The sequence below is a fragment of the Nitrosospira sp. CT genome, from assembly GCF_059489795.1.
The window spans coordinates 1-168,194 of sequence record NZ_JCAHZJ010000043.1 but is presented as its reverse complement, the minus strand read 5'-3'; the positions used below and the strand labels follow the sequence as shown (position 1 = coordinate 168,194).

General features: G+C 53.8%; 133 protein-coding genes, 3 tRNA genes and 3 pseudogenes. 58 read left to right on the top strand and 81 right to left on the bottom strand.

Translation table 11 applies throughout. The annotated features are described in order from the left end of the window. From AC52W5_RS07835 to AC52W5_RS07810, 6 genes are all read right to left on the bottom strand, one after another. A partial coding sequence (locus AC52W5_RS07835; RefSeq protein ID WP_495670593.1) for a GTP-binding protein occupies positions 1-109 on the bottom strand: 109 nt, incomplete at its 3' end. A 47-nt stretch (positions 110-156) separates the two neighbouring features. Then, positions 157-231 (bottom strand) — tRNA-Thr (locus tag AC52W5_RS07830). 88 nt (positions 232-319) lie between these two features. Then, a tRNA-Gly gene (locus AC52W5_RS07825) sits at positions 320-393 on the bottom strand. Next, positions 373-516: a hypothetical protein gene (locus tag AC52W5_RS07820; protein ID WP_177219670.1), complete on the bottom strand. Its 144-nt coding sequence runs from the start codon at positions 514-516 to the stop codon at positions 373-375. The genes AC52W5_RS07825 and AC52W5_RS07820 overlap by 21 nt, the downstream gene beginning before the upstream one ends. A gap of 70 nt (positions 517-586) precedes the next feature. Continuing rightward, positions 587-671 (bottom strand) — tRNA-Tyr (locus tag AC52W5_RS07815). Between the two features lie 173 nt (positions 672-844). Beyond that, positions 845-1,306, bottom strand: a complete 462-nt coding sequence (locus AC52W5_RS07810; protein ID WP_495670589.1) for an FKBP-type peptidyl-prolyl cis-trans isomerase — start codon at positions 1,304-1,306, stop codon at positions 845-847. A 179-nt stretch (positions 1,307-1,485) separates the two neighbouring features. Here AC52W5_RS07810 and AC52W5_RS07805 point away from each other — a divergent pair, with 179 nt between their 5' ends. Then, the gene (locus AC52W5_RS07805) at positions 1,486-1,971 is read left to right on the top strand and encodes a YbaN family protein (RefSeq protein WP_495670588.1); all 486 of its coding nucleotides are present in this window, start codon (positions 1,486-1,488) and stop codon (positions 1,969-1,971) included. Between the two features lie 193 nt (positions 1,972-2,164). Here the strand turns inward: AC52W5_RS07805 and AC52W5_RS07800 are convergent, their stop codons facing one another. The 3 genes from AC52W5_RS07800 to AC52W5_RS07790 all read right to left on the bottom strand — a co-directional run bounded on the left by AC52W5_RS07800 (position 2,165) and on the right by AC52W5_RS07790 (position 4,487). Further along, positions 2,165-2,842 carry a YiaD family glycine zipper/OmpA-like lipoprotein gene (locus AC52W5_RS07800; protein ID WP_495670587.1) on the bottom strand — a complete coding sequence of 226 codons (678 nt, stop codon included), beginning with the start codon at positions 2,840-2,842 and terminating at the stop codon, positions 2,165-2,167. A 243-nt stretch (positions 2,843-3,085) separates the two neighbouring features. Next, the gene (gene xerD, locus AC52W5_RS07795; RefSeq protein WP_074972004.1) at positions 3,086-3,997 is read right to left on the bottom strand and encodes a site-specific tyrosine recombinase XerD; all 912 of its coding nucleotides are present in this window, start codon (positions 3,995-3,997) and stop codon (positions 3,086-3,088) included. Then, positions 3,984-4,487, bottom strand: a complete 504-nt coding sequence (locus tag AC52W5_RS07790) for a methylated-DNA--[protein]-cysteine S-methyltransferase (protein WP_495670586.1) — start codon at positions 4,485-4,487, stop codon at positions 3,984-3,986. Before AC52W5_RS07790 ends, xerD begins: the two co-directional genes overlap by 14 nt. A gap of 212 nt (positions 4,488-4,699) precedes the next feature. On the opposite strand from AC52W5_RS07790, the gene AC52W5_RS07785 reads away from it, so the two are divergent. The 3 genes from AC52W5_RS07785 to AC52W5_RS07775 all read left to right on the top strand — a co-directional run bounded on the left by AC52W5_RS07785 (position 4,700) and on the right by AC52W5_RS07775 (position 7,160). Further along, entirely contained in the window at positions 4,700-6,256 is a 1,557-nt protein-coding gene (locus AC52W5_RS07785; RefSeq protein WP_495670585.1) for a leucyl aminopeptidase, read from the top strand. After that, entirely contained in the window at positions 6,253-6,675 is a 423-nt protein-coding gene (locus AC52W5_RS07780) for a DNA polymerase III subunit chi (RefSeq protein ID WP_112891627.1), read from the top strand. Before AC52W5_RS07785 ends, AC52W5_RS07780 begins: the two co-directional genes overlap by 4 nt. A gap of 77 nt (positions 6,676-6,752) precedes the next feature. Next, positions 6,753-7,160, top strand: a complete 408-nt coding sequence (locus AC52W5_RS07775; RefSeq protein WP_495670584.1) for a hypothetical protein — start codon at positions 6,753-6,755, stop codon at positions 7,158-7,160. 81 nt (positions 7,161-7,241) lie between these two features. Here AC52W5_RS07775 and AC52W5_RS07770 read toward each other — a convergent pair whose 3' ends face one another. Continuing rightward, on the bottom strand, positions 7,242-8,351 hold the full coding sequence (locus AC52W5_RS07770; protein WP_495670583.1) for an HAF repeat-containing protein: 1,110 nt from the start codon (positions 8,349-8,351) through the stop codon (positions 7,242-7,244). A gap of 533 nt (positions 8,352-8,884) precedes the next feature. Between AC52W5_RS07770 and AC52W5_RS07765 the strand changes: the two genes are divergently transcribed. The 6 genes from AC52W5_RS07765 to AC52W5_RS07740 all read left to right on the top strand — a co-directional run bounded on the left by AC52W5_RS07765 (position 8,885) and on the right by AC52W5_RS07740 (position 17,921). Then, positions 8,885-11,665 (top strand): valine--tRNA ligase, encoded by a 2,781-nt coding sequence (locus AC52W5_RS07765; RefSeq protein ID WP_495670582.1) that lies wholly within the window; start codon positions 8,885-8,887, stop codon positions 11,663-11,665. Between the two features lie 110 nt (positions 11,666-11,775). Next, positions 11,776-12,429, top strand: a complete 654-nt coding sequence (gene adk, locus AC52W5_RS07760) for an adenylate kinase (RefSeq protein ID WP_074972014.1) — start codon at positions 11,776-11,778, stop codon at positions 12,427-12,429. Positions 12,430-12,619: 190 nt separating this feature from the next. Further along, complete coding sequence (locus tag AC52W5_RS07755; protein WP_495670581.1) at positions 12,620-13,879, top strand: 6-phosphofructokinase; 1,260 nt, start codon at positions 12,620-12,622, stop codon at positions 13,877-13,879. A gap of 152 nt (positions 13,880-14,031) precedes the next feature. Further along, positions 14,032-16,062: a sodium-translocating pyrophosphatase gene (locus AC52W5_RS07750; RefSeq protein WP_495670580.1), complete on the top strand. Its 2,031-nt coding sequence runs from the start codon at positions 14,032-14,034 to the stop codon at positions 16,060-16,062. Positions 16,063-16,150: 88 nt separating this feature from the next. Continuing rightward, positions 16,151-16,561 (top strand): GlcG/HbpS family heme-binding protein, encoded by a 411-nt coding sequence (locus AC52W5_RS07745; protein ID WP_495670579.1) that lies wholly within the window; start codon positions 16,151-16,153, stop codon positions 16,559-16,561. A 289-nt stretch (positions 16,562-16,850) separates the two neighbouring features. Beyond that, a complete protein-coding gene (locus AC52W5_RS07740) occupies positions 16,851-17,921 on the top strand; it encodes an AI-2E family transporter (RefSeq protein ID WP_495670578.1) in 1,071 nt (356 codons plus the stop codon). Positions 17,922-17,975: 54 nt separating this feature from the next. Here the strand turns inward: AC52W5_RS07740 and AC52W5_RS07735 are convergent, their stop codons facing one another. Then, a complete protein-coding gene (locus AC52W5_RS07735) occupies positions 17,976-18,800 on the bottom strand; it encodes an SDR family NAD(P)-dependent oxidoreductase (RefSeq protein WP_495670577.1) in 825 nt (274 codons plus the stop codon). A 245-nt stretch (positions 18,801-19,045) separates the two neighbouring features. Between AC52W5_RS07735 and AC52W5_RS07730 the strand changes: the two genes are divergently transcribed. Further along, a complete protein-coding gene (locus AC52W5_RS07730; protein ID WP_495670576.1) occupies positions 19,046-19,747 on the top strand; it encodes an SDR family oxidoreductase in 702 nt (233 codons plus the stop codon). A 56-nt stretch (positions 19,748-19,803) separates the two neighbouring features. Here the strand turns inward: AC52W5_RS07730 and AC52W5_RS07725 are convergent, their stop codons facing one another. Further along, on the bottom strand, positions 19,804-20,124 hold the full coding sequence (locus tag AC52W5_RS07725; protein WP_011380091.1) for a heavy metal-binding domain-containing protein: 321 nt from the start codon (positions 20,122-20,124) through the stop codon (positions 19,804-19,806). Between the two features lie 89 nt (positions 20,125-20,213). Then, positions 20,214-20,486, bottom strand: coding sequence for a hypothetical protein (locus AC52W5_RS07720; protein WP_495670575.1), 273 nt, complete (start codon positions 20,484-20,486; stop codon positions 20,214-20,216). 83 nt (positions 20,487-20,569) lie between these two features. Here AC52W5_RS07720 and AC52W5_RS07715 point away from each other — a divergent pair, with 83 nt between their 5' ends. The 6 genes from AC52W5_RS07715 (at position 20,570) to AC52W5_RS07690 (ending at position 26,687) form a co-directional block, all read left to right on the top strand. Beyond that, positions 20,570-21,583 carry a Fe(3+) ABC transporter substrate-binding protein gene (locus AC52W5_RS07715; RefSeq protein WP_495670574.1) on the top strand — a complete coding sequence of 338 codons (1,014 nt, stop codon included), beginning with the start codon at positions 20,570-20,572 and terminating at the stop codon, positions 21,581-21,583. Between the two features lie 21 nt (positions 21,584-21,604). Beyond that, entirely contained in the window at positions 21,605-23,314 is a 1,710-nt protein-coding gene (locus AC52W5_RS07710; protein ID WP_495670573.1) for an ABC transporter permease, read from the top strand. Positions 23,315-23,339: 25 nt separating this feature from the next. Then, positions 23,340-24,440, top strand: a complete 1,101-nt coding sequence (locus AC52W5_RS07705; RefSeq protein ID WP_495670572.1) for an ABC transporter ATP-binding protein — start codon at positions 23,340-23,342, stop codon at positions 24,438-24,440. Positions 24,441-24,875: 435 nt separating this feature from the next. Continuing rightward, positions 24,876-25,241: a hypothetical protein gene (locus AC52W5_RS07700; protein ID WP_495670571.1), complete on the top strand. Its 366-nt coding sequence runs from the start codon at positions 24,876-24,878 to the stop codon at positions 25,239-25,241. 272 nt (positions 25,242-25,513) lie between these two features. Further along, on the top strand, positions 25,514-25,942 hold the full coding sequence (locus tag AC52W5_RS07695) for a hypothetical protein (protein ID WP_495670570.1): 429 nt from the start codon (positions 25,514-25,516) through the stop codon (positions 25,940-25,942). 109 nt (positions 25,943-26,051) lie between these two features. Further along, positions 26,052-26,687, top strand: a complete 636-nt coding sequence (locus AC52W5_RS07690) for a C39 family peptidase (RefSeq protein WP_495670569.1) — start codon at positions 26,052-26,054, stop codon at positions 26,685-26,687. A 305-nt stretch (positions 26,688-26,992) separates the two neighbouring features. Here AC52W5_RS07690 and AC52W5_RS07685 read toward each other — a convergent pair. After that, positions 26,993-27,312, bottom strand: a pseudogene (locus AC52W5_RS07685) (IS3 family transposase); the annotation flags it as partial. 98 nt (positions 27,313-27,410) lie between these two features. On the opposite strand from AC52W5_RS07685, the gene AC52W5_RS07680 reads away from it, so the two are divergent. Both AC52W5_RS07680 and AC52W5_RS07675 read left to right on the top strand, forming a co-directional pair. Continuing rightward, positions 27,411-28,706, top strand: a complete 1,296-nt coding sequence (locus AC52W5_RS07680; RefSeq protein ID WP_495670568.1) for a hypothetical protein — start codon at positions 27,411-27,413, stop codon at positions 28,704-28,706. A gap of 665 nt (positions 28,707-29,371) precedes the next feature. Then, positions 29,372-29,719: a hypothetical protein gene (locus AC52W5_RS07675; protein ID WP_495670567.1), complete on the top strand. Its 348-nt coding sequence runs from the start codon at positions 29,372-29,374 to the stop codon at positions 29,717-29,719. 501 nt (positions 29,720-30,220) lie between these two features. On the opposite strand, the gene AC52W5_RS07670 is transcribed toward AC52W5_RS07675, so the two are convergent. Further along, positions 30,221-30,946: a response regulator transcription factor gene (locus AC52W5_RS07670; RefSeq protein WP_495670566.1), complete on the bottom strand. Its 726-nt coding sequence runs from the start codon at positions 30,944-30,946 to the stop codon at positions 30,221-30,223. Positions 30,947-31,804: 858 nt separating this feature from the next. Between AC52W5_RS07670 and AC52W5_RS07665 the strand changes: the two genes are divergently transcribed. Beyond that, complete coding sequence (locus AC52W5_RS07665) at positions 31,805-32,239, top strand: hypothetical protein (protein ID WP_495670565.1); 435 nt, start codon at positions 31,805-31,807, stop codon at positions 32,237-32,239. 315 nt (positions 32,240-32,554) lie between these two features. On the opposite strand, the gene AC52W5_RS07660 is transcribed toward AC52W5_RS07665, so the two are convergent. The 9 genes from AC52W5_RS07660 to glgC all read right to left on the bottom strand — a co-directional run bounded on the left by AC52W5_RS07660 (position 32,555) and on the right by glgC (position 47,006). Continuing rightward, positions 32,555-33,013, bottom strand: a complete 459-nt coding sequence (locus AC52W5_RS07660; RefSeq protein ID WP_495670564.1) for a hypothetical protein — start codon at positions 33,011-33,013, stop codon at positions 32,555-32,557. 171 nt (positions 33,014-33,184) lie between these two features. After that, entirely contained in the window at positions 33,185-33,838 is a 654-nt protein-coding gene (locus AC52W5_RS07655) for a response regulator (protein ID WP_495670563.1), read from the bottom strand. A gap of 12 nt (positions 33,839-33,850) precedes the next feature. Continuing rightward, positions 33,851-35,281 carry an ATP-binding protein gene (locus tag AC52W5_RS07650; protein WP_495670562.1) on the bottom strand — a complete coding sequence of 477 codons (1,431 nt, stop codon included), beginning with the start codon at positions 35,279-35,281 and terminating at the stop codon, positions 33,851-33,853. A gap of 173 nt (positions 35,282-35,454) precedes the next feature. Beyond that, positions 35,455-36,531: a lytic murein transglycosylase B gene (gene mltB, locus AC52W5_RS07645; RefSeq protein WP_495670561.1), complete on the bottom strand. Its 1,077-nt coding sequence runs from the start codon at positions 36,529-36,531 to the stop codon at positions 35,455-35,457. A gap of 138 nt (positions 36,532-36,669) precedes the next feature. Continuing rightward, positions 36,670-40,272, bottom strand: a complete 3,603-nt coding sequence (locus AC52W5_RS07640) for a UvrD-helicase domain-containing protein (RefSeq protein WP_495670560.1) — start codon at positions 40,270-40,272, stop codon at positions 36,670-36,672. Further along, positions 40,269-43,067 carry a PD-(D/E)XK nuclease family protein gene (locus AC52W5_RS07635; protein ID WP_495670559.1) on the bottom strand — a complete coding sequence of 933 codons (2,799 nt, stop codon included), beginning with the start codon at positions 43,065-43,067 and terminating at the stop codon, positions 40,269-40,271. Before AC52W5_RS07635 ends, AC52W5_RS07640 begins: the two co-directional genes overlap by 4 nt. 25 nt (positions 43,068-43,092) lie before the next feature. After that, on the bottom strand, positions 43,093-43,416 hold the full coding sequence (gene fdxA, locus AC52W5_RS07630) for a ferredoxin FdxA (protein ID WP_011380078.1): 324 nt from the start codon (positions 43,414-43,416) through the stop codon (positions 43,093-43,095). A gap of 562 nt (positions 43,417-43,978) precedes the next feature. Further along, positions 43,979-45,679: a glycoside hydrolase family 57 protein gene (locus tag AC52W5_RS07625; RefSeq protein WP_074972058.1), complete on the bottom strand. Its 1,701-nt coding sequence runs from the start codon at positions 45,677-45,679 to the stop codon at positions 43,979-43,981. Between the two features lie 49 nt (positions 45,680-45,728). Next, positions 45,729-47,006 carry a glucose-1-phosphate adenylyltransferase gene (gene glgC, locus AC52W5_RS07620; protein WP_074972060.1) on the bottom strand — a complete coding sequence of 426 codons (1,278 nt, stop codon included), beginning with the start codon at positions 47,004-47,006 and terminating at the stop codon, positions 45,729-45,731. Between the two features lie 508 nt (positions 47,007-47,514). Here glgC and AC52W5_RS07615 point away from each other — a divergent pair. The 4 genes from AC52W5_RS07615 (at position 47,515) to glgA (ending at position 52,329) form a co-directional block, all read left to right on the top strand. After that, positions 47,515-47,739: a hypothetical protein gene (locus AC52W5_RS07615; RefSeq protein WP_074972061.1), complete on the top strand. Its 225-nt coding sequence runs from the start codon at positions 47,515-47,517 to the stop codon at positions 47,737-47,739. A 176-nt stretch (positions 47,740-47,915) separates the two neighbouring features. Then, a complete protein-coding gene (locus tag AC52W5_RS07610; RefSeq protein ID WP_495670592.1) occupies positions 47,916-48,221 on the top strand; it encodes a zinc ribbon domain-containing protein in 306 nt (101 codons plus the stop codon). Between the two features lie 216 nt (positions 48,222-48,437). Beyond that, complete coding sequence (gene glgB, locus AC52W5_RS07605) at positions 48,438-50,678, top strand: 1,4-alpha-glucan branching protein GlgB (protein ID WP_495670558.1); 2,241 nt, start codon at positions 48,438-48,440, stop codon at positions 50,676-50,678. A gap of 160 nt (positions 50,679-50,838) precedes the next feature. Next, complete coding sequence (glgA, locus tag AC52W5_RS07600) at positions 50,839-52,329, top strand: glycogen synthase GlgA (RefSeq protein WP_495670557.1); 1,491 nt, start codon at positions 50,839-50,841, stop codon at positions 52,327-52,329. Between the two features lie 70 nt (positions 52,330-52,399). Here glgA and glgP read toward each other — a convergent pair whose 3' ends face one another. Both glgP and orn read right to left on the bottom strand, forming a co-directional pair. Next, a complete protein-coding gene (gene glgP, locus AC52W5_RS07595) occupies positions 52,400-54,958 on the bottom strand; it encodes an alpha-glucan family phosphorylase (protein ID WP_495670556.1) in 2,559 nt (852 codons plus the stop codon). Between the two features lie 78 nt (positions 54,959-55,036). Next, positions 55,037-55,591 carry an oligoribonuclease gene (orn, locus tag AC52W5_RS07590; RefSeq protein WP_495670555.1) on the bottom strand — a complete coding sequence of 185 codons (555 nt, stop codon included), beginning with the start codon at positions 55,589-55,591 and terminating at the stop codon, positions 55,037-55,039. Positions 55,592-55,698: 107 nt separating this feature from the next. Between orn and AC52W5_RS07585 the strand changes: the two genes are divergently transcribed. The 3 genes from AC52W5_RS07585 to rsgA are packed head-to-tail and all read left to right on the top strand — an operon-like array spanning position 55,699 to position 58,266. Further along, the gene (locus AC52W5_RS07585) at positions 55,699-56,955 is read left to right on the top strand and encodes a M48 family metallopeptidase (protein ID WP_495670554.1); all 1,257 of its coding nucleotides are present in this window, start codon (positions 55,699-55,701) and stop codon (positions 56,953-56,955) included. Positions 56,956-56,986: 31 nt separating this feature from the next. Further along, positions 56,987-57,328: a 4a-hydroxytetrahydrobiopterin dehydratase gene (locus tag AC52W5_RS07580; RefSeq protein ID WP_495670553.1), complete on the top strand. Its 342-nt coding sequence runs from the start codon at positions 56,987-56,989 to the stop codon at positions 57,326-57,328. After that, positions 57,325-58,266, top strand: a complete 942-nt coding sequence (gene rsgA / locus AC52W5_RS07575) for a ribosome small subunit-dependent GTPase A (RefSeq protein WP_495670552.1) — start codon at positions 57,325-57,327, stop codon at positions 58,264-58,266. The genes AC52W5_RS07580 and rsgA overlap by 4 nt, the downstream gene beginning before the upstream one ends. 172 nt (positions 58,267-58,438) lie before the next feature. Here rsgA and AC52W5_RS07570 read toward each other — a convergent pair whose 3' ends face one another. The 18 genes from AC52W5_RS07570 to AC52W5_RS07485 all read right to left on the bottom strand — a co-directional run bounded on the left by AC52W5_RS07570 (position 58,439) and on the right by AC52W5_RS07485 (position 80,044). Then, a complete protein-coding gene (locus tag AC52W5_RS07570) occupies positions 58,439-60,100 on the bottom strand; it encodes a SulP family inorganic anion transporter (protein WP_495670551.1) in 1,662 nt (553 codons plus the stop codon). Between the two features lie 657 nt (positions 60,101-60,757). After that, positions 60,758-62,650 carry a proton-conducting transporter transmembrane domain-containing protein gene (locus tag AC52W5_RS07565; protein ID WP_495670550.1) on the bottom strand — a complete coding sequence of 631 codons (1,893 nt, stop codon included), beginning with the start codon at positions 62,648-62,650 and terminating at the stop codon, positions 60,758-60,760. Then, the gene (locus AC52W5_RS07560) at positions 62,647-65,394 is read right to left on the bottom strand and encodes a YbcC family protein (protein ID WP_495670549.1); all 2,748 of its coding nucleotides are present in this window, start codon (positions 65,392-65,394) and stop codon (positions 62,647-62,649) included. The genes AC52W5_RS07565 and AC52W5_RS07560 overlap by 4 nt, the downstream gene beginning before the upstream one ends. 391 nt (positions 65,395-65,785) lie before the next feature. After that, positions 65,786-67,054 carry a sensor histidine kinase gene (locus tag AC52W5_RS07555; protein WP_495670548.1) on the bottom strand — a complete coding sequence of 423 codons (1,269 nt, stop codon included), beginning with the start codon at positions 67,052-67,054 and terminating at the stop codon, positions 65,786-65,788. Further along, a complete protein-coding gene (locus tag AC52W5_RS07550; protein ID WP_041352815.1) occupies positions 67,041-67,724 on the bottom strand; it encodes a response regulator transcription factor in 684 nt (227 codons plus the stop codon). The genes AC52W5_RS07555 and AC52W5_RS07550 overlap by 14 nt, the downstream gene beginning before the upstream one ends. A gap of 64 nt (positions 67,725-67,788) precedes the next feature. Then, positions 67,789-68,892 (bottom strand): uroporphyrinogen decarboxylase, encoded by a 1,104-nt coding sequence (hemE, locus tag AC52W5_RS07545; RefSeq protein ID WP_495670547.1) that lies wholly within the window; start codon positions 68,890-68,892, stop codon positions 67,789-67,791. A gap of 187 nt (positions 68,893-69,079) precedes the next feature. Continuing rightward, a complete protein-coding gene (locus AC52W5_RS07540; protein ID WP_074972084.1) occupies positions 69,080-70,201 on the bottom strand; it encodes a deoxyguanosinetriphosphate triphosphohydrolase in 1,122 nt (373 codons plus the stop codon). After that, positions 70,194-71,294 (bottom strand): 3-dehydroquinate synthase, encoded by a 1,101-nt coding sequence (gene aroB, locus AC52W5_RS07535; protein WP_495670546.1) that lies wholly within the window; start codon positions 71,292-71,294, stop codon positions 70,194-70,196. Before aroB ends, AC52W5_RS07540 begins: the two co-directional genes overlap by 8 nt. A 102-nt stretch (positions 71,295-71,396) precedes the next feature. Continuing rightward, positions 71,397-71,810 (bottom strand): protoporphyrinogen oxidase HemJ, encoded by a 414-nt coding sequence (gene hemJ, locus AC52W5_RS07530; RefSeq protein WP_074972638.1) that lies wholly within the window; start codon positions 71,808-71,810, stop codon positions 71,397-71,399. Between the two features lie 263 nt (positions 71,811-72,073). After that, entirely contained in the window at positions 72,074-72,634 is a 561-nt protein-coding gene (locus AC52W5_RS07525) for a NifU family protein (protein WP_074972640.1), read from the bottom strand. A 22-nt stretch (positions 72,635-72,656) separates the two neighbouring features. Further along, on the bottom strand, positions 72,657-73,139 hold the full coding sequence (sufU, locus tag AC52W5_RS07520) for a Fe-S cluster assembly sulfur transfer protein SufU (RefSeq protein WP_074972088.1): 483 nt from the start codon (positions 73,137-73,139) through the stop codon (positions 72,657-72,659). Beyond that, positions 73,139-74,398 carry a SufS family cysteine desulfurase gene (locus tag AC52W5_RS07515; RefSeq protein ID WP_495670545.1) on the bottom strand — a complete coding sequence of 420 codons (1,260 nt, stop codon included), beginning with the start codon at positions 74,396-74,398 and terminating at the stop codon, positions 73,139-73,141. Before AC52W5_RS07515 ends, sufU begins: the two co-directional genes overlap by 1 nt. Positions 74,399-74,401: 3 nt before the next feature. Next, a complete protein-coding gene (gene sufD / locus AC52W5_RS07510) occupies positions 74,402-75,718 on the bottom strand; it encodes a Fe-S cluster assembly protein SufD (RefSeq protein ID WP_495670544.1) in 1,317 nt (438 codons plus the stop codon). Continuing rightward, positions 75,715-76,503 carry a Fe-S cluster assembly ATPase SufC gene (gene sufC / locus AC52W5_RS07505; RefSeq protein ID WP_074972092.1) on the bottom strand — a complete coding sequence of 263 codons (789 nt, stop codon included), beginning with the start codon at positions 76,501-76,503 and terminating at the stop codon, positions 75,715-75,717. The genes sufD and sufC overlap by 4 nt, the downstream gene beginning before the upstream one ends. Then, the gene (sufB, locus tag AC52W5_RS07500) at positions 76,500-77,936 is read right to left on the bottom strand and encodes a Fe-S cluster assembly protein SufB (protein ID WP_074972094.1); all 1,437 of its coding nucleotides are present in this window, start codon (positions 77,934-77,936) and stop codon (positions 76,500-76,502) included. Before sufB ends, sufC begins: the two co-directional genes overlap by 4 nt. A gap of 108 nt (positions 77,937-78,044) precedes the next feature. After that, positions 78,045-78,389 (bottom strand): HesB/IscA family protein, encoded by a 345-nt coding sequence (locus tag AC52W5_RS07495; RefSeq protein WP_074972095.1) that lies wholly within the window; start codon positions 78,387-78,389, stop codon positions 78,045-78,047. Between the two features lie 67 nt (positions 78,390-78,456). Beyond that, entirely contained in the window at positions 78,457-78,975 is a 519-nt protein-coding gene (locus tag AC52W5_RS07490) for an Rrf2 family transcriptional regulator (protein ID WP_074972097.1), read from the bottom strand. Positions 78,976-79,399: 424 nt separating this feature from the next. Continuing rightward, the gene (locus AC52W5_RS07485; RefSeq protein WP_495670543.1) at positions 79,400-80,044 is read right to left on the bottom strand and encodes a TetR family transcriptional regulator; all 645 of its coding nucleotides are present in this window, start codon (positions 80,042-80,044) and stop codon (positions 79,400-79,402) included. Between the two features lie 94 nt (positions 80,045-80,138). On the opposite strand from AC52W5_RS07485, the gene AC52W5_RS07480 reads away from it, so the two are divergent. The 5 genes from AC52W5_RS07480 (at position 80,139) to AC52W5_RS07460 (ending at position 90,451) form a co-directional block, all read left to right on the top strand. Further along, positions 80,139-81,380: an efflux RND transporter periplasmic adaptor subunit gene (locus tag AC52W5_RS07480; protein ID WP_495670591.1), complete on the top strand. Its 1,242-nt coding sequence runs from the start codon at positions 80,139-80,141 to the stop codon at positions 81,378-81,380. A gap of 34 nt (positions 81,381-81,414) precedes the next feature. After that, positions 81,415-84,531, top strand: a complete 3,117-nt coding sequence (locus AC52W5_RS07475; RefSeq protein WP_495670542.1) for an efflux RND transporter permease subunit — start codon at positions 81,415-81,417, stop codon at positions 84,529-84,531. After that, positions 84,528-85,952: an efflux transporter outer membrane subunit gene (locus AC52W5_RS07470; RefSeq protein WP_081363429.1), complete on the top strand. Its 1,425-nt coding sequence runs from the start codon at positions 84,528-84,530 to the stop codon at positions 85,950-85,952. The genes AC52W5_RS07475 and AC52W5_RS07470 overlap by 4 nt, the downstream gene beginning before the upstream one ends. Positions 85,953-86,072: 120 nt before the next feature. After that, entirely contained in the window at positions 86,073-87,281 is a 1,209-nt protein-coding gene (locus AC52W5_RS07465; RefSeq protein WP_074972104.1) for an efflux RND transporter periplasmic adaptor subunit, read from the top strand. Continuing rightward, positions 87,278-90,451 carry a multidrug efflux RND transporter permease subunit gene (locus AC52W5_RS07460; protein WP_495670541.1) on the top strand — a complete coding sequence of 1,058 codons (3,174 nt, stop codon included), beginning with the start codon at positions 87,278-87,280 and terminating at the stop codon, positions 90,449-90,451. The genes AC52W5_RS07465 and AC52W5_RS07460 overlap by 4 nt, the downstream gene beginning before the upstream one ends. An 80-nt stretch (positions 90,452-90,531) precedes the next feature. On the opposite strand, the pseudogene AC52W5_RS07455 reads toward AC52W5_RS07460, so the two are convergent. Further along, positions 90,532-90,672: pseudogene (locus AC52W5_RS07455) on the bottom strand (hypothetical protein); the annotation flags it as partial. A gap of 375 nt (positions 90,673-91,047) precedes the next feature. On the opposite strand from AC52W5_RS07455, the gene AC52W5_RS07450 reads away from it, so the two are divergent. Further along, positions 91,048-91,350: a hypothetical protein gene (locus AC52W5_RS07450; RefSeq protein WP_495670540.1), complete on the top strand. Its 303-nt coding sequence runs from the start codon at positions 91,048-91,050 to the stop codon at positions 91,348-91,350. 83 nt (positions 91,351-91,433) lie between these two features. Here AC52W5_RS07450 and AC52W5_RS07445 read toward each other — a convergent pair whose 3' ends face one another. Further along, positions 91,434-92,360, bottom strand: coding sequence for a LysR family transcriptional regulator (locus AC52W5_RS07445; RefSeq protein ID WP_495670539.1), 927 nt, complete (start codon positions 92,358-92,360; stop codon positions 91,434-91,436). Between the two features lie 141 nt (positions 92,361-92,501). Here AC52W5_RS07445 and AC52W5_RS07440 point away from each other — a divergent pair, with 141 nt between their 5' ends. The 5 genes from AC52W5_RS07440 to asd all read left to right on the top strand — a co-directional run bounded on the left by AC52W5_RS07440 (position 92,502) and on the right by asd (position 98,773). Beyond that, positions 92,502-93,971, top strand: coding sequence for a ribulose-bisphosphate carboxylase large subunit (locus AC52W5_RS07440; protein ID WP_074972112.1), 1,470 nt, complete (start codon positions 92,502-92,504; stop codon positions 93,969-93,971). A 23-nt stretch (positions 93,972-93,994) separates the two neighbouring features. After that, on the top strand, positions 93,995-94,429 hold the full coding sequence (locus tag AC52W5_RS07435; protein ID WP_074972113.1) for a ribulose bisphosphate carboxylase small subunit: 435 nt from the start codon (positions 93,995-93,997) through the stop codon (positions 94,427-94,429). 180 nt (positions 94,430-94,609) lie between these two features. Further along, complete coding sequence (gene cbbX / locus AC52W5_RS07430; RefSeq protein WP_495670538.1) at positions 94,610-95,572, top strand: CbbX protein; 963 nt, start codon at positions 94,610-94,612, stop codon at positions 95,570-95,572. Positions 95,573-95,938: 366 nt separating this feature from the next. Next, positions 95,939-97,759, top strand: coding sequence for an ABCB family ABC transporter ATP-binding protein/permease (locus tag AC52W5_RS07425; RefSeq protein ID WP_495670537.1), 1,821 nt, complete (start codon positions 95,939-95,941; stop codon positions 97,757-97,759). A 144-nt stretch (positions 97,760-97,903) separates the two neighbouring features. Beyond that, positions 97,904-98,773 (top strand): archaetidylserine decarboxylase, encoded by an 870-nt coding sequence (gene asd, locus AC52W5_RS07420; protein WP_495670536.1) that lies wholly within the window; start codon positions 97,904-97,906, stop codon positions 98,771-98,773. Between the two features lie 240 nt (positions 98,774-99,013). Here the strand turns inward: asd and galU (AC52W5_RS07415) are convergent, their stop codons facing one another. The 8 genes and pseudogenes from galU (AC52W5_RS07415) to AC52W5_RS07380 form a co-directional block, all read right to left on the bottom strand. Beyond that, a complete protein-coding gene (gene galU, locus AC52W5_RS07415) occupies positions 99,014-100,045 on the bottom strand; it encodes a UTP--glucose-1-phosphate uridylyltransferase GalU (protein ID WP_495670535.1) in 1,032 nt (343 codons plus the stop codon). Between the two features lie 91 nt (positions 100,046-100,136). Further along, positions 100,137-101,681 (bottom strand): cytochrome B6, encoded by a 1,545-nt coding sequence (locus AC52W5_RS07410; RefSeq protein ID WP_143104251.1) that lies wholly within the window; start codon positions 101,679-101,681, stop codon positions 100,137-100,139. 227 nt (positions 101,682-101,908) lie between these two features. After that, positions 101,909-102,688 (bottom strand): Crp/Fnr family transcriptional regulator, encoded by a 780-nt coding sequence (locus AC52W5_RS07405; protein WP_074972122.1) that lies wholly within the window; start codon positions 102,686-102,688, stop codon positions 101,909-101,911. A gap of 388 nt (positions 102,689-103,076) precedes the next feature. Further along, a complete protein-coding gene (locus AC52W5_RS07400; protein ID WP_495670534.1) occupies positions 103,077-103,481 on the bottom strand; it encodes a DUF4870 family protein in 405 nt (134 codons plus the stop codon). 190 nt (positions 103,482-103,671) lie between these two features. Then, a complete protein-coding gene (locus tag AC52W5_RS07395; RefSeq protein ID WP_495670533.1) occupies positions 103,672-104,460 on the bottom strand; it encodes an MlaA family lipoprotein in 789 nt (262 codons plus the stop codon). A 304-nt stretch (positions 104,461-104,764) separates the two neighbouring features. Then, positions 104,765-105,922 (bottom strand): cysteine desulfurase family protein, encoded by a 1,158-nt coding sequence (locus AC52W5_RS07390; protein ID WP_495670532.1) that lies wholly within the window; start codon positions 105,920-105,922, stop codon positions 104,765-104,767. 70 nt (positions 105,923-105,992) lie between these two features. Continuing rightward, entirely contained in the window at positions 105,993-106,466 is a 474-nt protein-coding gene (iscR, locus tag AC52W5_RS07385; RefSeq protein WP_074972651.1) for a Fe-S cluster assembly transcriptional regulator IscR, read from the bottom strand. 382 nt (positions 106,467-106,848) lie between these two features. Next, positions 106,849-107,619: pseudogene (locus AC52W5_RS07380) on the bottom strand (RNA methyltransferase); the annotation flags it as partial. 207 nt (positions 107,620-107,826) lie between these two features. Between AC52W5_RS07380 and AC52W5_RS07375 the strand changes: the two are divergent. The 5 genes from AC52W5_RS07375 to mutS all read left to right on the top strand — a co-directional run bounded on the left by AC52W5_RS07375 (position 107,827) and on the right by mutS (position 118,585). Continuing rightward, positions 107,827-108,648, top strand: coding sequence for an inositol monophosphatase family protein (locus AC52W5_RS07375; protein WP_074972133.1), 822 nt, complete (start codon positions 107,827-107,829; stop codon positions 108,646-108,648). A 156-nt stretch (positions 108,649-108,804) separates the two neighbouring features. Then, positions 108,805-111,492, top strand: a complete 2,688-nt coding sequence (locus AC52W5_RS07370; protein ID WP_495670531.1) for an MGH1-like glycoside hydrolase domain-containing protein — start codon at positions 108,805-108,807, stop codon at positions 111,490-111,492. Positions 111,493-111,948: 456 nt separating this feature from the next. Then, positions 111,949-113,793 (top strand): ATP-dependent nuclease, encoded by a 1,845-nt coding sequence (locus AC52W5_RS07365; RefSeq protein ID WP_495670530.1) that lies wholly within the window; start codon positions 111,949-111,951, stop codon positions 113,791-113,793. Continuing rightward, positions 113,780-115,597, top strand: coding sequence for a UvrD-helicase domain-containing protein (locus AC52W5_RS07360; RefSeq protein WP_495670529.1), 1,818 nt, complete (start codon positions 113,780-113,782; stop codon positions 115,595-115,597). Before AC52W5_RS07365 ends, AC52W5_RS07360 begins: the two co-directional genes overlap by 14 nt. Positions 115,598-115,909: 312 nt before the next feature. Beyond that, a complete protein-coding gene (gene mutS / locus AC52W5_RS07355; protein WP_495670528.1) occupies positions 115,910-118,585 on the top strand; it encodes a DNA mismatch repair protein MutS in 2,676 nt (891 codons plus the stop codon). A gap of 37 nt (positions 118,586-118,622) precedes the next feature. On the opposite strand, the gene AC52W5_RS07350 is transcribed toward mutS, so the two are convergent. From AC52W5_RS07350 to rpsB, 13 genes are all read right to left on the bottom strand, one after another. Further along, positions 118,623-119,117 carry an FKBP-type peptidyl-prolyl cis-trans isomerase gene (locus tag AC52W5_RS07350; RefSeq protein ID WP_495670527.1) on the bottom strand — a complete coding sequence of 165 codons (495 nt, stop codon included), beginning with the start codon at positions 119,115-119,117 and terminating at the stop codon, positions 118,623-118,625. Between the two features lie 231 nt (positions 119,118-119,348). Next, positions 119,349-119,948, bottom strand: coding sequence for a ribonuclease HII (rnhB, locus tag AC52W5_RS07345; protein ID WP_495670526.1), 600 nt, complete (start codon positions 119,946-119,948; stop codon positions 119,349-119,351). A 31-nt stretch (positions 119,949-119,979) separates the two neighbouring features. Then, on the bottom strand, positions 119,980-120,420 hold the full coding sequence (gene fabZ, locus AC52W5_RS07340; RefSeq protein WP_074972141.1) for a 3-hydroxyacyl-ACP dehydratase FabZ: 441 nt from the start codon (positions 120,418-120,420) through the stop codon (positions 119,980-119,982). Positions 120,421-120,501: 81 nt separating this feature from the next. Continuing rightward, positions 120,502-121,029, bottom strand: coding sequence for an OmpH/Skp family outer membrane protein (locus AC52W5_RS07335; protein WP_074972143.1), 528 nt, complete (start codon positions 121,027-121,029; stop codon positions 120,502-120,504). A gap of 14 nt (positions 121,030-121,043) precedes the next feature. Next, the gene (gene bamA / locus AC52W5_RS07330) at positions 121,044-123,326 is read right to left on the bottom strand and encodes an outer membrane protein assembly factor BamA (protein ID WP_074972145.1); all 2,283 of its coding nucleotides are present in this window, start codon (positions 123,324-123,326) and stop codon (positions 121,044-121,046) included. A gap of 3 nt (positions 123,327-123,329) precedes the next feature. Next, complete coding sequence (gene rseP / locus AC52W5_RS07325; RefSeq protein WP_495670525.1) at positions 123,330-124,697, bottom strand: RIP metalloprotease RseP; 1,368 nt, start codon at positions 124,695-124,697, stop codon at positions 123,330-123,332. Positions 124,698-125,003: 306 nt separating this feature from the next. Then, a complete protein-coding gene (gene ispC, locus AC52W5_RS07320) occupies positions 125,004-126,191 on the bottom strand; it encodes a 1-deoxy-D-xylulose-5-phosphate reductoisomerase (RefSeq protein ID WP_495670524.1) in 1,188 nt (395 codons plus the stop codon). A 2-nt stretch (positions 126,192-126,193) separates the two neighbouring features. After that, positions 126,194-127,006 carry a phosphatidate cytidylyltransferase gene (locus tag AC52W5_RS07315; protein WP_074972150.1) on the bottom strand — a complete coding sequence of 271 codons (813 nt, stop codon included), beginning with the start codon at positions 127,004-127,006 and terminating at the stop codon, positions 126,194-126,196. A 44-nt stretch (positions 127,007-127,050) separates the two neighbouring features. Then, positions 127,051-127,848 (bottom strand): polyprenyl diphosphate synthase, encoded by a 798-nt coding sequence (gene uppS / locus AC52W5_RS07310; RefSeq protein ID WP_495670523.1) that lies wholly within the window; start codon positions 127,846-127,848, stop codon positions 127,051-127,053. Between the two features lie 115 nt (positions 127,849-127,963). Then, a complete protein-coding gene (gene frr, locus AC52W5_RS07305; RefSeq protein ID WP_074972154.1) occupies positions 127,964-128,521 on the bottom strand; it encodes a ribosome recycling factor in 558 nt (185 codons plus the stop codon). 142 nt (positions 128,522-128,663) lie between these two features. Continuing rightward, positions 128,664-129,380 (bottom strand): UMP kinase, encoded by a 717-nt coding sequence (pyrH, locus tag AC52W5_RS07300; protein WP_074972155.1) that lies wholly within the window; start codon positions 129,378-129,380, stop codon positions 128,664-128,666. Between the two features lie 16 nt (positions 129,381-129,396). After that, complete coding sequence (gene tsf, locus AC52W5_RS07295) at positions 129,397-130,305, bottom strand: translation elongation factor Ts (protein ID WP_074972157.1); 909 nt, start codon at positions 130,303-130,305, stop codon at positions 129,397-129,399. Positions 130,306-130,394: 89 nt separating this feature from the next. Continuing rightward, entirely contained in the window at positions 130,395-131,150 is a 756-nt protein-coding gene (gene rpsB / locus AC52W5_RS07290) for a 30S ribosomal protein S2 (protein ID WP_074972159.1), read from the bottom strand. Positions 131,151-131,688: 538 nt separating this feature from the next. Between rpsB and AC52W5_RS07285 the strand changes: the two genes are divergently transcribed. The 5 genes from AC52W5_RS07285 to AC52W5_RS07265 all read left to right on the top strand — a co-directional run bounded on the left by AC52W5_RS07285 (position 131,689) and on the right by AC52W5_RS07265 (position 134,112). Beyond that, a complete protein-coding gene (locus tag AC52W5_RS07285; RefSeq protein WP_074972161.1) occupies positions 131,689-132,108 on the top strand; it encodes a DUF883 family protein in 420 nt (139 codons plus the stop codon). Between the two features lie 37 nt (positions 132,109-132,145). Continuing rightward, on the top strand, positions 132,146-132,514 hold the full coding sequence (locus AC52W5_RS07280) for a phage holin family protein (protein ID WP_074972163.1): 369 nt from the start codon (positions 132,146-132,148) through the stop codon (positions 132,512-132,514). Then, positions 132,511-132,858, top strand: coding sequence for a hypothetical protein (locus AC52W5_RS07275; protein WP_495670522.1), 348 nt, complete (start codon positions 132,511-132,513; stop codon positions 132,856-132,858). The genes AC52W5_RS07280 and AC52W5_RS07275 overlap by 4 nt, the downstream gene beginning before the upstream one ends. A gap of 270 nt (positions 132,859-133,128) precedes the next feature. Beyond that, positions 133,129-133,422, top strand: a complete 294-nt coding sequence (locus AC52W5_RS07270; RefSeq protein WP_074972167.1) for an EF-hand domain-containing protein — start codon at positions 133,129-133,131, stop codon at positions 133,420-133,422. A gap of 102 nt (positions 133,423-133,524) precedes the next feature. Further along, entirely contained in the window at positions 133,525-134,112 is a 588-nt protein-coding gene (locus AC52W5_RS07265) for a shikimate kinase (RefSeq protein WP_177219673.1), read from the top strand. Between the two features lie 55 nt (positions 134,113-134,167). On the opposite strand, the gene def is transcribed toward AC52W5_RS07265, so the two are convergent. The 7 genes from def to smc all read right to left on the bottom strand — a co-directional run bounded on the left by def (position 134,168) and on the right by smc (position 143,944). Beyond that, entirely contained in the window at positions 134,168-134,701 is a 534-nt protein-coding gene (gene def / locus AC52W5_RS07260; protein ID WP_107761797.1) for a peptide deformylase, read from the bottom strand. Further along, a complete protein-coding gene (locus AC52W5_RS07255; protein ID WP_495670521.1) occupies positions 134,691-135,437 on the bottom strand; it encodes an S-methyl-5'-thioinosine phosphorylase in 747 nt (248 codons plus the stop codon). The genes def and AC52W5_RS07255 overlap by 11 nt, the downstream gene beginning before the upstream one ends. Positions 135,438-135,453: 16 nt before the next feature. Beyond that, positions 135,454-135,999, bottom strand: a complete 546-nt coding sequence (locus AC52W5_RS07250) for a hypoxanthine-guanine phosphoribosyltransferase (protein ID WP_074972173.1) — start codon at positions 135,997-135,999, stop codon at positions 135,454-135,456. Positions 136,000-136,063: 64 nt separating this feature from the next. Further along, the gene (gene galU / locus AC52W5_RS07245; protein ID WP_074972175.1) at positions 136,064-136,948 is read right to left on the bottom strand and encodes a UTP--glucose-1-phosphate uridylyltransferase GalU; all 885 of its coding nucleotides are present in this window, start codon (positions 136,946-136,948) and stop codon (positions 136,064-136,066) included. Between the two features lie 12 nt (positions 136,949-136,960). Continuing rightward, the gene (gene ligA, locus AC52W5_RS07240) at positions 136,961-139,051 is read right to left on the bottom strand and encodes an NAD-dependent DNA ligase LigA (RefSeq protein ID WP_495670520.1); all 2,091 of its coding nucleotides are present in this window, start codon (positions 139,049-139,051) and stop codon (positions 136,961-136,963) included. Then, complete coding sequence (locus tag AC52W5_RS07235) at positions 139,048-140,373, bottom strand: cell division protein ZipA C-terminal FtsZ-binding domain-containing protein (RefSeq protein ID WP_495670519.1); 1,326 nt, start codon at positions 140,371-140,373, stop codon at positions 139,048-139,050. The genes ligA and AC52W5_RS07235 overlap by 4 nt, the downstream gene beginning before the upstream one ends. A gap of 7 nt (positions 140,374-140,380) precedes the next feature. Further along, complete coding sequence (gene smc, locus AC52W5_RS07230) at positions 140,381-143,944, bottom strand: chromosome segregation protein SMC (protein WP_495670518.1); 3,564 nt, start codon at positions 143,942-143,944, stop codon at positions 140,381-140,383. Between the two features lie 142 nt (positions 143,945-144,086). Between smc and queF the strand changes: the two genes are divergently transcribed. After that, positions 144,087-144,506 (top strand): preQ(1) synthase, encoded by a 420-nt coding sequence (gene queF / locus AC52W5_RS07225; protein WP_495670517.1) that lies wholly within the window; start codon positions 144,087-144,089, stop codon positions 144,504-144,506. A 34-nt stretch (positions 144,507-144,540) separates the two neighbouring features. Here the strand turns inward: queF and AC52W5_RS07220 are convergent, their stop codons facing one another. Together AC52W5_RS07220 and AC52W5_RS07215 are read right to left on the bottom strand one after the other, a co-directional pair. Beyond that, the gene (locus AC52W5_RS07220; protein WP_495670516.1) at positions 144,541-145,677 is read right to left on the bottom strand and encodes a PEP-CTERM sorting domain-containing protein; all 1,137 of its coding nucleotides are present in this window, start codon (positions 145,675-145,677) and stop codon (positions 144,541-144,543) included. A 261-nt stretch (positions 145,678-145,938) separates the two neighbouring features. Beyond that, positions 145,939-146,268, bottom strand: a complete 330-nt coding sequence (locus tag AC52W5_RS07215) for a DMT family transporter (RefSeq protein WP_495670515.1) — start codon at positions 146,266-146,268, stop codon at positions 145,939-145,941. Positions 146,269-146,598: 330 nt separating this feature from the next. Here AC52W5_RS07215 and AC52W5_RS07210 point away from each other — a divergent pair, with 330 nt between their 5' ends. From AC52W5_RS07210 to AC52W5_RS07195, 4 genes are all read left to right on the top strand, one after another. Next, positions 146,599-147,762 (top strand): DUF1207 domain-containing protein, encoded by a 1,164-nt coding sequence (locus AC52W5_RS07210; RefSeq protein WP_081363431.1) that lies wholly within the window; start codon positions 146,599-146,601, stop codon positions 147,760-147,762. An 89-nt stretch (positions 147,763-147,851) separates the two neighbouring features. Further along, positions 147,852-149,696, top strand: coding sequence for a single-stranded-DNA-specific exonuclease RecJ (gene recJ, locus AC52W5_RS07205; protein WP_495670514.1), 1,845 nt, complete (start codon positions 147,852-147,854; stop codon positions 149,694-149,696). Positions 149,697-149,922: 226 nt separating this feature from the next. Next, positions 149,923-153,390, top strand: coding sequence for a transcription-repair coupling factor (gene mfd / locus AC52W5_RS07200; protein WP_495670513.1), 3,468 nt, complete (start codon positions 149,923-149,925; stop codon positions 153,388-153,390). A gap of 237 nt (positions 153,391-153,627) precedes the next feature. Further along, entirely contained in the window at positions 153,628-155,289 is a 1,662-nt protein-coding gene (locus AC52W5_RS07195) for a sensor domain-containing diguanylate cyclase (RefSeq protein WP_495670512.1), read from the top strand. 3 nt (positions 155,290-155,292) lie between these two features. Here the strand turns inward: AC52W5_RS07195 and AC52W5_RS07190 are convergent, their stop codons facing one another. Further along, positions 155,293-156,075, bottom strand: coding sequence for an SH3 domain-containing protein (locus AC52W5_RS07190; protein ID WP_495670511.1), 783 nt, complete (start codon positions 156,073-156,075; stop codon positions 155,293-155,295). Between the two features lie 592 nt (positions 156,076-156,667). On the opposite strand from AC52W5_RS07190, the gene serB reads away from it, so the two are divergent. Then, the gene (gene serB, locus AC52W5_RS07185) at positions 156,668-157,498 is read left to right on the top strand and encodes a phosphoserine phosphatase SerB (protein WP_495670510.1); all 831 of its coding nucleotides are present in this window, start codon (positions 156,668-156,670) and stop codon (positions 157,496-157,498) included. A 44-nt stretch (positions 157,499-157,542) separates the two neighbouring features. Here the strand turns inward: serB and AC52W5_RS07180 are convergent, their stop codons facing one another. The 3 genes from AC52W5_RS07180 to AC52W5_RS07170 form a co-directional block, all read right to left on the bottom strand. After that, positions 157,543-160,212: a TonB-dependent receptor gene (locus AC52W5_RS07180; RefSeq protein WP_495670509.1), complete on the bottom strand. Its 2,670-nt coding sequence runs from the start codon at positions 160,210-160,212 to the stop codon at positions 157,543-157,545. 122 nt (positions 160,213-160,334) lie between these two features. After that, entirely contained in the window at positions 160,335-161,564 is a 1,230-nt protein-coding gene (locus AC52W5_RS07175; protein ID WP_495670508.1) for an exo-alpha-sialidase, read from the bottom strand. Positions 161,565-161,716: 152 nt separating this feature from the next. After that, entirely contained in the window at positions 161,717-162,967 is a 1,251-nt protein-coding gene (locus tag AC52W5_RS07170) for a dicarboxylate/amino acid:cation symporter (RefSeq protein ID WP_074972200.1), read from the bottom strand. A gap of 2 nt (positions 162,968-162,969) precedes the next feature. Between AC52W5_RS07170 and AC52W5_RS07165 the strand changes: the two genes are divergently transcribed. The 4 genes from AC52W5_RS07165 (at position 162,970) to AC52W5_RS07150 (ending at position 167,588) form a co-directional block, all read left to right on the top strand. Next, positions 162,970-163,152 (top strand): hypothetical protein, encoded by a 183-nt coding sequence (locus AC52W5_RS07165; protein ID WP_495670507.1) that lies wholly within the window; start codon positions 162,970-162,972, stop codon positions 163,150-163,152. 48 nt (positions 163,153-163,200) lie between these two features. Next, complete coding sequence (locus AC52W5_RS07160; RefSeq protein WP_495670506.1) at positions 163,201-164,193, top strand: MraY family glycosyltransferase; 993 nt, start codon at positions 163,201-163,203, stop codon at positions 164,191-164,193. 1 nt (position 164,194) lies between these two features. After that, complete coding sequence (locus tag AC52W5_RS07155; protein WP_495670505.1) at positions 164,195-166,207, top strand: polysaccharide biosynthesis protein; 2,013 nt, start codon at positions 164,195-164,197, stop codon at positions 166,205-166,207. Positions 166,208-166,319: 112 nt separating this feature from the next. Beyond that, positions 166,320-167,588, top strand: coding sequence for an NAD(P)/FAD-dependent oxidoreductase (locus AC52W5_RS07150; protein ID WP_495670504.1), 1,269 nt, complete (start codon positions 166,320-166,322; stop codon positions 167,586-167,588). A 451-nt stretch (positions 167,589-168,039) separates the two neighbouring features. Here the strand turns inward: AC52W5_RS07150 and AC52W5_RS07145 are convergent, their stop codons facing one another. Continuing rightward, the gene (locus AC52W5_RS07145; RefSeq protein ID WP_495670590.1) at positions 168,040-168,183 is read right to left on the bottom strand and encodes a hypothetical protein; all 144 of its coding nucleotides are present in this window, start codon (positions 168,181-168,183) and stop codon (positions 168,040-168,042) included. Between the last annotated feature and the right edge of the window lie 11 nt (positions 168,184-168,194).

Genomic DNA, 168,194 nt, shown 5'->3' with positions numbered 1-168,194 from the left:
CCAATACCATCGTGATCGCCGCCGTCAACGTGGTCTTGCCGTGGTCCACGTGTCCTATCGTCCCTACGTTGATGTGCGGCTTCGTCCGCTCAAATTTGCTCTTTGCCATGATGATCCTTTTTAAAGCATTTTTTTGAGTTCTGTAATCGACGCCTATGGAGCCCATGGCCAGGATTGAACTGGCGACCTCTCCCTTACCAAGGGAGTGCTCTGCCACTGAGCTACATGGGCAAGCACGTCCTTGCCTAAACAATACCCCGCAACAATTTTGCCAATTTTCTAATGTTTTTAATTAATGCTCATTTCTCCGCTTCAAGTCTGGAGCGGGTGAAGGGAATCGAACCCTCGTCGTAAGCTTGGAAGGCTTCTGCTCTACCATTGAGCTACACCCGCATCGGGCACGATCAAGACCAGAAAATCCAGTGAAGCATTCAACAGCTCTTCGGAGAAAAAATCATCGAGCCGCGCAGCCAATGCACCATCTGCGCTCCCATTCACCAGAACCAGACCCGCCACGTAAAGCGATCAAGACACAAAAATCTCAAGACACAAAAAACTACAACGCCCGTACTATCAGATGCTGATCTGGTGGAGGGGGAAGGATTCGAACCTTCGAAGGCAGAGCCGTCAGATTTACAGTCTGATCCCTTTGACCGCTCGGGAACCCCTCCAAACGAAACCGTTAATTGTGAATGTTTCACGCGGATAAGTCAACGTGGATTTCAGGGTTTTTACTCTGGTACCGGCGTTATCCGCGCGAGGAGAAAACAACGAGTTGAGTTGCTGAATCGGGTAGAATTCGCATTCCCGCGGCGAGGCAGCCACGGTGCGCGAAAATCGGTGATCAGTGTGTCGAACCCTGACGCAATCCCAAAAGCTCTACCTCGAAAATCAGGGTAGCGTTTGGCGGGATAGCTCCCCGCCCTTCCGGTCCGTAGGCCAGCTGGGGCGGAATGATCAACGTGCGCTGGCCTCCCACTTTCATCCCGACAACACCTCGATCCCAACCTTTGATGACCCGCCCCGCGCCGATCAGAAACGAGAAAGGCATACCACGGTCGCGCGAGCTGTCGAACTTCTCACCCTTTTTGTCAGGAGCGCTTGCATCGTAAAGCCAGCCGGTATAGTGTACCTCAACCATCTTGCCCACCGCCGCTTCTTCGCCGCTTCCTATTTTGGTATCCTGCTTGATGAGCTGCGCCACGGCTGATGTGCCCTGCCCCGTTTCCGAAACAGCGGATTGGGGCAACAGCAATGCACCCAACATGAATATTCCCAAACTGATCAGTGTATTTACTCTGGACATGAGGACCTCGAAAATTGAAATGAAAACCTTCCATACTTCCTGCCTCTTATTATACCGTCAACCCGTAGGGCGACTGTAGCGTCATGAAGGCTTTCGTTCAGGGATTCCTTGCTCATTGCTCATTGCTCATTGCTCATGTACTCGTTTGATCGAGGCGCAAAGCGTATGAAGGAGAGTTCATGCAGGATCGCTTAAGCGAAAAGGTCGAAAAGGTCGAAAAGATATTTACCAGCAAAGAGACGTGTTCCAGGCAGGCGGGAGGATCACCTGCGCGCCTGCATGACTCGCGCCTTGTGCGCTCCCTCTACCTCGTGGCCGGATTCGTCGCCCTGATACTCGGCGTAGTGGGGATCGTGCTGCCAGTACTCCCGACAACCCCTTTCGTGCTGCTGGCAGCCGCCTGTTTTGCCCGCAGTTCCACGCACTTCCACGACAAGCTCCTGACCAATCGCATCACCGGTCCCATTATTCGTGAATGGATGGAGCATCGCAGCATTCCGCGTAAAGTGAAGCGTTGGGTATATCTGTTGCTGGTGCTGTCGCTGGGGAGTTCGGTCCTGATGATGCCCTCTGTCTGGCATCAGGGGATGCTCGTTCTGCTGGGTGTCATCCTGATAGCCTTCATCTGGCGAATTCCGGTCAGAGAACCGGATGCTGACACATGACGAGCATGGCCGCGCTGCGCCCGATGGCAAGATGGCAATTACAGACTGCAACCTTCTATCCCACACTGGGGGAACACCTGCTTCCAGGCATATGAGTGCTTCCGTCGGCTCCTCCAGGCTCCCCGGGCGGCACGCGTCCTCCCCGAGAGGACGCATTGCTGCAAAATGTTTACGCTTCCTGAATAATCCTGACTCAATATTGCTGGGAAGCCTCTTGCGGTTCGGCAACGTAGATTTCAACCCGCCGATTCCTTGCCCTGTTCTGAGGTGTGTCATTGGCGACAATAGGCTCCCGGGAGCCGCGACCATCGATCCTTATGCGGTTTGGAGAAACCCCCCGACTCACCAGATAATCCCGCGTGCTGGCTGCCCGGTTCACGGAGAGGGGATTATTGATCGCATCGCTGCCAGAGCTGTCTGTATGGCCGATAATGGTCACCCCTGTAGCAGGATTATTGTTCAGGCCGGTGGCAAAACTATCCAGTACCGGCTTGAAGTTCGGCCTGAGGTCTGCACGGCCGGCATCAAATGAAATATCGCTGGGAATATCCAGTTTCAGTCTGTTATCCGGAGTTTTTAAAACTTGTACTCCTGTTCCCGCTGTGGCCTGCTCCATTTCCTGTTTCTGCTCTTCCATTCTCCGGGACCAAACGTTTCCGGCGATGGCACCGAGGCCAGCCCCGGCCGCTGCACCGATTGCCGCACCTTTCCCCTTACCCGCAATTGCTCCGATCAATGCGCCTGTACCAGCACCGATGCCCGCGCCGATGGCAGTATCTCTCGTTCTGGTGCTCTGGATTTCGGGTGAGCTTGCACAGCCACCCAATGCCAGGACTATTGCTATTGAAATAACCGATAATTGATTACGCATGACTTCTCCTGTTTTGTGGGGAATTATTGCTTGAGAACTCCTGCTATCGCTCTTCAGCGGTTCCTTAGACTTTAGCAGAGTTGCAGGCATATTCAACAGCAGATGCAATTCGCTCTTGAGCCTCAGCCGCTTGCCGACTCGCGCTCTGGGCTGACTGAGGTCACTCTACGTCGGCATGGTTTGTTTCTTGCGGAGGGGAAAACGATTTTCTTCGATCGGGATTCCGGCCCGTAAAACTTTGCCTCACCCTCTCGGATGATGCATTTCGTGGATTCTTTTCAATCTTTCGCGTGCGACATGAGTGTATATCTGTGTGGTTGAAATGTCCGCATGGCCGAGCAGCAGTTGCACCACACGCAGATCGGCACCATGATTGAGCAGATGAGTCGCAAAGGCATGACGCAATCCATGCGGCGACAACGGCTTCGTAATACCGGCCTGCCGCGCATAGCGTTTGATCAGATACCAGAAAGCCTGACGAGTCATGCCTGCGCCGCGGTAAGTGACGAACAGCGCATTACTCGATTTTCCATCCAGCAGGGCAGGGCGGATTTCCTTGAGGTAGCGGATCACCCATTCCAGCGCCTCTTCCCCCAGCGGCGTCAGGCGCTCTTTTCCGCCCTTCCCCATGATGCGCACCACGCCCATGTCCAGGCTGATCTGGCCGCTTTCCAGGCTTACAAGCTCTGAAACCCGGAGGCCGCTGGCATAGAGCACCTCGAGCATGGCGCGATCCCGCAATCCCAACGGAAGGTCCACAGCGGGTGCGCCAAGGAGGGCTTCCACGTCAGTCTCGGTCAAGCTCACCGGCAGACTGCGAGGAACCCTAGGTGTATCGATGTTGAGGGTGGGATCTGCATTGATCTTTCCCTGGCGCAACAGAAAGCGGTAAAACCGCTTTAGGCTCGAGAGCTCGCGGCTGGCGGTGCTGGCCTTGATTCCAGCGGAAAACCTCCCCGTCATGAATCCCAGCAGATCGGAATGGGTGACCGTCAGGAAACTGCTATCGCCCGGCTTCTGTCGGGCGAACCAATCACCGAACTGCTTCAGATCGCTGCGATAGCTCTCCATTGTATTGCGCGAGAGCCCGTCTTCCAGCCACAGCGCATCGCAGAATTCATCGAGCAGTTCCACGTTCTGCTCAGATACCCTCATGCTTCAATAGCCAGCGCTTAATAGCGAGCGGCAATCCATCGCTGGCGTTCATGAAACCTCCAAGACCGCCGCTTTTGGCGATAACACGATGACAGGGAATAACGATGGGCAGCCGGTTGGCTCCGCACGCCTGCCCTACCGCGCGCGGGGCGGAATGCAACTCCATCGCGATAGCGGCATAACTGCGCGTTGCGCCAGCCGGAATATCCTGAATCGCTTGCCACACACGGCGCTGATGAATCGTCCCGCCAATATGTAATGACAAGTCGAACGCGAAACCAGGATCGGCAAGGTATGCCTGTAATTGATTACATACTTCCCTGGCGAGAGGATTTTGCGGAGCGAGAGTGGGCGTATCCGGCGGCAGATATTCTATATCTGTCAGCCAGTCTTGGTCCGTGCGAAGGCCAAGCACGGCAAACGGCGCGGCAAGTTTGGCCTGATAATCTTCTGGCGGCTTCACCCGCCGTATCGACTTCTGTCTGATCATCCATTCCTTCCCCATCACCCGACAACTCCGACACTGCCGCTCACCCTTGCAACCACGTTGCAGGGTGAACAGAAATTGAACAGGAATTCCATTACGAGATTTTTTGAAACGGTCCCGTATCTGCTTTGACTTTATGCGAATAGTCCGGCGATAATCGAAGCATTATCCGGTTTGAACAATCTGCCCGCAAGCCTTGAATCGAGGAGCAAGCTATGAAATTTAATATAAAGAACGGAACACCCGAGAAACAGCGCAGTGCCTGTGTGGTTGCAGGCATTTTCGAACAACAAAAATTAACCCCTGCTGCCGAAGCCCTGGATAAATCCGCAAACGGCTACATTACCAACATCTTGGACCGGGGAGATATGAAGGGCAAAGCAGGCTCGACGCTAATGCTCCATAACGTGCCCAACAGTGCCTGCGAGCGCGTATTACTGGTGGGGCTCGGCAAAGAGCAGGAACTCGGCGACAAGGGATACCGCGATGCAGTACGCGCAGTGTTCAAGGCGCTATCTGACACCAGCGCTGCCGATGCCACCCTGTTTCTGCTGGAAGCGCCCGTAAAAAACCGCGATCTCTCCTGGAAAGTCCTGCAAATCGCAGTCGGCGGACTGGAGAGCATGTACCGCTTCGACCGGCTGAAAAGCAAGGTCGAGGAAGCCGAACCGAAGCTGCACAAAATTACCCTCGGTGTCATCAAGCCCCTCACCGGAGAGGAGCAGGCCGCCAGTGAGGAGGCTCTGCAACAAGGACTGGCCGTGGCCGATGGCATGAGCCTGGCCAAGGATCTGGGCAATCTTGCGCCTAATATCTGCACCCCTACCTATCTTGCGGAGCAGGCCATGGATATGGCCAAGACCTACAAGCTCAAGGTGACGGTGCTGGAGCAAAAGGATATGGAGAATCTTGGCATGGGCGCATTGCTGGCCGTGGCTCGCGGCAGCCGCCAGCCTCCCAAGCTGATTGCTCTGGAATATTGGGGTGGGGCAAAGAAGGGAAAACCTGTTGTGCTGGTAGGAAAAGGTGTCACCTTCGATACGGGCGGCATTTCCCTCAAGCCAGCGGCGGAAATGGATGAAATGAAGTACGACATGTGCGGGGCCGCCACCGTACTGGGCACCATTCACGCTGTTGCAAAAATGGGCCTTCCAGTCAATGTGGTCGGCATTATTCCAGCCACCGAAAACATGCCCGGCGGCAATGCCACCAAACCTGGCGACGTTGTCACGAGCATGTCGGGACAAACCATAGAGATTCTCAATACGGATGCCGAAGGCAGGCTGATCCTGTGCGACGCGCTGGCCTACACCGAACGCTACGAACCGGAAGCGGTAATCGATGTTGCCACGCTCACCGGCGCCTGTGTCATAGCGCTCGGTCACGTTGCCTCGGGCCTGTTGAGCAATGATGACGAACTGGCCCGGGAACTGCTGGACGCCTCGGAGCGCGCGGTGGACCGCGCCTGGCGCCTGCCGCTGTTCGACGAATATCAGGAGCAGCTGAAAAGTAATTTCGCCGATATAGCCAATATCGGAGGCCGCGCTGCGGGAACCATTACCGCCGCCTGCTTCCTGTCGCGGTTCACCAAAAAATATCGCTGGGCGCACCTCGACATAGCCGGCACGGGCTGGAAATCCGGCAAGGAAAAAGGTGCGACCGGACGCCCGGTACCGCTGCTCACCCAGTTTCTGATCAGCCGGACTACCAGACAATCCGGTAACACCGGTGAGACCGGCAGCCGCAAGGGCCGGCGTAAATCGAAGGAATGACGGAAATCGACTTCTACTCGGGCGGGGGGGACCGGCTCCATACCGCCTGCCGTCTGGTTGCAACAGCAGCGCGGAAAGGATTCAAGGTCATGATTTACGCGCCTGACATGGCTACAGTCGAGCAGATCGATAAATTGCTATGGACTTTCTCTGCGATTGATTTTATTCCACACTGCAAGGCAGGCGACAAGCTGGCTGAGTTCACGCCGGTAATACTCAGCGATAGTGGAAGGAATCCGCCGCACGATGATGTATTGCTCAACCTGGGTCCTGAGAATCCCCCTTTCTTCAGCCGCTTCCGGCGACTGATTGAAATTGCCGGCAACACGGATGAAGATACCCGGGCGGCAAGGAAACGCTACCGGTTCTATCAGGACCGTGGCTACGAAATACGGCATCATCGCCTGAGTTCCGTATAGCCTGGCGGCTCATCAAATCACGTCACAGGCATCAATTCCCGGGATTCCGCCACCTCCCTTTACCAGCCGGCATTTCAATGACAAACAGCAAAAAAGCTTCGCAGGGTGAATATGACGAAATTCTGCATAAACTGGAAATACTGCTGAGCAGGCACCAGGACATATCATCCACGCTACTGACTGACAGCGATAGCCACTTGACCGCCGGCTCATCCCGTTTGTCCGGGACCGCGGCGAAGCAGGCACGGGCAGACAATATCCCCACCCTCACAGAGGTCGCCGCCAGGCAGTCCCCATCCGGTACCAGCATACCCACCCTCACGGAAGTCATGCATTCCCCGCCCTCGACACTTTCCCCTGCCGATATAACCGTGCTGCTGGAGAAAATTCTGGATGAGGCGCTGAATGAAACCGGCACCGCCTTGAATCCGAATGCACGCACGGCACTGATACAGACCCTGAAATCACGCCTGTTCGGTCTTTGAAAACGATAGTGGAGCAGGCGTCCATTCCGGCCCGTCGTGCTTGACCTGGAAATGAGCAGGATCAGCGGCGGCACATCGGTACTAGGCCTTGCTTCCCGACTTCTGCCACCATACCAGAAATCCGACCAGACCCAGGCCCGCGAATATCAGCATGTAGGCCTGGGGTTTGGGAATATTGGCAATAACGATGACCTGTCCCGCGTTATTGATGCTGATGGCGCCCGTTATAACATATCCGGGCGGCAACCAGGTCAGTGAATTGAGGTCTGTCATGCCCACGCCATTGGGACCAGTGATAAAGGCATGCTCATCACCGGTAGCCATGGTGGACCATCCCACCACCTGTCCGGCATCGTTGATGTCAGTGGCGATACTGTAATCTCCACCCAGCGTCCCGAGATCGGTCATCCCCACGCCATTGGGGCCAGTGATGAAAGCGTGCGTATAACCAGCAGCCGTGCTGGAATCTCCCACTGCCTGCCCGGCATCATTGATGCCATAGGCGACACTGGAGTCTCCACCCAGCGTCCCGAGATCGGTCATCCCCACGCCATTGGGGCCAGTGATGAAAGCGTGCCTCACGCCTCTCCCAACCACCTGCCCCGCATCATTGATATCATGAGCAACAGTTGTGAGTCCATCCGGCAGGCTTCCCAGGTGGATCATGCCCACGCCATTGGGACCGGTGATGAAAGCGTGCCGATATTCCTTGACGGTGTACCCCGCCACCTGGCCAGCGTTATTGATGCTGGTGGCGTAACTGGCATGTTCTCCCAGCGTCCCCAGGTCTGTCATGCCCACGCCGTTAGGCCCGGTAATAAAAGCATGCAAATTACCTGTGGCTGTCTGTGAGTACCCTACCACCTGCCCGGCATCATTAATACCAAAGGTTGCGCTGGAACTACCACCCAGCGTCTTGAGATCGGTTCTGCCAGCGCCGTTGGGACCGGTGATGAAAGCGTGCTGATATTCCTTGGCGGTGTACCCCGCCACCTGGCCAACGTTATTGATGCCAGTAGCGTTACCAGTCATTCCACTCGGCACAAGAGTGATCAGCCGGTTGCTGTTGAGGTCCAGAATATATAAACATTGTAGCTGTGCAAAAGCGGGGAGAGCAAAGCACAATCCGGTACTTAAGACCAACAGCGGGATCAAGCCCTGCATTCTGGAATTACTGGTCATTTTCATCATTCTCTCTCCAGTAAATGGTTTTCAGAGATGCGGGGCTTCCCGATTTGATGAAACATGCTGGCAGCGCTCCTCTTTGCGCCACATGACTCTCACCTGCCATTACAACAATCCAGCTTAAAATCTGTCAGGCAAAAAGTATATGAGCCGATCAGTCTATCCAGTCATGGCAAAGCGCTGTATTTTGAGCAGTAATGGAAACTCAAGCTGAGACACGGGTTTGGTGAGTTATCAACAGACCTGTCCACCCCAATCGGGGAAAACCTTGATCGGAATCTACGTTCCAGTGACGTTCAAAGCACGCCATTATTGGTTTGGGCTGGATTCCGGTTTGGCTGGATTCCGGGTCAGGTCCGGAATGACGAGATTCATAGTAATTTCTGGCCGGATCAATAGGGATAGCGGGACAGATTCCCAATGCTTTCACGGAATGCTCCTGACCGGACAAGATGGGCAACAGTTAAGAGGGAGGGCTGCGCTGCCGGTCCTTGCGCCTTCCGTTATAATGGCGGGTTTTCTGCCAAGCGATCGACAGTATGGAACTCGAAAAAAGCTTTGATCCCCCGACTATCGAACGCCGCTGGTATTCGCACTGGGAGGCCGAAGGCTATTTCAGGCCTGGACCAGCGGGGACTGCGGACGACCAAGCGCCTGCATACTGCATCATGCTGCCGCCGCCCAACGTGACCGGCACGCTGCACATGGGACATGCCTTTCAACATACCTTGATGGATGCGCTGACGCGTTATCACCGCATGCGTGGAGATAACACATTATGGCAACCGGGTACCGACCACGCCGGAATTGCCACCCAGATCGTGGTGGAACGCCAACTGGATCAGCAGAACATTGACCGGCGCGATCTGGGACGTGAAGCGTTTATCGCCCGCGTGTGGGAATGGAAAGAGGAATCCGGCTCCACCATCAGCCGCCAGATGCGCCGTATGGGCGCCTCCTGCGACTGGTCGCGGGAACGCTTCACTATGGATGAGGAACTCTCTCGGGCCGTGACTGAAGTTTTCGTGCGGCTTTATCGCGAAGGCCTCATCTACCGCGGGGAACGTCTGGTGAACTGGGATCCTGTGCTGCAAACCGCCGTTTCCGACCTCGAAGTGGTATCGGTAGAAGAAGAAGGATCGCTCTGGCATATTCTTTATCCCTTCGAAAAGGATGCCGGAGGGAATCAGGATGGGGCAAAACCGGAAGGACTGATTATTGCGACTACCCGCCCGGAAACCATGCTGGGCGATATGGCGGTAGCTGTGCATCCCGACGATGAGCGCTATCGGCACCTGATCGGCCGCCACGTCCGCCTGCCATTATGCGAGCGCAGCATACCCATCATCGCAGACGCCTATGTCGACCCGGCATTCGGCACGGGGTGCGTCAAGATCACTCCCGCGCACGATTTCAACGACTACCAGATAGGACAGCGGCACAAACTTGTTCCGCTCGGTATTCTTACCCTGGATGGAAAGATCAATGACTTGGCGCCCGCCGAGTATCAGGGATTGGATCGTTTTGCGGCCCGCAGGAAAATTGTCGCCGATCTGGAAGAACAGAATCTGCTGGTTGAAACAAAACCGCACAAGCTGATGGTGCCGCGCGGTGATCGCACCCAGGCTGTCGTTGAACCGATGCTGACCGATCAATGGTATGTCAGCATGAACGGACTGGCGAGGCAGGGCCTGGAGGCGGTGGCGAGCGGGGAAGTGAAATTCATTCCGGAAAACTGGACACACGTATATGACCAGTGGCTCGAAAATATCCAGGACTGGTGTATTTCCCGCCAATTATGGTGGGGCCATCGGATTCCGGCATGGTATGACGAGGACAATAACATCTTTGTCGCGCACAGCCTGGAGGAAGCCCAACAGCTGGCGGACGGGCGCAAGCTGGTGCAGGACGAGGATGTGCTGGATACCTGGTTTTCATCCGCACTGTGGCCATTCTCCACGTTGGGTTGGCCGGAAAAAACACCGCAGCTTGAAACATTCCTGCCGACCTCGGTTCTGGTTACCGGCTTCGACATCATTTTTTTCTGGGTAGCGCGCATGGTGATGATGTCCCTGCATTTCACCGGCAAAGTGCCTTTCCGGGAGGTATATATCACCGGCCTCATCCGCGATGCGGAAGGGCATAAGATGAGCAAATCCAGAGGCAATGTGCTGGACCCACTGGATCTTATCGACGGCATTGCACTGCCGGATCTGATCGCTAAGCGCACCAGCGGCCTGATGAACCCGCGACAGGCTGAATCCATCGAAAAAACCACGCGTAAGCAGTTTCCGGAGGGAATCCCGGCGTTCGGCGCAGACGCGCTGCGCTTTACTTTTGCCAGCCTCGCCTCTCACGGCCGCGACATCAAGTTCGATATGCAGCGCTGTGAAGGCTACCGGAATTTCTGCAACAAGCTCTGGAATGCGGCGCGCTACGTGCTGATGAATTGCGAGGGCAAAGATACCGGTCTGGCGGAATCGGCGCCTCTGGAATATTCGGATGCCGACCGCTGGATCATCAGCCGGCTGCAACAGGCGGAAACCGCGGTCGCCCAGGCTTATCAGGATTACCGCTTTGACATGGCAGCCCGCGAAATCTACGAATTCGTCTGGGATGAGTATTGCGACTGGTATCTGGAGTTCGCCAAGGTACAGCTGAATTCCGGCACTGAAGCGGTACAGCGCACTACCCGTCGCACCCTGGCCCGGGTCCTGGAAACGGCTTTAAGGCTTGCCCATCCCCTCATTCCATTTATTACCGAAGAATTGTGGCAGAACATTGCCCCGCTCGCCGGCAAGCAAGGGGCGAGCATCATGTTGCAGCCTTATCCTGAAGCCGATCCCTCCAAGTTCGATGAAGCCGCGACCGGGAATATCGCTGCGCTCAAGGAAATGATCAACGCCTGCCGCACGCTGCGGGGTGAAATGAACCTCTCCCCGGCATCGAGGGTACCGCTTCTGGCCGCAGGCGACGAGAAAATACTCGCCAGCTTTTCTCCCTATCTGAAGGCGCTGGCCAAATTATCGGATGTCGAAATCGAACAGAATCTGCCCCCCGCCGAAGCACCGGTGGCGATCGTGGGTGAATTCAGGCTGATGCTGAAAATCGAGATTGATATTGCTGCGGAGCGTGAGCGGCTGACCAAAGAGCTTGACCGTGTCCAGGCGGAAATGGAGAAGGCGCAAGCCAAGCTCGCCAACAGTAATTTTGTGGCGCGCGCACCGGCAAAGGTGGTGGAGCAGGAAAAAGAACGCCTTGCCAGTTTCGGTGCGACATTGGGGAAACTGAAAGAGCAACTTCAGAAACTGGGTTGCTGAATCGGGTCAAAAAGTTCAAGAGGCGGATGGCCTGCGCTATAATCCCCCGTTTGACAACGAAATGAATTTCGCCCCCGCCTCGCCCGCGGGCTTTATAAAAAGGAGGAATAATCATAATCGTCTTATTGGGTGGTCCCGGTGCGGGAAAGGGAACTCAGGCCAGCTTCATCAAGGAACATTTCGGCATTCCGCAGATATCGACAGGAGACATGCTGCGCGCAGCCGTCAAGGAAGGCACCGAACTGGGTCTCATGGCCAAAAAGATCATGGACGAGGGCGGTCTTGTTCCGGATGACATCATCATCGATCTGGTGAAAGCGCGCATTGCACAGCCGGATTGCAGCAAGGGTTTTCTGTTTGATGGTTTTCCCCGCACCATCCCGCAGGCGGATGCGATGAAGGCTGCCGAAGTGCTTGTCCAGTTCGTCATTGAAATTGATGTATCCGACGAAGAGATTGTCAGGCGCCTCTCCGGCCGGCGCGTACATCCTGCCTCGGGGCGCATTTACCATCTGATATTCAATCCGCCCCGGGTCGATGAGAAGGATGATGTGACCGGAGAGCCCCTGATACAGCGTGATGATGATAAAGAGGAAACGATACGGAAACGGCTCGAAATCTATCACGCCCAGACCGAACCATTGGTAGAATACTACGCCAGATGGTCAGCTAGTGGCGAAAAAGATGCTCCCAGGTATGTGAAAATCACGGGGGCCGGATCAGTGGAAACAATCCGCGACGCCATTTTCGCGTCGCTGAGATAACTTCAGTCAAACTCCTGGTGGAACTCAAGCCTGGTATCACCGCCGTTTTAATTCGCTAAGAGAGCAATACGCAGCGGCAGTAATCCTCGTTGCCGTCTGCATGCATGGCGCCGGCACTGTTGCGCCACGGGAGAAAGCGTGCGTACGCTGACGGTAGATGTTGGAAGATTTTAATAATCGGGGGAGAAATATGGCAGCAAAAAATGCTTTTTATGCTCAATCCGGCGGCGTTACCGCCGTCATAAACGCTTCCGCAGCCGGTGTAATTGAAACCGCCCGCCAGCAAAGCGGAAAGATAGGCAAAATTTATGCGGGGCGCAACGGGATCATCGGCGCGCTTACCGAGGACCTGATCGATACCGGACAGGAATCCGATGCCGCAATCAGCGCATTGCGGCACACGCCCTCCGGAGCGTTCGGGTCCTGCCGCTATAAACTGAAAAGCCTTGAACAAAACCGGCGGGAATATGAACGCCTGATCGAAGTATTCAAGGCTCATGACATCGGCTATTTCTTCTACAACGGCGGTGGCGATTCAGCGGACACGTGTCTCAAGGTATCGCAACTGTCCGGCACGCTTGGCTATCCCATTCAGGCCATTCATGTGCCAAAAACGGTGGATAACGACCTTCCCATCACAGACTGCTGCCCTGGCTTCGGCTCGGTGGCGAAGTACATCGCCGTATCCACGCTTGAAGCCAGTTTCGACGTGGCAAGCATGTCAGCAACGTCAACGAAGGTGTTCGTGCTGGAAGTAATGGGACGGCACGCCGGCTGGATAGCAGCCGCCGGAGGCCTGGCATCCAGCCCGGAGCGTGAAATTCCCGTCATCATTCTCTTCCCCGAAATCAGGTTCGACAAACAGAAATTCCTCGCCAAAGTGGACAGTTGTGTCAAGAAATTCGGCTACTGCTCGGTGGTGGTATCGGAGGGCGTAAAAGGAGATGACGGCAAATTCCTCTCCGACCAAGGTGTACGTGACGCCTTCGGGCACGCTCAATTGGGAGGAGTAGCGCCGGTGGTGGCGAACATGGTGAAGGAGGGACTCGGACTCAAATATCACTGGGGTGTGGCGGACTATCTGCAACGCGCGGCGCGTCACATCGCGTCCAAGACCGACGTCGAGCAGGCGTATGCCATGGGCCGGGCCGCCGTGGAATTCGCGGTCCAGGGGCACAATTCGGTGATGCCCACCATAGAGCGCATTTCCGCCAGGCCCTACCAGTGGAAGGTAGGCATGGCGCAGTTGTCGCAAGTCGCCAATGTCGAAAAAATGATGCCCGAGAACTTTATCACCGAGGATGGTTTTGGCATTACCGACCTGTGCCGGGAATATCTGGCACCGCTTATCGAGGGTGAAGACTATCCCCCCTACAAGGATGGCCTGCCGAACTACGTACGACTGCAGAATGTGGCGGTCCCGAAAAAATTGAGCGGCTTCACGCTTTGAGCCGCTTTAACCTGGCGTAACCGGAAGCGCATACATATTGTTCACAGGAGCGCTTATGGGCAGCAAAGCAACCGCTGAGCGACGCTCTCTGTGAACGATAACGCCGCATCTTGCATGCGTTTCCCCGTAGCCGATTTTAACTGGAGATTTAAATGAGTACTGGTTTAATCATCGCAATTGGTTGCGCGATGGCGGCACTCCTCTATGGAGTGGTTTCGATAAGGTGGATTGTAGCGTTGCCGGCAGGCAACGAACGCATGCGGGATATTGCCACGGCGATTCAGCAGGGCGCCTCGGCTTATCTGAACCGCCAATACACCACCATCAGCATAGTGGGTGTTATTCTGCTGATGGCAATCTTTCTTGCTTTGGGCTGGCAGACTGCCGTTGGGTTTGCTCTGGGCGCATTTTTGTCGGGGCTGACCGGATATATCGGCATGAACGTATCCGTGCGTGCGAATGTACGCACGGCGGAAGCAGCGCGGCACGGTCTCAACGCCGCGCTGGATGTTGCCTTCAAGGGGGGGGCCATTACCGGTATGCTGGTGGTTGGCCTGGGTTTGCTGGGCGTGGCTGGCTACTTTGCCCTTCTGGTCGGCATGGGCGCAAGTGAGTCGCAAGCAACTCATGCGCTCGTGGGGGTTGCCTTCGGAAGTTCGCTGATCTCCATTTTCGCGCGTCTCGGCGGCGGAATTTTCACGAAGGGCGCTGACGTGGGCGCCGACCTGGTTGGCAAGGTGGAAGCCGGTATCCCTGAGGACGATCCGAGAAATCCGGCCGTTATCGCCGACAACGTGGGTGACAACGTGGGTGACTGTGCCGGCATGGCTGCCGACCTGTTTGAAACCTACGCCGTTACCATTATCGCGACCATGCTGCTGGGTGGACTGCTTATTACCGACAGTCCGAATGCGGTGCTCTATCCGCTGGTACTGGGTGGCGTTTCCATTATTGCTTCCATCATCGGCTGTTACTTTGTCAAGGCACGTGAGGGCGGCAAAATCATGAATGCGCTTTATCGGGGTTTAGCAGTGGCCGGCGGGTTGGCGGCAATTGCCTACTATCCCATCACGACTATCATGCTTGGTGAGGGCGTAATGATCGAGGGGAAACTGGTTTCCTCAACCAGTCTTTACCTCTCTGTACTGGTTGGCCTGGCGCTCACGGCCGCCATGGTATGGATCACCGAGTACTACACCTCAACGGAATTCAAACCGGTACGCCATATCGCAGAAGCCTCCAGCACCGGTCACGGCACCAATGTCATTGCCGGTCTGGGTGTTTCGATGAAGGCGACTGCCTGGCCGGTGATTGTCGTATGTCTTTCCATCTGGATCACATACGAACTGGCAGGTCTGTATGGCATTGCCGTCGCCGCCACTTCGATGCTTTCCATGGCCGGAATCATCGTTGCCCTGGATGCCTACGGTCCCATCACGGATAATGCCGGTGGAATCGCCGAAATGGCCGGCTTGCCGTCGGAAGTACGTGATATCACCGATCCCCTGGATGCCGTTGGCAATACCACCAAGGCCGTGACCAAGGGCTACGCGATCGGCTCTGCCGGTCTGGCTGCGCTGGTTCTGTTCGCCGACTACACCCATGCGCTCGCGAGCGGCGGCAAATCCGTGACCTTTGATTTGTCCGACCATATGGTCATCATCGGCCTGTTCCTCGGCGGCATGGTTCCCTACCTGTTTGGCGCCATGGCGATGGAGGCCGTGGGCCGTGCTGCCGGCTCGGTAGTGGTGGAAGTCCGGCGCCAGTTCAGGGAAATCCCTGGGATCATGGAAGGAACAGCCAAGCCCGACTACTCGCGTGCAGTGGATATGGTGACAAGGGCGGCGATCAAGGAAATGATCCTTCCCTCCCTGCTTCCGGTTGCCGTCCCCCTGATCGTCGGCCTCATGCTGGGTCCGGTTGCTCTTGGCGGGGTACTGATCGGCGCGATCATTACCGGTATTTTCGTGGCAATTTCGATGACCGCAGGGGGCGGTGCCTGGGATAACGCCAAGAAATACATCGAAGATGGCCATTTCGGTGGAAAAGGTTCGGAAGCGCATAAGGCAGCCGTTACAGGTGATACAGTGGGCGATCCTTACAAGGATACTGCGGGTCCGGCCGTGAATCCGCTCATCAAGATCATGAATATCGTGGCGCTCCTGATTGTGCCGCTGTTGTAATTTCTTGCGTTCTCCAAAACACGCCGGAAGGTCCGGCGTGTTTTGTTTTGGGACCTCAGATCTCACATATATCCGGAGGGCTTGCTTTATGAATAAAAAAAATGTGCTCACGCTCGACGATGCCAAGGTTATTGCCACCGCCGCGGAAGCAGAAGCCATGCGCAACAACTGGCCAGTGGCGATTGCGATCGTCGATGACGGCGCCCATCTTGTCCACTTGCTGCGCCTCGATGAAACACAATTTGGCAGTGTCGAAGTTGCAATACAAAAGGCGCGGGCAGCCATTGCATTCCGACGTCCGACCAAAATCTGGGAAGAACAGGTGGCTGCCGGAAGCATCCGTTATCTTGGTCTGCCGGGCACTCTGCCCATCGAGGGGGGGTTGCCGATCGTGGCGGACGGACAGTTCATCGGCGCCGTGGGAGTAAGCGGTGTGCGCTCCCATCAGGATGCGCAGATTGCCCAGGCAGGACTGGATGTGCTCTTCAAAAATGCCTGAGAAGCCTGCTTGTGACGTAGGATACCGAGTATCCTACGCTTAAAGCCTGCTGTCCTTCCTCCTGGCAAATCCGAAGCAAATTCGGGGCAAGCCCCGCCAGAAGAATATTTCCTCTTGCGCCCCTCCTACTCTCAGGCTTCGTACCTCCAACCTTGCGATCGACTCTATCTGTTCGCCACCTGAGTTTATTTTTAATTTTCTTTTTCGCACTCTCTATCAACTTAAGCCTGAGTTAAGGTAGGATGACTCCATAACGTCATCGTAACCGGTTATTAAACGTTCTCTGCACATGAACTCCCCCGAGTTGCGGCAAAAGGCCTTTCTACTGATGTTGATTGCCGTCTCCGTGGCATTCATCTGGATACTGCTGCCTTTTTATGGCACGGTATTCTGGGCGGCAGTTCTTGCCATCATATTTACACCGTTTCATCGAAAGGTGCTGAATGCCATGGGGCAGCGGCGCAACCTTGCCGCATTCACCACGTTGTTGCTCTGTGTCGTCATCGTGATTCTTCCGGTCACCATAATGGCAATTTCGCTCCTGCAGGAAGGAGCCCTCATCTACCAGAAAATCCGCTCAGGGGAATTGAATTTCGGCATGTATTTCCAGCAAATCATGAGCGCTGCGCCGCCGTGGCTGGTCAACCTGCTCGACCGTTCAGGGCTCACCAATATCGCGGAGCTGCAGGACATGCTGTCAAGCGGTGTCCTGCGCGGCAGCCAGTTCATTGCTACGCATGCTATCAGCCTCGGCCAGAACGCTTTTGAATTTCTGGTGAGCTTCGGCATCATGCTGTATCTGCTCTTTTTTCTGCTGCGCGATGGCGACAGCCTGGCGGCCAGGATCAAGCAGGCCATGCCTCTTACCATGGAACACAAGCGGCACTTGTCCAGCAAATTCACTACGGTCATTCGCGCAACCGTCAAGGGCAACGTCGTCGTTGCCGCCATTCAAGGCACCCTCGGGGGTCTGATATTTTATTTTCTCGGCATTCAAGGGGCCTTGCTGTGGGGCTTCATGATGGCGTTTCTTTCCTTGATACCGGCAGTCGGCGCCGGCCTCATCTGGATCCCCGTGGCCATCTACTTCCTGTTTACCGGGGCTGTTTGGCAGGGTACCGTTCTTATCGCGTTCGGCGTGTTCGTAATCGGAATGGTTGACAACCTCTTACGCCCCGTCCTGGTGGGACGAGATACGAAGATGCCGGATTACGTGGTGCTCATCTCGACACTCGGGGGACTGGTCCTGTTCGGCCTCAATGGCTTTGTGATCGGGCCAGTTATCGCAGCCTTGTTCATGTCCGCCTGGGACCTCTTCGCCGCAGCGATGGATACCCCCAGGGTCGAAAGAAAAGACTGACGCGCAAGCCAGGTTTTTGCATGAACGTGATCAGAGGTCCTCTAGATGGGTAGCTTATTCCCGGGGAAATTTCATTCGGAACCGGACCGCCCAGGCGAAAATACGCCCCCCAAGCAGCCATCTTGCCATAACCGACATTTTGGAATCGAGAGGTAGTGCGTGGCGGACGGGAGGATTGGGCGCCTTCACGGCATCCAGTACTGCCTTCGCAATGATTTCCGGACCTGGGGCTTCAGGTTCACCCGCCACCAGATTGTGTACACCGGCAAGAAGTTTTTCATAGGCTACAGGGTGCGGGATTTTCTCCATCGCCCTCAACTCGTTTGGCACAAACTCGGTCTTTATCACTCCCGGTGCAATCAGGACGACCTTGACGCCAAACTCCATCACCTCCCCTCGCACTGCATCGGTGAGTGCTTCAATCGCATACTTCGAAGCCGAATACCAGCCGAAGCCGGGGACTGAAATCCTGCTCAGCACGGAGACAATGTTGACGATACATCCCGATCCCCGCTCCCGCATGTGTGGAAGCACCGCCTGCATGAATCGGGCATAGCCAAAAAGATTGACCTCGATCTGCCGATGCGCGATTTCGAGCGGAACACATTCGACCGCGCCCGGCTGGGAGATCCCAGCGTTATTCACCAGCACATCGATCCGCCCGCGAGTCGATATAATGTGGGCTACCGCCTGCCTGACAGCTGCATCATCGGTCACATCCAGGCAGATGGGCTCGATATGGTTGGAGCGTATTTGTTCCAGCCTGTACATGCGCCGGGCGAGAGCGAATACATAATATCCGTTCTGGGCAAGAAGTTCTGCTGTTGCCCTGCCGATACCACTGGAAGCACCGGTTACCAACGCGATCTTGTCGGCCATATGTTTCTTCCTTTTAGGTTGCCATTCCTTGGGCTTTCTATACATAATGAGTCAGGCACACGGCTCGCCGGACAATTCCTGGTTTTGTTACCGCGACAGGTATCCGAGGTTTCCCTGCCTGGACCGCAATACTGGCTTATCATGCCGTAAAATTCATCCTCTGATACTTCTTTATAGTACCCTGTCACGCCACGAGCCCGTCTCTCCCGAGTATCTAATCCGTATATCCCCATGAGGAGAAGATTATGAAAACTGCACTGATTACAGGCGCAAACCGCGGGATTGGACTTGAATTCGCACGTCAATACGCAGTGGAAGGCTGGCGTGTTCTTGCCTGCGCGCGTCATCCCGAGAAAGCAGAGGAGCTCCAAAAGTTAGCAAACCAGTATCCCGAGCAGGTGAAGGTACATACGCTTGACGTTGCCGATCACCGGCAAATCGACGAACTGGGACGGTCTCTTTCCGGCGAATCCATCGACTTGCTTCTCAACAATGCGGGCATCTACGCAGAGGCGCATCGTTCGGGGATATTCAGAAACGAGGATTACGACGCCTGGATGCGCACGTTTCTGGTCAATACCATGGCTACACTCAAGATGGCGCAGACATTTGCATCACAAATTACCCGGAGCAGTCAAAAAAAGATTGTGACCATCAGCAGTAAAATGGGCAGTATCGAGGACAATGATGGTGGGGGAAGCTATATGTACCGGTCCAGCAAGGCGGCGGTGAACATGGTGGTCAAATCGCTTTCGATTGACCTGAAACAGGCGGGAGTAATTGCAGTGGTACTTCATCCGGGGTGGGTGAAAACAGACATGGGTGGGTCCAATGCCTTGATCTCGACTGCTCAAAGCGTATCCGGCATGCTACAGGTGATCGATCACCTCACCCTGAAGGAGTCCGGCAGGTTCATCGCATACGACGGCAAGACGGTGCCGTGGTAGAGGATTCCTGTCGGATTGATTACTGGTTCGGCCGACAATAAGCTCCCGCGCTGCGGCTATTCGACGATTACAGCCGTGCCGCTTGCGGAAACCATGAGCATGCCGTTTTCTTTTCCCAATACCTCATAATCGATATCGATGCCCACTACTGCATTCGCTCCAAGGTCATGCGCACGCTGCTGCAATTCTTCGAGCGCGATGTCCCGTGCGCGCTGCAACTCTTTCTCGTAGGTTCCGGAACGTCCACCCACCAGATCGCGAATTCCCGCAAAGAGATCCTTGAATATATTGGCACCCAGCACTGCTTCACCCGCCACCACCCCGCAATATCGCGTAATACGCTTCCCGTCGATGCCCGGTGTTGTAGTAAGTTGCATATTTCTCCTGTTCAGAATTAGGGAACTGTTAAAGGTCAGGACGCTTCCATCGCACCGTAGCGAATCCCGTCCCCAACGGGAGATACCGCTCATGATCCGCCTGCTTTGGGGGGCCGCTTGCGAAGTTTCTTCAGGGGCCTTCGCCCTGGCCCTGGCGTACCATCCCGGGACTTGGGTTGTTCTGAAGGTACGGCACCTTTACGGCGGACATTCCGGTCCGGCGTGGGGGCCCGGTTTACTGGCGTAAGCTCGATTTCGAGTTCGTTGATCTCATCCCATTGAGCTTCGGTACGCTGCCTCTCCGGTATCGCAAGGAGCTGCTGCAAGCGCTGATACGGAAGAACTTGTTCTGGCTCATCCATGATATATTAACGTGCCGCTTTGCTGATAATTATTATCATTTATAATATTAGCCTTTCTGCCTTTTATATCCGGAGTAAATCAAATGCCCAGTGCGCGCCTCAATCGTTATCTTACCGCAATGATATGCTGTGTCACGCTATTTACCGCGAATGCATCCGGGGCGGAGGAAGTCGTCGTCTATTCGGCACGCATAGAGCAACTCATCAAGCCCATGTTCGATGCTTTCACCAAGGATAGCGGCATTGCTGTCAAATTCGTCACCGATAAGGAAGGCCCCTTGCTCGCGCGCCTCAAGGCAGAAGGCAAAAACACTCCGGCTGACGTACTGCTTACCACCGATGCCGGCAACCTGTGGGAGGCGGCGCGGGAGGGACTGCTGCGTCCGGTGGAGTCAGAAATACTGGAAACGAATGTTCCCGCTCATCTCCAGGATCCTTTGAACCGATGGTTCGGCTTATCGATACGCGCCCGTACCATCGTTTACAACACCAACAAGGTAAAACCCTCCGACCTTTCAACCTACGAAGCGCTGGCAGATCCCAAGTGGAAGAACCGCCTGTGCATACGCACTTCCAAGAAAGTATACAACCAGTCTCTGGTGGCAATGATGATTGCCGAGCATGGAGAACCGAAAACCGAGCAGATCGTAAAGGGCTGGGTTGCCAATCTTGCAACCGATCCTCTTTCGGATGATAGCAAGGCTATGGAATACGTTGCTGCAGGGAAATGCGACGTCACTATTGTCAATACTTATTATTACGGGCGTCTGATGAAAAAGAACCCGAAATTACCGCTTGCGATTTTCTGGCCGAACCAGAACAACAGCGGAGTCCATGTAAATATTTCGGGTGCAGGCGTGACAAAATATGCGCACCACCCTCAAGCGGCGATCAAGCTGCTCGAATTTCTATCCTCGGAAAAAGCGCAGAATCTGTTTGCCGACGTAAACATGGAGTATCCGGTGAACTCCAAAGTCAAAACTGATCCTGCCGTAGCCGCGTGGGGCAGTTTCAAACAGAATACGATAAATGTGAACAAAGCCGGAGAGCTGCAGGCGGAAGCGGTAAAACTGATGGATCGCGCCGGCTACAAGTAAGATATAACCGGTGATGGTCGGGTGGAGGTAAAAGCGCTTACCGGAACGGGGCGGGAGACGGGGATAGGGACGACGGATAGTCAAAGCACAAAAAAGGGGTTTTTCAGTTTTCCCACCTCGAGCCGTCACGCTTCCCATGGCTGGCGGCTGATACCCCTTCTGGTCGCAGCACTCGTGCTGATACCTGTCGGCACAGTCGTTTCTTCGCTTTTTACCCCAACTGGCGAAGTCTGGCGACACTTGGCCGAAACCACGCTGCCTGACTTGTTGACCAATACATTCTGGCTTGCACTGGGCGTACTTGCCGGCGTGACGCTGTTGGGCGTGAGCCTGGCGTGGTTTACCGCCGTCTGCGAATTTCCCGGACGTCAATTCTTTTCGTGGGCGCTGTTGCTGCCATTTGCCATGCCCGCGTACGTGACCGCATTCGTGGCACTGGGCCTCTTCGACTATATCGGTCCTGTCCAGACCGCGCTGCGCGAGTGGTTCGGTCCTGACCTCTTCTGGTTTCCAAATGTGCGCAGCAGGACGGGTGTCATCATCGTCATGATTCTGGCATTTTATCCCTATGTCTATCTGCTGGCGCGCAATGCCTTCCTCACCCAGGGCAAACGCTCGCTGGAAGCGGCGCAATCGCTGGGGCTCAGCCGTACACAAGGTTTTTTCAAAGTGGCGCTTCCCATGGCTCGTCCGTGGATCGCCGGCGGCGCCATGCTGGCTTTGATGGAAACCCTGGCGGACTTCGGCACGGTAGCGGTCTTCAATTACGATACCTTCACGACCGCCATTTATAAAGCCTGGTTTGCCATGTTTTCCCTCCCCGCGGCCTCTCAACTCGCGTCACTGCTTATTGTGATTGTCTTTGCCATGATCATCCTTGAACAACAGTTCCGCTCCCAGATGCGCTACGCGGAAATCCGGCAGAGTGCGAGGGCTCACCTCATCACGCTTTCTGGCTGGCAGAAGTGGGGAGTCACAGGCTTTGCCTCGGCCATACTATTTCTCGCGTTCCTGCTGCCGGTCGCGCAGCTCGCTGTATGGACAACGCGCGTTTTTGCGCGTGATTTTGACCAAAGATATCTGGAATTCCTCTGGCATTCGCTCCTGTTGTCCGGTTTTGCCGTCCTGCTCACCTGCTCGGTCGCCCTGCTTATGGTCTATGCGGCACGCCGTCATCCCAGCCGCGCCACACGCGCAGCAGTGCGCATTTCCACCCTTGGCTATGCCTTGCCCGGGACTGTTCTGGCAGTGGGAATCTTCATCCCGATAGCCTGGCTCGACAACCAGCTGAGCGAAATGGCCATGCAGCTATTTCACATGGAAACCGGACTGCTTATTCAGGGTACGCTCGCTACCATGCTGATTGCCTATATGACCCGCTTTCTCGCAGTGAGCTACAGCCCTATAGACAGCGCCATGCAGCGTATCACCAGCAGCATCGATGAGGCGGCCATGGGTCTCGGCTTGAGTGGATGGTCGATGTTGCGTCGCATCCACTTGCCGATGCTGAGGAGTGGAATATTTACCGCAGCAACCCTGGTGTTCGTGGATGTCATGAAAGAAATGCCGATCACGCTGATGACCCGGCCTTTTGGATGGGATACCCTGGCGGTAAGAATTTTCGAGATGACTTCCGAAGGCGAGTGGGAGCAGGCTGCACTGCCTGCGGTGGCACTGGTTCTGGCAGGTCTGCTGCCGCTGATATTTTTCATGCGGCAAAGCGAAAAATAGTTTGCAGAAAAGGTTGAATCGCCCCATGAAAACGCTGCTTGAGCTAAGCGATATCCGCCATGCCTATGGGCAGCAAAGGGTGGTGAACGACCTGTCACTCACCCTCGAGAAAGGGGCGATCGGGTGCCTGCTGGGGCCGAGCGGTTGCGGCAAGACAACAGTGCTGAGGTGCATTGCCGGTTTTGAGCCCGTTTCTGCCGGGAAAATCCTCCTCAATGGCGCAGTGATCAGCAGCAGTAGCGTCATGATTCCCCCTGAAAGGCGTCATATCGGAATGGTGTTTCAGGACTATGCGCTATTTCCCCATCTGTCCGTCGTGGACAACATCGGCTTTGGCCTGCACAGCATGCAAAAAGCCGAACGTTCTGCACGCATCGCCGAGATGCTTCAAACCGTAGGTCTTGCTGATTCCGCAAAAAAATACCCCCACCAGCTCTCGGGAGGGCAGCAGCAGCGGGTAGCGTTGGCACGCGCCTTGGCGCCACGTCCGGAATTGCTATTGCTGGACGAACCCTTCTCGAATCTGGATGTCACCCTGCGCGGTCGCCTGAGCCTGGAAGTCCGCGGCATCCTCAAAAGCCAGAATGCCACGGCTATTCTGGTAACGCACGATCAGGATGAAGCGTTTGCCATTGCAGACGAGATTGGCGTGATGCACCACGGTGAAATCCAGCAGTGGGATACGGCCTACAATCTCTACCACAAACCCGCCAATCGATTCGTTGCCAACTTCATCGGAGAAGGCGTTTTTCTTCCCGGAAAAATGCTCGACCGGCAGCAGGTGGAAATCGAACTGGGCACACTGGCTGGGGACGTACCGCATCGATGCACGCCGGATTGCAAGCTATGTCGGGAGGGAAACCTAGTGGATGTGCTGATCCGCCCGGACGATATCGTGCATGATGATGCCAGTCCCGTACAAGCCAAGGTTATGCAAAAAGCATTTCGGGGCGCCGATATCCTGTATACCCTGCAACTGCCCGGTGGCAGTACCGCCCTGTCGCTCGTCCCAAGCCATCATAATCATGCGATAGGGGAAAAAATAGGAATCAGGCTTGAAGCGGAACATGTTGTGGCGTTTGCTAAATCCTCAACTAATTCCTGCGCAACGAGTTCCTGCATTTGATACTTGTTATTGTATACCCAGAATTTACACCGCCGTACCCGCCGCCCGTGTACGCATAATCCCCCTTAGAATATTTCGCCTCACGGAACTGCATCCCCTCCAGCTGAAGCAAAGACAAGCCATTCATCAGCAACTGTCCAAATAAGCGGTAGAAGCCTGCTTAAACAGACAGGCTCCTCCATGAAGCCGGCAATTCAACACATGCCCTGGCTCTTCGGTAACGCCGTCAATTGACATCTTCTCCACCGAAAGTGGTAGTTCGTATACAACCAAAAGAGTATCTTCAAAACGAAGATGATGCATTAATATCGATCAGACTTTATTCCATCTTGTATGAAAGGGACGACAACAAAACGGGAGAAGAAACTTCCAACGTATTTGAGAAGAAAGAGTTCGTTACCTTACTTTAACTCTATATTTTTAGGAGAAACAGTGATGAGAATACTCTCTCTCGCATGTTCAGCCTTTGCCTTTGCTGCAATGACTTCCGTCTCTAAGGCTGAACCAGAAGTCATGAAACAATCAGAGCCAATGAGATTGACAGCGCCACAGATGAATAACATCACTGCCGGCGGCCTAACGGTTTTCAGCTACGCGTCCGGCAACGAATTTAGCTATTCCCGAATCATTGATTTTTCGATAACCCCCCATCCGGAGGCCTTGATAGCGGCCGCGTGTTGTGGCCGGGGTACTATTTTTGCCGGTATCGTTTTCATCCCTCACAGCACAAGATTCGATTCCCTTATCCCTCACAGCACAAGATTTGATTCCCTTCATTGGTTACCACATTTATTAAATTAATTATGGGCGGTAGGCGACTTCGTTGTGCTTGCCGCTCCCCGGAAAGATCCGCCAGCAGCTTGGAGAAGATTTGAAGCCATTAAACGTTCAGACGAAGAACTCCTGATAGCCCTAAAGGAATCGTTAAGCGCTTTTTAGCAGTCCTACGCCGCGACATGATCTCTCAAAATGATCAATTGCTATGATTTTGGGGATGCAACAGCTGTAAGGGAATTACTACAAAACAACTAAAACGACAAAACATTACCCAATCAAGGGGACAGGAGCTGATTATGAGAACAACTTTGCTTTCACCTCTAGCGCTTGGTGCCGTGGTCTTTGTCGCCCTGGCGGAGCCGGTAGTCCTATGGGCAGCGGAACCGGTGAGACTGACGGGGGCACAGATGGATGCTGTCACAGCAGGTGCGGTCGTCATCGGAATGGGCGCTTTGGCCACTACAGACAGCCCCAATGCGCTCACTTATACCAACACCTCAACAAGGGTTATGAGCACGCCTAAAAACAATGTTGAGATAGGGTTAGGTTTCGGGAAGGCATATGCCTGCTGCGGCTCTAGCAGCGATACCAGTGTTCAGTCTGTGTACTATGCTGAGGGGGACAAAGTGATCGCCCATGGTGTTGTTATTAATACTAACACTCCGAATTTTTCTTTCTCACATGGAGTTACAACGGTTATCGCGATCGACATTCCGTCGCGTTAGCAAGCTAACAAAGCTCGCATCAGCTCCAATATTGGAGCTGATGCGATAAAAGTTATGTAGTGGCGTCAAGCCCGGGTACTAAAGTTCAATAAAAACAGGGGAAGGGCGTATGCAACAATGCGGATCCATTTATTCTGTAGCCCTAAGATTAATCTGTATCGCCACTTTGACCATAAGTGTTGCGAATCTTGCGCATGCGAGAACAGTTAAATCTCTTCTTGAAATGCGCCGGGAAAACGTGGTGGTGCAGCAATGGGATCTTAGCTGCGGGGCTGCTACGTTAACGACTTTGTTGAATTTCCAGCATCAGGATATGGTTACCGAGAAACAGGTAGCAATAGCACTGATGGGGAGGGAGGAATACATAAAGAATCCTCTACTGGTCAATATTCGTCAGGGGTTTTCCTTACTCGATTTAAAACGCTTTGCCGACGCACGTGGCTATGAGGGAATCGGCTTCGGCAAGCTCACGCTTGATGATCTGGTAAAGAAAGCCCCTATTATCGTCCCCCTCAATCTGTTGGGGTATAACCATTTTGTTATTTTTCGGGGAATAAAAGGTAACCGTGTATTACTTGCCGATCCAGCATGGGGTAACCGCACTTTGCTGATCGAGCAATTCGAAAATGCATGGATAGATTTTCCGGAAATCGGTAAAGTCGGATTTGTGGTTGCCCGAACTGATGGGGCTTCAACTCCTAATCTGCTTGAACCAAAAGCAGATGAGTTTGTTATGTTTCGGTAAATTGTGAAAGTCAGGGAAGGTATGAGCTTAAAACTTATTAGAAAGCATTACTTACTTTTCCATAGGTCTGGGCATTCTTGGAGTCAGAATTGATTTTGGGGCTGCCCTTATTAAACCGGACAGGATACGGCTAGCAATTGGCGGCGGATCAAATTGTCCCAGTGACTTCTTGAGCCCTTAGAGGATGATACTCATTGTAATCCTAGAACCAAGGAAATCTCAAAGCCATCCGAGCGTCAGCCCAAATTGGAGCGCCAGGTGTCCTCATGAAATGCGTATGGTTGTTTGCCGCTACGGCAGGACAGCAGCAGATCATTCTGGCACATGCCCAACACCCGCTCCAACTTGCGAATCCACCTTTTCAACTCTCGTACCTCGGACGCAGGCACATTGCCACCCCGCACCGCTTCGTTTCTTGTCCGCCCTCAGTCACGAGGTTTCTCCAGCAAAACAAAAAGCCTGGAGCAATACACTATTTTTGCGTCACGTAAGAGATCGTCATGCCGAACAGACGTGATTTCTCAGCAGCTTTTAATTTCTCGCCCAAGCTCCACCGCCTGCTCAAACTTCGCGCGACTACTTCAATACGATCAAAATCTGAAGCACTACGCGTAGCACCAGCCATATGCCTAGCTCGTAAAAAGATGTTCGATAGGACTGAGATCCGGAGCTCAGTGTATTGCAACTTTGTGTGGATTTCTCCTTGAGACTGGAAGACGGAAAATGAAAACAATAAATGGATCGAAGAAGAATCGGATTAAAGGAGTTTTATTAATGGGTGGCAGTCTTTTTCTTGGCAATCCACTCAGTATCCGGGCACAGCAGATAACGGAAGCTACCTCGTTGAATCAACTCATGATAAAACTCGAGGAGCGAGATCAGGTGATTGCAGATCTTCAGCGACGTATCCAGCAACTCGAACAACGTGTAGGCGAGGCGCAGAGTGATGAATCTGCAGGGGCTGCTCAATCCCCCCCAACGCCATCAACCAAAGCTGTTGCCAACAAACCTGTTCAGCAGACGCCAGCTAATGAAGTTGCAACGAAAACGCCGCCCGTTGAAACACCACCCGCTGCCGTAGCGCAAAGCAAAACAGGTCCTGGTAATTTTGAGGTAGATGAGGAGGCAGCAGAAAGAGCGCTTGAACGTACACTGGTTCAGACAGGCGCCTTACTGTTACCCTTCGGATTAGCAGAAATTCAACCCTATGTAAGTTATGCTCATTTTGATAATGACCTGCCTGTCTTGCTCAGGGATCATGCGGGTAACATAGCTGCTGTTACCAATACTCAAAGACGCCGTAACGATATCGAAGCAGGTGTTTTTTCCAGGATCGGCCTGCCTTTCGGGACGCAGGCAGAACTTAGCATACCCGCCAGGGTGATCAATCAATCCAATGTTGTAGGAATTATCAATCAAGAAACGGCAAATACCACCCCCATGCTGGGCGATATCCGTGTCGGTCTTGCCAAGACTTTGCTGCGGGAAAGCGCCTGGTTGCCCGATATCGTTGGCCGGATAACCTGGGATACGGATACAGGCAAACAACAAACGCTCAATACTGCTTCAACTGGCGGCCTGATTGCGGGTTCCAGTGGCCTGGCTACAGCTACCAGCTTCAACGAGTTGATCTTTTCAGCAACTGCACTCAAGCGTCAGGACCCGTTGGCTTTTACGGGCTCAGTGAGTTACAGGAAAACTTTTAAAAAGGATGGTATCGAGCCGGGCGACGTGTATAGCTTGACATTGGGCGCAACGCTTGCTGCAAGTCCTCAAACTTCATTAAGTATCGGTATTCAGCAAAGTTTTATAGGTAATACAAGGATATTTGATAACTCGATTCCTGGGACAGATGTAATCAGCAGTGTATTTACACTCGGTGCTTCTTCCATTATTGGCAGGCGCCTATTTTTCTCTACGATAGCTGGCATTGGTCTAACAAAACAAGCTCCTGATTATTTTATCAATATAGCAATTCCGCTCAGATTCGACATACCATTTAAACAGAAGAGAAGCTGATTTATTCGCACTTGTTTCAGTGTTACGAGTATGGAGTCAGCAGTTTCGCCATGATGTTCACATACCACTAACACAGAAGGCGAATAAGTCATCGGGCTTGGCAGGTCGAAACCTACAACCAGGACGTGCACTATCCTACGGAGGCCGCGCGCCTTGCAGACCCATGTGTTTTATAAGTCGCTCGACCATGCCGCTGCACTGCTCCTCTTTGCCACTGAAGTGACCTCAGACTTTGTCAGCGCCTCAGACTTGTAATTTAGCCTGCCAAACCGCCCCATCTTTAACATCAGAAGTCATCACGCATGGCGCGAACAGAACGTAATGCGGGATTTCTCTGCTGGGCAGCATAACGTCGATAGCCGGATGGGACGATCGGCAACACTTGCAGATCGCCTCGACGCCTTAGGTGTGGGGGGTTTAGGTGCTCGTCGATGAACCTCTCAGGACTTGAATCTAAAGGAGTAGCAAGAAGCATTAGCCCATCCCAGTACTCCTTTTAGCGTATCCATATTAATCTTAAGTTGAATGAACGATTTACGGATTGCTGGTATTGCGCAATAGAGCCATAGTTGTCTCAACCGGCTAAACCAAAACTCGGGTACTCTCGATTATCGGCCGGTTTCGAGGGAGGTGCCCTTTAGTAACATTTACTTCAGGAGAAAACAATGAAAGCAAAAATGATGTCTTTATTTGCTGGTGTAGCTTTACTTGCCGGTGTAGGCATTGCTAATGCAGAAGAACGCCTGACCGCCGCCTCGATGGATGGAGTTACGGCTGGTACGTATGTTCCCAATTTTACTTTCGTTAAGTATGTTGACACCAACGTAACCAGCTATCTTAACCAGTACAAGGATGTTGATTCTAAAGTGTACGTCGATGGGAAGCTCGCGGATGGAGAGGCATATGCTACCTGCTCCGCTTATAGCTGCTTGACCGAAACGCTCACCGTTACCAATACAGGTTCTTACGGTCCGACGAGTTCCTATAGCCAGAGCCTCTCCGCTACCAACTAAGAGAGGGGGAGAAAAATCAACCTGCCTTTTGCTACAGAACGACTTTGATGAAACAACAGCTGTAACTCAAGGCCGGCTGAGGAAGCTTCCAGAGCCCCATGTCGCTTGGCATGGGGCTTTCTTCATTTCGCCGGTCCGGGGGTGAAAGCGGAATTGGTGGATTGGTTGAAGCTCGGGGTGGTGGCAGTCAGTAAAGAATTAGAACACTTGATGGATTGCCCTGGTTACAGGGAGGAGAAACTCGGCGATGCGCTTCAAGGGTACTGCAACCGGCTAAGCCTGCGTTGACTGTTATAAGCGATGGATGGAAAGCGTCTTTTGCGCCTTCCATTGCTTCGGATGGGCAATTCTATTAGATGCGAATACCAGCTATTGATACGAGTACTCGTATAGCAGGCGATATTGGCAGTCAGATGAATTATGTAAGCTGACAGATATGCACTTCGCATCTCCTCTTTTGCTACTCTCACTAATCCCAACCCTTCCACAAACCAACTGCAATCAACATTCAGCTTTCCCCTCGGTTATTTGAGATCCAAGGAAAGCTGCGTGAGTGCGATTGGTCGCCTTAAGCTTCGTCATAATTTTCCGCATATGAACCTTCACGGTGCTCTCCTGCATCCCGAGTTCGTAAGCAATGATTTTATTTGACTTGCCCTGCCGCACAAGCTCGAACACCTCCAATTCTCGCGACGTAAGAGTCTGCAAGATGGATAGATCAATCTTGGCCCCATTCGGGCGCTCCTCCTCCCCAAGCGGGTATTCCTCCTCCCTGAACATTGTCGTTTTCTCAGTGATCTCCAAAAGAGCGCTATGTGGAATAAACGCGCCGCCTGCCATGACAAGTCGAAGTGACTGGATCACTGTGGACGGGTTGAACACCGATGGGATGTAGCCGCGGGCTCCAATCCGGACGGCCTGCAGAATATCCTCGAGCTCTTCGTGATCGGAAAGGAATACCAGGGGCAAGTTGGAAAATTCAAGCTTCAGCCGTAGAATCCCGTTAAAAATATGATTCTCACTGATACGTGCTGAACCAAGATTAAAGATGATCATTTCCACTTTGCCGTGACGCTCCAGATAATTGGTCATGAACTCATCAATGTCCGAATAAGGCCAGATAACAAAATCATCCGAAAGTGTTGTCAGCAGATGTGAGATGGATATCCGTGTCAGCGGTCGTGAATCAATCAGTGCAAATCTGGTCTTATTGAGATCTTCTTCCATCTATCCCTCAGCGCGCTATCTTTCTGATTGGCAAGGTTGTCTCCTTGGCTATGGAGCATTTGTCGCAGCCAGGGGCGAAGTAAAATATTTGTAGTAGCAGGGGCAGAGAGAGCTTTTTCCACATCTCTTCTCAAACCCTCTTTTCAGTTTCCATCCTTTCTTCCAATCCTTTGTGCTTCGCAGGTCATCACCTGGGCGCTCTTGAATACTGAACTATGACTATCCTATTCGAGATTACACCTTAAATTCTTTTCATCTTCATATTCCTTTTTGCAATAAGCATGCCCGAGTCCTTTTTATAAAGATACTTAAAATCATTATGTTACAGATCAGGCATTTCCAATAGGGGGGAACTTCCGTCACACGAAAAGAGCCGGAACCGGTCCTTTTAATGACCTTTCAGGAAATTTCCTCTTTATAGTCAAAGTGTTGTGTAGGTGGGTAAAGAATTACGCAACCTGGGTCGAATTCGACCCAGGTTGCGTAATTGAAAGGACTTTTTAATGCTCCAGCTTTGGCAGCGTGGCAGCAGGCAGTAGCGCCACCGTCCGCTTTGCCCGCGGTATTTGACTTAAACAAAATAGTCCCCATGAAAACGGGGCGAAATTCAACACATTCCCTGGCTCTTCGGGACATCACGTTGTCGATTGGCACCTTTTCCATCGAAAGTGATAGTTCATATACAACCAAAAGAGTATCTTCAAAACGAAGACGATGCATTAATATCGACGGTACTCTATTCAATCTTGCATGAAAGGGGGCAATGGCAAAGTGGAAGAAATTTCCAGCGCATTGAGCATTGAGAAGAAAGAGTAGTGTTACCTACTTTAACCCTACATTTTAAGGAGGAGAAAAGTGATGAGAATAATTTCTCTCGTTTGTTCAGCCTTTGCCTTTGCTGCGATGACTTCCGTCGCTCAGGCTGAACCGACAGCCCCATGGGCTGCAGAACCACTGAGACTGACGGAGACACAGATGGATGTTGTCAGCGCGGGCACCACCGCCGTGACGACGGAGGCTTCGGCCACTGCAGAAGGCTCGAATACACACACTTATACCAGCACCTCAACAACCGTTATCGGCACGCCTTTAAACATTGTCAGTGCAGGGTTAGGTTCCGCGAAGGCATACGCCTGCTGCGGCTCGAGCACCAATACTAATGTTGAGACTGGGTACTATTCTGATGCGGACATAGTGATCGCAAATAGCATCGTTAATGATGTCAGCAATCCGGCGTCTTCTTCCTCAAATGGAGTTATAACGGTTATCGCGGTCGACGTTCCATTGCTGTAGTAAACCCATAAGTACGAAAACATACGCCTTCATATTTCATCGGAGAAGGGGTTTTCCTTCCCGGAAAAATGCTCGACCGGCAGCAGGTGGAAATCGAAGTGGGCATGCGGGCTGGGGACATACCGAATCGATGCGGTATGTCCCCAGCCAGCTATGCCAGGAGGGGAAATGGGGGGATGTGCTGATACGCCCGGATGATATCGGGCATAATGATGCCAGTCCCGTACAAGCCAAGGTTATGCAAAGGACTTAAACCGGGTTGGTCATGTTGACTGATTCATTGCATATCACGCCACTTTAGGCGTTGCCAGAACTTCAGATCTGGTCTTTGGAGTCTGATCCGATCCTGGCGTTATTCTCGTAGTTTCGCTCGGGCGGTGTTTCCGCTGAGGTGGAATAACCGTGCTGCGCAAGTTCCGATGCCATTTTCTGATGAAAGGCAGCCTGCTTTAAAGTTTCTTCCGCGGCCCGTTCGTATTTATGCAATAAAGCCGAAGTATACGATTGCTTATCTTGCGCCTGTCTGCCATAAAGATAGCTTTTCTCTTCGTAATGCTGGAGTAGTTTCTTTTGATCTTCTACTTTTATCAGCATTTCTTTTGCAGCATTTCGATATTGCTTAGCCAACTTATCGTGGTCGGTATAGGTTCTCGCATTCTTTACAGCCTTGTGAATATCATCATTCTGCGCTTCGAGAGGACTCATTTGCGCGCAGGAAGTCAATAGAGCAATCGCGGACAAGATCGCAACAAATGTTCCTGATTTTGTTTTCATGATAGTAATGAACCCAAATAGAATGAAAGCAGCTTCATCCTAACTCAGTCCATGCTATTGAGTATATTGGGGAAACCCTGGTTTTTTACTAAGGGAAACCCTTATGCAGGTTTATATGGCAGAAGTCCGGAAAGCATGCTGACAACCTGAATAAAACACCGGTCATGCCTGCTATTGCGCTTCGTTCAAGTGGGTGGCATAACGTATCAAATCGGCGCCGTCTTTCAAGTTCAATTTGGTACGGATGTTGAAGCGGTGCGTTTCGATAGTTTTAATACTACGGTTAAGCAACCTGGCAATTTCCTGACTGCTATATCCGGATCCAATCAAATGCAGTACCTCAAACTCACTGGGGGTCAGACTGCTAATCAAAGGCTCAACCTCCGAATTTCCGGCTGCGACCCGATTCAACAGCTTGGCATGCATTGGCTTGCTCAAATAAATGTTTCCTTTTAATACCTCATGGATAGCGGTTACCAGCACTTCACCCGGCTCCTGCTTCATCACGTAGCCACGCGCGCCGGCCCGCAAAGCGCGCTCCGCATACACGCCTTCATCGTGCATGGAGACGACGAGTATGGGTAGTGCGGGGATCAGGAGGTGTATGCTTTTTATGACCTCAAAACCGGAGAGGGTCTTGAGAGACACATCCATTAAAACGATATCGGCATGATGTCCCGCTTTGAGTATGGCCAGCGCTTCGTCGCCGTCACCGGCCTCTGCAAATACCTCCATATCTGGCTCAAGATTGATAAGCATCGCCATGCCGTGCCGCAACATGGCATGGTCGTCCACCAGCATTACCTGTGCTTTCAAAGCTGGCATACCGGGAAACTCCTACATCATTCGCATTTCGAGCCGCACTTCCACTCCGCCTTCGGGGTGCGACACGAATTTCAGTGTCGCGCCAAGCTGCCTGGCGCGATATTGCATGATTTTAATGCCCATTCCTGGCGTCACCCCATGTTTTGTATTAAGGCCGGCAAAGCCGCTGCCATCATCGCGTATCGCCAGGCGCAGCATTTCTTCCTCGGAACCCAACGAAATTGTCACATGTTGTGCGCCGCCATGGCGTATTGCGTTATTGGTAGCCTCCTGGGCAATCCGGTAAATATTAAGCGCAAGATCCTTATCCTTGATAACGACTTCCTTTTTGCATATAAAATCACAGGTAATCTTATAAGTGATTGCGATTCTTGATGCAAATGCCCGCAGCGCGGCCATCAAGCCATTGGTCTCCAGTTCAAATGGAAGCAGCCCCTGCGCAAGCTGCTTGCATTGCATCACAGCGACCTGCGCTTGAGCCGCGATGGAAGCAGCGAGCGTTGCCGCCTCCATACTCCCCGATGAGAACATTTTTTTCTGCAGCGCCTTGGCCTGATAACCAATCGCCGCAATCTGTTGCCCGAGATTGTCGTGCAAATCCTGGCCGATCGAACGCTGGTTTTCTTCCGCGATGGAAACCAGTGTCTGTTCGAGATGTTTGCGCTCAAGCCATCTCTCCAGATCACTCGCAACCGCGTCGATAAGCCGCTGCTCTTCCGGCACCAGGAATGGTTTGTCTTCAGGATAGAAGACACGCAACTGACCGCAGGAATTGTTGTTGGCGCTAATCTTCGATTTCAGCTCGTGCGTAAGACCCTGACCGTGATTCTCGGAAGTGAAGCGCCTGCCATCGAGCTCAATCATGGCGGTAGCAATTTCCGGAAATTGCATCGCGGGTATCAGGTGCTCAAAAATCTGCTGGCAGACATTATCCAGCGATAATTCCACTCCCATGCCATGGCGAATCTCGTAGAGACAAGTGATTTCTTTCAGACGCTCACCCAACGCCTCATCGATCTGTTTGCGCTCAAACCACCTCCCCAGATCAGTCGCGATCGCATCGATGAGCCGCTGTTCTTCCGGCACCAGAAATGGTTTATCTTCCGGATAGAAGACGCGCAACTGGCCGCAGGGACTGGTGTTGACGTTAATCGTCGCTTGCAGCTCGTGCGTAAGGCCCTCTTCGTGCTTCCCGGAAGTGAAGCGCCTGCCATCGAGCTCAATCATGGCAGTAGCAATTTCCGGAAATTGCATCGCGGGTATCAAATGCTTGAAAATCTGCCGGCAAACATTATCCACTGATAATTCCGGCCCCATGCCACGGCGAATTTCGTAGAGACAGGTGATTTCTTTCAGACGCTCCCGCAGCGCCTTACTTGCGTCAGCATGCTCATCCATAAGGGGATGGGCAGAGCTGGCGTGCCTTTTATCCTGGCTGGTCATTGAAGGCTTTCATAATTCGATCGATTCAGTCTCCCACCTCGGCCGTTCTATGACATGAATTTGAATATTTCGCCTAGTTTATTCTTCTGTACAGTCCTCAGGCAAAGGATATTGAAGAAAGCAGAAGGCTTTACAAAACATAAAAGAAGAAATCGCACGAGAGTTCCTCACCGCTATAAATTCGAGGCTCGCGCTGCCCGAATCTCTTCCGCCAGCTGCAACACTGACATTGCATAATTTACGCTGCGGTTGTAGCGGGTAATGACATGGAAATTATTGAAAGCCAGCCAGTACTCTTTTCCATTCTTCATCTCGAGTTCCACAAGCGTGGCCCGCCGGCCACCGGGAGCATGCCAGCGCGGCGCCACACCCCATTGTCCAATCTCCGACACTGTGTAGCGCGGGGGGTGTCCCGAATATAAAACTTCCCGGTAATCTTCGCCATTCACCACCGCGGGAAGCACTATAGGTTGGTCTGCTTCCCATCCGTAGCTCTTCAGGTAATTGGCAACGCTCCCGATTGCATCCGCCGCACTGCCGGATAAATCGATCTTGCCGTCATTATTGAAATCCACCGCGTACCGCCGGTAACTGCTGGGCATGAATTGCGGAATCCCTATTGCCCCTGCATAAGAACCCCTGATGTTCAGGAGGTCAGCCTGCTGGTTTCGTCCCATCAGGAGATATTGCTCCAGCTCGCCGCGAAAGAAAGCCGCGCGCCGGGGATAGTTGAATGCAAGCGTAGTCAGGGCGTCGAGTATCCGGTGCTTGCCGTTTTGTGTCCCATAAAAAGTCTCGACACCGATTACGGCTGCGATGATCTCCTCAGGAATCCCGAAGTCCCTGCGGGCACGCTCCAGGTCCGCGGCATTTGTGTTCCAGAAGGCTACACCCGCGGCAATACGCTTCGGGGTGACGAAGACAGGCCGGTATGCATACCACGGCCTTGCGGTAGCAGGCTGTGAAATGGCTTTGATGATTCCCTCCTGATACTGCGCCTGCCCAAGAATGTCCTCCAGTTCAGCCTGGACAAAGCCGTGTCTTTCGACCATTTCGCCGATGAAATTTTCGATTCCCTCTTTTGTCTCCTCTTCGATCTTCCCTTCAACCTGCCTTTCGATTCTCTCTTCAACCTTCCTTTCGATTCCTCCTTCGATCTCCGGGCGCGGCTCAGCAGCCGGAGGAGCTACCGTAGTTGCCACACATCCCGTCAGTGCAAAAAAACCGAATGCATATATCAGAAAGCGCATAAATTCACCTGCATATAAAAATCCAATGGTTTACTTCCTACTGGTCGTGTCGTAGGGGTTGTCGGGATAGCCAATAGTTCGGGACGTATCAGGAGTACCTCGGCAAATAAATGTACGGTTGGTTCTACTTTTCATCCTTCAAGTCTCGTCACCCCATTCCCGCCATCCCTTGAGCAGGGGAAAATACAGTCCTCGCCTTACCGGCTGTCCTTCCGCTGCCTGCATGAGTGCAGCGTAACGATCCAGCTGATTGCGATAGCGCTCCTGCTCGCGATCGAGAAAGCCCTCCACATCAGCGCCTTCATGGCTGCTTGTCTTGTAGTCAACGACCCATCGCTGACCCTCCGCATCGCGAAAAGTACGATCTATCACGAAATCCATGTATTGGCCCGCAATGTTACCGGTCATGCGCAACTCGCTGCGCGCTTCCTGCTGCGATTCCAGCAGCCAGCGCCCGCGTGGCTCGCTCACCGTGTGAGTAAGCGCTGCCATCACTCTTTTTACGGCATCATCAGAATCATCCTTACCCGTGCTGATCGCGCCACATTCAATCAACTGGCGCCGGAAGATATCCCGCAGTTCCGTGATTCGAGCGGCGTTCCAGTCAGCCAGCCCGTCCTCGGCAATGCGTTGCAGCCATTTGTGGACTATATTGCCGACAAGCCGGGCCGTCTCGCCAGCCCAGGAATATTCGACTTCCCCCCGGATGGGCAAAGGAGGCTGGCCTGCCTTCCACTGTAGGGCGCGCGGGGCGGGCGGAAGCTCCCAGCGGGATATCAGACGGCGAAGCGATTGGTCGATCAAGGGTTTATCTCTCGCCTCCTGCTCTTTATTGCCGCCGCATGACGGAGGGTCCGAAAAAGCCGCTTTTGCTGCAGCCTCCCTATAAAAGGATTCGACCGCAGGCCAGATTTTGCTCAGCAAAGTCTTCGCTGGTGGAGGTTTGAGTTCAACTCCGCCTTCATTGCTGCTGATAACGCCAGTACTGCCAAGAAGATGCAGGCGCTTTCTGGCGCGTGTTGCAGCTACGTAGAGCAGTCGTCCATCCTCCAGGCATTCCTTCTCGTTATCGAGCTTTTCCATCCACGCATAGATCGGATCGCTCTGGGAACCGGTTTCCTGGATAGGCGCGAGCAACAGATCATTACCCCCGCTGCTCTCCCCTTCCTCTTCAGCTTCCGTTTCTGGCCATTCATCGCGCAAATGCTCCATCCACATGAACAGCTTCTTGTCATCGCTACGCGACGAGCGGCCGAGGCCGGGTACAATCACGCAGTCGAACTCCAGTCCCTTGGCCTTGTGGATGGTCATGATTTGCAGGGTATCGTCCGCTTTCGCATCGGGCAGGGCGGAAAGGCCCGTCAATCCTTCTTCCAATGCCGCGAGACTGCGAATGCTTCCTGCTTCTTCATGCGACTCAAGATAATCAAGGTAGGCTGAAGCGTCTTCCAGTCCTGTCTCATCTTCCAGGCACGCCGGACCGCCCAGCGCTAGCCAGGCAGCTTCAACCGTTGCCCGCAGGGACTGCCGGTTCCGATTGGCCATGCAGACCTTCAATACATCGCGCAGCCGCAGCAGCCGTTCATAGGCATCAGCCGAGACAGAGGCGATACGATTTTCATCCTGAAGCCACTCCCATGCGGTGCCGGGGCCGATTCCGGCGTTTTCCTCTCTCTCTTGCGCAATGTCGGAGACACTCGCCTCGTCAGATTGACGAGGAGCAGCCGATACAAGAGCGTGGAGGTCTGCCAGCGTAAGGCCGCACCACGGAGCTCTCAACAGCGCAAGCCATGCCAGTCGGTCCGCCGGGTGCATCAGCGCACGGGTGAGGACCAATAGATCCTGCACTACCGGCTGCCGGCCCAGCCCTTCGATTTCGATCGCGCGGAAACGTAATCCGGCTTTTTTGAGCCGAGGCAGGATTTCCGCCAGATGGCTGCGATTTCGAACCAGAATGGCAGTCGTAGAGCAATCCTCATCACGCTGCACGCGCGTGACAATCTCCACCACTTTCGCTCCCTCGGCTCCATGATCATCGTTGAAGAATGGATGCACACTGACAGCAGCATCCGGCAATGCGGTGCGCACGGCAACCGAGGGCGAGTAGCGTACCGAACCCGTTGAAATATTCTCGCGCTGCGGCATGACAATTGCGAACGTCGCGTTGACCCAGTCCACGATACCGCGCTGCGACCGGAAATTGGCGGAGAGCGAAACCGGACTGAGTGTCACGTTTCCAAATCCGGTAGCGCGAGCACGCAGGAACAGCCCGACTTCAGCCTGGCGGAAGCGATAGATGGACTGCATCGGGTCGCCCACCACGAACATACTGCGTCCGTCTCCCGGCTCCCATCCTGTCGTCAGTTTTGTAACCAGATCATACTGGCTGATCGAAGTATCCTGAAACTCATCTATCAATAAATGCCGAATGCGATGATCGAGCGCGAGCGCAAGATCTGTCGGCGCCTCGGGATCACCCAGGGCGCGCAATGCTGCCTGCGCCACTTCGCTAAAATCCACCTTATCATGCCGCTGAAATGCGAGCTTCAGCTGTGCAACAGCATAGGGCAGCAGCCGGATAATCGAGCCGAGTATTTTCCACTGTCCCTCGGTGTAAGCAGGTGGCGGCAGCAGGCGAATGTCGCGCAGCGACTGGCGAAGCGAATCATCATCATTTGCGGCCAACCGGGAAATCAGCTGTAATGCCCGGTCTTTCCAGGATTTTGCAATCTCTTTTTCAGCTTTGGCACCAAGTGCGCCGGGTGGAAAACCTTCCCTGACGGTATGCTGCTTGCGCCAGTCCCCTCCTTTGGTGAGGAGCAGTTCTGAAATGGCGCACCAGCAGGAAACATCCTGCTCCTCACAACCCGGCAGGGTGTCGAGCGCACTGAGCCGTTCGTATTCAACTGACACGCCCCCGGCGCTCGCCAGGTTGCTGCCGGCATATCTTGTCAGCGCGACCAATTCGTCCTGCATGGCAAGAGGATGGGATGTCCACAATGCATGCAAGCGCCGCAATGCCTGCCGGCGAGCGTTCTTTAATACCGCTTCCAGCTCATGCCGTTCTCTGACATGAATATGCCGCAACCAGTGGTCCCGGAGGGCCAACATTTCTACCAGAAGTTTTTCTATACGGCCGATATCGTTATCGAGATGCTCCAGCAAGCACTCAACATCACTGGCAATCGCATCGCCCTCATCGAGCAGATCAAGGGTGGCGCGTGCCGCCTCGAGATATAGATCGAATGCATCATCCACCGTTTCCGGCTGCCCCCCGAACCCGGAGAGCACTGGCATCTGGCGTGTAAGGGATGCACACAGCGAATCGAATGTTTGAATGCGCAGCCGGGCAGGATGATCAGCAAGGTGCCACCGCGCCTCCGCATCCCGCTGCAGCACCGCATGAGCCAGTGTCTGGGTCATTTTTTCATGTTCGCTTTCCTGCCCGGCTTCCTGAGCTCCGGATGAATGAGTCGCCTTCTGGGCGGAGGCCAGTGCGGCCACCAGCCGCTGGCGCATCTCGGCAGCCGCTTTGCGCGTGAACGTGATCGCCACCACCTCCTCGGGTTCTTCGACGCAAGCCAGCAGTTTGAGATAGCGTTGAATCAGAAGCCCGGTTTTACCGGACCCGGCCGGGGCTTGCATAATGAATGAGCACGCAGGATCGAGAGCTTGGCGCCGTTCCGCCTCATCCGGCGGAACACTCGATGCATTCTGCTGCAGCGAGAGCGCATTACTCATTCTTCCTCCCCTTGCTCGGTGAAATCCATGGCTGCGCGCTCGTAAATACGGCACAAGGGACGAACATCGCATGTGCGGCAGGTCTGTGGATATTTTTTAGGGTCGACTTGTGAATGACCGCTGGAAAAATCGGCAGCGACGCTTGTAAGAGCATCAAACCACGCTGCGACGAGTGCTTCCCAGGAGCCATATCGATCGATGTGGCGTGATTCCGCAAACCCCTTTACGCCCGGCAAAAGATCGGTGTCGCGCGCAAGCGCGGTATATCGCATCTCCCCGGTTCTGACTTGTGCAAAGGCAATGGCGGCAGCGTCCGCCTCAGCGGCCACAAGATAGAGCGGCAGTTGAGGCTCGTCCGGGCGCTCGCCCAGCATCGCGTTCACGGAGGGTGCCCGTGTTTTGTAGTCGATGACAATCCGGCGACCGTCGGCGAGCTCATCCACGCGGTCCAGCCGGGTGCTCAAGGCGAGTCCAGCGATTTCGATGCTCCTTCTGGCCTCGGTGGAAACTACAGTGAAATCACTTCGCTTCCTCTCTTCCTCGAGCCATTCCCGGGCCAATCTTGTCAGCCGCCGCTGCTCTATCCGGACAAGACGTTCTGACAAGGTGTACGGATGCCTGACACTCATGCGTGCAATGACCTCTCCCGCGGCGCTGGTCAGCAGCGTTTTCAACTCCTCCTCAGCCAAGGCGTCCAGCGTGCTTTTGTCCCTGATCCGCCCCCATACCTGGGCAAGCATCTCGTGAACCAGCGTGCCGCGCTCTGCCGCATCCAGTCCAGAATGAGGCGTCTTCAATCCTTCCGCGTAAAGACGATGTAGCGCCAACGCGCGGAATGGACAGGCGGCCTGGTCTTTTATCACCGCCACGCCGCCGCGGGCCCTGCCATCTCCTCCTTTGCCATGGACTATCCTGGGCGCCGGATCATCCTTTATTCGCTCAAGGCGGCGCTCCTGATGGATCAGATCGCGATGTTTCACATAATCGCGAAGCAGGTTCGGAAGCTCGATGTCGCTGGCAGCAATATGTGCGATCAACGGGCTTGGCGCCAGCTCGCGCGTATCGCTGCTCCCGCTATGCCGGGCGTGGCTCAGAATAACTTCCTGGGATGCGGCCAGCCATCCATCGGTAAAGCGGGACGCAAGTTCGAGAGTGGTTGCCGGCGAACTCAGGGGCAGCCTTTCAGCGCGCTGCAGTTCGATCGGCAGGAACGGATTCGGGTGCGGTTGCAGCGGCCAGGCCTCATCCGACAATCCCATTACCCAGAGATGATCGAACATCATTCCGGCAGCTTCAAAGACGCCGAGTATCTGGATGGGAACATCCGGCGTCTCTGGCTGAAACAAGGTATCAGCAGCCATCCCGCGCAGATGTGAGACAGCCTGGCGATAGCTCATGCCGGTCGTAACGTTATCAAGAAGGGCAAAGCCCGATAGGACGTTCTGCCATTTTTTGAGCGTCTGGTACTCTGAAGAGTCAGGAGTTCTTTCACCCGGAAATCCGACAAGCCGCAGGATATCGGAAATTGCTCTCGCCAGTGAGGAAGGACGCTGCTTGTCCGTCGACATTTTTTTGCAGAACTTTTCGCAGGCCGACAACAGCCCCGCCAGGACTGGACAGTTTGCGTTGTTTTCACGCTTTACCAGTCCAAGCAGGCGGTCGAGTGTGATCACAGGCTCGACATGCTTGCGCAGTCTTGCATCAAGCTGCGCACGAGGAAGCATTTCGGCTTCCGCCCCGGCCAGGAAGGGGGATCGTAACAAGAGGCTTGCACGCTCGAACTCGATTTCTCCCTGGATGAGCTCAAGCACAAGGAATACAGCATGTACCAGCGGATACGAACTCAGTGCAACACCTAGGGATATGTTGAATGGCATGTGCCGCGGTGTGCCGGGAAGGGCTTGACGGACATCCGGTTCCATCACGGAGTTGAAAATCCGTACGAGGCTGCTCCGATACTCCGAAAGCTGTGGAACCACTATGCCGATGCGAGCGGTGCTATCCCTCTCGATTCGGGCCCGCGCCCACACTGCGGCGCCATAAATCTCATCATTGCTGACGTCGCATTCCACTCGATGCACAGTCCGATTTGCGAAGTACGGCATTTCGAAACGCTGCACAGGCGGCGGAGTGGTTCCTCTCACCTCATCGACCTCACAACCCGCTTCCTCAAGCTTTGCCAGCAGCGCAGTCCACTGCGGCGTGACGCTGTCGAAACCATAACAAATCAGGCGTTGCGGTATTGCGATGCCAGGGGAGCCGCACAAGCCGGTTACAAGCGTGCAAAGACGTGCATGGTCGATCTGGCGAGCCTTGCGGGTGACATTTTCATAGCGGCGCGACCAGGCGCTGAATGCCCTGCAATCCTCGTTCAGCACGAATTTCCCGAGCCGGGGGATCAACCGCCACTCATGGGCAAGCACCCATGCCTCTCGGGCCAACCGTGCGGTTTCTGCCACGGAGAGCAAGACGGGAGCACCCGCCGATCGGGCGACAGCCTCCTCCCACAAGAGCTGCTCCTGTGCAGAGGTAAGCAGCTGGGGTAGATGAGGCGCATGAGTGGAATAAAGCGCATCTTCGTAGATGCGCTCGATAAATGCGGAAACTGGCAGAATGTCGGCTGAAGCCCAGGCAGAAATTCCTTGCGCTGCCTGGATTCGATCGAACTCGCGCCTGAGGGTGAGGGCGAGCCGGGTGTTGGGAGTCACAACCGTATCGCCGGCTTTCAATCCGGCGATACGGCTTACAACAACTTCGGGGAAAGGAATTTTTAGAGAATGAGGAATGGCAGGCATGCCGCGGCAAGCTACCGCTATTGAATCAGCGTTCCAGCTTTTCCAGCTTTTCCGTCACTTTTGCCCAATCGTCGGCATCAGGCAGCGCATCCTTTTTCTCGATGATAGGTTTCCAGGATTTGGATAATTCAGCATTGAGTGCGATGAAATGTTGCTGAGTTCCCGGTACATCGTCCTCAGAGTAAATAGCCTCTACCGGACACTCAGCCACACACAAAGTGCAGTCGATGCACTCGTCAGGATCAATCACCAGAAAATTGGGCCCCTCCCGAAAGCAATCCACTGGACACACGTCCACGCAATCCGTGTATTTGCATTTGATACAACTTTCAGTTACTACATAAGTCATGACAGATCCTTGCTGAGCTCTTGGAGAATCCGCAATTTTACCAGAAATTTTATGAACATCACTATAGCCCCATGACTCCGAACCATACTGCAATCATGGGTTTAAGACCCTGTGGCGTCACCTGCTCTGTCACTGGGCTGTGTCGGACTCGGGAGAGTCTGCGGTTCGATCAAGCGGGTGAGCGCGAATATGTCGGAGCGCACTTTGTCCAAGTGGCGACGGGTACATGGCTTGCCCCAGTTTGCTTTACAGCAGGAATAGAAACAAGGAATAAAAGCAGGGCTTAGGGAGCCGCTGAACAAATCCTCTGCAGAGCGCGGTGCTGTCAAAATCGGGATGATCACGAGGCGCGCGACGAAGGTCGTAGCTTGGACTACGATACCAAGAAGCGCAACGAAGTGAGCGCCCGATTTTGCTGCAACCCGGATGGGATGGGGCTTTGCTGGCCATCTGCTTTGTCAGGCCCCTAGCGAAGGGGGCCAACCATTCGCGTCGTCGACTTTCGCGCATCTCATCCTGCAAAGCCACCGTCGCGCCTACGAGGGATTTGTTCAGCGGCTCCTTAGGAGGCACGCCGCATTGCACCACTCGTTTCATGCACCCCTCCCCCATGGCTGATGGGCTCAGTGACAGAGGCGGGTACAGGCAGTTTCAGCAGGACATAAAGATTGGCAAGATTGTCGCGAAATAACTGGTCGAAGCTCGATACCGCATAAGGCGGATTATAGTCCCCCAACCACCAGAACCAGTCGGAACTTTCACAGGATGCAAGCTGCCGCTCCGCTTTCTCTCTTTCGTCGGGAGTCAGGCGCCCGCTTTGCATGACAAGATCATAGCTTTGCTTGGCCGCGCTCAGCAGATCCCACGCACGGTTCTTGTCCCGATCCCCGATCCAGGTGGAGAAGGTTCCATACACCCAGCTGCCCGCCGTCAGAACCGGCAAGTGCGCTGCTTCCGTCTCTTTCTCGGCTGCGATATAGTCGCGATAGGTCGTAGAATGGATGGAAGAGTGGTTTTCAAGAATTTCATACAGATCATTGAGGAAATAATATCCATTGTAGGGATAGTATTCCCAGGCATTCTCACCGTCGAGAATCACGCTCACGACCGGTTTCTCTCCCGGCAATGCGCTACGCCCGATCTCCTCCAGAGATCGAACTAGATGTTCGGCAGCGTCCCGGCCAAACCACTTGGCATACTCGAAACCGATCATGTCCGACAATTTCTCGTCCCGGAAGAAGCAAATGACATCGCCTGCTTTTCCGTCAACCCGATATGGCCGGTAAAGAAAGCGACTCCTCTCCGGCAGAGGCTCGCCCGGATAGGAGTGATGCAGACTGTTTGCCAGCACCCCTTCGCCACTGGCAGACCACTTGCAACCTTTTTCACCCAGTATCTCAAGTAGCGGTGCTGATACGGCTCCTTCCGCAGGCCATACCCCCTCGGGTCTTGCGCCAAAGCGCACGGCATGGCTTTCAATGGCGGAAACCAGTTGGGATGCGACACGGCTTCGCCCTCCCGGATAAACTGGCTCGGCCGGCAGAGCCGAACCTGGCATGCTCTCGCGAGCGGATGAAAAATCGATCAGCAAGGGTGCGAGCGGATGGTAATGCGGTGTGGTGGAAAGCTCGATCTGCCCTGATTCCACCAGCTTGCGATAACGAGGAATCAACCTCTGCACAACCTCTCCAATCACATCGAGCAACTGCATCCGGTCTGCATAACTGAAACCCTTCGCCTGCGTCATCAACTGGATCACTACCTCACTGCTTCGCCGCACGCTTTCACCCGTCCAGGCCAGGTGATACCAGACCAGCAGATCAGCAAGATACTGGCCGGAAAGATAGGCCAGTTCCCCGTCCCCGTATTCCCTCAACATTTCATGGATGTCGTACAGGCGTTTGTATGCAGGATACGGCTGCATCATGGTCAGATGATTGCTGCGAAAACAGCTGTCGAAGGCATGTAACCGATCTTCCTGAGAAACGTCATCCAGACTGGGAGTGGCCAGCAATCGCAACAGCGGATCCCGGATCTCTCCGGAAGCAAACTGGGTGGCATAGTCCTCGAGCTGATCCAGCAGCACTGGTACGAAATTGACCACTGCCTTCATACGGGGGTGGGCCTCAAGGTGAGCGGCCATATCGCTGTAATCCTTGATCGCGTGCAGGTATACCCATGGCAGCATGAATTCCCCGGTCTCGTAATTGCGATAATCCGGCTGATGCATATGCCACAGCAAGACTAATTGTACTGGTTGCATATCTCGTACACCTGTTTAATCAACCTTATTCAGATCCGATCCGTTTCTATTATCTTACATAATGTATCTTTTGCCCCAGCATTTCGGGAGTGACAAGCGTAACACCCGTTTCCGTCACATAAAAACGCTTTCTGTCTTCCACCGGATCAAATCCCACCTCCAGACCGGGAGGAATGATGCAGTTCTTGTCGACCACTACCCGCCTCAACCGGGCGTTTCGACCTACATCCACGTTCGGCAATATCACCGAGTCTTCAAGGCTGCTGTAACTGCGCACCTGCACATTGGAAAACAGCAGCGAGCGGCGCACCGTTGCCCCGCTGATAATGCAGCCCCCGGAAACCATGGAATCCAGCGCCTGTCCCCGCCGGTCATCATTATCAAAGACAAATTTGGCTGGAGGCAGTTGCTCCTGGTGCGTCCAGATCGGCCAGTCCTGATCATACAGGTTCAGATCGGGCGTCACCTGAACCAGGTCGAGATTGGCCTCCCAATACGCATCGACTGTGCCCACGTCGCGCCAATACGGTACGCCAGAAACCATATTCACACAACTGTCCGAGAAGCGGTGGGTGAATACACGGCTCCGTGGAACAAGATGCGGGATCAGATCCTTGCCGAAATCATGCGACGAGTTTGGATCGTCGTGATCACGTATCAACTGATCGAAAAGAAATTCAGCGTTGAAAACGTATATTCCCATGCTGACAAGTGCATACCCCGGACGACCTGGCACCGCTGTGGGAACTGAAGGTTTTTCGTTGAAACCTGTCACCCTTCCGTCCTTGATTACACTCATGACTCCGAAAGCGCTCGCCTCCTCCAGAGGAAGATCAATACAGGCAATAGTCATCTCGGCCGATTTTGCAATGTGATCGGCCAGCAATTTGGCATAATCCATCTTGTAGACGTGATCGCCCCCCAGGATCAGTACATAGTCCGGATTATGACTTCGCAGGATGTCGATATTCTGATATACGGCATCCGCTGTTCCCTGGTACCAGCTTTCTTCAGTTCTCTGCTGTGCCGGCAACAGTTCGATGAATTCCTGAAACCGTCCGTCAAGAAATCCCCATCCTTGCTGGATATGGCTAATCAGGCTTTGCGCCTTGTATTGGGTTGCGACACCAATGCGGCGAATACCAGAATTCACGCAATTTGAAAGAGGAAAATCAATGATGCGGAATTTGCCGCCGAAAGGAACCGCGGGTTTTGCCCGCCAGTCGGTCAGCTGCCGCAGCCGGGTGCCGCGGCCACCAGCCAGTATCATTGCTATCGAATTACGTGTGATCTGGCTATAAGAGCGCAAGTCAGCCGGCAATTTCATTCAGATCTCCCTTGAATTGTCGCATGGACGACTCTTTTACCACTATATTATTGCAGTTGCAGCAGTTTTCTGCAGCTAAATTGAAGGAAGCGCAGACGCCTTGTTTGCGCCAGGCTGTTTCTTCCCCACCTGTTCCTCTTATGGCCCGCCCACCCAAGCCAAAGCCTGAGGTTGCCAAAGTCATTGCGGAACGGGCTAAAATAGCGAAACGAATTATTGTGGGGAGCGGACGGATTCCAGCATTGCCGGTTCGCTTGATAGTCCGATGGCACTAGGCCGTGCACGTATGGGCCGCGATTTTTTTAATAGCGTACCTGAGCCTGGATCACGGCTTTTCCGCACATCCTGATAGAGCAAGGATAACTATTAGCGTGAGGATTTTGAACATCTTCACTCCTAAAAAATATCCCTCTTTCCCTCTTTCCCCTTGGGAACAGGAACAATGTTCCTGTGTAGTGTGAATCATGCAGCAACCGATTAACCAGGCCAAATCAAGAGGAGAAATAAAGTGGCAGCAACCAGAAGCTACAAAATCATCTTCGCCAACAGGGGGTCGTTTGCAGTCAACGCGCTCGCCCTTGCATGTGAGGGCTCGTGGCGAGATGCGGTGCAGCACTACAACGGTAAGCATGATCTGGCGTTTATCGACGTAAAAGAAGAGAACGCGGCACACCTGGAAGAAATGCTGGAGCAGGACGACAACGTTCTCTCCTACTTATGTACTGATGATTAAAAAGAGATCATCCGTCGAAATCCGCGAAGCCGGACAATTGCCCCGCTGACGCAGCCCAGTTTGGGAAACTCCTGCAGGTCTCTGGCAAGGAGGCGCGGCGCGTGAAGCACGTCAATCACGAAACGAGCAAGACCATCCTCCATGCGGCTATCGCCGCTGGCATCGCCAGGATAACGATGGAGGACTTGACCCACATTCGCGCCAGAATCAAGGCGGGGAAAAGGGTGTGCGCGGCAGACTGCACCGCTGGCTTTCCGCCAATTGCAAACCTTTGTCGAGTACAAGGCCAGTGCGGCAGGAATTGCGATCGATACCTCAACCCCGCCTATACCAGCCGAACGTGTTCGGGGTGTGGCGGCATTGGCAAACTCGCCAGGCATCGTTTCGAGTGTTCGTGTGGTCTCCAGGCGCACGCCGACTTGAATGCAAGTCGAAACCTTGCCCGGATTGGCAGGACTGCTGTCTTGCCAAGGGCGATGTAAATACGCGTTATGCTGGAAATGTGGCTGGCAGTATCCATGTTTCACAATAAAGCCCCCACTTCAGTGGCGGGTTATTTACGTGGCTGTAAGAAAACCTTAGTAATTGACGAGATCGTTGGCGTATCCAGGCGATCCCGGCGAGCTCCCGTAAATCGGTCCTGTTCGTATGCAGTTCCGCCATCGCTATCCCAGGCTATCCCACGCTATAATCGATACATGCAACCACATCTTACAATACAGCGTTCCTCCATCAAGGGAGACCACCGGCTGCATGCCCTGCTGGCCGGGCGCCTGCACGATCCTTTCAGCTTCCTTGGCGCCCATGCGGAACATGAGCATTGGGTGGTGCGCGCCTTCCATCCTCATGCTGCAAGCCTCTGGATTGATACAGGCGGCGGTTTCGAAAGCATGACAAGAGTCCACCCTGCGGGAATTTTTGAATGGTGGGGGCTTATACCGCCGCCCCGGCCTTATCAGCTACGCATCGAAGAGGCTTCCTTCGAAGCACCAGCACGTGTGTACGATACTTATGACGCCTATGCGTTCCCTCCGCAAGTTTCGGAACATGACCTGTATCTGTTCAACGAAGGCCGCTTGCATCAGGCTTACAGGACGCTCGGCTCTCATGTGGTGGAAATGGAAGGGGTTGCAGGAGTTCGTTTTTCCGTCTGGGCGCCGAATGCGGAACGCGTCAGTGTGGTGGGAAGCTTTAACCGCTGGGATGGGCGTATCCACCCGATGACCTCCCATGGTCAGAGTGGAGTATGGGAATTGTTCATCCCCGGGGTGCCGACGGATTCATTTTATAAATATGAAATCCGGAATCGTGATACCGGCGCGATCCTTCTCAAAACGGATCCTTATGCGCGCCATTATGAAGTACGCCCCGGCACTGCCGCCCGTACCCCGCCCCACAGCAAGATGGCGTGGAACGACACGCAGTGGATGGCGCAGCGCGCAGGATGGGATTGGCTTGCCACTCCGCTCAATATCTATGAAATTCATGCTGGGTCATGGAAACGGCACGCGGATGGAAGTTTCTATTCATACCGGGAACTGGCCGCTCATGTGATCCCGTATGTGCGGGAAATGGGGTATACACATATCGAGTTGCTCCCCATTTCGGAGCACCCCCTGGATGAATCCTGGGGTTATCAAACGACAGGTTATTTTGCCGCAACCAGCCGCTACGGCACGTCGGATGATCTGAAATTTTTCATCAACGCCTGTCATCAGGAGGGAATCGGCGTAATCCTGGACTGGGTCCCCGCGCACTTCCCGCAGGATGCTTTCGCCCTGGCCCGATTCGATGGGAGTGCCCTATATGAACATGAGGATCCCCGCCTGGGCCTGCATCAGGACTGGGGCACGCACATTTTCAACTACGGGCGCAATGAGGTGAAATCGTTTCTCCTTTCCAGCGCCCACTACTGGCTATCGGAATTTCATCTTGACGGACTGCGTGTCGATGCTGTCGCTTCCATGCTCTATCTCGACTATTCGCGACTGCCGGACGAATGGCTGCCGAACAGATATGGTGGCAGGGAGAATCTGGAAGCCATCGATTTTCTTCGGGAACTGAATATCATGGTGCACCAGGAATTCCCGGGGGCGCTGACACTTGCCGAGGAATCCACTGCATGGCCGGGTGTATCCCGGCCGACTTACGTCGGCGGCCTGGGTTTTTCCATGAAGTGGAACATGGGCTGGATGAACGACACCCTAGTGTATATGCGCAATGATCCGGTCTACCGGCGTTTCCATCACGAGCAGTTGACGTTCGGCCAGTTGTACGCATACAGCGAAAACTTTGTGCTGCCGTTCTCCCATGATGAAGTCGTTCACGGCAAAGGTTCGCTCCTGGGCAAGATGCCGGGAGATGCATGGCAAAAATTCGCCAACCTGCGCCTGCTGTTTACCTATCAGATGACATATCCCGGGAAAAAACTCAATTTCATGGGGAATGAATTTGCCCAAGGGCGGGAGTGGAATTCATCACGCGAACTCGACTGGTATCAGTTGGCCGATGGTTGGCATCAGGGAGTAAAAATGGCAGTGCGCGACCTCAATCAACTGTACAGTGCCGTTGCCGCACTGCATCAACGTGATTTTGAGCCGGAAGGCTTTTCATGGGTGGATTGTCACGACGCGGACAACTCCGTGATTAGTTATCTGCGTTTTGCACGGAACGGTTCGTTTGCTCTGGTGGTACTCAATTTTACGCCGGTTCCACGCAGCCGTTACCGCATCAGTGTGCCCACGGCGGGGAGCTATCAGGAAATCTTCAACAGCGATTCTCGTTACTATGGAGGCAGCGATCTCGGTAACCTGGGAAGTATCCGCACAACGGCCCAACCTTCGATGGAACGGGCGGATTCAATTGTTATCACCCTGCCCCCGCTTGCCGGGCTCATTTTCGTTCATACTGATCTGCCTGCAACCACCACCGACGGATAAGGGAGCAGGTTGGTCCTCCGGATAAGTCCGTAGCCACAATAATGCCGCGGCAATAATCAAAACGCACTTCGGCATGCGAGCGCCACGTGGCGTTATGCCTATGCTCCTGCCCAGTTAACCCCGGCTCCCATATGATAATGAACAATAAACGGAAAAACTCATGACTCCTGCGCGATCACATCCGCACCTCGACGTTCTGTTCATCACGCCCGAGATTCACCCTCTTAACAAAACCGGGGGGCTGGGTGAGGTGAGCGCTGCCTTGCCCACGGCCTTGAGCGAGCTTGGAGCAGACGTGCGCATACTCATTCCGGGCTATCCCCAAGTGCTCAACGGATTGAAAAACAAGCAGAAGATAGCGGAGTTTGCCGCTCAATCCTCATTTCCGGCAGCAACGCTGCTGTCGGCAAAACTGCCATTCGGCACTTCTGGCAATGTTCCCCTGTTCATTATTGATTGCCCGGACCTCTACTGGCGTGACGGAGGCCCCTACACCGACGCCCAGGGACACAACTGGCCTGATAATGCGATACGCTTTGGTCTTCTCTCAAAAATTGGCGCCATTCTGGCAAGTGATGCCAGCCCTCTGGACTGGCATCCAAACGTTGTTCATTGCAATGACTGGCAAAGCGGCTTGGTACCTGCCTATCTCCATTTCCATGAGGGGACGAAGGCAGCGTCTCTGATGGTAATTCATAACCTCGCTTTTCAGGGGGTATTTTCCCCCGAGACTGTGTCTCAGCTGGGATTGCCTCAGACCAGCTTCCATCCCGAAGGGGTGGAATACTATGGAGGCATGTCTTTCCTCAAGGCTGGACTCTACTATTGCGACCACATCGTCACTGTAAGCCCGACTTATGCGAGGGAGATTCAGGTGCCGCCTCTCGGTTTTGGCATGGAAGGACTGCTCTCCCTGCGGCACGAACGCATCACGGGCATCGTGAACGGCATCTCCGATGAGTGGAATCCTCTCCATGATCCCCATCTCGAGCAAAACTATTCGATGGAGGATCTATCCGGCAAAGTCATCAACAAGACCGTGCTGCAACGGCAACTGGGGCTTACCGTCGATCCTGATGTTCCGCTGTTTGGCGCGGTGAGTCGCCTCACTTATCAGAAAGGCTATGATCTGCTTTTGCGGATCGTCACACAACTGATTGGCATACCGGGGCAACTCGCTATTTTAGGGAGTGGCGAAACGATGCTGGAGCAGGAGCTGATGCGGATGGCAAGAAATCATCCCGGAAAAATGGCGGTACGTATCGGTTTTGACGAAAAACTGGCGCATCTGATAGAGGCAGGGGTTGACAGCTTCCTGATGCCATCGAGGTTCGAACCTTGCGGCCTGAATCAGATGTACAGCCAGTGCTACGGCACTCCTCCCCTCGTCCATGGGACAGGCGGCCTGCTCGATACCGTCGTTGACTGCACGCCGGAGAGCCTGGCTGATGGAACCGCCACGGGTTTCGTATTTCATGAACTGACGCCCGAGGCCTTTCTGGACGCATTGGAGAGGACTGTTGCGGCGTATCGTGACAAATCGGTGTGGCGTCGTTTGATGCGAAACGGTATGGCGCAGGATTTCAGCTGGCGTGCCAGCGCAGCCGACTACCAGAAAATCTACCTGTCGCTGCTCAACCAGAAACGATAGGCGCCAACGCAAGCCCCAGGTCCGCAACGGACAGAGGCGGGTAGAGAAGACAAAGGCAGATGGAGGAAACCTACAGCCACACCATCATCCCCATTTCGAATGGATGGGTCAGCAAAGCATGATACGGATAAACCCGGATATAGTAGTCCAGCTTGCCGCACAAGTCGGGCGTATGATCCAGTTCGAACAGGTGCTCGGCCGATTCTTCCTCGATACCGCTGAACTCGAAGCGGACATGCTTGAACGAGCATAGCGTAGTCTTTTTCAATCGACGACAAATCATCAGTTCGACCACTACATCCTCCGGTTGGAGCCCGTTTAGCCTCACTGCGACACGAAAATCCACTGCCTCGCCGAAACTGATCTGGCCAGAGGGCGTAACCAGCCGCCGAATTCCAACGCCTGGCCACGCTTTTCTTACGAATGCTTTCCAGGCCGCTATCTTTCTTGCGTTGCTGAAGTCATCCGCCGCGTAAAGCGCACCCTGCTTTTTTGCCGGCAGGTAAAACTTTGTAGTGTATTCAGTCACCATGCGGGTGGCGTTGTAACGCGGCAGCAGCGACTTCATCGAATTCTTGGCCATCTTTACCCAGCCCGAAGAATAGCCCAGCTTATCGCGGTTATAGTAAAGGGGAGCCACATGGTCCTGCAGCGTTTCATAAAAATCCTTGCTTTCCTCCTTGTCGCGACGCACTACATCCATATTCTCGGGCCCCGGCTTGATAGCCCAGCCATTCTTTCCGTCATAGCCTTCCCCCCACCACCCATCAAGGACGCTCAGGTTGATTGTTCCGTTGATGCCTGCCTTCATGCCCGAGGTTCCGCTCGCCTCCAACGGATACACGGGACTGTTGATCCATACGTCCACACCGGCCACCAGACGGCGGGCAAGGCGGAGATCATAGTCTTCGACCAGGAAAATCTGGCCTTCGAATTCGGGCATTCGTGCAACTTCACTCACTCTCCGGATCAGATCCTGTCCAGGCACATCCGCAGGATGCGCTTTTCCGGCAAAGACGATCATCACCGGTCGTTCCTGGTGGAGCATGATTCTGCGCAGCCAATCGAGATCCTCGAATAGCAGGGTCGCGCGTTTATAGGTGGCAAAGCGCCGACCAAAGCCAAGTGTCAGAATGTTCGGGTTGATAGGATCGGTGAAGCGCAGAAGCCGGTCAATATGTGCTTCAGAACCATGATTGCGGGTATTCTGCGTGGTGAGGCGCGCGCGTATGCCATAGAACATCTGTGATTTCAGAGTTTGGCGGACACTCCAGAACAGATGATCAGGAATGGTGTCGATGCGCGACCAGTATTCCGTCTCGCACATGTTATTACGCCACTCGTATCCCAGGTAGCGGTCGAACAGGTCGGCCCATTCCTGTGCGAGAAACGTGGGAACATGCACCCCGTTCGTGATGTATGACATCGGATTTTCTTCCGGCTCGATCTGCGGCCACACCTCCTTGCAGATACGCGCAGAGACATTCCCGTGGATCTTGCTTACGCCATTCTGATAGCGTGAGGCGTGGATGGCGAGATCGGTCATGTTGAAATCGTCACTGCCCGGGACACGGCCAAGCCCGATAAAGTCCTCACGAGTAATATGGAGATCACGATAGAACGGCTCAAAATAGGCGTTGATCAAGTCATCACTGAAATGATCGTGCCCGGCGGGCACTGCGGTATGGGTTGTAAATACGGTGCTTGCAGCTACGGCTTCGAGTGCTGCGGGAAAATCCAGGCCCTGCTGCACATGGCCGCGAATGCGCTCCAGCATCATGAAAGCTGCGTGGCCTTCGTTGATGTGCCATACCGTCGGCTCGATACCCATTTCCCGTAGTGCGCGGATCCCGCCCACACCAAGTATGATTTCCTGCTCGATGCGCATCACTCTGTCGCCCCCATAGAGCTGATGCGTGATGTCGCGATCGCCCACCGAGTTTTCAGGCAGGTCCGTGTCCAGCAGATACAGGCTTACATGTCCTATTTTTGCCCGCCAGACCTTTACCGCTACCCGGCGTTGCAACAACTCCACTTCTATTCGTACTTCAGATCCATCCTGCCGCAGGACTGGCGCAACAGGCAAATCCGAAAAATCCGAATCAGCGTAAATGACCTGCTGGTTCCCCTGGTTATCGATCGTCTGGAAAAAATATCCCTGACGGTAGAGCAAGCCGATGCCGATCAATGGCAGGCGCAAGTCGCTGGCTGCCTTGCAGTGATCACCCGCCAGAATGCCAAGTCCTCCCGAATAAATCGGGAAACTCTCATGAAAACCGAATTCGAAACAGAAATAGGCGATCTTGTCGCTCGGGTTCAGGCTCGTATTAATGCCATTCCACAACGTCTCCGAATGATAGTAGTCATAAGCGGACACTATGCTGTTGTAATTGGCCAGAAAAACCTGATCTTCGGCTGCCTTGAGCAGCAGCGTTTCATCCACACGCTTGAGGAAAGCTTTCGGGTTATGTCCGACGGCTCCCCACAGGGCCGGATCGAGACGTGAGAACAGCGAGCGCGTGGCTCGATCCCAGCTGTACCACAGATCGTTGGCAAGATCTTCCAGGCGTGCCAGCCGGGGCGGTATCTTCGGGGTGACAGCAATGGTAAACAAGGTACCTTTCGACATGCTCAATCTTCCCTGAGAGGTTGAAAAATGGGGTACGGAAATAGTCGGCTGATCCCGGGTTTTTTATATCGATCCGGCTCAGGGCTCTACCGCCTGCATGAAATGTTCACGGTAATATTTCAGCTCCGCAATGGAGTCGTATATATCCGACAGCGCTTCATGCTTGCACTGTTTTGTCACACCGGCCAGAATTTCTGGTTTCCAGCGCTTTGCCAGTTCCTTCAAGGTGCTTACGTCGAGGTTCCGGTAATGGAAATAGGCTTCCAGCCGAGGCATCCAGCGGGCCAGAAAACGCCGATCCTGGCAGATCGAATTGCCGCACATTGGCGAAACCCCGGCAGAAATATGTTCTTGAAGAAAAGCAATCATACGTGCTTCCACTTCGGTTTCCGTCAGCCCGGATGCCTGCACCTTTGCCACCAGGCCCGATTTCGCATGCGTGGATTTGTTCCAGCTATCCATTCCATCGAGCACCGATTCAGATTGCGACAAGACCAGCACGGGGGCTTCTGCAAGAATATCCAACCATGAATCCGTTACGACCAGAGCGATTTCGAGTATGCGGTCACTGTCTGGTCTGAGTCCGCTCATTTCCATATCGATCCAGATGAGACGGCCATTGTCTTGTGTCATAATTGAATCGCTCTGAATTTTCGACATGTAATTGTGTCATATCGCTATTGATCAGTCATCCTTCAACCATAAATCCTGATTTGGAGCAGTACAACTTTCACTTGCACATGTCTATTTTCACCATCATTTTTCTTACCGTCCTGACCGTCACTTTTCTTACGCGAATATGGCTAGCGAAACGGCACATCGACCACGTCATTTCACATCGCGATCAGGTTCCGCAGGATTTTTCGTCACAGATATCATTGAAGGCGCACCAGAAAGCAGCCGACTATACCTGCGCGAAAACCCGTCTCGGATATGTCAGTATCCTGCTCGATGTTGTGCTGCTGTTGATACTCACCCTCGGAGGCGGGCTGAACGCTCTCTATACCGCTGTATCGAATTGGACGAACGATCCGTTGATGCACGGGGTGGCGCTTATCGCAAGCGTCATGTTCCTGACGAGCGTAGTCGGCGTACCCCTGAGTTACTATCGCACCTTCGTAATAGAAGAGCAGTTCGGCTTCAACAAAATGAATCCGCGCATGTTCTTCCTTGATCTGGCAAAGCGGTTTACCCTGGGAATCGTGCTGGGCATGCCGCTGCTGCTTGGCGTCCTGTGGTTGATGGAAAAAATGGGTGAATACTGGTGGTTTTATGTCTGGCTGGCATGGGTGATCTTCAACTTGCTGGTGCTAGCGATCTTCCCTACCTGGATCGCTCCTCTCTTCAACAAATTCACTCCGCTGGACGATGTTTCTTTGAAGACGCGGATTGAAGAGCTGATGCGGAAATGCGGTTTCAAGTCCAGCGGTCTTTTCGTGATGGATGGATCGCGCCGCAGCAATCATGGCAACGCCTATTTCACAGGATTCGGCAAAACAAAAAGGATTGTCTTCTTCGATACCCTGCTGTCCCGGCTGGATGCACAGGAAATTGAAGCGGTGCTGGCACACGAGTTAGGGCATTTCAGGCGTCACCATGTCATAAAGCGCATTGCCTGGACATTCGCTATGAGTCTGCTGTTTCTCTGGGGGCTTGGCTACCTGATGCAACAGGACTGGTTTTACCAGGGATTGGGCGTCCCGGTTGCGACAGTGCCCTCCACAGGGATGGCGTTACTGCTGTTTTTCCTGATAATGCCTGTGTTCACTTTCCTGTTTCAGCCACTGGCAAGCCTGTACTCGCGCAAACACGAGTTTGAAGCGGATGAGTATGCCGCGCACAATGCTTCCGCAGCCGATCTCGTGCGCGCGCTCCTGAAACTTTATCAGGACAATGCCTCGACACTTACGCCGGATCCTCTGCACTCGACATTTTATGATTCTCACCCGCCTGCCGCGCTGAGGATAGCGCGATTGAGAAGTCTGGCGCATAATTAACTCTGTTCTATATTGATCAGCAGGAGCGCGAATGAATACCAGTGTCAATGATCTCGCTACAAAACAATGCAAGCCTTGTGAAGGAGCGATGCCTCCTTTGTCACAGGAGGAAATAACTCAGTTGATGCGGCAGCTCGATGGCTGGAACTATCTTGGAAAAATGATTCGCAAGGAATTCAGTTTCAAGAACTACTATCAAACAATGGCATTCGTTAACGCTATAGCATGGATATCACACCGTGAGGACCATCATCCCGACATTACTGTAGGTTACAACAAATGCCTGGTGGAATACACAACCCATGCTATCGGTGGTTTGTCGGAGAATGACTTTATTTGCGCCGCGAAAATTGACACGCTTTTTCAAATTTGAGATCGCCAGGCCGCCCATCAGTTACCTCACTTCCCCTTCATGGAGAAATCGTAGCGGCATTCGGCAGGCATTTCCTCGTTAAAACCGCGGATAACTCGACGCTTATATGCGTGTTACGTGGAAAAAAGAGCGGGGCGGCATGCGGCGATCGGGTTGAAATCCATCAAACGGCGCCTGACCAGGGAGTTATCGAAAGGATCTTGCCACGTAGCGCGCTTTTATACCGTAGTGATATCTCCCGCGAGAAACTCATCGCAGCCAATGCGACTCAGGTAATCATTGTAGTGGCGGCAGTCCCAAGCTTCAGCGAGGAACTGATAAACCGCTGCCTGGTTGCCGCCGAAAGCCAGCGGCTCAATGTTTTGATCGTACTCAACAAGACAGACCTGGCAGGGCCTAGCAGCGCTGTGCTGGATAGGCTCTCACTCTACCGCGAGCTTGGCTACGCTTTGTTACCCATCAGTGCCAGAAACGACGTAAAACCCCTGCTATCCCATCTGGAAAACCATCTCAGCGTACTGGTGGGTCAATCCGGTATGGGAAAATCCACCATTATCAATGCGCTTGTTCCTGCCGCTGGGCGTGCTACTGCCGACATTTCCGCCACACTCGATGCAGGGCGTCACACGACAACTCATGCGCGGCTTTATCATCTCGACAGGGATACCCGGATCATAGATTCTCCCGGAGTTCAGCAATTTGGCTTGCAGCATCTGAGCATTGAAGATATCACCTGGGGATTCAGGGAATTTCGTCCCTACATCGACAAATGCAAATTCAATAACTGCCGTCATTCAAGCGAACCAGGGTGTGCGTTGATGGATGCGATGCAGGAGAATAAGGTGAGCGTACGCCGCATTGATCTCTACCATAAACTCATCACCTCACTACGCACGAATCGTATTCCGTCTTCTCCCTCCCGGACGAAAATCCAGTAGCGGGTTTACAATCCACTTACTTCCGCTCGTACAGGCGGTACGGAACAGGCATTGCATGTCATAAAAGCTGCAATATTGCCTTTTCCATAAGCTAAAAGCACGATGGACCGAAGATACGGTCCATCGTGCTTTTATTGCTTTTATTTTTATTATGAAGCTTGCTGGTCAGGCATTACTCCCTCGACGCGCTACTATCAAGCGAAGGCGTGGTAGCGCCGACTTTTTCCTTCTTCGCCTTTCTTCCCGCGAGTGGGTGAGCAGAGAAAGGTTGGAAGCGCTCGAAACCTGTCACCGTCACCGCTCCCCCTTTTTCGACATATTGCTCCTCGAAATGCTCCAGGAATTCCATGAAGGTATGATCAACCAGCGTTGCCTGACTGAAGTCGAGAACGACTTCCTTTTTGGGTTCAAACTTGGTCAGTACTTTCTTGAAGCCGATCAGGTTTGAAAATATCGCAGCGTCCTGAACGTTCATGTAGTACTGATTTCCAGTCTGCTTCAGTTGATAGCGCGCCGAGAAAAGGTTGCCGAGCGATGCGCCATTTACGATATGGAAGACGAACTTGACGAGAATACCTGCCCCGATACCCATCAACAGGTCAGTGGCGACCGTCACCGCAATCGTAACCAGGAAGATCGTCAACTGCTCGCTGCCAATCTTGTAGGTCTTGAAAAACTCGTGCGGCGAGGCCAACCGGTAGCCGACGAAGATCAGCATGGCTGCCAGCGCGGCATTGGGAATCATCTCGATCACCGGAATCAGGAACAGCATCGAGACAAACAGGCAGAGGCCATGGAAGAAATTGGCCCAGCGCGTGCGTGCACCAAAACCGACGTTGGCCGAACTCCGTGCCACTTCCGAGATCATTGGGGATCCACCCACTACAGCGGCGAGTGTGTTGCCGGCGCCAACGGCGATCAAGTCCTTGTTGAAATTGGATTGCCGCCTCCAGGGATCCAGGCTGTCAACTGCTTTGACGGTAAGACAGGACTCCAGGCTTCCCACTAGCAGGAACATGATCACGTATTTCCAGAATGCCCCTGTTCCAATTTGCGAGAAATCCGCATTGAAAGCAATTTCCTTCCAGAAATCGCCAATCTGCACCAGGATATGGGCGGGTTGCGTTCCCTTGAAATCCAGAGCCATAGCAGCGGGGATCGCTATCAGCAATACAATCATTGGAGCTGGAATTTTCTTTACTAAAGGGCTTTTTATCATTGGCAATCCAAACAGGACGACCAGACTGAGTATCCCGACTATTGCCACAGGCACGTTTGGATTCATGATGGAATGGGGAATATGCGCATAAAGCTTCACAGGTCCCATTCCTGCCAGTGTCGCTGGGTCTATTCCGAGAAGGATGTGCGCCTGCTTCGAAATAATGATAAGCCCGATCGCAGCCAGCATTCCATGCACCGCGGATAACGGAAAGAAATCGCTAAGCGAACCCGCCCTCATAAAGCCGATGACGACTTGCAGTGCGCCCGCGACGACCATGACGCCCAGAGCCATTTTCCATCCTTCCGGCCCGCCGCCGACTTCGGCAACGCAGCCTGCGACAATGGTAATCAAGCCCGCTGCGGGACCCTTAATGGTTAGTTGTGAACCGGCAAAGAATGCGACCAGCAGTCCGCCGATCATTGCGGTAAGCACGCCCATTGCGGGTGGAAAATCACCAGCTTTGGCGATACCCAGACTAAGCGGCAGAGCCAGCAGGAAGACAAAGAATCCGGCCATAAAATCGTACCGGAAGTTCTCCAACATCCCGGACAGCCCGTCTTTCGGTACTGTCAGTTTAGCGGTAGAAGCAGTAGTTGCAGTAGCTGAACTCATCAGTGATAACTCCTGTTAATTGGATTTTAAATACCCTGAATAAAAAAGTCTCATATTTCCATTAATTTCCATTAGCCTGCCAGGTTTTCCCAGCGGCAGCTCAGCTTATCCAGAGGGTTTGAAGAGCCTCATCCGCGGTATTTTTCGTCTATAAAACACAAGTGTGTTCGTCCCAACCAGGTTCCCCAAGTTTCCATGCCCTGCGCCATTCGACTTCACATTTGTGATATAATTCATCTTCCACCCCCTTTCAGAGGGGTTGCTCAAAGCACGGAATACCATCCCACATTTCCTTTTTCCACCCTCTACACCCCAGCATGATTTTTCTTCCAAAGTGTGAGGTTTCGCATACCTTGTCTTTTATTACCTCTGATGAGGCGTGCGCTGAAGTCTGTCAGAAACGATTGTCTACGCTCTGGCGCTCCCTTGCGGGAGAGCGGACACATCTTCCGAAACCTTCTGAGATCCTCACTTATTACTCTCATTACTCCGGCACCTCCTAATTTCCTGAACCCCCCTTGTAGATACTTGTTGAGCGCCGGCTTATTCCGGGGTTTCTCTCAAATGGCTTCTGATTCCCTGGGTTTAAGCCGGCGCCTTTCATTTCCATCAGAGTTGTCTGTGTATTCCCGCTTCTTTCATATCATGGCTTCACGTTCACGAGTTTTTGAAGGGGACAGCATGGTAAGTTTTAACATGAGGTCCAAGATAAACCCGTGAATATATTCTCACCAGTGAGAGACCGACGATGATGAAGCTCAGTGCGAGGATGAATGCAAATACAATCTGGTCTGTGTGAATATGGGTAAAGATCAGGTCTATTCCCAGGAACGATGGTGTAATAGGAAAACCCATCAAACCCAGACACGCAAGCAGGAAAATGAAAGCCTGGCCTGGGTATTCAAACACATGACCCTGCCCCTGAGGTTCCTTCAGATCCACCTTCCGCTCGCTCGACTTCAGTTGGGTCAGGCACGCGTATCCCAAAAGGCCTGAAAGGAGAATGCCGCTTATATAAATGACGATCTCCCGGGTCGTCACTTCATCGTAAAACGAGATGGCAAGTGCGATCCAGAGATGATTCATGACGACGAAGTACCAGCTCAGCTGGGGACTCATTCTTTCTGAGAAAGACTTCAGCACGACGATCAGCGCGATGAAGGCAAATAGTGTCGGCAGGAATTGCTGGACCCCGACCGGTAAAGACTGCTCGTAGTACAGGCAGGCGAGGCCGACGAGGAAAAGTGCGGTAGCGATAACGAAACCGCCGGTTCCGGATAACACCAGGTTCAGCTTCCTGCCGATCCATTTCACGGGATCCCAGAAGAAGAAATACATGAAGGAATCGAGGTTGAATTCCTTCACGCTCAGCATATAGGCCGCATACTCGAGCTGCTTGGAGGTGGAGTGCTTGTCGATGTATTCCCTTGGAACAAAGTTGTAGAACTGATCGCGGAGCAGGAAAGTCACGGCCGATGGCGAAACCAGAAGCTGATACGTCCGCAGGAATGCATTTCCTGCCAGATGGATCAAGGCAAGATCATAAAACCCTAACGCGACTTCCACGAAAATGATGCCGATCTGCGCCACCGAAGAGTAGGCAATTTGGGTCTTGATCGAGGACTGTACACGTGAAATAAGGGTCGCGACTACGGCGGTCGCCACGCCAAGAAGAATCACAGGCGCTACCACAACCATCTGGTTTTCCCAGAATGGAAGCGTTCTCAGCAAAAGGAAGACGCCCAGATGAACCGAGAGCGATCCGTAAAAGATTGCACTCGACGGAGTCGGTCCCTCCATTGCTCTGGGCACCCAGGAAGAAAACGGGAGTTGGCCCGATTTCACAGCGGCCGCCAGCAGGAGCATCAATCCGATCAGAATCCCCAATGTCTCGTTGCCCTGAAGAGCCTGTGCAACCAGTTCCGGATGCATGAGCTTGGAGAACGTGATGTTTTCGTGCCACAGATGATGGCTCATCCAGATGACCAGGATCAGGCCCATATCCGCCACGCGAAACACCGTGAACACCTTGAGCGCATTTTTTACCGGCAGGTACCGCTCCCTGTAGAACCCGATCAGGAGGAAGGACGTGATTCCCAGAACTTCCCAACCGATGAAGAGCGTCTCGAAATTACCGGAGAAAATAATGATGTTGTAGCCGATGAAAAAGAACAGGATGGTGTTGAAAAACCGCTTATAGCCCCTTTCGCGATGAAGGTACCATCTGGAGTAGACGGTAACCAGAAAGCAGAGGAAGGAACCGACGAACAGATAAACCGCGGTAATTTTGTCGAAATAGAATGAAATAAAAAACTTGTAACTTTCCGTGTTATACAGGATAAGCTCAATTGTCTCTAACGTCGGATGTCCGGCGAACAGCCAGAGGGCCAGGAATATCCAGGCCAGAACCATGTGCGAACCGACAGTGGAGTAGGCTATCCAGGAAATGGCATCCTCATTCTTTTTCGGCACGAGCATGGTGAGCGCAAACCCGATCAACGGGATGAATATGAATACCCCGAGCAGCGAGGTTAGCAGCGGCATCGTCATTTTTTCACTCTCTCCTTCTTCTCGATAAAGTAGACAGGCAAATTCTCTTGAACCGCATCCAGGGTTTCGATCGATTCCGCTTTCTTGGCCCGTTCCATCAACGCGCTCAGGTCCGATACGGTTTCCAGATTGTTCAACAGGGGCTTGTAAACCCTGGTGAAATCACCGTCCTTGTACAGCCAGAGCTCCCCGGTGTCCGGATGCAGCGCCACACAATGCACCCAGTAGTTTTCATAAAACGAATAGTTTGCCGGCGCGGACTTGAGTACCTTCAACACCACATCGGGATAATGCTCGATGATGACCAGAAGACGGACGGGATCGTGGACTTCGATCATCTGGCTGGGCAAACCAGTCCTCAAATCGCCATCCGCGCCGTTGGCCACTCCGATCAGGCCCATGACGTTGTGCGGGAGTTTTGTCCCGGCGCCCATCTTATGGTTGTCCGTGCGTGAGAAGAAATATTCCAAATCGATGCCACCCATAACCGGCGCAATCGGCCCCATGGATACTGTCAGAAACTTGCCTTCGGGGTCGGTCCGATAGTCATAGCTGCTCGTGGATGCCCGCCGATCAAGGAACAGGTTTTCCGAAATGCTCCTCCTGCCGATAATGCTGACGGCGTTGGTTGCGTGGTTGAGCTCGGGCCGCGGTTCGAACAGCGAAACCGACCTCCTGCGAATTTCCTCATGAATCTCCTTCGGACTCATTTTGGTATCAATGGATACCAATCTTCTGGACCGCTCCTTCGCGTGAAGATCGAGCGCTTCGTTGACGACGAGCGTGTTCCTCCTGTGTTTGGCGGCATTTTCCTCGGAAAGAATATCTTCATCGAAGAAGGCGACTTCGTCACGCGTGGTGTCGTGCAGACCCGGGAGGAACTGGGTAGTGGGCGGGATGACGACGCCCCGCTCCTTGAGGATTTCCCTTACCTTGGGATGGTTGGCCATGTAACAGAACGTCCTGGCATTTACCGATCCGGGCCGGCCGCCGCATGCGCCGCAGTCATAGGCGGTATAGTGCGGGTTGTTTACGCTGGATGCCCCGTGGCCAATCATGTAAACGATGGGAGCAAAGGTTTTATCTACCCCGTTCAATCCCGTGCTGGTCAGGACACCCTGAACGCGCTGGACCATCTCATCGACGGTGTAGCCTATCTGCAATCCGTTTTCCTTGTCGTTCGGGTCCTTGTTTTCGATGGTGAGCCTCGCGTTCTTGTCCACGTGCAAATAAGAGGAGGCCCCCGCGGGCATCGAGCCCGGCTTGAATATATTCAAGGCTAATCTCAGGGCTGACACGAACCCGATGGTTTGGGTGATAAACCAACCCTGGAAAAGCGAATGCGTGAGCTTGGAAAAATGTACTTCCTTCTTTATCTTCTGCTTGTTACCGATTTCCTTGACGAGGAATTTGGGAAAGACCGGCGCGGGACAGCATTTCGTGTAAAACTTGCCGTTCTCGGGCTGATAATACAGCTCGACGTTGAAAAACCCGGCGGTGGTAAACGTTTCGCAATCCGGATCCAGCTGCTCGAGATACCGGCGGAACGATGTCAAGCGGTCATCGATGCAGAAGAACGTCTGGAAACTTCTGTTTTCGATCTTTCTTTCCCAGCTCTTGTCCTGCAAAGCTATTCCAGTCAACACCTGGTCGTAGTACGTCCACTCAAAAGCATCGTGCCAAAGGGAAAGAACCGTATCGACCTCAGTCTCGGGCACCTCGGCGAACAACGGTTCAGGCCGCTCTTCCAGAATACTTCCGATAGGTTGCCAGCTTTCTCCGAAATAGGAATCGAGCGCGTCAATCTCAAGCAAAAGCTCGAAGACAACCAGGTCATGAACTGTAATGTTCTTCGGGTTCAGGAGAGAGGCGGGCTGGGCCTCGACTGTAGCCACCATGCCCGACCAGCCAGGGTGCGCAAATTGCTGGTCGAACAGATATTGCGCATAGAGGGTTTCATCCCCCACCACGAGCTTGAGCAGATCCTCCATCTTGCAGTTTCCAGACACCAGGAGCTTTTTAGCTCTCTTCGTCTTGAAGAAGCTGGCAAAGCTTTTTTCTTCCATTTCCCTCATGGCCGCAAGAAAACCCTTGTGCCCTACTGGGAAACCCCATACTGAAATTCCCTGGTCGAGGTAGCTGCACAGGATTCTGAACAGAAGCGGGTGAACCATTAGGTCCAGGTCAATAGGATAATGGCGCTTCCAGTTCGCCCTCAGCTTGCCTATCCGGGGGGAAACTGAATCGTCATATTCCTTGTGAAGGACTTTCTCCATCCACTCGTTCAGATGCTCTGAGCCTTTCCTTTCCGAGATGACTCGCTCAAGAATATCCTTGCGAATACGTTCGGCTTCGTACAGGTCTCTATATTCACGGAGTTGAAGAGAGGGAAAATATCCGAATATTTTTTTTGCGTGGCGCGTGCCTTCGTAAAACTTCTGATTCTGGAATGCATGCAACGTGTTGTGATGAATAAAGTCCTTCAGCGGCGCCTGCGAGGGCAGATAGTGCTGCAGGTCATGGAGCACTTCCTCTTCATTGAAGGAAGAAACGGAGGTTTCCTGCGCCTGGGCTACAGTCCGCTCTGCGTGCAGCGTACTGATATCCGCTCGTTTATCCGCGTGAGCCGGTGCACTTGCTGCGGCGGTCCCGGAAGGCGCAAGCTGTTTTGGAGAATCCTTCACCAACTCGATCCTCTTTCCCTCTTTCTGAATACTTTCATCTTTGTCTATTGCTGCTGGCATAATTTTTACTCCTCTTCTTCGTGACGTATTCTGACCTGTTGACAGGATTCCCTTTAACCAAAACAAACTCGATTCATCGACTTAAAATAACAGAGGAATTTACTCAGGTATTTACTCAGATATCAAATTAACACATGCCCTGTGAAGAATTCGTGAAGATAAATACCCCTCATAAACAGGGTTTAAACAAGCATCATCACTGGGCACGCTGGGTATCCCAGCAGTCCGGTCACTAAAAAATGGAGTCTTCAGGAAGGGGAAAATGGCGGAAATAGCTCCGCAAGACGCGGATTTTGCAAAAGATCGATAGCGGGAACTGTAGAGCTTCCGCTATGTCAGTCAGGCAATCAGGCAGAACTCGCCGGAGCAAAGGCTCCAGGAAAAGCGATTCTCAGGGAAATACAATATGGAAGGTCGCACCTTGTCCCGGCATGCTTTCGACCTCTATGTTCCATCCATAGTAGTCGCAAATGCGCTTGACGATGGCAAGCCCTATGCCCAGACCTTCACCTTGTGTTGAACCGCGGAAGAAGCGTTCATACAGGAGGGGGAGATAGGAAGGCTCAATACCTATACCGGAATCGGAAATCGAAAGACGATTGCCTTTGAAATTTACCCGTATGAAACCGCTGTTTGTATATTGCACCGCATTGCGCAGCAGATTCACAAGGGCCGTGTGAATCGCCTGCCGGTTTAGCGTCAGCATGGCTTTCGGTTCCACCGTGACTTCGAATGTAAGATGCTTTCGATAGATCTCCCCGCATATCGATTCTGCCGCATCGTAGACACACTCGGCCAGGTCCACGGGTTCCATTACCCCGAGCGACTGCTCGCGCGCAAGAAATAACAGGGCTTGCAACTGCTCGCCCATGCGGGTTGCGGCGCTTTCGATCATGCTGATGCGCATACGCGCTCTTTCCGACAGATTCGGTTCCGCGACCAGCAGTTCACAGCTTGTCAGGATAGTTGTAATCGGAGTGCGCAGCTCGTGGCTTATATTGGCGGTAAACTCCTGTTCGCGGCGCAGCATGCGGGTTATGCGGCTTTGATAGTCATCCAGCGCGCGAGCGAGCTGCGCCACTTCCTCATCCTGTCCGGGCTGGGTAAGCGTTTCCCCCTGGATGTCACCCGGCGCAAGATGCCTCACCTGCTCGGCGAGATCAGTTACCTGTTTGACCAGCACGCCGGCCAGCAGATAACCCACCACGACTGCGACACCCACGACGGAAACGAGCGACAGGACGATGAGCAGTTTCAGTTCCCGTTGTCGCGCTTCGTGCAGACCTATTTCATAGGCGACAACAAACTTGACCCCGTTCACGTGATGGACTGCGACCCGGACTTCCTCAGGGCCGCGAAAAACCTTGTGCCGTCTGTAATTCAGCCCCTGCAAATAGGAAGGAAGGCGAGATTCCTCGGAGGGATTGTGGATGATATATTTCTCGAGATTGGAACCTTCCTGCGGCACGAAGTCCGCATGCTCACGATAGCGCTGGAGCAGGTAATCCATCTCGGTTTCGATGATCTGTTCGATATGAGCTTCTTCGATGTCATCGGAAGCGATATACAGGCTGACTCCCAGCGTTCCGACAACCACAATACAGAATATCGCAAACGCGAGTGCAACGCGAAGACGAAGCCCGCGCCTAATTACGGGCACGCGTGGAAAGCCGATAGCCGAGACCGTGAACGGTTTCGATTGGATCATAGCCGCCCGCGCGCGTCAGTGCGCGGCGAAGCTCATGCATGTGACTGCGGAGGGTATCGCTGGTTTCCTGCACATCCCCCCATACTTCCGATTCAAGTTCCCTGCGGCTGAAAACGCGGCCAGGCTCGCTCATGATGACTGCAAGCAAGCCAATACATTTTGGCGGCAACTTGACGTTCGCGCCCGCGAAGCGAATTGTGAGGGTTTTCGGATCGAAGGAAAGATCCTCGGTTTCCAGCGTTCGACTGGTCACCTTCCCTTTTCGACGTTTGTGCATGGCAACCAGCCGCGCTTCAACTTCTTTCAAGGCGAAGGGTTTGACCAGGTAGTCATCCGCCCCGCAATCGAAACCTTTCAGCTTGTCTTCCAGCGTGTCGCGCGCTGTCAGCATCAGGACCGGGGTATCGAGATGCGCCTCCTGGCGAAGCTTCCGGCACAGGGTTATACCATCCGCACCAGGCAATCCCAGATCAAGCAAAATGCCGTCAAACTGCTGGGTAACCGCAAGATGCAGCCCTGTAATCCCATCGGCCGCCGCATCGACACTGTGACCGCGAGCTTCGAGAAAGTCGTACAGATTACTGGCTATTGCCCGATCATCTTCAATAATAAGTATGCGCACGTGAAAAATTCCAACCAATCAGACTGCAGAAATATCATGTAGATTCGATGTGCAAAAATTCCGTTTATCCGCGAGCTGCCGAAATGCTGCCTCCCTCTGTATCCGCACGATGAAATCTGCGGCTGAGGCTGTGAACCGCTTCGACCAGCGCAAGCGCATTTTCGGGTGGCGTAAACTGCGATATGCCATGCCCCAGGTTGAAGATGTGACCGCTGCCTTCGCCAAAATCCGCAAGAATCTGTTCCACTTCGGCAGCAATTATCTCCGGTTCAGCAAATAACACGGCAGGATCAAGGTTTCCCTGCAAAGCGACCTTGTGGCCCACGCGTCGCCGGGCATCTGCGATATTCACGGTCCAGTCCAGTCCCACTGCATCACATCCGCTGTCCGCGATACTCTCGAGCCATAGTCCCCCACCTTTGGTAAAAACAATGCTCGGAATACGCTCAGCCCCCTGATGCCGCCTCAACCCCGCTAGTATCTGGGTCATGTATCGCAGCGAAAACTGCTGATAAGCGGCATGGGAAAGCGCCCCACCCCAGGTATCAAAAATCATTACTGCCTGCGCGCCGGCCTCGATTTGGGCGTTCAGATAAGCGGTGACAGCCTGCGCGTTGATATCGAGAATGTGATGCAGCAAATCAGGGCGCCGGTACAATATGGTTTTTATTTGCCGGAAATCAGTTCCGCCGGCCCCTTCCACCATATAGCAGGCAAGCGTAAACGGACTGCCGGAGAACCCGATCAGCGGGACCCGATTATCCAGAGTTTTGCGTATCTGCGAAACCGCGTCCATGACGTAGCGCAAATGAACAGCAGGATCGGGGACTGTAAGAGCCCGGATCTCCCACTCTTCGCGCAAGGGACGCTCGAACCTGGGGCCCTCTCCTTCCGCAAAATATAATCCCAATCCCATGGCATCAGGAATCGTCAGAATATCCGAAAACAGGATGGCCGCATCCAAAGGAAATCGCGCGAGAGGTTGCATCGTAACTTCGGTGGCGAAGTCGGGATTCTTGCAGAGTGCAAGAAAATTGCCCGCACGAGCTCTCGTCTGATTATATTCGGAGAGATAGCGCCCGGCCTGCCGCATCAGCCAAACCGGCGTGTATTCAGTGGGCTGCCTCAGCAGTGCCTTGAGCAGAGTATCGTTCTTCAATCTCGTCATTCAGACCCGATCAATCGCAAAAATCAGTAAAACCGGACGCTCGATCTACCAATGGAGCTACCAGTGGAAATGGATGCCTTGGGGACTGTCGGAACCCCGGAACCGTCAGGTTCTCTTTCAACTCTCCATCTTACCATGAATGGCCGACGAGGTCATTCGTGAAAAGGTCAACGATAGGAATGATCTGTCAGCTTTCCTCGACAACGAAAAGACGCCGGTATTCACGAATGGCATAACGATCCGTCATGCCTGCGATATAGTCGGCGATGGCTTGATGCTTGTCCTGTTGAGATCTGGACTGGAATTCCGGGGGCAGCAACCGGATGTCCGAACTGAATGCGTCAAAAAGCTGGCGGATGATGTGCCGTGCCTTTGCGCTCATGCGCGATACCTTGTAGTGCCGGTAAAGATGCTCCCGCAGGAACTTTTTGAGCTCCTGCTGCTCTTGCGCGATTTCCCTGCTGAATCCGATCAGCGGCGGAACAGTCCTTATTTCGTCCAGGGTCCCAGGGTTTGCCTGCTCGATATTCACTGCGCTTTGCCTGATTAAATCTCCCGCCAGTGTATTGATCATGCGCCGCACGGTTTCATGGACCAGTCTCCTGCCCGATATTTTCGGGTATTGCTGTCTGGCCATCGCCAGATGGCGCGCAAATATGCCGACCTCCTCAAGTTGCTGCTGCATAATGAGGCCGGATCTCAAGCCGTCGTCCACGTCGTGATTGTTGTAAGCGATCTCATCAGCCAGATTGGCGACTTGCGCTTCCAGCGAAGGCTGACGATTCGTGAGGAAGCGCTCGCCAACGTCCCCCAGTTCCAGCGCATTTTTCTTCGAACAATGCTTGAGAATGCCTTCGCGGGTTTCAAAGCATAGATTCAACCCGTCAAATGCGCCGTAGTGCTCCTCCAGTACATCCACCACCCGCAGGGACTGCAGATTATGCTCAAAGCCGCCATGTTCCTTCATGCACTCGTTCAGCGCGTCCTGCCCGGCATGACCGAAGGCGGTATGGCCAAGATCATGCGCCAGCGCGATAGCCTCAACCAGATCCTCGTTCAGGCGCAAATTCCGGGCTACGGAACGGCCGATCTGGGCCACTTCGAGGCTGTGCGTGAGGCGCGTGCGGAACAGGTCCCCTTCATGATTGACGAAAACCTGGGTCTTGTACTCAAGCCTGCGAAAAGCGGTGGAATGAATGATGCGATCGCGATCGCGCTGAAAAGGCGTGCGGCCGGGAGATGGTTCTTCCGCAATGCGGCGTCCGCGGGAGTTGGCAGGCGATACCGCATAGGACGCCAGCTCACGCATCAGCCGTACATTCCGTCAGAACTTCAGTCAGTATCGGAGATGGCACATCCGCATGCACCACCGCCCGACCGATATCCTCGAGCAGTATGAAACGCATTTTCCCGCCTTGTACTTTCTTGTCCAGCCCCATCAGATGCAAATATTTTTCCGGACCGAGATTCGGGGCAATCACCGGCAGTCCGGCCTTCACATAGAGATTTCGGATTCGATCCACATCCCCTTCGCCTATCATGCCCATACGTTGTGATACCTCGGCTGCCAGTATCGTTCCCGCAGCCACTGCTTCCCCATGAAGCCAGTTGCCATAACCCATGGCATTCTCGATTGCATGTCCAAAAGTGTGCCCAAGGTTCAGCAGGGCGCGCATGCCGCTCTCGCACTCGTCTGCTTCCACAATTTCCGATTTATGCTGGCAACTCCTTTCTATGGCGTCGATCAGAATCGAACTTTCACGCTTCAACAGGAGCTCAATATGAGATTCTATCCAGCCGAAGAATGCCGGATCGCGAATAAGGCCATACTTGATAACCTCGGCTATACCGGCGCGCAGTTCCCTATCGGGCAGCGTATCGAGCGTGGACGTATCCGCCACTACCGCCTGAGGTTGATAAAACGCTCCGATCATGTTTTTGCCCAGCGGATGATTGATCCCGGTCTTACCGCCCACTGAAGAATCGACTTGCGCCAGAAGTGTAGTGGGCACCTGAATGAACGGCACACCGCGCAAATAGGTTGCGGCCGCGAAACCGGTCAGGTCTCCCACGACTCCTCCGCCAAGGGCGATGATTGGTGTATTGCGTTCGCAGCGGTGTGTCAGGAGAGCATCGAAAATGAGATTGAGAGTTTCCCAGTTCTTGTATTCCTCACCGTCGGGAAGAACGATGGGCACTGAAACCACATCTTGAGCTGCAAGAGTCGCACGAAATTTTTCGAGATATAGAGGTCCAACCGTAGTATTTGTGACGATGGCCGCCCGCTTCTGCCCCAGATAATTCAGGAGGAGTTCAGGCTGAGTCAGGATGTCTGCACCGATATGGATGGGATAACTGCGCGGAGCGGACGTAGAGACAAGATTAACAGTGACTGTTTGCATTATTGTGACGAGAAAGGAGGCACAAACTTGCCCGGAAACCTCGCTAGGCTGCGTCCGGATGTTTTTTTTGAATAATTCCGGTAATTTATCACCCTGCTTAGATCACCACGGTTTCACTACCACGAGTATCACGACAGCGATCAAGATGAGTACCGGGACTTCATTGAACCAGCGGTAATAAACATGGCCATGACGGTTGCGGTCGCGTTTGAAGTCGGCGAGCAGTCTGCCGCAGTATCCATGATACGCAATCAGCAATATCACCAGGGCGAGCTTCGCATGCAGCCAGACTCCAGTAATGCCATAGCCCAGCCAGAGCCACAGGCCCAGGACGACTGCCAGCACCGCGCTGGGGGTCATGATCCCATAATAGAGCTTTCTTTCCATAATTTTGAACCGCTCTATGCCCGCCGAGTCCGTAGTCAGGGCATGATAGACAAAGAGCCGTGGCAAATAAAAAAGCCCGGCGAACCAGGCCACCACGAAGACGATATGAAAAGATTTTACCCAGAGCATATGCTTTTCGAACGGAAACAGCACATGTGTTCAGTTGCTGCGGACTGAGCACTGTGCAAAAAGCAGATACTATATACTGAAATATACTGAAGCGGGCGACAGGTCGCTAACGTGGCGCGCCAGGAGCATGAACACCCACCCAAAGACCTGGGAAGCAGGAAAGACTCGGGAAGCAGAAAAGCTTCCCTTCGTGGAAGGTTGATTACAGTGACACTATTCCGAAGCTGGGTTCGTGACGCGCGCCGGATTATGCCGCAGAGATATCAGACCGCAACAACTTCCAGGTCAGGCTCTATCGCCCTCAGCATGTTCTGAATGCCTCGCAGTGTACCGGTAATCGAGCTCGGACAGGTGCCGCAAGCACCCTGGTAATGAACACTCAGCCTGTTGCCTTCGAGGCCAAGTACATGGAGATCGCCTCCATCGCTCTGGAGATAGGGTCGAATCTCCTCGTCGAGCATTTCGTTGATCAAATTAAGCCGCTGCTGGTCCTCAGGACTCAAATTTGCAATTTCCGCACTCGCGGCTGCAACTGTAGCGGCTGTCTGGGTATCTGCCGCCGGCGCGGCACGAATAGGGTCTGCTACTTCCCGCGCCAGGTCCTGCCAGTCAGCCGCGCCATCCTGGGTCACTGTGATCCAACGATCTACATAGAACACATTAGTGACATGATCGATGTCAAACAGCGCTTCGGCAAGCGGATCACCTTTCGCCTGCTCGGCATTATCATACGAACGCGTTACTCCCCAGGTCAGCGGCTCCTTGAGGATGAATTTCAACGCATTCCTATTGGGGGTCCCCTCTATTTCAACTATCTTCGGCATTTTTGGTACCTTGACGAAAAGCTCAGGCATCCCCTATCGGGGCGTGCATGGGATCATCCTCCGCTTCGGTTGAGGTAGTGCTGACGGAATTGAGCGCTGCGTGAAGCGTGTGCCATGGGAGAATCGCGCATTTGACGCGGGTGGGCAGGTCACGGACGCCGGCAAATACGGTGAGCCTTCCCAGATGGTGGGGGTGGGCAAGATCCAGCGTGCCCGTGGCCATGTCCCGGAATTCCTTGATCAGCATCTCTGCGTCTGCAAGGCTCTTGCCTTTTACAACGGTGGTCATCATGGATGCAGATGCCTTGCAGATCGCACACGACTCGCCATGGAACGCAATGCCTTCGATATGTTCCCCTTCAAGGTTCAGATCAATATCGAGGTGATCGCCACACAGCGGATTGTGCCCCACCGCATGATGGCTCGCCTTGTCCAGCTTGCCGTAATTGCGCGGCTTCCTGTTGTGGTCGAGGATGACTTCTTGATAAAGCGATTTCGTAATCATTAAACAAATATCTTTTGCACAGTACGAATGCCTGCGATGAAAGTATCTACCTCAGCCATTGTATTATAAAACGCAAACGAAGCGCGTGTAGTGGCAGGCACCTTGAGGCGCAGCATCACAGGTTGCACGCAGTGATGGCCGGTGCGAACGGCAACGCCTTCCTGATTCAAAAGCGTACCGACATCGTGCGGATGCACACCCGCCACCTCGAAGGACAGCACCGCGGTTTTTTTCGCTGCTGTGCCTATGATGCGCACTCCGGGTATCTGGCGCATCTGTTCGGTTGCGTAGGTGAGTAATTCAACCTCGTACGCGGCGATGGCATCGATACCGACACTCGACAAATAGTCCACGGCGGCGCCAAGCCCAATAGCGGCTGCAATGGGGGGAGTTCCTGCTTCGAACTTGTGCGGAATGGAATTGTAGGTGGTTCTTTCGAATGTCACCGACAGAATCATGTCCCCACCGCCTTTGAACGGCTGCATGCGCTCCAGAAGTTCCGCTTTTCCGTACAGAATACCGATGCCCGTCGGACCACACATCTTGTGTCCGGAAAAAGCATAGAAATCGCAGTCGAGATCCTGGACATCCACTTTCATATGCGGCGCAGCCTGTGCGCCATCCACCAGCACCGGAACACCGCGGGCATGCGCGAAGGCGATCATTTCCCTGACCGGATTGATCGTCCCCAAAGCATTCGATACGTGCATCACACCGACAAACTTCGTGCGTTCGTTGAAAAGCTTCTCGTATTCATCGATGAGAAGTTCACCGGCATCGTTGATAGGCACGACACGTATCCTTGCCCCTTTTTCTTCCGCCAGCATCTGCCACGGGACGATATTCGAATGATGCTCCAGCGTGGTCAGGATGATTTCATCACCCGCACCGATGAATTTGCGTCCATACCCGTGCATCACGAGGTTGATGGAATCTGTCGTTCCGCTGGTAAAAATTACCTCTCTGTCTTCACGCGCATTGATGAAGTGCTGCAATTTACGACGCGCCGCCTCGTACTCTGCCGTGGCAGTCTCGGATAAATAATGCACTCCGCGATTGATATTTGCGTGCTGGCTCGTCTGGTAACGCACCAGACGATCGATCACCGGCTCCGGCATCTGACTGGAGGCTGCATTATCGAGGTAGACCAGCGGCTTTCCTTCGACCTGAAGCTTCAGAATCGGAAAATCGGCACGCACACGTGCGACATCAAGCGTCGAATCAATCTGAGGTTGCAGCGTAGAATCTATGATTTTCATGGCTCAGTTTTTCTTGGTTTGTTCCAGCACTGTCTGTTCAAGCCGGTATTTGAGCGATGCGATGGGAATGCGATCAATGATCTCGGCGCCAAATGCATAAGTCAGCAGATTTCGCGCCGTAACTCCGGATAGGCCCCGGCTCTTGAGATAAAACAGCTCCTCGCTATCGAGTTGACCTACCGTGGCACCATGTGCGCACTTCACGTCATTTGCAAAAATTTCGAGTTGCGGCTTGGTATCGATACGCGCTTTCGCATTCAACAACAGATTGCGGCTGGATTGCGCGGAATCCGTGTTTTGGGCGCCCGCACGAACCATGATCTTGCCGTTGAACACGGCGTGTGCGCTACCATCAGCGATGCACTTATGCAACTGGCGGCTGGTACAGTTCGGTTTGGCATGATCTATGGAACTGTGCGTATCGGCCAGTTGCCTGCCGTTGATCAGCGCCAGCCCATCGATAGCGCACTCGGCTCCCTCAGCATCAAGCACTGTATTCAGGTCGTAGCGTGAAATGCGTGCCCCGAGTGCAACGCTCACAGAGCGGTAGCGGCTGGCGTGCGCCAGCGAAACAGCGCAGTTCCCGATATGAAATGCTTCGGTGCTGTCGCGCTGTACTCGGATATGACTGATCCGGGCATTATCTCCCACCGCGATCTCGGTCACGGCATTGGTCACATAAACTGCTTCATTCAGGCTGACGTAATCCTCGAGAATGGTAACCTCGCTTCCCGCTTCAGCGATGAAAAGACAGCGGGGATGGCTCGCCACCTCCGGTTGCGTTGCAATGAGCAACACGTGCACGGGTGTATCGATCGCTGCACCGCGTGGTACGATGACCAAAGCGCCATCGTGCAGGAATGCGGTATTGAGCGCCGCGAACAGATTATCTTCGAATCGCGCATACTGAGCCAGATGCGGCTCTATTGCCTCCGCATTCGCTGTTATCGCCGACGACAGATTGGTGACGATCAACCCGCGGTTTCCGAGGCGTTCTGCCGGAGTAGAAAGGTGCGGCATGTATTTGCCGTCGACAAATACGAGTCTGATGGCAGCTTCCGCCACGGAAAAATGCTCGACATCAGCGGCCTGCAGCGCTGCTGCAGCACGAGCGGGCTGGAATGATTGCCGGGCAAGCGGCGAGAGATCAGTAAAACGCCACTCCTCATCACGTGTTGTGGGTAGCTTCAGCCTCCCCGCATGGTCGACTGCATTTGCCCGTAACTGGTTGAACCAGGCAAGAGGACTGGCTGGCAGCCGCGGTTGTCCTTGAAGCAGGCTTTCGAGATAGGTGTTGCTATTCACGAGACTCATGCTCATGCGCTTGCCGGAGCACGTCGCTCAACCCCTAACCAATCATAACCCCGCGTTTCGAGATCGAGCGCAAGCTCTTTGCCGCCTGTTTTAACAATGCGTCCACCGCGCATTACATGCACGTAATCCGGTTCGATATAGTTGAGCATGCGCTGATAATGGGTTACCAGAATGATTGCGTTGTCCTTGTTTGCAAGTTTGTTTACCCCATTGGTAACAATCCTCAGGGCATCGATGTCGAGACCGGAATCCGTCTCATCCAGGATAGCCAATCGTGGTTCCAGCAGCGCCATCTGCAATATCTCGTTGCGCTTCTTCTCGCCGCCCGAAAAACCTTCGTTAACGCCGCGATCCAGAAAATTGGGATTCATTTCCAGCAATTTCATTTTCTCGCGCACGAAATCCTCGAATTCCAGCGGATCAAGTTCGTCCTTTCCACGCTGCGACTGCAGGGTATTGTAGGCAAGGCGCAGGAAATGGCTGTTGGAAACGCCGGGTATCTCGATCGGATACTGAAAGGCAAGAAATACGCCCGCACGCGCCCGTTCTTCCGGTTCGAGATCGAACAGATTCTGGCCTTCAAACAATACCGATCCCCCGGTAACCTGATAGGCGCTGTGCCCGGCAAGCACCTTGGCGAAAGTGCTCTTGCCCGAGCCGTTCGTCCCCATGATGGCATGCACCTCACCGCTTTTGACGATGAGGTCAACGCCTTTGAGTATCTCTACGCCATCGACTGCCGCTCGCAGTCCGCTTACTTCCAGAATCGTTTTGCTGTCCTGATGAATCATCCAACACTTCCCTCCAGCTTGAATCCAAGCAGTTTTGTCGCTTCGACCGCAAACTCCATCGGCAGTTGCTGAAATACATCTTTGCAGAAGCCATTGATAATCATGGAAACCGCTTCTTCATTGCCGATGCCACGCTGTGCAAAGTAGAACAATTGATCTTCGCCGATTTTTGACGTTGATGCTTCATGCTCGACCTTGGCATTCTGGTTACGCACCTGAATGTAGGGAAAGGTATGCGCTCCGCATTGGTCTCCGATCAGCATCGAATCGCACTGTGAATAGTTGCGCGCGCCGCTGGCGGTGGGAGCAATCCTAACCAGGCCGCGGTAACTGTTATTGGAATGTCCGGCTGAAATACCCTTGCTGACGATGGTGCTGCGGGTATTTTTCCCGATATGGATCATCTTGGTGCCGGTATCCGCCTGCTGATAGTTATTGGTTACCGCTACCGAATAAAATTCGCCTACGGAACTTTCCCCCTGTAGTATGCAGGACGGATATTTCCAGGTTATCGCGGAGCCCGTTTCAACCTGCGTCCACGAGATGCGCGAGTTGACGCCTTTTGCCAGACCCCGCTTGGTTACGAAATTATATATGCCGCCCACCCCTTTCTCGTCACCCGCGTACCAGTTCTGTACCGTCGAATATTTGATATCGGCATTGTCGAGTGCAATCAGTTCGACCACCGCGGCGTGCAATTGATTGGTATCGAACCTGGGGGCCGTGCACCCTTCGAGATACGACACGGACGATCCTTCCTCTGCAACGATCAGAGTGCGCTCGAATTGCCCGGATTCTTCCGTATTGATGCGGAAGTAGGTCGACAGATCCATCGGGCACTTGACGCCTTTCGGAATGAAGCAGAAAGTGCCATCCGTAAAAACGGCCGAGTTGAGTGCTGCATAGTAGTTGTCACCCACGGGCACCACCGTACCGAGATACTGCTTCACCAGTTCGGGATAAGCGTGCACGGCTTCGGAAATGGAGCAGAAAATGATTCCCACCTCCGCGAGCTTCTGCTTGTAGGTGGTGGCTACGGATACGCTGTCAAAAATTACATCAACCGCCACGCCCGCCAAAGCCGCGCGCTCATGCATGGGCACCCCCAGCTTCTCAAAGGTACGAAGCAGCTCAGGATCGACTTCATCCATGCTGTTGAGCTTCTTTTTCGGCTTGGGCGCAGCGTAGTAGCTGATCGCCTGAAAATCGATCTGCGGATACTTGACATTAGGCCATGCCGGCTCTTCCATCTTGAGCCATTGCTGATAGGCTTTGAGCCTGAAATCAAGGAGCCATGCGGGCTCGTTTTTCTTGGTCGAAATGAGCCGGATAGTATCTTCGTTAAGGCCTTTTGGCGCGACATCCGACTCGATTTCGGTAATGAAACCGTGTTTGTATGGCTGATTGACCAGATTCTGTAAGACTGCACTCATGAGATTCGCTCCAATATCGGAATGTCTTTTCTTTTAGTAGAGGACAATCCTTTGCTACGAATACTGCCGCTCCTGTTATCCCGGTTTCCGGCACCCACTTCCAAGTGGCTAAACCTTGGCCGGTTCTTCTTTCACACTGAAGCTTTCACCGCAGCCACAGGTATTATCCACGTTGGGGTTCTCAAACCTGAATGATTCGTTCAGCCCTTCTTTGACAAAGTCAATTCGTGAGCCATCAAGAAATGGCAGAAAATCGACATCAACCACTACATGAGCGTTACAGGACTCGAACATCCGATCACTCTCGCGCAGCTCATCTGCATAAGCATAGGTATAGGCAAATCCGGAGCACCCCACCTTCTTGACCCCGACTCGCAGGGCCAATCCCTTGCCCCGCTTCGCGAGCTGCTTCTGAATCTGTTTCGCTGCGTTTTCAGTCAGTTTTATTGCCATCGCCATTCTCCACCTGCCCCATGCGATTATGACAACGAAAGTAAGCGTTCGGCATTCAAAATTGGAGTCAGGCAGAAATTACAGCGCGACTCCGGTCGGGCATGACCTTTTCAGGCGCAACCTTTCGCATATCCAGCATCTGCACAACACCCGCCTCTCTTGCCTTCCGCCATTCCTCTCTTTCCCTCTGCTCATCGACCAGTTGTTTCAGCGTGACTGCGCCAAGATGGTCGAAAATCAGTTCGTTGAGTTTTGTCCACAAGTCGTGCGTCATGCATTTCCTGTCGTTGTGGCAATTCTCCTTTCCATTGCACTGGGTTGAATCGATAGGCTCGTCAACCGCGAGAATGATCTCGGCAACCGACACTTGCCCCATGTCTTTCGCAAGACAATAGCCGCCACCCGGGCCTCTTACACTATCGACAAGTCCGCGGGAACGCAGTTTGGCGAACAATTGCTCAAGATAAGATAGCGAGATTTGCTGACGCTGGCTGATTTCCGCAAGTGTCACAGGACGCGTCCGACGTTGCAGCGCGAGATCGAGCAACGCCGTTACTGCAAACCGTCCTTTGGTTGTTAGCCTCATGATGAACTCCTCTTTGCTCTCGATGGATTCATGGATTAAGTAGATAGGTTCAGAAATATCTTAGTCAGCAGAAGTCCAATAGACGACTGATTTAGTCAACTATAAGATACCTGATTGATTTAGTCAACTATACAGGCATCATTTCTGAAAATATACAATGCGGGAATGAATCCTCTATCGATATCAAATCGCTATCGATAGAATAGCGGAGTTCCGCAACGAACCCGTCGTATCATATTGCCCGACGAAGTCTGACCGGCCAGAAATCCTATGAATCCCGTCATTCCGGGCCTGACCCGGAATCCCGGCCAGATCAATAATGGCATGCTTTGAACGTCACTGAATACTGGCTTCCGTCGGCATGACGTTCGCGTTCGTACTATTTGCTCACCGAATCATCAATAATGACTTCATTCCATGCGATTCAGGGATAGCGAACAGTCCGCTCAGGGGAGACGCGGCGTAGCCTCATATGCGCCTCCACCAGTTCAATAGCCTGGTGCCGGAACTGATTTCCCTCTGTATCCTTCACCCACATGTGCAACAACCCGATAAAGAACAGATGGGTATCAATGGCCAGTTGCACCGGATCGTGAGATGAATGCAGTAACTCCTGAGCCCTGGCACGTTCGTAAACCAGCCTCAACTTCTCCGAAATACGCGCACAGTTGAATAAAATCTGCTGCAAGACCATGGCGAATTCATCCACGTACTCGCACTTGATCATCATGATTTCGTATATCTGGCGGGTCTCCTTGCTATCCGCCAGCACCTGGATCGTGCCGCACAGGAAATTTTCGATACAGGTGAGAGGATCGTCCACGCCTTCAACCAGCAGGGTATCGTCCATGCGATCGATGAGAGGCAGGAATACCTGCTCGCGCATGGCCTGAATCAGATCGATTTTATTGTTGAAATGCCAGTAGATCGCTCCCCGCGTGACGCCGGCCTCGCGCGCGATATGCTCCATGGTGGTACGGGCGACACCTCGCTCCAGAAAAACCTGGCGCGCCGCATCTATAAGGCGCTGCCGTGTTAATTCCGCATTTTCCTTGGTTTTTCGGACCATGTACGAATCGCTCTTTACATCTGTGAAGGTTGGTTTATAATTTACATACATACACGTATGTATGCAAGTTCCAAATTTAGCTGCACGGAGCATGATGACAGCCACGCAGGATTATAAAAGCAAACCCGGCAGCTCTTTAATGTTCAGCCAGGGAAAAACGCCCGGCCTGCTGCACGCCGTCATGCGGCTTGCCATAAGCATTGCCGCGGGCATCGTCCTGATCGTTACGGTGCCGGGCTGTGGCAAGAAGCCTGAAACGCCCCCTCATCCACCGGCCCTTCCCGTAAGTGTAATCGAGGTTCAACCTACCAGCGTACCCATCAGCGCCGAAGCCGTGGCCCAGACCGAAGGCGCTAAGGAGGTCGAAATACGTCCCCGCGTGGGGGGCATTCTGCTCAAACGCCTGTATGAGGAAGGCGCGGCGGTAAAAGCGGGTCAGTCTCTGTTTCTGATTGATCCGGTACCCTACCGATATGCGCTTGCTCAGGCGAAGGCGCAACTGGCAGAACAGAAAGCACGCATCATTCAGACCGAGCGCGAAGAAAAACGCCTGAAAGACCTGCTGGATACGCAGGCAATCAGCCAGCGCGAGTATGATAACGCGGTCTCCGATAACGCGATTGCGCATGCCGCGCTCCAGCAGGCCGAGGTGCGCGTGCGCGATGCGGAACTCAGTCTCTCCTATACCTCTGTAACCGCCCCGGTCAACGGCATTTCGGGCCGCTTCCAGTTTTCGGAAGGCGCGCTGGTGGAAGCCAACAACAGCCTTTTGACCACGCTGGTGCAATTGTCGCCGATCTGGGTGCGTTTCAGCCTGTCGAGTAACGAACTGATGCAGCTCGGCGGTCCCCTGACGGAGAAAAAAGTAAAACAGGTGACTTTGATATTGCCGGACGGCTCGGAATACGAAAAGAAAGGGGAACTGAATTTCGCTGCCAGCCAGATCGACCCGCTGCTGGGCACGCAACAACTGCGCGCCACGTTCGAAAATGTCGGACAGCGATTGCTGCCGGGACAGTTTGTCAGGGCGAAAGTGGTCATTGGCCAACGTGACGGTGTATTCCTCGTCCCACAGAGCGCAATACAAACGTCTGACCGCGGTCAGTCAGTGTATGTGATCAACGAAAAAAACGAAGCGACTCTGCAGCCGGTGATTACCGGGAAGTGGATGGGTACGGACTGGGTAATCCTTGACGGACTCAAAGCCGGCGATAAAGTCATTGTCGATAACATCATCAAGCTTCGTCCCGGCTCGCCCGTTTCCCCTCACGCGCCCGGAGAAGCACCGGGAATATCCCCTGCCCAGCTGGATTCCGGTTCCGGCAAAGCCGCTTGAGCAAAAAACCGGGCGGAAAACCCCCGGATAAATCATGACCAGATTTTTTATTCTGCGACCGATATTTGCGTCGGTTATCTCCATTATCATCGTCCTTGCCGGCCTTGCCGCCGCCTTGCAGCTCCCCATTGCGCAATATCCGGAAATCGCGCCGCCTACGGTGCTCATAACCGCGACCTATCCCGGTGCCAGCGCTGAAACCTTGACCAAAACAGTGGCCGCTCCTATCGAAGAGCAATTGAGCGGTGTCCAGGATCTTTTATATTTCAGCTCAAGCGCCGACTCCAGCGGAACGCTGACCATTACTGCAACGTTCGAGGTCGGCACGGACGTTGATCAGGCTACTTTCAATATCAGTAACCGCGTAAATATCGCGCTTCCGCGATTACCGGATGAAGTGCGCCGCACCGGCCTGAAAATTGAGAAGCGCTCCAACGACATCCTGATAGTTTTCATGCTGATCTCGACCGAGAAAGGCAAATATGATCCGCTCTATCTCAGCAACTATGCCACGCTCAACATAATGGATGAGCTGAGGCGTACGGATGGAGTGGGTGATGCCACTGTCTTTGGCGGCCAGGATTATTCCATGCGCATCTGGCTGCATACCGATCGCATGGCCCAACTGGGCGTGACTACCACGGACATCACTGCCGCTATCCAGGCGCAGAACGCGCAATATGCTGCCGGCAAGATCGGTCAGGAACCGGCTCCGCCTGACCAGCAATTGATTTACACCGTAAATGCAAGAGGTCGGCTGATAACACCTGAACAGTTCGGCGATATCATTTTGCGCGCGGATGGCCCGCGCGGGGTCCTCTACCTCAAGGATGTCGCCCGTATTGAACTGGGGGCGCAAAGCTATGATGTTCGCACGGCCTTGAATGGTCAGCCTGGCGCCGGCATTCCCGTCTTCCTGCAACCCGGGGCGAATGCGCTCGACACGAAAAACGCGCTGGTCGCCAAAATGGAAGAGCTGAAGAAACACTTTCCGGAGGGAATGGACTACGTAGTGCCGTACGATACCAGTCTGTTCGTCAAAGCTTCGATGTGGGAGGTGGTCAAGACGCTCGGCGAAGCGATGGCGCTCGTTCTGCTGGTTGTTTATCTGTTCCTGCAAAGCTGGCGCGCCACGCTGATTCCCATTATTGCCGTGCCCATTTCCCTCGTGGGCACTTTCGCCGGATTGTGGGTATTCGGCTTCTCCATCAACACCCTTACACTTTTCGCCATGGTGCTTTCCATTGGCATTGTGGTGGATGATGCAATCGTCGTATTGGAAAATATCGAGCGGCTGATGGACGAAGAGAAGCTGCCGCCGCTGAAAGCTGCCATTCGCTCCATGGAACAGGTCGCAAGCGCGGTGGTTGCGATTGTCCTGGTACTGTGCGCGGTATTTGTACCGGTCGCATTCATGGGGGGAATCGCAGGTGAATTGTATCGCCAGTTCGCAGTCACCGTGGCCGTGGCGGTAACCATTTCCGGCCTGGTGGCACTGACCTTGACGCCTGCCTTGTGCGCTATTCTGCTCAAGCATACCCACGGTGAATCCCGGTTCTTTCTTGCGTTCAACAGCGGTTTTCAGCGGGTGACGAATTTTTATATCCGCATGGTCAATATCACGCTGCGCCATAAGGTTATCGGTGCCTTCGTATTCCTGGGCATCATTGCCTTATCGGCCTATCTGTTCAAAACAGTACCGGAAAGTTTCGTGCCGCCGGAAGATCAGGGCTATGTCGTCACCGCAACCATCCTGCCGGATGGAGCTACGCTCGCCAGAACAACGAAAACCGCGGAGTCGGTTCGGGCGGGCATTGCGGATGATCCAGCCGTGGCCCATCAATTCGTTGTAAACGGCTTCGATCTGATCGGTGGCGGAAATAAAACCAGTTCTGCTACCATGTTCGTCGCATTCAAGGACTGGTCGGAGCGGAAGGCAACAGCGGAGGATATCATCCAGAAGCTGATGGGTATCGGAATGCAGCAGCCGGATGGAATCGCGATCTCCTTCAACCCGCCCACCATCCGCGGGCTGGGAACCGCAGGCGGCTTCGAAGTCTATGTGCAAAGCCGGGGGGGCGCTAATCCGGTTCAATTATCCACAGTGGTGAACAACCTTATCGCTGCACTGAACCAGGAACCGAGGCTGGCCGGCATCAATACCTTCTTCCGTCCCACCGTGCCGCAATTCTTCATTGAAGTGGATGAGGAAAAAGCGATTTCTCAGCAAGTGAGAATCGCGGACATTTACGCCACGCTGCAAAGTACGATGGGTTCGCTGTATATCAACGATTTCAATTACTCCGGTCGTACCTACCGGGTGCAAATGCAGGCAGAACCGCAATACCGGATGCATCCCGAGGATCTCGGCAGGGTGTATGTACGCTCACAATCCGGCGCGATGGTGCCCATGTCCGCCCTCAGCAAACTCAGCACCATTGTGGGCGCGGAGCAGCTCGAGCGCTACAACGGCCTCCTTGCCGCAAAAATTCTGGGAGGCGGCGCACCTGGTGTAAGTTCAGGCGACGCTATCCGGCTTGTAGAGGAGATTGCGGCAAAAAATTTGCCCGATGACTACCAGATTGCGTGGACGGGACAGGCTTATCAGGAAAAGCGGACCGGCTCAGCCGCAATTTTTGCCTTCAGCTTCGCGATCATAATGGTATTTCTCATTCTTGCTGCCCAGTTCGAGACCTGGGCCCTGCCGCTCGCCGTTATCATGGCGGTGCCTTTTGCTCTTGCGGGCGCCCTGCTTGCCGTTTTGGCCCGAGGCATGCCGAACGATATCTATTTTCAAATCGGCCTGATCACGCTCATCGGCCTCGCTGCAAAAAATGCCATTCTGATCGTCGAGTTTGCTACGCAGAAAATGGCTGAGGGTCTGCCTGTGGCACAGGCAGCGGTTGAAGCGGCGCGTTTGCGTTTCCGGCCCATCGTCATGACGTCCATGGCTTTTGTGCTGGGTATCGTGCCGCTGCTGATCGCCACGGGGGCAGGGGCTGCCGCGCGTCGCTCCATGGGGACCGGCGTGTTTGGGGGAATGCTGCTTGCCACTTTTGTTGCAACAATATTTATTCCCTTGTTTTTTACGTGGCTTTCGCGCAAAAATAAAGGTAGGCCAGTCGAAAACCTGTCGCAGGAAACATCATGAAAAACATCGTGGCGAGCCATCGTGGCATGAGAGAGCGCCTGCGGAGCAGGATGGGGTTGTTGCTCTCGACTCTGCTCCTTGCATCCTGCGCAATGGGACCTGACTATATTCGCCCTCATATCGAAACATCCGAAAAGTTTCGCATGGCGCAGACGGAAGGGCAATCCATTGCGAACCTGTCCTGGTGGGAATTGCTGCATGATAATCAACTGCAACAGCTCATCCGTCTCGCGCTGGCCCAGAACAAGGATCTCAAGCAGGCGGTAGCAAGCGTTGAAGAGCTGGAGGCACGCCTTGCTACTGCACGCATGGATTTCCTTCCCAAGATGGACGCAAATGCCAATGCACCTGCTTTCGGAACCCTTGGAGGATTCAAATTCCCTGGATTTCCCACACCTTACAGCTATTTCGGACAGGCGACCCTGAATTGGGAAATTGATATCTGGGGTCGCATTCGCCGTTCGAACGAAGCCGCCCTAGCTGACTTGATGGCGCGGGAAGAAAACCGGCGCGCTGTGGTCCTGACCCTGGTAAGTTCGGTAGCGCAGGCGTATTTCGATCTCCTGCAATTCGATATGCAGATGGGTATTGCGCGCAATGCCCTGCACTCATGGGAGGAGTCGGTGGCGCTTGCGCGAGCCCAACTGCGGGGAGGTGTCATTTCCAGGCTTGACCTCGACCAGTTCGAAGCTGAGCGCGCAAATGCAGCCACCCGGGTGGCAGAACTGCAACGGCTGACTGCCCAGAAGGAAAACGAACTGAGTGTATTGGTGGGGAGAAATCCGGTTTCGATAGAACGGGGACGCTCTCTCACGGAGCAGTTGCTAGCGCCAGAGGTGCCAGCCGGACTTCCTTCTGAACTGTTGCAGCGCCGCCCCGACATCCTGCAGGCGGAACAAACCCTTGCAGCGGCAACCGCCCGGATTGGCGCAGCCAAGGCGGCGCGATTTCCCAAGCTCAATATTACCGGTTTCCTGGGCGTGGCAAGTCCGGCGCTGTCCAATCTCCTCCTTTCAGGGAGCGAATTCGGGGTAGGCGGGTTGGGTCTGGCTGTTCCATTGATCAACGCGCAGGCTTTAGGGATGGAGCAGCGCGCAGTGGAAGCACAGGCCAGGCAGATGCTTGCCCAGTACGAACAAACCATACTGCTCGCCTTCAGGGAAGTCGAGGATGCCCTGATCGCGGTAAGCACCGCCAACGAGCAGCGCAAGGCGCAGGAACAGCAGGTGAATGCACTGCGCTCGGCTCTGCATATCGCCGATCTGCGGTATAAGGGTGGTATTACCAGTTACGTGGACGTGCTGCTGGCCAAACGTAACCTGTTCGATGCCGAATTTGCGCTTACGGCAACCCGCCGCCTCCATCTGATATCCGTGGTCCAGCTTTACAAGGCACTCGGCGGCGGATGGACGCCTGTCTGACGGCATCGGGAACAGTCTGGCGATCCGAAACCTGGCCCGCCATAAAAAAATACAGATTATCATCACCCTCAATCAGCTTATTGTTGCTCCTCCCTTTTCCGCAGCCGACAGGAGACGTACATGAATCTGTCTCGCCCGTGGTTCCTTTCCAGCGGCGTATCTGTCGCCTCTCTAGCCGCCGGACTCATCCTGATCTCCTTTGCCGGTTGTTCCCAGAAAGCATCCCCTCCTCCCCAAGCTGTCCCCGAAGTGGAGGTGATTACCGTCACCACGCAAACTGTTCCCGACGAGCCTGAGTTTATCGGGCAAACACAGGCTTTTCGTCCCGTCGAGATTCGCCCGCAGGTAACGGGAATAATCAAGAAAGTTTTTTTTACAGAGGGGACAAATGTCAAGAAGGGCAACAAACTTTACCTGATCGATCCGGTACCCTTCGAGGCGAACTATTTCAGCGGAAAGGCGAGAGTCGCGCAGGCCCAGGCTCGCGTCGTTCAGGCAGAGCAGGAAGAAGCGCGCGTAAAACCGCTGCTCGAGGAACAGGCTGTCAGCCGCAAGAGTGTCGATGACGCAGTCGCGGAAACACTGGCAGCCAAAGCAGGGCTGGAGGCGGCGCAAAGTGATCTGATCAGGGCGAAATTCGATCTGGACAATACGATCATCACAGCCCCGGTAAACGGACGGATAGGACGCAGCCATTTCTATGAAGGGCGCCTGGTATCCGCCCAGACAACTCTGCTCACCACCATCGACCAGCTTGATCCCATGTACGTCAATGTCAATGTTCCCGAAAGCTATCTTCTCAGAAGGCGGCGTGAGCTGGCGGAGAAGAAAGTGCAAAGGCCGGATATTTTCCAGTTGCGGGGAGTGATCACCTTTTCCGATGGAAGCGTGTACCCGCAGGAAGGCGTGCTTGATTTCTCCGACGTATCCATACGACCGGAAACCGGCACGCTGGAGGGAAGATTCACGTTTCCGAACCCGGAAGGAGGTTTTTCTCCGGGACAATCCTATTTTTATCCGGGACAATTTGTTCATGTCCGTGTCAAGGGATATATCCGGACAGAGGCGATCCTGATTCCGCAACGGGCTGTGCAACTGGGACCCCAAGGTTCCTTCGTCTATATCGTCGATGCCGAGAGCAAGGCCCAGTCCCGACCCGTCACAGCGAGCTCATGGCATGGCAAAGACTGGTTGATCGAAAACGGCCTTCGCCCAGGCGAGCAAGTGGTCGTGGAAGGATTACACCGGATCCAGCCAGGAAACCCGGTGAAGGCCATCCCCTACAAAGAGGATCGCTCCGCGAGTGAAATGAGCAGGAAATCGTCATGAACTCCCGCTTTTTTATTGATCGTCCAATTTTCGCGTCCGTCCTCTCCATCATTATTGTCGTGGTGGGGCTCGTTGCGCTGAGAAGCCTGCCGATCGCGCAGTTCCCGGAAATCACGCCACCCATGGTGCAGATCGACGCCGATTATCCCGGGGCGAGCGCAGAAGTTGTTGCGGAATCCGTCGCGCGCCCCATCGAGGTCCAGCTTCCGGGTATCGATAATCTTCTTTATTACGAATCCACCAGCTCGAACGACGGACATATGACCATGAAGCTCACGTTCGAGATCGGAACGGACGTGGATATCGCGCAGGTCCAGACACAGAACAGGCAGCGCCTTGCCGAACCGCAACTTCCGGACGAAGTCGTGCGCCAGGGTATCACCGTGAAAAAAACCTCGCCTGATCTTCTGGCGGTCATTGCCCTGAGTTCTTCCGACCCACGGCACGATACCATTTACCTCTCGAACTACGCGCTGCTGCGGGTTCTTGACAACGTCAAGCGCCTTCCGGGCGTAGGGGATGCAATTATCTTCGGCAGCCAGAATTACTCCATGCGGCTGATCCTGGATCCTGTCCGCATGGCGCAACTGGACCTCACTCCCACCGATATCGCGGCTGTGGTACGTGAGCAGAACCGGGATTTCCCTGCTGGCAGAGTAGGACGGGAACCTTCGCCCAAGGGAACAGAGCTTACCATTCCGGTCATTACCCAGGGTCGCATGAGTGAAGTGAAGGAATTCGAGGATATGATCGTAAGGGCGTATCCCGATGGTTCCATGGTGCGAATGCGGGACGTAGCGCGAGTGGAACTGGGGGCGCAATCGTATGATCTCGAAGGGAGATGGAACGGAAAGCCCAATACCTTTCTTCTGACTTTTCTTGCCCCCGGCGCCAACGCGCTCGATACGGTTCACCGGGTGCGCCAGGAAATGGACAAGCTCGCGCGCAGTTTCCCAGCGGGCGTCTCCTACGACATACCCTATGACACTACCATATTCATCGACGTTTCCATCAAGGAAGTCCTGAAGACGCTGATCGAAGCAACGCTCCTTGTCATACTGGTCGTTTTTGTTTTTCTGCAAAGCTGGAGAGCGACGATCATTCCAGCAGTCGCGGTTCCTATTTCACTGATCGGAACCCTGGCGGGAATGGCAGCGCTTGGGTTTTCAATCAATACCCTGACTCTGTTCGGCATGGTGCTTGCAATCGGGATCGTGGTGGATGATGCGATCGTCGTGGTGGAAAATGTCGAGCGGCATATGCAGGAGGGGTTGCTCCCCAAAGAGGCGGCCAGGATCGCCATGGATGAAGTGGCGGGCCCCGTCATTGCCATCGTCCTGGTGCTGGGGGCGGTGTTTGTTCCGGTCGCCTTTTTGGGTGGAATCACCGGCGAATTATACAAACAGTTTGCGATTACCATCGCTCTGTCCGTTGCGATATCGGGCTTCGTGGCGCTTACTCTGAGTCCCGCGCTCTGTGCGCTTATTCTCAAGCCGGGGCATGGGGAGCCCGCAAAGTACTGGAAGCTGTTCAACCGGTCGTTTGACTGGATGCAGACACGCTATACAAACGGCGTCGGGATGATATTGAAACGATCCATGATCGCTCTCTGCATTTTTGCCGTCATGATATTCGTCCTCCTTGGCCTGTTCAGAACGGTCCCCGGCAGTTTTCTCCCGGAAGAAGATCAGGGCTATTTCATTACCGTTGTCCAGTTGCCGGACGGTGCTTCCAAGGAACGCACGATTGATGTATTGAGCAAAGTAGAGCAATACTTCCTGTCGATTCCAGCGGTACACTCAACAGATGCGCTGGCCGGGCAGAACTTCGTGTTCGGCACACGGGGAGCGAATCAGGCGACGATGTTCGTTCCGCTCCAGTCCTGGGATACGCGCAAGAGTGCCGGGGAGCATGTCACCGGCCTTATCGCATCCGCCTTCCAGGAGTTTGCAAAGATACCCGAAGCGCTGATTCTTGCCTTCAATGCCCCATCCATCCGGGGACTGGGCTCCACTGGAGGCTTCTCCCTGCAAGTACAGGATCCAAGCGGAGGGGATTTCACGGAATTTGCCGAGATTACCCAGCAGTTCATCACCAAGGCCGTGGAACATCCTGCTATCGCCGCTGCCAGCACCAATTTTCGCGTAAGTGCGCCCCGGCTTTACGCTCGCGTGGACCGGGAACGTGCCAAAGCCCTGGGGGTGCCGATTTCTGAAGTCTTCGACAGCATGCAGGCTTATTTCGGTAACCTTTATGTCAACGACTTCGTGAAATATGGCCGCATCTATCGCGTCCAGACAGAGGCTCTGCCGGAGTACCGATCGAACCCGGACGATATCGAGAAGATTTACGTGCGTGCACAGAACGACAAAGGCCACGTCATGATTCCACTGAATTCGGTGATCACCACCGAATTCACCAGCGGGCCTGATCCCGTCACCCACTTCAACGGATTCAATTCCGCACTCGTGCTGGGCGGCGCCGCGCCCGGCTACAGCTCGGGGCAGGCCCTCGATGCGCTGGAACAGATCGCAGATGAGGTATTGACACCAAAAGGTTATACGATCGACTGGAGCGGAATATCCTTTCAGGAACGCCAGGCAGGAGGGAAATCGGTTCTGGTATTCGCCTTCGCCTTGCTCATGGTCTTTCTGGTGCTGGCCGCCCTTTACGAGAGCTGGTCAGTTCCGCTTGCAGTGATTCTTGCAATCCCGTTCGGAATTTTAGGCGCATTACTGGCTATCTGGGTTCGTGAATTGACCAACGATATCTATTTCCAGATCGGACTGGTGACATTGATCGGATTATCCGCGAAGAACGCGATCCTGATCGTGGAATTCGCCAATCAGCGATATGCGAATGGGGAACCCCTGCTCGATGCGGCGCTGGAGGCCGCACGGCTTCGTTTCCGTCCCATTATCATGACTTCCATGGCTTTTATCCTGGGCGTGTTTCCGCTGGTGATCGCTTCCGGCGCAGGCGCCGCCAGCCGGAATTCCATCGGGACGGGTGTTTTCGGGGGAATGCTGGCCGCGACCTTTCTTGCCATCTTTTTCGTGCCTCTCTTTTTCGTAGTGATAAGAAAAATGACCCATCGGCGCAGCCAACCAGGGGTTGGAGCGTCCCATGCGACATCGGGTAATCCTCCTTCCACCGTTGAAAACGAGTGAGCATGCGGAACGAACGGCATATGTAATATGTACACCGGCAGCCTTCCGTTCTTGGAGGCAGACGTAGATGAATTTACTCTCTAGTCACCTGAGGCTGAGGGTTTTCCAGCGAGTTCTACATCCGCTTTCCTGATTAGCTGTCTGTAAAATCGCTTCTCACTTCCCCCTGATTTATCGCCTGCGATAAGCACAATGGCTCTTTGTTCTGGATCGAAGGCAAAAACCGCCCGCCATACCTACACTATTTAAGGAATGAAAAAAGACAATTCTAATGAAAAGCGTGGTATCAAAATGCGAGAGCAGGATGAGGAAAAAGGATGAAGCTTCCGGATACCTTACAGCCAGACTTGGATTCTTGAGCAGTGCGAGGCTCGCGAGCGCCAGATTTTAACTGCGGGAAGAAAGCCCGCCCCTGTCACGCCATAAGTTTCACCTGGTATTTGCTGATCTCGCCCAACTGACATCAACGACATTTTGGCCTAAACTGAAGATAGCGTAGTCTTTCAGAGCCTTTCTTTCAGAGACTATCGCAGGAATTTGTGATTCATGATTTTTGGTAGCCGCTATTGGATGAATCTAACCGAGGAGACATCACCATGACACAAAAACGAAAAATGAAGCTTATTATTGCAACCATTCCTTTTTTAATGGCCACGGGCAGTCTCGCAACCAATGCCAATGCAAGTGAACATGAAGGAGGAAGCGATGCTTCTGTAATGAAAAGAGAAGCAGACGGTAGTGTCAGTAAAAAAGAATTCATGAAACACCACGAGTGGATGTTTGACCAAAATGACAAAAACCATAACGGTAAGCTTGAACCCGATGAAATGAAAAACCTGCACAAAATGGTGAGTAAAATGCATGAGCGCTTTGAACAGGAATATAGACAAAAAAAATAGCTAACGTATAGGAATTTATTCGAAGCCTTAGCCGACAGTATTTTTACTCTGTCGGCTAAGGCTTGGGGTGTTTAGTCCCGCAGTCAAAATGAGGCTTCAGCCCGGTTGTGTGACATCAATCCGCGAGCCTCTTTCAGCAGAAATTCCTGGAATGCCTGCGCAACGCTGGAGAGCCGCTTGTGCTTTCGATGAACGATATGCCAGTAGCGCATGATGGGAAAATCCTCGACATCGAGAATCTTCAACCGTTTCGTTTCCAGTTCCAGTTCCACTGTATGCAGCGAGGTGATGCCCAGACCCATACCCGCCTGGACCGCCTGCTTGATTGCCTCGCTGGTGTCGGTTTCCATTCCCCTGTTGAGTGAAATATGGTGTGATGCGAAAAAACGCTCCATCGCGCCGCGTGTGCCGGAGCCTGGCTCCCGCACGAGAAATGTTTCCTGCTCCAGCCGCTTGACTGGAATCTTCCGCACCTTGCATAAGGGATGCTGCGGCGGAGCGATGACAACCAGGGGATTCTCCATGAATGATTCGGTTGCAATATCCAGATCTTCCGGCGGCTGGCCCATGATGGCAAGATCGATTACATTGTCGGACAGTTGCTTGAGCACTATTTCACGATTGGATACGTTGAGGCTGACAGTAATATCCGGGTAGCGCTGGCAGAACTTGGCCAGTAGATGTGGGGCAAAATAGTTGGCGGTGCTAACCACTGAAATATTGAGCCTGCCTCGTTCCAGCCCTTTCAGTTCATCAAGCGCCAGTTCCATGTCTGCCAGCTGCTGGGAGATGGCACGGCTGTAATGATAAAGTTCGCGCCCCGCGTCGGTCAGGTAGATTTTTTTACCCATCTGCTCGAACAACGGAAGCTCAACAGCGTCTTCCAGTTGCTTGATCTGCATGGAGACTGCCGGCTGGGTAAGATGCAGAGCCTCTGCCGCGCGGGAAAAACTCAGATGGCGGGCAACCGATTCAAAGACCTTTAACTGCCGCAGCGTAATATGCAGCATCTTGCCTCTGGTTGGTGGGAGAGCGAAAGCATATAAGCAAAATGTTATCATAACAATCAAAACATGTGACTGTTATTTATAGTAATACCCGTTACAATTCTTTTCGTAGCACCTTTATCTACCCTTACGAGGAGAACTGCCATGAGTGAAGCAATTACCGGCGCCGAGCGATACAAATCCGGCGTAATCCCCTACAAGAAAATGGGTTACTGGGAGCCTGACTATGTGCCCAAGGATACCGACGTTATCGCCATGTTCCGTATCACGCCCCAGCCAGGAGTGGAGCCCGAGGAGGCAGCAGCGGCGGTAGCGGGTGAGTCTTCCACCGCAACCTGGACCGTTGTGTGGACCGACCGGCTGACTGCGTGCGAACTTTATCGCGCGAAAGCCTATCGTACCGACCCCGTGCCCAATACCGGCGAAGGCACCAAGACCGAACAGCAGTATTTCGCCTACATCGCCTATGACCTGGACTTGTTCGAGCCAGGCTCCATCGCCAACCTGACGGCCTCCATCATCGGCAACGTGTTCGGCTTCAAGGCTGTGAAAGCGTTGCGTCTCGAAGACATGCGCATTCCGGTCGCCTATCTGAAGACCTTCGATGGTCCCGCAACCGGCATCATCGTAGAGCGCGAGCGCCTCGACAAATTCGGCCGGCCGCTGCTCGGCGCCACCACCAAGCCGAAACTGGGTCTTTCCGGCCGCAACTACGGCCGCGTGGTATATGAAGGACTCAAGGGTGGTCTTGATTTCATGAAAGACGACGAGAACATCAACTCGCAACCCTTCATGCACTGGCGTGACCGCTTCCTGTACTGTATGGAAGCAGTCAACAAGGCTTCTGCCGCTACCGGTGAAGTCAAGGGTCACTACCTGAACGTTACCGCAGGTACCATGGAACAAATGTATGAGCGCGCGGAATTCGCCAAGTCCCTTGGCTCCGTCATCATCATGATCGACCTCGTGATCGGCTACACCGCGATCCAGTCGATGGCCAAGTGGGCGCGCAAGAACGACATGATCCTGCACCTGCACCGTGCCGGCAACTCCACCTATTCCCGCCAGAAGAACCATGGCATGAACTTCCGCGTCATCTGCAAGTGGATGCGGATGGCAGGCGTGGATCACATCCACGCAGGCACCGTGGTGGGCAAGCTGGAAGGCGATCCCCTCATGATCAAGGGCTTCTACGACACCCTGCGCGACCGCCACACACCGGTAAGCCTGGAGCATGGACTGTTCTTCGAGCAGGACTGGGCTTCGCTGAACAAGGTCATGCCGGTTGCTTCGGGCGGTATCCATGCAGGCCAGATGCACCAATTGCTGGATTATCTCGGCGAAGACGTGATACTGCAGTTTGGTGGCGGCACCATCGGACACCCGCAGGGCATTCAGGCTGGCGCTGTCGCCAATCGTGTGGCGCTGGAGGCAATGGTCATGGCGCGCAACGAAGGTCGCGACTATGTGAAGGAAGGTCCCCAGATTCTGGAAGAAGCCGCCAGATGGTGCACGCCGCTCAAGCAGGCGCTGGATACGTGGAAGGACATCACCTTCAACTATGAATCCACCGACACCGCCGACTTCGTGCCGAGCGAAACGGCCAGCGTTTAATCGTATCAAGGAGAAACCACATCATGATGACCAATTTTCAAAACCGTCTCACGCAAGGGCAATTTTCTTTTCTGCCCCCGCTGACGGACAAGCAGATTTCGGCGCAAATCAAATACGCGCTGAAAAACAACTGGGCCATCGGGATTGAATATACCGATGATCCGCATCCCCGCAACACGTATTGGGAAATGTTCGGTAACCCGATGTTCGACCTGAAGGACCCCGCAGGTATCCTGCAGGAGATCAACGATTGCCGCAAGACCTATCCGAACCACTACATCCGTGTCACGGCTTTCGACTCATCGCGCGGTGTGGAAAGCCCGGCGATGTCCTACATCGTCAACCGCCCGAAGAACGAGCCTGGCTTTGGCGTGGTGCGTCAGGAAGTGGATGGCCGGCAAGTCCGCTATACCATCCATTCCTACGCAACGGAAAAACCGGAAGCCGAGCGGTACTGATGATTTCCTCCCCTTCCCCGGAAGGGGAGAGCCAACTTCGGACAAGACGGCGGGCGCTTTAACCGGCCCGCTGCCTCAACCAGTCTGATTTCCCTGATAATTCCATGTAAGGCCACTTTCCGGTAAACCAATAACCGAGGTACGGGTCCTAATATTTTATTTCCTTTTGGTGGATCAAACGTGACAACACAACTGAAAGAAATTCCCCTTTCCGATACCGGTTCCATCGATCTGGAAGCCGAGTTTCAAGCATCCAACATCAAGGAAGTACTGGATAAGCTTGATCGCGAGCTGATTGGCTTGAAACCGGTGAAAACCCGCATCCGCGAAACCGCGGCCCTGTTGCTGGTGGACCGTGTCCGCAAGAAACTGGATCTCACTGCCGGTGCGCCCAGCCTGCACATGTCGTTCACTGGCAATCCGGGCACCGGAAAAACCACGGTGGCGCAGCGTATGTCCGAGATCCTGCACCGCCTGGGCTATGTGCGTGAAGGGCATCTTGTTTCCGTGACCCGCGACGATCTGGTAGGTCAATATATCGGTCATACCGCCCCCAAGACCAAGGAAGTTATAAAAAAGGCCATGGGCGGCGTGCTGTTCATCGACGAGGCCTATTACCTCTACAAACCCGAGAATGAACGCGATTACGGGGCTGAGTCGATCGAAATCCTGCTGCAGGTGATGGAAAACAACCGGGACGATCTGGTTGTCATCCTTGCCGGTTACAAGGACCGCATGGACAAATTCTTCCGCAGCAATCCTGGCATGCGGTCGCGGATAGCTCATCACATCGATTTTCCCGACTATTCTCCGGATGAACTGGTGGCTATCGCCAAGCTTATGCTGGCATCACAGAATTACCGTTTCAGTACAGAAGCGGAAAAGGCCTTTGGCGAATACATCCGGTTGAGGATGAAAATGGATCATTTTGCCAATGCACGTTCCGTACGCAATGCTCTCGATCGCGCAAGACTGCGTCAGGCCAACCGCTTGTTCGAAGGAGCAAGGAAAAACCTGTCACGCACCGATCTGATCACCCTCGAAGCGGAGGATATCCGGGCAAGCCGTGTATTCCTGGAAGGCGCTGTTGATCTGGATGGAGATGAGGGCGCAAGCCGGGAATTATCCGAAGAATCGACATAAGCTGCTTCCATGGGTCAACCGGTATTGCAATACCTGGCAACTCAACATTGCAGCACGCATCGAACAAGGCGCCCGATTGGGCGCCTTTTTTATCAGCTTCCCTTGAGAATTATAGAAAGGGGTATGAACACGGGTATTTGCTCAACCAGCTGAAATCCAGTTTGTACCATCGGCCTTCAAGCGCGCCGGAAAGTGTTTTGCAGCACTTTGCGCCTCCGCTTCGCGCCATGTAGGCTTGGCTCCTGGCTTGCAGGATACGCAAATCCACTCTCAAAACACCTCGCCATTATCCCGTTGATCCGGCGATATCCAGCTAAGGGCGCGTTATACTCCTTCTGAACTACCCTCATTACCTGGAATTCAACGATGCGCCCTACCCGTCTGGAAAAGCCGCCCACCAACCGGAACGACTGGAAGACCGTCCGTACGCTGCTGCCCTATTTATGGGAATTCAAAGGCAGGGTAGTGGCGGCAGTGGTATTGATGTTCATGGCCAAGCTTGCCAACGTGGCAATACCACTGGTACTGAAAGAAATTATCGACGCGCTCGATCGTCCCCGCGCCCTGCTGGTCTTGCCGGTTCTGTTGCTGCTAGCGTATGGGCTCCTGCGCCTCTGCAGCACACTCTTCGGAGAGTTGCGTGACGCCGTGTTCGCCAAGGTAACCCAGCGCGCCATTCGCCGGGTGGCAATCAAGGTATTCAGCCATTTACATGCGCTGTCGCTGCGCTTTCACCTGCAAAGGCAGACGGGAGGAGTGTCGCGGGATATTGAACGGGGAAGCCGCGGTATTTCGTTTCTCCTCAATTTCATGCTGTTCAACATCCTCCCGACTCTGCTGGAAATCAGCCTGGTTGCAATCATCCTCATCTCCGGGTACAGCATCTGGTTTTCTGTGATCATCCTTGGCACGCTGGCGGCCTACATTGCGCTCACGCTCATCGTGACTGAATGGCGAATGATTTTTCGGAGAACCATGAATGACATGGATTCAAAAGCCAACACTCAGGCAATTGATAGCCTTCTGAACTACGAAACAGTCAAGTATTTCGGCAATGAATCCTGGGAAGCGCGGCGCTACGATGAGCACATGCAAAAATGGGAAATTGCGGCAGTTCGTAATCAGACATCTTTGGCCGCACTCAATTCGGGGCAGAGCGCCATCATAGCAATAGGAATAACTGCGCTGATGTGGCTTGCCGCCGACGGCGTGATTCAGGGTTCCATGTCATTGGGAGACCTGGTGCTCGTCAATGCTTACATGCTCCAACTCTATATGCCACTGCATTTTCTTGGATTCGTTTACCGGGAGATCAAGCATTCTCTGGCGGACATGGAAAAGATGTTCAATTTACTGGCGGAGAATGAAGAGATCCAGGATAAACGAGGTGCAGCAACCCTTATTGCCGGAAACGCACCCGTACGCTTCGAAGCGGTAAATTTCAGTTATGAACCGGACCGCCAGATTCTGTTTGATGTCAGCTTCGACATTCCGGCAGGACGCAGCGTCGCAGTAGTTGGTCACAGTGGATCAGGCAAGTCCACCCTCGCACGGTTACTCTTTCGCTTTTACGATGTCAGCAGCGGGCGCATTCTGATAAATGGGCAGGATATCAGGGATGTCACCCAGAGCAGCCTGAGAGCGGCGATAGGTATCGTTCCGCAGGACAGCGTGCTGTTCAACGATACCATTTATTACAATATTTCCTATGGCAACCCTAAGGCAAGCACTGAAGAAGTATTTGAAGCTGCAAGATCCGCTCATCTTCATGATTTCATCGAGAGTCTGCCGGACAAGTACCAGACCGTCGTTGGAGAAAGAGGGTTAAAACTTTCCGGCGGTGAAAAGCAGCGGGTAGCGATAGCTCGCGCAGTCTTGAAAAATCCCGGAATCCTTATCTTCGATGAGGCCACCTCCGCTCTGGATTCAAAATCGGAGAAAAGCATTCAGGGGGAGATGCGCCGTATCGCTGCCAATCGCACCACACTGACGATTGCCCACCGTTTATCCACCATCGTCGATTCCGATCAGATTCTGGTAATGGACCATGGTCGCATCGTCGAGCGCGGTACTCACCGGGAACTCCTCTCGATGAATGGAGCCTATACTTATATGTGGGAACTGCAGCAACAGGAAGAACAAACCAGACTTCAACTTGTAACCGGCGGTCTGGGACACAGGCTATAATAGGGTGTTCGCATCCGAGGATTCACATCCTGCGAAAAGGATATTATGACATCCCGATGACGCGAACCTGGAGTAAAAATCGACTTACGAAGATTGATCGCTTAATACACTATAACCGCCCCTCTTCTTATCTCAAAAATTGCCATGCAGACAGCTTCTCTCTCTGTATTTCCTCAGTACTTATTGCCTAAACACGCGCTGACACTGCTGGCTGGACGTATTGCCAATGCCGATGCCGGCAGTCTCACCACGCTTCTTATCCGCTGGTTTGTCTGGCGCTACGGTGTCAATATGGATGAGGCGGTCAATTCGGATATCCGCAGCTACCGAACCTTCAACGATTTTTTTACCCGCCCTCTGCTTCTGGAGAGCCGTCCGATATCCGACGCAGATTATGTTTGTCCAGCCGACGGCCTCGTAAGCCAGCTGGGTGTCATTTCCGGCGACCAGATATTTCAAGCCAAGGGACACAATTATTCCGCCGCTGCGCTGCTGGGAGGGGATACCCGGCTGGCGGAAAAATTTTATGGAGGCAACTTTGCCACACTGTATCTGAGCCCGAGGGATTACCACCGGGTCCATATGCCTGTAGATGCGCGTGTGACCCGAATGATCTATGTTCCGGGAGATCTGTTCTCCGTGAACGCGAAAACGGTCCGCGGTGTCCCGGGGTTGTTTGCCCGCAACGAGCGGGTGATTTGCATATTTGAATCGGAATTCGGACCATTTGCTTTAGTACTGGTGGGTGCCACTATTGTTGGGAGTGTGGCCACCGTATGGCATGGGGTGGTCAACCCGCGGGACTCGGAGGGCGCGCGCGATGTGCGCGAGTGGCGGTATGACTCATCGGATCTGGTGCTCAAGAAAGGGGATGAAATGGGCAGATTCCAATTGGGATCAACAGTGGTAATGTTATTCCCGAAAAACGAAATAGTGTTTAATCCGGCCTGGGCTCCCGGCCGAACCATACGGTTCGGGGAAACGATGGCGGCCAAAGCTGATCAAGCCAGATAGAGAGAAAAGAGAAGAGCGTTCCTCATTTCCCTTTCCCCCTTCCCTCTCGCTCGCAGAGACGGCGGGTTGGAGGCAGGCTGAAGAAGTGCTATCAGGAAGAATACGGGAAGTGACGGGCCTCCCTGATCTCTTTGATCTTCACGACGACCCGCACGCCCCGGAATGGAGCCGGGTGAACCACGAGCAGGCAGGTCATCTTTAACTGGAAAATATAAGGATCTCGCTCTCTCAGGCGATCGATCATGCCTGGGCCGTCTTCAATATAGGTTCGTCCGCAGCAGTGGGTTCCGGTTCCTGTTGAAATTCCTGGATGAGCTCCTGCCCTACCCTTAATAAGGTTTCCCTGAACTCCATCGCCACCTCCGGGTGCTGCAAGCCATAGGCGATGGTCGCCTCCAGGAAGCCTGCCTTGCTGCCGCAATCATAATGCTTCCCTTGGTAACGGTAGGCCAGGACAGATTCCAGCTTGAGAAGGCCGGAGATTCCGTCAGTAAGCTGAATTTCCCCTCCTGTTCCAGGGTTCAGGTTGCTGATGCAGTCAAAGATGGCGGGTGACAGAACGTAACGGCCTACGATAGCCATCGTGGAAGGCGCAGCGTCAGGAGAAGGCTTTTCCACTAACCCCCTGATTTTCAGTGTCTCGCTCTCTGCATCTGCATCAAAAGCATCCACGATTCCATACCTCCGCGTCTGTTCGGGCGTAACCTGACGCACCGCTATGAGACTGCTTTGGACTTGTTCATACTGGGACACCATCTGTGCGAGTACAGGAGGATCTCCATCGATCAAATCGTCCGGAAGCAGTACGGCAAACGGTTCGTTGCCCACGAGATGCCGCGCGCAGTAAATTGCATGCCCCAAACCCCGGGGCTCCTCCTGCCGGACAAAGCTGAAATGAACGCCACTTGGCGTTAACTGTCGCAGCATTTTCAGCGAAGCGTGTTTTCCCTGCGAGGCCAATTCGCTTTCCAGTTCCACTGCCCGATGCAGATGATCTTCAATGGCGCGCTTGCTCCGATGGGTAATGAAAATGATTTCTTCGATACCTGCCGCAGCCGCTTCTTCCACCGCATACTGGATCAACGGCTTGTCCACAATGGGCAGCATTTCTTTGGCCACTGCCTTGGTCGCGGGCAGGAAGCGGGTGCCAAGTCCGGCTACGGGAAACACAGCCTTGCGCACCGTTCGCGGGGATTTGCGAACAGTGGGTCCAGCAGTCAACGAAAGCACATCTTTTCGGTTCATTACAACAGGTTTGGCAGTAATGCTCATGAGTAATCTCCCCCTAAAGCTTCATCTATACATAAATAATGTTACAAGAAGAGCGCTAAGCTCGAAAGATAATGCCCCTTAGGGGCATTGGTTATAGTTGCCTCATATAGGCGACCAAGTCGGACTTCTCCTCATCTGTGAGCTTGAGCCCCAGCACTAGGTTGAAAAACTCGACCGTATCTTCAAGGGTCAGCAGGCGCCCATCATGAAGGTACGGGGGACTATCCTTGATACCCCGCAGTGTGAAAGTCTTTATCGGCCCATCCCCCGGTTCATTCAGGAAGCGTTCGAGCTTCAGGTCATGCATCTGATGATCCAGAAACGTGGGGGGCTGGTGGCAGCTTGCGCATTGCCCCTTTCCAAAGAAGAGTTTCTCGCCGCGCATTTCCTTTTCTGTGGCTTTGGCTGGATCAAGTTTCCCGTCACTCTTGAGTTTTGGCGCGGGCGGAAAATCGAACATGTTCTGAAGCTGTGCCATATGACTTACATGAATCCGGTCAAATACGGGAAAGCCTTTTTTCATTGCACGGATCGGATCGCCATTGAAATAAGCGGTACGGAATTCGAACTCTGTGAAGTCTTCCACTGAACGCAGGCTACGTTTCGAACCGTGTATCTGCTGGTTAAACAGACCGCGCAGGCTTACCGTGTCGAGACGGAATCGGCGTTCTTCCGGGCGGATATCGGGACTCAGATGAAATTGCCCTGTCGTGTGGCCATTGATGTGGCAATCGAGGCAAGTCACTCCAAGACTCGGTTCGGTACTTTTACGATCGTCCGTCGGATTGAATTCTTCCTGAGGTAGTGGCGTGAGTAACATCTGCAACCCGTTGAGCTGTACGGGGGTCAAGATGTCCTTAAATAACCGATGAAAATTATTGATGGAAACCACCTCTCCGCGCGACACATCCCCTAATTCAGGCCGATTCTGGAGGAATATCGCTGGTGGAAACTCCGGCAAGAATTCTTCAGGTAAATCGAAATCGACATCAAACCTTTGCAGCCGAGGAAACATATCGATCTGCATTTGGGGAAACACCTGACCCCCCGTGGATTGCTTGGGATGCGGAAGGGCTGGATACGGAAATGCGTTTTTGCTCTTTATCTCTTCAGGCGCCATTCCGGCGAGTCTTTGCCACGTCATGCCCGGCGATAAGCGTGCCGTAGGGCCCACTGCCAGCGGCTTGCCGCGCGACATTTTTGCCTCCTTATCCAGCCGAGGCTTCAAATCATATCGTCGCTGCAGCAATTCACGCTGCGTTTGCATTACCTTTGGGCGCTCAGCCACATCTGCTTTCATGATTTCCTCAAAAGTTTGCATCGGCTTTTTGGCGTTGAACGGATCTCGGGAAAAATCAAATCCCAGAACCTTTCCGTTGTCAGGCTGATTCCCAAAAGCTTGCGAGGAAGGCATTGCATTCTTTGCATCAAAAATACTGGAACGATCATGTTCGTCTTTTTTCTGCTCCGGCCGGGTGACAGAGAGGCGGCGAGGTGTCTGGGCATCTTCAACCGCATCATGGGGGGCACGATTTGCGGAATGCTTCGCACGATCGTCCTGACTCAGGGCGCCATTCATTCCCGCACTCAAGCTGAGGAATCCTGCACCTAGGATAAGGATATTCATATTTTTCATCGTCGATCCTCCTTTCTTGACTGCGGGTAGCCACCAGCGGGCAGTTAGCACGCGCTTATTCCCGCATTTTCTTGTCTGGGTTTCCCATATTCAGCTAAACAGTTGAAATAATGTCATGTCCAGGAAAACAGCTCTGTTCGAAACCGCACACACCATCGCCGGTCAGGCCCGGAGCGAGGGAGGCGTACTCAGTACTTCTGGCAGGAGGAGCCGAATAGTGTCCTGGCTTACTCGGTTGACTGAAAAAACCGCTTGAATCTTGCAGGAGACAGTTCGGAAGAATGGACAGCATGCGAAGCATAAAACGCTGCGAGGCACTCGTATTCTTTTTTTACGACCTCATACTGCTCGCCCGCGCTTGCCTCCAGTTGCTGACGGTCTGCAACTGCAAGGTGCCCCCGACGGCAGCGAATCGCACCGGCGGCCTGAAGCTTGTGTGCCGCAACCGTTACACTTTCGCGGCGTACACCCAGCATGATTCCTGCCTGTTCATGGGTTATATGAAGCTCATTTCCCGGCAGACGGTCCAGGCTCATCAATAAAAGATAGCTCAACTGTTGATCAACCGTATGGTACCGATTGGAGACGGCTACCTGTTCAGTTTGGACCATCAGAGCATGGGCAAAGCGCAGGACGAATTGCCTCAGTTCGTCGCCTAGCTCAAACTCATCCCTTACGAAACTGGTTTTAATGCGATAACCCTTACCGGTACTCAGCACCACAACGCGAGCAGGATAGTTTTCACCGCCCAGCAGTGCCGAAACACCGACTAACCCCTCGTTTCCGATGATTCCAGTCTGTGTACAGGCTCCGCTTGCCGTCTCATACAGCCGTGCAACTACGGAGTTTGTCGGGAAATACACATATTTGAAAGGAAGACCGGGGTCGTAGATGACTTGACCGGCTGGCATGGGCACATGTTCAAGAAGAGACAGCAAGCGGGTATAGCTTGAGAGAGGCAGTGCTGCGAGAATCTGGTTCTGCTTGGGGCTCTGCGGTGGAAGCATGATGAACTTCAATATAGGTCTGGCATCGGAAAATGTAGCCGGCACATGTCGCCTATAACGCTTGTCGTTTTACAGCAGTATTAGCAGTATTTCTAAGCCTGAGCTTATTCCTTTGCAATTCTGCCCATCTCTTCCGGGCATAAGACAGTCTTCAGTTGACATTCTTCAATTTCAGAATATCTATCTCTGCTACCCGAAGAATCAGAATTTTAAATATTAGCGGGTGCAGTTACCGGATTCTGTACGGTGGCACACATAACACTTCCGGAGTTCTATTGATAAGACCGGCAAAGGAAGATGGCAGAAATGGGAGCGAATCTGGCAAATGGGAAAGGATCAGGCAGGCGAATACAGAAGCCAGGAGGAGTGAACTAATTGAAGTGGGCGCTCACATTGGCATGGATCTGCCGTCGGTCAATGCGAGCCAGCCGCGAATGAGGCGATACGCCACCCAGACTCCCGTGCCCACGACGAGAATGTACGCAAGCATGATGCCGATGATGGTCGCAAACAATATGGCTGCAATCACCAGCCAAAGCAAGGTGTACCAGAAAGTGCGTATCTGCCAGCCGAAATGGGAATCAAGCCAGGTGCCGCGCACATTGCTCCGCTTCGCGTAATTGAGAATCACTGCGATGATCGAGGGCCACCCGGTGAGAAAGGCCGTAATGATGAATGCCGGTCCCAGGATTCCCATCAGGACGCTGAAACCATGCAACAGATAGACGAGATGAGTGAGATGAAGCAGCCCAGCAGATACAGGGCGTTCCATTCTTCGGCCGAACTCGCTCATGGTTGACGCTCCTCGCGCTTTTACGATAAGGAAGATGGGAGGGCAATACATCCTGCCCAGCCTTCACGCTTGCAGGATTTCAGGGAGACGTCACCGGGTCGCTACCCCGTCAGGCAGAAAAAGTGGCATGGCAGCACTCCAAAACTCCTGATCCCTCCTGAACCGCTATGCAGGATTGCCGATGGCAGGACTACTTGGCCGGGAGATCCTCCTCAGCGGGATCGTCGTAAAACTGGGGAGGAGGATTCCCGTCGTAGATCAAGTGCTTGCGCTGCTGCAAGTAGGCATCGCGCACAAACAGATAAGGCTCAAGCGCTGCTTCATCACGGATTTTCATCGGGCCTGAGAGCCTTGCCCGTTTGTCAATGACACCCAGAACGGAAAGCGGCACCGTGACGGGAGCACCGATCACATAAGTTCCGATGTAGAAAAGGACATTCGTAAATAGAGCGACTGGATACGAGGCAACATCGCGGTTGCTGCTGGGCCCAAGCAAGGGAACAAAAAGATAAGTGTTTGCATCCACCCCCCACACCCCCAGTGTTTGCCCAAAATCTTCATCGTGCTGCGTCAAACCCATGGAAGCAGCCGGATCAAAGAGCCCGGCGATACCAACGGTGGAATTGACGACGAAGCGCAAGCTGTCACGAAACCCCTGTCGTACCTTGCCTTGCAGGAAATCATTCAGGACGACGTTCGGGTACTGGATATTGTCATAAAAATTCCCCACCGAGCGCTGCACTTGGACAGGAACGTAATCCATATAGACGTCGGCCACCGGCTCGATGAGTTTCCGGTCGACCACGTCAGTAAAAGTGTAAAACTTGCGATTGATACCCTCAAATGGGTCGATCGGATCCGTATAGTCTGTGCCCTGATCGTTCGACACCGTCGATCCCTGCGTGCGGGTAGTAGCACATCCCGTGACGAGCATTGTGCAGGCAAGCAGCAAGAGGATAGTGATACGGTTATATGTCACGGATTTATGATGAAAATGACAAAAAGGCTACGGGTCAATGAAACAACATGGAGACACCTAACGCAAAGTATAAACATAAATCGTTCCAATGGCAGATAAAAAAGACGAGCCTGGGAACGGGCTGGCAGGCACTCCGAAGAACTCCGGAAAAGACTGGAGGGCGGATAGAAGGCGGGTAAGTATGGTGAGAATAACTCGGAAAAGCTTCTTGGACCGCTTTACAGTTGAGCATTTTGAGTGTTTCAGCGCCGATAATCGTTAACTGTTGATCTCTATCCGGACGCCCAGGCATCAGGCGAAACAGTCAGATCGAGAGTGCGCTCATCTGCCCCAGTTCCTCCACGATAGCACCGAGCGCGCGAAGGAAATCAGCGACCTGCTCCGAAGAATTGGAGGCGCCCAGGCTTACCCGCACAGCGCAACGAGCCAGGGCGGGATCCACTCCCATCGCTTCCAGCACATGGCTTCGGCCGGGATTGACACTGGAACAGGCAGCCCCGCTTGCCACCGCGAAACCTGCCTTATCGAGACGCACTACCAGAGTATCCCCTTCGATACCCGGTAGCGCAAAATAGCAGGTATTGGGCAGACGGGAAGCATCGAGACCAAAAATAGTCCCCCCCATCTCCATCAGGCCCTGCTCCAGTTGCTGGCGTAATGCCGAGATATGCTTGGTATGTTCCGCTATTCGTCTCTTGACTAACTCGCAGGCCACCCCCAATCCCACAATTGCGGGAACGTTTTCGGTACCCGAACGCAATCCGCTTTCATGTCCCCCCCCGTAGATGAGAGGTTTGAGCAGGAGCCGCTTATCCATGATAAGTGCCGCGGCGCCCTTGGGACCGTAAATCTTATGGGATGACAGTGTCAGGGCATGTACATTGAGCGAGGCAAAATCGACAGATATCTTGCCAAATGCCTGTACCGCATCTGTATGAATCCAAGCACCTCGCGCGCGCGCCTTCTCCGCCACCATCGAGACATCCTGAATCACGCCTGTTTCGTTGTTTGCCAGCATGACTGAAACCAGCCCCGACTGTTGATGCGACAGTGCCTCGTCAAGGTCGGCCGGGTCCAGCCGTCCCTGATTATCGACTGCCAGCCGACGCAGATTCCAGCTTCCGCGCGAAGCACGCGCCAATTCCTGCGCGGTTTTCATCACGCAGGGATGCTCGATCGCGCTTATGGCAATCTGTCCCGGCTTCATGTAACCCGCGGCACCCTGGATGAACAGGTTATTGGCTTCCGATCCGCCGCTGGTGAAAATCACCTGCGACGGCTGCACCCCCACTGCATCCGCCACCTGCTCGCGCGCGCGATCAACTGCCCGACGAGCTGCAATGCCAGGGGCATGGCGGCTGGAGGGGTTTCCGTACTCTTCCTGGAAGTACGGCAACATGACATCAAGCGCGGTTTTATCGACAGCAGTCGTGGCGTTATGGTCGAAATAGGCGTAAGTCATCGTCCGGGCTCTCGCTCTGCGGGCGCGTTGGAATGGAAAATCGGACCTGAAACCAGCAAACTGTTACCGCTCAGGCAAGAACTGTATGATGTTGCGATGGGGCGCAGGCTCTCACATCCTGCAGGACAGCAATATCCTTCACCTTGGGGTTTGATACGAGCTGCTCCAGTGTAACCAGCGCCAGGTAATCGCGTATCCGCGCGTTCAGGTTCGCCCATAAATCGTGCGTCATGCAGCGCTGATCATTGTGGCAGTTTTCCTTGCCTCCGCATTGGGTGGCGTCGATGGGTTCATCCACGGCCAGAATAATGTCTACTACAGATACCTCGTTCATGGGTTTGGTCAAGCGGTAGCCGCCGCCGGGACCGCGAACGCTGCCTACCAGCTTGCTGCGCCGCAGCTTTCCGAACAACTGTTCAAGATAAGATAATGAAATTTTCTGACGTTCACTGATACCCGCCAATGTAACCGGCCCATCCGCGCTGTGCAACGCAAGATCAATCATTGCCGTTACTGCAAAACGACCCTTGGTTGTTAACCGCATTTTCTGCTCCCCAATAGAGATTGACACTGAGTGAAACCACAAAATAATCGGCGACAAGTCCTGCACAGTTGCCGGAACAAAACGCTCCAAACAAGTCTTCCTGATTCAATTCAACAAAGTGCCGTCGTGCATTAATCTGGAATTCAGATGCTCCCTTCGAACGCCTTCCTCACGTAAACAATTCCAATACCCGACAACATTGGTCAAGTATATAAATCCCCTTTGTCATGGTCAACTATTTTGTCCGGCTATTTTCGTTTAAACCTGACTGCCGTCAACTCTTCCTGTCATTATTCAATTTCGTTTGCATCCGGGGAGCATCAGGGGTATCAGGAATATCAGGGGCAGGAGTAAGCGGGAAAGCAGCAGCGTTCGCCTGCATCCGCTTCTCGCAGGCGCTCAGTATTCCTCGTAATATATTGATCTCCTCCTTTTCCAGCCGCGCACGGGCAAACAGCCTCCGCATGCGCTGCATCAGCCGTTTCGGCTCCTGGGGGTCGAGAAAACCGCTGCTGAGCGCGACTTGCTCCAGGTGAGCGTAAAGCAATTCGATTTCATCAAAGGTCGCTGCCGCTCCGCCGCCACGCAGGGTCGATAACGCGGGCTTGATTTCCAGTAAACCCGTGCAAGCCATGCGCAATTCATACGCCATGACCTGCACAGCGCTGGCAAGATTGAGAGAGGAATATTCCGGATTGGCTGGAACATGGATGATGATCTGGCACTTGCTGACTTCAAGCGTGGTAAGGCCGGACATTTCCGTGCCGAACACCAGTGCAACGAAATCCTTTTGCGCAAAATCGAGCAGTTTGGCCGCACCCTGCCGGGCATCAAAAACTTCATGAGAGAGATCGCGTTGCCGGGCCGTTACAGCCGCTGCCAGAACAGTGCCCCTGAGCGCTTCATCGAGCGTGTCGCAGACTTCTGCCTTATGGAGGATATCCAATGCGCCGGTGGCCCGTCTTTCAGCTTCCTTGTCAGGGAAAAACCTGGGATTCACAAGATAGAGCGACTCCAGCCCCATGGTCTTCATTGCCCGGGCCACCCCTCCGATGTTACCGGGATGGCTGGTATGGCTCAGGACAATCCGGACTTTATCGAGCAGGTGGAAGGGATTCACATTTGATCCGGATAGTCCATCCGAATAGTCCATAAAGAGCTCCATTAGAGATGACTCCCGAACCTTGCGAGGGTGGCAGCCAGTTTGTGACCATTTCGCCGCCACGCCCGGATTCGTAGACCAGGCCACGGATTTTTCCCGATTGATAGGACGTCTCGCAACCTGCTCCAGCATCATCTCGCGTCCTGACGGATTATCTGGGTTAAAATCCACGATTCACTTTATTTTGAATTCCGACAAATGCATCCCATGCTCACCATCGCGGTAAGGGCCGCGCGCCGCGCAGGCGGCATCATCAATCGTGCTGCACAGAACCTGGATTTACTGAATGTTTCGCGCAAGGCGCACAATGATTTTGTCAGCGAAGTAGACGGCGCCGCAGAAAATGCGATTATCGAGATGCTGCTCGATGCCTATCCCGACCATTCCATTCTAGCAGAAGAAAGCGGCGCCCAAGGTGATCCGGGCAAGTCTGAATATCAGTGGATCATCGACCCCCTGGACGGCACCACCAATTTTCTTCATGGTTTTCCGCATTACTCGGTTTCGATCGGATTGATGCATAAAAACGTCTTGTCGCAGGCAGTAGTCTACAACCCGGCTGCCAACGAATTATTCACCGCAAGCCGTGGGGCAGGCGCGTATCTCAATGACCATCGTTTGCGCGTGAGCAAGCGCAGCAAGCTTGGTGACTGCCTGATCGGCACGGGCTTCCCGTTTCGTGAATTCACGCATGCCGAGGCCTACCTTGCCATATTCAAGGACATCATGCCCCGGGTGGCGGGAATCCGGCGCCCCGGTTCCGCCGCGCTCGACCTGGCTTACGTCGCGGCAGGACGATACGATGGCTTCTGGGAGTTCGGCCTGTCAGCCTGGGATATGGCGGCTGGCTGCCTGCTCATTACCGAGGCAGGCGGACTGGTGGGAGACATGGAAGGAAACGATACCTATCTGAAAAGCGGCAACGTGATTGCGGGTAATCCGAAAGTCTTCGGCCAACTGTTGCAGGTCATTGCCCCGCACCTGACACCGGAACTGAAGATGGCTCAAGGCGTGGGATGATGCATGCGGGAGCGCCTCGTGAAAACGATGGCAGCAGTAATCTCCGTTTTCCTGGCGCGACCCGCCCGGCGTCAATTCTGGTGTCAATCCTGACAGGCAGCCGAGGAAGATAGGCAACCCGAGGAAGGTGTGTAAAACAACCGGAGAAATAACATCATGTCCACCTCCCCGGATGCCGAACGGCAGCGATTGGAAAACCAGTGTCAAGGCCGGGAAGTCTGGCGTCTATGGGGACCTTACCTCTCAGAACGCGCATGGGGCACCGTGCGGGAGGACTACAGCCCGGATGGGACGCCCTGGGAATATTTCGACCATGACCAGGCGCGTTCGCGCGCTTATCGCTGGAATGAGGACGGGCTGGGCGGTATCTCGGACGAAGCGCAGCATCTCTGTTTCTCACTGGCGCTCTGGAACGGCAAGGATGCCATCCTCAAGGAGCGCGCCTTCGGTCTCACCGGAAATCAGGGTAATCGGGGAGAAGACGTAAAGGAATGCTATTTCTACCTCGATGCCACACCTTCTCACGCGTGGCTTCATTACCTCTACAAATACCCGCACTCCCCCTTCCCCTATACGCAGCTGATCGAGGAAAACTCTCGCCGTTCGCGCGCAGAGCCCCCGTTCAACCTGATTGACAGCGGCGCTTTTTCGGAAGACCGGTATTGGGATGTGGAAGTCTTCTACGCCAAGGCGTCCCCACATGAACTGCACATCCGCGTAATTGCAAGCAACCGTGGGAAAGAGGAAGCTTTACTGTGGCTGCTGCCGCAACTGTGGTTTCGCAATTACTGGTCCTGGTCGGGAAAAGATGAGGTAAAACCTCTCCTGCACGCAGCCTCCGCGCCCCGGAATGCCGCCTGGGCAGTAACGGCAGAGCATCCCGCGCTGGGAAACTACTATCTCTACGGTGGGCAGCAAGCCGATCTTCTCTTTACGGAGAATGAAACCAACAATACCAGGTTATGGGGCGTACCCAACGCCGGACCTTACGTCAAAGATGCCTTTCACCGTTATCTCGTGCAGGATGAGCAATCCGCTGTAAATCCCGCGAAAAAGGGAACAAAATTCGGCGCAGCGCATAAGCTCGCAATCCCGCCCGGCAAGACAGGCATGATCGAGCTGGTGCTCACGGCCGAACCCAATCTTCATCCGTTCGAAAATCAGGACAGTATTTTTGCACAGCGCCGCGCCGAAGCGGATGCTTTTTTCCACACGTTCCTGACAGACGACGCACCCGCCGAGGATCAGCGCATCCTTCGGCAAGCACTGGCGGGCATGATATGGACCAAGCAGTTCTATCACTACGATGTATCCGACTGGCTGAAAGGTGACCAGGCAACACCGCCGGCGTCGAGGCAGCAGGTGCGCAACCACGCGTGGCCCCATCTTAAGGCGAGCCATGTCATTTCCATGCCGGACACGTGGGAGTATCCCTGGTTTGCCGCCTGGGACCTCGCATTTCACTGCCCCACGCTGGCGCTCATCGACGTGGATTTTGCCAAGGAACAGATCGAGTTGTTGTTGAATGAAAATTACCTGCATCCCAATGGGCAAATCCCGGCATATGAATGGACATTCAGTGATGTGAATCCCCCCGTGCACGCAATGGGCGCGCTCAAGGTATTCCGGGCCGAGCGGGTGCAGCGCGGCAGGGGTGACATCGGTTTCCTTAAACGCGTGCTGCACAAGCTTTTGCTGAATCATACCTGGTGGATCAATCTCAAGGATTCAACAGGCACGAATGTATTCGAGGGAGGGTTTCTCGGACTGGACAATATCTCGGTATACAATCGCTCCGAGCCGCTCCCGCCGGGTTACACACTCAAGCAGGCTGATGCAACCGGCTGGATGGCGATGTTTTCCCTGCAATTGACTCTCATGGCACTGGAAATTGCGATGGAAGATCCGGCCTATGAGAATATCGCCATCCAATCCTATAGTCAGTTCCTGGCAATTGCCAATACGATTGCCGGACATACCGGAGCTGGCGTTTCCTTGTGGGACGACATCGACGGTTTCTTCAAGGATCTTGTCGTAGAGCCGGGTGGAAGCACGCACCGCATCGACGTTTTCTCCTGGGTGGGGATCATTCCGCTGTTTGCGTGCGAGGTCGTCGATGCACGCCTGCTTGCAAACCACAAACGTTTCACCGCACTGCTGTGGGAACACAAGGGCGGCATGTTCGATGGAAGCGTGATATGTGCTTGCCCCGTCGACACCAACGAACGGGGCGAGCATCTGCTATCCATGGTAACCCCCGCGATGTTCGTCAGGATATTGCCCCGGATCTTCGATGAAGAGGAATTCCTTTCACCCCACGGGGTGCGCAGCGTCTCCAAGCGCCATGCCACGCAAGGAAACCTCGGACATCTCCCGGGTGTTGGCAATGCCGTCATCCGCTATGTTCCTGGTGAATCCGACTCCTCCCTTTTCGGCGGCAACTCGAACTGGCGTGGGCCCGTATGGATGCAGACCAACTACCTGCTGATTCAGACTATCGAAAAGATGCACCGCTACCTCGGCGATGCCTTTACTTTTCCTGCCCCCTGTCTGAACCGTCACGAAATCAACCTCAAAGACGCTGCCAACCTGCTGGCGGAACGGCTGGTGGATATTTTCCGCCGTGATGAATCCGGCCTGATCCCGGCCTTCCCCAAAAACAGCCCGCATCAGACCGATCCTCACTGGCGCGACCTGCTGTTGTTCCATGAGTATTTTCATGGTGAAACCGGGCAGGGCCTAGGCGCCGCTCATCAGACCGGCTGGACCGGCCTGGTGGCGAACCTAGTAATGCGCCGATATCGGAAGGGGATTCCGGAGTTTTGGCGCCAAGTCGCGAGGTAAACGGAACCCGATTGGCAGAAACTTGGAAGAATTAAGGCCCACTACGAATGTGGATTGTCTAAAGAAACCCCAAAGGTGCTCACTGCAATGCTTAGAACATGCCCCATCAAGGAGATCAAAGCTCCCCCTCGCGTGTGAAGGCCACTATAGTCATCCAGCTCACCTCTGCTATATCAGTGCACAAGCTATAGATGTGCTACTGACTCTCCTCCTTTCGAATGAGCAGCGTGACAACAGGCATCTCAAGGGGAATCTAGAGCTCTAAGCAAAAATCTGGTGACCATGCTACGGCTTCCCCAGAATCCTTGATCTCCTGTTATGAACGCTTCCAGTATGTGCGCAATCAGCATCACCGATGACCACCTCTTCTCATCTATGGATTCAATAAATCCTTTTAATCAATAAATTATTTAGAAAACTCTGTTAAGAATTATAAGTAATATAGGGAGATAAGTCGTGCGTGTAGCTCAAATAAAAATTGAGAATTTCAGGGGCATAAAACAGGCAACACTGTTGTTTCCAAAGCACGGTGTTCTTATTGGTGACAACAACACCGGGAAAACGACCATATTGGAAGCTCTAGACCTCGTTCTTGGACCTGATCGTCTCAATCGTCAACCATCCATTGACGAGCATGACTTCTTCAGAGGCGTTTACACCGCCAAACCCAAAACCCTGCCAGCTAATGCTGATGTTGGCGAGGCAGCGGTCGAAGGTAATGCTGACTTAGCATCCAAGATTGCAATAGAAGCGACCATTGCAGACCTAACCGACCAGCAGAAAGGAAAGTTCGGTGACTATGTCGAGTTCTGGGACTCAGTAGCCAACAAGTTTTACGATGAACCGAATCCAGTTGGCCTTGATGCTGAGGCGATTACTGAGGCACTCCGTATCACGTTCCATGGCTGGTACGACGAGGAGGAGGACGATTTCGAGGGGAATACTTATTTTACCCGCAGCCTGACCGAAGGTGATAAACCCGAGTTTTTTTCAAAAAAACACAAGCAGCTATGCGGCTTCCTATATCTTCGCTCACTTCGTACGGGCTCGCGTGCCCTGAGCTTGGAACGGGGTAGCTTGCTCGATATCATTCTGCGCCTAAAGGAAGTCAGGCTGCAGATGTGGGAGGATACCCTCAGTGTTCTTTCCGCAATTTCAGTTGCAAGTGATCCGGCACTGGGCATTTCCCCTATATTGGAGAGCATTAATGCTGCACTCAAGAAATACGTCCCCAAAGAGTGGGGTATTGAGCCCCATCTCAAGGTATCAAATCTCACCCGAGAGCATCTACGGAAAGTCATTACGGCATTCATCGCTACAGGCGATGGAGATCACGCCGCGCCGTTCTATCGCCAAGGTGCCGGCACCATCAACATGCTCGTCCTAGCAATGCTGTCCCAAATCGCTGAAAGCAAACAAAACGTCATCTTCGTCATGGAAGAGCCAGAAACGGCGATACCTCCGTATGCACAGAAGCGCATCATCCATGAGGTGCGAAAACTCGCTTCCCAAGCCCTCTTTACGTCTCACTCCCCCTATGTGTTAGAAGAGTTCGCTACAGAAGAAACTGTTGTGCTTGCGCGTGACGCGGAGGGACTATTAGTACAGAAAAATATTGAGCTTCCTGACAATGTGAAACTGAAGCGCTATAGGCAAGAGTTTCGTACCCGCTTTTGTGAGGGATTACTTGCCCGCCGCATTCTTATTGCTGAGGGGCCCACAGAATACTCATCCTTTCCGGTTGTGTGCCGCCGCCTCGCAGAACTCAACCCCGAAACTTACCTTTCCCTCGAAGCCCTTGGAATATGCACTGTTGACGCAAATGGCGAGAAGAACATCCCTGGCATGGCGCAACTCTACAAAGCACTCGGAAAACGCATCTTCGCGATTTGTGACAAACAAGAGAAGGAAAATAAAGCGCTAATTGAGGCGCAAGTTGAACAACTCCTGATGCACGATGAAAAGGGCTTTGAGGCTCTGGTTCTTAAAGGCACAACCGAAGAAGCCTTAAAACGATTTACAAAGCAAATGGACTGGCCACCGCACTTGACCAAGAAATACCCGAACCCAGAGGTGCAGGCAGCCGCGGCGCTGGAAGAGTATTTTTCTTGGTCAAAGGGCAATTGGGGTATTGCCGACTTTCTTGCTCAATGCAGCGAAATAGAGATACCTGAGTGGCTTCGGGGTGCAGCTCTCCAATTGAAAGCTACTTGCCTACTCACTCCTGTCGTTAAGGGTAAAGCCACTATACCTGCCGAGGCGGAGGTTGCTCCTGAAGTTGGTCCCAATGGAATTGACTAAGGGCCAGCGGGACGTGATGGAGGCGGATAGCTACCTCCTTGTCACTGGCGGACCAGGTTCGGGCAAGACAACAATTTCCATCCTCAAGGCTGCACAAATCGCCGAACAGCACCTTCGCTCTGGCCAGAAAATTCTGTTTCTCAGCTTTGCGCGCGCGACCGTTTCGCGCGTGGTAGAGGCCATTGAATACGAGCAGAAAATCACATCCGCCAAGAAGCACCTCATCGATGTCGATACCTATCATTCATTCTTCTGGCGCCTTCTCAAGACACACGGCTACCTAATCGGCCTGCCAAGACGATTGACAATTCTCCCGCCTCCCAGTGAGGCCATCGCCCTCTCCGAAATAAGGTCGGCTTTTTCGGCCAGGAATCTTTCAGACAAGCAAAAGGCAGCTAAGAAGGGTGCCGAAGTAACGGAACGAATTCGTCTAGCAACAAACGAGGGAAGAATATGCTTTGATCTCTTCGCCCTCTATGTAGGAGATATCTTGCATGGCAGCCATCGCATTCGTCGCCTTGTCGCCGCCATGTACCCGATCATTATCCTAGATGAATTTCAGGATACTAATGAAGCACAATGGCGTGTTGTTCAAGCGTTGGGCGAATTTTGTCGGTTGATTGCATTGGCAGATCCAGAGCAAAGAATCTATGACTGGACTGGTGCTGATCCTGCACGCCTCGACCATTTCCGTCAAGCGTATACCCCGAAAGAAGTAGACCTTTGCACCGATAACCATCGGAGTGCTGGAACGGAAATAGCTACGTTCGGCAACGACATCTTGAAGGGCACGTTCCGAAAGGAATCGTACATCGGTGTTCAAATCCATATCTATCGTCCGAACACAGCACAAGCATTCTCAGAGTTGGTAATAACAGTCCATAAAGCACGGAAGCGGCTTATTGATGCGGGGATCAAGAACTGGTCGCTGGCCATTCTTGTTCCGACCAAGAAGATGACGCGTCTAGTGTCGGATGCGTTGCGTCAACCTCCGGCAGGGATGACCTGGATTCCCCATTCTGCATCTATTGAGTTGGAGGCCGCAATCCTCGGTGCGGAAATTATCGCGCTTTTGATGCAACCCACCGCAAACAATCACCGCTTCACACAGTTCATCGACCTGATGTGTAATTACTTCCAAGGTAAGGGCGGCGATGAACCGACTAAGAGTGCTCTTAAAGAGGCTGCCAATATCCGTAAGGCTTATGAAGAGTTGCTGAGGTGCCAAGCGATCGGCAAGAGCATTCGTCAGAACAGCATCCTTGCCAACATGATCGCCGTTTACGAGCAGGCAAGTGCTCTCGTACTCACCGGCGACCCAGACAAGGACTGGAGAACCATTCGACATGCTCTGGAGAAAGGAGCCTGCGCACGCCTGAAAGAGATCGCGGACGAAGTACGTAACATTCGTGTTCTAGATCGGGGCAGTCAGCTTCGACAAGAGCTTTCGCAGGACTGGCGTGAAAACGATGGCTATCGCAACGCTTTGGAGATCATACGGCAAGCGTTCATCCAGGAATACTTTTCTAAGAACGCAAAACCAGAATCCGGTGTCGTCGTCATGAACATGCATAAAGCCAAAGGAAAACAGTTTGACGAGGTGATCATCTTCGAAGGATGGCCGATCAGACGAAAGGGGCAACTTCCCTACAATGCCGATAGAATTGTGCGATTCAATTCAAAGGATCAAGTTAACGATCAAGCACGCCAGAATCTTCGTGTCAGTGTCACCCGTGGCAAGCGTCAGACGACCATTCTCACCCCGGAGGACGATCCTTGTATCCTGCTTCTTGAGGGGACTTAGAAACGATCCGCACGAACTGCTAGCAAGACCAAAGTGTCGCCGCTGGCACAGCAAAAAACTGCTGAAGCCCGGAGAGCAAGCTATATTCGACAAATAACGTTGTAGTGTCGCCCCGCACAACGTGACCCAGCGCATACACGTCTACTAGGGCCCACTCCTTCAGTCAGTCACTGCGTCAGTAGGTTATAAGCTTGGGAGCTTGGCTCGGGCGGATTCCCGGTCGGATGATTGTGCGAGAGGTCACTATCTTAGCATTTATGCCACAGTGGCTTCTTGATCACTTCGGGAAGATTGATTCAATACTTTAACTTGATGGATAAAATAGACATTTCTTCGCACACCCCAATGATGCAGCAATACCTGCGCATCAAAGCGCAGCATCCAGATATGCTGATGTTTTACCGGATGGGGGATTTCTACGAGCTGTTTTTTGAGGATGCAGAAAAGGCGTCGAAGCTGCTCGACATCACGCTGACCCGTCGCGGCACCTCGGCGGGAGAGCCGATCAAGATGGCAGGCGTGCCTTACCATGCGGCGGAGCAGTATCTGGCAAAGCTCGTCAAGCTTGGCGAACCGGTCGTAATCTGCGAACAGGTGGGTGATCCCGCCACTTCGAAAGGACCGGTAGAACGCCAGGTGACGCGCATTGTCACTCCCGGCACCCTGACCGATGCTGCACTCCTGGAAGACAAGCGCGACAACGTCCTGCTTGCCTTGCTCGTGCGTGACTCCACCCTGGGGTTGGCGTGGCTCAATCTTGCAGCAGGGCAATTTTCTGTAATGGAGACTTCGGTGAACAATCTCGCGGCCGAACTCGAACGCCTGAAGCCTGCCGAGATTCTTTTGCCGGAATCGCTGAATCTCGCCGAAATCAGCGACAGGGTGATGCAGGAGAAGTTATGCGTGAAGCATTTGCCGGCGTGGCAGTTCGATAGCGGCGCGGCTGTGCGCAATCTCTCCCGGCAGTTCGGTACCCATGACCTTTCCGGTTTCGGCTGCGAGGATCTGGATGTTTCTCTCGGCACCGCAAGCGCGTTGCTGGATTATGCCCGGCTGACGCAGGGCGCCAGCATAGCCCATGTCAAGGGGCTGCGGGTGGAGCGGGAAGATACCTATCTGCGCATGGACGCCGCCACCCGCCGCAACCTGGAGATTTCCGAAACCATACGAGGCGAGGCGGCTCCCACCTTATTGTCCCTGCTGGACACCTGCTCGACCAACATGGGCAGTCGGTTGCTGCGGCACTGGCTGCATCATCCCCTTCGTAACCGTGCAGTGATCCAGAATCGGCTCGACGGGGTATCTTTCTTGATGGGGGAAGCAGGATCAGGGCCCTACCTTTCGGTGCGCGAGTGCTTGAAGCGCGTGACGGATATCGAGCGTATTACTGCCCGTATCGCGCTGAAATCGGCAAGGCCACGGGACTTATCCGGGCTGCGCGACAGCCTGAAACGGCTGCCCGCAGTCAACAACGCCGTTGCCGGTACTGCCCCTACAGGCAGTGGCAGCAGTGACAATAGTGACGTCAACGCGCATGTTGCGGCGCTCATCCACTTGATGGCGCCAGATAATGCTCTCGTTGTGCTGCTGGAGAAATCGCTGAAGGAAGAACCGGAGGTGATGCTGCGTACCGGGGGCGTGATTGCCGATGGCTATGATGCCGAACTGGATGAGCTGCGCGCGATACACAACAATTGCGACGAGTTCCTGCTGCAACTCGAAACCCGGGAAAAGAGCCGTACCGGTATTGCGAATCTCAAGGTGGAATACAACCGCCTGCACGGTTTTTATATTGAAGTGACGCATGCCCACACCGAGAAAATCCCCGACGACTATCGCCGCAGGCAGACGCTGAAGAATGCCGAGCGTTATATTACGCCTGAACTCAAAGCTTTCGAGGAAAAGGCCCTTTCTGCGCAGAGTCGGGCACTGGAGCGGGAGAAATTGCTGTACGGCGAGCTGCTGGATATGCTCTCGCAGTATATCGACCATCTGCAACAGATTGCCCGCAGCGTCGCCGAACTGGATGTCGTGGCGACCTTTGCCGAACGCGCTCTTGCGCTGGATTACACGCTACCCACCTTTACGGAGGATAGCGTTATCGAAATCCAGGCAGGGCGACATCCGGTAGTTGAAAAACAGGTGGATAGCTTCATCGCCAATGATGTCCAGCTTGGCAGCAGCGAACGTGGCAGACGGCAGATGCTCGTCATTACAGGGCCCAATATGGGAGGAAAATCCACCTATATGCGTCAGGTTGCCCTGATTGCACTGCTCGCCCATTGCGGCAGCTTTGTTCCCGCCCACAGCGCGCTCATCGGACCGCTGGATCAGCTTTTTACGCGGATCGGCGCATCTGATGATCTCGCTGGAGGACGCTCCACCTTCATGATGGAAATGACCGAGGCGGCGAATATCCTGCACAACGCCACCGCGCAAAGCCTGGTGCTGATGGATGAGGTGGGCCGGGGAACTTCTACGTTCGATGGGCTGGCGCTCGCTTTCGCAATTGCCCGTTATCTTTTGGAAAAGAACCGGAGCTACGCGCTATTCGCCACGCATTATTTCGAGTTAACGCGGCTTGCGGAGGAGTTTGCGCAGGTCGCCAATGTGCACCTGCGCGCAGTGGAGCACAAACATCATATCGTGTTCCTGCACGCCGTCAACGAAGGTCCTGCCAGCCAGAGCTACGGCCTCCAGGTGGCGGCATTGGCCGGGGTGCCTGACCCGGTAATAAGAACAGCGAGAAGATACCTGCTGAAACTTGAACAGGATGCGTTGAGCAATCAGCCACAAGGAGACTTGTTCTCCGGGGGCGACCTCTTCTGGAAGCAGAACAGGATGCCGGAAGGTGCCGTTGACAAAAATGACGGCCTGCCGGAGCATCCTGTGCTTGCACTGCTGCGCACTATCGTACCCGACGATTTGAGCCCGAAACAGGCTCTGGACCAGCTCTACGCTTTGAAGAAGGCGGCAGAGAAAGAATAGCTTCGACTTAGATCTCTATCGGAGGCAGACTGACATCTTAATGCTCATGCCCATGGCCATGACCATGCGGACCGTGGGCATGGCCGTGTGCCAATTCTTCGGCAGTAGCCGGACGCACATCGGTTACTTCGCATTCAAATCGAACCAACTGTCCTGCCAAAGGATGATTGCCGTCCACCACGACCTTGTCTTCGGCAATGTCAGTCACTGTATATATCCGGACATTGTCCGACTCTTCCTCGCCCCCTTCGAACTTCATGCCCACCACGACATCCTCGGGAAAGCGGCTACGTGCCTCGACCCGCACGAGATCGCTGTCATATTCGCCAAAGGCATCCTCCGGTTCCATCACGACCAGGCAACGGTGTCCTGCTTCTTTGTGATTCAACTCCTCTTCCACCTTCGGAAACATTTCATCATTGTAACCACCGTGGAGGTAGCTTACAGGAAAATTGGATTTCTCCAGAATTTCACCAGTTGAATCAGACAAAATATAATTGAGCGATACCACGGTGCCTTTTTCAATTCGCATATCGTTGAGCCTGCAGGTTAGGTTATCAGGAATTTCCTCAGGAAATGATAAAAATGCTACGAGCCCATGCTCTCTTGGGCTCGATGCCTTCATGGAGAATCATTCATTATTGCATTCGCAATCCTGAAATGGAATACGGCTTTTTTGTGAGCCGAGCCAGGTCAACCGAAACGGGGACGGTCAAGTGGTGTCAGTCGACCTGACAGAAGCCTGATTCAGGGCAGGATTTATTCATGATTTCGGGTCTTTTTCATTTGCCATGAGTTCCCTTACCGGCGCAAAGCTGCGGCGGTGCACAATGGAAACGCCGTGAATTTTCAGCGCGGCAAGATGCTGCTCCGTGGAATATCCTTTATGCTGATCGAAGCCATAACGGGGAAAACGCCGGTGTAAGGCCCTCATCTCGGCATCACGAGTGGTCTTGGCAAGAATCGAGGCTGCGGAAATTTCCGGCACCATGCTGTCGCCCCTCACGATGGTAGTCACGGGAAACTTGAGGCGGGGACTGTGGTTTCCATCCACCAATACCCGCGCTGGCGTCACCTGCAATTTTCCGATCGCACGTTTCATCGCCAGCAGGCTTGCTTGCAGTATATTCAGCCGGTCGATTTCCCCGACGGATGCGGACCCGATAGCCCAGGCAATCGAATGCGCCTTTATGGCAAGGGTCAGGCTGTTGCGCTTTCCCTCGGTAAGCGTTTTCGAATCTGCCAGACCATCTATGGGAGAAGCTGGATCGAGTATCACACAGGCGGCAAACACCGGTCCTGCCAGCGGCCCCCTGCCTGCCTCATCCACACCGCAGACCCAATGGTATTCATCGCTGCACATGGGTTGACTCCCGCGCTCTTCCGGAAGTATTTCAGGTTTCTTTTGGCCTGACGGTACACATCAGTTCGGCCTCGGCAGCAACGCGGCCGTCCACTTCCGCCCGTGCTGCATATTTCCAGATTCCGATCCTCTCCTTCAGAACTGTAGCCTTGAGTATCAGTTGATCGCCCGGTTCCACCGGCCGCTTGAAACGGGCATTATCGATACCGACGAAATAATAGATGGAATTCTCGTCGGCTTCCACATTGGCTGTCCTGAGCGTCAGAAGAGCAGCCGCCTGCGCCAGCGCTTCGATCACCAATACTCCTGGCATGACGGGATGATGAGGAAAGTGTCCTGTAAAAAAAGGTTCGTTGATCGTTACATTCTTGAGTGCGGTGAGACTCTTTCCCGGTTCGAAAGCGAGAACGCGATCGACGAGGAGCAAGGGGTAACGGTGAGGAAGGTACTTCAGAATTTCATGGATATCCATTAGTCGATGCTTTCCCGGGTTCTTGATAAGAAGTGAATAAAGGATGATCAGAGGACTTGCCCGTTGCATCTGCCCGACGAGCTACTTGTCGGCCAGCGCTTTGAGTACCTTATCAGTAATATCAATTCGCGGGCTTCGATAGACGAGATCGCGCAGGGGCAATATGAGGTCATATTTCTCGGTCTCGGCAATGATTTGAATGGCCTTGGTGGCGGTCAACTGAAGTGCCGCAACCTCATCGTTCTGGCGCAGGCTCAGATCTTCGCGCATCTGCCGTTGCCCGCGCTGGTATTCCCGGTTGAGCGCAGCCAGATCCCGCTCCTTGCTGCGGCGTTCCGCTTCCGGCATGCGCTTTCCTTCTTTTTCCAGCAAATCCTGAAGCTCCTTCGCCTGTATTGCGAGTTTCTTGAGGTCCTGGTCCCGCGGGAGGAATTCCCTTTCGATTTTTCTAAGCGCTCTGACGGCGGGCGCAGATTCAGCCAGAACGCGTTCCGTGTCGACAACACCGATCTTGATATCTTCTGCCAGCGCACTTGCGGTTCCGTAGATAGATGCGACGAGAATGCACGTTATCGCGATTAAAGTTCGTCCCAGTATCTTGTGTTTCAATTTTATCTCCGAATCTAGAATTGTTGCCCAAACTGAAACTGAAAACGCTGTATGTTGTCGCCGGGCTGACTGTTCAAGGGCTGGGCCACGCTGATTTTGAGTGGTCCCATAGGGGATATCCAGGTAACAGCGACACCGGCAGAATAACGCAAGCCCTCCTGCTCCGGTCTTACCCCGCCAGGTCCCCAGACCGTGCCGCCATCCAGAAACGCGCTCAGGCGTACTGTGCGGTCATTCCTCATGCCGGGCATCGGAAACAGGACCTCGATATTACCTACCGCACGTTTGTTGCCTCCCAAGGTTCTGTTGGTTGCGTCCCGGGGACCAAGCGAACTGATGTTGTAACCCCGTACGGAGGTATTGCCGCCCGCGAAGAAATTCTTGAAAAAGGGAAGCTCTTTACCGGAATAGCCCTCCCCATATCCGAGTTCTCCATTCAACATCAGCGTAAATATCTCGGTGATGGGGAAATACCAGCGAAGGTCATAACTCAATTTGTAATAAGTGAGATCTCCTCCCGGCAGACCCACCTCGGCGAACACCCGCTGCGTGGTTCCCGAAGTTGTCCAGATTGCACTGTCACGGCCATCCCGCCTCCAACTGAGCGTTGCAGGTATGTTGATCGTGGTCCGGCCGAATTTGTTCACGAAATCGATATTACGCTGCGGACTGTCAGCCCCAAGATCGATCGTGGTTTGTTCCGCTCCCAGCCCCCCCATGATGCTGTCATTTTCGTTGATGGGAATGCCGAAACGCAGACCTGCGCCCAGGGTGTCGGTATTGAAGTTCATCACGGAGGACAGGGTACGCGTGTTGAGCACTCGCTTATAGAGATCGAGTCCTGCCGTGACACCATCCTTGGTGAAATAGGGGTCGGTATAGGACAATGAATAGGTCTTGTTGACGCTACCGGTATTCACCATGAGATTGACGAACTTGCCGGTACCGAATATATTGTCCTGCGCAACAGACCCGCTCAGTATCAGCCCCTCCATGTTGGAATAGCCCGCACCGAACATCACGGCGCCCGTCGGCTTTTCCTTGACTTCCACATTCACATCGATCTGGTCCGTGGTACCGGGAACCGCCGGGGTTTCAACATTGACGGCGGTAAAGTAATTCAATCTGTCGACCCGCGTCTTGGAGCGATTTATCTTGCTGGTTGAATACCAGCCCCCTTCGAACTGGCGCATTTCCCGCCGTATCACTTCATCCCGGGTTCGGGAGTTGCCGGTAATATTGATGCGTCTGACATAGACGCGACGGCCGGGATCGATAAAAAAGGTGAACGCCACCTGCTGCTTTTCCTTGTCCAGCTGGGGAGAGGCGTTGACATTGGCGAATGCGTAGCCGTCGTCGCCGAGCCGATCGGTGATGAGCTTGATGGACTCCGTCAGTTTCTCGCGGGAAAACGTATCTCCCGCCGAGAGTTGTATGAGCTTGCGCAGTTCCTCTTCCGGAACCAGCAGTTCACCGGCGAGCTTGATTTCGGAAACATCATATTTAGGACCCTCAATGATATTTACCGTAATGTAAATATCCTGCATGTCGGGTGTGATCGATACCTGCGTCGATTCTATGCTGAATTCGAGGTAACCGCGATTCAGGTAATAGGAACGGAGCGATTCGAGATCGCCGCCGAGCTTCTGTTTGGAATACTGGTCTTCCTTGGTGAGCCAGGTCAAAAGGCCAGGGGTCCGCAGCGAGAATGCGCCCAGCAGATCCTTTTCCTTGAAAGCTTTATTTCCGACGATATTGATCTTGCGAATCTTGGCGGTCCTGCCTTCGTCCACATGGAAGGTAATGCCCACCCGGTTTCGTTCAAGCGGAGTTGTGGTCGTGGTGATTTTCACGGCATATTTGCCGCGTGCCATATATTGCTGCTTGAGTTCCTGTTCGGCCTTTTCCAGCGTCGAGCGATCGAAAATACGGGATTCCGCCAGGCCTGCCTGTTTCAGCCCCTCCTTGAGCTTGTCTTTCTCAAACTCCTTGGCGCCGACAATGTTGATCTGAGCAATCGCCGGCCGTTCCTCTATCACTACGATCAGGACACCGTTCTCGGATTCGAGTCGCACATCCTTGAAAAAACCAGTGGCATACAGTGCCTTGATCGCCGCTGCAGCCTTTTCATCGTCGAGCACATCCCCGACCTTCACCGGCAGGTAACTGAACACGGTTCCGGCCTCGGTACGCTGTATGCCTTCCACCCGGATGTCCTTCACTTCGAAGGGCTCACGTGCCCACGAAACCGAAGCGCACAAGGCAGAAACAAGCGCGACCAGATACCTGATTTTCATGCTCTAACCGGGGATGAGGCGGTTTATGTCGTTATAAATGGCAAAAGCCATCAGGGCAAACAAAAGTGCCATCCCCACCTGCTGACCGATTTCCATCGCTTTCGCGGAGAGCGGACTGCCCTTGACGATTTCGATGACATAATACATTAAATGCCCTCCATCCAGTACGGGAATGGGCAGCAGGTTCAATACCCCCAAACTGACACTGATCAGGGCGAGAAAACCCAGATAAGGTGAAAGACCCATCTGGGCAGATTTTCCTGCATAATCGGCAATAGTGATAGGGCCACTTACATTCTTCCAGGACACTTCACCTGCCAGCATTTTTCCGAACATTTGCAAGGTGAACTTCGAAGTTTCCCAGGTTTTGTTTATCGCCTTGACAAAAGCGGTGCCCAGGGGATAGCGCACCTCGATCAACAGCTTTTCGATCTCATTGGAATCAATCCGCGGCGCAATTCCAATTTTCCCGATTTTTTCTCCATTCTCTGTGACGCTGTCCGGAATAACCTCCTTGTCGATCACGGCGCCGTCACGCCGGATTTCCAGCATGAGCGATGATCCCGCCCGGTCTCGCACCTGTTGCACCAGGTCTTGCCACAGGGAAACTTTCCGCCCGTTTACTGCCAGGACCTCATCGCCTGGCAGCAAGCCCGCGCGGCTTCCGGCACTATCGGGTATAACCTGCGAAATGACAGGCTTAACCTCGGGCTGATAAGTGCTGAGGCCGATTTTCTTCAAAAACTCGGCATCCAGATCATCCGCCTGGATACTGCTCAAATTCAGCGTCCGCAGCCCGGCCTGACCATGGATGTCAGTCACCTCCACGGCAAGTGAAGGAGGTCGTTCCACGGCATGGGACAATAGCAGCCAGCGCGCATCCTGCCAGGTTTCTACCGGTTCGCCCTCGATTCGCCTCAAAGTGTCGCCCTTCTCGAAGCCGGCAAATGCCGCCGGGGTTGCGGGAGCAACAGGTCCGAGAACAGGCTTCATCGCATTGATGCCCAGCATGAACAGCAGCCAGTAAAGGACGATTGCCAGCAGAAAATTCGCGACCGGCCCGGCTGCAACAATAGCAAACCGCTGCGAAACCGGCTTGCGGTTGAATGAGCGTTGCAACTCCTCCGGTGCAACCGTTCCTTCACGTTCATCGAGCATCTTCACATAGCCGCCAAGAGGAAAGGCTGCGATAACCCATTCGGTCTGGTCTTTTCCAACCTGCTTCCGCATCAGCGGGCGACCAAAGCCGATGGAGAAACGCAACACTTTTACTCCACACCAACGAGCGATGAGGTAATGGCCGAATTCGTGAAACACGATCAGCAGGCCGAGAGCGACGACGAAAGCGGCAAGGGTGAAAAGGAATGTCATGCTTCTGCAGGTCTGCGTTCCGGCAGACTCTCTGATACGGGGAAGTAAAGGAAGTCTTCCATCTTCCCATGGATGGAATGGAAGCCGCAATTAGGACTGATGGAGCTTGCGCAACCGGCGGAACGGGTAAAGCTGACCCCGCAAACGGATCCGATGCTCAGCGGGCTCACATCTGCCACAGCGCCTGTATAAGCGCTACCGGAACCAGCCGAATATTCGGGTCCCCCGGATGAATGAGAAGCTTTCCTCAGAGGGAGTGGATAAACCGTTGTCCGACCTGCCGGAAAGGCCAATGATTGGGACACGTTACGCCAGGCACGTCAGCCATTCTCGGGCCGCTTCGCGCGCCACGCCGTCTGCCACCAGCACATCATCCAGAGTCGCAATGTCCCTGCGGCCAATTGTCTGCATGACATCCTCGATCATGGCGGGAATGGCTGTGAATGGCATTAGGCATTTGAGAAAGGAATCCACCGCCACTTCATTAGCAGCGTTCAGCACAGCCGGGGCGCCTCCCCCGCTTGCTAGTGCCTCATATGCCAGCCGCAGGCAGGGAAAGCGTTCAAAATCGGGGGCTTCGAAATCCAGCCGGGCGATCTTGAACATATCCAGAGGGTTGACTCCAGTCTCGATCCGTTCAGGGAAGCCAAGTGCATGGGCAATGGGAGTACGCATATCAGGATTGCCCAGTTGTGCTAATACCGAGCCATCCACATATTCCACCATGGAATGAATGATGCTCTGCGGGTGAATGACGACCTCTATTTGCTCGGGCGGCGCTTCGAACAGCCAGTGCGCTTCGATCACTTCGAGCCCCTTGTTCATCATGGTAGCGGAATCGACAGAAATCTTCTGGCCCATTACCCAATTGGGATGAGCACACGCCTGCCCGGGCGTTACATTTTCCAGTGCGGCCAGCGGCATCTGGCGAAACGGCCCACCTGATGCGGTCAGCAGAATGCGGCGCACCCCCACTGCGTGCAGATCGCCGCTGAAGTGCTGCGGCAGGGACTGAAAAATGGCATTGTGTTCGCTATCGATCGGGAGCAGCGTGGCGTGATTTTCCTTGACCACGTCCGTGAATATGCGTCCCGCCATCACCATTGTTTCCTTGTTGGCAAGCAATACCCGCTTGCCGGTCGCAGCCGCTGCAAATGTGGGACGTATCCCGGCCGCGCCCACGATCGCTGCCATCACGGTATCCACATCTGGCAGCGAAGCGACCTTTTCCAGCGAATCCACACCCCAAAGCACTTCAGTGGCAAGGCCTGCTCCACGAATTTCCACCCGCAGCCGTTCCGCGCTGGCCTCATCGAGCAGCACCGCATAGCGCGGCTCGAAGCGCCGGCATTGTTCCAGAATTTTCTGGACGCTCTTGTTCGCGGTAAGGGCCACAACCCGAAAACGATCGGGGTGACGCGCCACTACGTCCAGCGTGCTTACGCCGATGCTTCCTGTGGAACCCAGAATGGTGAGATGACGAACAGCGATCATGATCAGGTATGTAGCAGGAGAAGTGCCAAAGCCGCAATCGGCAGGGTTGAAGTCAGTGCATCGATCCTGTCAAGTATACCACCGTGGCCCGGCAAAATAGCGCCGCTGTCCTTGAGTCCGGCGTGACGCTTCATCAGCGATTCAAATAAATCGCCCACAATTCCCAGCGCGGCAAGAAGCAGCAGCAGCGGGATCAATAACGTGGCGGGAATCGCGCCCCCACCGTAACTCCAGATAAGCGCGTAAAGCAGTACCGCAACAAGCGCTCCAGCCACACCCTCCCAGGTTTTACCGGGACTGATGCTCGGCGCAAGTTTGTTTTTTCCCCAGGTGCGTCCGGAAAAATATGCGGCTGTATCGGATAGCCAGATAGCGCCCATGAACCCGAGCAGGAGGAGCGGATCGATTGCGCGCAGCTGGTATAACGCAAGACAAGTCGGCAGCAGCACCAGCCAGCCGATAAACGCGAGCAGGACGGGACTCCCGACAGGACGCTTTGATTTCAGGAAAATCGTCGCGCCGAAGATCCAGAATATCAGCGATGCAACGTAAACCCCCAGGAATGAGGGCGTATAGGGATCAACAGCAACTGCGCCGCTCAATACAAACAGGAGCTCGCCTGCCAGCAGTACCGTCAATAAAAGATAAGCGATGGTATGGTTGAGAGAGAACCTGGCAAGCCGGGTCCATTCCAGCGAGCCGGCGGTTGTCAGCGCAAGCAGTAACGCCATCCAGAAGATGGGAGATAGATAGAATAACGCCGCCAGAAAGGCGGATAACATAATGACGGCGGTAAGAATCCGTGCCCGGAGCATAGTTGAGACGGTCAGTAAAAAGCACGGATCGGAACGTGTGGAAGCTATGCCGTCGCTTTCTCGGCGACTTCTCTGCCCCCACGCAAGGATGATGCCGCCTGAAGCTGCTCGCTGGTTCGTCCAAATCGGCGCTCGCGTTGCTGATAAGACTGGATGGCGAGATCCAGGGCGCGCGTATCAAAATCCGGCCATAACGTGTCGGTAAAATAGAGCTCGGTGTATGCCAGTTGCCAGAGAAGGAAGTTGCTGATGCGCTTTTCGCCTCCGGTACGAATGAATAGATCGGGTTCCGGCGCATGGTTGAGGGCAAAATACTGCATCAGGTCTTTTTCATCGAAAGTCGTCGCCAAATGAGGACATTCGGTAAGCATTTTTCGAACAGCTTGCATGATATCCCACCGTCCGCCGTAATTAGCCGCAATAGTCAGCGTAAACCGTTCATTGGCAGCCGTGAGCGCCTCGCCGTTGCGTATGAACTCGACGATCTTCGGTTCGAATCTCGATAGATCTCCGATTACCTTGAAGCGGATACCGTTCTCATGCAGCTTGGACACCTCCTGCTCCAGGACGCTTATGAACAACTGCATCAGGAACGCGACTTCTTCAGGCGGCCTGCGCCAGTTTTCACTGCTGAAGGCAAATAATGTCAGGTATTCGACACCCCGCTCCATGCAGGCCCGGATTGCGGAGCGTACTGTCTCCACCCCACGCTTGTGGCCTGCCATGCGCGGCATGAACCGTTTTTTTGCCCAACGTCCATTGCCATCCATGATGATGGCGACGTGCCGGGGAACTTCGCCAGTTTCAGGTATTTCCCGGGTCGAACTGATGATGGCTGGCATGGAGAATACGGTTGAGATTCAAAATTGAAATCAAGGGTATTTTTATTTCAGGTGCGGCTATTCCGGAACAGGCAAGCGAAGACATCTGCTTTCACTTCCCGCAATATTACTTCATTTATACGGCCATCAGTTCGGCTTCTTTGGCCTGGAGGAGCTTGTCTATTTCCGCGATATAGCGATCGGTGAGTTTCTGGATATCATCCTGCCCCCGGCGTTCTTCATCCTCGGCAATCTTTTTTTCCTTGAGCAGGTCCTTCAGATGCGCATTTGCGTCCCGGCGAATGTTTCGCATTGCCACGCGCGCCGCTTCCCCCTCATGCTTTACCACCTTGGTGAGATCGCGCCTCCGTTCCTCGGTGAGCGGCGGCATGGGGACGCGGATCAACTCGCCTACGGTCGCAGGATTCAACCCCAGGTCTGAATTGCGGATAGCTTTTTCTATCGCCCCCAGCATTTTTTTTTCCCATGGCGCTACGGTAATAGTGCGGGCATCCGCAAGGTTGATATTTGCCACCTGGTTGATTGCTGTCGGATTCCCGTAATAATCCACGGTGATGTGATCCAGCAGACCCGTATGGGCGCGCCCGGTTCGTATCTTGCCCAGATCCAGTTTCAATGCTTCCAGGCTTTTCTGCATTTTCTGCTCGGCGGATTTTTTTATCTCGGCAATCATGATAGTTAGAAATGACGTAAATGATTATAGCCCAAGGCCATCCTGATTTCGGCACCCATGCCGCAGCACGATGCCGACAATTCAAGCTGTGGCCCCCTATAGTCCGGCCAGATAGTCAGTAGTCAGGGTAGCCAGAAAGCACTCAAACCTCCACCAACGTACCCTCTTCTTCACCCATGACTACCCGTTTCAACGCTCCCGCCTTGAAGATACTGAAGACTTTGAGCGGAAGCTTCTGGTCGCGGCACAACGTCAGCGCCGTCGCGTCCATTACCTTGAGATTCTCGGCAATGGCTGTATCGAACGACAGCCTCTGGTAGCGTTCTGCGTCCGGGTTTACCTTGGGATCGGTGGTATATACGCCATCGACCTTGGTGGCCTTGAGCACGATATCCACGTTCATCTCCATTCCCCGCAGAGCCGCCGCTGTATCGGTCGTAAAAAATGGATTACCGGTGCCGGCGGCAAAAATGACCACCTTGCCTGCCTCCAGGTAGCGTATTGCCTTGCCCCGGATATACGGTTCCACTACCTGATCGATGCGCAGGGCGGATTGCACCCTGCTCACCAGGCCCGCCCGACGCATCGCATCCTGCAACGCCAACGCATTCATGACGGTAGCCAGCATTCCCATATAGTCCGCGGTCGCTCGGTCCATGCCTTCCGCGGAGGAGGTCATTCCCCGGAAAATGTTGCCACCGCCTATCACTACCGCAACCTCGACACCCATCTGATTCACTTCGGCTATCTCGGCCACGATTCGCTCGATTACATCCCGGTTGATGCCATAACTATCGTCACCCATGAGAGCTTCGCCCGAGAGCTTCAGCAGGATGCGCTTATAAGCGGGTAAGGTCATGAGCAATCCGGCCGGGCTAAGAAGCTTTTTCCTGGTTGGCCTGACCCACTTGCGCCATGACTTCGGCAGCAAAATCGCCAGATTTCTTTTCTATCCCTTCCCCAACGATATACAAGGTAAAACCGTTGACCTGAGCGGATTTTTCTGCGAGCAGCTGTTTCACCGTCTGATCCGGATTTTTGACGAACGGTTGCCCCAGAAGCGTTATCTCGGCGAGATATTTGGCAATACGGCCATCGACCATGCGGGCAACGATATCGGCCGGCTTCCCGCTCTCTGCTGCCTGGGCGGTATATATCTGGCGTTCACGCTCCAGCAGCTCCGGAGAGACCTGTTCGCTTGACACGCACACCGGCTTGCTGGCGGCGATATGCATCGCGAGGTCCTTGCCCAGGACCTGATCGCCACCCGTATAATCGACCATGACTCCTATTTTTGCCCCGTGCAGATAGGATGCAAGACGATCCTGCGAACCGGCCACCTGATGGTGCGCAAAACGGCGTATGCTGATATTCTCGCCCAGCCTCATTACGAGGGCTTTCCGGAACTCCTCTACACTTTCACCGTTTCCCAACCTAGCGTTTGCGAGCGCTTCGTTGTCCGCTATGCTTTCCGTTGTCAGCAACTCTGCAAGACTGTGCGCAAAGCGGATAAAGTCCTCGTTCCTTGCGACAAAATCGGTTTCGCAGTTGACTTCCACCAGCGCACCGCTCCTGCCGTCACGTGCGATATGAGCCGCCACCATCCCTTCCGCTGCAGTCCGTCCGGCTGCCTTGCTCGCCTTGGCACCACTCTTGATCCGCAGAAGGTCTTCTGCGGCTTTCATGTCTCCGTCGGTTTCAGTCAAGGCCTTCTTACACTCCATCATGCCGAGACCCGTCATCTCGCGCAATTCCTTCACCATTTGTGCGGTGATTTCCGCCATATTCGCTCCAGATAATTTTCAAAAAAGAAGCGCTGGATGTACGCGCCTCCGGCACGGATTCACGTGCCCACTCCGACGAAATTTATCCCTTATCCCTGTTCGCCGGCTACTGCCTCAGCCGCTTCCTCGAAATCGCCCTGTACACCCTGTACAATTTCCTGGATGGCCTGATTTCGGCCTTCCAGAATGGCGTCCGCGACACCGCGGGCATAAAGGCGAATTGCCTGGCTGGAATCGTCGTTTCCGGGAATGACATAATTCACACCGGCCGGACTATGGTTACTGTCCACAATACCGACAATAGGGATACCGAGCTTCCTCGCCTCGGTTATCGCCCCTTTCTGATAGCCGACATCAATGACGAACATGGCATCCGGCAGACTCTTCATGTCCTTGATGCCTCCCAGGCTGCGATTGAGTTTTTCCAGTTCGCGCTGCAGATCCAATGCTTCTTTCTTGGAAAGCTTGTCAAGCGTCCCATCCTCCATCATCGTTTCCATATCATGGAGTCTTTTAACGGATTGCTTGATCGTCTTGAAGTTGGTGAGCATTCCACCGAGCCAGCGTTGGTCGACGAAGGGCGACCCGCAGCGCATCGCTTCCTCGCGCACGATGTCCCGTGCCTGGCGCTTGGTTCCGACAAATAAAATCGTGCCCTTGTTGGCCGCCAACTGACGCACGTAATTCATCGCTTCCTGGTACATTACCAGGGTTTTTTCCAGATTGATGATGTGTATCTTGTTGCGATGGCCAAAAATATAGGGCGCCATCCTGGGACTCCAGAAGCGGGTCTGATGTCCGAAATGAACTCCTGCCTCCAGCATTTGCCGCATCGTTACTGACATAAAATTTCCTCTTTTAAGGGTTGAGCCTCCATCCGCCATAGTTGCTCCCCTTCTATGCAGAGCACCCTTTTCGAAACAGGCAGATGTGTGAATTTGAACCGACAACCGACGTTTAACTTGGCCGTCCCATCTGGATGCAGTAATGAACGCTACCGCAGCAACTGTAGCGGCGCGAAGCAGTACCCGCGGAAAAAATGGCAGCAGGACTCAATCTTGCAAACAAACCTAAACCTGAGTCTGCAAACACTGGGCAAGGCCGAGTTAACTATAGATTATACCATTCCTGAATTGATTCACTCAATTGAACTTGTGCAACGCCAGGTACGGATACAGTGGTCCCACTATTCACAGGAGAGGAGCACCTCGCTCGCGGAGGGGAACTGAGGGGAATCTGCGGATTGGAACCTATGGATGTGCTATGTGTGTCAACGAACAGACCGGCATCTGCAACTGCCGGAAACTGGCACCTGACGCGTACTGAACAAGTACCGCCTATCTTTCAATGAAACCAATTTAATAAAAGGAAAAGGAGAAGAACATGGCACAGGATACCTCAAAGAATGAGAATGCGGCGAGCGATACTCGGGAAGCTGCGGAGAATATGACTCAGCATGCGGGCGATGCGGCCCGGCGTGTAGGCCGGGCAGCGAAATCGGCAGGCCAGGAAGTCGGATCGGTGGCAAAGGATGAATTTGCAAAGCTGAGAGCCGACCTGGATGATCTCATTTCCCGCATTCCCAATCTGTCAGACGTCGACCTGGAAGAAGCCAAGGAAAAACTTATGGCAAAAATTGCTGACACCCGTGAGGCTGCCCACGATCTGGCGGAGGACGCCCAAGAGCAATTCGACTATGCCGTCGAGTGCTCGAAGGAGTGTATACGTGAACACCCTCTTCAATCGGTTGGCTACGCGGCTGGGATCGGCCTGATAATCGGCCTGTTGCTGGCCCGTCGCTAAGCTACGTATTCCGCCATTTAGTTCGAGATGAACCGCCATGTTTGAGACCATTAAAAAAGCGAAAGAAATTGGAGTTCTCATCCTGGAACGCCTCAACGAATACATTGAGCTGGTAAAAATATCCGTGGAGATTCAGGGGAGGAACTTCAAGCGACGGCTGATCGGCTACGTCGTGATAACGTTTCTCTCCGTCCTGAGTCTTGTGTTCGCGGGAGTTGCCGTTATCGTTACTTTCTGGGACACCCCCTATCGCGTGGTCTCAGCCTGGGGTGTTGCCGCGTTCTATGCATTGACTGCCTTTGTAGTTTATTTCGCAACCCCCGGTCAGACAGATTCTGTTTCAGCTTTTGATACCGTGCGTGATGAACTACAGCAGGATATCAAGCTGATGAAGGATATCGTATGAGCACCTCGCTGGAATATGAAAAAAAGGCGCTGTTGGAGCGGATGCATGCCAGCCGCAGGGAATATCGATCCAGATATGGACATGAGGATGAGCAGACGCAGGTGACGGGCGATGATGTTTTTCCGCGCAGCCGGACATTCAGGTTCATAGCGCGCCACCCCTACTCTATCTCGCTGGGTCTGTTAGCTGTGTTGTCCGCAGTACCCTCCAGATCATTGAGCAAAGCGGTAAAAAGCGGCATTGCACTGTCCTCCGGCGTCCTCGGCAGCAGCGCGAGAACGCTGGTGATGCGTGAGGTTCTGCCGGCGGTGATAAGGTCGCTGAATTCCCGACGGCGGATGTAACTTCGAGTGTAGAAGTAATAAAAGCACCAGCTTAAAAGGCACAGGAAAAAATTAGTCATGGAGAAAGATTTTCCAATTTTCTCGGGAGAATTATGATGGGAAAATATTTTATCGCCTGGCTTCTGGGTGTACCTGCGTTTGTTTTAATCATCGTTTATTTTCTGATGAATTAGGTGAGGTCCCAATCCATACGGCGGGGCGGAGTTTTCTGCTTCCTCTGCCCCCTCCCTACACGCAACCGCAACCCAATCGCAATTCAGTGGAGTTGACTTGAAAAGTCGCTATATATCAGGAAGCATCAGTATCGCGTTGATAATCGTTGCTTTCGGCCTTCCGGCACTGGTCTTCGCGGAAGTTTCCGCGGAACGAAAACCGAATGATGTGCGGGAGGTTGTCACGCCGCCCTGGGAACTGTACGACACCGATGAAGATGGGTACATAACCATGAAGGAGGCCGCAGTGCAGAAAATGTCTCCCCAGGTTTTCCACAGTCTTGATATCGACCGGGATGGCAGACTGAACAGGGATGAGTTCACCAAAGTGCCTCCCATGCGGGAGAAGTGAGCAGCGGTCTTTTGATATTCCCTGTGAAAAATCGGGCGGAGTATTGAAAACTCGAGGCGGTGGAATAGGTGTAACACTTGTATTTCCGCTACAATTCTCCCGATGATTTCAACAGATGCAGTTGTTCCCGCAGTCGAGGCGAAAGGGGAGCCTGACACCCGCACAGCCACCGGAAACATCTTCCTGGTCGGGATGATGGGCGCCGGAAAAACGACGGTGGGCAGACTCCTCTCCCATTTCCTGGAAAAAACCTTTTACGACTCAGATCGGGAAATACAGAAACGAACGGGTGTCAGTATTCCCACGATCTTCGAGATCGAAGGAGAAGCCGGCTTTCGCAGGCGCGAAACCGAGATATTGTCCGAACTCATGAATGCAAGGAATATCATTCTGGCGACGGGAGGCGGAGCCGTATTGAGTGGAGCAAACCGGACAATGCTGAAGCACGGCGGCACCGTGATATATCTGCGAGCATCCATCGATGATTTATGGCGCCGCACGCGGCATGACAAGAACCGTCCGCTACTGCAAACCTCCGACCCTCGCGCAAGACTGGCTGAACTGTTTATGCAGCGTGACCCGTTATACCGGGAGACAGCGCATATCGTGGTTGAAAGCGGGAAACGAAGCCCTCGGCATCTGGCTCAATCGCTGGCACAACAGCTGACGATCTCATCCCGTACCGGATAAAATAAAAACCGGTTGGAAGGTTCTGTTCGTTTCCCTTCCGCCGATTGGAAAATCGCTACTCGGCTAAGGGTGGCCTGTCCGGGAACAGCACATCGGTAAAACCGAACGTGCGAAAATCAGTAATCCGCATCGGGTAGAGAATCCCCTGCAAGTGATCGCATTCGTGTTGCACCACCCGGGCGTGAAATCCCTCCACCGTCCGGTCTATGCGGTTACCATATTGGTCCGAACCCTCATAACGTATTCTGGCATACCGGGGGACCATCCCGCGCATGCCGGGAACGCTGAGGCAGCCTTCCCAATCCTGCTCCATATATTCCGTGAGAGGGGTCAGTACCGGATTTGCCAGCACCGTGTAGGGTACCTCCTCCGCATCCGGATAGCGCGGATTACTCTTCACCCCGAAAATGACAACCTGCAGGCCGATCCCGATCTGCGGTGCAGCCAAGCCGGCGCCTTCCAGCGCCTCCATCGTATCATGCATGTCTCGAAGCAATGTTTCAAACTCGGGGGTGCTGAAATTCTCCACCTTCCGAGCCACTTCCAGTAAGCGGGGATCGCCCATTTTGAGGACAGGTTTAATCGGCATCGAGCGTTACCACCCATTCGAGAATATTTCTGACCCTGACCATCGTTTTTTCCAGAACGTCATGCGCCTCATCCAGGCGAATGAGATGAGCACTGCTTTTACGGCCAGCCGCATAATTTGCGACTACTGCCATGGTTGCATAGCACAGGCCCAACTCTTTGGCAAGGGCGGCCTCGGGCATACCCGTCATTCCAACCATGTCAACCCCATCCCGCTCCAGCCGGTTGATTTCAGCCGCAGTTTCGAGTCGCGGCCCTTGGGTTGCCCCATAAACCCCTCCGTCAAGCACCTTTTCGCCGGCACATTCTGCTGCTTCCAGGAGACGCTTGCGGGTCAAAGGGCAATAGGGCTCGGTGAAATCGATGTAGGTCACTGACCGGTCCTTGCCATCGTAATAGGTATACTTGCGACTGTGGGTATAGTCGATAATCTGGTCGGGAATCACCACCGTGCCCGGTGCGAGATCAGGACGGATTCCACCTACCGAAGCAACCGCTATTACCCTCGTCAGATTCACCGACTGCAATGCCCACAGATTGGCGCGGTAATTCACCTCGTGAGGGGGAATCGTATGGCCATATCCATGACGCGCCAGAAAAACGACCGTATTGTCACGTATCTTGCCAAAAGTCAGAGGACCTGATGGTTCCCCATAAGGGGTCGTTACAACTTTCTGATGGGAAATTTCAAGACACTCAAGCTGGGCCATTCCGGTCCCGCCAATAATTGCAAGCATATCTCTGGATTTTACCTCACTCTTTCAAGGCATAGATGGCGGGCAAATTGCGCCATGCCCCATATATATCCATGCCGAAGCCGAAGACGTAGCGGTTCGGCACCACAAGACCCACAAAATCCGCCCTGATCGGCTTGGGGCTGGCAATATCCTTATCGGCGAAAACGGCGCTATAAAATGCTGCTGCACCGTGGCTCATCACCCATTCACGTATGGCGGCGAGCGTAATTCCTTCATCAAGGATATCATCCACCACCAGTACAACCCGGTCTTGCACATTTTCGCCCGGCGAGACTTTCCAGTCGATCCTGCCACCGCGCGTCTTTTCAGCGTAACGGCTGACATGAAGATAATCGAAATTAAGCGGGAATTCCAGCAGGGGAAGCAGTTGGCCGGTAAACACGACCGCGCCTCCCATGATGCTCAGCACCAAAGGATAACGATGTGCCAGGACAGCCGTAATATCGACTGCCATACGCCTGACGGTCTCCACTACAGCATCAGCAGGAAATATCTGCTCTGCTTCTCTCAGAATTTTCTGTGCATCCTCGTATGGGAGCATCGGCACGGGTAACCTGATGAAGAATAAGGAACAGGAAAAATTCGATCGGACAGCGGATAGATGGCTAGACGCTGGTATGCCCGATGCATCTGGCGTCGAGATACGCCGCAAACTCCTGCCCGACCTCCGGGTGCTGGAGCGCCAGCGCAATCGTGGCCTTGAGGTATCCTATCTTGCTCCCGCAATCGTAACGCGTTCCGCGAAATTCGTACGCCAGCGCCCGTTCTTCCCGCAGAAGCGAGGCGATTCCATCGGTCAGCTGAATCTCCCCTCCGGCGCCCGGCTGTACCCTTTCCAGATGCTCGAAGATCTTCGGGGTCAAAATATAGCGGCCCACAACACCCAGGGTGGAGGGCGCATTCTTCGGCTGAGGTTTTTCCACGATACCGGTAATGGGATGCAATCCATTCATTCCGGGGCCGCATTTCACGATGCCATAGTTTACCGTGTCTTCAGGCTCGATATTCTGTACGGCCAGAATCGAACAGCCATTCTCCTCGTACACCTTGCCCAGCTGCCGCATGATCGGCTCATCTCCCACGAGCAAGTCGTCTGCCAGCAGCACGGCAAAAGGATCATTTCCGACCGCGGGACGCGCGCAAAGTATCGCATGGCCTAACCCGAGCGCTTCTGATTGGCGGATATAAATACAATGAATATTTTTAGGCAGAATGCTTCGCAACATTTCCAGCGTTTCATTTTTGCCACGTGCCTCCAACTCGCTTTCCATTTCGTACGCTTTGTCGAAATGGTCTTCAATGGCGCGCTTGTGACGGCCTGTTATGAAAATCATCTCCGTGATACCCGCTGCGATCGCCTCTTCGACCGCGTACTGAATCAGCGGCTTGTCTACAATCGGCATCATTTCCTTGGGACTTGCCTTCGTCGCGGGGAGAAAACGCGTGCCCATTCCTGCCACAGGAAAAACTGCTTTACGTATTTTTGGCATTAACCCATCCGTTCAGGAATCCGCCTGCGAAGCCTGCAACAATCGTATCAATTCCGCTTCGTCAAGAAGCGCCACTCCCAATTCAACCGCTTTGTCATACTTGCTGCCCGGGTCCGCGCCCGCGACGACGTAATCCGTTTTTTTGGACACACTGCCGGCAACCTTTCCTCCCATCGCTTCAATTTTCTCCCTAGCCTCCTCCCGGCTCATGGTCGGCAGGGTTCCCGTCAGTACAAAGATTCTGCCAGCAATTTTGTTGCTTGCGGGGCCTGCCTCCAGACGTGCAGAACCGGCTGCATGGTCTGTTGTCTGTGTTCCCGCATCTTCTTTCCAGCGTATTCCCGCGGCGCGCAGTTGCTCTACAACCTCACGATTGTGCCTTTCGCCAAAAAAATCGGCAATGCTTTGGGCGATGACAGGGCCCACATCCGATACCTGCTGCAAAGTTTCCACGTCTGCGTCCATCAGGCGGTCGAGTCCTCCAAAATAGCGGGCCAGGTCCCTCGCAGTGGCCTCGCCTACGTTGCGAATACCCAGGGAATAGATGAATCGGGCTAGGCTCGTGTCTTTGCTTTTTTCAATTTCGTTGATAATATTTCCCGCTGATTTTTCCCCCATCCGATCCAGCGCGGCGAGCGCGGCCAACCCCAGCTTATACAAGTCTGCGGGGGTTCGAATGATGGCATTGTCCACCAGGTGATCCACCAGCTTATCGCCCAGCCCATGGATGTTCATGGCGCGACGCGAGGCAAAATGCAGAATTGCCTGTTTCCGTTGAGCGGGGCAAAACAATCCGCCCGTGCAGCGGGTCAGGGTTTCTCCGGGCAGTCGAATCGTCCTGGAGCCGCACACCGGACAGTGCTCAGGCATCACGAAAGGTTTCGCGTCCGACGGCCGGCTTTCTTTCTGAACTGCGACCACTTCCGGAATGACATCTCCTGCTCGCCGTACCGTTACCCGATCACCGATCATGACGTCCTTGCGTCGGATCTCATCTTCGTTATGTAAGGTCGCATTGGTGACGGTTGCACCTCCGACGAATACGGGCTTGAGGCGCGCCACCGGGGTCAGCGCCCCCGTTCTGCCTACTTGCACATCGATTCCAAGCAACTCGGTCGTTGCCTCCTGTGCCGGGAATTTATGGGCGAGCGCGAATCGCGGAGCGCGCGATACAAAGCCGAGTTTTTCCTGATACTCCAATTTGTTGACCTTGTACACCGTACCATCGATGTCATAAGGCAATTGTTCGCGCAATCCACTTATTTCATGATGATACTCCAACAGACCGGCAACGCCGGTCACCGTCCTGCGTTCACGCATTACAGGAAAACGCAGTGACGAGAGATAGTCAAGCAAGTGGCTGTGTGTATCATGGGAAACATTTCCCCCTTCGCGCGCACCGATGCCATATGCGAAGAACCTCAGGCTGCGATTGGCAGTAATGCGGGGATCGAGTTGCCGCAGGGAACCTGCGGCAGCATTGCGCGGATTTATAAAGGTCTTTTCGTTCTTTTCACGCTGCTGCCGATTCAATCGCTCGAAATCCGCTTTCAACATCAATACCTCACCCCGGACTTCCAGAAATGCAGGAATTTCGGCGCTCCCGTCTGCCGCCTTCAGACCAAGAGGAATGCTGCGAATGGTTTTCAGGTTCAAAGTCACATCCTCTCCGATGTAACCATCTCCACGGGTGGCTCCCGAGACAAGCATGCCATTCTCATAGCAGAGGCTTATTGCCAGACCATCGAATTTCGGCTCTACTGCATACTCGACGTGAGTGATGCCGAGGGACTGGCGCACGCGTCGATCGAATGCCTCTACCTCACCCTCCATGAATGCATTGCTCAGGGAAAGCATCGGGGTACGGTGAACGACCCGGGGAAACGCTTTGAGGGGAGGAATACCGACGCGCTGAGTGGGGGAATCGGGCGTTATGAGTTGGGGATGACGTTGCTCAAGCTCCTCCAGTTCACGGAACAGCTTGTCGAAGTCCGCATCGGGAATCGTCGGGGTGTCCAGTTCGTAATAACGGATATTATGCAGTTCGATTGCATCGCGCAGTTCCCGCAGATGACGCGATATCTCGCTCAAGCGTTCACTCACCCAAACAGCCTCAGCGCTATCTGACCCCCCGGCGGGATATTGCGCGCCATCATCACGGATTGAATGCTGCTCAATTGTTGCTTGATTTTCCGGATGCCGCTATCGCTCAATGGCACACGGTTGTCATCCACCATGAAACCCCCGAGTGCTTCGGAGAAAGTTTCAGCCAGATGCACCATCTGATTGAAAACGCGTTCACCATTGGCAACTCGCGGCACGTCAAGAAAAAGCGTGATGCCACGAGTGGTGAGTGTTCGAATACTGTCGGGAAGAAAAGGAGGTGGCTCATAATTGCCCAGGGAAAACAAAACAACGTTGTTTTCGTCCCGGTAATGAAACATCCCCTCGTCTCCCAGTTTGAAGCCGCATGCTTCCGCCATGACGCGAATCTTGGCGCCGGTAAAAACGCTGTTATCCCTGCTGATGATATTGATACCGGCCATGACATCCACCTGGGTACAGAATTCATCGAGCATCAGGGCCCGGCTGTAGCTTTTATGTATGTCAGGACAATGGGCAGTTGCATTGACGCGGGCCGCAAAACTTTCCGCCATGTCGCGAAATTCACCCAGACTCACTTCGCTCACAGGTCCTGCGCGATCAGCCAGTTGCAGGCAACCCTTCAGATTGACGTAGCTCGCTTTGCCCTCCCGGCTACGTCTATCCGCCGGGATTTCTTCCCAGGATGCATCTGCTTCCTGCTTCCCCATCCACCGCACCGGCTTGCTGAAATCAGATTTACGATCCAGCACGTCCGCCAGAGTTAAATCAGCGAACGGTGTCTCTCGGGCGATCTCAACCACATAATCCACTGCGTCGGAGACACTGTCTCCTTCGACCGATCTTTCCTCATCGCTCGCTGCGGCAACAGGTATACTGAATCTTTCATGAACAACGGCTCCTTCACGGCGAGAATCTTCATCGACCGATCTGCGGGCAGGCACAGTGAATGAAGCCGGTCCTTTAAACCGGGTGCGCTCAACCGCTTTCCCGGCCTTCGGCCTGGATGGAGGATGCAGAGCTGGATGGACGTTCGCTTTCTGGGCCGGTTCAGATACTTCCGGGGAAGCACTTGAATGCGTACCGGGTTCGGCTTCAGGTTCGTGCGGCTCGGCGCCGGTGCTGAGGCGAGGTTCTATTCTTTCCTCTCCTTTGGCAGATACACCCGCTCCCAGGAGTATATCCTCGTGCTCCCGGCTGAATGCCTGCTCTGCTTTCCGACGGTAGCGGCGTTGCTGCGTCCAGTTAAAAACCATTACGCCGAGCACCACGACGATGCCAATGCCGATCAGGCTGATTTGCAATTCACTTAGATTGCCCATGGTCGCTTCACGTTGCCAAGGCTGTATTGCCCAGTCTTACAGCCTCCTCCATTTCTACCGCCACCACGCGCGACACACCTTTCTCCTGCATGGTAACCCCTATTAATTGCTGCGCCATTTCCATGGTAATTTTGTTATGACTGATAAATACAAACTGGGTTTGACGCGACATCTTCCGCACAAGATTGCAGAAACGTTCAGTATTGCTATCGTCCAAGGGAGCGTCCACCTCATCCAGCATGCAAAAGGGTGCCGGGTTGAGTTGAAATAGAGAGAATACAAATGCCAGCGCGGTCAGCGCCTTTTCGCCACCGGATAACAAATGGATCGAACTGTTTTTCTTGCCAGGCGGTTGAGCGACAATCTGTACGCCTGCATCCAGAATTTCTTCACCCCTCAGCATCAGCTTCGCATGCCCACCTCCGAATATGGTGGGGAACATGTCGCCCAGATGAGCATTGACCTTCTCGACCGTCTCGAGCAGCCGCTCGCGGGTTTCACGATCTATGCGTCGTATTGCGTTCCTGAGTGTTTCCGACGCCTCTTCCAGGTCCTGCGCCTGTGAATCGAGATAGGTTTTTCGGGTCTGGCAAGACTGTAATTCATCAAGCGCCGCGGTATTGACCGGCCCCAACGCGGCGATATCGCCACGCAATCGGCTGACCTCGCTCTGCAATGCGGCAGGACGTGTCTTTCCCAGAGAATTTATCAATTCCTCTTCAGAGATTTCGCACCCCTGCAGTTGTTCGCCAAACTGATTCTCGGTAATTCTGGCCTCCTGCTCCTTGAGGCGCATATGGTTGATTGCCTCACGCAACGGATGCAATTTTTGTTCGGAAGCCATTCGCTCCTGCTCTATCTGCCGCAATTCCGCAGCCAGGGCTTCCAGGGCATTACGCGCCTCCGCCAGTTTCTGTTCACGCTGCTCACGCAATTCCAGCCGTTCCTGCAGCATTCCTACCAGATGGCTTTCATCGAAACTGTCTTGCTCGACCTGCAATTTCTCCAACTGAACTCCGAGCTCACCGACACTCCGCTCGATTCCCCCGATAGCATTTTGCGCTTCCGCGATTTTGTGCTCGCAGGTTTTTTCATGAAAGGCAGCTTCCTGCATTTCCCTCGATGCATTCTGAGCAAGGTGGCGCTGAGTGACGAGTGACTCCTCAGCAGCCTCGCGCGCGCGTTGCTCCGTTCGCACCTGCTCTTGCAGGAATTTGATCCGTTCGCCATGCTCGACAAGCCTTGCTTCGGCATCGCACTGACGGGAAGCTTCTGCCTCTGCATCCTGTTTGATTTCGGCCAGATCGCAATCGATCTGTTCGCGCCTCTGCTCGTTGCGTTCAGTTGCCTGGGTCAGCTTCAATGCCTGCATTTGCACATTATGATACAATTGCTGAAGCTGTTCATTCTCATGACGCAGACTGGACAGGGATGACTCCAGATCGTAACACGTGTCTCCGGCGGTATCGAGCGCCGACTGCTCGACGTCGAGCTTCGCCCTTAGCGCTTCCATTTCCACTTCAATCTGCGCGATCTCCCGTTGCCGTGCAAGCACGCCATGCAACTGCGAGTCAGGGGAGTAAAAGGTGAGGCTATGGCAGGTAACCACACAGCCTTCCTGCGTCACCAGCATTTCACCAGGTGAGAGCAGGTTTCGCCGGGAAAGCGCTGCATCGAGGCTATCAATCGCAAATATGCCGCTCAGCCATTCATCCACTACAGATTTTACACCCGTATCGCTGCAGGTCAGATAGGATCGCAATGCGACCTCTGCTCTCCCGTCTCTGGCAGGTTTGTCGCCCACCTCTTCAGCCTCTGCTACCTTTGCAGTCTTTTGCAACCTCATCCCTGCCGGCTCGAACAACGCACACTTCCCTGGCGGGGGGCTGGCCCACTCGAGCGCCGCCTCCAACTGCGCCACGCGTGTACCATTCAAACGCTCGCGCAGCACAGCTTCAAGCGCATCTTCCCAACCCTTCTCGATCTGTATGCCTTGCCACAACCGCGGTAGAGAATCGAGCCGATGTCTTGCAAACCAGGCGTTCAGTCCTTCACTGCTTTCAAGACGCCCCTGCAGACGCTGTAATGCGCTCAGCCGCGCTTCAGCCTGCATCATCTGCTGTTCCAGCGCCTGTACGTTGCGCGCAAACTCGCGTTTGACTTCCTCAGCGTCAAGCAGCAGGTTTTCTGTTTGCGCAAACTCCTCCTGCTTTTGTTTCAGATCATGAGCAATCGCTTCAGTCTCTCGGGTCAGATCCGATAACTCCTCGACCTTTGATTCCGGCAAGGCGTCACGCTCAACCAGCAATCGTTTGCGGCGTATTTCGAGTTGCTGAAACGCCTTTTCAGCATGGGCATGGTGACTTTTTTCGAGCTGCTCCGACTGCTCTGCCAGCAGCAGGTCGCGCTGCGTCCCGGCAAGCTTTTCCTGCCGCGTGCGAAAGATGGTTTCGGCCAGCGGCAATTTTTCATTCTCCACCGTGGCTTTCTGTTTACTTGCCTCGCTGGCCGATTGCGCCTGTTCGTACTCTTCGCGCCAGCGATTCAAGCTGTCCACCGCAGTATCGGCCTGCCTGGCATAATGCTCAAGTTGGTGCTTCATCGCGGCAATCTGTTGCGCGATGCGCTGATAATTTTCCCGCACGTGCTGTATCTGCTGTTCAGTGTACGCCACGTCGGCATTGGCCGCATACAGTTCGCCCTGAGTCTCATGCAAGAGATCGCTGGCCGCAAAATGGTCCGCGCGCTTTTCCTCAAGCTGTTTTTCGGCCCTGCGCAACGCCGCTGCCTCGGCTTCGTGAGTTGTTTGCAGAGATTGAATTTCCTTTTCCGCCAGTGCCCGCTGTGATGCGGCTTCCTGTTTGCGGGCAAACCACAGGAGATTTTGCGCCTTGTCCAATCGACTCTGCAAGTCCTCGAACCGACGGGCTATTTCCGCCTGCTGCCCAAGACGCACCAATTGCTTTTCCAATTCCTGGCAAATATCGTTTACGCGCAAAAGGTTTTCGCGGGTGTCCGCCAGACGCGATTCCGTCTCACGCCGCCGCTCCCGGTATCTGGAAATACCGGCTGCTTCCTCCAGAAATACACGGACCTCCTCCGGCTTGGCTTCGATGATGCGGGAAATCATTCCCTGCTCGATGATGGCGTAGCCGCGCCCCCCCAATCCGGTACCAAGAAAAATATCGGCAATATCGCGACGCCGCACGTGAATATTATTGATGTAGTATGTGGATTCTCCGTCACGCCTCAGTACTCGCTTGATGCAAATCTCCGCATAACTCGACCACTGCCCTGCTGCCTTGCCCAGGCTGTTGTCAAACGCCAGTTCCACGCTGGCCCTGCCCACAGGCTTGCGGCTCGTGGAACCGTTAAAAATGACGTCCTGCATCGATTCACCGCGTAGCGCGGAGGCCCGGGATTCACCCAGAACCCAGCGGACAGCGTCGATAACATTGGATTTCCCGCACCCATTGGGACCGACGACCCCCACCAGATCCCCTGGAAAGGGAATTTCCGTAGGATCAACAAAGGATTTGAAACCGGCGAGTTTGATGTGGGAGAGACGCAATTTGTCGTTTGCAAGCAGTTATAATGTGCAGCCGCAGAAGGCGATCTCCTGGATGAAGCTTCCGGTTCGGGAACATTTCAAATCATCCTGGAAAAGCCTCCCAAGGGAACTCATTCTAACCGATTTTGACAGAGATAAGAGAATGCCCAGCAACCCCGGCAAAAACCTGGAAACCTTCCCCAATCCTGCTCAGGAACGGGACTACCATATCCATATGGAGATTCCCGAGTTTACCTGTTTGTGTCCCAAAACCGGACAGCCCGATTTCGCGACCCTGATTCTGGATTATATTCCTGACAAGAAGTGTGTCGAACTTAAAAGCCTCAAGCTCTATATCTGGTCTTTCCGCGACGAGAACGCTTTCCACGAAGCGGTGACAAACCGGATTGCCGATGACCTGATTACAGCCCTGGAGCCTCGTTATCTGCGTCTCACGGCAAAATTCTACGTGCGCGGGGGCATTTTCACCACGGTCGTTGCAGACCACCGTCAATCCGGCTGGGCTCCCCTGCCTTCCGTAGACCTCCTTCGTTTCGATAGCCAGCCCTCCACATGCGGATGAATCTGCCCATCCGCATACCGGATGCAGCCCCTGTTCAGCAAGAATCTCTGCTCGCCATGCCAGCCCGCAGTCTTGCCTGATTTCTGCGCACGGCGCACAGCGCAGCCAGACCCAGCGCGAGAAGCGCCAGCGTAGCGGGCTCAGGGAGGATCGTTATTTCACTTGGGGGCGGGCCTTCCCCCTCCCCCGGATCGTTCCAGTTCCCGGTATCGCCATTCCCGCCACCCCAATCCTCATTTCCTCCGACTCCTCCACTTCCGCCGTTGCCTTCGCCCGTTCCACCATTCCCATTACCCTGATTGGGCCCGCCTCCTTCAGCTCCGCCTGGATTGCCTGTTCTGCTATTATCCGGGTCGGAATTATTACTGTCCGGTCGAGATATCCCGCCGTCCTTGCCACTCTCGCCTGTACCTGGAGTGGCAGCGTCACGGGGACCCTCCCCTGCTCCACCTCCGCCACCTCCCCCGGTATAGGCGCCGTCCAGAGCACTGCCATCCCTGACATTTCTATTTCTGGCGGCAATTGCGTTGGAGCCTCCCCCAGCCCTGCTCCCATTTCTATTCGCATTACCGCTTCCATCCGAACCACCCCCGAAGCCAATGCAGTCGCCATCCTTTGGCCCCAGTCCGTTTCTCCGAACCTCACGCAGTTGCGCGCACACTTGTGCCGCATTTCTTACCCGAGTCACGTTGCCACTATAAGAATGTGGAGTAAACGGTGTGGTTTGTGAACTACCTTCGATGAGCTGCCACTGTGCCTGCATGAACAGATCCGGAACAGCCAGCAGGTTTACCAGTCCTGCCTCATCATTGATGAAACCTGGAATATTGACGCCGAAAGCTTCATTCCCTCCGAGCAGAGGGAGATCTAAGCCGGTCGATGGAGAAGCAAAATCCTCGGACAGGGGAAGCATATCGAAATATCCCGCAGCCAATGGCAGAATGAACTCCGGCGACCGGTTCCAGGATGGATGACTTGAATGTCCCCCTGTACCCCCTGTACCCTCAGTACCATCCGCTTCCACCCTGAGCCGGGGGACATGATATTCGAATTGAGGGGCAGCAGACGCGACGGATTCGGACTGAAATAATGTGATCGCATACGTATTTGCCGAAAGCGTAATCCCCGCACACATGCCCCACCGCCACACAGCATTCCTGATACCCATCATTCGATCTCCGCTCCCATGTCCATTCTCACAATGCCCGCTTCGGCCTCGTATTCCGTTACTGCCAATTGAGAGGCCGCCGCAACAAGCCGGACGGGCAGGTGAATCGAATCGTAGCAACTCCCGCCGCCAAAACAATTGGACGTTGGTACACCGGGTGAAGAAAGCGGCGATAAAAGTGGGTGAACGGGGAAGTGGAGAACCAGGGCCTATATTTCCTTCCTGGTGTTTCTTCGGGATTTCCTTCCCGGACCAGGATATTCGTCAATGAACGGTGGATCTGGAAAATACGTTCAGGATAACCACGCCAGCAACGATGAGTGCGAGACCCAGGATAGCAGGACCATCGAGTGCTTGCGCGAGAAAGAGCCAGGCGACAAGCGATATGAGCACGATGCCGACGCCAGACCAGATAGCGTATGCGATCCCCACAGACAGGGTACGCAAGGCAAGGGAGAGGAAGAAGAAAGCAACAGCATAGCCTGCCACGACCACGATTGATGGCCAGAACTGCGTGAAACCATTACTCGCTTTCAGGGCTGAGGTTGCCACCACCTCGCTGACAATTGCAACAGACAGGAAAAACCATTGCATATCGGGAATCCTCAGGCAATTTCAGAAAAGCGCAATGAGGACAATCAATCCCGATGCGCGGTGTGTGCGCAATCATACCGACTTGTTATGGAGTCTCCGCTAGCATCCCCAACGGTGTTGGCAGTTCGCAGGTTCAAGGAACGCGGGGGTCCACGGGCAGCGTGGACGCTATTCTAAAATAGAACAAAAAGTCTTTTTATTTCCCGATCTTTTAGCGCATTATTTCTTATACACTCTGGCGAGCAAAGAGCCAGCGCGAACCAAACAAAGCGGCAGAAAGGCTAAATGTCATACCCTGTTCTCGGTTGAATATCAAAAAAGGGGGAAACCGTGCGATATCTGAATATCATCGCAGTCATGTTGTTTTTTACCTCAACTGTCCATGCTGCGGTAACAGAGGATGCCTATATCGCTGGTTACGCTGCGGGTGTCCTGAAACATGGCTTTGGAATGGAGATTCCGACTCTGGTGGTGAAAGATGGCATCATTACTGTAAGTGAGGATAAACTGAAATCCGAGAATCGCGGGCAGGTTGTTCAGGCACTGTTGAAAATCCCGGGTGTGACCGGAGTAACCATAGCGGAAAAAAGTGTCAGCAGAATTGCGGAACGCGAGGCATTCAAGCCTATTCAGCACCCTTCCGCCACCTCTCGGGAGCCGGGAACGGCAACGACCGAAACCGAGGCAGGCATACCCGCGGCGGGTCCCACCGTTCTGGCCACCGGGATGCTGCCCGAAGGGCATTTATTCAAACCCTTACTGGCCGATCCGCGATGGGCACATTTCTCCGCCGCATATCGCAACTATGTCGGAAACAACATTGACGGAAACAACAATGGCTCCGTCAGCTTTGGCGAAACCATTCCGTTCTACCGCGCGAATTTCGGACAATCCACGGTGCAGTGGGAAGCAGGTCTTCAAGCAGCCGTCTTCAGCGATTTCAATCTCGGCGCGCCTTCGACTGATCTCATCAATAGCGATTTCATAGCATCCGCTTATGGAAGTGTGCGGGCAGGTCACTTTTCTGCTTTTGGTCGTGTCTATCATCAAAGTTCTCATCTTGGAGATGAATTGTTACTGCGCAGGTTAACCAACCTGGAGCGGATCAACCTCAGTTATGAGGGAGCCGATCTCCGGTTGTCGTATGAACTTCCGTACGGGCTGAGGGTTTACGGCGGCGGGGGCGGAATCTTCCACAAGGAACCCTCGAGCATCAAGCCCTGGTCGATCCAATATGGCGTCGAATTCCGAAGCCCATGGCGGATCGCATTTTTACCGCTGCGGCCGATTGTGGCGGTTGACCTCAAGAATCATCAGCAGAACGACTGGAACGCCGATGTATCCGCCCGGGCGGGCGTTCAACTGGATCACTTCCGGGCATTCGGCCGCAACCTTCAGTTCCTGGTTGAGTATTTTCACGGAAACTCCCCGACGGGCCAGTTTTTCAGACAGCGGGTAGACTATCTCGGTATTGGAGCGCACTATCATTTCTGACCCTCATTACTGTAAAGAAACCGGGAAGGGTAAAGCGCTATACTGGACATGTCTGAGCCTTCTGTCCCTTTTGTCCCCTCTGTCCTGGCATGCCCAACACCATCGTCCGCAATTACTCTCGCCAGGCTTTTGATACGCTAATCCGGCACGGTTTCCACCCGGTCCTGGCCCGTGTCTATTCTGCACGCGGTATCGAAGAGCCACGCCAGCTTGAGATCGATTGGTCCCGCCTGATCCCCTTTGCACACCTGAAGAATGCAACCGTGATGGCGCGATTTCTGGCCGAGGCGATTGCACTCCGCAAGCGCCTGTTGATCGTGGCTGATTACGACTCGGACGGCGCCACGGCTTGTGCCGTAGGAATACGCGCATTGAGGAAATTCGGGGCCCAGGTCGACTACCTCGCCCCCAATCGCTTCGAGTACGGCTATGGTCTTACCCCGGAGATCGTACGCGTGGCTGCCGCGAGCGCTCATCGTCCGGATATTCTGATTACGGTCGATAATGGCATCGCCAGCGTGGAAGGCATTGCCGAGGCCAATCGCCTCGGAATGCAGGTTCTCGTCACTGATCATCATCTTCCAGGCGATACGCTGCCTGAGGCGGTCGTCATCGTCAATCCCAACCAGCCCGGCTGTGATTTTCCCAGTAAGCACCTCTCCGGCGTGGGCGTCCTGTTCTATGTCATGCTCGCGCTGCGGGCTGAACTACGGGCAAAAGGCGTGTTTGCATCTCCGCAGCAGGAACCAAATCTGGGGAGCCTGCTGGATCTGGTTGCGCTGGGCACCGTGGCGGATGTCGTGAAGCTCGACGACAACAATCGGCTTCTGGTACAGCAGGGTTTGAAACGCATTCGCAAGGGAAATGGATGCGCGGGCATCAACGCTCTGATCAACGTTGCGCGGCGGGATTTCAGGCAAACCTCCACCTACGAGCTGGGTTTCATGATTGGACCGAGACTGAACGCGGCAGGACGGCTGGACGATATGTCCCTGGGCATCGAGTGCCTCATTACCGATGACCCCACGCGCGCTGCCCAGCTTGCGCTGCAACTGGACACATTCAACCGCAAGCGGCAGGAAATTGAATCCGGCATGCGGGATAGTGCCCTGCACATGCTGGAGAATATCTTTTCTGGTAGCAGTGGTTTGCAGGACTCGGCCACGCTGCGGTCATCGGATATTATGCCCGAAGGGACAGGCCTATCCCAATCGAATGATTCCGCGCGAGAGGCGCCGACCGCGTATGCCTTGACCCTGTTCGATCCCGGCTGGCACCAGGGGGTAATCGGCATACTGGCGTCGCGCATAAAGGATAAATTTCATCGCCCGGTTATCGCATTTGCACTGGGGGGCCAGGATGAGCTGAAAGGGTCGGGGCGGTCCATACCGGGCTTCCACTTGAGAGATGCGCTGGATCGGGTTTCAAAACGCTATGCCGGGCTTTTGCTCAAATTCGGTGGTCATTCCGCGGCAGCTGGCCTGACCATACGTACATGCGATTTCGAAAAATTCTGCCATGCCTTCGAACAGACTGCCAGGGAATTGCTGGGGCCCGCGGATCTCAGGCGGGTCATCGAAACCGACGGCGACCTGGATGAATCCGAAATAACTCTGGAACTGGCTGAACATCTCATGCGGCAGGCATGGGGACAGGGATTCCCGCAACCCGCGTTTCGCAGCCGCTTTCATGTGGAAGACCAGCGTGTCGTCGGACAAAAACACCTTAAATTAAAATTAAGAAAGACGCGGACCGAAACCGGAAACGGCCAGCCGGAGAAATCAGTCTTTCTTTATGACGCTATACTGTTCCTCCATGACGCCCCTCTTCCCGGGGTAATAGACGCCGTTTACCGATTGCAGGTAAATGACTTCAAGGGTGATGCTTCCCTGCAATTTGTCCTGGAGTATTGGTCAGAAGCAACCATGATGTAATCAAGAATCCTCGCTCATTCCGCGCGCCCGCGTTTACAGCATCTCCACTCCATGGCTGACATATAATATTTGACCGACCAGCATGATGCGGCGAGCCGGTCAAATCCCGTTGGGGTGGCTGTCCAGTTCCTGTTTGATTACAATCCACCGATTTTCGCGCCCCGGCGCTCACCCAACTGTCACCTTCTGTCACTTGTTAAAACCACCTGGCTCAAATTAAAACAGAATGGCATTCAATCTGACCATTCCCTCATCCGGATCGACTATTCGCTACGGTCACTTTGACGGATCTTCCGACTCGCTTGCCCTCGCCCAACTGGCACTGGAGGCGAAAGCAAAACCCGTTGCCATTATTACGGCGAGCGCTTTGGCCGCCCAACGGCTGCTGGAGGAAATACCTTTTTTTGCACCGGAGCTGAGAACCCGGCTGCTGCCGGATTGGGAAACGTTGCCCTACGATACTTTTTCGCCCCATCAGGACCTCGTTTCCGAAAGACTGGCCACGCTCTACCAGCTCATGAATGGCGCCTGCGACATATTGATCGTTCCCGTCACCACGGCTCTGTACCGCATGCCGCCGCCCGAATACCTTGCGGCACATACTTTTTTTCTCGCTCGCGGCGAAACCCTTGACCTGAACGCGTTGCGCGGCCAAATGACTCTGGCTGGCTACAGTCACGTTACCCAGGTACTTTCACCTGGGGAATACAGCATACGCGGCGGGCTGATCGACCTGTTTCCGATGGGAAGCCCGTTGCCCTATCGGATCGACCTGCTCGATAACGAAATCGAAACCATCCGTACCTTTGACGTCGATACCCAGAGAAGCGTTTATCCCGTCACCGAGATACGACTACTGCCCGCGCGCGAATTCCCTCTCGATGAGGAAGGCCGAACCCGCTTTCGAGGCAAATTCCGTGAAAAATTCGAGGGAGATCCTTCCAGGAGCCTGATTTACAAGGACATCAGCAAGGGCGGCAGTCCCGCGGGCATCGAGTACTACCTGCCTCTTTTTTTTGAGCACACTGCTACACTGTTCGATTATCTACCGCAAACGACGCTGTTGTGCCTGCATCATGAACTATATCAAACGGTAGAGAGTTTCTGGCATGACACTCAGGCGCGGTATCAGCTTCTGCGGGGCGACAGTGACCGGCCGCTGCTGAAACCCGCAGAGTTGTTCCTTACCACGGAAGCATTCTTCGGCGCGCTGAAGCCCTATTCCTGCATTGAGATTCTATCGGAAGACCATGGGACGAAAACCCCTGGAGTCGAAATGCAAGGTTTCAGCATTCCTTTGCCTCCGCTCCAGGTCGATCGCCGCGCCGTGAATCCGGCGGAGAAACTTTCTGCCTTTATTGCCGAATTCGCATCCTCCGAAGGTGGAAGAACGCTGCTCCTTGCCGAAAGTCTGGGCAGGCGTGAGTTGATTGCCGATCATTTGAAGCAATACAGGCTCAATCCGGACATATGCGACAACTATGCGCAATTTGGTGCAAGCGCTAAACCCTTCATGCTCGGTGTGGGGCCATTGCACAACGGCTTCATATACCCGGCGGAAGGAATAGCCTTTGTAACCGAGAGCGAGCTCTATGCAAGACATTTGCACGGCCGGAGTGAACGGGATTCGCGCAAAACCAGTGCGATTGCCGATGCCGTTCTGCGCGATCTGTCCGAGATCAAGGCGGGCGATCCGGTCGTACATGAGCAACACGGCATAGGCCGTTATCTCGGACTCGTCAGTATGGATCTGGGAGAGGGCGAAACGGAGTTTCTGTCGCTGGAATACGCCGGCGGCGACAAGCTGTACGTACCTGTCTCGCAACTGCATCTTATCGGCCGATACAGCGGCGCTTCACCGGAATCCGCACCCCTGCACAAGCTGGGCAGCGGCCAGTGGGATAAGGCAAAGCGCAAGGCGATGCAACAGGTACGGGATACGGCGGCGGAACTGCTCAACATCTATGCCCAGCGTGCTGCCCGCGTTGGACACGCATTTCACCTGAAAGAGCAGGATTACGAGGCCTTCGTCGAAGGGTTCGGATTCGAGGAAACGCCGGATCAGGCGACCGCCATCGCTGCGGTAATCGACGACCTGACCTCTGCCCGGCCCATGGACAGGCTCATCTGTGGGGATGTGGGTTTTGGCAAAACGGAGGTGGCGCTAAGGGCTGCTTTTGTCGCTGTCGCGGATGGCAGGCAGGTCGCGGTACTGGTCCCTACTACGCTGCTGGCGGAACAGCATTTCCAGAATTTTTCGGATCGTTTCGGTCTGATTGCCGAGGAATGGCCGGTTAAAATTGCCGAGCTGTCGCGTTTCCGTTCAGGCAAGGAGCAGGCCCAGGCGCTGGCGGGCCTGGCAGACGGGCAGATAGACATCGTGATCGGTACGCATAAGCTGATCCAGAAAGGTATCAGATTCAAGAACTTGGGGCTGGTCATTATCGACGAGGAGCACCGCTTTGGTGTACGCCACAAGGAGCAGTTGAAAAACCTCCGCTCTGAAGTGGATGTCCTGACGCTTACCGCCACGCCTATTCCGCGCACCCTGGCCATGTCGTTGGAGGGATTGCGCGATTTCTCCGTCATTGCAACGGCGCCGCGACGGCGGCTGGCCATCAAAACCTTTGTAAACCGTTTTTCCGAGGGAATCATTCGCGAGGCCTGTCTGCGGGAGTTGAAGCGGGGCGGGCAGATATACTTTTTACATAACGAGGTGAGTACCATCCAAACGATGCATGACAAGCTCGTCCGCCTGCTGCCTGAAGCGCGAATAGGCATCGCCCACGGACAAATGCGGGAACGCGAGCTGGAACATGTGATGAAAGATTTCTATCAGCAGCGGTTCAATCTGCTGCTCTGTACAACGATCATCGAAACCGGCATCGATGTGCCCACTGCCAATACCATTATCATCCATCGTGCGGATAAATTCGGGCTGGCGCAACTGCATCAACTGCGTGGGCGGGTAGGGCGCTCGCATCATCAGGCGTACGCCTACCTGCTGGTACCGGAGGAGGAGGCATTGGGGGCTCAGGCCAGAAAGCGCCTGGAAGCTATTCAATCCATGGAAGAGCTCGGGGCCGGCTTCTATCTCGCCATGCATGATCTCGAGATTCGCGGCGCCGGTGAAGTCCTCGGAGAGTCCCAAAGCGGCGAGATGCAGGAAATCGGCTTCAGTCTCTATGCCAGTATGCTGGATGCAGCCGTGAGGTCACTGAAGGAAGGCAAGGAACCTGACATGCAGCATCCCCTTGGCGTTGCCACGGAAATCAACTTGCATGTTCCCGCTTTGCTGCCTGAGGATTATTGCAGTGATATACATGAGCGACTGATCCTGTACAAACGCATGGCCAATTGCACTAGCGATGAGCAACTGGATGAAATGCACATTGAATTGACGGACCGCTTCGGCCTGTTACCGGATCCCGTCAAGGCATTGCTCGATTGCCACCGTTTACGTATCGCTGCAGCGCCGCTGGGAATCACCCGTGTTGAGGCAAGCAGCGAATCCATTCTGGTTCAATTTATGCCTAATCCCCCCGTCGATGCGGCAAAGATTGTCGCCCTTCTTCAGCGCAGTCGCGACTACCAGCTTTCCGGACCTGATCGATTGAAAATAAAAACGTGTATCGCGGGGGTGAGAGAACGGGTTGCGCGGATAATAGACTTGTTTACCGAATTGAGCACGTAGGATAGGGTGGAAAGTGACGCATTCTTAGTGATGGAGGCGGGAACGGGATATATCGAATTGCGCGTCGTTCCCGGGGACATTGATTTAGCGATCTGCAGCCCTTATTTCAATCGCTGTTTTTCGGAATAATGCTGCTGAATTTTTGACAGTATTTGTCCGTTAAGTAACCTTTATCCGGAACTCCGTCCAATGACCCTTCTAAAGAGCATTAAGAGCAAACTCGTGGTGTTCGCCAGCATGGCTAAGCTGATCCCGTCGCTGGGGCTCGGATTAAGGAGCATTAAAAGCAAACTTGTGGTGTTCGGCACCATGGCTACGCTAATCCCGTCGCTGGGGCTCGGATTATTGACATTCAGGCAGAGTGAAGCGCAGATCAGCGCCAACGTCACGCGCGAGCTTCGCGCTCTCACGGATTATGCGGGCCGAGAAATAGAATTCTGGCTCGACAGGCGTGTACATGAAGCGCACGTTACCGCAGCATCCGGGGCGGTCATCGAAGCATTATCCGTGTCTTATCAGCGCCGCGCGGATATGTCAGCCAAATATCCGGGAGCCCTCGCGCATTACCTGCAGTCTGTTCAGGGAAAGCTTGATGCGATACGGGAATTAACCGTGATGAACGCATCCGGAAAAATTATCGCCAGCAGTGCCGAAAAACCCGCGGGAGCAACGTTCCCCGATGAATGGCCGCAAAACTCGGTCACGGAAGGCCTTGTGATCGCGCCTCCTCACTGGAACGAGCAGTACAACACTGCGACGCTCAGCGTCGCGGTCCCGATATTGTCATACGACAACGTATTGATGGGCGCCCTGGTAGCCGTGCTTGACCTGCGCAACCTGCAACCCCATTTGAAGAGTTCCGCAATATCGCCGCCCGGCGAAATATTTCTGCTGGATTTAGCGGGTCGGATTCTCATCGGCACCCAGACAGAGGGGGGTACACTAGTTCAACTCGATGCTCCACTGTTGCGGGATCTTCTCGCACGCCCTGGCGAATCCCTGGTCTTTGAGGGATTGACACACCGTGAAGTAATAGGTCTGGCCAATGTCTCCCGTGAATTCTCCCTTACCATTCTGGCGGAACGCGACCGGGCGGCGGTCTATGGCGCCTGGATCGAGTTGCGCAATATGTTCTTGATACTGATCGGCACACTGGTTTTGATAGTAGCCGCCGCAGCATTCGAGATGGGTCGCTCGATCGTCGTGCCACTGCAGCGTCTTATGCGTGCGGCGGACCGGATTGCAGATGGCGATCTGGAAGTGCGGCTCTCCGCGACACGGAACGATGAGATCGGTCATCTCACGAAGGTATTTGATCAGATGGCAGACAGATTACGCCGAAACCATGCCGAAATCATGGCGGCCCATGAAGCCATGCAACAACAAAACCAGGTGCTTGAAACACTCTCGATTACCGATAGCCTCACGGGCCTCTATAATCGCAACAAGCTCGATGCCATCCTGACCGATCAACTCGCCCGATTCAAACGCACGCACCGTCCCTTTGCACTGCTAATGCTGGATATCGACCACTTCAAGACACTCAATGACACATATGGCCATATTACCGGCGATAAAATCCTGGCCAAAGTTGCACAAATACTTCTCCAGTCGATTCGCAGTATTGATTATGCGGCGCGCTATGGCGGCGATGAGTTCATCATCATCCTGGTCGAGACTTACATCGACCAGGCTGTCAAAACCGCTGAGCGCATCCGCACGCATGTGGAAAACCTGACCTACCGAGCTGGAAAATCGGCGATATCAATCACGGTGAGTATCGGAGTCGTGGAGTGCCAACCCGACGACAGCACAACGACAGCTGTATTCTCCCGCGCCGACAATGCACTTTATGAGGCCAAGCGCGCAGGCCGCAATCAGGCATATTTCTCCCGCTAAATCTTATTTGGCAACCATTTCGCTCCCAGGGAGCACCTGCGCCTCCACCAACGTACTGAATATCCATCCCGATCGCCCATCGGCGGTAAGAATTTGCAACCATTCTCCTCTATAGGCCTCCGCCGTCATTATCGACTCTTTTTTCAGCACCCCTAGAATCGGAGCCTTCAGCCCCGGTTTTTCACGCAACTTACTGTTGACACTGGCACGCAGCGGAATGGGTACCTGGAACAGGACGGTGACGTGGTGTGGGTCCGAAGCTTTGCGCTCGCGGTTGTTCCTCATCATGTTGATGAATTCGCGCGCTTGAGAGGCGTAATCCATTGCGGCGGCATAATTGTCTACTGCATATGCGGTAGCCGCCGCGTCCAGCAAGCGCTGGGCCTGGGCTTGCAGAATCAGTTCAGAATCCGTAAAGGAGGAAGACTTCAGGTTTTCCATGACCATTTCAACCTCTGCAATGGTAGAGGCGGCGGCAGGACGGGTGGCAAGCCGCCTGAGCCTGACTTGAGCATGCGCGGCGCGGTTGCTGGTTTCCTGCAACGTCTTCTGCTGATCCTGCTGCCGCACTTCCTGACTGCGAATATAGACCTCTTTCTCTGCCAGCAGCTTCTGCAGGCGTTGAATCTCCTGCTGCTGCGCCTTCCTTTCTGCCCGCAGATTGCTGCAGCCGAACTCAAACTTTGCCATTTCACGGGTGAGAGGAAAACTTCCTGTGGCCTCGGGTGCGGGCGAAGGCACTTTCTGGATATGGCTGCACGCCGCGATATTCATACCAATAAGCACGAATACGACTCGAGCGGATATTTTCTCCGGCCACATTTTCAGATATCTGTAAAGTCTGAGGGCCTGTCTGAGTAATTGCACGATTTTTCAACTCCGATTCTTATATAGAAATACTTTGGGATGATGATTATTACCCGAGATCAGACGCACGTCTGAAAGAACCAATTGTGCGATCTCCGGTTTTAACACGTTCCCGATGATCAATCGAAACTGGAAAAGCTGATATCAGGATTAGGATTATATAACCCTGAAAAGCAGGCTTCTTCGAGAATCAGCCCGGGTTCACATCATTGTTCGAGGGATGGCAAGCGGATCAGGATAGGGAGAGAATGCTTATGGAAGTTATTGGAGATTGATGGCAAAATGCCGGGTTTGTGAGAAATATCCGCTTCCGCTAAAAACACCCGCTTCTTTCAAGCTTTACAGGCGGTAACTGATTGACTTTGATTGCCGCCACCCGCATACAGGGGCAAGGCTCTAACTGCTCCACGCCCATTCGCAGGAAATGCCACTGGCCACTACCGAACAGAGTTCCTTCGGCTTTCCTTGCACGGCTGTTGAACATTCTTGACAATAAATTGGAACAACAAACATGAACCTCATCATACAAGGACTCGAAATCCAGAACAGCGATTTAAGGGAACTGGCGAAACTGGTCGACGCAAACCATATCGAACGTATCACGGGTCAAGCCTTCCGGCTTAAAAGTGCAACCCGGCGGGAAGAAGTGGCCGCATATTGTGCTGAAGCCGGCCTTGATTTTGCTTTCGTCGACCCATCGGCGCGGTTATCCGATTTCGGTCTGGTTGCAATGGATATGGATTCGACCCTGCTCGCGATCGAATCCATTGATGAGATCGCGGATATGCGGGGCGTAAAGGCGCAGGTCGCGGAAATTACCCAGAGGACCATGCGCGGAGAAATCGTCTTTGCCGAAAGCCTGCGGCTCCGAACTGCCTTGCTGGAGGGACTGGATGAAGACGCCCTGCAGCGGGTATATGACGAACGGGTTCGATTGAGCCCCGGAGCGGAAAAAATGCTGCAACGCATGAAATCCGCCGGTCTCAAAACCATGGTCATTTCCGGTGGTTTCACTTTTTTTACCGACAGAGTAAAAACCAGGCTGGATCTCGACTATGCCGCGGCCAATCACATTGAGGTTTTAAACGGCAAACTGACAGGCAAGGTGTTGGGAGATATCATCGGGGCGACCGGAAAAGGCGAAGTGCTGAAAAAAGTGCGCGAAGAACTGGGACTGAAGCGGGAGCAGGTCATTGCCATCGGCGATGGAGCCAATGATCTCAAAATGATGGAGGAAGCAGGCGTCAGCATCGCTTATCATGCAAAACCCGTTGTGCAAGCGAAAGCTACTTACTCGCTCAACCACGTCGGGCTTGATGGCGTCATTAATCTGTTTGAGTGATGGCAGAAGGAGACCGGACAAAACGTGCCGGTCTGTTTACGAGTCTAATAACTGAACGCAGCCTCGACCAGGTATGTGCGTTGCGGATAGGGGTGAAACACCCAGGCCTTATCGTTGTTGAGGTTGCTGATGCCAAATGAAAAACGGCTTTTCAGGCCGTTCTGAAACTTGTACCGATAGCTGGTCTTGAAGTCCATGAAGAAGAAATCACTCTGGGAGCCGAATACGTTGTTTATATGATCCCCGTTGTCTAGATCATTGAATGAATCGCTGGTGTAGCGGCCGGAAAGCGAGATATCCCATGCCTCAGTCATATGATAAGTGCCGAAAAAATTGGCTCGCCAATGGGGAAGGCGGATGCGCTGCTTGCCGGTCAGTTCGAAACTGTCCGGTCCCTCCGTTCCAGAGGGGGGCGGTATATGATTGGGGGCTGTGTAATTGATCCGAGGTCCCCTATCTACCTTGGCATTCATCCATGTGCCGTTGAACATGAAGTCAAACTTCGATCCCAGGATCCGGCGCTGCTCATAGATTAGTTCGACCCCCGTGGTGCTGGTCTGGTCTATATTCTGGAACGAGTTCTGTGTCACCCTACCAAAAAGTGTCTGCACCTGCTGGATAGCATCCTTGATGTCGTCGCGGAAGGCGTTCACTCGAACATAGCCCTTAGGCAGCCCATATTCCACCATCAAGTTGTGGTGTGTCCCGTTCTCCGGCCTAAGGGTCGCGTTGGCGGTAACTATGCTGGTAGGAGAGCTCAGAGACTGGAACAGCTCCGCAATGACAGGAAACCGGTGGGCCCGTCCGAATGAATAGCGCAGTTTCCATGCCCCCGGCTCGTAGCCTAGCGAGACCTTGGGCGACAGCGCCGAGATGTTCCGGTCGGGCACGGCGATGGCACCTTGATTGCTGCCCACGACCCCATCAGAAGCAGCCCACCACTCCTGGCGTACTCCCGCGGTAACATCCCATTGTGGCAGGAAGCGAAAGGCAGATTGCGCGAAAAATGCATGCATCGAGGTCTGGCCATCATTATTGCGATTAGCCTGTAACGGACCACGGGTAAGGGTTGCGTAGTCGGCCAGCTGATATTGTCGGAAGCTCAGGTTGTATTGATCGAAATGGTATCCGGCCAGAAACGATACTTTTTCATTTCCCAACAGCGCAGGTGTACCCAATTTGAGGTCGTAGTTTAGCCAGCTGAATTTGCGAAAATCCTGGAGTTGGCCCGCGCCGATATCAGCTGGATCATTCTGATTGAAAAAGGCGGTGGCACGGATGTCTTTCAAAACGTCGAAATGACTGATGGTCGTATCGATATTCCAGTCAGGGGTCAGGGCACCGCGGAGCGACAAGCCCAGATTCAGCGTCTCACGCTTGTCCTGGCTGCCTCCAAAACCGGATTGGATGACATCGAATCGGGTTCCATCCAGCGAAGCATTGCCGGATACAGCGCAAGTCGGAGGGTTACTTGGATTACACGGATTAGGTCCACCCCAGTAAGGCTGTCCGGAAACTTGCGATAGGTAATTACGGGGCCGGTTTCCATTACGTGTACGATCTTCATAAGCGACCGTGAACAGAGCCTGAAGCTCCGAAGTTATGTCATACCCGAATTTACCCTTGAACAGATGAGTATTTACCTTTTCAGGTCCGGTATCGCCATAGATGATGCTGGGCGTCCCGCGCGCATCCGGGGTTCGGATCCCACCGCTTACCGAAGTTCCTCCGGGAGTGTCGAATAATCCGGTGTTGTCGATGAAATAAGACTGCGGATGGCTCTGCGCTTCCAGCCGGTTGTAGGCAAGAAATACCGTAAACTTGTCCTGAATCCGATTACCGTACGAGACATACTGCCGGTCGCCTATGAACGTCCCTTTGTCCGGCCCATAAATTTTGAACGGCTGAATGAAAAGACTGCTCTCGACGTAGAATTCCTGCTTGTGCGGCATGCGCGTTTTTATGTTGACGACACCGCCAATCGAGTTGCCGCTGTACTCAGCCGAGAAGGGGCCATACACGACATCGACGGAATCAATCTCGTTCGGTCCCACCAGCGACCAGCGCGGCGCACCATTGAAAGATGCCTGCAGGAAGTTGTGCAAAGGCAGACCGTCCGCATAAACCATGTTGCGCGCAGTCGAGAACATATCCGCACCGCGGATGCCCAGAACACCGTTGGGATCACCCACGTAGCGCTGGCGGATTTGCAGGCTGGGCATGTACTTGAGCACTTCTTCCGTGGTCTGCGCATTCTGCCGCTCGATCTGGGCCCGCGTCACGCGTGTCGAGGGGGAAGTAAAGTGCGTATCCCGCTCCATCTCGCCGGTGACAACCATTTCCTTGAAGACGGTTTCTTTTTGAACCACCGGCGTATCATCTTTCTTCTCCTTGCTGCCCTTGTTCTCCCTATCCTCCTTACCCTCTCTATCCTTATCCGGTTTGCCGCTGCCACCGGTTTCATCGATCTGCGGTTGACCGGAAGCCGTTGCGGCTGTCGTTTCTGCGACCAGAGTTCCCGAGCCTGTCTCACTTCCCGCCAGTGAAACGGGTGCATCCGCCTGCGGGGGGTTCATGGATGAACTGTTGCCCACCAGGTGAAATGGAATACTTTTCTGGGAAAACTGTTTCGGCTGCTCTATCTCTTGAACCGCCCACGCTGGTGCTGGCGAGACGCAAAGTAGACCAACCAGAGCAAAAGGAATCCGTTTCATGACCTGAATTATCTTTCTCGATTTATTTTATTATTGATAAGCACAGCCATGCCGGATGCTTACACTCATTTTCCGCGCTACGCATCCGCTGCTCGTTGTCTATACAGAAAAAGGAATTGGGATTAACCGGAATATCGAGCGATCACCCGCTCGATCGGTAAAATACGCAGGCCTTCTTTTGCAGTATTCCAGACGATCAGAACTTTCCTGTTATCGATCAGCGGCACAGGGTAGTCGCTCGCGCCAACGGATTCCATCAGGCGCATCGGCTCACTCCAGGATTCACCACTATCATTCGAGTACATCATCTTTGCGGAATAAGCGTTTCCATCGAATTCGCGCCAGGTAAGGATGACGGTTTCCCCATGGGCAACCACCGAAGCATGGTTTGCCTGCGCGTCTGCGTTGCCTATCGGCCTGGGTTTCGATTCCCAACTGCCATCGATCCGCTTATAGAACAGCCCCTGGCTTGCCGCGCCATTTGTGAACCAGACGAGATGCAACTGCCCCCTTCGGTCCGTCGCAAGGCTTCCCCCATTGTGAGGACAGGCGTCTATCTGCCATTCGTCGCGAGCAACCCTTCTTACGCCCCCCTTATCGAGATTGACGATGGCAAAATCGCGCGTATTGGCGCCAAAAATATTCCGCAGTAAAACGACTGGTCCGTCCCTGGTCCAGGTAAGCGCGGTCCGACAACACTCGCATGTATGTTCCTGGATTCTTCGATTCCGCCCAAAACTCTCGCCATTGTTGAACGATTGCGCGGTATAGAGCGATACACCCCGGTACTCTTCGCCTTTTTCCCTGGCTGCATCGCGATCCCTGGCGTCCAGCCAGGCAACCATCACCCTGCCGTCCCCGTCGATTGCCAGAGAGTCGAAGCGGTGGCTGGTGACGCGACCATCGTCATTGAGGGTAATAGGTACCGAAAACGTCCGGCCCGAGTCGATGGAACGCGAAAATCTCACATTGCCGGAATATTTCTGCGGAAGAACCTGGGTCCAGGTTACAAGTACGTTGCCATCGCGCGCCACCTCGATCTTGGGACGGTTCTCGCCATCGATGGATATGTTTTCCGGTTCAGGTGTTACGACTGCGGGTTCGGAAAAACTGCTCCCGCCGTCTTCCGACCAGGAAACCAGCAAACGCTGGTCGACAACCCTCGCCAACCATAACCGCCCATCCTGATCCAGCGTCACCCCCACCGCCAACGTGGTCTTGGTGGATTTTGGAGAATGCATTGCCGGATGATGATGGATTTCCCCGGTCGAATGCGGCTCTGCTGCAACAACAGCCGGGGAAACAAGCGATGCCAGAAAAAAGAGTCTGGCAAAACGGGGGATGGCAAACATCGACTTCCTCATGGAATAACCACACAAGAATAATCGATTTCGGAAAGGGTGGGAATGTGACAAATTGTCGCACCTGAAGAGCTTTCGGGCATTTTCGAAATGAAGAGTCTTGCAATCCTCCGCTACAGGTGTTGCCAGCAAAATCGGGATGATCAGGAGTCAGGAGGGGACTCCTCCCTCACCCATTTCTGCACGACCAGACTCCCTACCATGTCCCCCTCGACATTGACCGCGGTGCGGAATGTATCCAGCAAGCGGTCGACAGGCAGCAGAATGGCGATAGCCTCCGCCGGCAAGCCGACCGATTGCAGCACGACCACCATGGTGACCATTCCCGCACTGGGTATGCCGGGAGCACCCATGGCCGCCAGCATCGCGGTCAAAAATACAATGGCCTGTTGTGCGAGATTGAGTTCTATCCCGACAAGGTTGGCAACGAACAATGCCGCCACGGCCTCGTACAAAGCGGTGCCATCCATATTCAGTGTCGCACCCAATGGGATGACAAATCCGGCAATGTCGCGTTTGACGTGCAGGTGCTGCTCTACGCAGCGTAACGTGACGGGTAAAGTGGCCGAACTGGAACTGGTCGCAAAAGCTGTTATCAGTGCTTCGCGTGCGCCGCGCCAGAATTTGAGCGGTGTCATTCCCGTGACCAGATAAAGAATCAGCGGAAGCACTACTATCCCGTGCAACAGAGTGACTCCAATCACCAAAACGATGAACTCGACCAACGTGGCAAGCAAAACCATGTCCTGTGTGGCAGCGAGTTTTACCAGCAGCCCCATGATGCCGAGCGGAGCAAGGCGCATGATCCAGCCAACCAGCATCAGCATCAGCTCCAGCAGCTCCTGCAGCAGTATGAGGATATTGGCATAGCGCTCCCCGCCCACCACCATTGCAATGCCCAGCAAGAGTGCGAAAACGACTACTGCGAGCACATTACCCTGAGCCAGAGCTGTCATGGGGTTCTGAAACAGCGAATGAAGCAGTTGCGCAATAAACTCCGTTAAAGGCATCTGCCCGGCCTGAAACTTCTGCATGTCATCCTGGAACATTGCAAGCTGCAACCCTTCTCCGGGACGGACAATGTTGGCGGCGGTCAAACCCAGCAGAACAGCCAGTGCCATCGAAAGCAGGAAAAAACCAAGCGTTGCTTTCCATACCTTATGCATCTGCTGGTGCACCCGCAAGTTGGCCACGCCCACTGCGATCGATGTAAACACGAGCGGAATGAGCACCATTTTCAGCAAGTCGATAAACAGCGTTCCCAGCAGCTCGGCGGCATACAGCCCGGCCTGGAAGGTAGCTGACTCTTCATCGAGCAGGGATAAACCCAGACCCAGGAAGAGTCCGGCGAATACGCCCCATAATATCTGGGTATTGAGTGAAGTTTTTTTCATCGATGTTTTTACGATTGCGCTGCTATGTGCGCACGCGTACAGACGCTTCCGGGATGACGCGCAAGGATAACGCGTCCAGTCCTGAGCTGGAAGCAGAGTATGCACTGTCCATGAGTGCTGGCGGAGGATGGTCGAAAATCGTTATTATTGACCACTTTCTCCTGGGGTGGATGAAATGGGGCTGAGGTATCCACGCTTACGCGCTCATAAATCATCAGCGCTATAATTCCATCATGATTTCCGGCTCCTCGATTCCATATCTGATTCCCCCATTCATAGCGTTTATCGTGTCGCTAGGGATGATTTCGTATCTGATCAGGGGGAATATTCTCAAGGTACTGGATCAGCCGAATTCCCGATCGCTGCACACCCGTCCCGTTCCTCGCACAGGAGGTCTGGGACTGATATCGGGAGTTCTCATTTCCTGGGCGTTTCTGCCTGTCAGGCCGGCATTGTTGATATGGGTAGCGATCGTGCTGCTGGTAACGATATCTTTCGCCGATGATGTCCGCGGCTTGCCTGTATGGCCAAGACTTGCCATGTATATGGGACTGGGAGCCTGGTTCTCCGCCATGACCCTCGCCGCTACTCACGGCTGGGTTGTCGCGGTAGCAGCCACGCTTGCCGTTACCTGGATGCTCAACCTCTATAATTTCATGGATGGTTCGGATGGATTGGCAGGCGGCATGACCCTGATCGGTTTCAGTTGCTATGGGGCGACTGCATGGGTTTCCGGAAACGAGGCCTTTGCGATTGCCAACTTCTGCATTGCCGCGGCAGCAGCGGCTTTTCTATTGTTTAATTTTCATCCCGCGCGCATTTTCCTGGGGGACGCCGGCTCGATTCCGCTCGGATTCCTTGCTGCGGCCTTGGGTATGACGGGATGGATGAATGGGTGTTGGCCCCTGTGGTTCCCCGTGCTCGTATTTTCGCCGTTTATTGTCGATGCTTCCGTCACATTGATAAAGCGCGGGCTGCGGGGAGAGAAAGTCTGGCAGGCGCATCGGGAGCATTATTACCAGCGCCTGGTGCGCAGCGGCCTGGGCCATCGCAATACAGCTCTGATCGGTTACATTCTCATGGCGGCCTCAGCGCTCAGCGCCCTCTGGACAGTCCGGCAACACACTAGCGTTCAGTTCGGGATGGTAACGGCATGGATCGCAGTTTATTTCATCATGATGCGCCTTTGCGATCGCCATTTGCGGCAGGGCGCTGACGGTTCATAACATGCCGACACCCAAACTCAACATAAGAACGGTTATTGCATTCGGGCATGATGTTGTAGCTGCTGCTATCGCCTGGTCGCTGGCTTATCTGTTCCGCTTCAATTTCGAGATACCCTTCGTTTATCTGGCATCTTTAGAAGAGATCCTGCCGTGGGTGGTCCCGATACACGCGGCGGCCTTCTTATTCTTCGGCCTTTATCGTGGACTCTGGCATTACGCAAGCCTGCCTGATCTGCGGCGCATCCTGTTCGCCGTATCCGCCTCGGCCACAGCCGTTCCATTGGTGCTATACATGTTGCAGATACTGGTCGGTGTTCCCAGAACGGTGCTGATACTGGCTCCCATCCTGCTGCTGTTCATCATGGGAAGCAGCCGTCTCGCTTACCGGTTCTGGAAGGAACACCGGCTCTACAGCCAAAGTAAAGCGGGGGGCAATCTCGTCCTGGTGATGGGAGCAAGTGATGCTGCCGTTGGCCTGGTAAAAGAGTTGGCGCGCAATGTGGAATGGCGCGTCGCAGGTTTCCTTGATGATGATCCGGCCAAGCAGGGGCTGATGCTGCACGGATTCAAAGTACTGGGCCGCATAAACGATCTGCCGGTGGTAGCCCGGAAACTGGGTGTCGCGCACGCCATCATCGCCCTCACCTCCTCCACTTCAGAGCGCCGCAAATCCTATCGCGCCCGCTCTGACCGCCGCCGTCCCGACCGCCTCCTGCGCGACCGCCGGCGGGCCTTGCAAATGTGTGCGGCGGCAGGGGTAAAGGCCTTGACCGTCCCTTCCTATAACGACCTGATCAGCGGCAACATCAAGGTGTCGCAAATCCGGACAGTCGAGCCGGAAGATCTGCTGGGGCGGGATCCCGTCGTGCTGGATAACGATGGGCTTCACGATTTGCTGACCGGAAAAACTGTGCTGATTACAGGCGCGGGTGGTTCGATCGGATCGGAATTGTGCCGGCAGATCGCCAAATTCACCCCGGCCCAACTGGTGCTGTTCGAATTGAATGAATTTGCGCTATACAGCATAGAGCAGGAATTCCAGGCTGATTTCCCCGAGATTCCCATGATATTCGCCATTGGTGATGTCAAGGATGAAGCGCGGCTGTCCCAGGTATTCCTGCAATACAGGCCAGCTCTCGTGTTTCATGCTGCCGCCTATAAGCATGTGCCCCTGATGGAACAGGAAAATGCATGGCAGGCAGTGTTGAACAACGTCCGCGGAACCTATGTGCTGGCGCAAGCCGCGATCCGGTACGGGGTGGAGAAATTCGTACTGATTTCGACCGACAAGGCCGTCAACCCCACCAATGTCATGGGCGCGAGCAAGCGCCTGGCTGAAATGGTGTGCCAGGCGTTACAGCAGTCGATTGCATCCCCTGACAGTCCTGCCGAAAATGTCTCCGGCAGAATTGTTTCGGGTGGCAGGCTCGAAAGGAGGCAGGAGCCGCGATTTGTCATGGTGCGTTTCGGTAACGTGCTGGGCAGCGCAGGCAGCGTGATTCCCAAGTTCCGGGAGCAGATTGAAAAAGGGGGACCGATAACGGTAACCCACTCGGAAATCACTCGTTATTTCATGTCCATACCTGAAGCAGCGCAGTTGGTGCTACAGGCGGGGTTGATGGGCGGCAAGCGGCGTGGGGACGAAATTTTCGTGCTGGATATGGGTGAACCGATCAAAATCGCCGATCTTGCGAGAGATCTGATCCGTCTTTCCGGATTGAGCGAGGATGAAATAAAAATTGTCTACAATGGCTTGCGTCCCGGCGAAAAACTCCATGAAGAACTGTTGGCGGATGACGAAAATACGCTTCCCACACCCCACCCCAAATTGCGTATCGCACAGGCGCGCCAGGTAGACAAAAAATGGTTGGCGGCTCTGATAGCATGGCTTGACGAGCATCCGGCCCTGAGTGACGAAGAAGTCAGGCGGGAACTGCCCAGATGGGTTCCGGAATACTCGAGCGCGGAATCAATTGCTCCTGTTTCCCAAGTGCTCCAATCCCGTATTGCATAGGCGTTGCTTCTCGTTGCATTGCCATTGCAGCTTTTGATCAAACTTCTGCTCCAGATCGGAGTATTGATAAAGAATTGCAGCTATCTTCCCGTTCATCTCTGTCAATTACCACATGATGAAAACCAGAATCACTATTATCGGTGGCGGCTTTGCTGGACTAAACTTAGTCAAGCATTTGGCTGGGAAAGAGGAATTTGATGTAACGCTGGTTGACATGAATAACTACCACCTTTTTCCTCCGCTTCTGTACCAGGTTGCGACCGGCTTCCTAGACGTGTCCAATATCGCATACCCCTTCCGAAAATTTTTCCATGGCAAGGAAAACATTCACTTCCGGCTGGGCAAATTGCAAAAGGTGATGCCGGAAGACAACAAGGTGCTGCTGTCCACGGGTGAGTTGGCCTACGATCATCTTGTTCTCGCCACGGGCACCGAGCCCAATTATTTTGGTATCGAAAATATCCGTCGGGCTGCGCTGCCCATGAAGACGGCAGATGATGCTATAGAAATACGAAATTACATGCTTCAAAAAATGGAAGAAATAACTATTGAGCCTGATGAAATGAGAAGGAAAAAACCGTTTTCGGTCGTAATTGCCGGGGGTGGCCCGACGGGAGTTGAAATTGCGGGCATGTTGGCAGAGATGCGCAAGAAAATCCTGCACAGGGATTATCCTGAATTGACTGGTCTCCAGCCACGGATTCACCTTGTTGACAGTGCACCCGCTCTATTGGGCGCTATGAGCGTTCAATCGCAAAAATATACCTACGAAGTGCTGCTGAAAATGGGCGTTGAAATACATCTGGATGCCCAGGTGAAGGATTACATAAACAGTACCGTGATTTTCTCCGACGGAAAAACCATAGAGACGCAAATCCTGCTGTGGACAGCAGGCGTGACTGCGAGGATATTCGAAGGCCTGCCCCAGGAATGTTATGGACGAGGTAACCGCCTGCTGGTGAATGAATATAACAAAGTCAGCGCAACAGGGAACATCTACGCCATAGGCGATACTTGCCTGCTGACCTCGGATAGAAATTTTCCCCAGGGGCATCCCCAGCTCGCGCAAGTAGCGCTTCAGCAAGGCAGAAATCTGGCTGCCAATCTTGTTGCCATCATCCGTAACCAACCTTTGACATCGTTTACGTACAATGACAAAGGATCGCTGGCTATTATCGGCAGAAACAAGGCCGTGGCAGACTTTCCCACACCCGCCTTGCATCTCAAGGGGTTCATGGCATGGGTAATCTGGTTATTTGTACACCTTTTTTCTCTTGTCACCTATCGCAACCGGTTTATGACACTAACAAACTGGGCAGTTGCTTTTTTCACCAAAGATCAATCATTGAGAATGATTATCAGGCCTCGATCAGATCAATAGAGCAGCAGAATGGAATGATTGCACAACGCCTGTTGACGACGATGAGAACGCGCAGGCTCTATCCCCACGGGTTGCAGCGAAGTCGATATCCTTTGTGATTCAGGGTTGGCCCTTGGAACTCATGATTTAACTATAAGAGCTGGTTATAGGAATATGGGAATATGGGAACCCGGATTCATCTAAACTGCTGATAATCCGGCTTCTTATTGAAGCAGGACAGGTATATCAGGTTGATTCTCGGTTTGACGACTGCCAGAAACGTTGGCCTTCTTCCTCAGTCAGAATTGACTTGCTCACGCACTATATCGGGAGAGTGAACGCAGTCATCTCGAACTGAAAACGAAATCCTGTTCGGCATGTACGGGATAATTCCTCTTTTTGCCTATCTATAGTTAATGCTTAAAAAGTGATCTCACTTCACAGAGGGATTAACGAATGGTAGTGCGAGCACCTAAAAACCCGGCTTCCTGCTTTTCAACCACGCCTCAAAATCACTTGGCATCATTGGTTTGGCGTATAGATAGCCTTGGCTTTCCGCGCAATTGATGTCTTGAAGAAAGCGAGCTTGCGCTTCTGTCTCTACACCTTCCGCCATTACACGTAAGC

Excerpts from the sequence above, each read along its gene's own strand:
- AC52W5_RS07810 (WP_495670589.1), bottom strand. The coding sequence starts at position 1,306 with ATGTCCAGAGTAAATACACTGATCAGTTTGGGAATATTCATGTTGGGT.
- AC52W5_RS07805 (WP_495670588.1), top strand. The coding sequence starts at position 1,486 with ATGCAGGATCGCTTAAGCGAAAAGGTCGAAAAGGTCGAAAAGATATTT.
- AC52W5_RS07800 (WP_495670587.1), bottom strand. The coding sequence starts at position 2,842 with ATGCGTAATCAATTATCGGTTATTTCAATAGCAATAGTCCTGGCATTG.
- xerD (WP_074972004.1), bottom strand. The coding sequence starts at position 3,997 with ATGAGGGTATCTGAGCAGAACGTGGAACTGCTCGATGAATTCTGCGAT.
- AC52W5_RS07790 (WP_495670586.1), bottom strand. The coding sequence starts at position 4,487 with ATGATCAGACAGAAGTCGATACGGCGGGTGAAGCCGCCAGAAGATTAT.
- AC52W5_RS07785 (WP_495670585.1), top strand. The coding sequence starts at position 4,700 with ATGAAATTTAATATAAAGAACGGAACACCCGAGAAACAGCGCAGTGCC.
- AC52W5_RS07780 (WP_112891627.1), top strand. The coding sequence starts at position 6,253 with ATGACGGAAATCGACTTCTACTCGGGCGGGGGGGACCGGCTCCATACC.
- AC52W5_RS07775 (WP_495670584.1), top strand. The coding sequence starts at position 6,753 with ATGACAAACAGCAAAAAAGCTTCGCAGGGTGAATATGACGAAATTCTG.
- AC52W5_RS07770 (WP_495670583.1), bottom strand. The coding sequence starts at position 8,351 with ATGATGAAAATGACCAGTAATTCCAGAATGCAGGGCTTGATCCCGCTG.
- AC52W5_RS07765 (WP_495670582.1), top strand. The coding sequence starts at position 8,885 with ATGGAACTCGAAAAAAGCTTTGATCCCCCGACTATCGAACGCCGCTGG.
- AC52W5_RS07755 (WP_495670581.1), top strand. The coding sequence starts at position 12,620 with ATGGCAGCAAAAAATGCTTTTTATGCTCAATCCGGCGGCGTTACCGCC.
- AC52W5_RS07750 (WP_495670580.1), top strand. The coding sequence starts at position 14,032 with ATGAGTACTGGTTTAATCATCGCAATTGGTTGCGCGATGGCGGCACTC.
- AC52W5_RS07745 (WP_495670579.1), top strand. The coding sequence starts at position 16,151 with ATGAATAAAAAAAATGTGCTCACGCTCGACGATGCCAAGGTTATTGCC.
- AC52W5_RS07740 (WP_495670578.1), top strand. The coding sequence starts at position 16,851 with ATGAACTCCCCCGAGTTGCGGCAAAAGGCCTTTCTACTGATGTTGATT.
- AC52W5_RS07735 (WP_495670577.1), bottom strand. The coding sequence starts at position 18,800 with ATGGCCGACAAGATCGCGTTGGTAACCGGTGCTTCCAGTGGTATCGGC.
- AC52W5_RS07730 (WP_495670576.1), top strand. The coding sequence starts at position 19,046 with ATGAAAACTGCACTGATTACAGGCGCAAACCGCGGGATTGGACTTGAA.
- AC52W5_RS07725 (WP_011380091.1), bottom strand. The coding sequence starts at position 20,124 with ATGCAACTTACTACAACACCGGGCATCGACGGGAAGCGTATTACGCGA.
- AC52W5_RS07720 (WP_495670575.1), bottom strand. The coding sequence starts at position 20,486 with ATGGATGAGCCAGAACAAGTTCTTCCGTATCAGCGCTTGCAGCAGCTC.
- AC52W5_RS07715 (WP_495670574.1), top strand. The coding sequence starts at position 20,570 with ATGCCCAGTGCGCGCCTCAATCGTTATCTTACCGCAATGATATGCTGT.
- AC52W5_RS07705 (WP_495670572.1), top strand. The coding sequence starts at position 23,340 with ATGAAAACGCTGCTTGAGCTAAGCGATATCCGCCATGCCTATGGGCAG.
- AC52W5_RS07700 (WP_495670571.1), top strand. The coding sequence starts at position 24,876 with ATGAGAATACTCTCTCTCGCATGTTCAGCCTTTGCCTTTGCTGCAATG.
- AC52W5_RS07695 (WP_495670570.1), top strand. The coding sequence starts at position 25,514 with ATGAGAACAACTTTGCTTTCACCTCTAGCGCTTGGTGCCGTGGTCTTT.
- AC52W5_RS07690 (WP_495670569.1), top strand. The coding sequence starts at position 26,052 with ATGCAACAATGCGGATCCATTTATTCTGTAGCCCTAAGATTAATCTGT.
- AC52W5_RS07680 (WP_495670568.1), top strand. The coding sequence starts at position 27,411 with ATGAAAACAATAAATGGATCGAAGAAGAATCGGATTAAAGGAGTTTTA.
- AC52W5_RS07675 (WP_495670567.1), top strand. The coding sequence starts at position 29,372 with ATGAAAGCAAAAATGATGTCTTTATTTGCTGGTGTAGCTTTACTTGCC.
- AC52W5_RS07670 (WP_495670566.1), bottom strand. The coding sequence starts at position 30,946 with ATGGAAGAAGATCTCAATAAGACCAGATTTGCACTGATTGATTCACGA.
- AC52W5_RS07665 (WP_495670565.1), top strand. The coding sequence starts at position 31,805 with ATGAGAATAATTTCTCTCGTTTGTTCAGCCTTTGCCTTTGCTGCGATG.
- AC52W5_RS07660 (WP_495670564.1), bottom strand. The coding sequence starts at position 33,013 with ATGAAAACAAAATCAGGAACATTTGTTGCGATCTTGTCCGCGATTGCT.
- AC52W5_RS07655 (WP_495670563.1), bottom strand. The coding sequence starts at position 33,838 with ATGCCAGCTTTGAAAGCACAGGTAATGCTGGTGGACGACCATGCCATG.
- AC52W5_RS07650 (WP_495670562.1), bottom strand. The coding sequence starts at position 35,281 with ATGACCAGCCAGGATAAAAGGCACGCCAGCTCTGCCCATCCCCTTATG.
- mltB (WP_495670561.1), bottom strand. The coding sequence starts at position 36,531 with ATGCGCTTTCTGATATATGCATTCGGTTTTTTTGCACTGACGGGATGT.
- AC52W5_RS07640 (WP_495670560.1), bottom strand. The coding sequence starts at position 40,272 with ATGAGTAATGCGCTCTCGCTGCAGCAGAATGCATCGAGTGTTCCGCCG.
- AC52W5_RS07635 (WP_495670559.1), bottom strand. The coding sequence starts at position 43,067 with ATGCCTGCCATTCCTCATTCTCTAAAAATTCCTTTCCCCGAAGTTGTT.
- fdxA (WP_011380078.1), bottom strand. The coding sequence starts at position 43,416 with ATGACTTATGTAGTAACTGAAAGTTGTATCAAATGCAAATACACGGAT.
- AC52W5_RS07625 (WP_074972058.1), bottom strand. The coding sequence starts at position 45,679 with ATGCAACCAGTACAATTAGTCTTGCTGTGGCATATGCATCAGCCGGAT.
- glgC (WP_074972060.1), bottom strand. The coding sequence starts at position 47,006 with ATGAAATTGCCGGCTGACTTGCGCTCTTATAGCCAGATCACACGTAAT.
- AC52W5_RS07610 (WP_495670592.1), top strand. The coding sequence starts at position 47,916 with ATGGAGGACTTGACCCACATTCGCGCCAGAATCAAGGCGGGGAAAAGG.
- glgB (WP_495670558.1), top strand. The coding sequence starts at position 48,438 with ATGCAACCACATCTTACAATACAGCGTTCCTCCATCAAGGGAGACCAC.
- glgA (WP_495670557.1), top strand. The coding sequence starts at position 50,839 with ATGACTCCTGCGCGATCACATCCGCACCTCGACGTTCTGTTCATCACG.
- glgP (WP_495670556.1), bottom strand. The coding sequence starts at position 54,958 with ATGTCGAAAGGTACCTTGTTTACCATTGCTGTCACCCCGAAGATACCG.
- orn (WP_495670555.1), bottom strand. The coding sequence starts at position 55,591 with ATGACACAAGACAATGGCCGTCTCATCTGGATCGATATGGAAATGAGC.
- AC52W5_RS07585 (WP_495670554.1), top strand. The coding sequence starts at position 55,699 with ATGTCTATTTTCACCATCATTTTTCTTACCGTCCTGACCGTCACTTTT.
- AC52W5_RS07580 (WP_495670553.1), top strand. The coding sequence starts at position 56,987 with ATGAATACCAGTGTCAATGATCTCGCTACAAAACAATGCAAGCCTTGT.
- AC52W5_RS07570 (WP_495670551.1), bottom strand. The coding sequence starts at position 60,100 with ATGAGTTCAGCTACTGCAACTACTGCTTCTACCGCTAAACTGACAGTA.
- AC52W5_RS07565 (WP_495670550.1), bottom strand. The coding sequence starts at position 62,650 with ATGACGATGCCGCTGCTAACCTCGCTGCTCGGGGTATTCATATTCATC.
- AC52W5_RS07560 (WP_495670549.1), bottom strand. The coding sequence starts at position 65,394 with ATGCCAGCAGCAATAGACAAAGATGAAAGTATTCAGAAAGAGGGAAAG.
- hemE (WP_495670547.1), bottom strand. The coding sequence starts at position 68,892 with ATGACGAGATTGAAGAACGATACTCTGCTCAAGGCACTGCTGAGGCAG.
- AC52W5_RS07540 (WP_074972084.1), bottom strand. The coding sequence starts at position 70,201 with ATGCGTGAGCTGGCGTCCTATGCGGTATCGCCTGCCAACTCCCGCGGA.
- aroB (WP_495670546.1), bottom strand. The coding sequence starts at position 71,294 with ATGCAAACAGTCACTGTTAATCTTGTCTCTACGTCCGCTCCGCGCAGT.
- hemJ (WP_074972638.1), bottom strand. The coding sequence starts at position 71,810 with ATGCTCTGGGTAAAATCTTTTCATATCGTCTTCGTGGTGGCCTGGTTC.
- AC52W5_RS07525 (WP_074972640.1), bottom strand. The coding sequence starts at position 72,634 with ATGCCGAAGATAGTTGAAATAGAGGGGACCCCCAATAGGAATGCGTTG.
- sufU (WP_074972088.1), bottom strand. The coding sequence starts at position 73,139 with ATGATTACGAAATCGCTTTATCAAGAAGTCATCCTCGACCACAACAGG.
- AC52W5_RS07515 (WP_495670545.1), bottom strand. The coding sequence starts at position 74,398 with ATGAAAATCATAGATTCTACGCTGCAACCTCAGATTGATTCGACGCTT.
- sufD (WP_495670544.1), bottom strand. The coding sequence starts at position 75,718 with ATGAGCATGAGTCTCGTGAATAGCAACACCTATCTCGAAAGCCTGCTT.
- sufC (WP_074972092.1), bottom strand. The coding sequence starts at position 76,503 with ATGATTCATCAGGACAGCAAAACGATTCTGGAAGTAAGCGGACTGCGA.
- sufB (WP_074972094.1), bottom strand. The coding sequence starts at position 77,936 with ATGAGTGCAGTCTTACAGAATCTGGTCAATCAGCCATACAAACACGGT.
- AC52W5_RS07495 (WP_074972095.1), bottom strand. The coding sequence starts at position 78,389 with ATGGCAATAAAACTGACTGAAAACGCAGCGAAACAGATTCAGAAGCAG.
- AC52W5_RS07490 (WP_074972097.1), bottom strand. The coding sequence starts at position 78,975 with ATGAGGCTAACAACCAAAGGACGGTTTGCAGTAACGGCGTTGCTCGAT.
- AC52W5_RS07485 (WP_495670543.1), bottom strand. The coding sequence starts at position 80,044 with ATGGTCCGAAAAACCAAGGAAAATGCGGAATTAACACGGCAGCGCCTT.
- AC52W5_RS07480 (WP_495670591.1), top strand. The coding sequence starts at position 80,139 with ATGACAGCCACGCAGGATTATAAAAGCAAACCCGGCAGCTCTTTAATG.
- AC52W5_RS07475 (WP_495670542.1), top strand. The coding sequence starts at position 81,415 with ATGACCAGATTTTTTATTCTGCGACCGATATTTGCGTCGGTTATCTCC.
- AC52W5_RS07470 (WP_081363429.1), top strand. The coding sequence starts at position 84,528 with ATGAAAAACATCGTGGCGAGCCATCGTGGCATGAGAGAGCGCCTGCGG.
- AC52W5_RS07465 (WP_074972104.1), top strand. The coding sequence starts at position 86,073 with ATGAATCTGTCTCGCCCGTGGTTCCTTTCCAGCGGCGTATCTGTCGCC.
- AC52W5_RS07460 (WP_495670541.1), top strand. The coding sequence starts at position 87,278 with ATGAACTCCCGCTTTTTTATTGATCGTCCAATTTTCGCGTCCGTCCTC.
- AC52W5_RS07450 (WP_495670540.1), top strand. The coding sequence starts at position 91,048 with ATGACACAAAAACGAAAAATGAAGCTTATTATTGCAACCATTCCTTTT.
- AC52W5_RS07445 (WP_495670539.1), bottom strand. The coding sequence starts at position 92,360 with ATGCTGCATATTACGCTGCGGCAGTTAAAGGTCTTTGAATCGGTTGCC.
- AC52W5_RS07440 (WP_074972112.1), top strand. The coding sequence starts at position 92,502 with ATGAGTGAAGCAATTACCGGCGCCGAGCGATACAAATCCGGCGTAATC.
- AC52W5_RS07435 (WP_074972113.1), top strand. The coding sequence starts at position 93,995 with ATGATGACCAATTTTCAAAACCGTCTCACGCAAGGGCAATTTTCTTTT.
- AC52W5_RS07425 (WP_495670537.1), top strand. The coding sequence starts at position 95,939 with ATGCGCCCTACCCGTCTGGAAAAGCCGCCCACCAACCGGAACGACTGG.
- asd (WP_495670536.1), top strand. The coding sequence starts at position 97,904 with ATGCAGACAGCTTCTCTCTCTGTATTTCCTCAGTACTTATTGCCTAAA.
- galU (WP_495670535.1), bottom strand. The coding sequence starts at position 100,045 with ATGAGCATTACTGCCAAACCTGTTGTAATGAACCGAAAAGATGTGCTT.
- AC52W5_RS07410 (WP_143104251.1), bottom strand. The coding sequence starts at position 101,681 with ATGAAAAATATGAATATCCTTATCCTAGGTGCAGGATTCCTCAGCTTG.
- AC52W5_RS07405 (WP_074972122.1), bottom strand. The coding sequence starts at position 102,688 with ATGCTTCCACCGCAGAGCCCCAAGCAGAACCAGATTCTCGCAGCACTG.
- AC52W5_RS07400 (WP_495670534.1), bottom strand. The coding sequence starts at position 103,481 with ATGAGCGAGTTCGGCCGAAGAATGGAACGCCCTGTATCTGCTGGGCTG.
- AC52W5_RS07390 (WP_495670532.1), bottom strand. The coding sequence starts at position 105,922 with ATGACTTACGCCTATTTCGACCATAACGCCACGACTGCTGTCGATAAA.
- iscR (WP_074972651.1), bottom strand. The coding sequence starts at position 106,466 with ATGCGGTTAACAACCAAGGGTCGTTTTGCAGTAACGGCAATGATTGAT.
- AC52W5_RS07375 (WP_074972133.1), top strand. The coding sequence starts at position 107,827 with ATGCATCCCATGCTCACCATCGCGGTAAGGGCCGCGCGCCGCGCAGGC.
- AC52W5_RS07370 (WP_495670531.1), top strand. The coding sequence starts at position 108,805 with ATGTCCACCTCCCCGGATGCCGAACGGCAGCGATTGGAAAACCAGTGT.
- AC52W5_RS07360 (WP_495670529.1), top strand. The coding sequence starts at position 113,780 with ATGGAATTGACTAAGGGCCAGCGGGACGTGATGGAGGCGGATAGCTAC.
- mutS (WP_495670528.1), top strand. The coding sequence starts at position 115,910 with ATGGATAAAATAGACATTTCTTCGCACACCCCAATGATGCAGCAATAC.
- AC52W5_RS07350 (WP_495670527.1), bottom strand. The coding sequence starts at position 119,117 with ATGCGAATTGAAAAAGGCACCGTGGTATCGCTCAATTATATTTTGTCT.
- rnhB (WP_495670526.1), bottom strand. The coding sequence starts at position 119,948 with ATGTGCAGCGATGAATACCATTGGGTCTGCGGTGTGGATGAGGCAGGC.
- fabZ (WP_074972141.1), bottom strand. The coding sequence starts at position 120,420 with ATGGATATCCATGAAATTCTGAAGTACCTTCCTCACCGTTACCCCTTG.
- bamA (WP_074972145.1), bottom strand. The coding sequence starts at position 123,326 with ATGAAAATCAGGTATCTGGTCGCGCTTGTTTCTGCCTTGTGCGCTTCG.
- rseP (WP_495670525.1), bottom strand. The coding sequence starts at position 124,697 with ATGACATTCCTTTTCACCCTTGCCGCTTTCGTCGTCGCTCTCGGCCTG.
- ispC (WP_495670524.1), bottom strand. The coding sequence starts at position 126,191 with ATGATCGCTGTTCGTCATCTCACCATTCTGGGTTCCACAGGAAGCATC.
- AC52W5_RS07315 (WP_074972150.1), bottom strand. The coding sequence starts at position 127,006 with ATGCTCCGGGCACGGATTCTTACCGCCGTCATTATGTTATCCGCCTTT.
- uppS (WP_495670523.1), bottom strand. The coding sequence starts at position 127,848 with ATGCCAGCCATCATCAGTTCGACCCGGGAAATACCTGAAACTGGCGAA.
- frr (WP_074972154.1), bottom strand. The coding sequence starts at position 128,521 with ATGATTGCCGAGATAAAAAAATCCGCCGAGCAGAAAATGCAGAAAAGC.
- pyrH (WP_074972155.1), bottom strand. The coding sequence starts at position 129,380 with ATGACCTTACCCGCTTATAAGCGCATCCTGCTGAAGCTCTCGGGCGAA.
- tsf (WP_074972157.1), bottom strand. The coding sequence starts at position 130,305 with ATGGCGGAAATCACCGCACAAATGGTGAAGGAATTGCGCGAGATGACG.
- rpsB (WP_074972159.1), bottom strand. The coding sequence starts at position 131,150 with ATGTCAGTAACGATGCGGCAAATGCTGGAGGCAGGAGTTCATTTCGGA.
- AC52W5_RS07285 (WP_074972161.1), top strand. The coding sequence starts at position 131,689 with ATGGCACAGGATACCTCAAAGAATGAGAATGCGGCGAGCGATACTCGG.
- AC52W5_RS07280 (WP_074972163.1), top strand. The coding sequence starts at position 132,146 with ATGTTTGAGACCATTAAAAAAGCGAAAGAAATTGGAGTTCTCATCCTG.
- AC52W5_RS07275 (WP_495670522.1), top strand. The coding sequence starts at position 132,511 with ATGAGCACCTCGCTGGAATATGAAAAAAAGGCGCTGTTGGAGCGGATG.
- AC52W5_RS07265 (WP_177219673.1), top strand. The coding sequence starts at position 133,525 with ATGATTTCAACAGATGCAGTTGTTCCCGCAGTCGAGGCGAAAGGGGAG.
- def (WP_107761797.1), bottom strand. The coding sequence starts at position 134,701 with ATGCCGATTAAACCTGTCCTCAAAATGGGCGATCCCCGCTTACTGGAA.
- AC52W5_RS07255 (WP_495670521.1), bottom strand. The coding sequence starts at position 135,437 with ATGCTTGCAATTATTGGCGGGACCGGAATGGCCCAGCTTGAGTGTCTT.
- AC52W5_RS07250 (WP_074972173.1), bottom strand. The coding sequence starts at position 135,999 with ATGCTCCCATACGAGGATGCACAGAAAATTCTGAGAGAAGCAGAGCAG.
- galU (WP_074972175.1), bottom strand. The coding sequence starts at position 136,948 with ATGCCAAAAATACGTAAAGCAGTTTTTCCTGTGGCAGGAATGGGCACG.
- AC52W5_RS07235 (WP_495670519.1), bottom strand. The coding sequence starts at position 140,373 with ATGGGCAATCTAAGTGAATTGCAAATCAGCCTGATCGGCATTGGCATC.
- queF (WP_495670517.1), top strand. The coding sequence starts at position 144,087 with ATGCCCAGCAACCCCGGCAAAAACCTGGAAACCTTCCCCAATCCTGCT.
- AC52W5_RS07220 (WP_495670516.1), bottom strand. The coding sequence starts at position 145,677 with ATGATGGGTATCAGGAATGCTGTGTGGCGGTGGGGCATGTGTGCGGGG.
- AC52W5_RS07215 (WP_495670515.1), bottom strand. The coding sequence starts at position 146,268 with ATGCAATGGTTTTTCCTGTCTGTTGCAATTGTCAGCGAGGTGGTGGCA.
- recJ (WP_495670514.1), top strand. The coding sequence starts at position 147,852 with ATGCCCAACACCATCGTCCGCAATTACTCTCGCCAGGCTTTTGATACG.
- mfd (WP_495670513.1), top strand. The coding sequence starts at position 149,923 with ATGGCATTCAATCTGACCATTCCCTCATCCGGATCGACTATTCGCTAC.
- AC52W5_RS07195 (WP_495670512.1), top strand. The coding sequence starts at position 153,628 with ATGGCTAAGCTGATCCCGTCGCTGGGGCTCGGATTAAGGAGCATTAAA.
- serB (WP_495670510.1), top strand. The coding sequence starts at position 156,668 with ATGAACCTCATCATACAAGGACTCGAAATCCAGAACAGCGATTTAAGG.
- AC52W5_RS07180 (WP_495670509.1), bottom strand. The coding sequence starts at position 160,212 with ATGAAACGGATTCCTTTTGCTCTGGTTGGTCTACTTTGCGTCTCGCCA.
- AC52W5_RS07175 (WP_495670508.1), bottom strand. The coding sequence starts at position 161,564 with ATGTTTGCCATCCCCCGTTTTGCCAGACTCTTTTTTCTGGCATCGCTT.
- AC52W5_RS07170 (WP_074972200.1), bottom strand. The coding sequence starts at position 162,967 with ATGAAAAAAACTTCACTCAATACCCAGATATTATGGGGCGTATTCGCC.
- AC52W5_RS07165 (WP_495670507.1), top strand. The coding sequence starts at position 162,970 with ATGTTTTTACGATTGCGCTGCTATGTGCGCACGCGTACAGACGCTTCC.
- AC52W5_RS07160 (WP_495670506.1), top strand. The coding sequence starts at position 163,201 with ATGATTTCCGGCTCCTCGATTCCATATCTGATTCCCCCATTCATAGCG.
- AC52W5_RS07155 (WP_495670505.1), top strand. The coding sequence starts at position 164,195 with ATGCCGACACCCAAACTCAACATAAGAACGGTTATTGCATTCGGGCAT.
- AC52W5_RS07150 (WP_495670504.1), top strand. The coding sequence starts at position 166,320 with ATGATGAAAACCAGAATCACTATTATCGGTGGCGGCTTTGCTGGACTA.
- AC52W5_RS07145 (WP_495670590.1), bottom strand. The coding sequence starts at position 168,183 with ATGGCGGAAGGTGTAGAGACAGAAGCGCAAGCTCGCTTTCTTCAAGAC.